Raw genomic sequence first — 223,798 nt, 5'->3', positions numbered from 1 at the left:
AACGACGCCGCGCTTGCCGCCGGCGCCACGATGAAGGCGCTGGTGGCGACGCAGGACTGATCCTACGCAAGGCTGAGCCTGCGCGAGACCGATCCTGCGCGAGACTGATCCGAAGACCGGCCGCCGCGATCAATGCGAGGATTTGTCCCTCATGAACTCCGCGCCGACGAAGTCGGACAGACCGGATAATTCCTCGGCCGTAATATCGTTGACGTTGAGCCGCAGCTGCATGATCGCGAGGTCGAGCAGATGCGCGGCGAAGCTTGCGCCGGCCGCCCTCACGATGCTGCGCTGCTCGATCAAGACAGCGATGACGTCGCGCAAACTGCGCACTTGCACTTGATCCATGGCCCTTTGCCCGGCGCCGGCCGTTGTTAGCTGAGTTGTCATTGGGATACCGATTGTAGTGTGCTGATGGACGCCGCACCCACGGTTGGGATGTACGGCAGATGCCCGGCTTCGTCGCCGAGATGCGGGATGCGCGGGCGCATCTCGCGGATTTCGATGTCGATGGTCATCGGCGGGGGAATCAGCGTCACCGAGGCTTTCGGCCATGGCGCCGGATTCGGGCTGACGCCGGTGAAGCGATAGGCCGCGGCGATCTCGAGCGCGAGCAGTTGCAGCTCGAGCATCGCAACCCCCATCCCGGCGCAGGCGCGCGGACCGGCGCCGAACGGGATGTAGGCGTCGGTGTTGTAGCGCCGCGTCAGCAGGAAGCGGTCCGGATCCTCGAAATGCCGGGGATCGCGCTGCAGCTGCCAGGGGCAGATCAACAGCGAGGTGCCGACCTTGAGATCGCGCCCGCCGATCGTCACCGGCTGCATCACCTCGCGCGAGAACCACCAGGCGCTGGGGTAGAGCCGGCAGACCTCCTTGACCAACGTCGCGCTCAGATTGGCGCGCTTCACCGCCTCGAGCCGCAGCTCGCCGTCGTCGCCGAGGCACTCCGCCGCCTCGTCGGCAATCTCGTCCATCAGGGCGGGATTGGTGGCCATCTGGTAGAACATCCACGCCGCAGTCGAACCTGTGGTGTGATGGCCGGCCAGCAGCAATGTCAGGATCTCGTCCTCGAGATCGCGATCGGTCAGGCCGAGCGCCTCGAGATCGCGCAGCGCACTGCTCGAGCCGGCCTTGCGGCGCAGACGTTGCACCACCGTCGACATCGCAAGCTTGGCACAGACCCGGTTCTTGCGCCGCCGATACCAGGCCACCGGACCGAACGGCAACGCGCGGAACATCTCTTCCGCAAGATCGTCCTCGATCGCGCCCACCGCCTGAACCAGGGCTTCCTCGTCGCCGGACGACATCACCTGGGAGCCGAAGATCGCGACGCAGATCGTCCGCAGCGCCAGCATCGCGGTGATATGGTGCGGATCGAACGATCCGAGCCGCGCCAGGCTGGCGCCGACCGCGCGGATCTCGGCGCACATATGCGGCAGGAATTTCTCGACGCTGCCCTTGGCCATGTGCTTCTGCAGCACCGCTCGCCGCCGCTTGTGCTCCTCGCCGCTCAGCATCAGCGAGCTGCGGCCGAGCACCGGCGTCAGCTTCTTGATCAGCTTGCCCTTTCCGATGTCGGTCTCCGGCGCCTTGAGGATCGGGCGCAGCAGATCCGGATCGTTCACCAGGAACACCGGCGCGGGACCGAGCTGCAACGGCACCAGCCCCAGCGCGGACTCGTTGCCGCGCGTCAGCAGCAGACGCAGCGGATCACGCTGGAATGCTCGAACGTCCGAGAACATGTGAAGCATCGTGGATCTCCAATTGCCGTCCAAGGTCGAGGAATTTGGTCAGGCCGGGATTGGCGGCGAGACCGAGCGGAATTTCTCCGGCGAGCGCCGTCAGCGGGCGGCCCGTGCGATCATTGCCGATCACCTGCGGCGGGCCGTAGCGGCGGGTGCGGATGTCCATCCGGGTGAGAAAACGCTCATAGGAGAGGTCGGCCAGCGCGACGAGCGCCTTCGCTCCGCGCAGCTCGGCGAAGCGGAACATCAGCGCATAGTTCACGCGTGCGGCCTGCGACCTCGCGACGTTCGGCAGCACGCCGAAACGGCTGATCTCCCAGGCGTCGCGGCTGCTCGGAAAGCGACGCAGCGCAAGCTGCGAGAAGACCGACTTGGTGAGATAGGGATAATCGGTGCGGATGGCCCGGAAGCCGCCGACGAGCTCGACGCCGGAGAACAACAGGCAGTGCTCGGTATACCAGCAGTCGAACTGATCGCGTTCGATATCCCCGACCGTGGTCAGAAGCCAGCCGCAATGGTCGACGAACAGGCGCTTGCGCAGCCGCAACATCGCCCCGACATGCGCCGGATCAAGCTCTTCCCTGGTAATGAGGGCGTGGTAGCCGTCCAATGAATGAAGCATTTGTCCCTTCCTCCAAATGCGGGAACATCTGGAACAAAAGGGGTTAACTGTGGTACCCCCTAAAACCGGGGGTTTTCGTCAATGGGCCTGGTAGACGCGATTTCGACCATCGAGGCGTCGGATACCATCGACGAGCTCAGCTCGTCATTGCATCGCGTTGTCCAGAATTACGGCTTCTCGGGCTTTGCCTTTGTCGATGCCGGCCGGCCCGACCTTGATCTGCCCTATCATATCGGCACATTTCCCGACGCCTGGAAGCGGGCGTATGTGCAGAACGAGTTCGTTCATGCCGATCCGGCGCTGGCGCGGTCACGACGCACCAACACGCCGTTCAGCTGGAGCAGCCTGAAGCTGCCGGAGCGAAGCGGACGCAAGCGACCGCCCGAGGTCAAGACGATGGATGCCGCCCGGGAGTTCGGATTCAAGGACGGCTTCGTCGTTCCCTTCCACTATCGCGACCGGCTCGGCGCGGTGCATTCGAGCTCGACGGTGTTCTTCTGGGAAGACGAGCCGCGCGACTTCGACAAGCTGTTCGTCTGCCATCGCCATGAACTGCATCTGTTGATGATCTATTGGGTGCAGCGGGCGATGGACATCGTCAACCGCGACCAGCGCAACGCGCCGACCATCCTCAAGCCCGCGGACGCCGCCGAAACCATCAAGCTCACCGGCCGGGAAAAGGAAGTGATCGCCTGGGCGGCGCGCGGCAAGACCGTGGCCGACACCGCGCAGATCCTCGGCATTTCGCCGGAGACGGTGGAAGGCTTCATCAAGCAGGCGCTGCGGAAGCTCGAGGCATCCAACAAGACCCATGGGGTGGCCAAGAGCATCGCGCTCGGGATCATCGATTTGTGAGCGGCGCCGCGCAGCCATGGCGGCGCTCCCGGGGCTGCCGCCATGCCGACCGCATCGCCCTGCCAGGACCAGACACCGTGATATGTGGCGCGGTCACACATTCGGTTGGGTTCATCTCCCCGGTCGCCCCCTGATTGCATTCGCGGACGGTCTTGATAATAAGGGCCGTGGCCGGATGACGCTGATGCGAGCATCCCAGACCAGGGTGCGCACTCCGGTGCCCGTCCGGCGCGACTGCCCGGCTGGCGTCGAGGCGCGGATCATCCTGCACGTTGCCCGGTACGGCAGGACCCGTCGTCCAGCCGCATGATCCGTAGAAGTCCCATCGCGACGAACCGCCGGTTCATTTGCTACCAACTTTTGTAGCGGAAATGCTGTCCACGGACCTAGCTGGAGATGGTCTGAACGCATCATGAGCACATCACAGGACGACCAGATCGACCAATTGGTGCAGGCGCGCTGGCGCGCCATCGGGCTGTCGCAGGCGGATCTCGCCGAGATCCTGTGCGCAGGGGCCTCCCTGCAAAAGAACGGCGTCGACGGCACGGTGAAGATCGATACCGGTCGCCTGGCGACCGTAGCCGAGATGCTCGGAATCGCCGCCGACATCCTCAATCGCCGGCCGGTCACGGCAGCGCCGACGCAAGCCGGCCAGACGGCGGAGTCGCTGCAGTCCCTGCTCGAACTGCGCATGCTGCGGGTGTTTCGCGACGTGCAGGACCCCGACACCAAGCGGATCCTGATCGAGCTCGCCGAGCAGATCGTCAAGCGCCAGACCACGCCGCCGGAGACCGGCTAGGACCAAACGTTCGATCCCCTGCGCGACCGGCGCGGGGCTGGCCCGGCCAGGCGCTGTTGCTGCCTTGGTGAAGGGGTCTTCGCGCATGGTCGCGATGCGTCTATCCCCATTGATGGAATGACGAAATCCGTGTCTGTGATCCGAGCCGGGGAGATCCATACCGGCCCGGCGGTGCCAGCCGGGCAGGCCGCGGCGTCGTGAACCCGGGCCCTCTTTATGTCTGCCTCCGATTCCACCACATCAACGCCTGCGGCCGGCTCCTGGATCGCCAACCAGCCCTATCTGCTGCTCTGCATCACCGCGACGTGCTGGGCCGGCAATGCGATCGTCGGCCGCCTCGCCGCCGGCCACATTCCGCCGGTGACGCTGTCGTTCCTGCGCTGGTCGGCGGCATTCCTGATCATCCTGCCGTTTGCCTGGAAGCACCTCGTCCGCGACTGGCCGGTGATCCGCAACAATCTCGGCATCATGGTGCTGATGTCGATCACCGGCATCAGCGCCTTCAACACGCTGCAATACTGGGCGCTCGAGCACACCCAGGCGCTCAACACGCTGCTGCTGCAATCCGCGGCACCGCTGGTGGTCGCGCTGTGGTCGCTGATCCTGCTCGGCGCACGGCTGACGCTGGCGCAATTGTTCGGCGTGCTGCTGTCGCTCGCCGGCGTGCTGGTGATCCTGCTGCACGGTGATCTCACGACGCTGTCGAAGATCGAGTTCAACAAGGGCGATCTGATCTTCATCGTCGCATTGGTGATCTTCGCGCTGTATTCGGTGCTGACCCTGAAGCGGCCCAAAATCCACGGCCTGTCGGTCGCCGCCTTCACCTTCGGCTGCGGCGCGCTGGTCCTGATCCCGCTCTACATCTGGGAACTCGGCACGCGTCCGGTGATGCAGCTCACGATCAACAACCTGCTGTCGCTATTCTATGTCGCGGTGTTCCCCTCGACACTGGCCTATCTGTGCTTCAACCGCGGTGTGCAGCTGATCGGCGCCAACCGCGCCGCGCCGTTCTTCCACATGGTTCCGGTGTTCGGCACCATCATGTCGATCGTGTTCATCGGCGAGCATCCGCAGGCCTTCCACTTCATCGGCTTTGCGCTGGTGCTGGCCGGTGTCTTCGCGGCGTCGCGGAAGCAGTCGGCGGCGTGACTGTCGGAAGAGCATATCTCCATCCTTCCCTCTCGCCGTTCTTACGGGGAGTGGGTCAGGGTGAGGGGCTCGCTCCGCAAAGACGGAGCGAGATGAATTCGCGGAGACTCCCCCTCACCCGGATCGCATCTTCGAAGCGATCCGACCTCACCCCGCGAGCGGGGCGAGGTGAGGAAAGCCCGCGGTGACTATCGGCGGCAAATCCGCTATCTCTTGAGACCTGCTTCGCGGACGGGTTTTACGCATGGCGCGCGCCAGCAATCTCTTGATCGGCACCCTGACGCTGGCCCTGGTCGCCGGCTCGCTCGGCGGCTGGCTGGGCTATCAGCGCTATGCCGGCATCAAGCGGATGGTGCCGTTCCGCGTCATCTTCGAGGGCTCGGCCTCCGGCCTGCGCCGCGGCGGCAGCGTCAACTTCGCCGGCGTGCGGATCGGCGAGGTGGTCTCGATCAGGCTCGACCGGCACCGCGTGGTGGCGATGACGCGGATCGAAGGCAACGCCCCGATCAAGAAGGATACCCAGGCCGGCCTCGAATTCCAGGGCCTGACCGGGATCGCCTCGATCTCCTTCACCGGCGGCACCGACGATGCGCCGCCGCCGACGCTCGGCGCCGACGGCATTCCCGAACTGACCGCCGACGCCGAAGGCACGATGGGGATCCAGGAGAAGCTGCGGGTCGCGCTGCGCAATGTCGACCGCGTCATCAGCGAGAACGAGGCCGACATCAAGGACTCGCTGCTCGGGCTCGAGAACTTCACCAATTCGCTGTCCGGCAATGGCGAGCTGATCGCCGGCTTCATCGACGCCGCCGACGACGGCATCAGCGCGGTCGACGCCAAGATGAACTCGGCCGACAAGTTCCTGAAAAGCTTCGGCAGCGACAAATATGGCGGCGAGCTGCTGCCGACCGTGATCTCGCTGCGCGAGCTGATCCAGAGCTTCGACAAGAAATCCAGCGCCATGATCGCCGAGACCCGCAAGACGCTCAGCGACGTCAGCCAGTCCGTCAACAAGTTCAACGAGAAATTTGTCGGGCCCGCCGGCAGGCGCTAGATCATGATGCGTTTGCATGGAATCGCATCATGATCTCATCTCTTTGTTTGAGCATGATCTCCGCGCAAACGCGTTCCGCGTTTGTCGCGAGGGAAAACCGGTATCCACTTTTCCGGATCATGCTCTAGTCTGGCCTTCCGACCAAGAACCAAGAACAACGGAAACGCTCAACGTGCACGACCGGACCGCAGCCCCCTCTCCGCCTCCCGTAACCGTCAACCGCGCAGCACCCGCCGTACCGCGGCATCTGCGGCGCTATCTCACGCTCCACGATTTCGAGCCGCAGGCGCGCCGGCTGCTGCCGAAATTCCTCTACGGCTACATCTCCGGCGGCGCCGAGACCGATATGGCCCGCACCGACAATCGCCGGGCGTTCGAGGAATACGGCTTCGTGCCGCGGGTGCTGCAGGACGTCTCCGGCCGCGACCAGACCGCGACGCTGTTCGGCAAGACCTACGCCTCGCCGTTCGGCATTCCGCCGATGGGCTCGTCCGCGCTGTGCGCCTATCGCGGCGACATCGTGCTGACGCGCGCCGCGGCCGCCGCCAACGTTCCGATGATCCTGTCGGCCTCCTCGCTGATCACGCTGGAGGACGTTCGCGCCGCCAATCCTTCGGCCTGGTATCAGGCCTATCTCGCCGGCCTTCCCGAGCGGATCGAGCCGCTGGTCGACCGCGTCGCCGCCGCCGGCTACGACACCTTCGTCGTCACCGCCGACGTGCCGGTGCCGCCCAACCGCGAGAACAATATCCGCAACGGCTTCCAGGTGCCGCTCGAGATCACGCCGCGGGTGTTCTGGGACACCATCACCCATCCCGACTGGCTGCTCAACACCTGGGCGCGCACCGTGTTCAACCACGGCATGCCGCATTTCGAGAACATGGACGCTAAGCAGGGCCCGCCGGTGCTGTCCAAGAATTTGATGCGCAACATCGGCAGCCGCGACCAGCTGGCCTGGAAGCATGTCGAGCTGATCCGCAAGCGCTGGCCCGGCAAGCTCGTGGTGAAGGGACTGATCGCGCCGGAAGACGCCCGGCTGGCGCGCGAGCATGGCTGCGACGGCGTCATGGTCTCCAACCATGGCGGTCGCCAGCTCGACTACACCGTCTCCGGCTTGCGCACGCTGCCGGAGATCGCGGCGCAGAAGGGCAACATGACCGTGATGGTCGATGGCGGCATCCGCCGCGGCACCGACGTGATCAAGGCGCTGGCGCTCGGCGCGGACTTCGTCTGGGTCGGCCGGCCGTTCCTCTATGCCGCCGTGGTCGCCGGCGAGGCCGGCGTGGCGCGCGCGATCTCGCTGCTGCATGCCGAGATCGACCGCGACCTCGCGCTGCTCGGCATCCGCAGCCTGAAAGAGATCACCCCGGACCTGGTGCGGAAGTTCTAGAGCGTTTTCGAGCGAAGTGGATACCGGTTCGCATGAAGAAAACGCGTCACAACAAGAGTCCAAAGCATGATCCGGAAAAGTGCGAAGCGGTTTTCCGAAAAGATCATGCTCAAACAAGGAGCTAAAGCGCGATGATGATTCAACCCAATCTCATCGCGCTTTAGAGCCCCGTTGCGATTCTATCGGAACGGGAAAGGCTCCAGGCTCACGCATAGCGCGCCGCGCCCATGCACAGCGCGGTGATCGCGAGCAGCCCGGCGGCGATGCGCTGGGCGACCGCCAGGCGCGAGCGCGCGGCTGAGGTATCGCCCGCGCTGCTGCGCAGTTGCCGGACCGCGCCGCCGCCGACGATGACCTGCACGGCGATCGCGGCCAGCGCCGCGATCGCGCCGCCCGCCAGAATCTGCTCCGACAGCCCGAACGAGCCTTCGTGGACCAGGCGCCAGAGCGTGCCGCCGGTCACGATCGCGACCGTCGCGGCGCCGATTTGCGGAAACAGCAGCTTTTCGCCGCCGAGGCCGCCGGTGCGCGCCAGGGTGAAGCTTGAGCCGGCCCAAAACACCGATGACAGGACGTGAAGGGACAGCGCTATAATGAGGGCGGTCTGCATGATGTCGCTCCGGATGGGCATTGAAATTAGATATACATAATGTATAGTCAATCTGACGAAAGCAAGGCAAACCGATGCCGCCGCGCAGCTATGTGAGCCCGGCGCGCAGCGCCGCCGCCGCCGAGACGCGCGAGCGCGTGATCGAGGCCGCCTCGCGCACATTGCGCGACGAGAGCATCGCGCGCTTCTCGCTGGATACGGTGGCGAAAGCGGCCGGCGTGACCCGGCTGACGGTCTACAACCAGTTCGGCTCGCGGCGCGGGCTGCTCGAGGCGGTGTTCGACGAGATCGCGCGCCATGGCGGGCTGCACCAGCTCGCCGACGCCATGACGATGGCCGATCCGCGCGCCGCGCTCGACCGGATGGTGGAGATCTTCTGCGGATTCTGGAGCCGGGATTCCGCGGTCGGCCGGCTGCATGACGCGATGGCGACCGATCCCGAATTCGCCGAGGCCGTGCGCGAGCGCAACGAGCGCCGCCGCCGCGGCGTCACCGCATTGATCGACCGCATCGCGGGCAAGAGCGCATCACAGCAGGCCCGCAGCGACGCCGTCGACCTGATCTTCGCACTGACGAGCTATCCGACCTTCGCGTCGCTGAGCGGGGGGCGGTCGAGCGATGATGTCTGCCGTGTCGTGCAGAGCGCCTGCCACGCGGCGCTGGCACCGCTAATCAACCCGTCATCCTGAGGAGCCGCGAAGCGGCGTCTCGAAGGATGAATCGGCCCCAGCCGGGCCGTCGACCCTTCGAGACGGCCGCGTTGCGGCCTCCTCAGGGTGACGGTGCTACGAAGGCTTGAACTTGCTGTAGGCCTCGCGCGTCGCAATGATGACGTGCTCCTCGCAGCCGTTGCGGCGATGCGGGTCGCAGCGGTCTTCGTAGTCGGCCGAGGTCATCATGTCGATGAAGGCGGCGACGCTCGGGTAGTAGACCAGCGCGAGATAATCCCAGCGCTGGCCGGCCGGCTCGCCCAGCGCGACAGTCTCGGCGCTGCCGGTCCACAGCAGCGTGCCGCCGCGCGCCTTGATCATCGGGACGGTGAGCGCGCTGTAGCGCAAATAGGCATCCCAGCCCGAGCCCTCGCCGTCGAGCGACCGCGCGCGAAACCGCATCAGATTGACCATCACGACCGGCGCCTCGCGGTCCAGCTCGTTCAAGCCTTTGACGTTCAAGAGATCGACACCCATCACCCGCCCCCGCCCAAAGCCCGTCACTCCCGCCACATCGGTCCGGCCGCAACGATTATGTCACATCGCGGGACTAGCCTGAAATACCGCCGAGCCGTAAGCTCAGGTCAGCTCTCGGAGGTCAAGGCCGTGATGACCCTTCCAGAACTAGCGGCCGACGCGCTCGGCAAGTTCCTCGGCGAGTACATGCAGCGCCGGTTCGGCTCTTCGCAGACCCAGCTGGTGGAAATGGTGCCCTCGATCGCCCGGATCGCGCTCGAATGCATCGGCAACAGCGACGCGCTCTATCACAATGTCGAGCACACCATGCTGGTGACGCTGGCCGGCCACGACATCCTGCGCGGCCGCGCGCTGCACTCGCATATGAGCGCCGAAGACTATGCCCATGTCATCATCGCCTGCCTCACCCATGACATCGGCTATGTGCGCGGGCTGTTCGAGGCCGACGGCCAGGACGGCTATCTGGTCGAGGCCGACGGCCGCAAGATCATCCTGCCGCGCGGCTCGTCGGATGCGGCACTAATGTCCTACCACGTCGACCGCTCCAAGATCTTCGTGATGGAGCGGCTCAAGGGCGTCACCCTGCTCGACAAGGAGCGCATTGTGCGTGCCATCGAAGGCACCCGCTTTCCGCTGAGCGCCCCTGATGACGATGAGGATTTCGGCGAAGAGGCCACCCTGCTGCGGGCCGCCGATTTGATCGGCCAGCTCGGCGACCCCCACTACATCCGCAAGGCCAACGCGCTGTACATCGAATTCGAGGAGGCCGGACTGAACCGCCAGCTCGGCTACGATTCGCCGGCCGATCTCGTCGAGCGCTATCCGCGGTTCTACTGGGACAGCGTCGCGCCGCATGTGCAGAAGGCGATCCGCTACCTCAACATCACCTCGAGCGGACGGCAATGGATCGCCAATCTCTACAGCAACGTGTTTCGCGCCGAGCGCGACATCTCGCTGTCGGGGCCGCAGAAATAGGCGGCGGGCCGACGAAGACCCATCCCCGTCATCCTGAGGTGCGAGCGGAGCGAGCCTCGAAGGATGAATCGGCCACAGCCGGGCCGCCCATCCTTCGAGACGCGCTCCGCGCTCCTCAGGATGACGGAATTGAGCTGCCGTAGCGCTGCGAACAACAACCGGTGTGACCACGCATGGCTCCAATCCGCACTTTCGTCTTGTCGCCGTGCCGGATTCGGGCACAACATCCATCAAATAATGACCGACCTTCGCGCTTTACCCGCACCTGCCACAACGCCACGCCGCTCGCCGCTCAACTGGCTCAATAATCAGCCCTATCTGCTGCTCAGCCTGACGTCGCTGTTCTGGGCCACCAACATCGTGCTGGCGCGGCATGTCGGCAGCCATGTGCCGCCGGTCACGCTGACCACGATCCGCTGGTTCGGCGTCTTCCTGATCCTGTTGCCGTTCGCCTGGCCGCATCTGAAGCAGGACTGGCCGAAGCTGCGCGGCGCCCTGCCGCTGATGCTGCTGCTGTCCGCGGTCGGCTTCGCCTTCAACAACGCGATCTCCTACTGGGCGATGCAGTATACCGAGGCGCTCAACGCGCTCTTGATCCAGTCGGCGGGGCCGCTGTTCGTGGCGCTGTGGTCACTGATCCTGTTCGGCGTGCGGCTGACGCCGGCGCAGCTGGCCGGCATCGCGATCTCGCTGGCCGGCGTGCTGACCATCATCCTGCGCGGCGACTTCTCCGCGCTCGCCGGCATCAGCTTCAACCGTGGCGACATCATGTTCGGCGCCTCGCTGGTGTCGTTCGGGCTCTATTCGGCGCTGATCCCGCGGCGACCGAAGATCCATCAGCTCTCGCTGATCTCGTTCACCACCTGCTGCGGTGCGCTGATGCTGCTGCCGGTGGCGGCCTGGGAGTTCGCCAACGGCGTGACGCTGAAGTTCGACTTGCTGACCGGCGCAACGCTCGCCTATGTGCTGATCTTCCCGTCCACGCTCGCCTATCTGTTCTTCAACCGCGGCGTCGCGCTGATCGGCCCGAACCGCGCCGCGCCGTTCTTCCATCTGGTGCCGGTGTTCGGCTCGGCGATGGCGATCCTGCTGCTCGGCGAGACGCTCGCGCCGTTCCATCTGATCGGCTACGCGCTGGTGCTCGCCGGCGTCATCATCGCCTCGCGGCAAGGATCCGCGAAACGCTAGCTGACGCCGAGCATACGGCTAGCTGACCTTGCGCAAGCCGGCGGATTTGCGTGGCGAATATGGCTTTGCCGCCAGCGTTTCCGTGATGAAGTCGATAAACCGCCTCACCTTGGCCGGCACGTGGTTACGCGAGGCGTAATAGACGTAGAGCGGAAAACGCTCGTCGGGCCAGTCCGGAAACAGCTCGATCAACGCGCCGCTCCTCAGGTGATCGTCGAGGCCGAGATCGATCACCTGCGCGATGCCGAAGCCGGCCAGGCAAGCGCCGAGCTTGGTTCCTGAATCGGTTACGGTGAGCCGCCCGTTGACCGCCACCGGCACGACCTCGCCGCCGCGCCGAAACTCCCAATCGAAGGGACGCCCGGTCGACGCGTCGATTGCATGGATGCACTGATGGTCGCGGCTTGCCAGCTCCCGCGGATCAAGCGGCCGGCCGTGTCGTTCGAGATAGATCGGCGAGGCCACGGTGAGCACGCGTGTATCGAGTACGCGGCGCGCAATCAGCGCCGACGGCGTCGGCTCGCCGAAACGCACCGCCAGATCAAAACCGTCGCTGACCAGATCCGCGATCCGGTCGCGGGTCTCGATACGCAGCTCCATGCCTGGATTCTGCAGCAGGAACTCGCTCAGCTTCGGCGACAGCACCATGCGGGAGAACAGCGGGTCGACATTGACCCGCAGCCTGCCGCGAACCGCATCGCGCGATTTCGAGGTCTCCGCCGCCGCCTCGCCGATCCCGGCCAGATGCGCGGCAACCCGCTCGTACAGCGCGCGTCCTTCCTCGGTGAGCTCGACGGCGCGGCTCGTGCGGTGAACCAGCCTGGCATCGAGGCGCGCCTCGAGCTTCGCGATCGCCTTGCTGACCCCGGATTGCGTCATGCCGAGCCGTTCGGCGGCCCGGCCAAAACTGCGCGCATTCGCCAGCGCCGCGAGGACCACCAGGCCGCCAACCAGCCGACCGTCAACTTCGTCCATGCCGATGCCTTTCAGTCATCCAAGAGATGACCGCCCAGTCGTAGCACTCCGCCATCATATCGGCCACTGTCGGCGCAGATCACCGGTTCGATCCGGTGCGGCCACCGCCACATCATCCATCAAGGAGATTTTGCTATGATCGACATCGAGGCCATCGCGTCCGCGATCGATGGATATTTCAACCTGATGTACGACGTCGACGATAGCCGGTTCCGCGAGGTCTTCTCCGATGCCTGCATCGTGCACGGCATCCGGGACGGCAAGCACACGGTGCGGTCGGCCGCGGAATTCCGCGACTTCATCCGCAGCCGTCCCTCGCCGGCGTCGATGAAATCGCCGCGCGAGGAGGCCATCATCAGCATCGACCAGACCGCGTCCGATCTGGCCATCGCCAAGGTACGCGTCAGGGCCGGCCAAACCGGCTTCATCGATCATCTGGTGTTTCATCGGATCGACGGCCGGTGGCTCATCACCACCAAGGCGTTTCACGTCGCGCAGGTCTTTCCGGCGGGATCGTAACGCACGGCCGACTTTCGGAATATTAGAAATATGACGCTGATTTGCCCGACGTGTCAAGCTGCCTGGTCGAGCGCCGGCCGCCACCGGCCCCTTTGCATGGGGTTGTTTTCGATATTTTTGGCAGCGCGCCCCTGCGAGGCCCGGGAGCAGCCATGCGGCGAAAGGCTGCTCCCGGCACGGCTTCCGCAGCCATGGCGGCCGGGCTAGCTTCGGCCGCAATGGGCCTGTTCAGGGTCCGCGCGGGGGACGACGACATGGTGATGGGATTGAGACGATACTGCTGCCTGGCGGCCGCAGCCGCCGCCGCGCTTGCGGCGATATCCGGAACGGCACTTGCACAGACCTATCCCACCCGCAACATCACACTGGTGCTGCCGTTTGCCGCCGGCAGCGGCACCGACACCACGACGCGGCTGATCTCCAAGGAGCTCGGCGTTGCGCTCGGCGTCGGCATGGTGATCGACAACCGGGCCGGCGCCAACGGCTCGATCGCGGCGAACTATGTCGCCCGCTCCGCCCCCGACGGCTACACGCTGTTCGTCACCACGAACACGACGCACTCGGCCAATCCGTATCTGCTCAAGACCATGAACTACGATCCGATCAAGGATTTCACGCCGATCGCGCGCACCGGCGACCTGCCCTTCATGCTGGTGATCCATCCGGACATCCCGGCGAACTCGGTCGCCGAGCTGATCGCGCTCGCCAAGAAGGAGCCGGGCAAGTACAGCTACGCCAGCGGCTCGTCGTCGGCGAGCGTCTCCGGCGCGACCTTCGCGCGCCTCGCCGGCATCGACCTGCTGCATGTACCCTACAAGAGCTCACCGCCGGCACTGACCGACGTCATCGCCGGCCGCATCTCGATGATGTTCATCGACGTGCCGACCGGGCTGCCGCACGTCAACGCCAAGGTGCTGAAGCCGCTCGCCGTCACCACCAAGCGGAAGTCGGCGCTGCTGCCGGACCTGCCGACGATGGACGACACCGTGAAGGGCTTCGATATCACCTCCTGGCAGGGCTATCTCGGCCCCGCCAACATGCCGAAGGACGTCGTCGTCAGGCTGAATGCGGAGATCCGCAAGATCATCGAGCGGCCGGATATCAAGAGCCAGCTCGCCGAGCGCGGCATGGAGGCATTCTCCGGCACGCCCGAGGAGTTCGAGGCGTTCCTCAAGGAGCAGCTCGTGCTGTGGGAAAAGCTGATCGCCGACGCCGGAATCGAGAAGCAGTAGGCGAGAACGACGCTGGGCGGACGTCTGCCAATTCCGTCATCCTGAGGAGGCCGCAGCGCGGCCGTCTCGAAGGATCGACGGCCCCGCTGGTAGCCGTGCATCCTTCGAGACGCGCGCGGGAGCGCGCTCCTCAGGATGACGGGGATACGGAAACGTTGGGTGGAATAGCGTAGCATACCCACCCTACGCGATCGCCTTACGCCGCGCGCACCTTCTGCAGGAACTCGTCGACCGCGTTGCGCAGCATGCCCGATTGCGTGTCGAGCTCGCGGGCATTCGACAGCACGTCGCCGGCCGCGGTGCCGGTGGCGGCGGCCGCCGATGTGACGCCGCCGATATGGGCGGAGATCTCGCTCGAGCCGGCCGCGACCTGCTGGATGTTGCGCGCGATCTCGCGCGTCGCATCGCCCTGCTGGTCGATCGCGGTCGAGATCGAGGCGGTGATCTCGCTCATCTGCGCGATGGTCGCGGTGATGCCGCCGATCGAGGTCACGGCCTCGCCGGTGGATGCCTGCATCGCGGCGACCTGCGCCGAGATCTCCTCGGTCGCCTTCGCGGTCTGGTTGGCCAGCGCCTTCACTTCAGAGGCAACCACTGCGAAACCGCGGCCGGATTCGCCGGCGCGCGCCGCCTCGATGGTGGCGTTGAGCGCGAGCAGGTTGGTTTGAGCCGCGATCGAGTGAATCAGCTTGACCACCTCGCCGATCTTCTCGGCGCCGGTGGAGAGCGCCTGCACGGTCGCGTTGGTGCGCTCGGCATCGGCCACCGCCTTGCTCGCGACCTCGCTGGAGCGCGCCACCTGGCGGGAGATCTCCGCAACCGAGCTGGAGAGCTCCTCGGCGGCAGCGGCGACGGTGCCGACATTGTTGGAGGCGCCGTCGGACGCAGCGCCGACGGTCGCGGCCCGCGCGCTGGCGTCGCTTGCGGTCGCGGTCATCGACTGCGCCGTGGTCTGCATGCCGGCGGCAGCGGAGGCCACCGTGCGGACGATGCCGTTCACGCTGCGCTCGAAATCGTTGGCGATATTCTCCATCGCACCACGGCGCTCGGCCTCCGCGCGTGCTTTGGTCTCAGCCTCGGCCTGTTCCAGGCCGCGGATGCGAACCGCGTTGTCCTTGAAGACCTGAACCGTGGCCGCCATTCCGCCGACCTCGTCACCGCGGCCGACGCCGGGGATGTCACCGTCGAGCTTGCCGTCGGCGATGTCGCGCATGCGGGCGCCGAGCAGGTTGAGCGGACGGGAGATGCTGCGGCCGATCAACCAGGCGACCGAGCCGGAAACGATGCCGATGCCGAGGATCGCGAGGCCGAGCAGCCAGGCAATCGGCCGCATCTTGGCATCGATATCGTCGAGATAGGCGCCGGTGCCGAGATACATATCGAAGCCGGGGACCGAGACGGCGTAGCCGAGCTTGCGGATCGGCGTCTCCTGGCCGGGCTTCACATAATCATAGAACAGCAGGATCTCGCCCTTGGTCTTCACGCCGTCCATCAGTTCCTGCGAGAGCTTGCGACCATTGGTCACGACGTCCATGCGATTGGTTCCGACCTGCTTCGGATCGGGCGCCAGCACCGTGATGCCGCTGTAGTCGGTGCCGAACAGATAGCCGGCGCCGTTGTCGTAGGTCAGGGTGTTGGCACGCTTGCCGAACTCGGCCAGTGCCGCTTCCCTGGTCAGCTTGCCGGCATCGACATCCTTCTTCAGGCCCGCCGCCATGCTCTTCGCCATCTCGACGATGGCCTTGGCCTGGTCGATGCGCGCATTCAGCATCTCCCGCTGCATCAGGTGACCGGCGAGGATGCCGGCCGTGCACAGGCCAAGGAGGGTCACCCCCACCAGAATGCCGAGCTTGGGGGTGATCTTCAGATTTGACAGCTTCACGGGGGTCTCCAGAAGAGGCGGGGAACGCGACGCGATTGGCGGATTGATTCCGCGCACCGTAATGTGAGACCCTTTACCTGATGGTTACGGAGGTTCCCCGTAGAAGCCCGGAGAATCAGGCCGCGGACCAACCGGCAATTGTGGAGAGAACAGCGCGGCTCGCGTACAAGCATGGGAAGGCGGCGACCCAGCCGCGCTCCAAGAAGCAAGAAGAATCAAGATCAAGAAGCAAACCAGCAAGAAGCAAGAACAGCAGACTCACATCGGGAGCAGACAATGTCGAAATTCAGGGTGGTCACGCCGAAGGGCGCGAGCTTCACGGTCGCCGGCGGCGGCTACGACTATGAGCGCGAGGCGCTCGATCCGATCGGCGCCGAGATCATCGAGGCGCCGGCCAATGAGGCCGAATTCATTGCGGCGGCACGCACCGCGGACGCGATCTACGCCAAGGGCATGCCGATCACCAAGGCGGTCATCGACGCGCTCGAGAACTGCAAGGTGATCACGCTCGGCAGCGTCGGCGTCGACTCGGTCGACGTCAAGGCCGCGACCGCCCGCGGCATCCCCGTCACCAACATCCCCGACACCTTCATCGAGGAGGTCGCCGACCACGCCATGATGCTGCTGCTCGCCGGCTTCCGCCGCCTGATCGAGCAGGACAAGATGGTGCGCACCGGCCGCTGGGCCGAGGGCCGCCCGGCGCTTCTGAAGATTCCGCGGCTGATGGGCCAGACGCTTGGCTTCATCTCGTTCGGCCGGGTCGCCCGTGCGGTGGCCAAGCGCGCCGCGCCGTTCGGCCTCAGGATGGTGGCCTACGATCCCTTCATCCAGGAAACCCTGATGTACGACCACGGCGTGGTCCCCTCGACGCTGTCGGAGGTGCTGTCGCAGTCGGATTTCGTCTCGATGCACGCCCCGGCGCGGCCCGAAGTGCACCACATGCTGACCGAGAAGCATTTTCGCCAGATGAAAAAGTCGGCGATCTTCATCAACACCGGCCGCGGCGCCACGGTCGACGAGGAATCGCTAATCAAGGCGCTGCAAGAGGGCTGGATCGCCCACGCCGCGCTCGACGTGCTGGAAAAGGAGCCTCCGTCGCACAACAATCCGATGCTCGGGATGGACAATGTTACCTTGACCGCCCATGTCGCCTCGGCGTCGGCACGTTTTGACGAGGCGCGCAAGCGCCGGGTGGGCTACGAATTGTCACTAGTGCTGCAAGGCATGTGGCCGGTAAGCTGTGTCAACCCGTCGGTGCTGCAAAACACCGCGTTGCGCCGCTGGCAGCCCGTCAGCATGGATCGCGGTCCGAACAGCTAGGGCGGGAATGCGTTTTTCGTGCGGGGCCCGTCTCTTGCGGGCCCTTTGTGCGGCTGGCGCCGAGACCAAAAGACCTTCACCGGCGGCCAAACGCCGGGAAGGAAAAACAACAACGAAACAATAAGAACGGGAGTGCGAACGACATGAAGTACGAGATCACGCGTCGCGACGCGCTGGTGCTGGGGGCTTCCGCGGCGGCGCTGGCGGTCACCGGCGCTTCGGCGCAGGAGGCGTCGAAGGTGAAGGCAGCCGACGTGGCGGCGCCGTCGCTGCCGATCGAAAAGGACGCCACCTTGCGTATGCTGCGGCCGGTGCGATTCGTTCAGGCCGACGAGGACGTGTTCCGCGCCAATGCCAAGAAATTCACCGACAAGACCGGCGTCGAGATCAAAGTCGACTTCGTCGGCTGGGAGGACATCAACCAGCAGACCGCCGTGACCTCGAACTCCGGCGCCGGGCCCGACATCATCATCGGCTTCGGCGACGCGCCGCACATCTATATCGACAAGCTGATCGAGCTGACCGATGTCGCCGACTATCTCGACAAGCGCTATGGCGGCTGGCTCACGCTGGCGCGCCGATACGGCATGCGCTCGAAGTCGAAGAGCTGGGTTGGCCTGCCGTTCGGCGCCTCGGGCGGCCCGCTGGTCTACCGCAAGTCGCTGGTCAACGCCGCCGGCTTCGACAAGGTGCCGGAGGACCACGCCGGCTTCCTCGAACTCTGCAAGAAGCTGAAGGCGGCCGGCAAGCCCGCGGGCTTCGCACTCGGCAACGCGGTCGGCGACGGCAACGGCTTCGCCAACTGGCTGTTGTGGTCGCACAACGCCGCGCTGCTCGATGAGGAAGGCAACATCATCATCAACAGCAAGGAGACGATCGCGGCGCTGAAATATCTGAAGGAACTCTATCCGACTTTCATCGCCGGCACCCCGTCCTGGAACGACGTTTCCAACAACCGCGCCTACTCGTCGCAGGAGATCGGCCTGACCGCAAACGGCGTCTCGCTGTATTTCTCGCTGAAGAACGATCCCGCGACCAAGGCGATCGCCGACGACACCGCGCATCAGTTCCTGATCAAGGGGCTGGCCCCCACCTCTCCGATGTCCGGCCTGACCTTGAACGCAATGGTGTTCAAGCACAGCAAGTATCCCAACGCAGCGAAGGCGTTCCTGCAGTTCATGCTCGAGCACGAACAGTACGAGCCGTGGCTCAACGCCAATTCCGGTTACTGGTCGCAGCCGCTGGCGGCCTATGCCGACGCCGCGGTGTGGTCGAGCGACCCCAAGGTCGCGATCTTCAAGGACACGATGAGGAGCCCGTACTACAACGGCTACAAGGGGCCGATCTCGACCGCGACCGGCGCCGTCAACGCCGACTATGTGCTGGTGCAGATGTGCGCCTCGGTCGCGACCGACGCCGCAACGCCCGAGGCAGCGGCCGCGGAGGCCGAGCAGCGCGCCAAGCGGTACTTCCGGCGGCAGGGCCGGTAACATCGACCTCAAGCCGCTGTCATTCCGGGGCGATGCGTAGCATCGAACCCGGAATCTCGAGATTCCGGGTCTGGTGCTAACGCACCAGCCCGGAATGACCCTGGAAGTCGGACCGAGACAAGAACCTGATGTCTGTCACCACTCTCCCCTCACGCGGCGCGGCGCTGCACCAGCCGGGCTGGCTCGCGCGCCTGTTCGACTACAAGCCGTTCCTGATCGTGATGTGCCTTGCGCCCGCGGTCGGCCTGCTGCTGGTGTTCCTCACCTATCCGCTGGGCCTCGGCATCTGGCTTGCCTTCACCGACACCACGATCGGCCAGCGCGGCATCTACATCGGACTTGAGAACTTCCAGTATCTGCTCAAGGATCCCTTGTGGTGGAACGCGGTGTTCTATTCGATCTTCTACACCGCGGTTGCAACCTTCGGAAAGTTCGCGCTCGGCTTCTGGCTGGCGCTGCTGCTCAACAACCATTTTCCGTTCAAGAGCCTGATCCGCGCCATCGTGCTGCTGCCGTGGATCGTGCCGACGGTGCTCTCCGCGCTGGCGTTCTGGTGGATCTACGATCCGCAGTTCTCGATCATCTCCTATCTCCTGGTCGACGTGCTGCACTGGCGCGACAGCAATGTCGACTTTCTCGGCTCGCCCTGGCCGGCGCGGTTCTCGCTGATCGCCGCCAATATCTGGCGCGGCATCCCGTTCGTCGCGATCTCGCTGCTGGCGGGGCTGCAGACCATCTCGCCCTCGCTCTACGAGGCGGCGATGCTCGATGGCGCCACCTCCTGGCAGCGCTTCCGCTACATTACCTTCCCGATGATGATGCCGATCCTGGCGATCGTGATGACGTTCTCGATCATCTTCACCTTCACCGACTTCCAGCTGGTCTACGCCATCACCCGCGGCGGCCCGGTCAACTCGACCCATCTGCTCGCGACACTGGCGTTCCAGCGCGGCATCGCCGGCGGCGAGCTCGGCGAGGGTGCCGCGATCGCCGTCTCGATGATCCCGTTCCTGGTGTTCGCAACATTGTTCAGCTACTTCGGCCTCGCGCGCCGCAAATGGCAGCAGGGAGAAGCCAATGACTGACGTTGCAGCCCAATCCTCCAACGTCGCCAGCGCCACGCCCGATACGATGGCGTGGGACTCCCGCGCCCGGCGCGTGGTGATGATCTATCTGCCGCTCGCCTGCTTCATCCTGATCCTGCTGTTTCCGTTCTACTGGATGGCGGTCACCTCGTTCAAACCGAACGCCGAGCTCCTGAACTACAAGGAGCACAATCCGTTCTGGATCACCTCGCCGACGCTCGCGCATATCAAGCATCTGTTGTTCGACACGGCCTATCCGCGCTGGCTGAAGACCACCATGCTGGTCGCGATCGGCTCGACCTTCCTGTCGCTGTTCGCCTCGACGCTCGCCGCCTACGCGATCGAGCGGCTGCGCTTCCGCGGCAGTCCCTATGTCGGCCTCGGCATCTACCTCGCCTATCTGGTGCCGCCGTCGATCCTGTTCATTCCGCTCGCCACCGTGATCGTGCAGTTCGGCCTGTTCGACTCGCCGCTGGCGCTGATCCTGGTCTATCCGACCTTCCTGGTGCCGTTCTGCACCTGGCTGTTGATCGGCTATTTCAAGTCGATCCCCTACGAGCTCGAGGAATGCGCGCTGGTCGACGGTGCGACGCGGTTGCAGATCCTGTGGCGGATCACGCTGCCGCTCGCGGTGCCCGGCCTGATCTCGGCCGGCATCTTCTCCTTCACGCTGTCCTGGAACGAGTTCATCTACGCGCTCGCCTTCATCCAGAGCGGCGCCAACAAGACGGTGCCGGTCGCGATCCTGACCGAGCTCGTCACCGGCGACGTCTACCAGTGGGGCGCGCTGATGGCCGGCTCGCTGCTCGGCTCGCTGCCGGTCGCGCTGTTCTACTCGCTGTTCGTCGACTACTACGTGTCGTCGCTGACGGGGGCGGTGAAGGAGTAACGGAGCTTCCGGCGTATTGAAGCGAACTCAATCTATCCCCGTCATCCTGAGGAGCGCGAAGCGCGTCTCGAAGGATCGACGGCCAGCAGCCGGGCCGTGCATCCTTCGAGGCTCGCCCAGCGGCGCAAGTGCGCCGCAAGGCTCGCACCTCAGGATGACGGGAATAGATGTGCGGCCTCTCTCAATGAGGTCGCGCACTACCGCGGCACAAACGCGACCGGCACGGAAAAACCCATCGAGCCCTGCGTGATCTCGGACGGAAACGCCGGAAACGGCTGGGCCTGGCGCACCATCGCCAGCGCGCGCGCGTCGAAGGTCGGATTGCCGGAGGAGCCGCCGAGATGGCTCGACAGCACCTGCCCGCCGCGGCCGAGCGTGAACACCAGGCGGACCACCCCGCGCTGGCCGTTGCCGCCTGCGGGATAGGAATGGAAGCGCAGCAGATGCGCGCGGACGCGGGCGTTATAGGCCGCGATCGCTGACACGGCCGCGCCGGCGCTGATCGCGGACGCAGCCGGCGCCTGCCGTTCGGCACGGCTCGGCGCGCTGGTGCGCGGTGCCGGCGTTGCCTCGGACGGCTGCTTTGCTTCCCGACGAACCACTTTCGGCTTGACCGGTTCGACCTTCCTCTCCGGAACGACTTTCGCGGGCTCGGGTTGCGGCGGCGTGATCTGCTGCTTCTGTTCCGGCGGCGCGACGACGTCGGGCTTCTCCTGCATCGGCGTCGGCGCGATCTCCTGCGGCACTGGCTGCGCGGCGGCAGGCTCCGGCGGCGACGCGTCGGCCTCCTGCATCGCCGGCCCCGGCGGCAGCTCGGTCTCCGAAATCTCCAGCGCCGAGGTGATCGGCGTCAGATCGACCAGCACCGCCGGCACCGCAACACCGGGCGGCGGCGCCGGGACCCAGCTCATGCCAACCGCGAGCACTGCCGCATGCGCCGCCAGGATCGCAGCCACCGACAGGCCCCAGCGCCGCAGCCAGATCTCGTCGCCCGCATCATGAAGCGCGTACGCATTCATGGATCAGCTACGCCCGTCGAGGCCAACCAGCGCAATCTTGAGATAGCCGGCGTTGCGCAGCAGGTTCATCACCTCCATCAGATCGCCATAGCTGACCGCCTTGTCGGCGCGCAGGAAGATGCGCTCGTCCTTCCTGCCTTGCGTGGCGCCATCGAGCGTCGACGTCAGCGTCTCGCGCGCGATCACGTCCTCGCCGACCGCGACGGAGAGATCGGACTTCACGGTGACGAACACCGGCTTGTCCGGCCGCGGCTGCGGCTCGGCGGTCGAGGCCGGCAGATCGACGCCGAGATCGACGGTCGCGAGCGGCGCCGCCACCATGAAGATGATGAGCAGCACCAACATCACGTCGATGAACGGGGTGACGTTGATCTCATGCGCCTCGACCAGATCGTCGTCGCCACGACGCCGGCCGCCGAATGCGCCGCCAGTGCCAAGCTTCGCGCCCATCGCCTACTCCGCAGCGCGTGCCAGCCGGAACAGGCTGCGATCGCCCTCGCGGCTGACCAGCAGCATCACCATGGCGGAGGCGTCGCCGAGCAACGCGCGGTAGGACGCGATCGAACGGGTCAGGTGATTGTAGATCACGACCGCCGGGATCGCGGCGACCAGGCCGAGCGCGGTCGCAAGCAGCGCCTCGGCGATGCCGGGCGCGACCACCGCGAGATTGGTGGTGTGGGCCTCGGAGATGCCGATGAAGGCGTTCATGATGCCCCATACCGTGCCGAACAGGCCGACGAACGGCGCGGTGGCGCCGATCGTCGCCAATACGCCGGTGCCGCGCGCGATCTGCCGCGACATCGCCGCCTCGACCCGCTCCAGCCGCAGCGCGATGCGCTCCTTGAAGCCGTCGTCGAACATCCCGCCGGACAGCGCAGCCTCGCGCGAGGCCGATTGCACGATCTGCGCTACCGCATCGCTGCCGTCGCGGCTCGCCTGCTCGACCTCGGCAAGCTGGGTGTCGCGCTCAAGGAGGCCGATCCGCTGCCGGGCGAGCGCGGTCTTGCGGCGGATCTCGACGGTCTTGGCGAGCCAGATCGTCCAGGTGACGAGCGAGGCGAAGGCGAGCCCAACCATCACCGCCTTCACGACGATGTCGGCGCTTTCGAACATGCCCCAGGGCGAGAGGTTGCGCGGCAGCAGTGCGGCGTCGGATGCGGCAAGGCTACTGCTTGGGAGAGATGCAGTCACGACCGCAATCAACTGGACGACGATTGATAGCTGGCTACTTCTGCCAAACGTGCGAATTAGCATACTCACCTCCAACCGCATCTCACCTCGCCCCGCCTGCGGGGAGAGGTCGGATCGCATCGCAAGATGCGAGCCGGGTGAGGGGGACTCTCCACGAGCACGGTGCCCGGAGGGTCCCCTCGCCCCGACCCTCTCCCCGCAAGCGGGAAGAGGGAGAAGAAATCTTCAGCCCGCGTTCGGTGCGAGGCGGTCCGCCAGCGCATGAAAGCGCACCAGCTGATCGCTACGCAGCGCGCGCGTCTCGTCGCGGCCGACGAACACCTTGAACATGATGCCGCCGTCGCGATTGATGAAGGCGATGAACGCCGACACCTTGCCCATGAAGGGCCGCTCGACGAAGGCGATCGCCGCGCAGCGATCGTGCCTCAGATGGCCGTGCAGGCCCTTCGGCTGCATCAGGTTGAAATAGCCGCGGCCGACCTCGCCGTTCGGAATGGCGCCGGTGAACTCGAAGATCGCGTCATCGGTATGCACGATCAGCGTCACCTCGCCCCACTCCGCGATGTCCTGCATCGCGGCGGCAAACTCGCCGGGACCGATCCGCACCATGCTCTCGGGGAGCGCCTCGAGCACCGCGCGCGGCGTCACCTTGCGCTCGCGCGCGACGTCCTCGATGACCGTGCCGGGATTGTCGGCCATATAGGCCTTCAATCCCGCAAGCTCCGCGTTCTGCACGGCCGTCTCCGTCATGCCGGGCTCTTCGCGCGCTCGGTGATCAGCACCTCAAAACCCTCGAATTTGGGATGGCCGAGATAGAGGCTGCCGCCGGTCTCGTTGCCGGCGCGCGAATGGGCGCGGCGGAACGCATCGGATTTCGTCCAGTCCTCGAACGCCGCCTTGCTGGCCCAGACGGTATGGGTCGCATAGAGCGTGTGGTCCTCGGCCTCGGGGCCCTTCACCAGATGAAATTCGATGAAGCCCGGCAGATCGCCGAGATAGGATTCGCGCGTCTTCCAGACCGTCTCGAACGCCTGCTCCTTGCCCTTGATCACCTGGAACCGGTTCATTGCGATGAACATGAAAACTCTCTCCTGTTTGACGGCGGATGCCCGGATCCTGCCGGTTGATCTCGTTAATAACATGAACGCGCCAAGGAATACGCCAAGGCCGCGCTGGGGGCACCAGCGCGGCCGGAGCAACCTGGATGGAATGATCGGCGTCTCGCGTTACGCTCCACCTAGGTGAATCCTGAGTCCGGCCTTGTAAACGGTGCCCGGACCGGGGCTCGAGAACAGCACGTCGTTCTGCGTCGTGCCGTCGGTCGAGGAGCCGGGGATCGCATAAGGCCGGTAGTACTGGTTCAAGAGGTTGTCGACCGATGCCGTGAAGGTGATGTCCTTGGTGGCGTTCCAGGTCAGATAGAGGTTGACGAGCTCGTAGCCGGTCGAGGGCAGATAGCCCGCCGGCAGGTCGTTGTTGGCGCCGAACGAGGACCATTGCGCGGCAACGATCAGCGAGCGGTCGAGCAGGCGGACGCCGCCCGTGGTCGTCACCTTGCGCGGCGTGATGGTGGCGAGCCCGACATTGGTCTGGGTGTTCCGGCCGCGCATCAGATGGCCGGCGACGCCGACGAACCAGTCGCCCGCGTCATACATCGTCTCGAGCTCGAAGCCCTCGATGCGGGCGTGGGCGATGTTCTGGTACTGGTAGAACTGGCTGAACCGTCCGAACGGCGTCAGGGTCGGCGCCGAGGCGACGAGGTCGATATAGCCGTCGACGTCGTTGCGGAACACGTTGACCTTGCCGCGGAACGAGTCGTTCGCGGTGAAGATGCCGTCATATTTCAGGTTGATGCCGGCTTCCTTGTTCTTGCCGACCTCCGGCCGCAGCGCTGCATTGGGCAGGAAGCAAAACAGGCCGCTGGTGCCATCAGGGCAGTTGAACAGCGCCGGCCCGCCGCCGGTGGCGTGACCACCCGCGATCAGCGTCTCCGTGATGGACGGCGCGCGATAGCCTTCGGCATAGCTGACATAGGGCGTGAAGCCGGCAACCGGCGTGACGCCGAGCGTGATCTTCGGCGACAGCCGGTCGCCGCTGGTCGTGGTGTTGATCGAATTGAGCTCGTAGTGGTCGTAGCGGACAGCGCTGATTAGCTCGAGCCAGGTCGAATAGTTCTGCTTCAGCTGCACGAAGCCGCCGGACACGGTGCGCTGGCCGCCCGGCGTCGTGATGTTGGAATTGCCGCGCGAATCGAACGTCTCGACATCGTCGCGGAAGGCGTCGAAACCGTAGGTCACGGCGTTGCGCCAGTCGCCGAAATTGAAGCGCGAGGTGTTGTTGACGTCGACACCAACCGTATCCAGCAAATAGCCTCGCTTGTCGCCGACGCAGCCGGAGATGTTGTTGCCGGGATTGGCGAGCGTGCAGACGCCGCCGCCGGTGGTGATGCGGTTGTTGTAGGTCTTGACCTGGTCGTTGTCGGTGCGGTTGCCGTAGACCGAGATGTTCCAGTCGAACAGCATGTCGTCGGGTCTGGAATATCGCCAGCTCAAGGTGCCCGTGTAGTTCTTGGCGTCGGAGGCATAGACCGAGGAGCCCGCGATCGCGGCGAGCGGCGCCGCCGCCGTGGTCGGGCCGCGGTTCGGCTGACCGATATTGTATTGGTAGTCCTGGAAGATGCCGCCGATCTTGAACTCGTGGCCTTCGGCCGGGCGGAACGTCACCTTCATCAGGCCGGCCGCGATATCGTTGCCGGTGTTACCGATCTCGGTGCCCGCGCCGTCCTTGTAATTGCCCTGGGTGCGATAGACCGCGCCGCCGAACACATCGACATTCGGATCGACGCGTACACCGCCGAACACGGAGCCCATGCCGCGGTCCTTGTTGGTGCCGTAGGAGCCCGACATGTCGACACCCCAGCGCTCACCGGGACGCACTACGTCGTCGATGTCCTTGGTGCGGAATGAGACTACGCCGCCGATCGCGCCGGAGCCGTAGATGTTCGCGGTCGGGCCGCGCACCACGTCGACGCTGCCGATCAATTCGGGATCGAGGAAGAACGAGCCGTTGGCGTTGTGGCCGGTGCGCTGATAGTTCTGCCGCGCGCCGTCAACGACAACAGCGACACGGCCGAAATCCTGCAAGCCGCGGATGTTGATGACGGTTGCCGGATCGTCGCCGCGCTCCTGAACCGAGATGCCGGGCACGTTATAGAAAATATCGGAGAGCCGGTTCGGCTGCAGGCCCTGGATCTTCTCCAGCGTGACGGAGCTGACCGGCGCCAGCGCATCGATCGCGCGCTCCTCGGTCTTGGACGCCACCGCCGTGATGGTGTCGAGCGACTGCACCGGCACCGCGCCGATTTGCGCCCGCGCGTTCATCGCCGCCGGCGCCGCCTGAGCTTCGGCCGCCGGCTTCGGCTTCCGCTTGGCCTGCTTCGGCCGCTCGGTCGAAGGACGCGCAGCCGACGGATCGGCGGTCTGCGCGAAGCCGCGTTCCGGCAGTGCTGCCGCAAATGAGAACACCGACGCGCTCAAAATCAAGGCGCGCGAAACCCTAGCCCCGTCAGCCATTCTAGCCCCAGCCTGATCATCGCTTTTCTGGTTTGGCTGGCGTGCGCTCTCCGACGAGCGGCTTGCTGGCTACATCGCGATCAAGCCACCGCTTGCATCGCGTGAGGATTGGTTACGAGCCGGCAACAAAACGGTCAAGAATGCGGCGGCGCTGTTTATATCGATTGTAAAGTGCGGCCGTTGGAATGCGCCTTCGCCCGCTTATACAAGCAAACACCATTTGAAAATTTTCGCAGGCGCAGCACCACAATATGTCCGCAGCTTCCGGAGACAATATCGGCGCAGCCGGAAAGCAGACCGAGCCTGCATCCGGCGCGGCCAAAACGCTGATCATGCGCGGTAATCGTCTCGACAGCCGCGACCTGTTCGCGGCGGAGCGCGAGATCATCATCATGCACGGCGAAGAGCATTACCGGTTGCGGCTGACCTCGCAGAACAAGCTGATCCTGACCAAGTGACGGCCCCGATGACAATTTGTCGCACGCTCGCTTTGCTCGCCTTCTCCTGTCTGCTGCCGATCGAAGCCGCGACGGCCGAGGGCATCACCGTGCATGACGCACGCGACCGCGACGTCGTGATCGACAATCCGTCGCGGATCGTCTCGATCGGCGGCGCGATCACCGAGATCCTCTATGCCCTCGGCTTCGAGGACCGCATCGCCGGCGTCGATGCGACCAGCCTCTACCCGCCGGCTGCGCTGCGCGAGAAGCCCGACGTCGGCTACATGCGCCAGCTGTCGCCGGAGGGCGTGCTTGGCCTGCACCCGTCGCTGGTGCTCGCGGTGCAGGGCTCAGGACCGAAGGAGACCATGGACGTGCTCGAGGCGGCCAAGGTGCCGCTGGTGCTGGTGCCGGAGACGTTCTCGGAGGCCGGGCTGGTCGAGAAGATCAGACTGGTAGGCCACGCCATGGGCGCCGATCCGCGCGCCGCCTGCCTGACCACGGCGGTGGAGAGCGATCTCGCGCAACTGCGCGCGCTGCGTGCTCGGGTGACCAAGCCGGTGCGCGTGATGTTCGTGATGTCGCTGTTGAACGGCCGGGCGATGGCGGCGGGCCACAAGACCGCGGCCGACGAGATCATCCGGCTTGCCGGCGGCGTCAACGCCATCGACGGTTACGACGGCTACAAGCCGGTCAATGACGAGGCCATCGTGGCGGCGAAACCGGATGTCGTGCTGTCGATCGATCGCGGCAAGGACTCGCTGACGTCGGAGGCCGTGTTCGCGCATCCGGCCTTCGCGCTGACGCCGGTCGCGGCCAACAAGGCCTTCATCTCGATGGAAGGCCTTTATCTGCTCGGCTTCGGGCCGCGGACCGCGGCCGCGGCACGCGACCTCTCGGTCAAGCTTTATCCGGCGCTGGCGCCGGAGGCCGATAACTTCAGGCCGGCAGCGCTGACCGCGAATTGCCGGCAATGAGCGTGCTGGCCGAACGCCGCCGGCGTGCGAAACGACGGCGCGCCGGCATGTCGCTGCGGCCGGCCGCGACACTCACCCTGCTCTGCCTGCTTGCGGCGCTCGCAGGCACCGCCCTGGTCGCCCTGACGGTCGGGGCCGCCGGCATTCCAATGGCGCGGCTTCCGGCAGCGCTCGGGCTATGGGCTGATCGTGTCGCCAACCCGCTGCTCGCACGCGACCAGCTCGTGGTGTGGTCGATCCGCATCCCGCGGATCGCAGCGGCGGCGATGGTCGGCGGACTCCTTGCCTTATCAGGCTCGATCATGCAGGGCCTGTTCCGCAATCCCCTCGCCGACCCCGCGCTTGTCGGCGTCTCCTCCGGCGGCGCGTTTGCCGCGGCGGCGGCGATCGTGTTCACTGACAGCCATCTCGGCGAAAGCCTGCGCTTCCTGCAACACCAGCTGCTGCCGATCGCGGCCTTTGCCGGCTCGCTGATCACGACCATCGTGCTTTACGGCATCGCCAGCCGCGGCGGCCGGACATCGATTGCGATCTTCCTGCTGGCCGGGCTTGCGATCGCCGCGATCGCCAATGCCGGCATCGGCCTTCTGGTGTTCGTCGCCGACGATCGCCAGCTTCGCGACATCACCTTCTGGCTGCTCGGCTCGCTCAGCGGTGCGACCTGGAGCAAGCTCACGGCGCTGGCGCCGGTGCTGGCGGTCGCGCTGGTCGCCTGCCTCTCGATCGCGCGCGGGCTCGACGTGCTGGTGCTCGGCGAGGCCGAGGCGTTCCACAGCGGCGTCGACGTCGAACGGCTGAAGCGGATCTCGATCGTGCTGGTGTCGGCGATGACCGGCGTCGCGGTCTCGGTCTGCGGCGTGGTCGGCTTCGTCGGCATCGTGGTGCCGCATCTGTTGCGGCTGGTGATCGGGCCCGCGCATCGGCTCCTGCTGCCGGCGTCCGCACTGCTCGGTGCCATCCTCCTGGTCGGCGCCGACACCGTGGCGCGCACCATCGTGGCACCTGCGGAAATGCCGATCGGCATCCTGACGGCAGCGATCGGCGCGCCGTTCTTCCTCGCCATGCTGCTGCGGCAGCGCGGGCTGGTGTCGCTATGACGGCCCTGCTCGAAGCACAGTCGGTATCGATGACGGTCGGCGGCACTGATCTGGTCGATGCGGTGTCGCTGCAGATCGGCGCCGGCGAGATGGTCGCGATCGTCGGTCCCAACGGCGCCGGCAAATCGACTCTGCTGCGGATGCTGTCGGGCGACCTGCGTCCGTCGCGCGGGGCGATCAGGCTGAGGCAGCGCGACCTGCAAACTTACGGACCACGCGCGCTGGCGCAGCACCGCGCGATGCTGTCGCAGCACGTCAGCGTCACCTTCCCGTTCACCGTCGAGGAAATCGTCAGCATGGGCGCCGGCGAAAGCCCGCGTGCCGTGGCGCGGGCGCTGGTTGAGGCGGCGCTCGACGAGGTCGGGCTCGCGCGTTTCCGTTTCAGGCAATTGCCGACACTGTCCGGCGGCGAGCAGCAGCGGGCGCATTTCGCCCGCGTGCTGGTGCAGCTCGCCTGCGGCGAAGCGCTGCATGGACCGGGACTGTTGCTGCTGGACGAGCCGACCTCGAGCCTCGATCTGCGGCACCAGATCGACCTGGTCGAAACGGCCCGGCGGCGCGCCGCCCGCGGCACCGCGGTGATCGCGATCCTGCACGACCTCAACCTCGCGATGCGGTTCGCCGACCGCATCCTGCTGCTGCACCGCGGCCGGCTTGCCGTCGACGGCGACCGTACGGCGGCGATGAAGGCCGAGACGCTGCGCGAGATCTTCGAGATCGACGCTGCGATCGCCTATACCGGAGGTGGCGTGCCGTTCCTGCTGCCGCAGACGATGCAGCCGGCGGGCAAGGCGACGTAACGCCGCAAGCCTTATCCCGCCGCAACATCCGCGGTTCACAAAACTGTCAGGTGGCTGTAACAGGCGGCTCGGAGAACACCGCATCGTTTATCCTTTGGGAGATCAACCATGCGCCTGTCCCTGCTCTGCTCCGTCGCCTCGATCCTGCTCGCCACATCGGCATTCGCGCAGGGTGAGGGCGAATTCCCGGCGACGCTGGCGGGACACGCCGTGATGCCGGCGGAGAGCTTCATCGACGCGCCCGCCGACGCCCCTGATGATCTGAAGACCTCGGGCAAATACACCACCGGCAAGCGCGTCGACGCCATCGGCACCGTGATGGGCAAATCGTACGAGCGGCCGACCGGCGTGTCGCTGCCGTTCAAGGGCCAGCCGCTGCAGGGCCATTCCGGCATCAAGGTGATGCCCGACGGCTCGTTCTGGGTGATCACCGACAACGGCATGGGCTCGCGCTACAACTCGGCGGACTCGATGCTGTACCTGAACCGGCACAAGATCGACTGGGCGAGCGGCAAGATCGAGCGTCAGGAGACCGTGTTCCTGCACGATCCCGACAGGAAGGTGCCGTTCCGCATCGTCCACGAGGACACCGCCAAGCGCTATTTGACCGGTGCCGATTTCGACACCGAGGGCTTCCAGATCATCAACGACATTTTCTGGATCGGCGATGAATTCGGGCCCTACATCCTCAAGGCCGACAAGACCGGCAAGATCCTCGCCGTGTTCGAGACCGTCGCCGACGGCAAGCCGGTGCGTTCGCCGGATCACTGGGCGGTGCAGTCGCCCGGCGCGCCCGGCGCCAGCTACACCAACGTCAACCTGCGCCGCTCCAAGGGCTATGAAGGTTTTGCTTCCTCCAAGGACGGCAAGTTCCTTTACGGCCTGCTCGAGGGGCCGCTGTGGGATGCCGACAAGAAGGATTGGGAGAAGGTCGACGGCAAGGAGGCCTCACGCATCCTGGAATTCGACGTCGCGGCGGAGAAGTTCACCGGACGCTACTGGCTGTATGTGTTCGAGCAGAACGGCAATGCGATCGGCGACTTCAACATGATCGATCCGGCCCAGGGCCTCGTCATCGAACGCGACAATGGCGAAGGCACCGCCGACAAGGCCTGCCCGCAAGGCCAGCGCGGCGAGAACTGTTTCCCTGACCTCGCCAAGTTCAAGCGCGTCTACAAGATCGAGCTGTCCGACGCCAATGTCGGCAAGCCCGTGCGCAAGATCGCCTATATCGACCTGATGAAGATCCGCGATCCCAACAAGAAGGCCCGCAAGCCGCTCAACGACGGCGTCTACACCTTCCCGTTCTTCACCATCGAGAATGTCGACCGGGTCGACGAGACCCACATCATCGTCGGCAACGACAACAACCTGCCGTTCTCCTCGAGCCGCGACCCGAACAAGGCCGATGACGACGAGTTCGTACTGCTCGAGGTCGGCGACTTCCTGAAGGCGAAGTGAGGCGGTGCTCGCCACCCACAACAGTGTCGTCGCCCGGCTCGACCGGGCGACCTAGTATTCCAGAGGCGCCCGAGCTCAACGGACAAGCCGCGGCGTACTGGATGCCCCGCTCAAGGCGGGACATGACAGCGAATATGCGGATAGCGTGATGCTCATCCCGGCACGACGGCCATTCCGTCATCCCCGCGCAAAGGCTTCGCCTTTGTCGCTGGAGGTGCGAGCCAGCGGCGCAATCGCGCCGCTGGGCGAGCCTCGAAGGATGCACGGCCCCGATGCAGCCGCATGGAGACAGCCGGGCCGCCGCCCTTCGAGACGGCCGCTTTGCGGCCTCCTCAGGCTGACGGCGATACAGCTCAGCGCGCGGCTTGCGTGATCGTCACTCCTTCTTCGTCCGGTAATCTCCGAACGTCGTGTCGCGCTGGTCGAGCTGGGCCTTCACGCTGCCGCCGTCGCGGCGGAAGCCCGCCATGTAGGCCTTGCTGGCCTCGGTCGTGAAGGCCAGCGCCTGGATCTCGGTGCCGGCCCGCATCGCGGCGCGGGCGCCCATGATTTCCATCGCGCGGTGGACGCTGCGCTTGTTGAGCTGCTGCAGCTCGATCGGCACCTTGGCCGCGCGCTCGGCGAAATCCAGCGTCTTCGCCTCCAACTCGGCGAGCGGAAACGACCGGGTCGCATAGCCCCATTCGGCGGCCTCGCGGCCCGACATCGCGTCGCCCGTCAACATCAATTCCATCGCGCGACGCATGCCGACCAGCCACGGGTGATACTGCATGTCGGGCGGGCTCATCAGCCGCACCGGCGGATAGCCGATCTGGGCGTCGTCGGCGACGTAGACCACGTCGCAGGCGGTCGCGAGCTCGGTGCCGCCGGCGAGGCAATAGCCGTGCACCTGCGCGATCACGGGCTTTGCGAGATCCCAGATCGAGAACCAGCCCTCGACGACATGGCGCGACCACTGGCCGGGCCCGGATGCCGAGTGATAGGGCTGGTCGACGCGGTTGTCGGCGGAGAGATCGTAGCCCGCCGAGAAGCAGGGTCCCGCGCCACGCAGGATCGAGATCGAAATTTCGGGATCGCGGTCGGCCTGCTCCAGCACCTCGAAGATCTCGCCGCGCAGGCGATTGTTCAGCGCGTTGCGCTTTTCGGGGCGGTTCAGCGTGATGCGGCGGACGCGCGGACGCGGATCATCGACGATGATGTGCTGGTAGCTCATGGATCCTCCCGATCTCAGGCTTTGTTGCCTTTGGCAAAGTGATGCCCGAGATCGGGAGGGTTGTCATCGGCAGATGACGCAGGTCCTCAAAGCGTTTTCAAGCGAAGTGGGTTCCGGTTCGTGTGAAGAAAACGCGTCAAGCAACAACGCTACAGCCCCGGCACGGGCTCTAGCCCGCCGGCACCATCACGACGCCCTTGTCCTTGGGCCAGCGCATCCGCCAGGCGAAATTGATGTCACGGACTTCGCCGGCCTTGGCCTCGAACGCCCATTCCAGCACGCCGCGCTTGTCGCGCAGATTGGTGGTCGTCGCCGGCGTCGACGACGGCAGCATCTCCACCACGATATCGTCGTTCTCGCTGACCGGGAGCTGATCCTGGACCGCGACCTTGATCGGGAAGTCGTGGCCGTTGCGCACCGTGGTCTTGAAGGCGCGCTCGTCGGTCTTCGACGTGGTCACGATCAGGCCGGCGGAGCCCTCGTTGCGCTTCACCACCGTGCGTTCGATCTTGACCTTGTCGTCGGCGCCGAAGCCGAGCCGCACGGTCTCGTCCTTGGCGGCCGTGGCCATCCGGCTGCGGCCGACAAAGATACCGTCGCGGTAGATCGAGATTTGCCCCGGCAGCAACGGCGCATCGTCGGCCTGCACGAAGCTCGCTTCCAGGAACGCGGTCGGGTCGATCACCGGAACGGCGCGAACCGCGAGATCAGGGGTGATCGTCGCCGTCGAGATGCGCAGGCTCTTGGCGCCCTCATTGGCGGCAACGCTGACGCGGCCGGGAATCTTGAAGGTGGCCTGGAAGGCGCCGACCTCGGCGGTGGCTTCCAGTTCGTCCATGCGCCCCCCACCAAAGCGGAATTGCTGAACCGCGTCGGCGGCCGGCGCGGGTGCCAGCGCCTCGCGCGCCCGCATGCTGGCCTCTCCCGAAAGCTTCGCCAGCGGTCGCGGCGGCTGCGGATATTGCACGATCAGCGAGCGGAGGTCGGGCGCATTGCCGCCGCGCGCGACCCGCACGGTGGAGACGACGAGCGCCACGTTCGACCAGTCCTCGCCGGTCGACTGGGTGATCTCGGCACGACGGACCAGTTCGATCGCGGGCTTGCGGTCTTTGGCGCCGGTGTCGAGCCGGGCGTCATAGAGCGCCGTCCAGCGGGCGTTGGGAACCGCATAGGTGACCCGCAAGGTCACCTTGGTCGCCGCTTGCGAGGCGACATCGATCCGCACCTCGACCTTGCTCGGCGGCTTGCTGGTGCGATCGGCTGCGATCTGCGCAAGATCGCGGTCGATCACGCGGATCTTGCGCTCGGCGTCACGGATCGCGCTGTCGGCGGTTGCGACCTCGTCGGCCACCGCCGAGAACGCCGCGCGCCACTCGCTCAGCGGACGCGCCTCGCCCTTTTCGCCGAGGCCCGCGGGTGACGCCTCGGCAAACCGCTCGGCAAATTTGCGCCGCGCCTCGGCCGCGCTGATCAGTCCCTGCAAATCGGCGCGCTGATCGTCAAGCGCCTCGATGCGCTTGTCGATCTCGGAGAGATTTTGCGGCAGCAGCGGCCCCGGCAGCTTGGTGTCGATCGCGCCTATCGTGAGCTTCGCTTCGCCCTCGCCTTCGACCCGCAGCGAGGACGGATCGAGCCCGATCGGGAAATCCCTGGCGATGAGGGTGTTGTCGCCGGCAGGCAGATCCAGCGTGATGACGCGGGTGACGCTCGCGCCATCGGGATAGACGGTCACGGCATCGACCTGCGAGGCCGCATCGAGATTGGCCGCTTGCAGCGGCCCGGCAACCAGCGCACCCGCCAGCACCAGGCTGGTGGTCACAAGATAATTCGCAATCCTACACATGACATCCCTCCGGAAAAAAACGCCGCATCGCGCGCGAGACGAACGGCGCGCCGGGCTCGACTGCGCGCCGTTTCTCGTGGTGAGACGCAGCGAGGAAGGGACTGGTTCGATTGAGGTTTCCCTGCGGCGCGACGATGGCGCCGCCGCGGCTGCCGCATGGCGCAGCGATGTCTTTCGGCGCTAGCGCTCCGCCTTGCGCCGGATGAACAGATAATTCGGCACGAAGCCGGCCAAGGTGATCGCGATCATGATCCACCAGCCGCGCTGAAACGCCGCGATCCGCTCGGTCATCGAGACCGGCGTTGCAAGGATCGCGACGAAGATCGCGACGCCGATCGCCAGCGCCGCCTGCCGGATCATGTTGATGACGCCGGAGCCGGTGGCAAACGACGACGGCGGCAGCGCGCCGGCGCCGACGCCCATCAGGGTCGGAAAGGTCAGCCCGACGCCGATACCGATCAGCATCACGCCCGCGACGACGGCAGGCGCATTGGGTTCGGCCCCGAGCAGCGTCGCCCAGATCGCGAGGCCGGCCGCGAACAGCAGGATTCCGGCGGAGACGACGGCCGCGGCGCCAAACCGCGCAATCAGCCGGCCGGCAAACAGCAGCGAGGTGATCGGCACCATCAGCGGACCGGGGGCGATTGCAAGGCCGGTCTTCAACGCCGACCAGCCCCATACCGTCTGCTCCCACAAGGTGCAGGACAGCAGCATGGCGCCGAAGGCCGCCGAATAAGGCGCCATCACCAACGACGCGCCGGTGAACGGCCTGACCGCGAACAGTGCAGGATCGACGAAGGGATTCCTCGATCTGAGGCAATGCCAAGCGAAGGCGGCGAGCGAGACGGTCGCGACGGCAAAGCCAAGCACGACGCCGCGCGAACTCCATCCCCAATCGTTCGCCTTCACGATCGCAAATGTCAGCGCACCGATACCGGAGGTCACCAACAGCGCCGCCCATGAACTCGGACGCGGCACGTTGTGACCGGGCACTTCGGGCAATTTCAACCAGCCGATGATCAGCGCGACGACGCCGATCGGGACATTGACGATGAAGATCCAGCGCCAGTCGAAGGTGACCAGCGCGCCTCCCGCGAGCGGGCCCAGTGCGGCGGCAAGGCCGCCGATCGCCGTCCAGGTGCGCACCGCGCCGGCGCGCTGCTCGGGCGGAAAAGACGCCAGCAGCAGGCCGATCGAGGTCGGCGTCATCAATGCCGCACCGGCCGCCTGCGCCACGCGGGAGACGACCAGGAACTCGACACTGGACGCCAGCGCACATGCGGCCGACGCGGCCGTGAACAGCGCGACGCCGAGCAGGAAGCTGAGATTGCGGCTGTGGCGTTCGGCGAGCCGGCCGAAGAACACCAGCAACGCCGCGTAGGCAATGGCATAGGCATTGAGGATCCAGGACAGATCCTCAAGCGAGGCGCCGCGAAATTCCTGCGCGATGTTCGGCAGCCCGACATTGACGATGAACAAATCGAGATTGGCGAGGCAAATTCCGACCGACACGATCGCAAGCACCTGGCGCGGGTTTGCGGTGGCGACGCCGGACCGCGGCCGCGCATCAGGTTCGACGACCAGATCGATGGTCTCCGCCTCTACCTCCGACATCACACCCTCCAAAATATGTGCATATGCATCTATTGCCATTAGGTGCATATGCATGTATTTGTCAAGTCTATCGGAGGCAGCGATGGCGAAAACGGAACCCAGCCGGTGTAATCTCACGGCGTTGCGTAAGGCGACGCGGCGAGTGTCGCAGCTCTACGATCAGGTCCTTGCGGCATCCGGCCTGCGCGGCACGCAACGGGCGATTCTGGTCTATGTCAGGCGGTCGGGAGCGCCGACGATGGGCGAGCTTGCCGCAGCCCTGGTGCTCGACCGCACCGCGCTCAACCACAACCTCAAGCCGCTCGAGCGCGACGGTCTGTTGACCATCACCGTCGACAAGAACGACCGGCGCAGCCGGCTGGTGCGGCTCACCAAGCGCGGCGAAGCCATGCTCGAGGACTCACAGGCCGCATGGCTCAAGGCGCAGGAGCGTTTCGAGTCCGCCTTCGGCGCAAGGCAGGCCGCCGATCTCCGGCAGACGCTCGAATTGATTGCCTCGCTCGAGTTTGACGAGCGCGCGCTCGGCTCAGCGGCGAGCTAGCCGGCTCCAACAGAAAAGCGGCCCGGCGTTGCCGCCGGGCCGCTCGTTCGCACACGATCAGTGTCGATCGCGCTTAGCTGTAGATCTCGAACAGGCCGGCGCCGCCCTGGCCACCGCCGATGCACATGGTCACGACGCCCCACTTGGCCTTGCGGCGACGTCCTTCCTGCAGCAGGTGGCCGGTGAGCCGGGCGCCGGTCATGCCGAAGGGATGGCCGATCGCGATCGAGCCGCCATTGACGTTATACTTCTCGGGATCGATACCGAGCTGGTCGCGCGAATAGAGGCACTGGCTGGCGAACGCCTCGTTGAGCTCCCAGAGATCGATGTCGTCGATCTTCAGGCCGTGGCGCTTCAGGAGCTTCGGCACCGCAAAGACCGGACCGATGCCCATCTCGTCGGGCTCGCAGCCGGCCGAGGCCCAGGCCACGAAGCGGCCGAGCGGATTGAGGCCGCGCTTCTCGGCGTCCTTGGCCTCCATCAGCACCACGGCGGCGGCGCCATCGGAGAGCTGGCTGGCATTGCCGGCGGTGATGAACTTGCCCGGGCCCTTGACCGGCTCGAGCTTGGCGAGGCCCTCCAGCGTGGTCTCGGGGCGGTTGCACTCGTCGCGATCGACCACGTAGTCGACGATCGACTCGGCCTTGGTCGCCTTGTCGACCACCTTCATCTTCGTCTTCATCGGGACGATTTCGTCCTTGAACTTGTTGGCCTGCTGCGCGGCGGCCATGCGGCGCTGCGACTCCAGCGAATACTCGTCCTGGTATTCGCGGCTGAGCTTGTAGCGCTCGGCGACGATGTCGGCGGTATCGATCATCGCCATGAAGATGTCGGGCGCGGTCTTGAGCAGCTCGGGATCGATCGATTCCTTCGGCGAGCCGCCGCCGGGAATCGAGATGCTCTCGACGCCGCCGGCGACGATGCAATCGGAGCCGTCGGAACGGATCGAGTTGGCGGCCATCGCGATGGTCTGCAGGCCCGACGAGCAGAAGCGGTTCACGGAGACGCCCGCGGTCGACTTCGGCAGGCCGGCGAGCAGCGCCGCCTGGCGGCCGATGTTCGGCGCGCCATGCGCGCAATTGCCGAGATAGCAATCCTCGACATATTCCTTGTCGACGCCGGCGCGGTCGACCGCGTGCTTGATGGCGTGCGCGGCGAGCGACATCGGCGGGGTGATGTTGAATCCGCCACGGCCGGACTTTGCCAGGCCGGTGCGCGCGTAGGAAACGATTACGGCTTCACGCATTGTTTTCTCCCTCTGAGATGACGGTCATTGTGGCGCGTCGTGGCCCGTTCGTACACATTTTTCGGCGGGCGCAACAGCAATACCGGACGCCCCGGAACGACAAACGCCGCCTCCGGGACCGGAGACGGCGTCATGTTCCGCAGATCGGAATATGGACTGCTTGAGCGGTATCTTCCTTCCGTCATGCCGGGCGTTCCGGGCGATGACGAGGACCGCTCAAACAGCGTTTGAAACGCCAGCGCCTTTGAAACGTCAGCGGCTCAGAACGTCAGCGCCTTGGCCTGCTTCACCTGCGGCAGTGTCTGTACCTTGGCGAGCAGCTCCGCCGGCACCGCGCCGTCGACCTCGACCAGCGCAATGGCATCGCCGCCTTGCTTGACGCGGCCGAGATGGAAGGTCGCGATATTGATTTTCGCATCACCCAAGAGGCTCGCGAACGCGCCGATGAAGCCCGGCTTGTCCTCGTTGGTCACGTAGATCATCGACTTGCCGAACTCGGCGTCGACGCGGATGCCCTTGATGTCGACGAGGCGCGGCTTGCCGTCGGCGTAAACGGTGCCGGATACCGAACGCTCCTGACGCTCGGTGGTGACGGTGACCGTGATCAGGCTTTCATAGTCGCTCTGTGCGGCGCGGACGACCTCGTCCACCACCATGCCGCGCTCCTTGGCGACGACCGGCGCCGAGACCACGTTGACCTCGCCCAGCATCGGCCGCAGCAGGCCCGACAGCACCGCCGAGGTGATCGCCTTGATCTTCATCTCGGCGACGTGGCCCTCATAGGTGATCTCAGTCTTGAGGATGCCGCTCTCGGTGAGCTGGCCGGCGAACGAGCCGAGCTTCTCGGCAAGCTCGATGAACGGCTTCAGCTTCGGCGCCTCTTCCGCGGTGATCGAGGGGAAGTTGACCGCGTTGGAAATCGCGCCCGACAACAGATAGTCCGACATCTGCTCGGCGACCTGCAGCGCGACATTTTCCTGCGCTTCGGTGGTGGAGGCGCCGAGATGCGGGGTGCAGATCACGTTGGGATGGCCGAACAGCACGTTCGAGGTCGCCGGCTCCTCGACGAACACGTCGAAGGCCGCGCCCGCGACATGCTTGGAATTCAGCGCGTCGACCAGCGCCTGCTCGTCGACCAGGCCGCCGCGCGCGCAGTTGATGATGCGCACGCCCTTCTTCATCTTGGCGATCGCGGCCGCATCGATCACGTTGCGGGTCTTCTCGGTCAGCGGCGTGTGCAGCGTGATGAAATCGGCGCGCTTCAAGAGATCGTCGAGCTCGACCTTCTCGACGCCGATGTCCTTGGCGCGCTCCGGCGACAGGAACGGATCGAACGCGATCACCTTCATGCGCAGGCCGAGCGCGCGGTCGGCGACGATCGTGCCGATATTGCCGCAGCCGATCACGCCGAGGGTCTTGGCGGTGATCTCGACGCCCATGAAGCGGTTCTTCTCCCACTTGCCGGCCTGGGTCGAGGCGTCGGCCTGCGGGATCTCGCGCGCCAGCGCCAGCATCAGGGTGATGGCATGCTCGGCGGTCGTGATCGAATTGCCGAACGGCGTATTCATCACGATGATGCCCTTGGCGGTCGCGGCCGGAATCTCGACATTGTCGACGCCGATGCCGGCGCGGCCGATCACCTTGAGCCTGGTCGCCTTCTCGATGAGCTTGGCGGTCGCCTTGGTGGCCGAGCGGATCGCGAGACCGTCGTAATTGCCGATGATCTCGGCGAGCTTTTCCTTGTCCTTGCCGAGGTTGGGCTGGAAGTCGACCTCGACGCCGCGATCCTTGAAGATCTGGACGGCGGCGGGAGACAGCGCGTCGGAAATCAGAACTTTGGGTTTTGTCATCTCGATTGTTCCTTTGCCCTGCCGCGGGCGGGTCTCCTGGACCGATCTGGTGAAGTCTCTGATCACTTCTCCCTCTCCCCGCTCTTGCGGGGAGAGGGTTGGGGTGAGGGCAGCCACGAGCGAGGAACAAGCCGAAAGGGCCCCTCACCCGGATCGCTCAGGCGCGCAATTGCGCTGCCGAGCGATCCGACCTCTCCCCGTAAGAACGGGAAGAGGTGACAAGAGAAAAACTTATGCCGCCTTGGGCAACGCTGCTTTGGTCTCGGCAAACGCCCAGTCGATCCACTGCGTCAGCAGCTCGACATCCTTGGCTTCGACGGTGGCGCCGCACCAGATCCGCAGACCCGCCGGCGCATCGCGGTAATACGCGAAGTCGAAGCCGGCGTTCTCCTTCTCCACCAGCGCGACCAGCTTCTTGCAGAAGTCGGCCTGTGCGTCTGATGGAAGCGAGGTGATCGCGGGATCGGTGAACTTCAGGCACACCGAGGTGTTGGAGCGGATCGCCGGATCCTTGGCCAGGAAGTCGATCCACGGCGTCTTCGCCTTCCAGTCGGCGAGCGCCTTGGTGTTGGCATCGGCGCGGGCGATCAGCGCCTTCAGGCCGCCGATCGACTTCGCCCAGTTCAACGCATCGAGATAGTCCTCGACGCAGAGCATCGACGGCGTGTTGATGGTCTCGCCTTCGAAGATTCCCTGGTTGAGCTTGCCGCCCTTGGTGAGGCGGAAGATCTTCGGCAGCGGCCAGGCCGGCTTGTAGGTCTCGAGCCGTTCCACCGCGCGCGGCGACAGGATCAGCATCCCGTGCGCAGCTTCACCGCCGAGCGCCTTCTGCCAGGAGAAGGTGACGACATCGAGCTTGGCGAAATCGAGCGGCTGCGCGAAGGCGGCCGAGGTCGCGTCGCAAATCGTCAGGCCTTCGCGATCCGCGCTGATCCAGTCAGCGTTCGGAACGCGCACACCCGAGGTGGTGCCGTTCCATGTGAAGACGATATCCGACTTCGGATCGACCTTGGAGAGATCGGGGATTTCACCATAAGCCGCGTTGAGCTTGGTGACGTCCTTCAGCTTCAATTCCTTGACGATATCGCTGACCCAGCCCTCGCCGAAGGATTCCCAGGCGAGCGTGGTGACGGGCCGCGCGCCGAGCAGCGACCACAGCGCCATCTCGACCGCGCCGGTGTCCGACGCCGGCACGATGCCGATCTTGTAATCGGCGGGCACCTCAAGCACCTCGCGCGTCAGTTCGATCGCGAGCTTGAGCTTGGCCTTGCCGACTTTCGCGCGATGCGAGCGGCCGAGGGCGGCGTCCTTGAGATTGTTGGGGTTCCAGCCGGGGCGCTTGGCACAGGGGCCGGAGGAAAAATGCGGCACTTCAGGCCGCGAAGCGGGCTTCGCTGCAGTCATAATCTACCCTTCCAGATAGCTGCCTCTCGGTGGGGAGAGGTTTCCCGCGGTCGGGGATAGTGGAAAGGTACCCAAACGTCAAGAAAGTTCGGACTCGTCTGGAACAATCCGGGCATCACGGCTGATTGATGGGGCGTCCTCGACCTGCTGGATCGTCTCCTGATCGAGCAAATCTGCCGCCAGAGTCATGATCTTAACTGCCCTGCGCCGGCTCGATACTTTCAGAATGCGCTTCTCGCCGGCCTGCACGATGTATTCGTTGCCGACCCGCACGATCGAATAATCCGACATTCCAATCCCCAGTTGCCCGCCGCCCCGTGGGAGACGTCCGACATACCGGACTCGTTCCGGTCCGTAAAATCACGGAGACCGGCTTAGTTTATTGGCTGTTAACCGGATCGCAGACTATCCGCTGCTGCAGGTATTGGCGGGTAGATGGCACAACTTATTGCACGCGATTCAAAAGCGAATCGTCATCCCGACATGGCTGCGCGCGAACCCGAGCCGTTCATAGAAGCGCTGCGCATCGACCCGCGTCTGATGCGTCAGCAGCTCGACGAGCATGCAACCTCTCGCGCGCGCCTCCGTGACCGCCCACTGCACGAGCTTCTCGCCGATGCCGCGGCTGCGGCAATGCTTTGCGACGCGAACGTCCTCGAGCAGGCCGCGCGAGCCGCCTGCGAGCTGATGCCCGGCAGAACCGCGAGTTGCAGACAGCCGACGACGACGCCGTCCCCGTCGACGGCGACGACGAGCTGCAAATTGGGATCGCGCTCGACCCGCGCGAAGGCCTCGTAATAGCTTTGCGGCAGCGGATCCTCGATCCGCTCGCGCGCACTGCCGAGCGGATCGTCCGCAAGCATGCCGACGATGGCGGCGACGTCTTCGCGGCGAGCGCGGCGGATCGTGATGGATGAAGCTTCAGTCATGGCGGCATTCACCTGAGGTCAGCGGACCGGCGGCAGCGCGAGCACGCGCTCGGCATCGGCGATCCAGCGACGGATCACGGGATAGCGCGCGAGTTCGAGGCCGCCATCCTCCGCGACACGGGTATAGGCGAGCAGCGAGACGTCGGCGAGCGAGAACGCGTCTCCGACCAAAAATTGCGTCCCCGCAAGATGCCGCTCCAGATGATCGAGCGCGACATAGCCGCGCTTGATGAGATTCGGATCGATCTCCGAGATGGCCTTGCCGAGATACACGGCCTGAAAGCGGCAGACGGCCACATAAGGCTCGTGGCTGTTCTGCTCCCAGAACATCCAGGCATCCATCTGCGCCGCGCGATAGGGATCGCTCGGGATCAGGTCGCTGCCGCGCGCGAGATAGCGGATGATGGCGTTGGATTGTGCCAGCGTGCGGCCGTCATCCAGCTCCATCGTCGGCACTTGGCCCCAGCCGTTTCGCTTGAGGAATTCCGCGGTCCGGCTGCCGCCCTTCATGGTGTCGATCTCGACCCATGTGTACGGCAGCGCCAGCCTGTCGCACACCCATTTCACCTTCAGGCAGTTGCCTGAATTGGCGTCGCCGTAGATTTTCATGTGATCGCGCTCCGCACCGTGTGGCGACAGAGCAGCAGTCGCTCCCCGGTCTGTCAACCGTCGCCGGCTACGGCAGCGGCGATCAGAACTTGTAGCCGGCGCCGACCCGGAAGCTGTTCATGTCGACGGCGATATTCTTGACCGCCGCGAAGCGCACATATTCCCACTCGCCGCGGAGAAACAACCCGCCGACCACGCAATATTCAAGCCCGAGGCCCGCGGTCCAGCCGACCGCATAGTTGTTCACCCGCTGCTCCGTCTGGGCGGCGCTGCCTGAGCCCAGGTAGTCGTTATGCTGAATTGTAACGGTGTTGTTGCCGACCGTCTGGGTCTCGGCCCAGGCATCGTACTTGTCAAACGACACCGTCGCCGAACGCGACACGGACATGCGTCCCACCGCAACACCGCCGAACATGTAAGGCAGGAAGTTGCCTGCCGCCCATCCGGCGCGTCCGCGGAAGGTCGTGACATCCTTGACCTGCAAGGCGGCGCTCCCCGACAACGTGGTGTTGTAGGTGTAGGTGTGCCCGCTCGGAGGAGTCTCGCCCTTGGGATTCACGATCTGCCGCGTCATCGAGTCGCCCGCCGAACTTTCGAGGCCGTTCAGGTAATTGTAGTTGGCCTCGACGCCGAGCACGACGTCGTCCCATTGCCAGTTGCGGCCGACGAACGCGCCGAACCCGTTGCTCTGCGCATGGTTCTTCGGCAGCAGGGCCCAACCCGAAACCGGGTCGGCCAGAACGCTCTCGCGCAGCATGAAGGAGGTCATCGCGCTTGGCGCGTGGCTGAAATCGATGTCGCCGGAGGAATAGCCGATCTGGCCGCCGACGTACCATCCTTCCCAGTTCCCGCTCCTGCTCGGTGCATCGACATAGGAGCCGCGCAGGATCGGAAAGTCCGGCAGGTCGGCAGCCTGCGCGCCGGTCACCGTTCCAATCATCATCGCCGCCAGCACCAACCTACGCATTGCAACGCTCCATCCACCGCACCGATTTCGCGTTGATCATCGCCTGTTAACCTTAACCAATCGTTGTCGCCGCCCGTTTTCGAGCACGCAAGTTGCAGAAGTGCGCGACATGACGCGGCAAGTTCGCGACATGACGCGGCAAAGAAAAACGGCGCGGGATGGTCCCGCGCCGTTGCAATCGTTAACCGTGAAGGCCCGAAATTAACCCTTGCGGATCAGCGGCGGCGGAGGCGGCGGCGGCACGTCGCAGCACGGCAAGTTGAAGCGCACGCCGAGCTTCACGTCCTGCGAGGTGATGTCGCGGTACTGGAAGCTCGAGGGACCGGCCGGCGTGCCGTCGAAGAAGTGACCTTGGCCGTGGGCGGCAGTGCCCATGTCGAGGTAGCGATAGGCCAGTTCAACCGTGAAGTTGTTGGTGACCTTGTAGGCGACACCGGCATGCAGCGCCCAGGCGAAGTTGGTCTTGGTGGCGCCATCGGCGATGAAGGAGCTGGTGAGGCCCGACCCGCTCGGGAACGTCGCGACGTCGGAGAAGGCCGAGGTCTTGATCGTCGCGGCACCGACACCGGCACCGATGAACGGGGTCAAACAGCCCCAGGTGCCGAGATCAGCGTAGACGTTGACGAGGCCAACCCAGCTCTGGATGCCGCCATGATAGGCGTCGCTCAGCGGGCTGGGCCCGGGGAACGTGAAGAAATCGGTGCCGTTGAAGCTCACCTTCGAGCGATACTCACCGGTGATGTCGGCGCGGAACCAGCTGTTGAACTGATAGCCGACGCCGATGCCGTAGAGCACGCCGCCGTCGAAGCCGTGGCCATACTGGTTGAAGGCGGTGCCGGCCGGCAGTGTGTCGTAGGCGTTGACGTGCAGCTTGGCCTGGGTGTTGGTCATGCCGATGTCGCCGCGCAGATACCAGCCGCCGAAATCCTGGACCGGCGGAGGAGCATACGCCATCGGAGGTGGCGGCATGATGGGCATGTCGGCGGCGAACGCCGCCGAGGACAACAGAGATGCCGCACCGGCGGCAATCAGGGTCTTTACGCTACGCATTGGCTTCGTCCTTTTGGGCCAAGTGAGGCGACACGAAAGCCCCACGTCTGAAACTCACGGCCCGGACGATGGCAGGAAATGTTTAAGCGGCACTTAACCCTAATTTTTAAGGTTGATTTTCTCTCACCTTTCTCTGCGGCTGTCGCTTATGGGTCCATAAATGACGCAGGTTGGCGACGAAACATCGCGATCCCGCCACAAGTGCTAATGAAGCGTTGACGCATCCGCGCCGTTCGCAAGGCACGCGAGCCGGGTGTGTTAGCGAATGCTTAACGCGGGCGTCGCGTCCGCGGCCGAGCGTTCAGCGCACGGCCTGCGGCATCCTCGGCAGGAACACCGCGAGCAGGCCGATCGCCGGCAGGAAGGCGCACAGCTGATAGACGAAGGCGATCGAGGTGTGGTCGGCGAGCTTGCCGAGCACGGCGGCGCCGAGACCGCCGATCCCGAAGGCGACGCCGAAGAACACGCCAGAGATCATGCCGAAGCGATGCGGCATCAATTCCTGCGCGAACACAATGATCGCCGACGTCGCCGACGAGATGATCAAACCGATCACCACCGTCAGCACGGCGCTGGCGAACAGGCCGGCATAGGGCAGCGCCAGCGTGAACGGCAGCGCGCCGAGGATCGAGAACCAGATCACGTATTTGCGGCCGAAGCGGTCGCCGAGCGGACCGCCGATGAACGCACCCGCGGCGTTGGCGGCAAGGAAGACGAACAGATAGAGCTGCGCCGCCTGCGTCGAGACGCCGAACCGGTCGATCAGATAGAAGATGTAATAGCTCGACAGGCTCGAGACATAGAGCTGCTTGGAGAACAGCAGCGCGACCAGCACGATGAGCGCGATCTTCACGCGCCGCTGATCCGGATGGTCGGGATGCCGCGCGCTGGCGGCCGTCTTCTTGCCCGATATCTGCGGTTTGTACCAGACGCCGATGCGCCAGAGGATCACGATGGCAAGGAACGCGATCGAGGAGAACCAGGCGATCGAGGGCTGACCGAACGGCACCACGATCAGTGCTGCGAGCACCGGCCCCATCGAGGTGCCGAAACTGCCGCCGAGCTGGAACACCGATTGCGCGAAACCGTAACGTCCGCCTGACGCCAGCCGCGCTATGCGCGACGATTCCGGGTGGAACACCGCGGAGCCAAGGCCGACCAGCGAAGCCGCAATCAGGATGACCCCATAGGTGTGCGCAACGCTGAGCAGCAGCAGACCGAAAAAGGTGAAGCCCATGCCGATCGCAAGCGAGAACGGCTGCGCCTTCTTGTCGGTGAAATGCCCGATCAGCGGCTGCAGCAGCGACGCCGTGAACTGGAACGCCAGCGTGATCATGCCGATCTGCGCGAAGTCGAGCGCGTAATTGTCCTTCAGGATCGGATAGACCGAAGCGATCAGCGACTGCATCGTGTCGTTGAGGAAGTGCGAGAAGCTGATGCCGGCAAGCACGACATAGGCCGGTCCCGCAGCGGCGGCGACCTTCGCGGCCGTCAACTCCGGCACCGGCACCGGCTCGCCCAGCGCCTGTTTGCTCACGACGGGTTTGTTCAATGCAGCATTCCCGGACAGATTCGCAAAAATACCTCCGTGTCGTACGACGCGGAGGTGAGGCAAACCAGTTGCGTTAGCCGATGGCAGCGATGCGCTGTGTGGCCAGCCGGCGGCCAAACTCTATCCCCGTCACCCTGAGGAGCGCCAACGGGTCCGCGCAAAGCGCGGCCCGATGACAGGCTCCGCGCGTCTCGAAGGGTCGACGGCCCGGCGCTCGCCAAATTGCGACAATGGGCCGTGCATCCTTCGAGACGCGGGCAAGGGCGCGCTCCTCAGGATGACGGATCACGAGCTGACGAGGCCGGACGGAGCTTATGCCGCAGCGGCGTGGCCGAGTGCGCTGACGATGTTGTCGACGACCTCTTCCACCAGGATACGATCGTCGCCCTCGCCCATGACGCGGATCACCGGCTCGGTGCCGGAGGGGCGGATCAACAGACGGCCATGGCCGTTGAGGCGCTTCTCGCCGTCGGTGATCGCGGACTTGACCTCGGCGTCGTCGAGCGGCTTGCCGCTGCGATAGCGCACGTTCTTCAGGATTTGCGGCAACGGGTCGAAACGCCGGCAGATCTCCGACACCGGGCGGCGCAGCTTCTGCACCACGGCCAGCACCTGCAGTGCCGCGACGAAACCGTCGCCGGTCGTCGAATAGTCCGACATGATGATATGGCCCGACGGCTCGCCGCCGAGATTGTAGCCGCCGCTCAGCATCTGCTCGAGCACATAGCGGTCGCCGACCGGCGTGCGGACCATCTGCAGCCCGAGCCCCTGCAGGAAGCGCTCCAGCCCGAGATTGGACATCACGGTCGTGACGATGCCGGGCTTGGCGAGGCGCCCTTCTTCCTTCCAGCTCTGCGCGATCACCGCGAGCAGCTGGTCACCGTCGACGATGTGGCCGCGCTCGTCGACCAGGATGACGCGATCGGCATCGCCGTCGAGCGCAATGCCGATGTCGGCGCGCATCTCGCGCACCTTCCGCGACAGCGCTTCCGGCGAGGTGGAGCCGCATTCCTTGTTGATGTTGAAGCCGTCGGGTTCGACCCCGATCGGCACCACGTCGGCGCCGAGCTCCCACAGCGCTTCCGGCACCACCTTGTAGGCGGCGCCGTTGGCGCAATCGACCACGACGCGCAGGCCGTCGAGCGAGAGATCGCGCGGCAGCGTGCGCTTGGCGAATTCGATGTAGCGGTCATGGACGCCGTCGATGCGGCGGGCGCGGCCGAGGCTCGCGCTCTGCGCCAGGCGGCGGTCGAGCGATTCGTCGAGCAGCTGCTCGATCTGCTTCTCGACATCGTCCGACAGCTTGAAGCCCTGCGGGCCGAACAGCTTGATGCCGTTGTCTTCGAAAAGATTATGCGACGCCGAGATCATGACGCCGAGATCGGCGCGCATCGACTTGGTGAGCATCGCGATCGCCGGGGTCGGCATCGGGCCGACCAGCAGCACGTCCATACCGACCGAGGTGAAGCCCGCGACCATGGCGTATTCGATCATGTAGCCGGACAGCCGCGTGTCCTTGCCGATCACGACGCGATGGCGATGGTCGCCACGCTGAAACACCAATCCCGCGGCCTGCCCTACCTTGAGCGCGAGCTCCGGCGTGATCAGTCCATTGGCGCGGCCCCGAATTCCATCGGTCCCGAAATATTTGCGGCTCATGTAACCCCCAACACGGACCTCTCGAACCACCCGGCGAGAGAGTCCTGAACGCCTACCAGTCTAGCGTGCATCGGCCTTATAGACTGCCAGGCGCTAAAAGGACTTCAAAAAATATGATGAATCATTACCGGGGCTAAACCCCGTGCCTCTACATTAAGGCACTGAAAGATATAACATTATTACTCTTTCGGCAACCTGGGGAACGAACGTCGTCCCTACCCTTTGCCGGTGCGCTTGACGTGCTGGTCACCCTTGGTAGGGGCCGGCTGGGTGACATTGACGGGGTCGGAACCGGGAAACGTCTCCTCCAGCCCCTCCTCCAGGGCCTCGTCGAGCCGGCGCTTCTCGGCGTTCTCGTCTGCTTTTGCTTTCGGTTTGGAGCCTGATTGGGTCATCGCGCTCTCCCATCCGTCTTCGATTTGGCAGCTCCCCCATCCATGCTAGATGACGGCAAGATCGAACACCCGCAAGACTTGCTGCCTAAACAAGGCTCGCGACATCGAACTTGCGACACAGAAGAAGGGCCGGGACCGTCCATGAAGCACATTACCTGCATCGAAGATCTGCGCCAGCTGCACAAGCGCCGGGTGCCGAAGGCGTTTTTCGATTATGCGGACCGCGGCTCCTACACCGAGGACACGCTGCGCGCGAATTCGGAAGATCTGCAGCAGATCAAGTTCCGCCAGCGCATCCTGGTCGATGTGTCCAAGCGCACCCTGGCGACCACGATCCTCGGCGAGCCGGCCGCGATGCCGCTGATCCTGGCGCCGGTCGGCCTGCTCGGCATGCAGCATGGCGACGGCGAGATCTATGCCTGCCGCGCCGCGCAGGCGGCCGGCATTCCCTTCACCCAGAGCACGATGTCGATCTGCTCGATCGAGGACATCGCCGCCGCCGTCGACAAGCCGTTCTGGTTCCAGCTCTACGTCATGAAGGACCGCGGCTTCATCAAGTCGCTGATCGAGCGCGCGATCGCGGCGAAATGCTCGGCGCTGGTGTTGACCGTCGACCTGCAGGTGATCGGCCAGCGCCACCAGGACATCAAGAACGGCATGACGGTGCCGCCGGAATGGTCACTGTCGAAGCTGATCGACTTCGCGACCAAGCCCGCCTGGGTATCAGGCGTGCTGCAAGGCAAGCGCCGCACCTTCGGCAACATTGCCGGCCACGTCAAAGGCACCGAGGATCTGACGAAACTGTCGGAATGGACCGCCTCGCAGTTCGACACCTCGCTGAACTGGAAGGACATCGACTGGATCCGCAGCATTTGGCCGGGCAAGCTGATCCTTAAAGGCATCCTCGACGTCGAGGACGCCGAGCTTGCCGCCAAGACCGGCGCCCAGGCGATCGTGGTCTCCAACCATGGCGGCCGCCAGCTCGACGGCGCACCGTCCTCGATCGAGGTGCTGCCGGAGATCGTCGATGAGGTCGGCTCGAAGCTCGAGATCATGTTCGACGGCGGCATCCGCACCGGCATGGACGTGATGCGGGCGCTGGCGCTCGGCGCGAAGTCCTGCATGATCGGCCGCGCCTATGCCTATGGCCTCGGCGCCGGCGGCCAGGAAGGCGTCGCCAAGGCGATCGATATCCTGGGCAAGGAGCTCACCACCACGATGGGGCTGTGCGGCGTCAACACCATCGCCGAGATCGACGATCACGTGCTGGCGGTTTAGCCGCCGGCGCTATTATCGTAGCCCGGATGAAGCGAAGCGTAATCCGGGTCTTTCCTCGTGGATAGATTGGCCCCGGATTGCGCTGCGCTCCATCCGGGCTACGCAATCTTCGTCGTCCCGGGCAAGCAAAGCGCGACCCGGGACCCATAACCACCGATGGCCGTCGTTTCGCAGCGCTGCGGCGACAGCGCGCTTCAACAACTCAACCCTGTGGTTACGGGTCCCTGCTTTCGCAGAGACGACAGCGGAGCCTGTTCAGCCTCACATCGGCGGTGCGATCCCGTCGCGGCCGACATTGACGCGGTTGGCTTCCAGCGTGCCGTCGTCCTTCTTCAGCGCACCGAAGATGATGATCTTGGCGCCCGGCTTCAGCTCCGACTTGTCGCCGGCGACGAAGGTGACGACCGGGGTGCCCGGCGGCACCACGACTTTCTTCTCGCCGTCCTTGTACTTCACCGTGATGTTCTGGCCGTCGGTGCCCTTCACCGTCTCGGCGACGGTGGCGTTGGTCATGGTCGAGTTGGCGCGCAGGTCCCAGGGGCGGAACCCCTCGGCGGCGCCGCGCTGGTTCTCCGGGAAGATGTGAACCGCGATCGCCTTCTGCGTTCCGTCGGGTTCGGGCATCGCGGTGACGCCGATGTAGGAACCGGGCTTGATCTCCGACAGATCGGTCTTGGCGACGCCGAACACCGCGACGTTGTCGGTGGTCCGCACCTTCATGTCGGCGCCGTCGCGCGACTTGATCGACAGCATGGCGCCGTCGACGGCCTCGATGGTGCCGCGGATGCGCACCGCCGGCGGCTGCTGCGCGGATGCAGCCGAGGCAAAGGCAACAAGAAGCAATGCGGCGAACAGCGTCGATTTCGGCATGGTGTCCCTCATGGGTTGGGCTGGCGGATGAAGGAACACCGGGGAATTGGTGGTATTCCGTGCGGCCACCTCCCGTTCGCGGGAAAGGTGACCGTTCAACAACTACGGACCGGATGAGGGGGCCGTTACTGCGATAACGGACAGGTGATGCATGTTCTGCCGTAGCCCGGATGGAGCGGAGCGCAATCCGGGGACCGCCTTCCTGGGAAGATTCCCGGATTTCGCTCCGCTCCATCCGGGCTACGCGCTGTGCGTCACATCGGCGGCGTAAGCCCGTCGCGGCCGACGCTGACGCGATCGGTTTCAAGCGAGCCGTCTGGCAGTTTCTTCATGAAGGCGATGACCTTGGCGCCGGCCTTCAGGTCCGCCTTGTCGCCGGGAACATAGGTCACGACCGGTGTATCGGGTGCGACTTCCACCTTCTTCTCGCCGTCCTTGTATTTGACCAGCAATGTGTGGCCGTCATTGCTGACGACGGATTGCGCGACGGTCGCATTGGTCATGCTGCTGTTCGGCTTCAGATCGTAGGGCCGCGAGCCTTCGCCGGTGCCGCGCATGTTCTCCGGGAAGACATGCACCTCGACCGCCTTCGGCGTGCCGTCGGAGCCGGGCACGGTGGTCGTGCCGATGAAGGAACCGACCTTGATGTCGGACAGCGCGACCTTGGTGAGACCGAGCACCACCATGTTGCCTGCCATGTGCAGCTTGACGTCCTCGCCGCTGCGCGACTTCACCGCGAGCGTGTCGCCGTCGACGCTCTCGACGGTTCCCCGCACCCGGGTCGGCGTCGGCGGCTGCTGCGCGAGCGCGTAGAGCGTGGACACCGTTACCATCGCAAGCGCGATGAACGGCCGAATGAAATGGGAACGGCTGGCAGGCATGACTGATCTCCGGGAGGGAACGCGGGGGGACTAACACCAGACCCCGTTCCGGAGATGCTATTCCAGGCCTCAAGTCTTTGTGAGATCGGCCTCAACCAGCGCACGCAGTTCCGGCGTGACTTGTGGACGCCGTCCGAACCACAATTCGAAACCGCGCACCGCCTGATGCAGCAGCATGCCGAGTCCATCAGCGGTCTTCAGACCACGCGCCTCTGCCGCCGCAAGCAGCGGCGTCACCAGCGGCACATAGACGAGATCGGAAACGACCGCGTGTTGCGGCAGCAGACCGACATCGACCTCGAGCGCGGGCTGACCATGCATGCCGAGCGAGGTGGTATTCACCAGCAGGCCGGCGCGCGGCAGCAGCTTATCAACCTCGTCCCATGTCGCGGGATGAACCCGCGCGCCGAATTGCTCGGCCAGCGCGCGGGCGCGATCGATGCTGCGGTTGACCAGATGCACGCGCGCGATGCCGCGCTCGATCAGGCCGAACACCACCGCGTGTGCCGCGCCACCGGCGCCGAGCACCAGCGCGTCCTCCGTCTTATCCCAGCCGGGCGTGCAGGCGTCGTGATTGTTGATGAAGCCTTCGACATCGGTGTTGGTCGAGCGCAACTCGCCATCGGCGAACCACAGCGTGTTGGCGGCGCCGACGGCACGGGCGCGCTCGTCCGGCGCCGACAGCGCCAGCGCGCGCTCCTTGTGCGGAATGGTGACGTTGGCGCCGACGAAGCCGCGCAGCGACAGGCGGAACAGGAAATCCTTGAAGTCCTCCGGCGGCACCGCCTCGATCACATAGCCGCCCTCGATGCCGAGCGTGCGCAGCCAGTAATGATGGATCAACGGCGAGCGAGAATGCGCGGCGGGCCAGCCGATCAGGCACGCGGCGCGGGTTTTGCTTGAGGACGTCATGATGGTGACATCGGCCAAGGCGGGCGCGCTGTCAATCCGTCCGCTTCGCGGTTGCGGCAACCAGCGCGCTGAGGGCGAACGCGGCGGCCGCGGCAAACCAGATCGCCGCGAGGTTGATCCAGCCATAGGCCAGCGCGCCAGCGAGCGCGCCCGCGACCAGCGCCGCCCACAGCAGCAGGTTCGGCAGCCAGGCCCAGCCCGCACCGCCGGTGAGCGCGGCGGCGATCAGCTGGCCGGCCTTCACCAGCGCCCCGGTGACGTAGGTGAGGCCGAGCCCGGCGCCGCCTTCGAGCTGGAATACGGCGTTCTCGAGCCCCATCGCCAGCACGATGGCGGCGACCGCGGCGTTCGACAGACCATAGGCATAGGCCACCGCCGCCGCCGTGAGCAGCCACGCCTCGACGAGCAGGAGCAGGGGCTGGCGATGGGCCAGCGCGCTGAGCACGATCAGGCTGCCGGCTGCGGCGCCGGCGACGAACAGCACGATCAGTTCCAGCGCTTCCAGGGCATGCTGCCAATGCCCCTCGGCCAGCGTCACGCCAAGCCGCGTCGAGTTGCCGCTCATGAAGGAGACGAACAGCCCGCCGAGATGCAGATAGCCGATGCCGTCGACATACCCGGCCATTGCGCTGAGCGCGCAGGCCAGCGCCAGGTTACGGCGGGATTCAAGCATGCTGGCGGAAACTGCGTCATAGGAAGGGAATCACGGGCGCTATCTTGGCCCGTCATTCCGGGGCGATGCGACAGCATCGAACCCGGAATCTCGAGATTCCGGGTCTGGTCCTTCGGACCATCCCGGAATGACAATTCGATCACGCCGCGTCGCGATGCGCGGCGATGATCTGGTCGGCGGCGCGGCCCGTCACTTCGGCCATGCGGTCGAACTGGCGGGTGAAGGTGCCGGCGCCGGCAGTGGCGGAGCGCAGCTCGACGATCAGGTCGCCGATCTCGGATTCCGGCATCGTGGCGCGGACGCAATCCCAGCCGATCCAGCCGTCGCGGGTGTCGAAGCCGAGGATCTGGCCGCGGCGCGCCGACAGGATCGCGTTGATCTTGGCGGTGGCGTCGGTCGGGCAGACGATCTCGACCATGTGGATCGGCTCCAGTAGCACTGGCTGGCACTGCGGCAACCCCTCGCTGACCCCGATCCGCGCCGCGGTACGGAACGCGAGATCGGACGAGTCGACGCTGTGATAGGAGCCGTCGGTCAACGTGACGTCGACGTCGATCACGGGGAAGCCGAGTGGGCCGCGCGCCAGCGCGTCGACGACGCCCTCTTCCACAGCGCCGATATAGTTGCGCGGCACCGCGCCCCCGACCACTTTCTCGTGGAATTCGAAGCCTGACCCGCGCGGCTTCGGCTTGATGTCGAGCACGACGTCGCCGAACTGGCCATGACCGCCGGACTGCTTCTTGTGCCGGCCGCGCTGGGTGATCGGCTTGCGGATGGTCTCCTGATAGCCGATCGCCGGCGGATGCGATTTGACGTTGACGCCGTAGCGGTCCTTCAGCCGCTCCTGCGCCACGCGCAGATGCATCTCGCCCTGCCCCCACAGCACGGTGTCGTGGGTGCGCGGGTTCTGGATCATCGTCAGCGAGGGATCTTCCTCGTTCAGCCGCAGCAGCGCCTGGCCGAGCTTGACATCGTCCTTGCGGTCGGTCGCGGCAATCGAGATCGACAGCACGGCCGCGGCCGGCTCGACCTTGACCAGCGAGGCCGGCGCCGTCTTGCCGCTCGAGACCGTATCGCCGGTCTTGATCGCATCGAGCTTGCCGAGCGCGACGGTGTCGCCGGCCTCGGCCTGCGGCCGCTTGCTGTCATGCCCGCCCGAGACCGCGAGGATGCCTGAGACGCGTCCGCTCTCGCCGCTTGAGGATTGCAGCGTCGCGCCGTCGTCGAGCCGGCCCGCAAGCACGCGCGCCAGCGACAGCTTGCCGCCGTGCTGCAAGTGCACGGTCTTGAACACGTAGGCCAGCGCATCCTTCTGATCCTTGATGCCGAGCCGATCGGCGGTCTCGGCAACGCCGGGCGCCTCATGGCGCAGCGCCTTCATCAGGCGCAGCACGCCGTTCTCGCGGCTCGCAGCGCCGAGCAGCACCGGACAGATCTGCCCATCGCGCAGTTCGCGGGCGAGATCGTCGAACACGGCATCGCGCGGCGGCTGGATATCCTCCAGCAACTGCTCCATCAGCGCGTCGTCATGGTCGGCAAGCTTCTCCAGCATCGAGAAGCGGGCTTCCTTCTCGCGATCGAGATTGCCGCCCTCGAGCGCCATCACCTCCGACGGCTTGTGCTCGCGATAGACGAAGGCGCGCTCCAGCGCGAGATCGACAAAGCCTTCGATCAGATCGCCGTTCCAGATCGGGATCTGGCGCAGCACCAGCGGCACGCGCGAGGCCGGCTGCAGCGTCGCAAGCGTCTCGCGGACGCGCTTGTTGGCGCGGTCGATCTTGTTCAGGAACAGGAAACGGGGAATTCCGAGCTCCTCGAGCTCGCGCAGGATGATCTGCAGCTGCGGCAGCTTCTTCTCATCGGCTTCGCAGACCACGACCGCGGCATCGACTGCCGGCAACGCTGCACGCATATCGTGCGCGAATTCGATCGAGCCGGGACAATCGATAAAGGTGTAGCTGTCCCCCATAAAGGTGGTGGTGGCGGCGGTCAGGCCTACGCCCATCTTGTGTTGACGCGCCTCGGGGCTGGCATCGCCGACGGAGGTTCCGGCATCGACGCTGCCGGCAGTTTTAATGGCGCCAGTGCGCGCCAGGATCGCTTCCAGAAGTGTGGTTTTACCGCTTTGGAAAGGGCCCACCAATGCGATGCACCGTGGACCTCGGGGACTTCTGACGTCTTGTCCCATTGCCGCCTCCTCGTTTTGGAGCTCGGCCCATGATTGGGTCGGCGACCGTTTATGCTCTGCCTGCGTTTGACATTTGGCAAGCGGGAAAACGTCGCTGCGGTGCGGCGTCGCGTAAGCTTGCAATTCCGAGCCATCGTCCGGACAATTGCATCCGCTGCGTCAGTTCCTTCGCGCAAGTCCCGGAGAAATCTCGCGCCAGCGTGTCGCAAGGTCGAGCAGACGCTGCACGGCGGGCGAGACATCTTCTTCACGCCACGCAATCGTGAGCGGCGCCGTCACCGCCGGCGCGGCCAAGCGGACATACGCCACGCCGCGACCGGTCTGCGCGCGTGCCGCGGCCTCCGGGACGAGCGATACACCGACGCCGGCGGCGATCAGGCCAATCGCAGTTTGCAGATGCAGTACCTCCTGCGCGAGTCGCGGCGTGAATCCGGCGGCCTGGCACGCGGCGACGATCAGGCCGGTGACCGATGGCGCCGGCCGCGCCGGATAGAGCACGAAGGCATCATCGGACAATTCGGCAAGCGCAATGTCGTCCCTCTCGGCAAGCGGATGCGCGCGCGGCAACGCCGCGACATAGGGCTCCTCCAGGATCAGGCGCTGGGCAAGACCCGCCTCCGGCAATAGCGCCGGGCGTGCGAAGCCGACATCGATCCGGCGTCGCCGCAGCGCTTCGGCAATCTCGGCCGCCAGCATCTCGTCAAGCACGAGCTCGACGTCGGGACAGGCGTCGCGATAGCTGCCTATGATATCGGGCAGACCGGCGAACATCGCGGAGCCGACGAATCCGATCGCGAGCTTGCCGGCCTGGCCGCGCCCGACGCGCCGCGTGTCCGCAACCGTGGCCTCAAAATTTGCGAGCAGGGAGCGGGCGCGCGCAAGCAGCAACTCGCCCGCCTCGGTGAGCCTGACAGGACGGCTATTCCGCTGCAGCAACGTCACGCCGAGTTCGTCCTCGAGCTGACGGATCTGCTGGCTCAGCGGCGGTTGAGCGATGTGCAGCCGCTCGGCCGCGCGGGTGAAATTCAATTCCTCGCCGAGCGCCACGAAATATCTGAGATGTCGCAATTCCATGCCGTCGGTATAGCACGGCGGCGGGTACCGTCAGTCATACGCAATAGCTCTGCAACCGTATCGAACGAGTATTGGACCGGACGCGCGAACGCGGACAGCCTGCGGCAAAGCACAGGGAGTCCCCATGACGGCGCTGGAAAAAGCCTTCGCGGAAGCAGCCGCGGCAGGCATCACGCAACAGAAGATCGATATCGGCGGCCTGCGCGTCAACATCGCGCGCTTCGGCAAAGGGCCGCCGCTGCTCCTGCTTCACGGCTGGCCGGAGTTCTGGCTGGTGTGGCGCCCGCTGATGCTGCGCCTCGGCGACAGTTTTGAACTGATCGCGCCGGACTTGCGCGGCTGCGGCGACACCGGCAAGCCGACACCGGGGCCCGATGCGTCCGCCACCGCGGAGCGCCACGCGCTGGACATGTTTGCCGTCATGGACGCGCTAGGTCATGACCGCTTCGGCGTGATCGGCGGCGATCTCGGCGCCTATGTCATGCAGGCGATGTCGCATCGACAGCCGCAACGGCTGATCGGCACGCTCTATCTCTGCACGCCCTATCCGGGCCTCGGCCACCGCTACGGCCAGCCCGGCCACCTGATCGAGGTCTGGTATCAATACTTCCAGCAGCTGCCATGGGCCGCGCAATTGGTCGGAAGCTCGCGCGAGTCATGCCGGCTCTACTTCCGACATTTCCTCGACCACTGGTCGGGCGACGATCCCGCGGTGTTCGGCGACCTGCTGGAAGCCTATGTCGACAACTTCATGAAGCCGGGCAACATCCAGGGCGGCTTCGACTGGTATCTCTCGTCCGCGCCCAATCGCCGGCTCTGGCTGGAAGGCAAGCTGCCGGCGCAGCCGCGCATCGACGTGCCCTCGCGCTTTCTCTGGGGCCGCCGCGATCCGTTGATCGCGCCCGAATGGTCGGACAGGTTGAAAGACTATTGGAGCGAACCTTCGATCAGGTTCGTCGAGACCGGGCACTATGTTCACGCCGAGGCGCCCGGGATCGTTGCCGAAGAAGCAAGCGGCTTCTTCGGCAAGCTGATCAACCGCACGGGCGCGCGTTAGCGGCCCGGACGCAGCTCGAGGCTTTCGAGGCCGGCGGCGATGTTGATGCCGACCTGACCCTGCACGCTGAGCGGCTGCAGGGCGATCGTGTTGTCGGAGCCGCCGACCAGCACGTTGCCGCCGACGCCGACACCGAGCGTCGCGCTGCCCTGCGCGCCGGCATAGTTGCCGGAGAGCGCACCCGGCCCGAGCCGCTCCACCGGCGCGTAAACGCCCCAGGCCAGCGCCGATTCCTGGGTGATGCCGAGATCGATGCCGACCTTCTGGATGGTCGCGATGTAGCGATCCTCAGGCAGACCATTGGCGCGCAGCACGCAACCGAGATGGGTCACGGAACCGACGATGAAGCCGACGCTCGCGCCGCCGCGGCATTCAAGGACGCCGACCTGCACGCGCTGGATCGGCTGTTGGGCGCTGGCGCCAACGATTGCGGTCAGCGTGGCTATGGCGGCACCGGCGAGGAGAGTGAAGCGACGCATGTTGGGGAGTCTCCGGCTGAGAGGCATGACGCGAGCAGAGAACCGAACGGCGCCGTGTCTGCGGCGCCGTTCGCATCCTATGCCACAACATCGAACGTCCAGCCAGAATTTGCGGTGCCCGGCCACCGATTGTCAGGAGATGTTGCGGCGCTGCTATGTTCCTCGGGGTCTGCCGATTGATCGAGCAACGGACAGCAAACAACAGACAACAAAAAAAGAGGCCCGCTTTCGCGGGCCTCTTTGATCGAACACCGACCAGCTTAGAGCGTTTTCGAGCGAAGTGGATACCGGTTCGCGTGAAGAAAACGCGTCAAAACAAATCTAGTGGTGATGATGATGACGGTGGTGACGATGATGACGGCGCGGACCGCCGTAGGCGACCGGCTCGAGATCGATCCCGGCGATGCCGGCCGCAACGTTGAGGCCGGTCTGGCCCTGCACGCTGACCGGCTGCAGTGCGTAGGCATTGTTCGGGCCGCCGAACAGGAAGTTACCGCCGGCACCGAGGCCGACCGAGGCGTTGACGCCGACGCCGCCGTAGCTGCCGGCCAGCGCACCGCGCGGGAGCTGGGTGGTCGGCGCGCTCACGGCCCAGGCGAGCTGGGTCGTCGCGGTGACGCCGAGGTCGACGCCGATCCGCTTCACGGTCGCAACATAGGGCTCCGGCCGACGGCCGCCGCTCTGAAACACGCATTCGAGGCGCGCGACAGAGCCGACAACGAAGCCGACATTCTCGCCGCCCTGGCATTGCAGGACCCCGGCTTGAACCTGAGGCGCCGCGTTGGCGGTGGCGAACGGCGCCAGCAACGCAAGCGCTGCAAGGGTGAGGGTCGAAAGTCGCATTGAACTGTCTCCGCAAGGTGAACTGAATTTGCGCGGCGGACAGGAAGGAAGGCTCGTGTCCAAAACAAGGCAGCGCGCAAAGACGCCGTAAAAACTTCCCGCGTGTGGCATCGATGTTCGCACACACGCGCGTGAGGTGAGCAGGATGTGATTTGACTCGTCGAATCTACCGGCGCGATTTCAGCACACAAACAAAAACGCTCCCGCACCAGGTGCGGGAGCGTTTCTTGATTTCGGATCGAACTACCGCAGATTACCGCAGAAGCGCTGGATGCGCTTGCAGGCATCCTCGAGATCGGAAGTCTTGGTGGCGTAGGAGATGCGGAACGCGGGGCCGAGCCCGAATGCCGATCCCTGCACCACGGCGACGCCTTCGCTCTCGAGCAATTCGGTGACGAACGCCTCGTCGTTGTCGATCAGCTTGCCCGACGGCGCCTTCTTGCCGATCGTGCCGGCGCAGGACGGATAGACGTAGAACGCACCTTCCGGCCGCGGGCACTCGATGCCGCTCGCCTGGTTGAGCATCGACACCACGAGGTCGCGACGTTCCTTGAACACCTTGTTGTTCGCGGCGATGAAGTCCTGCGGACCGTTGAGCGCCTCGACCGACGCCCATTGCGCGATCGACGACGGGTTCGAGGTCGACTGCGACTGGATCGTCGCCATCGCCTTGATCAGCTGCGCCGGGCCGCCGGCATAGCCGATGCGCCAGCCGGTCATGCAGTAGGCCTTCGACACGCCGTTCACGGTCAGCGTGCGGTCGTACAGGCTCGGCTCGACCTGCGCCGCCGTGGTGAAGACGAAGTCGTCATAGACGAGGTGCTCGTACATGTCGTCGGTCATCACCCAGACATGCGGATGCTTGACCAGCACATCGGTGATCGCCTTGAGCTCGCTCTTCGTATAGGCCGAGCCGGTCGGGTTCGACGGCGAGCAAAGGATCACCCACTTGGTCTTCGGCGTGATCGCCTTCTCGAGATCTTCCGGACGCAGCTTGAAGCCGGTCGAGGCCGGGCACACCACCGGCACCGACTCGCCGCCGGCGAGCGCCACCATCTCGGGATAGCTGACCCAGTACGGCGCCGGGATGATCACCTCATCGCCCGGATTGATGGTCGCCATCAGCGCGTTGTAGAGCACCTGCTTGCCGCCGGTGCCGACGATGACCTGGTTCGGCTTGTAGGTCAGGCCGTTCTCGCGCGCGAACTTGTTGATGATGGCTTCCTTGAGCTCCGGAATGCCGCCGACATCGGTGTACTTGGTCTTGCCGGCCTCGATCGCGTGGATCGCTGCGAGCTTGATGTTGGCGGGCGTATCGAAGTCAGGCTCGCCGGCGCCGAGGCCGATGACGTTGCGGCCCGCGGCTTTCAGCGCGCGTGCTTTGTCCGTGACCGCGATCGTCGCGGACGGCTTCACACGGTCGAGCGCAGCGGACAGGAAGGCCATTATTATCTCCTGGCAAACGTCGTGAGCCGTAGGGCCACGACTTGATTTGAATGGGATCGCGGCACCCTAGGCCTGTCGCCGCTGCACCGCAAGAAGCTTGGCGGTAAAGCACGAAAACTTTCGCGCATGGCTCGCGGCGCGCGCAATTTTCCGCAAGTTCCGGCGCCGGATGACTCATATCCGGCAAGCCCGCTCCGGTCTTGCCGGGGGGCCCTTCGGCGGCATGCGCCAGCGCGGATTGCTCCGAGGACAATGCCGCGCGGCAACCTGCCTGACAGCGCTAACGGCGGGTCGTCAACGCAGACCGGCGCGCGTCGTGCCGCCAAGGACGCGCGTTAAGGTTTGTGAATTGCAGCGCACCGGCCATGGTCGCGACCTTGGCGATCGACCGGCACCGTGCAGAGCGTCGCGCAGGCGTGATCCGAGTTGTTCTGCCGTGTGGATGGAATCGTTCTGCACGTGTGCAGTGCAGTAGACGTTTCGACTTTTTCCACACTGCAGGGCTTGCGACGCACCCCCGTCAGCATCATTGTTTAGCGGCGTTGCGGTGTGACAGGCCGCGCAATTTTTAAGCGTACCGTCTCCCTGACCGAGTGAACCACGACGCAATGTACAAGCTCTATTCGATGCAGCGCTCCGGCAACAGCTACAAGGTCCGGCTGGCGCTTGCCGTGCTGAACACGCCGTACGAGGCGATCGAGATCGACATCCTGCGCGGCGAGAGCCGCACCCCGGAATTCCTGGCCAAGAATCCGAGCGGCCAGGTGCCGCTGCTCGAGGTCGCCGAGGGCCGCCATCTCGCCGAGTCCAATGCCATCCTCTGGTACGTCGCGATCGGCACGCCGCTGGCGCCGGAGTCGCGGATCGAGCGCGCCGAGGCGCTGCAGTGGATGTTCTTCGAGCAGCACGCGCTGGAGCCGAACATCGGCGCCGCCTATTTCTGGCTGTCGCTGGTCAAGGGCGGACGCGACCTGCAGACGCACGCGCTGGAGGACTGGATGGAGCGCGGCTATGCGGCGCTGCAGGTGATGGAAAATCACCTCAAGGAGCACACCTATTTCGCCGCCGGACAGCTCACCGTCGCCGACATCGCCCTCTACGGCTACACCCACGTCGCCGACCGCTGCGACTTCGACCTGGCGACCTTTCCGTCGATCCGCGCCTGGCTCAAGCGGGTCGAGCAGACCCCCGGGTTTGTCTCGATGGACTGGCAGCCTGGTACCGAGGCCGAGCCTGAGCCTCGCCTCGCGGCCGGCGTCTGAACGGCTGGGTGTGAATCCAGGGAATAACGGGGAAACTGCCCAAATAACGGGCAAAACTCGCGCCACCGCCGTATTTTAGCCATTTTTGGACGGCGCCACCGCCGCAATGTTGCCGGTGACAACCGGCAGATTCGCGCGGATGTCGCGAGTGATTCGCTCGCGGCCTGAGGGATTTAGACCATGAAGCGGTGGTCCGGCACGGCAGGCTTCGATGGCCGCCCTGCCCCGGTGGCATCATCCCGGCTGACGAACGCGATCGCCGCGTCGCTCGCGCTCGGCGCGCTGACGTTGTGCCTGGTCGTCGCCGTGACGGTGCTGTCGAGCAACATCACCATGGCAACGGCGATCCCGGCGTAATCAAGCAATTTCCGGTTGGCACCTGATCCGCGGCAAGGCGCGGGAGAGACAGCGGCGCGACATGATGAAGACCCCCGTCGGACTGGTGACCGTGACGCTGTCGGCGGCGATCCTGCTGGCGGCATCGCTCCTGATCGTGACCGGCACGCAAGGCGAAGACCGCGCACGCCCCGCGCATGTCACGACGCCGACCGCCAAGCCGGCCCCGCACCACTAGCTCAGGTGCAGAGCGCATTAGAGCGTTTTCGAGCGAAGTGGAAACCGGTTCGCGTGAAGAAAACGCGTCAAAACAAGCATCTAGAGCTTCGGTTCTGATTCAATCAGAACCGAAGATGCTCTAGCCCCATTTGTGGAAGATCAGAAACGCGCCGGCGGCGATGAAGGCAAATCCGAGCGCGTGATTCCAGCCCAGCGGCTCCTTCAGGTACAACACCGAGAAGGCGGCGAACACGACCAGCGTGATCACCTCCTGCATGGTCTTGAGCTGCGCCGCCGAGTAGACCGCGCTGCCCCAGCGATTGGCCGGCACTGCCAGCCAGTACTCGAAGAAGGCGATGCCCCAGCTCACCATGATGACGATGGGGAGCGAGTGATCCTTGAACTTGAGATGGCCGTACCAGGCGAAGGTCATGAAGACGTTCGAGGCGAACAGCATCAGGATCGGCAGCAGCGACGGCGAAATGGCGGGCATCGAATGTCCTCTTGCAAGCAAAGCACGCGGTAACCCGCAGGCACGGAACCGGGTTCCGTGCCGATCTGCATATCATTTGATTTGAAAGCAGCGAAAGCTGGTTCGGCCCCCGCAACGCCCGCTTAACGGTCGGGACGGAAATGCCGGCGCGGTTGCGGCCCTGTCGTCAAACTGCGGCTTTATCGTTCGTTTGATAGATAGCGAGAACGCGCATGCGGTTCGACTGGCGTGCAATTTCAGGTCCGGCCCTGACGGCGATCACGGCATCCGCCGCCTTCCTGCTCGATCGCCTCGTTGTCGCCGTCCCCAATCCCGCGCCGCTGTTCGTCTGCATCGTGGCGCTTGCGAGCTCGATCAGCGGCATCACCTCCGGGCTGATCTCCGCCGCGATCGCGGTGGCCGCCTCGGCGCTGTTCTTCCTCAATCATCGCGCGCTGCCCGGTTACGACACCGCCGACGTCGCGCGGATGCTGATGCTGGCGGCGACCGCGGCCGGCACCGCCGTGATCACCGGAATGCTACGGCAGAAATGGATCGACGCCTTTGCCGCGGACCAGCAGCATCACGCCACCGCGGAGCGGCTCGCAGCCGCGCTCGACCAGGTCGACATCGGCATCGTGCTGCTCGACGCCGACACCCGCGCCGAATTCATCAACCGCGCCTTCCGCGACTATTTCGCGCTGTCGGATGCGCAGGCCGAGAGCAAGCCGCCCTTCGTCGCGCTGATGTATCACGGCCGCGACACCGGCGCCTATGAACTGCCGGAAGACGAGCTGAGCGCATTCATCGCCGAGCGCATCGCGATGATGCGCGCCGGCGACTCCACGCCGATCAATCTCAACCTCGCCGACGGCCAGGTGCTGCGCTTCAGCTGCACCGCACTGCCGGACGGCGGCCGCATGCTGAGCTACACGCCGGTCACCGACCTCGTGCGGCACACCGACGATCCCGCGAAGGCCGATGAATATCGGGCCCAGCGCGCCGGGCGCGAGCGCCGTCTGGCGCGGCTGCTGCGCGCCGCCGAGTGAGGCGCGACCTCGTCCGCAATTGATCCTGCGAGATAGCGACGGTAGAACCTTGCGAGCGGTGCGGAGACATCGCCCGCAACGCAGGATCATCCAGGAATCCTCCATGGCCGACGACGTCACCATCCGCTTCGTCACCCGCGACGACTACGCCCAGTGGCTTCCTCTGTGGGACGGCTACAATGCCTTCTATGAGCGATCCGGGCCGACCGCGCTCGCGCCCGAGATCACCGCGATGACGTGGGAACGCTTCTTCGATGCCTATGAGCCGGTGCACGCGCTGGTCGCCGACGCCGGCGGCAGATTGCTCGGGCTGACGCATTATCTGTTTCACCGCTCGACCACGGCGATCGCGCCAACCTGCTATTTGCAGGATCTGTTCACCAGCGAAGCCGCACGCGGCAAGGGCGTTGGCCGCGCGTTGATCAACGGGGTTTACGCGCAGGCCAAGCTCGCGGGATCGCCACGCGTCTACTGGCAGACGCATGAGACCAACCACACCGCGATGCAGCTTTATGACAAGGTCGCAGACAAGCCGGGCTTCGTCATCTATCGCAAGATTGTCTGAGCGGATCTTCGCGGCCTGTGGATTGAACAGAGGTGTCACCGGCACGTTACAAAGCCCGGCTAGGCTTCCGCTCGCGCAGATCAGGCCCCCCGTCTCAGATCTTCGCCAAGCGGTCCCCGTCAGTCGCCGCGTCTGACCGGGACCGCTTTTTTTGCGGCATCTCATTTTGCGACATCGTCATGCGTGATCGGCGGTAGGACGGCACCTTGCCGGGCCCTAGTGTGCTTGTCACAATACGCGGCACCCCTCGCCTATCCCACAGGATTGTCTCATGGAAATTCGTAATCTCGGCGGCTCCGGGCTGCGCGTGTCCGCGGTCGGCCTCGGCTGCAACAATTTCGGCCAGCGCACCGACCTCGAGACCTCGCGCAAGGTGATCCACAAGGCGATCGATCTCGGCATCACGCTGTTCGACACCGCCGACATCTATGCCGGCATGGGCGGCTCGGAGACCGTGCTCGGCACCGTGCTGGGCGACCGCCGCAAGGACATCGTGCTCGCCACCAAATTCTCCAAGCCGATGGCGACCGACGGCACCAAGCAGGGCGCCTCGCGGCGCTACATCATGTCCGCAGTCGAAGCGAGCCTCACTCGCCTGAAGACCGACTATATCGATCTCTACCAGCAGCACGACTACGATCCGCTCACCCCGATCGACGAGACGCTGCGCGCGCTCGACGATCTCGTCCGCCAGGGCAAGGTGCGCTACATCGGCAACTCCAACTTCCCGGCCTGGCGGATCGCCGAAGCCGAGTACGTCGCGCGCCAGATGAACGTGAACCGCTTCGTGTCCTGCCAGGACGAATACAGCCTCCTGGTGCGCGACATCGAGAAGGACCTGCTGCCGGCGACGCAGCAATACAATCTCGGCCTGCTGCCGTTCTTCCCGCTCGCCAGCGGCCTCTTGACCGGCAAGTACCAGCGCGGCGCCGCTGCACCCGCCGATACCCGCTTCGCCAAGGCGCCGGCGTTGAAGGATCGCTACGTCACGCCGCGCAACGAGGACATCGTCGAGAAGCTCCAGGCGTTTGCCAGGGAGTGCGGCCACTCCATGCTCGAGCTCGCCTTCTCCTGGCTCGCCGCCCGCCCGCAAGTCGCAAGCGTCATCGCCGGGGCGACGCGTCCCGAGCAGATCGAGCAGAACGTCAAGGCGATCAGCTGGAAGCTCTCCGCGGAGGAGATGGCGGAGATCGATGGGATAACGAAGGCGTGAAGCGAACGGCACTCTCTCCGCTCCCTCTCCCCGTCCTTCACGGGGAGAGGGTTGGGGTGAGGGGCATCTATCCGCGCAACTCAGTCTGAATTGTAATCAACACACCCTCGACGTTGCCGAGCACATCGTTGTTCCAGAAGCGAAGCACGCGATAGCCCTCCCCGGTGAGATACCGGTCCCGGACCACGTCTGCAGCTGAGTCCGCGTGCTGACCGCCATCCACTTCGATCACGAGCCGTCGCTCGCGGCAGACGAAGTCGCAAATGTAACTCCCGACCGGCACCTGCCGTGCGAACTTATGGCCATCAATCTGGCGATTGCGGATGCGATTCCAAAGCACGGTCTCCGCGTCCGTTTGATTGGCGCGCAGCCCTCTCGCGAGTCGGATAGGTGTTTCCTTGCGGCCACGCATTGCCCTGCCCCTCACCCGGAAGCAACGCGATGCGTCGCTTCCGACCTCTCCCCGCAAAGAGCGGGGAGAGGTTGAGGAAGTCAAGCCACCAGCCCCTTCATCGGCTTTACCGGGGCGCTGTCCGGAAACACGGCATCGGCCAGCACGCGCTCGCCGAGGCCGAACAGGTCGTGCAGCACGCCCTTGATCACAGCGCGCAGGTCGGTGGTCGGGGCGAGGTCGCGGGCCTGGTAGAGATTGGCGGGCTTGAGGCCGGGCCAGTCGGTGATCATGCGGCCGCCATTCACCGCGCCGCCGGCGAGCAGCGCGATGGTGCCGGTGCCGTGGTCGGTGCCCTCGGTGCCGTTGATGCGCGCGGTGCGGCCGAACTCGGTCGCGACCACGATCACGGTGTCGCGCCAGCGCGCGCCGAGGCCGCTCTGGAATTCCGCCAGCGCGCCGTCGAGGCCGCCGAGCAGCTGCGCGAGGCGGCCGACCGGCCCGCCTTCATTGGCGTGGGTGTCCCAGCCGTCGAAGGCGAGCGCGCCGATCCGCGGGCCGTCATCGGCCGCCATCAGTTTCGCGGCGCCGCGCGCCACGAGGCGCATCGCCGCCACGCCGCCCGCCCCGGGCTTCGGCTTCATCTCATCGCCCTGCGCCTGCTTCTCGAGCTGCACGCCTTGCGTCAGCGCGCTCGCCAGCGCCGGATCGCGGTGCTGATAGAGATCGAGCAGGCGCATCGCGGTGTCGTCGGCGGCTTGCGGCAGCGCGGTCGGGGCCCACCCCACGGTTGGCGCCGCGCCGCGCAGCACCAGCGGCGTGGTCGGGCCGACCGCGAGCGCGCTCGTCACCCGCTCGCCTTTCGGCAAGGCTTCGAGCGCGCGGTTGAGCCAGCCGGACTGCACGCGGCCCGGACCGGGGAAGCCGCTCTCCAGCACATCCTGGCCATCGAAATGCGAGCGATCGCGATACGAGGTCGCCACCGCATGAACCACCGCGGCCTGCTTGGCGCGATACATCCGCGAAAATTCCGGCATCGCCGGATGCAGGCCGAAGAACTGATCCAGCATCACCGCCGCGTTCGGGCCATCGGGGCGCAGCGCGATCGCGCCGTGCAGGCCGGCATAGTCGGGGTCGCCGACCGGGGCGACCGTGGCAAGGCCGTCGAGCGCGCCGCGCAGGATGATGGTGACGAAGCGCGGGTCGCGGCCATCGGCGGCGCGCGCGAATTTCGGCAAATAGGCCCAGGCCGCAAACGAGGCGCCGCCGAGCAGCAGCGCGCGCCGCGACGTCGCCTGCAGCATCAGGCTCTCGGAGCATCCCATCGTCATCTCCTCTGGAACTCGGGCGACATCAACAGCAGCGCCAGCGCCTGCTGCCGCGATTCCGCGCGCTCGATGGTGCGCCGCGTCTCGAGCGAGGCGGCATCGGCGGCAATGAGCTCGAGCAGGTCGCGCGGGTCGAACCGGTCGGCGAGCTGGGAGGCGACTTGCGCCGAGATGTCGAGCCTGAGCTTGACGCCTTCAGGTGCCGCCCAGGCCGCGGCGGTGTCCGGAAAACCGTTCGGCCCGGCCGGCGACCACAAGGGCTGGCCGAGTACGTTGAGGCCGTTGAGATAGCGGCCCGGATCCTCGGGATTGCGCGCCAGCAGGCGGCCGGAAGCGACCAGGAACTCGTAAGGCGAACGCATCTTTGTCAGTGGCGCCTGCCAGGCCTCGCTGGACTGAACGAGCGCGGTGGCCAGCGCCCGGAGATCGCCGTCCGTTTTCGTGAACATATCCTGCAGCCTCGCCACCAGCGCCGGCGGCGGATCGTCGGCGACGAAGTGGCGCGCGAGTTTGGTCGCAATGAATTTTGCGGTCGAGGGATGCCGCGCGATGTCCGACAGCACCGCCTCGCCCTGCGCGACGCCGGCCTGCGCGTAGGTCTTGCCGAGCACCCGCTGCGGTCCGGGCTGGTGCGCATTGGCATTGAACACGAAGCTGCCGGGGGTGCCGAGCTGGCCACGGCGGCCGGCAAAGGTCCAGCCGGTGATGACGCGCGCCAGCGACGTCACGTCGTCCTGGGTGTAGCCGCCGCCGACGCCGAGCGTATGCAGCTCCATGATCTCGCGCGCGAGGTTCTCGTTCAGGCCGCGATTGCGGTTGATGCCAGCGCGCGACTCCGGGCCGAGCGATTGCTGATTGTCGAGAAAGAACAGCATCGCCGGATGCTGCTCGACGGCCTTCAGCATGTCCGGGAAACGGCCGAGCACATGCGGACGGATCGCCTCGCGCTCGAACGAGCCGGCCCACATCCGCGCCAGCGCGCCCTTGTTGGCGGAGATGCAGAAGTGGTTGGACCAGAACACCACGAGCCGCTCGACGAAGCCGCAATCGGCGACCACGCCGCGCTGCAGGCGCGCCAGCGCCTCGGCGCGGAACGTCTTCTGGATGATGTTGAGCGGTTCCGCCGGCGGCTTGGGGGGACCGGGCACCGTCTGCATCGTCGGAGGCTGCATCGGAGCCGACGGCGTCATCGCCGCGTTGGCGCCATCGGCGCCCTGCGCCTGCATTGTCGGATCTTTTCCGGCGATCTCCTTGGCGGCAGTGGACAGCGACAGATTGCGCCGCTGCGGCGACTTCGTGTCCGGCCCCTGCGGCGATGTCTCGCTCGCGCCCTGCTGCGCGGCCTTCGCAGCATTGCGCGCCTGCTGGATCTCGAACTGATAATCGAACACCTGCTTGCCGAGTTCGGGTGTCGAGAGCAGGCCCGGCACTTCGAGCAGCGCGCCGTTCGGACGCGCCAGTTCCGCCAGCACGAAACCGCGCGGATCGGAGGCCGCGTTGATGAAGTCGCCGGACGCCCCGCCGCGGGCGCCGAATCCAAACCGGTTGAGGGCAACCAGCGCGGCTTGCGAATCACGGGCCATCAGAATTCCCTTGACGATTTCCTTGGCGGCCTATCCCGGCTATATCAGTTGCCTGGCATCATAGCGCGGTCCGGGATGAACCCGAGATTAATTCGCGCATTAAATCGCGGTTAGAATGGACCTCTCGTCAAACGATCGTTCCCAACCAGCATCTCCGCGCCGGCTTGCCTGCACGGCATGCGGCAGCGAATTTTCCTGCTCGCTCACGGGGTCGTGCTGGTGTTCCGACGAGAGCTTCCGCCTGCCGATGCCGACCGACGGCGGCGACTGCCTGTGCCCCGCATGCTTGCGGAAGCTCGCGGAACAGCAAGCAGCGGTGAGCGCCACGTGAAGGCACGCTGGACCGTCGACGCCGTCCTGCTCGACATGGACGGCACGCTGCTCGACACCGAGAAGGTCTACTTCGACAGCCTGGTCGCGGCGCTGAACGTGTGCGGCTACACCGACGACGTCGTCGCGCTGTGCCATTCCATGGTCGGCCTTCCCGGCCCGGTCTGCGAGGCGATGCTGCGCGATCATTACGGCGCGACGTTTCCGCTGGAGGCGGTCAACCTGGCCTTCCTCGAACATCGCGATCGGATGATGCGGTCGGGCCTGCCGCTCAAATCAGGCACGCTCGCTCTGCTCGATGCGCTCGCGCTTGCGGAGCGCCCGATGGCGATCGTCACCTCGTCATCGCGCCGTTCGGCCGAACGCAACCTCACCCTCGCCGGCATCCGCGCGCGCTTCGACACGCTGCTGACGCTTGACGATGTCGCGCAGGGCAAGCCGGATCCCGAGCTCTATCTCAAGGCCGCCGCGCGGCTCGGCGTGACGCCGGCAGCCTGCATTGCGGTGGAAGACTCCAACCACGGCGTGGCGGCCGCCCACGCCGCCGGCGCGATCACGCTGATGGTGCCGGACATGGCGCCGCCGACCGACGAGACCCGCGCGAAATGCGCAGCCGTGTTGCCGGACCTCAACGCCGTGCTGGCGCTGCTGCAGGAGCGCGGCGCGCTTTAGCCGTCATTGCGAGACGGTCTCGCCGCAGGCTGCTGCACCTCTCCCGCTTGCGGGGCAGGGAGCGCACCGCCTTCGCGACTACCATTCAACCTACTCTCGTCATGTCCTAACCCCGCTTACGCCCTGCTTCCCCAGCGCCGTCTCGATCAGTGTGCGCGCGGCCTCGCCGGCGGTCTCCATGTAGCTCGGGTCGCGATGCAGCAGCACCACGGCGAACGATCCGTCCAGCAGCAAGAGGATCTGCCGCGCCAGTTTGAGCGGATCGGCGATGCCCTGCTCCGCGAAGGTCGCGCGCAGCCAATCCTCGAACTTCTTCTTGTGCGCGGCACCGATCCGGATCGCGGGATGCCCGGGCATGTTGGCGAGCTCCGCGGAGGTGCGCAGGAAGCCGCAGCCCTTCCACTTCGGATGCCGCGCCGAGCGCGCGAGGTTCTTGAAGATCGCCTCGACCTTCACCGCCAGGCCGCCCTCGGCCTCCGCGAACCACTTTCGGAACAGCGCGAGATTGGGCTGGTCGCGCGCGGCGAGATAGGCGGCGACCAGATCGTCCTTGCTCTTGAAGTGATAGTACAGCGTGCGCTTGGTCAGGCCGGCCTTGGCCGCGACCTCGTCGACGCTGACGCGGCGGATCCCTTCATTGTAGAACAGCGCGCTTGCCGCCTGGACGATGCGCTCGCGGGTGGGCTCGGAAGGTCTGGGCATTCTGCGTATGTATACTAACCAGTGAATATACACAAATTGCGTCTGGCCCTACATTCGGCTCGACACACAATTGCTGGAGACTGCATCATGCCCGAACCCATCCTGCTCGATATCACCGACGGGATCGCCCTGATCACCCTGAATCGTCCGGAGCAACTCAACGCGCTGAATTATGCACTGATCGATCAGCTGATGGCCGCGCTCGACCGCATCGAGGGCGACGCTGAGGTGCGCGCCGTGATTTTGACCGGGGCCGGCGAGCGCGCCTTCTCGGCCGGCGCCGACATCAAGGAGTTTTCCGAGAGCGTCAAGCAGGGCTCCGCCGTCGCGGTGCGCGACTTCGTCCGCCGCGGCCAGGCCATGACCGCGCGGCTCGAGGCATTCAAGAAGCCCGTGATCGCCGCAATCAACGGGCTCGCCTTCGGCGGCGGCTGCGAGATCACCGAGGCGGTGCACCTCGCGATCGCCAGCGACCGTGCGCTATTTGCAAAGCCCGAGATCAAGCTCGGCATGCCCCCGACCTTCGGCGGCACGCAGCGGCTGCCGCGACTAGCGGGACGCAAGCGCGGACTTGAATTGCTGCTGGCGGGCGATCCGTTCCCGCCCGAGCACGCGCGCGAGATCGGGCTGGTCAATCAGGTCGTGCCGCATGATCAGCTGCAGACGGCCGCGCGCGAACTCGCCGGCCGGATCACCAGGCATTCGCCCGGATCCGTCGCCGGCACCATCACCGCGGTGACGCGCGGGCTCAACATGCCGATTGCCGAGGGCCTTTTGGTCGAGAGCGAGCAGTTCGCCGCGCTGGTGCCGGGCCGCGATCTCGCCGAGGGGCTCGCGGCGTGGAAGGAACGGCGGCCGGCGAGGTATGTCGGGGCTTAAAAACCCGCGAGTGCTACATCCGTCATTGCGAGCGAAGCGAAGCAATCCATCGACCCGCATACGCGGAAAGATGGATTGCTTCGTCGCTTCGCTCCTCGCAATGACGGAGGAGTTCGCCCTACCGCACCACGGCCGCGGTCTGCCCGAACAAGAGCTTGCGCTCTTCCTCGGTGCGGATCGCGGGCTGGCCGAAATTCGGATTGACCTCCTTCGCCTTGGCATAGGCGCGCACGGTCGCCGGGCGCTTGCCGATCGTCTCCAACCAGCGCTTCAGATGCGGGAAATCGTCGATCTCCTGGCCCTGGTTCTTGTAGGGCACGACCCACGGATAGCTCGCCATGTCGGCGATCGAGTAGTCGCCGGCGACGAATTCGCGGTCGGCGAGCCGCTTGTTGAGCACGCCGTAGAGCCGGTTGGTCTCGTTGACGTAGCGGTCGATCGCGTAAGGCAGCTTCTCGACGGCGTAGTTGCGGAAATGGTGGTTCTGCCCGGCCATCGGCCCGAGCCCGCCCATCTGCCAGAACGTCCACTGGATCGCGTCATAGCGGCCATGGATATCGGCCGGCAGGAATTGTCCGGTCTTCTCGGCGAGATAGAGCAGGATCGCGCCGGACTCGAACAGCTGTAGCGGCTTGCCGCCGCCCTTCGGCGCGTGATCGAGAATTGCGGGGATGCGGTTGTTCGGCGCGATCTGCAAAAACTCCGGCTTGAACTGATCGCCTTTGCCGATGTTCACCGGGAAAATCCTGTACTCCAATCCGGTCTCCTCAAGGAACATCGTTACCTTGTGACCGTTCGGCGTGGACCAGTAGTGAAGGTCGATCATGGGCGTGATCCTGCATTGCCAGGGACTGCCGATGCCGCGCATCGGCGAGAAAGATGCGAATGCATTGACTTGGGCGCATAACCGCACCCAAGTCAATGGCGCGCGCATTGCACCGCGCGCGAATGTGATCTGCGGCCAGCGCAAGTGCCCGATTGAGCCGCGTCCCGATTGCTCCTAGGCTCAACGTGTTTGGTATTGAAAAGTTTTCAGAACACGGGGGATTGCGATGACACGGGATTTGGCACGACGTGATTTCCTGAAAGGCTCGGCGGCGATCGCCGGCGCAGCAGCCGCGGGCGCCTTCTCCTGCGTCGAGATCGCGAGCGCCGCACCGATCGAGGTGCCGACCGTCGACAAGCTCTCGATCCGCGTGCTGGTCGATTCCAGCTTCGATTTGTTCTTCAAGCCGAAGCAGTCGGGTGGCGTCACCATCGCGCCGCCGCCGCGTTCCGCCGACTACCAGAAGTCGCTGCACAATGAATGGGGCCTGTCGCTGTGGCTGGAGTCGGAAGCCAAGGGCGCACAGCGCACGCTGATGCTCGACTACGGCTACACGCCGGAGGTGCTGCTCAACAACATGGCGCTGGTCGGCGTCGATCCGGCGAAGCTCGACGGCCTGATCGTGAGCCACGGGCATTACGATCATTTCGGCGGCCTCAACGGCTTCCTCGACAAGTTCCGCGACAAGCTACCGGCCGACGTGAAGCTCTATGCCGGCGGCGAGGACAATTTCTGCCACCGCGTCAGCGCAACGCCGACCAAGGGCCAGTTCAACGATTTCGGCACGCTCGACCGCCGCCAGCTCGCGGCGCAGCGCGTCACCACGGTGCTGTGCGAGACCCCGACCGTGATCGCGGGCCATGCCTTCACCACCGGCAAGATCACCCGCCGCAGCATCGAGCGTGTGCTGCCGCAGACCTGGGTCGAGTTCGGCATCAAGGACGGGCTCGGCTGCAATGCCAGTCAATATCTGCCGGCCGAGATGGACGGCAAGATCGTGCCCGACGAGCACATCCATGAGCACGCCACCTGCTTCAACGTGCGGGACTTCGGCCTCGTCGTGATCTCGTCCTGCGGCCATGTCGGCATCGTCAATTCGGTGAAGCAGGCACAGGAGGTCTCCGGCATCCAGAAGGTGCACGCCATCGTCGGCGGCTTCCATCTCGGACCGGCGCCGAAGGACTACCTCACCGAGGTCGTCGCCGAGATCAAGAAGCTCGACCCCGACGTGCTGATCCCGATGCATTGCTCCGGGCTCAACTTCGTGCAGGAGGCGACCGCGCAGATGGGCGACAAGGTGCTGGTCACGACGACGGGCAGCCGCCTCTCCTTCGGCATATGATCGCGCCGATCCAGCGCGTCATTGCATTCGCTGGCGCGGGCCTGGCATTCGCCGGCGCCGGCCTGTGGCTGACGCTGGCGCCGGTGCTGGCCGCCGATGCGCCGCCGCAATCGGCGCGCTCGGCCGCCGAGATCATGGACATCCTGATGTGGAACAGGGAGCCGGTCGGCGGCCCGTTCGCGCTGACCGATCAGGCCGGCCATGAACGCACCGACAAGGAGTTTCGCGGCAAGCTGATGCTGATCTATTTCGGCTTCACCACCTGCCCCGACATCTGCCCTACCGATCTGCAGGCGATCGCCCTGGCGCTCGACAAGCTCGGCCGCGACAGCGATCAGGTGCAACCGATCTTCATCACGGTCGATCCCGAGCGTGACACCGCGGCGCATCTCGCAGACTACGTGCCGATGTTCCACCCGCGCCTGATCGGACTGACCGGCAAGCTGGATGCGATCCGCAAGCTCGCTGATGCCTACAAGGTCTACTTCGCGCGGGTGCCGCTGAAGGATGCCGGCGACTACACCGTCGATCACACTGCCTACATCTATCTGATGGACCGCGAGGGCAATTATCTTGGCTTCTTTCCGCCGGGGACGTCGGCCGACCGGATGGTCGAGATCATCCGGCCACGGCTCGCCGAACCGGGACGCTAGTGCCGCAACGGCAGTGCCCTCCCTCTCCCGCTTGCGGGGGAGGTGAAGAAAGCAGTTCGACAGGCGGATCGGACCAATCACGGCCTCAAAGCATCCGCCCGTGCGCGCGCAAGAATGTCTCGCCGCTTTCCGTCACCATTACCCGCATGCCCTCGACCGAAGGTCGGCGCGCGACGTAGCCGCGATCGACGGCGTCCTCCCAGATCGTCAGCCGCGGGCATGAGGTGCGCCAGACCTCGAGCACCTCGGCATAAGGCCGCGGCTCGCGCGCCAGCCACTCGACAAGATCGAGCACCAGGGCGTCTGTGGTCTCTGTCATGTGGTCCTCGCCGGGGTCAGCAGGGATTCACTGTCTCCGGTATTTCTGCGCCGCTTGGCCTCTTCCGGCAAACTGAGTTATCTTGACCTTGCATCAGTTTTCCTGAGGGTTCATGCGGCGACTGCTCTTCCTCAACGGCATCAAGGCGTTCGAAGCGGCGGCGCGGACCGGCAGCTTCGCGGCGGCGGGCAGCGAGCTCAATGTCTCGGCCGCCGCGATCAGCCGGATGGTGCATCTGCTCGAGGAGCGGCTCGGCGTCGCGCTGTTCGAGCGCAAGGCCAACCGCCTCGTCACCACTCCGGCGGGCCGCGCCTATCAGGGCGGGCTGACGCCGATCTTCGACGCGCTGGCGAGCCTCACCGCGCAGGTCACGGCATCCGCGAGCGCGCGGGTGCTGACCGTCGGCGTCGGACCGACCTTTGCGCTGAAATGGATGATCCCGCACCTTGCCGAGTTCCGCAAAGCGGAGCCCGACATCGAGGTGCGGATCACGACCGGCGGCATGGCGGTGCCTTTCGCCGACGACTGGAGCTGCGGCATCCAGCTCGGCGACGGCCAGTGGCCGGGCCTCGTCGCCGAGCCGCTGTTTGCCGCCGACCTGATGCCGGTGTGCACGGCGCGGCTCGCCAACACCCTGAAGCGCCCCGCCGACCTCAAGGGCCCGAGCCTGATCCGCGTCGCGCATTCGCCCGACGACTGGCCGTCCTGGCTGAAGGCCGCGGGCGTGCCGCGCCTGACCGCGCGCGGGCCGGAATTCCAGTTTTACGGCCAGGCGCTGCAGGCAGCTAGCGACGGGCTCGGCATCGCGATGGGCATCCGGCCCTATATCGACGACGATCTCGCCGCCGGCCGGCTGGTGGCGCCGTTTGCGCTCAGCGTGCCGAAGGGCATGCGCTGGTATCTGGTCTATCGCGGCTTCCACGCCGAACAGCGCGATTTCGCCGCGTTCCGGCGCTGGATCATCCGCGCCGCGGCGGAGCCCGCGGCCCGCCGCAAGGGATCGCGCAGTGCCTGACGAGACCGTCGATACGCTGGTGATCGGCGGCGGCCAGGCCGGGCTCACCATGAGCCATCGGCTGAAGCAGCGCGGCATCGCCCATCTGGTGCTGGAGCGGGGTCGCATCGCCGAGCGCTGGCGCAGCGAACGCTGGGACGGCCTCATGTTCCAGTTTCCGAACTGGTCGGTGCGGCTACCGGAATTTGCGTTTCCGCACAGCGATCCCGACGGCTTCTCGGACACCGCTGCCATCATCGCCTTCATCGAGGACTACGCCGCGTTCATCGCGCCGCCGATCCGCTGCGGCGTCGCGGTCACGAAGTTGCGCCGCGACGCCGGCGGTTTCCTCGCCGAATTTGCCGGCGGCAGCATCGTCGCCCGCAGTGTTGTCATCGCCACGGGCCCCTATCAACGGCCGCTGCGGCCGGACCTCCTGCGCGATCACCCCGGCCTGTTCCAGGTCGATGCCGCCGGCTACAAGAATCCGGCGCAATTGCCTGACGGCGCAGTGCTGGTGGTCGGTGCCGGCGCCTCGGGCGCGCAGATCGCCGAAGAGCTGATGCGCGCCGGCCGTGATGTCTTCCTCTCGGTCGGACGTCACAACCGCCTGCCGCGCCGCTATCGCGGCCGCGACCTGATCTGGTGGCTGGCCGAGATGGGCATCGACCGGACGCCGGTCGAGCAGCGCGGCCCGTCGCGGCTGCTGCCGGTGATTTCCGGCGCCCATGGCGGCCACACCGTCGATTTCCGCCGCTTCGCCGCCGGCGGCGTGACCCTGCTCGGCCGCGTGACGGCGGCGCGCGACGGCGTGCTCGAGATCGCGCCCGATCTCGCCGCCAACATCGCCAATGGCGACGCCTATTACGCGACGTTCCTCGGGATCGTCGACGACTTCGTCGCGGCGCGCGGCCTCGATCATCCCGAAGATCCCTTGGCGCGCCTCCGTTTGCCCGATCCGCCGTGCCTCACCGCGCCGCTCAATGCGATCGACCTCCGCGCCGCGCGGATCAGGAGCGTGATCTGGGCCACCGGCTACGGCCTCGATCTGAACTGGATCAACATACCGGTGCTGGATGCCGACGGGGCGCCGCGACATCGCCACGGCGTCTCCGACGTGCCGGGCCTCTATTTCCTCGGCCTGCAATGGCTGTCGAAGATGAAATCCTCGTTCCTGTCAGGCGTCGGCGACGATGCCGCCGTGCTCGCCGACCACATCGCCGGCCGCGGCTAGCTGGAGGCGGAAGACCGGGCAATATCGAGCAGCCCGAGGCTGCCGCGGCCGGTAACCTTAGACGAAAGGTCGTTGCTCGCTTCAGTTGTCAACGAAACCGGACGACTGTAAGGGTTGCAAACCACCTCAACGGGTGGCCGCATATTGAAATTGATATCAGGTTGAGCATGGGTCCAATTGCTGGTCCGCGCCCGGAGGAGGATTCTGCCGGGCCACGCTCCGAATCGCTCGATGCGCTAAGGGGCCTCGCGATCTCGGCGGTCATTGCCCGCCACTACTTCGAATTCAAGTACGGCATGCTGGGCGTCGACCTGTTCTTCGTCGTCAGCGGCTTTTTGATCGGCGGCATCCTGCTCGATAGCCGCGAACAGCGCGGTTACTTCTCGTCGTTCTATGGCCGGCGCGCGTTCCGGATCCTGCCGCTGTACTGGCTGCTGCTGTTGATCGCGACGCCCGATCACTGGGGCTATTACCTGTTCTTCCTGCAGGCCGTGCCGTGGTTGCAGTTCGGTTATCCCATGACCGAGCCGACATTCGTCAGCTGGACACTCGCGATCGAGGAGCAGTTTTACCTGATCCTGCCGCTCCTGATCTGGTCGCTGCCGCGGGAATGGCTGGTCCGCGTCCTCTGGTGCGGCGTGCTGATCGCCCCGGCCTGTCGCTGGCTGTTCCACGCGCACCTGCCCGACCTCTCCTGGGAGTTTTTGCTGCCCTGCCGGCTCGACGAGCTGTTCGGCGGCGTTCTGCTGGCGTGCTTTGTGCGCGGCTACTGCCGCTCCCCTCTAGTGTGGGCAGCGCTCGCCTGCGTGCCGATGCTTTGCGATCTGACCTATGCGGCGGCGTTTGGACCGTTCTCCTTCCTCGGGATATCGGCGTTCGCCTGCGGCGTCATCGCGTGGGCCGGGATCAACGTACAGAAGACGGTGTTGCTCAAGCCGTTCATCTGGCCCGGGCGCCGCTGCTATGCGCTCTATCTCTTCCACCTGATCGTGCTGAACATCTTCCTGTCCCTCGATTTTGGTGCATGGTCGGGTCTCATCGCGCTTCCGATCGTCTGCGTCCTTGCCGAGATCAGCTGGCGCGCGATCGAATCCCCGCTCATCGACTACGCGAAACGCCGGTTTGCGCGGGTTCGGCCGGTCGCGCGGCCGGCCTGCTGTCGGTGCGACACAAGAAAGCCCGCGAACGCCGAAGCGTCGCGGGCTTAGCAGGATGGCCGCGCCGCCGGGCATGGCGACGCCGCAGGCACAAACGCTAAAGATTGCCGGCTGGCGGCATTCCCTCGATCATGTGGCGCAACATGGCAGTCGCCTGTTGGGCGTCGAACAGATTGGTCCCGCTCGGTTCATGCTTCGCCGGATGAGCGGTGTGCTCGTTGTACGTCGCTGCACCTCTCCCGCTTGGGAGGTCGTATCGTATCGAAGATGCGATACGGGTGGGGGCTCTCTCCACACTGTGACTCGTGGAGAGAGCCCCCACCCCAACCCTCCCCCGCAAGCGCAGGGGTGTCCGGGGAATGATTCACTGTGTCGCGGTGCATGCTCGGCAGGACCGAGGCAAATCGGTCTTTTCTGGTTGTCGAGACACAGAGGGCCGAGCATGCGATATCGCGGTAGCATTTTTGGAAGGCTGCTTGAACCGATCAATCGACGGCAGTTTCAGACGGTTGTGGATCGTCTGGACGGGGATGCCTACGACAAGTCGTTCAGGAGCTGGGATCATCTGGTGGCGCTGATCTATGCCCAGCTTAGCGGCAACAGCAGTCTGCGCGGGGTGGTGACTGGCTTCAACGCCAATTCGCAGCATCACTATCACTTGGGAACCGGCAAGCTGTCGCGCTCGACGTTGTCCGATGCCAATGCCCGCCGTCCGATCGGCATTTTCGCGCAAACCTTTGCGGCGCTGTCGGCGATGGCGCGTCGCCAGCTGCGGAGTGAAGGCATGGAGATGGTGCGTCTGATCGACGCCAGTCCGATCCCGCTCGGCAAGGTCTGCAGTTGGGCGACGTGGAACGGCCGCATCCGCGGCATGAAGCTGCATGTCGTCTACGACCCAAGGAGCGATGTCCCGACCTGCGTCGAGATGACGGCCGCGAACGTCAATGACATCGAGATCGGCCGACAGACCCCAATCCAGCCCGCCACCACCTATGTGTTTGACAAGGGCTATTGCCGTTTCGACTGGTGGCAGAAGATCAATGATAGCAAGGCTTTCTTCGTTACCCGGGCGAAGACGAGCATCCGTCTTCGCTCGCTCAGGCATCGCGCCATCCGCAAGCGTAACGGGGATGGCTTCGAAATCCTTGCCGATGACGAGGTGAAGCTCACCAGCAAGGGCGATTCGCGCCTTCCAATCCCGCTCCGCCGCATCAAGATCAGACGCGAGAAAGGCGGCAAGATCACACTCCTGACCAACGACCTTGTCCGTAGCGCCGTCGAGATCGCCGCCCTCTACAAGAGCCGATGGCAAATCGAGCTGCTGTTCCGCTGGATCAAGCAGCATCTCGATATTCGCAAGTTCCTCGGCGCCAACGACAACGCGATCCGCCTTCAGGTGCTCGCTGCGATGATTGCCTACCTGCTGCTGCGCATCGCCGCTCACACCAACTGCATCAAAATGCTCCCGCTCAGGTTCGCCGAACTCGTCGGCCAGCTCCTGCTCACGCGTCGATCCCTCGCTGCCATCGACAAACCTCCGCCCATCAACCCCAGCCGTCGGAAATCAACCATCTCACCTGACCAGATGGAGCTCCGCTATGCCTGAATTTCCCCGGACACCCCTGCCGCAAGCGGGAGAGGGAGCGCACCGCCGTCGCAGCCGCTATTCGACCATCTCCACGCGCTCAAGGCTCCGGGTTCCTTTGCTGCGCGGAAATAAACCCGGCGAGTTGTGAACTGCTTCACATTTGGCGCAGCGCGCTCGTGCTTCCTATGAGAAGGGCGTTTCGAGGTCGCACATGATTTACAGCGGTTTTGAGATCAAGTCGTTCGAAGTGGGGAAGGGGCAATGGCACGCCAGGGTTCAACGGGTCGATCAAAGGCCGGTCGTCATCGATGGCATGCTGTTTCCGACGCTCGACATCGGCTTTGCGTGGTCCGATCCGGATGCGGCGATCGCCGACGCGAAGCGGGCTATCGACCGGTTCCCGCAACGCTATGGCATGACAATGCCGGCGGCCGAAGCGTCGGCGTGACCGGCAACGTCGTGGTTGCCGTCCCGCAATGCGAGCCGAATCCGGCCTGGCCGGCGCAGGTCCGCACCAGCTGCCCGGAATGCGCCGCATCGCTTTCGCTGCTGCGCGTGATCCCCGGCCGCGCCGCCGAATACTGGACCATGCGCTGCGACGGCTGCGGCGGGATCCATCTCGACATCGTCGACCTGCCGCGGGCCTGAACTCCGCGACGGCGCCCCCTGCTGACACCCTGCTGTCAGCAGCCTCGCCCGTGCAGCTATCTAGCCGTCGTTTACCCTTTTCTCGCTGCCGGACTCGTCCCATATTCGGGGCATGGCGAAGACACCGAACACTCCGAAAAAGCCCGGCAAAACCCCCAAATCCAAAGCACACCGGCCCGAGGTCCTCCCGATCGGGCCCGCGCTTGCCGAATTGCTCAATCCCGCGATCAACCGCGGCGATGCCGGCATGGGTTCGGGCACCGGCCTGCAGCCGCCGCCGGACAATTCCTGGGACCGTCGCGCCGGCGGCGAGGCCGCCGCGCATCGCGCGCGGGCGTCGACGCGCGAGACCAGCGAGGACGTCGCCAGGCGCGATACCTCGGGCCTCGGCGAGGCCCCGCAGGCCAATTACGGCACCTCGGCCACCATCCCGACCCTCGATCCGGAACTGGCGCGGCAGCTCGGCCTGCCGACCGCCGAGGATGACGAGGAGGCCTTGGCACGGCCGCCGCGCAGCAAGATGGAGGCGCTCGGCGTCAAGGCGACTGCCGACGCGCTGGAGAACCTGATCCGCGACGGCCGCCCGGAATTCCGCAAGGACGACGGCTCGATGCGGGTGTGGACCCCGCACCGCCCGCCGCGCCCGGAGAAATCCGAAGGCGGCGTGCGCTTCGAGATCAAGTCCGACTACCAGCCGAAGGGCGACCAGCCGACCGCGATCGCCGAGCTGGTCGAGGGCATCGACCGCAACGACCGCACCCAGGTGCTGCTCGGCGTCACCGGCTCGGGCAAGACCTACACCATGGCCAAGGTGATCGAGGCGACGCAGCGCCCGGCGCTGATCCTGGCGCCGAACAAGACGCTGGCCGCCCAGCTCTATGGCGAGTTCAAGAACTTCTTCCCCGACAACGCCGTCGAGTATTTCGTCAGCTATTACGACTACTACCAGCCGGAAGCCTACGTCCCGCGCACCGACACCTATATCGAGAAGGATTCCTCGATCAACGAACAGATCGACCGCATGCGTCACTCGGCGACGCGCGCGCTGCTCGAGCGCGACGACGTCATCATCGTCGCCTCGGTGTCCTGCATCTACGGTATCGGCTCGGTCGAGACCTACACCGCGATGACCTTCGCCTTGAAGAAGGGCGAGCGCATCGACCAGCGGCAATTGATCGCCGACCTGGTCGCGCTGCAATACAAGCGCACCCAGGCCGAGTTCACCCGCGGCACCTTCCGCGTCCGCGGCGACGTCATCGACATCTTCCCGGCGCACTATGAGGACCGCGCCTGGCGGGTGAACCTGTTCGGCGACACCATCGAAACCATCGAGGAGTTCGATCCGCTCACCGGCCACAAGCAGGACGAGCTCGAATTCATCAAGATGTACGCCAACTCGCACTATGTGACGCCGCGCCCGACGCTGGTGCAGGCGATCAAGTCGATCAAATCGGAGCTGAAGCAGCGCCTCGACCAGCTCAACGACCAGGGCCGCCTCTTGGAGGCACAGCGACTCGAGCAGCGCACCACCTTCGATCTCGAGATGATGGAGGCGACCGGAAGCTGCGCCGGCATCGAGAACTATTCGCGCTATCTCACCGGGCGCCGCCCCGGCGAGCCGCCGCCGACGCTGTTCGAATACGTGCCGGACAACGCCCTGATCTTCGCCGACGAAAGCCACGTCACCGTGCCGCAGATCGGCGCCATGTTCCGCGGCGACTTCCGCCGCAAGGCGACGCTCGCCGAATACGGCTTCCGCCTGCCCTCCTGCATGGACAACCGCCCGCTCCGCTTCGAGGAGTGGGACATGATGCGACCGCAGACGGTGGCGGTGTCAGCGACGCCGAGCGGCTGGGAGCTCAACGAATCCGGTGGCGTGTTCGTCGAGCAGGTGATCCGTCCGACCGGGCTGATCGATCCGCCCGTCGACATCCGCCCTGCCCGCACCCAGGTCGACGATCTCGTCGGCGAGGTGCGCGCGACCGCGGCGGCCGGCTATCGCTCGCTGATCACGGTGCTCACCAAGCGCATGGCGGAGGACCTCACCGAATATCTGCATGAGCAAGGCATCCGCGTCCGTTACATGCACTCGGATATCGACACGATCGAGCGCATCGAGATCATCCGCGATCTCAGGCTCGGTGCGTTCGACGCGCTGGTCGGCATCAACCTCTTGCGCGAGGGCCTCGACATTCCCGAATGCGCGCTGGTCGCGATCCTCGATGCCGACAAGGAAGGCTTTCTGCGCAGCGAGACCTCGCTGATCCAGACCATCGGCCGCGCCGCGCGCAACGTCGACGGCAAGGTGATCCTCTATGCCGACAGCATGACCGGCTCGATGGAGCGCGCGATGGCCGAGACCACGCGGCGCCGCGAGAAGCAGGTCGAGTACAACGAGGCCAACGGCATCACGCCGGAGAGCGTGAAGAAGTCGATCGGCGACATCCTCAACTCCGTCTATGAGCGTGACCACGTGCTGGTCGAGATCGGCGACGGCGGCATGGCCGACGACGTCATCAGTATCGGGCATAATTTCGAGGCCGTGCTGAGCGATCTCGAAACGCGGATGCGCGAGGCCGCGGCCGATCTGAACTTCGAGGAGGCCGCGCGGCTGCGCGACGAGGTCAAGCGACTGCGCGCCACCGAGATGGCCGTGGTCGACGACCCCACCGCCAAGCAGCGCAACGTGCAGAAGCAGGCCGGCGCCTATGCCGGCACAAGAAAATACGGCGATGCCGCCAACCTGCCGGTCAGCGCATTGAAGAACAAGTCGGCGCAGACCTCGCTCAAGGCGAGCCGCGGCGGCAAGTCCGGCTCACGCATCCACAAGCCCGATCTCGACGAGATGCACGGCCCGGAATCGCTGCCCTTCCGCCCCAGCGGCGCGCTGCCCGCAAAGCCGTTCGGCACCACGAGCCGCATCATCCAGCCGACCGACTCGCGGCAGTCGGGGCCGGAGTTCGGCCCGTCGCCGCGGTCGAGCGGCGGCGCGCCGGGCAAGCGGGGCGGGTGGAAGAAAAGGTAGATCATGACGCGCGCCGAGCTGTTCGCCTTCCTGCGGATGCATCGGCTCGCGGTGGTCAGCACGGTTCACAATGGCGCGCCCCAGGCGGCGGTCGTCGGGATCGCGGTCAGCGACGATCTTGAGATCATCTTCGACACGCTGACCACCTCGCGCAAATACCAGAACCTCCGCGCCGATCCGCGCGCGGCGCTGGTGATCGGCTGGGACGCCGAGCAGACCGCGCAGGTCGAGGGCGTCGCGGACTTCCCGAGCGGCGCGGAGCTCATCGCCTGCAAGCAGGTGTATTTCGCGGCGTGGCCCGACGGGCCGGAGCGCGAGACATGGCCGAACATCGGCTATGTGCGGATACGGCCGAACTGGGCCCGGTTCAGCGATTTTGGCGCGGTGCCGGCGCGGATCGAGGAAATGACTCTGCCGTAAGCCACGTCGTCTTGAGGCGGTACCTGATCACGTCACATCGAACGCCGCATGGTACTTCACATCCCCCTTCGGCGGATCGCCCTTCAGCACCAGCCGCTGAAAGTACGGGCTGGGCTCGCCGCCATAGGTCAGCGCGGGATCGCTGACAAAGCCGAAGCGGCTGTAATAGGCGGGATCGCCGAGCAGGACGCAGCCGTCAGCATTCATCGCCGCGAGGCGAGCAAGTCCCGCGCGGATCAGCGCGCCGCCGGTGCCCTGCCGTTGCAGGTCGGGTGCGACCGAGACCGGGCCAAGCCCATACCAACGTCCTACTACACCTTCGATCCGGACCGGCGAGAACGCGACGTGGCCGAAGATGCTGCCGTCGTCGGATACAGCGACCAGAGAAATCGTCAGCGCGTCAGCCTGGCGCAGCGCCTCGACGATGCGGGCTTCGGTGCCGCTGCTGTGCGGCGCTGTTGCGAATGCGGCCGCCGTGATGCGGCTGATCGCGGCGGCGTCTTCGGGGCGTTCGTCCTTGATCTGCATGCTCGCAGATAAGGCCGATCGGCAACGGCGCGCAAGGGAAGCGCAAAGCTCGGGCAGATCATGTCGCGAGAATGCGGAGGTATGACTCACCGGCCGAACCACATATTCGGAAGTCGTCCTGGCGAAAGCCAGGACCCATTACCACCGGCTTTGGTTGTCGGCAGGGCCGCGGCCCCAGTGTCGCGCAACAATTCGCATTTGGGGTAATGGGTCCTGGCTTTCGCCAGGACGACGCCTGAGGATGTGGCGCCGCCTCGCGCCCGCGCGCCCTACCCCGATCGCTTGTTGCTGGTGTTCTGGGTCAGATTGCCGTGCGCGGCCTGCTCGCGGATGTTGTGCTTCTCGTCGTCGCGATGGCCCTTGGTGGTGTCGATGGGAACGCTGGGGGTGCTGCCGGGGCCCTTGTGGCTCTTGTTGTCGTCGGGAACGGGCTGGATGGTCTTTGTCTTTGGTTTCGTCATCATCGTCTCCGTTACGCATGGAGACAACGCGGCCGGTGCGGACGGCGTTCCCGGAATGTGCTTCAAGTTTCTGGAGCGTGGCTTCACGCTCCCGGAACGTGGCGTCACAACCGACCCTACAGTTTCTCCTGCTGCGCGGGCTGTGACTGCGGCTGCTGCTGGCGCTGCTGTTTGGCGTGATGGCGGCCGTAGAGGCAACCGGCGGCGGCGCCGAGCATGCCGTGATGGCCCGCATAATGACCGGCGACGCCGCCGACGATCGCACCCTTGATGCAACCCTTGGCGTCGGCAGGCGACGCCAAGGCAAACCCGCTGACGGCAATGACGGACGCGAGGACAATCGATTTCATGATACGGCTCCAATGCAATGCTGCCGCATCAACGGCGCAGCGGCACGGCCGGTTCCGGGAAGACGAAGCGGTTCACCATCGACCCCGCCGCCGGCAACGCGGCGCCGTCGGATTAGCTGTTGTCGAACGCACCGCGACAGCGAGCCGGCGCGATTTCACCGGCCGGCCCCGGAGGAGCTCAAGGCCTCGTGGCCGGTGTCGACGCCGGCTCACCATCGCGCGGTGCGCGCTCGCATGATTTATTTGGAGACAACCAGGGCGGCGACGGCAAGCGGCATGGTGTTTCTCATACGGAACTCCTGATCGCGGATGCGTCGCCCACGCCGAACCAACCGGGGGCGCGGGCGGAGGTTTCATTAACTCGCGGACAGCTGCCCGCCGCATGCCTCCACGTCTGCGAGGCGCGGCCGGTTCAGCCGATCACTCCAGTTTCTTGCCGCCGTCGGTCACGCCGTCGAGGAACACCCCGGTTTCGCGGTTGAGAAACTCGACATCCGCCGGGAAGAAGCCGCCGGCCGAAGCGTGGCCGGTAACGGTGCCCGGGCTGATCGTCTTGATGGTCACGCCTCCGATGTTCTGGCCCATCTGGTTCGGCTCGAATTCGGGGTTGAGCAGGTCCTTGGTGCCGGTGAGGATCAGCGTCTTCGCCTTGATCGAAGCCAGCGCCTTCGCGGTGTCGCCGCCGAACCCGGCCGTGGTGCCGACATCGTGCCGGTCATAGGCCCAGCTCTGGTAGATCCAGTCGTTGGCGTCGAACAGCTTCCACAGCGCGGTCTCCTGCTCGGCCATCCAGGGCAGCACGTCGGGGCCGGACTTGAACTGCGCCGCATACATGTCGGGCGTGCGCGCCGCGAGCAGCGCGACGATATCGCGGAACAGCTTGAGGCCCTTCTCCGGCGGCGCCTCGTAATTGCCGTCCTTCCACGCCGGATCGTTCATGATCGCCTTGCGCGAGGCCTCCATCACCGCGACCGACCAGGCCGGCGTCTTCGCAAGCGGCACCATCGCAACCAGCGCGTCCATGAAGTCCGGATGGCTGACGCCCCATTGCAGCGCCTGCATGCCGCCCATCGAGGGGCCGACCACGGCGACGACATGGTCGATACCGAGCTTCTCCTTCATCAGCCGATACTGCGATTCCACCATGTCGCGGATCGCGAATTTCGGGAACTGCATCCGCGGCTGCGCCTTCGAATTGCTCGGCGACGTGGTCAGCCCGTTGCCGATCGCATCGGTGCAGACGATGAAATACTTGTCGGGGTCGAGCGCCTTGCCGGGGCCGATCATGAAATCGAGCCGGTGATGATTGCCCGAGATCGCGGTCACCATCAGGATGGCGTTCGACTTCTTCGCGTTCAGCGTGCCGTGGGTGACGTAGGAGATCGAGAAATCCTTGATCGCCTCGCCGCTCTCGAGCTTCAGGTCGCCTTCGTTGTAGAGCTGGTGGGCAGGCTGCTGCGGCGTGTGTGCGAAGGCGGGCGGGATCGCCGGGCATGCCAGCAGCGACAGGATCGCGGCGAAGTGGGTGATGCGCTTCATTGGTCTCTCCCCATCGGGGCGGCTCTGTTCGGCCGCCTTCCGCCGCGAAGCATACGGGCCGGCGGCGCCGCGGCAAGGCCGCGGGCGCGAAGATTTAAGCGGCGCAGGCGCGGAATAAACCGCCGCCTGCACCGCGACAGCCGCCCGTCGTCGCATTGCGCGAACCGGCGCGCCGCATGCATTTTGCGCCACAATGCACGCGCTGGTTGCCGAACCTAATCGCGTCTCGCGCGTCAAACATATGTTGTTTGATTGTGGAATGCTCCGGTTCACAATGCCGGGCCAGAGCGAGTCGGACCGGCGGAGTCGATCATGGGCGAGGATTTGAACCGGCAGCGCGTCTTGAACTTCCTCGACGTCTACTATGCCGGCGGCATCGAGGGCGCGCTCGATCGCTGCAGCGACGACGTCGCCTTTCTCGCCAACGCCCCGATCGACATTCTTCCGCATATGGGCCAGCACCGCGGCAAGGCCGCGCTGCGCCAGATGTGGACCACGATCCACGAGCGCTATTCGGACATGCGCTACGAGGCGCCGATCGTGGTGACCCAGGGCGACAGGGTCGCCGCGCAGCTGCGCGTGTTCTTCCGCAAGCGCAACAACGCCCGCGTGGTGCAGTTCGATGTGGCGGTGTTCTACACGCTACGCGACGGCAAGATCACCGAGATCCGCGAGATCATCGACACCTTCGACCTCGTCCAGCAGGTGCTGGAGCGCGACGTCGCGGCGGCGCTGACCGGGCACGACGACATCGTGCAGGCAAATTCGCAACGCCGGCGTTGAACCTCGACGGCCCGGCGCTGACCTATTACCGGGCTTGTTGCGGTCGGGGCTGAAATCACCATGAAAGTCGCATTGCTCGCTGTGCTTGGCCTGGCGCTGGGCGCCCTTGGCGGCGCCGCCTTCGGCATCGGAGCCGGGCTTAGCTGGATCGGATTGGCCAGAACCTCTGGTATCGACAGCGGAACGCTGGTGTTTTTCACCTTCATGCCGCTCGGCGCCGCGATCGGCGGCATCGGCGGCGCGCTGCTGTTCGCGGTGGTGGCGATCCGCGACGCCGAGATCGTGATCGAGCGGCAACCGGTGCGGCAGCGCGACCGCTGAATTGCGGCGACCGGAGCGTTTTCGCGCGGGGCCTGCCCCGCACGTGGTGCGGGGTGGATGCCGGTTCGCCTCAAGAAAACGCGTCAGAACCGGAATCCAGAGGTCGGCGGTCACATTCCGGTAAAATTCCGCGCAATTGTGCATTGCAAAAAAGTCATTTGCGTTTTTGCCGTTCGGCACTATTTCAGGCCGCAATAGCGATGTGCAGCAACCTGGCAAGGCGTCGGCGCTGACCCCCTGCCATCCGTTTGCGTTTGAAAATCCAGTTTCAGGACACGGCCAAAATGACAGAGCATAGTCTCTGGCGTTTTTCGCGCGCATTGCATCGCGCGATCAACGAACGCCAGCTTGCAGATATCGAGCCGCTGCTCGACGACGAGGTCGAATGGTCCATCTATGGGCCGATCGACCTGTTTTCCTTTTTCGGCGCGCGCCGCGGCAAGGCCGCGGTACTCGAGGTGATCCGGCAGATCGGCGAGAACCTCAGGGTTCACCGCTTCGACCGGGAACAGATCATGCTCGGCGTGGATTCCGCAGCCTCGATGCTGCGCTATTCGCTGACGGCACTCGACTCCAACAAGCCGATCTCGCTCCGGATCGCGCATTTCGCGCAGTTCAGGGCCGGCAAGCTGACGAGCTTCCGCGTGCTGGTCGACAGTTTCGACCTCGTCGAGCAGACCGTCGGCTACCCGATCCATCTGCCGCGCATCGCGGTCTGACGGCTTTTCGATTTCACGCCTTCATCATGTCCGGGGCGCTAAAGCGCGAAGCGCGTCTTCGCGTTCAGGCGCCCCGGCAGCGGCGGCCTGTTTTGCCAGCCCCGAACGGCCGCGCTCGGGACGCGCCGCGCGAACGCGCGGCGCGTTTGTCCCGGACATGACGATCACGCGTTGATCACTTGCTTTCAGAGCGCCGATGCCACAATTTTGCGGCACGGCAATGCATGCTGCGGCTCTGGAATTTGCGGGCTGGGAATGACTTTCACATTACGATTTGGCTGGGCAAGGCTGCAGGTGCTGGCAGCCGGCTTCAGCCTGGCGATGGCGCTGCCGGCCGCCGCGCAAACCCCGCCATGGCAGATCGCTCCCGCCGCCCAGGATACCGCAGCTGATAACGCCGAGGCTGCGGCCGACGAGGAGCCGCCGGCGGCCAATGCCAATGACGCCGACATTCTGAAGGACATCGACGAGAGCAAGCTCGACTGGAGCCAGCTCGACACCGATTCCACCAGCCTGCCCACGCTGGCGCCGAAGCGTGCGGCGAGGCCCGCCAGCGTCGCTGGCAAGGATCCATCCTGGTCGACCAACAACAACGCCAACGGCTCGTCGGCGGTGTCGGTCAAGCAGTCGATCTCGCCATTCCTCGACACCCGCATCGGCGCCGACATGACGGTCGCGAGGCAAGGCACCATGACGACGTCGGAGCAATTGTCGGAGCGGCTCGCCAATGGCGGCAGCCTGCCGCAGTCCGGCGGCTCGGCCTGGGCCGCGATCTCTACCGGCGGGGTGGCCTCGATCTGGGACAAGACCTCGGTCGAGGCGCGGGTCGATCCCGCCGCCGACCAGAGCAAGGTCGGCACCTCCTTGAGCAAGTCGGTGCCGCTGTCGGAGCAATATTCGCTGACGCTGCAGAACGGCTACAACCTCATCCAGCAGGGCGTGGTCCCGGTGCCCGGCATCATCAGCCACCCCTCGCGCAGCTACGACACCGACCAGTCGGCGAGCCTGTCGGTTAACGACACCGGCACCAGCATCACGGCAGGCCAGACGCTGTCGACCTCCGACGACCGATGGCTGCGCCGGATCGGCGCCGAGCAGAAGCTGTTCGACGGCGTCACCGTCTCCGGCTCGGTCGGCGAGACCTCCCAAGGCACCACCAACAAGAGCATCAGCGCCGGCTACAAGCGCTCATGGTGAACGGTCTGTTAGCTCTATCGCGCTAAATGATCAGGCATTGCCGCAACTTGGCCCAGATGCGGTCAAATTCGGCGGCACTGATAGGTCCGTAACTTCATCAATTCGTCGTGCGGGGGACAAGCCGCGCTTCGCCATTGCGAACAAGGGGAAAGCCGATGAACGCCACCAACCGTACCGAGGAAGCCGAAGTCGAAACGACGTCCGAGGTCGACACCAACCTCGCCGCCGTCTCGGAAGTCGAAGCCGGGATCCGCGACTTCGTGCGCAACGATATCGCCTATCTGCGCCGGCCGGTGGCGAGCCCGGAGACCGCGCCGACCGACACCAACACCGATGCCACCGTCAGCAACGTCAACTCGCTGATCCAGCGCGTCGCCGGCACCTCGCTCGCCGAGATCGAGAAGCTGATCGGCGAGCTCGAGAGCCTGCGTGACCTGCTGCATGCCGAGGGCCAGCGCGTCCAGCGCGAGATTTCCGGCTATGCCCAGCTCAGCCAGGCCGCGATGAAGTCGACGCGCATGATCGCCGACAACGTTTCGCAGTGGAAGCGCGCCGCCGACGGCCTGCGCAACAGCTGATACAGCTCAGGTTCCCAAACTGACCGCCGCCGCCTCCTGAACGGGGGGCGGCGGCTTCGCTTTGCGGCCTGATTCAGCGCAGAACGATTCGTTATTCAGCGCGGTGTAAACTCCGGGACGTCAATTTTTGCAGAAGCCGATTTGAACTTGGGATGTCGAGCCCGCGTCCAATCCGGAATTCGCGTCCGGACCGCGCGCTGCCGGGCATCCATTTGGAGACGAAGTCATGCAGAGCGTCCGGCCGGACAACGCCGCCGATCCGATTCCGCTGCGCCAGCCGCAGCAGGGCATCGGCACGATCATGATCCGGTTCATCGGCATCCTGGCAGCCGCGACCGTCGTGATGGTGCTGATCTGGAATCGTTAGACTGAAGCTTGGAAGAAATGTGACGCAGCCTGCCGACAGATCACATTGAAAAGCGCAAATGCACGCCACCTGCGCTCCCTCGAGCGCCGGGAGTTACAGACGGTCAATCAGCGGTCGATGCTCGCGGTGGTCTCGAAGGAATAATTGCCGTCGGCAAAACCCTTCACGACCATTCCGGTGGCCAGCATCACCACAACCGTTACCGTCGCGAAGATAATGCCGACGAGTTTCAGCGCGCTGCGATCTGCCATGGTATCCCCAGTCATTCTTGCCAGATGTCCGTGCCCTCAAACCATAAGGCAGGGACAAAGGTTCAGAATGCGTTAGCAAAAACTGAGTTCCACGCAACGCACAACTGCGTCGGCAGCAGAAGTCATTCGCTAACCATGGCGTCCGGGCAACATCAGAGGCGCGCGAGCAACATCAGGAACCGGGATTCCGCCGCGGCACGAAAGCGGTGGCGAGGAACGAGAACACCACCTCGTTGCGCTGATTGACGCCGGTGTTGCGGGCCTGAAGGATGCCCCATTCGGGCCGCTTTTCGGACGTGCGCTTGGTCTCGACCTGGTTGGTGAAGCTGATGGTATCGCCTGCCAGCACCGGGCGGATCCAGCGCAGTTCGCGGAAGCCCGGCGACGGCCCCCAGACCGCGACCTGTTCGCCGCGCGCGGCGGCTTCCGCGGCGAGCCGCTTGCCGTCGGCGACGAGCAGCTTCATGCAGACGCTGGCGACATGCCAGCCCGATGCGGCGAGCCCGCCGAACAGCGAGTTGCGCCCCTCCTCCTCGTCGAGATGGAAGCGCTGCGGATCGAACTGCGCGGCGAACCGCTTGATGTCCTCGGGCGTGAAGGTGAAGGAGCCGAACTCGCGCCGCGCGCCGATCTCGATATCTTCAAAAAAGCGCATGACCTCTCCTATGCGCTCGCGCCGTCGCGGCGGCTGACGATGATCGGCGACTCCATCTCGCACAGCATCTCGCCGCGCGCGTTGCGGATGGTGCCCTTGAAAGTGACGATGCCGGTCTCGGGCCGGCTCTTCGAGACGCGCGCCTCGACGACGTCGACATCCAGCGTCAAATCGTCGCCCGGACGCAGCGGCGCCACCCACCGCATCTCGTTGACCCCGGGCGAACCGAGCGAGGCGGTGCGGCCGATGAAGCCGTCGAACAGCATCCGCATCATCAGCGAGCCGAGATGCCAGCCCGAGCCCGACAGGCCGCGGAGCATGGATTTCTTCGCCGCCTCCTCGTCGAGATGCATCGGCTGCGGGTCGAATTCGGCGGCAAAGGCGAGGATCTCCTCGCGTGAAACATGGCGCGGGCCGAACGTGCCGAAGCGGCCGGGCTTGAAGTCTTCGAAGGTCAGCGTGGTCATTGGGTGAGGATATGCCGGAGGGAAGCCCGATTGTGGCCGTTATTTGCGGCAATCACAACCGGCCCACTCGCATAGCTCGCCCCTGGACTGCCGGCGCCCGGTCCGGGGCTCGCCTTTGGCGAGACCGAATGGGCTTCTGCGGTATCGATCCCTCTGGTCGCGGAGGCGCCTGGCGCCGTCCCGAACCATTGGCCCGGCGAAAGCCTCGTCCCGACGGACGCCTGCGGCGCAGGCTCCCGGGATGAAGTGATCACGCCGGCGGTCACGCAGTAGGATGAACGAGACGCGAATCATATTTCGGCTGGCCGGGAGAACCATGATGTTCGATTTCCAGGATCTGTTTCAGTGGGACCGCTTCATCACGCCCACGATCATCAAGACGTTCTACTGGCTGGTGATCGCGGTCATCGTGCTGTTCGGGATCTCCGGCATCCTGTGGAGCCTCACGGCGATGGCGATCAGCCCGTTCGTCGGATTCATCCAGCTGCTCGCGTCGATCGCGAGCGTCTTCGTCGGCATCGTGTTCTCGCGCATCGCCGCCGAGTTCATCCTGATCGTATTCCGGATCAACGAGCATCTCGGAGCGATCCGCGATCGGGACGGAGCAATGCACTGAAGCGAACGGCACCCGGCCGAACGCGACCGACCGCGGGGCTGTGGTTAATCCGAAGTAGCACCCGCGCGCAAATGCCCGCGAAATTCCAACCGGGATTTTAAAACCACTCGCGTACAGCCTTCCGCATTGCCAAGACCAACGCGGGGGCGTCGTGAATTCCAGGAATTTTGTTGCCGTGAGGCCGGGTGCCGAGCCGGGCTTTACGACCGAGGATATTTTATGGGCTGTCGGCATCTGGTCGGTGATCCTGACCCTGGCGCCGGTGATCGTGTTTTATTTGCTGATGGTGGCGTGAGGGCATCCCCTCCGTCATTCCGGAGCGATGCGTGAGCATCGAATCCGGAATCTCGAGATTCCGGGCTCATGCTTCGCATGCCCCGGAATGACTCCAATATTCTCGACGACAAAAAACGCGCGGGAGCCGCGCGTTCTTTCCATTTCAAACCAAAACGGCGTTGTTACGCCGCCTGCTTGTGCATCGTACCGGACGCCGACGCCGTGCCGCGGATCGCCCTGATCGAGCGTTCGATTGCGGCCCACAGCCGATTGATCTCGGCGGCAGCGCGGCCTTCGGCATAATATTCGCGGGCGCCTTCGCCCTGGCCGAGCGCCATCAGAAGATCGGCGCGGTTGGTGATCTGGCCGCTCCACACCGGTGCGCGGAATTTCGCCAGCGCCTCGCGCGCGATCGCGACGATGCGGCTTTCGGCGCCGTCACGCTGCGCGGGCGCGCCGTTGATCACGACGGCATAGGGCTTGCGCATCGAGCGGCAGGTCTGGATGGTTTCCTGCACGGCGTTGACGTCGAACACGCCGGGCCGCGCCGGAATGATCACCATCGTGGCGTTCTTGATGGAGTCGTCGACCACGGCCGAGAGGTTCGGCGGCGTGTCGATGAACACCCACTCGATGCCGTCACGCTTGGCCTGGGCAATGATCCCGCTGACCGAGTTCACTGCCGTCTTGATCGCCGGCTCGTTGGTGCCGCGCAGCTTGTGCCAGAGAGTCAGCGAGCCCTGCGGATCGGCGTCGATCAGCAGACAGGGCTTCGTTGCCTTGTGCACTTGCGCGGCGAGGTGAGCAGCCAGGGTACTTTTTCCCGAGCCCCCCTTACGCGAAGCGAAAACAATCACGTTCATACGTTGGCCTCCAGATTGACCCCAGGAGGCGAAAATGAATCAGCACGCTGATTCGCGAAAGAAAAAATTTCTTGCAATCCGCAAAGTGGCCAAGATTACCGGTGCGTTTTGCTTTTTGAGTCACACCGAACTTATAACGCAACCGCAAATGGAAGCGCTAAGCGTTTGATTTGACTCGGTGCCTAGCGTTTTCCGGCAGCCTTCGCGCGCTCGCGCTCGATCCACTTGCGCTCGATCCAGCCGAGCAATTGCGCAGTGGGTTTCTGCAGGAACGGAACGTCTTGCGCGAACAAAAGGAGTCCGAGCGGCAGCATCCAGAGTCCGAGCACCGGCAGGAAGCTGAAGATGCCGCCGATGATCAGGAGGATCGCGAGCGGAATCCGCACGTAGCGCGACGACGGCTTGCGCAGCCACGCGACGAAGCGCGCCGGCTTATCCGGCAGCTTGGCTTCGAACCAGGCGAAGTGCCGATCGATCTCTTGCTTGTAGTATTCGCTCACTCGTCCTACTCCATCCGTTCCACAGGCGGAACAGATTTGGCAAACCACACAAGCCCCACAGATGATGCTGCGTGACAGCGTCACAAGGCGTCAGTCTGTCGCGCATGACCGACTTGAAATCGCGGCCAAACGATCTATCGCGCATTTTCGCGCGAAGCGATTGGATTGACCGCGACGGCGCTGTGCTCCCTCTCCCCGTTCTTACGGGGAGAGGGTTGGGGTGAGGGGCGGCCTCCGCGTATCCGGCGATAGCTGCGTTTGCGGAGACTCCCCCTCACCCGGAACGCATCTGGCGATGCGTCATAGCCGAAGCTCCGCTTCGGCGTTCTTGAGAACGGCCGCCAAGGGCGGCCTACGCCTCTCCCCGCACGCGGGGCGAGGTGAAGGCGGACACCGGTTCGCGTGACGATAACGCGCCCGATCAGAGACCCTCGCCTGCGCGCGATGAGAGCCAGGTCAGTGGGCCGGCTTCTTCGCCTTGTGCGATTTGGAGACCTTCCGCTTGGCAGGCCGCCGCTCCACGCGCTCGCTCGCCTCGGGACCTGCGCGGAAGAATACGCGGCAGGCCGGCGAGAGCTGCGCCTTGTTCCTGATCATGCAGGCCGTGATGCGATCGACGTCGGGAATCTCGGGGCTGCAAAGCCGGAACGCATCCGGCGTACAGGCCTGCTGCTGATCCGGCGTGTAGGCCTCACTTCGGCCCGGCAGCAGCAGCGCCGCAAGGGCGACGGATGATATCAACGCAAACGAAAAACTCCTTGAACCGGCGATCCCCATGCATCCCCCCAAAGGTGTCACTAGGCGTCGTTAAGGCGTCGTGTCAGCCAGTTTGGGTGACGGGACAGAGAAGTGCAAGCGGACGCGATGACACGCCGGGCGATAAGGGCGAGCGACCTTGCGATGGTCTGATCTTGCGATTTCGCGCTGAGTGATCTTGCGGATGGTACAGTTGGGTGGGCTCGAACCACCGACCTCCTGTTCCACAGACAGGCGCTCTAACCAACTGAGCTACAACTGCATCCTGACGCGCGGCCCGCTCAAGCGGGGCGGCGATTTCGGGCGGAAACTAGGTGCAACGCCGCGCTTTGGCAAGGCCGTAACGCGCCGATTTCCGCTGTTATGTCGGGCCGCTTGACGGGGCCCTGGCCAGCAAAAAGGCCCGGACCGCTTCGGCCCGGGCCTTTCGCTGGTCTCCCAAACGGCAGCGATCAGGCGGCCGGCTTGTAGAACTTCGAGGCGCTGGCCTTGATCGGCTCGGCGGTCTCGCTGGCGACCTTCTGGCCGAGCTCGGCCAGTTCCTTGGCCTGCGCAGTGTAGGTCTCGAACTGCTTGCGGGCGTGCGACGTCCACAGCTCGACCGCTTCGGTCGGCGACTTCACGCTGAACAGCTCCTGGGCGAAGTCGAGCGAGGAGGTGGTGTTGGCCTTGAAGAACTCGATCAGCTTGGCCGAATACTCGCTGGCGCCCTTGCTCACCGAGGTGAACACGGCCTCGACCGTCGAGTTGTGGGTCTCGGCAGCGTCCTTGAACTTGGCGTAGCTGTCGCGGGCCTGCAGAACGCCCTTCTCGGCGAACGCGCGCATCTGCTCGGGAACTTCAAACGGAATGATCGAGGCGGAAAACGGATCGGACGGGTTGGTCATACGTGTAATCCTTCGCAACGGGTGAGTAGATGTGACCATTGCGGACGTCCCGGAGCCCATCAGGCCGGGAGCGCTGAAATGGATCACGCTGCCTTGATTCACGGGAGTGCCCTTCGTCGGGCGCGCCTAATAAACACCCATATCATGTCAATTTTGTGCAACGCAACGTAAGATCGCGTGCGACGCCACATTTTTTATCTGACGGAACAAAAGATTACCGCGGCCGACCGAGGCTGAATGCGCCAGGGTCGGCCGCGGCCAATGCGCCTCGTCAGTTCTTCGGCTTGACCGCGTCCATCGCGGCCCGGCTGACGGCCTGGCCCATCTCGCTGGCCTGCTCGCCGAGCGAGCGCATCTGGCCCTGCACATATTCGCTGTGCAGCCGCATGACGTCGCTGAGGTCCTTGGCCTTGAGCAGCGCCTCGGCGTAGTCCAGCGACGACTGCACGTTCTTTTCGGCATAGGACAGCGCCTTGGTCGAAAGATCCTTGGCGCCGGCGCGCACCGTGGCGTTGCGCTCCTCGATCTTGCCGGCGGTGTCCTTGGCGTTGGTCACGAATTGCTCGAACGCCTTGCGCGCCTGCTCAAAACTCGCCTCCGCCATCGACCGCATATCCTTGGGAATCTCGAACTTGGGGATCTCGAAATGGTCACGCCCGTTGTCGCTCATGGTCGCTCTCCCTCGCTTGCTGATCGGCCCGCCGCTTGGCCCTGCGGGCCCAGGGCAAGATAGACGGCAGAATATATATCGTGGCACTGCAATCGCAGGTGTGACGCGGCGCCGCCTGGTTCCGCATCGCGCGGCTCGCAGCAACCTCTCTTTAACCCGACAACGCCAAACGGCTGTGGATCGTTCAGCCGAGTTAACGTTATCCCGGCTTTGGCGGGGGCAGTTTCGCTGCGGACATGGACCTGCCGCCCCCCAGTTGCGATACTAACCTTCTGTTAAGGCTGTCGTCCTGCGGCTGCCGGGCCTTCGGCTGAGCTTAAGGAAGAAAGCCAAACCCATGCGGTCAAATCTTGCGTGATGAGTGACGCGGAATTCCAGATCCAGGCGCTCGGCGATGTCAGGCTGGCGGATCATGCGACGGGCGCCCTGCCGGCATGGCTGTGGGCGGCCGACGGCGCGCGGATTCTCTGGGCCAATCCGGTCGGCGCGCAGGTATTCGGTGCCGCCAACGGCGCCGAGCTGGCGAAGCGCGGCTTCGGCCCGGCCGATCCGCACCGCCGCCAGGTCGCGCGGCTCGGCCACAGCCTGAACGCCAATGGCGCGGTCCGGCTGGAGCGGCTGCGCGGCTTCGGCGCTGCGCCCGGCATGCTCGCGACCTGCGGCTGCGCCCGGATCGACCTGCCGGACGGCAGCCACGGCATCCTGATGACGGCGCTCAATGCGACCGGCCGCGGCATGCCGCTCGCGGAACGCCTGCAGCGGCTGCTGCAGGGCTTGCCGCGTCCGGCCGCCGCCTTCACCAGCGACGGACTTTTGGTCGCAACCAATGAGGCGGCGCGTACGCTGCCCGGCCTGCACGACCTCACCGAAGCTGGTCTCGATGCCGCGCGCGGTGAGGCGCTGGCGCAGGGCCGCGCGGCGGCGAGCGTTGCGATCGGCCGCGTCGTGCTGCAGCGGATCGGCCGCGCCGCCGATCGCGCGCTGGTCGCGTTGATCAAGCCGGCGCCGCATCTCGCCGCAAAGCCGGCGGCGCCGATCGTGCCCGAGCCAGTTGAGCCGGAGACGCCGGCGCGCGAAGCACAGGCTCCCCCAGCGCCAGCGCAGCAAGAGGCCATGGCCGTAGAGCCGCCGCCAGCACCTGCAGTTATCGAACAAGCCGTTGCGCATGACGAAGCGCCCGCGACGGCCTGCGCAGCACCGATCGCCTTCACACTGTTCGACGCGCTGGATCCGCAGATGGAAGAGCGCGTCACGATCGAGCCGATCGTCAGCGCGGCCAAATCCGAACCTGAGAATGCTGCTCCATCTGCCGCGGCAGCAGAGGCGGCGCACGTAGAGACCGCAGCTCTCGACACCACGCAAGACGAAACAGCTGCCGCCGAGGAACCTCTGTCGGAAGCACTGATCGAAGTGCCGGACGGCGCGCAGATCGAGGAGCCTACGCCTCTTGCCTCGCCGCTTGCGTCGGCAGAACTCACGCATTCAGAGCCGACGCCCGCCGAGCCTGCGCCTCTCGGCACCACGCCTGACGAAAGCCCCGCCGTCGAGGAGCCGCTGTCGGAAGCGCTGATCGAAGTGCCCACGGAGACGCACGCCGAAGAGTCCGTGCCTGATCTCGCAGAGACGGCACGCACGCACGCGCCGGAAATATCGGCGCCCCCGGCCGATCCCGCCCCCTCGCCTTATGCGATCGCGGATGCGCCCGCGCCGCCGCCTGCCGCCGAGCCGGAGCCCGCGACATTGGCGCCGGTGCCACCACCATCCTGGCTCGACGAGCCGTTGCCGGTGCGGCGCCATCCGCTGCGCTTCATGTGGCAGATGGACCATGAGGCCCGCTTCTCGCTCGGCTCCGATGAATTCACCCGCCTGATCGGCCTGCACACCGCGGCGGGCTTCGGCCGGCTGTGGAGCGATATCGCCGAGAGTTTTGGCCTCGATCCCGAAGGCCGCGTGATGCAGGCGTTCGCCAGCCATGACACCTGGAGCGGCATCACGCTGCACTGGCCGGTCGACGGCGGCGGCCGGCTGCCGGTCGAACTGTCCGGCCTGCCGGTGTTCGATCGTGCCAGGAATTTCGCCGGCTATCGCGGCTTTGGTGTGTGTCGCGACCTCGACGGGCTTGCGCGACTCGCCGCATTGCGCCGCTATGAGTTCTTCAGCGGCACGGTCGCGCCACAATCGCTGTCGGCCGATGTCGCACCGGTGCCGCGCACCGTTGCGCCGCCCGGGCCCGCCGCGCCACAGGACAATCCTCCGCCGCACGCGGAGCCGCCGCCCGACACGACCGCAGCACCACCACCCGAGGAATTGACCGAGCCGACAGCCGCAGAGACTTCACACCGAGCCGATCCGGATCACGCCGTGGAAACGCACGAGGAAACGCACGAAGTGCGTCACGACCCGCCACCGAATGTGGTGCCGTTCCGTCCCGCCAGCGACACCCGGCCGCCGTCGCTGACGCCGGTCGAGAACAACGCCTTCAACGAGCTCGCCCGCCAATTGTCGGCGCGGCTCGAGAACGAGGCCGGCCTCGCCGCGACAACGGACGACAGCGTGCCGGCCGAGCCGGTCGCCGACGCGCCGCCCGCAAGCGAACCGCCGCAGCAAGCAGAGGCGGCGCCGCAGGAGACGGTCGCGCAGCTGGAGACGGCGGCGGAAACACCAAAGGCCAGCTGGCTGGCTGCGGCGGAGCCGGCGCCGCGCGCAGATTCCCGCCGCGACCGCGCGCTGCTCGATCTGTTGCCGGTCGGCATCCTGATCTACCGGCTCGACCGCCTGCTCTATGCCAACCACGCCTTCCTCTCGCGCATGGGCCATGACAGCCTGCACGCGCTGGAAGCCGCCGGCGGCCTCGACGCGCTCTTTGTCGAGCCCGGCGTCTCGCAGGCGAGCAGCACGTCGGGCACCGGCACGCCGGTGACGATCTCCGCGAACCAGAGCACCGAGGACGGCGCGCAGTCGGTGTCCGCCGAGGCGCGGCTGCACACCATCACCTGGGACGACGATTCCGCGCTGGCGCTGATCTTCTCGCGCACGCTGGACGAGGATGCCGCGATCGCCGCCGCGCTGTCCGAGCCGGAGCCTGCGGCGGCCGCCGAGCCGCTGCTTGCGCCGGCTGAGCCGCAAGCCGGCCAGGCCGACGCCGAAGAGCTCGGCGCGATCCTCGACACCGCGGCCGAAGGCATCATCATGTTCGATGCCGACGGCAACATCCATTCCTGCAACCGCAGCGCCGAGGCGCTGTTCGGCTATGACGGCGACGAGTTCGTCACCCGCAAGCTCGCCGATCTGTTCGCGCCGGAAAGCCAGCACGGCATCTTCGACTATCTCGCCAGCCTGAAATCGGCCGGCGTCGCCAGCCTGCTCGACCATGGCCGCGAGACGCTCGGCCGCGTCCGCCAGGGCGGCATCATCCCGCTGTCGGTGACGATGGGCCGCACCCGCGCCGACGGACCGAACTTCTTCGCGGTATTCCGTGATCTCTCGCAGACCAAGAAGAGCGAGGGCGAATTGCGCGAGGCGCGGCGGCTCGCCGAACGCGCCGCCAACGCCAAGTCCGACATGCTGGCGCGGATCAGCCACGAGCTGCGCACGCCGCTCAACGCCATCATCGGATTTGCCGAGGTGATGATCGGCGAGCGCTTCGGCGCGCTCGGCAATGAGCGCTATGTCGAATACATGAAGGACATCCGCGCTTCCGGCGAGCGGGTGATCGCGATCGTCAACGATTTGCTCGACCTGTCGCGGATCGAGACCGGCAAGCTCGACCTCGCCTTCGCCAGCCAGAATCTCAACGAGATGGTGGAGAGCTGCGTCGCAGTGATGCAGCCGCAAGCCAACCGCGAGCGCATCATCATCCGCACCTCGCTGGCCCACACGCTGCCGCCTGTAGTCGCTGACGCCCGCGCGCTGCGCCAGATCACGCTGAACCTGATCGGCAACTCGATCCATCTCGCCAATGCCGGCGGCCAGGTGATCGTCTCGACCGCGCTGTCGGATTTCGGTGAGGTGATGCTGCGCGTGCGCGACACCGGGCAGAGCCTCAACGACAACGAGGTCGCCGCCGCGCTGGAGCCGTTCCGCGCCCCGACGCCATCAGATCAGGCCGGCTCCGGCGGCGTCAGCCTGTCGCTGACCAAGGCGCTGGTCGAAGCCAATCGCGCCAAATTCCAGATCCGGACCGGCGGCCGCACCGGCACGCTGATCGAGGTGACCTTCGCTCACGCCACAGCAAGGGCGTGAGCAGCGATCCGCCCTTCCCGCTCTTGCCGGCCGATTCCAGGACACTGCGAACATCTGTCGCGTCGGATCCGCGCGGCGCGGCATAGATTTTGCTGCGATTTGGCTTGTTTGAATTCATTGCCGTGCGGCCCCGCCCATTTTCCGGGCATTCGGATTTCACTGATGCGCTGTCTTGTCGTCGCCGATCTGCATTACTCGTTGCCGCAGTTCGACTGGCTGCTGGCGGCGGCACCGCAATTCGATCTCGTGATCTTCGCCGGCGATGCGCTCAACCTCGGCTCGGCGGTCGATTTCCGCGCCCAGATCGTCGTCGTCACGAAATACCTGTCGCGGCTCGCCGATCTCACGCGGGTGATCTTCTGTTCAGGCAATCACGACCTCGACGAGCGCAACCCGGAGGGCGAGAAGATCGCGCGCTGGGTCGCGGGCATCAGGGAGTTCGGCGTCGCCTGCGACGGCGACAATCTGGCCATCGGCGACACGCTGTTCACGGTGTGCCCGTGGTGGGACGGCCCGCTGGTCAAGGCGCGGATCGACGATCAGCTTCGCGCGGCGGCCGCGATGCCGCACCGCCGCTGGGTCTGGGTCCATCACGCCCCGCCGGCGGATTCGCCGACCAGCTGGGGCGGCAAGCGCTTTTTCGGCGACGCCGAGCTGCTCGGCTGGATCGAGCGCCACCATCCGGCGCTGGTGATCTCGGGCCATGTGCATCAGTCGCCGTTCATCCAGATGGGCTCGTGGTTCGACCGGATCGGAGCGAGCTGGGTGTTCAACACCGGCCTGCAGCCCGGCCGGCCTCCGGTCTACATCGTGCTCGATCTCGCGCAGGACAAGGCGTTCTGGCTGGCCGCCGGCGATGCGCAGATGATCGATCTCAAGGCGCCGCTGTCGCGGCCGGCGGCTCCCGTGCGCGAGGCGCCGGACTGGCTCATATCCTTGGATCGGATTGCCGATCCGAGCCTGGCGCGACCTGCATCGGCGGCAGGTTGATCATGCTCTGCAGCACCTCGCCGACCATCGCCAGGTGGGTGCCGTGATCGGCATATTGGTGCATCAGGTCGGCAAGATAGGTCGTGGCGACATGAAGCCGTTGCGCCAGCAGCTGCGCGATCAGAAGCGCCACCGCCGGCTGCTCGCGCAGGAACGACGCCGCATCGTCGAACTCGTACAGGACGCAATCAGTGGCCGTGCGCACCTTGGCGCTGTGCGCCCGGTCGAGCAGCACACTCATCTCGCCGAACACCGCGCCGGGCTCGTCGATGACGGCGACCAGGCTGTCGCCCTTGACGACTTCCACCTTGCCCTCGAGCAGCACGAACAGATGACCGGTCTTGCCTCCCTCCTCGATGAAATCCGTGCCCGCCGGCAGGCTGCGCCTGCGACCGCCGGTGCAGTGATCAAGGATCGCTCGCATGTTTCATCTCCGTCTCCGGTCAGACTAGGCAGAGATGCTGTCGCGTCAAACGGCATTAGCTGGGCGTTCTGCCCAAATTGTCGGCACGCCGCCGCGTGACCCGCGGCGCGATCCAGCCGTTTGCGCGTGCCTCAGGCGGGCGCGTTATGCTTGATCGCCAGGAAATCGCCGATCGTATCGAGGAACAGTTTTGGCGATTGCAGTTGCGGGACATGCGCACATCCCGGAATGACCCTGAGCTTCGCTCTCGGCAGGCCGCCTGCCAATTCGTATGACATCGGCGGCGGCGTCGCCTCGTCATATTCGCCGACCACAACGAGTGTCGGTACCGTCACGCTGCGTAGTTCGGCACGAAGATCGAGGCTCGCCAGCGCGTCACAGGCCGCGCAGAACACGTTGAGATCGGTGCGCAGGAATGCGTCGCGGCGATCCTGCATCAGCGCGGGATGCTGTGCCTGGAAATCCGGTGCAAACAGCCGGCGCATTGCAATGTCGGTGATCGCGGCGAGCCCTTTCTCGCGTGAAACCCTGGCCATGTTGCGAAACGCCTCGCGGCCCGGCTCGGAGAATGCCGCACCGCTGTCGGCGAGGATCAGCCGGCTCGCGATCGCCGGGTGGCGGATCGCCATCTGCAGCGCGACGAACCCGCCATAACCATTGCCGAGCACGATGGCCGGCGTGCCATCAGCCGCATCATGCACCGCGTCCGCCATCCGGTCGGCAATCGCGGCAAGGCCACCCTCGACCGCGCTCGACCGACCGAATCCCGGTAGTTCCGGCACGATGGTCCGAAACGAGCGGGCAAGCTCCGGCACGATCGCATCGAAGCTCGCGCGATCCGACAGCAGCGAGTGAAACAGGACCAGCGGCGGCCCTTCGCCCGACTGGGCTGCGTTGACTGTGCGGTTGGCCAAAAGCCTGTCCATCGTCGCTCTCTTTCAAATCGCGCCCGAAATTCGCGCATTTGGGCTCCGAAGCGCCCCTGCGGACGATTGATAGATCAAATCATCCGGATTTCAAGGATTTCAGCTTGACGTGATATTTCACAAACTGCATTTTACGGGCAGGAGACTCAATAAAGATGATCCTTCTCCGCGAAAATATCTACGAAAATCTGCGATCTGATATTTTATCGTGTCAGCTTGCTCCCGGTGATGAAATACGAGAGCAGGATCTGGCGGAGCGTTACGCCGTCAGCCGCCAGCCGGTCCGGGACGCCCTGCTGCGGCTCGAGCGCGAGCACCTCGTGACGGTGCAGCCCCGCCAGGGCTACCGGGTCAATCCGATCTCGCTGTCCGACGCGCGCGATCTGCTGCGCTTCCGCCTTGCGCTCGAACCGGCCTGCGTCGCCGAAGCAATCGAGAGCGCGCCCGACAGCATCCTGAAATCACTCGATGAATTCCGCCGCTTCTCCGGCAGCCATGAGGACTTCATCACCTACAATCGCGGCTTCCACTCGGCGCTGGCGCACGCGTCGGGCAACCGCCGCATGGCGACCACGCTCTGCGACCTGATCGGCCAGGCCGATCGGCTGGTGCGCGTCAGCGTCTCCAATCTGAAGGGCCACGACCCGGCGAAGCTCGTGGCCGAGCATGTCGCATTGATCGACGCCATGCAGCAACGCGAGGCACGCACCGCGGCCCGCATCATCAAGGCTCACATCGCGGCGACCGAGAAGCGCGTGCTGCCGGCACTCAAGCGCAACGCCGTCATCGTCGAAGAGAGGTCATCATGAACATTCCGTCGAAGCCCGCGACGATCGACGTCGAGATCCACGGCAACTTCATCGACGGACGCGAGGTCGAGGCCGGAGACGGCGAGATGCTCGACGTCCGCAATCCCGCGACCGGCGACGTCATCGCCCGGATTCCGAATTCGACCGCCGCGGATATCGACCGCGCGATGAAGAGCGCGCGCGCTGCATTCGAAGGCAAGGCGTGGGGCGGGATGGACACGAGGGCGCGCGCCCGGCTCGTCAACAGGCTCGCCGACGCGTTCGAGGCCAATCTCGACACGCTGTACCGGCTGGAGACGTTGAACAACGGCCGTCCCGTCAACGAAACCCGCGCGCAACTGTCGCGCCTGCCGGATTTCTTCCGCTACTTCGCCGGACTGGCGCTGTCGCGCCGTGATTCCGTCATCCCGGTCGAAGGCGCGTATCTGAACTACACCCTGCGCACGCCGATCGGAATCGTCGCCAACTGCACGCCCTTCAATCACCCGCTCATGATCCTGTGCAAGTCGCTTGCCGTCGTGCTGGCGACCGGGTGCGTCACCGTGGTCAAGCCATCGGAATACACGCCGCTGACGACACTGAAGCTCGCCCAGATCTTCAGCGAGGCCGGACTGCCTCCCGGCGTCTTCAACATCGTGCTTGGCCTCGGCCAGAGCGCCGGCAAGATGCTCGCCGAGCATGGCGACATCAACAAGCTTGTGCTGACCGGCGGGACCGAAGCCGGCCGCATCGCGGGCAGCGCCGCGGCGAAGGTGTTCGCGCACCAGACCATGGAGCTCGGCGGCAAGACGCCGGTGATGATATTCGACGATTTCGACGTCGACCGCGCCGTCAACTACGCCGCGTTCGGCGCTTTCATCGGCGCCGGCCAAACCTGCGTTTGCGCGTCGCGCCATATCGTGCAGGCCTCGATCTACGATGAGTTCGTCGAAAAGCTGCAGGCCAAGACCCGCGCCATCCGCATTGGCGATCCGTTCGATCCGAACACACAGCTTGGGCCGGTGATCTCGGCACGCCAGCGCGACCGCGTTCTCAGCTATGCGCGCTACGGTCATGAAGACGGCGCGCGGCTGCTCACCGGCGGCGTGGCCGCAAAGGTCGCGGGCCACGACAACGGTTATTTCGTCGAACCGACCGTGTTCGCCGACGTCAAATCCGACATGCGGATCTTCCAGGAGGAGGTATTCGGTCCCTTCACCTCGGTGACCCCCTTCAAGGACGAGGCCGACGCGCTCCGGCTCGCCAACGACTCTCCCTTTGGCCTCGCCGCCGCCATTCGCACCCGCGACGTCGCGCGCGCGCATCGCGTGGCCGCGGCGGTCAAGGCCGGGATCGTCTGGATCAACGACCACCACCGGCTCGATCCGGCCTCGCCCTGGGGCGGCGTTGACGATTCCGGCATCGGCCGGGAATGCGGCACTGAGAGCTTCGACGACCATTTCAACACCAAGAGCGTGATGGTCGCGACCCACGAACAGCCGTTCGATTGGTACCGCGACACGGCCAACCAGCGCCGGTTGAACTAGCCGCAGTCGAGCAAAGCGGCAAACCGCCCACAGATGGCGGGCCGCATCACCGAGGAAACAGTCAAGGGGAGAGCGCATATGTCGACATCGGTCAATGCCGGGAGCCGCCTCGATCGGCTACCGATCGGACCATTCCACCGCCGGATCATGATCCTGATCGGGATCGGAATGTTCTTCGACGGTTTCGACATCTATATCGCCGGCACCGTGCTCGGCGTGACGCTGAAAACCGGGTTCTCGACGCTCGCCCAAAACGCCGCGTTCATCTCCGCAACCTTCGTCGGCATGATGCTCGGATCTTTCGGCACCGGCTTCCTCGGCGACCGTTACGGACGGCGTTTCACCTACCAGTTCAATCTGCTGCTGTTCGGCATCGCGTCCCTGGCGGCGGCGTTTGCGCCAAACATGGCCTTTCTGATTGCCTGCCGTTTCGTGATGGGCGTCGGTCTCGGCGCCGAAAATGTTGTCGGCTACTCCACGATGACCGAGTTCGTGCCGGCCCGGAGCCGCGGCAAGTGGCTCGGCTTCACCGCCGTCTGCGTCGTGACCGGCCTGCCCATCGCGCTGCTGGTCGCATCGGTCGTCGTCCCGCAATTCGGCTGGCGCGCGATGTTCGTGCTGGGCGGCGTCGGCGCCTTGATCGTCTGGTACCTGCGCAAGTCGCTGCCGGAGTCGCCGCGCTGGCTGGAGGCGGTGGGACGCACCACCGAGGCCGAGGCGCTGATGCAGGCGATCGAGAAGGAAGCTTCCCAGGGCCAACCCTTGCCGGCCCCCGCGGCTGCAACACCGGCACCGGTGTCGCCCGATCTCGCCACGCTGTTCACCGCGCCGCTGCTCTCCCGCATGATCGTCGGCGCGGTATGCCTGATTACCATCAATACGCTGCTCTACGGTTTCGTGACCTGGCTGCCGGTGTTCTTCATCAAGCAGGGCCTGTCCGTCGCGACCTCGTTCGGCTACTCGCTGCTGATGGCGCTTGGCGCGCCGATCGGCTCGGCGATCGGCGCCCTGACCGCCGACCGCTGGGGCCGCAAGCCCACGATCATCGGCGCATCGCTGATCTCGATCATCCTCGGCGTCATCTATCCGATGATCTCGGATCCGTTCCTGCTGCCGGCCGTCGGCTTCGCGCTGACCGTGCCGATCTATGTCTTGGTCGCGCTGTTGTTCGGCATCTATATTCCCGAACTGTTCCCGACCGAGGTGCGGCTGCGGGCATCCGGCATCGTCAACACACTCGGTCGAGGTGCCACCATCGTGACACCATTCCTGGTCGTGATGCTGTTCGAAGCGCGCGGCGTCGCCGGCGTGATGGCCCTGATGATCGGACTGCTCGTCGTGCAGATCATCACCGTATGGGCGCTCGGCATCGAGCCGCGGCACCGCAGCCTCGAGGAGCTCAAGGGCGAGGAATCACCATCCGCAATTCCGCAGGAAGCTTCGTGAGGCGGAGCGACCTTTCTCGCGACAAGCTTGACGGCGCGGGCTACCCGCGCCGTCGCGTCACTCCCACATCTCCGGCGTGACCCGCCCGGCGAAGCCGCAGTCGATGACCCGCTCCTGCGGATTGCGATCCACGATCAGCCGCAGCAGGTCGGGGCGCGAATAATGGCCGCCGATATCGCACAGTGCCTTGGCGGCGAGCACGGCCTCCCGCGAGCCGTCCGCGATCAGGATGGTCTCGCCCTGCGCCGGACCGGCGATGACCTCGCCGCGCGGATCGATGATGACGCTGTCACCGCTGTACTCGATCGTCGATAGTTCGCGGTAACGTTCCGGCGTGATTTCGTGCGAGCGCATGCCGCCGACCGCGATGACGTAGCAGCCGGCTTGCGAGGCGAACGCTCGCGACAGCAACAACTGCCGCGGCCAGAGCGGCGTCGGCGACGGTGGCGCCACCGCGGGCTCCCGCCCCGGCCACGCCGCGACGTGGATCTGCGTTCCCTGCGCGGCCAGCGCATAGCCGGGCAGCATCGTGTTGTGCTCCCAGCAATTGAGGCCGCTGATCCGGCCATAGGGCCGCTCATGCACGCGCAGGCCCGCCGCGTCGCCATCGGCCCACACCGAGCGCTCGTTGAAGGTGGGCTTCAGCTTGCGATGGCGGCCGAGCAGCCGTCCCTCGCGGCCGATGAACAGCAGCGTGCAGTAGACCGTGCCCTTGGTCACTGCATCACGTTCGGCGACGCCGATCACGACATCCAGTCCCGCGGCCTCGGCGGCGGCGCAGAGCCGATCGGTCGTGGGCGAGGGAATCTCGACCGCGTTGTCGAGATATTCGGCCATCGCGCGAAACGTGTTCGGCCCGGTCGGCGCGTGACAGAAGAAGGGATAGCCGGGCAGCCAGGTCTCGCCGAAGGCGGCGATCGTCGCGCCCATGGCGCCGGCCTCGCCGATCAGGCGGCAGGCCTTCTCCAGCGAGGCGTCGCGATCGAATGGCACCGCGGCGGCCTGGACCGCCGCGAGCCTGAAATGCGTGTCGGATGTCATGGTTGTGCCCGCGTCAGTCGACGCCCTTGCGGGCAGCGTCGAGCGCGCCCGCAAGCAACTCCAGCGCCTTGACGCGCCGCCGTCGCGCCAGACGCGCCTCGCCGACCTTGCGCTCGTGCTCGCCGGCGATGAAGGCCTGGATGTCCGGCAGCGGACGAATGACGCCACGGCTGCCCCACTGGCCGTCGGGGATCTCGGTCGGAAACACCCAGACCTGCGGCGCCACATCGTCGAACGAACCGCCGGCAGCGCGCACCACGGCATCGGTCACGTCCTTCACCAAGGCCGCGCGCGAGGCTTCGGTGTACTGGCCCTCGGGGACCGTCGGGACGATGCGAAATCGTGGCGATGGCGACGGCCGGCCCGCCACATAAACGGCGGCCGGCCGATGCAGGAAGACAACGGTGACGCCTTGCGCAACCTTGTTCGCCGGATCGAACCCCTCGTGGCCGATCAGGATATCGCCGAGCTCCTTGATGAGCCGCGCTTCCGCCTCCGGCTTCAGGGCTCCTTCGGGAATTGTCACGTCGATCATCGGCATTGAGGCGACCTCCTGTTGTTGACAGCAGGAGGTCTATGCGCGGCGCACTCCCGGCAGCAGTGGCAGTATCGCCATTTTCAGGGCAAATTCGGACACGGCCTTCTCAGGCGGCGGGAGCCTTGCGCACGAACCGGCGCTGGTATTCGCGGGGCGAGAGCCCGGTTTCACGCTTGAACAGCCGACGGAAGGTCGACAGATCGTTGTAGCCGACGCGCGCGCTGACCGCGTCGAGCTTCAGCCGCGTGGTTTCGATCAGGCGCTTGGCCACGTCCACCCGCAGCGCTTGCAGATATTGCAAGGGCGCCTCGCCGACCGCCAGCTTGAAGCGGCGGTTCAACGTCCGCTCGCTGACCGAAAGGTCGCGGGCCAGCCTGGCAAGGCTGAAGCCCTGCTGCAGCGACTTCTCCATCATACTCTGCGCCCGCGCCACCAGCGCATCGGAGTGCTGCGTGTCGGACGTGCGGCTGACATAGGGGGCCTGCGAGATGCGATTGCTGTCGATCAGCATCAGCTTGCCGGTCTCGGCGGCGACATCGGCACCGGCGAACTTCTCGACCAGCCGAAGCGCGAGATTGAGCGAGGTGGTCACCGCGCCGGAGCAGACAATGCGGTTCTGCTCGGTGAGGATCTCGGCGACGCGCAGATCCACCGCCGGGTAGCGCATCGCGAATGTCCGCCCCTTCGCCCAATGGGTGGTCGCAACCCTGCCGTCGAGCAGGCCGGCCTCGGCGAGGATGAAGCTGCCGGTGCAATAGGACGCGAGCAGGGTGCCGCGCTCATGCTGCCGCCGCAGCGCCGCGAGCAGCGGCTCGACGGTATCGAGCCGCGCGAAGAAACGTTCGATATCGCCGACGAACGGTCCCGGGATCACCACCGCGTCTGCCGAAGACCGCGCGCCGATCGGCCCATCGACGCCGATGACCTGGCCTGACGCCGTCTGGACCGGCCGGCCATTCAATGATTCGACGCGCCACCGCAGCTGTGACGGCATGCCGTTGCGACGTCGCGGCCGCCGTGCCGTCACCGAGTTGGCGGCGGTGAACACGTCGACAATCCCCGCCACGCCCGAAGCGAGGATGCCGTCATAGACCCAGATCCGGATGAGTGGCATGGCCGTGTCCGATTTTGCACAACATGGTGCAATTCTGCCATTGCATGGACGACCGGACAAGCGGGCGGCGGGCGCCGAATGTGACGCGCTGTGTGGCTGCCCGACGGGCAACTCGGCAAAAACCTGTCAACTCGGACAAACCATGTCGCGAGAATGCGGGCGTTGACTTACGGACCGTGCCGCACACTCACCGTCGTCCCGGCGAAGGCCGGGACCCATAACCACCGATGCGAATTGTCATGCGCGATTGCAACGACGAGTCCCGCCTGCAACATCCGCCGCGGCGTATGGGTCCCGGCCCCCGTGCGCAATTGCGCACTAGGCCGGGACGACAGATGTATATGCGGGCCGGTCGCCGTGCGCCCCACTCACATCGCCCGCGCAAATCTGCGAAAGCCAGGCGCGCCGGTCATCGCCTCGAAGGCGGCGTCGCGCTTCTCTTCGGCGAAGGCGAAGCCGGCCCTGGCGTAGCAGCGTTCGGCCGCGTCGTTGCCGATCAGGAACGAGATCGATGCCTGCGTGTAACCGGCCGCCTTGCCGTCGGCGAGTGCGCGGCGGATCAAGTCCTGCACCAGGCCGCCGCTGCGATGGGACGCTTGTCGGGCGACATGCTCGATCAGCCAGTCGCCCTCGCCGCCTTGCACCCAGCAGTTGCGGGCATAGGCGCCGCGCGCGACGATGGCATCGGCATCCATGCCGGTCTCTGCTGCGACTTCCTCGATCGCCGCACGTGCCGCGACGACGGTTCCGGATGCCGGCATCGCGCAGAGCGCGGCGGCCGGCACGCCATCGACTTCAGCAATCAGGAAATGGGCGACGTGATACCATGACCGCACCCGCGCCACGGCGAGCCGTGTCATGAACGCCAGGCATTCCGCCTCGCCCCGGTCGAGCGCGATGTCGAACCAGCCGCGCGGCAACTGGCCGCGCTGCGCGGCCAGAACAGTGCGGGCGATGAAGCCGGCGTCGTCGGATCGTGCGGGACGGATCGAGGATCGTCCCGCGCCGATCATCTCAGGTATTCTTCAGCGCGACGCGGAATTCGGCCTCGGTCTTGGCCTTGACCTCGTCGAGCGTGACGCCGTCGGCGAGCTCGATCAGCGCCATGCCGTCCTTGCCGTGCTTGTCGATGGTGAACACCGCCAAATCCGTGACGACCATGTCGACCACGCGCTCGCCGGTCAGCGGCAGGTTGCACTGCTTGAGCAGCTTCGGGCCGTCCTTGGCGGAATGCTCCATCACGACCACGACGCGCTTGACGCCGGCGACGAGGTCCATGGCGCCGCCCATGCCCTTCACCATCTTGCCGGGGATCATCCAGTTGGCGAGGTCGCCGTTCTGCGCCACCTGCATGGCGCCGAGGATCGACAGATCGATATGGCCGCCGCGCACCATGCCGAAGGAATCGGCCGACGAGAAATAGCTGGTCGAGGGCAGCTCGCTCACCGTCTGCTTCCCGGCATTGATGAGGTCGGCGTCCACCTCGTCCTCATAGGGGAACGGGCCCATGCCGAGCATGCCGTTCTCGCTCTGCAGGCTGACGTCGATACCGTCGGGAATGTAGTTCGAAACCAGCGTCGGAATGCCGATGCCGAGATTGACGTAATAGCCGTCGCGCAACTCCTTGGCGGCGCGGGCGGCCATCTGTTCACGGGTCCAGGCCATGAGGCTCTCCTGAAGAAATGGGTTTTAGGCAGCGGGGCGCGGTCGGGTGTTGCGGAACTCGATCCGCTTCGTGCCGGTCCCGACCTCGATGATGCGCTTGACGAAGATGCCGGGGGTGTGGATGTGGTCCGGATCGATCTCGCCGGCCGGCACCAGGTGCTCGACCTCGGCGACGGTGACCTTCGCCGCGGTGGCCATCATCGGGTTAAAGTTGCGCGCGGTCTTGCGGTAGACCAGGTTGCCGGCGGTATCGCCCTTCCAGGCATGGACGATGGCGACGTCGGCGAACAGGCCGCGCTCCATGATGTACTTCTCGCCGTCGAATTCCTTCACTTCCTTGCCCTCGGCGATCAGCGTGCCGACGCCGGTCTTGGTGTAAAAGGCCGGGATTCCGGCGCCGCCGGCGCGGATGCGCTCGGCCAGCGTGCCCTGCGGGTTGAACTCGAGCTCGAGCTCGCCGGCGAGATACTGCTGAGCGAACAGCTTGTTCTCGCCGACATAGGACGAGATCATCTTCTTGATCTGGCGGGTCTCCAGCAGCCGGCTGAGGCCGATGCCGTCGACGCCGGCATTGTTGGAGACGACGGTGAGGCCCTTGACGCCGGACTCGCGGATCGCGTCGGACAGGGTCTCGGCGATGCCGCAGAGGCCGAAGCCGCCCGACATGATCATCATGCCGTCCTTGAGGAGACCATCGAGTGCCGATTTGGCGTCGGGATAAACTTTGTTCATGCAGCGAATACCTGATGGAGGGCGCGGAACGGCTGTGGCAAACCGGATTATTAGGCGAAATCTTCGCAATGCGTCAATCACGGCCCGGTGCGGCGACGGGCGGCGGCCCGCGGCAGCAACATGGCCTTGAAAGCGACAAGAAAACCCTTCAAGTTGCGTGGGTTGGCAGGGGCCTCCGGCGAGAGCCCGCTGTGTTCGACGACGACCCGACAAAATTCAACCCGACCCGGATATGTCATTGACGATGGCCCAAGGAATTAAGCGCCTGGGGATGCCGATCGCGGCGCTTTTCGGCCTGGCGCTGGTCGGGCTGGTCGGAACGTCGTGGTTCCTCAACCGGGACGCGCTGCAGCGCGCGGTGGAGGCGCAGATCCGCGCCGTGACCGGGCTCGAACTCGTCGTCAACGGCCCGATCGACGTCTCGGTTTTTCCGGGCAGCTACGTCTCCTTTCATAATGTCGGGCTGAAGGGCGCCGATACCATCGGTCCCGCCCTGCAGGTCGACGTGCTGACCGCCAATCTGCGCCTGCTGCCGCTGTTGCTGCGGCGGTTCGAGATTGCCGACGTCATGATGCTCCGTCCCCATATCCATGTGGTCCGCGACGGCGCCGGCGAGAGCAACTGGACGCCGTTCGTCGAGACCATCGCCAAGGCGATGACGCCCGGCGCCGAGAACCAGGTGTCGTTCTCCGAAATCCGGATCCAGGACGGCGAGCTGAACTACCAGGACGGCACCAACAACATCTCCGAGCAGCTCGGCGATATCGACCTGTCGCTGGCCTGGCCCTCGATCTCGCGTTCCTTTGCCGCAACCGGCCAGTTCGACTGGCGCGGCGAACGCGTCGACGGCTCGATCAGCGCCAGCGACTTCGTCGCGCTGTTGTCGGGTGACCGCTCCGGCCTGAAGGCACGGCTCGCCAGCGCGCCGCTGAAGGTTGCTTTCGACGGAACCGTCGCCAACCGCACCAGCCTGATGATGGAAGGCGTCGCCACCATGGACTCACCGTCGCTGCGCAACGCGTTGCGCTGGATGGGCCAGGCCCCGCCCGGCGGCGGTGGCGGCTTCGGCCGCTTCGCGCTGAAGGCCCGCGCCAATGTGGTCGGCGGCTCGGTCGCGCTCACCAATGTCAATGTCGAGCTCGACGGCAACGTCGCCGAGGGCGTGATGACCTACGCCAATAACGGCCGGCAGACGCTGCAGGCGACGCTTGCCGCCGGCAATCTCGATTTCACACCTTACATCTCGACGTTCCGCCTGCTGGCCAGCGGCCAGCGCGACTGGAACAGGCAGCTGTTCGACCTGTCCTCGCTGTCGTCGACCGATCTCGACATGCGCCTGTCGGCGGCCAAGGTGACGGTCGGCCCGTCCAAGCTCGGCCGCACCGCGTTCGGCGCCAATCTGCGCGGCGGCGCGCTGGCGCTCAGCGTCGGCGAGGCGCAGATGTATGGCGGCATCGCCAAGGGCTCGTTCGCGATCGCGCGCTCGGATGCGGTCGCCGACGTCAGGGCGCAATTCCAGTTCACCGATGTCGATCTGCAGGCCTGCGCCAGCGAATTGTTCGGCATCAACAAGCTGTCCGGCCGCGGCAACCTCAACGTCTCGCTGACCGCCTCGGGCTCGAGCCCGTTCGGGCTCGCATCGTCGCTCGACGGCACCGCGACGCTGAACGGGCATGACGGCGCGATCGCGGGCTTCAATGTCGAGCAGCTGTTGAAGCGGCTGGAGAAGCGGCCGCTGTCCGGCGGCGGCAATTTCCGCTCCGGCTCGACGCCCTACGACAATCTCAGCATCTCGGTGAAATTCGCCGACGGCGTCGCGACCGCTGACGACATTCATGTCGAAAGCCCCACCGCGAAGATCACGCTGACCGGCACGGCCTCGGTGCCGTCGCGCGAATACGATCTCAAGGGCGTCGCCAGCCTGACCTCGGCATCGGCCGGCGGCAACGGTTTCGATCTGCCCTTCGTGATCCAGGGGCCGTGGGACGATCCGCTGATCTTCCCCGATCCGGAAAGCCTGATCCGCCGCTCGCCGGCCTCCGCTCCGCTGCTCGATGCGGTGAAGGATCGCAAGACCCGCGACGCGGTGCGCTCGGTGATCGAGCGCTTCACCGGCGGAGGAGCCGCACGGCCCGCGGCGGCGCCCGATGCTGCGGCAGGCGCGCCCGGCGGCGCACCGGCGGCGTCGGCCGAGAATGCGAAGTCGAACTGATCGAATCCATTCACTTTGCGCATCGATGCACCGGGACCGATCCACGCGCTCGCCGCAAACCCCTACACAAGTCGGCGGCGCGACATCTTTATCGGGTCACGGGCATGCGCTAGTGTTTTCTCCAACCGGTTAAAAAGCCGGCCTCATGAGGGAGAACAACGTGAGATCCAAGGTTATCGGTGCGCTATCAATTGCGGTCGCCGCGGTCGGCCTGTTCGCCGCAACTGCACCCGCTCTCGCCCAGGGCAAGACGATCACCGTCTGGTGGGGCAAGGGATTTTACAGATCCGAAGACGACGCGCTGCTCGAGACGATCAAGAAATTCGAAGCCAAGACCGGCATCAAGGTCGAACTGTCGCAATACGCGATCCAGGACATGATTCCGAAGACGGTCGCCGCGCTCGATTCCGGCACCGTGCCCGACGTCGCCTATTCCGACACCTACGACGTGCAGGCCCAGGGCAAGTGGGCCTACGAGGGCAAGCTCGAGGACCTCTCGGACGTCATGACACCGATCCAGGATCGGTTTGCGCCGAACACGCTGGAAGCGTCGAAGCTCTATGACGATGTCGCCAAGAAGCGGTCCTATTACGGCTTCCCGCTGAAGCAGCAGAGCATGCACGTCCAGATCTGGAAGGACATGCTGGAGAAGGCCGGCTTCAAGCAGAGCGACATCCCGAACGACTGGAACGGTTACTGGACGTTCTGGTGCGACAAGGTGCAGCCCGCGATCCGCAAGGCCACCGGCCAGCGCATCTATGCAGTCGGCCAGCCGATGGGCGTGGAATCCACCGACTCCTTCCAGTCGTTCTACACCTTCATGGACGCCTACCACATCAAGCTGGTCGACGACGACGGCAAGCTCCTGGTCGACGATCCCAAGGTGCGCGACGGCCTGATCCACGCGCTGAAGGATTACACCGACACCTACATCAAGGGCTGCACGCCGCCCTCCTCGACGACCTGGAAGGACCCGGACAACAACGTCGCCTTCCACAACAAGACGATCGTGATGACCCACAATTTCACGATCTCGATCGCGGCGAAGTGGTTCGAGGATTCCACCAACCCGGCGCTGACCGATGCGCAGCGCGCCGCCGGCAAGCAGGCCTATGAACAGGACATCATCACGGCGTCCTTCCCGAAGGCGCCGGACGGATCGACCATCCGCTACCGCTCCGACGTCAAGACCGGGCTGATCTTCGCCAATGCCAAGAACAAGGCCGAGGCCAAGCAGTTCATCAGTTTCCTGCTCGAAGAAGACAACGTGCGGCCCTATATCGAGGGTGCGCTCGGCCGCTGGTTCCCGGTGACCAAGGCCAGCCAGGCGAGCCCGTTCTGGCAGGCCGACCGGCATCGCAAAGCGGTCTGGACCCAGTTCACCGGCGGCACTGCGCCGTTCGACTTTACCAAGAACTGGAAGTTCACCATCCTCAACAACGAGAACGTCTGGGCCAAGGCCATGAACCGCGTCGTCAGCGAAAAGGTGCCGGTGGACAAGGCCGTCGACGAACTGATCGCCCGCATCAAGCAGGTCGCGGGGTAACATCAACGATGACCGGCACTGCCGACACTTGCTCCGCGTCGTCCCGGCGAAAGCCGGGACCCATACGCCGAGGCAGTAATTTGGGAGCAGGCTGGTCGACGGCTTTCTGGCAACGGCCGGGCCCTGTGGTTATGGGTCCCGGCCTTCGCCGGGACGACGACGTAGGCGACATCGACGACGTAAGCGACATCTTAGAGTAACCGAATGGCGATCACACTCTCCGCATCCGATGTCCCCTCGCCGCCGTTGTCGGCGCGGCTGTCGCCGCCGCAGGTCTGGGGCATCGTGCTGCTCGCGCCCTATCTGCTCGTCTTCCTCGCCTTCGTGGTCTATCCGGTCGGCTACGGCCTGTGGCTGGCGCGCCATCCTGCGAGCTATGTCGCGCTCTATCACGACCCGATCTTCGCGCGCGCGGCGATCAACACGCTGATCTTCCTGGTCATCGGCATCAACATCAAGATGCTGATCGCATTGTTCCTGTCCGGCTTCTTCGCCCAGCAGCGGCCCTGGATCAGGTGGCTGTCTGTCATCTTCATCCTGCCCTGGGCGGTACCCTCGATCCCGACCATCCTGTCGGTGCGCTTCATGCTCAATCCGGAATGGGGCGTGGTCAACCAGCTGATCTTCAAGTTCACCGGCGACGACGGCCCGAACTGGCTGAACGATCCGTCGGTCGCATTGGCGATGGCGATCGGCGTGCACATCTGGAAGTCGTTGCCGTTCTGGACGCTGATCCTGCTGACCGGACGGCTCGCCATCTCGCACGATCTGTACGAGGCCTCCGACGTCGACGGCGCCAATTGGTGGCAGAAATTCCGCTACATCACCTGGCCGTCGATGCAGACGCTCTACGTCACGTGCACGCTGCTCTCGATGATCTGGACGCTCGGCGACTTCAACAGCGTCTATTTGCTCACCGGCGGCGGGCCCGCCGACCTCACCCACGTGCTGTCGACCCTCGGCATCCGCTATCTGCGCCTCGACCAGCTCTCGCTGGCGATGGCCTCGATCGTCTGCGCGATGCCGTTCGTGCTGCCGCTGGTCTATTACATGATGAAACGGTTGTCGCGATGAAGCTGCCCACCCTCCGCGAAGTCGGTACCGAAGCCAAGCTGCTGCTGATCGGCATCCCGGTCTTCATCTGGACCATGATCCCGATCTACCACATGTTCGTGTTCGCGATCTCCCCGAAGGAGGACGCGTTCTCCGGCAAGCTGTGGCCGACGCATCCGACGCTGCACAATTTCGAGATCGTGTTCAACCAGCAGCACTACTTCCTGCGCGACTTCTGGATCCAGTTCTGGAATTCGACCGTGATCGCGCTCGCGGTCGGCGCGCTGACGCTGTTCGTCGCCACCGCCGCCGCGTTCTCGATCTCGCGGCTGCGCGTGCCGGGCGGCCGCGCCGTCATGAACATGGCGCTGTTCACCTACTTCATTCCGGCCGCGTTCCTCGCCGTGCCGATGTACCGCACCATGGGCAATTACGGCCTGCTCAACAATCACTGGTCGCTGATCCTCGCGATGGTGACGATCGCCGCGCCCTACGCGATCTGGGTCCTGAAGCAGGCCTCCGACAAGCTGCCGGTCGAGCTCGACGAGGCCGCGACGATGGACGGCGCCACCACGCTGCAGCTGTTCCGCCTGGTCTATGTGCCCTTGATGATGCCGTCGCTGGTCGCGGTCGGCACCTATGCGATCCTGCTCGCGTGGAACGAATATCTCTACGCGTTCCTGCTGTTGTCGAAGGACACCGACATCACGCTGCCGGTCGCGCTCGGCAACTTCCTCGCCGCGGACGACTCGCCATGGGAGCTCCTGATGACCACCGGCTTCATCTACGCGCTGCCGCCGGCCGCGGTCTATTACGCCTTCAAGCGCTACATGGTGGGCGGATTGACCGCCGGCGCCGTCAAGTCGTGACGCGCTGTCATTCCGGGATGGTGCGCTAGCACCAGACCCGGAATCTCGAGATTCCGGGTTCGATGTTTCACATCGCCCCGGAATGACGGAAATTACAGCGGCGCGGCGCTCTCGCCGCGCGCGCTCGACAGTTTCGAGGCGAACGAGGCGATCACGATGATCACGGCGATCAGCGCGATCACCAGCGTGCAGATCGCGTTGATCTCGGGTTTCACGCCGAGCCGGACCTCGGAATAGATCCGGATCGGCAGCGTCGCCGAGCCCGGGCCGGTGGTGAAGCTCGCGATCACGACATCGTCGAGCGACAGCGTGAAGGCCAGCATCCAGCCGGCGACGATCGCCGGCACGATCAGCGGCAGCGTCACCAGGAGGAACGCCTGCACCGGATTGCAGCCGAGGTCCATCGCAGCCTCCTCCAGGCTGCGATCGAGCGTGGCGAGGCGCGACTGCACCACGACGGTGACGAAGCACATCGTCAGCGTGGTGTGGGCGATCGTCACCGTCCAGAACCCGCGCTCAGCATTGAGCGCCACGAACAGGAGCAGCAGCGACAGGCCGGAGATTACCTCGGGCATCACCAGCGGCGAATACAGCATGCCGGAGAACAGCGCCCGCCCCCGGAACCGCTCGCCGCGCGCCAGCCCGACCGCCGCCAGCGTGCCCAGCAGTGTCGCCAGCGTTGCCGACACCGCGGCGACCGACAGGCTCATCCACGCCGCGTCCAGCATGGCGCGGTCGCCAAAGAACTCGCGGTACCAGCGCAGCGACCAGCCGCCCCACACCGTCACCAGCCGCGAGGCGTTGAACGAGTAGATCACGAGGATGACGATCGGCAGATAGAGGAACGCCAGCCCGAGCGCCAGCGACGTCATGTTGAAGCGGGTGAGCCTGGTGACGGGGCGCGCCATCAGCGGTTCGCCTCGAGCTGACGCCGCTGCAGGCGATCGTAGAGCACGAGCGGCGGCACCAGCAGCAGCAACAGCGCGATCGCGGCGGCCGATGCGACCGGCCAGTCCTTGTTGGTGAAGAACTCGAGCCACAGCGTCTGTCCGATCATCAGCGAGTTGGAGCCGGCGAGCAGATCGGGGATCACGAACTCGCCGACAACAGGAATGAAGCAGAGCAGCGCGCCGGCGCCGACACCAGGCAGCGACAGCGGGAACGTCACCAGCCAGAACGCCTGCAACGGCGAGGCGCCGAGATCGCCCGCGGCCTCCAGCAGCGACGCGTCCATCCTGGAGAGCGTCGCATAGAGCGGCAGGATCATGAACGGCAGGTAGGAATAGACGATACCGAGATACATCGCGCTGTCGGTCGACAGCCAGACCACCGGCGCGGACACGATGTGCAGCGCCAGCAGCACCTGGTTGAGCAGGCCGTCATGCTGCAGGATGTTGATCCAGGCATAGATGCGGATCAGGAACGAGGTCCAGAACGGCACGATGACCAGCATCATCGCCACGCCCTGCCAACGCTGCGGCAATCGCGCCATGCCGTAGGCAATAGGATAACCGATCAGGAGCAGGATCAGCGTCGCAGTCACCGCAACGACGAGGCTGCGCAGATAGGACAGGATGTAGAGATTGTCTGAGATCAGCAGGCGGAAATTGTCGAACGACAATTGCGCGAACGCCGCGGCCAGCGCCGCGCGGCCCTCAGTGAACTCGAACACCGGCGTATAGGGCGGCTGCGCGATCGCGGTCTGCGACAGGCTGATCTTCAGCACGAAGCCGAACGGCACCAGGAAGAACAGCACCATCCACAGATAGGGCGCGATCGCGGCGAACCGCGCCGGCCGGGCGAAGATGCGGCGCGCGCTCATTGTTCGAGCACCAGGCAATCGTCGGCGGTGAACCATGCCACCACACGCTGGCCGGCGAGATAGGCATCGACATCGAGCCGCGCGGTGTTGGCCATCGACGCGCGCACCACCGCGCCCGTCTCCAGCTTCACCCGGTAGCTGGTCACGCCGCCGAGATAGTTGACGTCGGTGACGACGCCCTCCAGCCGGTTGATCGCCTGCGACGCGCCGCCGTCCGTTGCCGGCGCGCGGCGCGACAGCTTCACCTTCTCGGGGCGGATCGCGACGGCAACGACCTGCATGGTCACCGGCGGCCACAGCTCGCTGACCGCCAGCCTGCCCGCATCAGCCGTCGCGACCGTCAGGCGCCCGTTCTCGCGGGACGTGACCTCGCCGTTGAACAGATTGATGTCGCCGACGAACTCGGCGATCCAGCGCGAGGCCGGCGCCTCGTAGAGATTGCGCGGGGTGGCGACCTGGACCAGACGGCCGGCATCCATCACCCCGATGCGGCCGGCCATCGTCATCGCCTCCTCCTGGTCGTGGGTGACGATGATGAAGGTCATGCCGAGCCGGCGCTGCAACTCCATCAATTCGGCCTGCGTGCTCTCGCGCAGCTTCTTGTCGAGCGCGGCGAGCGGCTCGTCGAGCAGCAGCACCTGCGGGCGCCGCGCCAGCGAGCGCGCCAGCGCGACGCGCTGCCGCTGTCCGCCGGAGAGCTGGTCGGGCTTGCGCTTCTCCATCCCCTCAAGCTTGACGAGCGCCACCATCTCGGCGACGCGGGCCGCGATATCGCCGCGCGCCATGCCGGCACGCTTCAGACCGAAGGCAATGTTGTCGCGCACCGACAGATGCGGGAACAGCGCGTAGTTCTGGAACATCATGTTGACGGGCCGCTCATGCGGCAGCACCTGGGCAATGTCGCTGCCGCCAAGCAGGATGCGGCCCTCGTCCGGCGTCTCGAAGCCGGCGAGCATGCGCAGCAGCGTGGTCTTGCCGCAGCCGCTCGGGCCGAGCAGCGCGAAGAACTCGCCGGCGCGGATATCGAGCGAGAGCTTGTCGACCGCGCGGAAATTGCCGAACGACTTGGCGACACCCTCGATCCGCAGCAGCGGCATGTCCGAGACGGCCGGTTCAGGCAACGGCCTTGCCGCCTCCGCACTCGCTTCGCCCGATGTCACGTCCGTCAGCCCCGATTCCCCGTAAGGTCCGATTCTGGCGGCAAGCTAGCGGCGGATCGCCACCGGCTCAACCGCCTCACGGACATCTCCCGCAATATTGTCGGCGTCCACGCCTCTGCTAGACTTCGCAGCCAATTCGAGGGGCAACCGATGATTCACGACCGCTACGGCCTGCCGCTGACGACGAGCTCGGACCGCGCCGCCGCCTACTATGTCGACGGCGTCGATCGCATGCTGGCGGCGCTGCACGGCGCCGATGCGGCGTTCGAGGCGGCGATCGCCGAGGACCCCGATTTCGCATTGGCCCATATCGGCCGTGCCCGCGTGCACCAGCTCAACATGGAAGGCGCCAAGGCCCGCGCCAAGGCGGCCGATGCACGGCAGCTGGCCGCGGCCGCAAGCCCGCGCGAGCGCCAGCACATCGAGATCTTGGCGTCCGTGATCGAGAGCCGGCCCAGGAAGGCGGTGACGGAAGCCGAACGGCATCTCACCGAATATCCGCGTGATGCGCAGGTGCTGTCGCTGTTGCTCGGCGCCTTCGGCCTCTATGCGTTCTCCGGCCGGCCCGATCATGACGCCGCACGGCTTGCCGTCTGCGAACGTTACGCCGGCGTCTATGGCGACGATTGGTGGTTCCTCACCTATCTCGGCTGGTCGAAGACCGAGGCCGGCGATGTCGTGTCCGGCCGCGCCATCACCGAGCGCGGCTATGCGCTGAAGCCGGAGAACGCCGGCGCCGCGCACGCCATCGCGCATGCGTTGTTCGAGCAGGGCGACGCGGCGGAAGGCCGCAGCTTCCTCTCCGCCTGGCTGCCGGCGAATGATCGCACCAGCTTCCTGCAGGGCCATCTCGCCTGGCACCTCGCCTTGATCGCGATCGAGGAAGGCGACGCCGACAGCGCGCTCGACATTTACGAGCAGCACATCAAGCCGGCGGGCCGCCCCTATCCGCCGCTCAATATCTTCACCGACACGGCCTCGCTGCTCTGGCGGCTGACGGTCGCCGGCAAGACCGGTCTCGAGCAGCACTGGAAGGATGTCGCCGCCTATGGCGACGGCTACTTCCCGAAGGCCGGCGCACATTTCGCCGACGTGCACCACGCGCTGGTCGCAGCGACGACGAACAACGCCGCGCTCGAGGCGCGGCTGGTCGAGATGGCCACGCGCGACGCCGACGGCAGATTGGCGCCCGGCCCCGCGGCGATCGGGCTCGGCCGCGGGATCGCGGCCTTCGCCGCCGGCGATCACCACGACGCCGTGCGGATCCTTGCGCCGCTGATGCCCGAACTGGTGCGGATCGGCGGCAGCCATGCGCAACGCGAATTGTGGGAGGATACCTTCATCGTCGCGTGCCTGCGCGCCGGCCAGGGCCGGCAGGCAACGAGCCTGATCTCGGAGCGGCTGCATCGCCGTCCGCCCCGGCGCGACCTCGCCTGGTCACAGGAGGCTTCCCGGCAATAGCCGCTATTGAACCTGTTCTCCTTCCCCCTGAAAGGGGGAAGGTCGGGATGGGGGTCGGCCGCATACGACGGTGCGTGCGGAGAGAGCAGATCCTCACCCGCTTTGCTCTGCGAGCAAAGCGACCTCCCCTTTTCAAGGGGAGGTTTGAATCGAGCTCAATCCACCTTCGCCATGAACGCCGCAAGCGCGTCGCGATCGGCTTGCGGCATGGTCAGCCCGAGCTTGGAGCGGCGCCACAGGATATCGTCGGCAAAGCGCGCCCATTCCTTGCGCATGAGGTAGCGCACCTCGGCGCCGGTCAGTTCGGGACCGAAGGCCGGGCCGAGATCGGCCTTCTCTTTGGCGTCTCCCAAAACGTCCTTCACATTCAGCCCATAGGCAGCCACCAGCCGCCGCGCCTCGTGCTCGCCGAGGAAGCGCCAGCGGTCGCGGGCGATGTCGACCTCGGTTTCAAAACGCTGCCAGGCGAACTCGCCGCCCGGCAGCGGCGCCGTTGCGGTCCAGCGCGGCGTCATCGGATAGAACCGCGTGAACTCCGACACCGCCCGCTCGGCGCGGCGCCGCGCGGTGGTGACGTCGCCGCCGAAGATCGTGAGCAGCGGCGCCTTGCGGCGCCTGACATCGAGCAGCGCTGCGCCATCGCTCATGTGCCGGCGCGCGGGCACGAGCACGGAATTGGCACCGGAGACGGTCCGCAGCACATCGACCGGAGCGATCTGCTCGCGAAAGTAGCGATTGGCGGCGTCGCAGAGATAGGCCTCCTCGCGCACACCAATTGCGACAACCGCCGGATCACCCTTGAAGGGATGACTGACGCTGCCGATCAGGGTGAAGTCGCGCTCGTAGGAACTGGCGAAGATCAACCGGCCGTCAGGGTTCTGAAACACATAGACGTTGTCGCAGTCGAACAGGCGGCGCACCACGATCTGGCTGATCTGCACGGTCGCAAGCTGCGGCGCGGGCACCCGCAGCACGATGTCGGCGACCGAGGCGGTCCACGCGCCGGTCGCGCTGACCAGCGCCCGCGCCGTGATCACCCGCCGGTAGCCGCGGTCGATCGCGACTAGCCGCCAGGTCTCGCCGCGCTCGGCCCGAGTCACGCGCGCGCCGGTGCGGATATCGGCGCCGCGCGCCGCGGCGTCGACGGCGGTGAGCACGACGAGCCGGGAATCGTCGACGACGCAGTCGGAATATTCGAACGCGGTTCCGAACGGCCGCTTCAGCGCATTGCCGACGGGATGGTGGGTGACATCGAGCGTCGCCGAGCGCGGCAGACCGCTGCGCGAAGTCAGCCGCTCATAGAGCAGCAGCAACGACCGCAGCTGCCACGGCGGCCGCTCCTCGGCATGAGCAGGGATCACAAAGCGCACCGGCCGCACCAGATGCGGCGCGATGCGCAGCAACACGTCGCGTTCCCTCAGCGCCCTGCGGACGCGGAAGAACTCCCGCCGTTCCAGCCCGGCCAGATCGCCATGGACCAGCCGCGGCGAAGCCTGCGATGCGCCGGAACCGAGATCGCCCTGCTCCAGCAGGATCACGCGCAGGCCGCGGCCGGCGGCATCACGGGCAATGCCCGTGCCGTTCAGGCCACCGCCGATGATCGCGACGTCATAGTCCGCCATGCGCAACGCCTATCGCATTTTCATGCGAACAAAAGACGGGTTCGCACGAAAAATGCGTCAAGGCGCGGCGCTGAACGACATGATGTCTGGGTGAATCACGGCATACTCACCTTCCCGCTTGCGGGGGCGAGCGCACGCTTGCATGATTTCGGAATATTGGAATAATGCCCCTGAGTTGCCCGACGTGTCAAGTAGCCTGCTCGAACGCCGGCCGCCGCCGGCTACTTTGCATGGGGTTGTTTTCGATATTTTGGCAGCGCTCCTCCTGCGACGGCCCCGCAAGCGGGAGAGGCACACCGTCTTCGCGACGGCTATCCAATCTGACTCCATCACGCGCTAGTCCGCACCGGCCGCGGCAAAGAACTGTTCCGGTCCATCGACCTCGATCAGCTTCCTGCCTTCGATCACCCAGAACCGGTTGGCCACCGTGCGCACGAACTGGCGGTCGTGCGACACCAGGAGGCAGCTGGCCTGCTGTTCCATCAACTCGTCTTCCAGCGCCTCCTGACCCTCGATGTCGAGATGGTTGGTCGGCTCGTCGAGCAGATAGAAGTTCGGCTGGGTGAGCCGCAGCACCAGCATGCCGAGGCGGGCCTTCTGCCCGCCCGACAGCCGCCCGATCGGACGGCCCTGCATCTCGATCGAGAGCCCGGCACCGGCGAGCAGGCCGCGCGCCCGCTGATCACCGACCTCGAAGCGCCGCGTCAGCATGCGCATCGGCGTGTCGCTATCGGCGAGATCGGCCAGCGCCTGGTCGCAATAGCCAAGCACCAATGACTCGGTGGCCCGGATCTCGGCCGGTGCCGCTGCGGCATTCTCGATCGCCAGCCGCAGCGCCGCGACGAAGCGGGTCTTGCCGGCGCCATTCGGCCCGAGCAGCGCAATCCGGTCGCCCTTGCAGATGAACTGCTGGCCGGTCCTGAACAACAGCCTGCCGTCGGGTGTGGCGATCCCGGCGTTGTTCAGCCTGATCAGGACCCTGGCATGGGTGTCGCGGTTGGCGAGCCGGATCGTTCCGGCCGAGCGTTCCAGATGCGCGGGCTCCGCCGTCTCCTCCAGTCTCTCGGCGCGCTGCTTCAGTTGCCTGGTCTTCGACAGCAGAAGGTCGCTGCCGGAATTGATGCCGAGGTTGTTGAGCTTCGCGGCCTGCTGCCGGAGCTGCCGCGCGGCCTTCATGTCGCGCTGATAGCGCCGCTCGTCCGAGGCATCGAATTCGTCGAGCGCGGTGCGCGCCGCGGTATAGGGCAGCGAGAACAGCTGCGACCGCTCCGGGCGCAGGAACAGCGTCCGGTTGGTCGTCGCATCGAGGAAGGCGCGATCATGGCTTGCGATCACCACCGGCATCTCGCGCGGCAGTGCGTTCAGCCAGGCCTCAAGCCGGCCGATCTTGGCGAGGTCGAGATGGTTGGTCGGCTCATCGAGCAGCAGCACATCGGGCTCGGTCACCAGCACGCGGGCGAGCACCGCAAGCCGCAGCCATCCGCCGCTCAGCTGCTTCAGCGGTCTCGTCCACAGCTCCTCCGGCACCTCGAGCGACTGCAAGGCGACGTCGACCCGCCAGCCCTCGCTGGCGCGCTGCTCGCCGGGAAGCGCCTCGAGCACGGCGGCATGGAACGGCGTATCCAGCAGTCTTGGCGGCGCATCCTGCTCGACATGGCCAACGGTCAGTCCCCGCGCGCGGGTGATATCGCCTTCGTTAGGCTCCATCGCATCTGCGATACAGCGCAGCAGCGTGGACTTGCCACGGCCGTTGGCGGCCACGAGGCCGATCCGGTCGCCGGCATTAACGACAAAATTCAGTTCGGAAAACAGCGGCGCGTTCAGCGTCACGCCGAGACTACGGACATTGATGAGGGTCACGATCAATTCTCTGGTCTTGCCGGCAATCGCAACATCCCGAGGCGTCCAGCCATCATCGGATGTGCATGTCGAAGCGCGGCGAGGGATTGATGTGCAGGCGCGAACGCTCAAACGTTCGACGCTGCACGGCCACGAAGGGCAGACCAGGAAGGATTTAGCGCGAGTTTCCGGTCAGCCCTGCAAACGCATCTGCAGGGCGTTGACGGGGCCACGCTTGAGGTGGGGATCGGTGTATCTCGCCACGACGCGGCCCTCCTTTCTCGGCTGAAATGAAGTGGTGGGTCGAGATGTAGCCGGGCATGCAGCGGATGGCAAGCACAGCCGGCCGTGCCAGCCCGACCATTCAGGCCAAATTACCCGGCTCTGCGCACGGTTTCGGCAAGCTGGTCGCCACCGACCAGCGCGGCGAATTGACCGATCGGAGCCGGCCTGCCGATCAGATAGCCCTGCACCGCGTCGCAGCCCTCTTCGGCGAGGAAGTCGAGCTGCGCCTCGGTCTCGACGCCTTCGGCGACGATCGACATTTCAAGGCCATGGCCGAGATCGATCACCGCGCGCACGATCGCGGCCGATTGCGGGTTGCGGCCGAGATTGATGACGAAGGCACGGTCGATCTTGATCTTGTCGAACGGAAACGCCTGCAGATAGCTCAGCGAGGAATAGCCGCTGCCGAAATCGTCCATCGAGATGCGGACACCGAGCGCCTTCAGCCGCCGCAGCAGCGACAGGCCGCGGTCGAAATCCTCGATCAGCACGCCCTCGGTGATTTCGAGCTCGAGCCGGTCGGGCGTGAGCCCGGTCTCGAGCAGGATCGAATGCACGAGGCCGACGAGGTCGCCATGGGTGAATTGCGCCGGCGACAGGTTCACCGCGACCTGCAGCGGGATCGCCCAGGAGGCCGCCTCCCGGCAGGCTTCGCGCAGAATCCATTCGCCCATCTCGACGATCAGGCCGCTTTCTTCCGCGAGCGGAATGAAGTCGCCGGGCGGCACGAAGCCGCGCACCGGATGGTGCCAGCGCGCCAGCGCCTCGAAGCCGATGATCTGGCTGGCCGCCACGCTGCCGCCCGCGGCGGCCTGCGGCTGGTAGTAGAGCGACAATTCGCCATTCTTGATCGCGACCGACAGCTCCTGGTGCAGCACGCGGCGATCGCGGATCTGCTGGTCCATCTCCGGTTCGAAGATCGAGATCGTGCCGCGCGACTTCGCCTTGGCGCGAAACAGCGCCGCGCCGGAATTGGCCAGCAGCGAGGCCGCGTCGGATCCGTTGTCCGGGAACACCGCGATCCCTGTGGTGAGGCCGGTTCGCACCGACTTGCCGTCGATCAGGAAATCCTGCCCGAGCGCCTCGGCGGCCTGCTCGGCCAGCGCGATGCCGGCGACCGGCTGCTTGCCGTCGATGATGAGGCCGAATTCGTCGCCGGAGAGCCGCGCGACCACGCCGCCGCGCGCCACGGCCTGCAGACGCTGCGCGACCTCGACCAGCACCTTGTCGCCCATCGCATGGCCGTAGACGTCGTTGATCTCCTTCAACCCGTCGAGGTCGACGCAGAGCACGGCGAACTCCTCGTCGGTGCCGTCGCAGGCCTCGATCATCTGGGTCAGCGCCTGCAGGAAGGCGGCGCGGTTCGGCAGATCGGTCAGGCCGTCATGATAGGCCATGTGCGCCATCCGCGACTCGGTCTGGCGCCGGTCGGTGACGTCCTCGTGGGTCTTGATCAGATATTGCGGCTCGCCGACATCGTCGAGCACGGTCATGCGGCGGGTCAGGAACAGCCGCAGGCCGTCCTTGGTCGAGATCGGATGCTCCTCGGCGATCATACTGCGCTTCCTGATCGCGGCCTCGTCGCGGGCGATGATCAGCTTGGCTTCACGCGCATTGAAGATGTCGGACGCGGTCAGGCCGGCGGCGTCCTCGCGGCGGCGATTGAGGATCGTCTCGGCGCTGCGGTTGGCCAGGAGGTAGCGGCCGTCGCTGACCCGCTGCACGATCAGCGAGACCGGGATGTTGTCGACCACGAGCTCGAGGAATTTCTTGTTGTTCTCGAGCTCGCGCGACAGCGAGCGGCGATCGGTGACGTCCTCGAACAGCGCGATCAGGAATTCCGGCTCGCCGGCCTCGTTGCGGGCGATCACGCGGTTGGAGGCGAGGATCCGCTTGTCCGAACCACGTTCGACGAAGAATTCGCTGCGGTGATAGCCTTCCGCCGCGTTCAGCGCCGCGCGGTCGGCGGTGTCGATGCTGGCGGCGGTCTCGGGGCGGAAGATCTCGTCGGCGCGCTTGCCCACGATGTGATCGCGCGAGAAGCGCGAGAAGCGCTCGAATGCGCGGTTGGCGAAGATGTAGCGGCCGTCCTCGATGTTCTTGGCCGCGACGCAGACGGGAACATTGTCGAGCACGGATTCCAGGAATTGCGTGGTCGAGGCGAGCTTGCGCGACAGCTTGCGCTGGTCGGTGCAATCGAGATGGGTCGCGACCGAGCCGCCGTTCGGCAATGGAAAATACTTCACCAGCACCGACCTGCCGCCGGGCAGCTCGGTAACCAGTCCGTCGGGCGCCGCGGCCCTGACGAAGAAATCCTCGGCGCTGAGGTCGAGCACGCCGCGGTCGCGGCGCAGTTCCAGCAGTTCGACGCCGGTCATGTTGCGCCTGATGTCGGCACGCGACAGGCCGTAGATGTCGAGATAGCGGTCGTTGCAGAACACGATGCGCTCCTGCGCATCGGTCATCACCACGCCCTGGTTCAAATGGTTGAGGGCCGACGAGACGAAGGCGTTGCGCCGCAATTGCGCGCGCTTGGCCTTGCGCAGCGCCGAAAGGATCCACAGCCCGACCGCGCCGAAAAAGGACGCGACCACCACGCTGCCGATCAGCAGCTCCCAGACCAGGCCGGGATCGAGGCTGCCCAGATAGCTCGACGGCGCGAACGCACCGGTGCCGGCCCAGGCTGCAGCGCACGGCGCGACGGCGGCAATCAGGCAGAGCACGGCCCTTGCCGGAATCGAATTCTTCCCGCCCGCCTGCACCTTCCTGCCAGCCATCGATCACCCGCGGATTTCCGGGGCGAGTGTCCGGCTCCGGCGGTTTGGATCGGGTAAACGCGTACTGATGCAACCGGAAAATGCTGACTTAATTTATGGCAATTGCCCTGACATGATTAATGCTCCACTAACAGGGCATGGCTTCCCAACTTTTTGAGATGGCCCAAGCACTTGCCTAATAAGCACTTGCCCAAAGCGACCGGATCGGCTGAACGATGTTGGCGGCAACGGTCATGGCGTGGCCGGGCGGAAATTTTCGGACCTGAAGGACGAGATGGACAGGGTTGATTGCGTGATCGTCGGTGCGGGGGTGATCGGCCTCGCCGTGGCGCGGCGGCTGGCACAGGCCGGCCGCGAAGTGATTGTGCTCGAGGAGGCCGAGGGAATCGGCACGGTGACCTCGTCGCGAAACAGCGAGGTGATCCACGCCGGCATCTACTACCGCGCCGGCAGCCTGATGGCGCGGATGTGCGTCAGCGGCAAGCGGGCGCTCTACCGCTACTGCGCCGAGCACGGCATCCCGCACAAGAATTGCGGCAAGCTGATCGTGGCCACCACCCCTGCGGAGACCGAGAAGCTGCAGTCGATCCGCGCGCATGCCGAGGCCAACGGCGTCGACGACATGCAGCTGTTGTCCGGCGAGGCGGCACGCGCCCTGGAGCCGGCGCTGAATTGCGACGCGGCGCTGCTGTCTCCCTCGACCGGGATCATCGACAGCCATGCTTACATGCTGGCGCTGCGCGGTGACGCCGAGGCGGCCGGGGCGGCGTTCGCCTTCCATACGCCGCTGCTCCACGCCAGGGCCACCGCCGACGGCTTCGAGATCGAGGCCGGCGGCGCGGCGCCGATGACACTGGCCTGCGATATCCTGGTCAATGCCGCCGGACTCGGCGCGACGGCAGTCGCGCGCAACGTCGAGGGCATGCCGATCGAATTGATTCCAACGGCCTATTTGGCCAAGGGCAATTATTTCAGTTGCAGCGCCAAGGCGCCGTTCTCGCGGCTGATCTATCCGGTGCCGGAACCCGGCGGGCTCGGCGTGCACCTGACGCTCGACATGGCCGGTCAGGCGAGGTTCGGGCCCGACGTCCAATGGATCGATCACATCGATTACGCCGTCGACCCCGATCGGGCCGAGCGGTTCTATCCGGCGATCCGGAAATACTGGCCGGCCCTGCCGGACGGCGCGCTGATGCCGAGCTATTCGGGAATCCGCCCCAAGATCGTGCCGCCGGCGGTGGCGACCCAGGACTTCCTGATCCAGGGGCCGGCCGATCACGGCGTCGCGGGCCTGATCAACCTGTTCGGCATCGAATCGCCCGGACTGACGTCATCGCTCGCGGTCGCCGACCATGTCGGCGAGCTGGCGGAACTCTGAGCAAATACAGTAAGGCCTCCCGGGGGATGCGCGCACGCTTGGGCGTTCATCCCTCGGTGAAAGGCCAGGCTATTTGCTAATTTGCAGGGGGGCGGTCTAGTGGACCGTGTCGTCGGCGGACAGTCTCAACCGCTCGATTTGATCCTTGACCATCAACTTGCGGCGCTTCAGCTCGCAAATATGCAGGTCGTCTACAGAGGGGTGAACGAGCGCTTCGTGCAGTTCGTTCTCGAGTATTTTGTGTTTACGCTCCAGCTCAATGAGATGGGCCTGTATTGCCATTGCGAACACTCCTCGGTGCGTTAAACCTCAGGTTCGATCCGGACCGCCGAGTGTACACGAGTGGACGGCGCTGTCGATGGGGGACGCGAAATGCCGCACGCACTCATTTCGGTTTATCTGTAACCAATCGTGACTATGGAACCGGTCCGGCTTGCGCGGCGCGCGTTCAAGGAGGATATTCCGGCGAGCGGCGACTTCCGCCGTAACAACCTCATCGTGCTTATCAGTTAATACACAACCATGAACGATCAGGATGAGCGCGAACTAATCGCCGAGCTCGCGCGGCTGCAACAAGAGCACCGCGACCTCGATGCCGCGATCGACGCGCTGCATCAGTCGCCGGCGCCGGATCTCTTGATGCTGCAACGCTTGAAGAAGCGGAAGCTGCAACTGCGCGATCGCATCGCCTTTATCGAAGACCAGATCACGCCCGACATCATTGCCTGACGCGTGCCGCGGCGCGGGCCTTCGCGCTTCGGCGCTTCCGGTTCAGACCGGGCGGCGGTTTTCCCCGTCATCCACAGCGCCTCGCCGGCTTCACGTTCGCGGCAACGGACGCAAGGCGGTTTCCCGGCGCTTGACTCCACATGAACAAAAAGAGAACATGCCGGCCCAGCCGCCAGCCATCAGAGGGAGTTTCGCCATGTCCGCACCGCCTTCCCTGCCCGACAACAGCCGCTACGAGAAGGCCTGCGATCAGGCGATCGCGATGTGCGACGGCAACCTGCGCAGCACCATCAAGGCGCTGATCATGGCCAACGAATATCTGGAAGCCGAGCTTGAGGAATTGCAGGCCGCGATCACCGCCGGCTGCGTGCCGGCGCAGACCCGGGCGGCGAGCGACGCGGCCTGATCCTTGGCCTGATCTTCAGGGAGCACAGCGATGGCCGATGTAACCTATTACGTGGCACTGCCCTTCATGCAGGACGACGACGGCACGCCGGTCGCCGGCAATGCCGAGGAATGCCAGAGCTCGGCGGTCGCGCTGCGCCGCGCGGAGACCATGTCGCGGATGCCCGGCAGCATCGGCGCCGTCGCGTTCAGCCGCACCGGCGATCCTGCGATCGGCGAATTCGGCGATGCCAAGCTGTTGCGTGCCTACGGCAATGTGCCGGAGGATTTGAGCGCGCTATAATTCTCGGGATTCGTGGCGCCGCTGGGCCTTGCGCACATACATCGCACGGTCGGCCTCATCGAGCACGCGATCGATATCCGAGTGCGCGGTGAGGATAGCAACGCCCGCGGAGGCGCCTGCGGTGACCTGGCTGTTACGAAACATGAAGGTCAACCGATCGATCGCCTCTTCCAGCGCAGCCGCCTTGGCGCGGGCATCGATCTCGCTGAGATTCCACAGCAGCACGGCGAACTCGTCACCGCCGAGACGGCCGATCACATCGGAAGCGCGCACCTGATCCGATATCGCGGCAACGATCGCCTTCAGCACCTCGTCGCCCGCCGCGTGGCCGAAGGCATCGTTGATCGGCTTGAGGCGATCGACGTCGAGCACGATCAGCGCACCGGAGGCCTGATAGCGCTTGATGAAGGAGAGCGAACGGGCGAGCTCGCGCTCGAATCCGCGCCGGTTGAAGATGTCGAGCAGGAAGTCGGTCTCGGCGGAGGCCTGCAGCTCCTCGATCCGGGCCTGCGCCCGCGCCAGCTGCGCCCGCAAGCTGCGGATGGTCGATTTGTCGCCGGATGCGACCGCGCCTCGCGTGGAAGCTCCGGTTCCAGCCCGTTTGGTGCCAGCCCGCTTGGCTGCAGTCTTGCCCGGCCTGGATTTGCGCGCGGCGGGCGCGCCTTTCCGTCGTTTCGCGGCCCCGGAGGCGGCCGACGTCGTCTTCTTCTTCATGCGCATCCTTGTTGAGGCCTGCTTATGAAGGCTTGCCGGGATTCACCAAGACAGGATAGTCCATTCTAACTCCCTTGCCACGCCTTGGATGACGCCCGGGCCGTCCCTATAATCGGCCTATGCTTTTGGATTCCTGCACAGAATTGAAGAGATGACCGCTCCGATCGCCATCATCATGGGAAGTCAGTCCGACTGGGAAACCATGCGCCATGCCGCCGAGACGCTGGCTGCGCTCGGTGTGGCCTGCGAAACGCGCATCGTTTCGGCCCACCGCACCCCGGATCGGCTCTATGCCTTTGCCAAGGGCGCCAAGGCAGCCGGCCACAAGGTGATCATTGCCGGCGCCGGCGGCGCCGCCCATTTGCCGGGCATGACGGCCGCGCTGACCGTGCTTCCGGTGTTCGGGGTTCCCGTCGAGTCGAAGGCGCTGTCAGGCGTCGATTCGCTCTATTCGATCGTGCAGATGCCGGCCGGCGTCCCGGTCGGGACGCTGGCGATCGGCAAGGCCGGCGCGATCAATGCCGCATTGCTCGCGGCGAGCGTGCTCGCACTCAACGATCCGGCTCTGTCGGCCCGCCTTGCGTCCTGGCGCAAGCAGCAGACCGACGCGGTCAACGAGCATCCGGAGGGCGCGGCGTGACGGCTTCGAACGCAGTGAAGCTGAAGCCGGGCGACACCATTGGAATCCTCGGCGGCGGACAATTGGGCCGGATGCTGGCGATGGCCGCGGCGCGCCTCGGGCTCCGCTGCCAGGTGTTTTCGCCGGATCCGGACTCCCCGGCGTTCGACGTGGTGCAGAACGCGACCTGCGCGGAATATGCCGACGTCGAGGCGCTCGAACTGTTCGCCAACGACGTCGACGTCGTCACCTATGAGTTCGAGAATGTCCCGGCCGCGACCGCAATGGTGCTCGCCGCGCGGCGCCCGGTGCTGCCGGCCTACAAGATCCTGGAGACCACGCAGGACCGGCTGATCGAGAAGGATTTCATCAGCAAGCTCGGCATCGGCACCGCCGACTATGCCGACGTGTCCTCGGTCGGCACGCTGCGCACGGCAATCGAACGCATCGGCCTGCCCGCGGTGATCAAGACCCGCCGCTTCGGCTATGACGGCAAGGGCCAGGCCATCATCCGCGAGGGCGATGACCTCGAACAGGTCTGGGAGGACCTTGGCACCAAGTCGGCGATCCTCGAGGCCTTCGTGCCGTTCGAGCGCGAGATCTCGGTGATCGCGGCCCGCTCCGCGTCCGGCGAAGTCGAATGCTTCGACGTCACCGAGAACGAGCATCGCGACCACATCCTGAAAATTTCCCGCGCGCCGGCCGCAATCCCCGATGAGCTTGCCATACAGGCGCGCGCGATCGCCGAAAAGATCGCCTCGGCGCTCGATTATGTCGGCGTGCTCGCGGTGGAGATGTTCGCGGTGCCCGGCAACGGCAGCAAGGCGACGGTGCTGGTCAATGAGATCGCGCCGCGCGTGCACAATTCCGGTCACTGGACGCTCGACGGCGCCTCGATCTCACAGTTCGAGCAGCACATCCGCGCGATCGCCGGCTGGCCGCTGGGCAAGCCGGTGCGCCACGGCGAGGTCGTCATGACCAACCTGATCGGCGACGACATCCTGAGCTACGAGCAGTGGCTCACCGTTCCCGGCGCCACGGTGCATCTGTACGGCAAGGGCACGCCGCGCCCCGGCCGCAAGATGGGGCACGTCACCGAAGTGACGCCGGCCCGCAAGGGATAATTCCACACGCGGCCCATAGCCGCCTTCGTCGCATCGATGGAAATGGGATCGTGGCAACCACGATCCATTAGAGCATCGGTTCTGATTCAATCAGAACCGATATTCTGGATTTTTGCTTACGCGTTTTCTTCACGCGAACCGGCGTCCACTTCGCTCGAAAACGCTCTCGCCGATCACGCCGTCTTCGCGCCGGCGACGATGCCGGTCGGTTCGTCGCTGAGCCAGCGATAGATCACGCCGCCGAGCGCGCCGCCGATCAGCGGTGCGACCCAGAACAGCCAGAGCTGTCCCAGCGCCCAGCCGCCGACGAACAGCGCCGGCCCGGTGCTGCGCGCCGGATTCACCGAAGTGTTGGTGACGGGAATGCTGACGAGATGGATCATCACCAGCGCGAGGCCGATGGCGAGCGGTGCGAAGCCGGCGGGCGCCTTGCCATGGGTCGATCCCATGATGATGAACAGGAACATCATGGTCATCACCACCTCGGTGATGAAGCACACCACCATGTTGTACTGGCCGGGTGAATGCGCGTCATAGCCGTTGGAGGCAAAGCCCTTGCTGACATCGAAGCCGGGCGCGCCGCTCGCGATCACATAGAGCAGCCAGGCCGCGATGATCGCGCCCACAACCTGCGCGATGATGTAGGGCAGCACCTGGCCGCCTGGGAAACGCCCACCCGCGGCGAGCCCGACGGTCACCGCCGGGTTGAGGTGGCAACCCGAGATATGGCCGATCGCATAGGCCATGGTCACCACGCTCAGCCCGAAGGCCAGTGACACGCCGACCAGGCCGATCCCGACCTGCGGAAAGCCGGCCGCGATCACCGCGCTGCCGCAACCAGCGAATGTGAGCCAGAACGTACCGATGGCCTCGGCAGCGTATTTCTTCATCTCCATCTCGCATCTCCCCTATTTCCAATGTCCGGGTTATCCAAAACGCCGGGAGCGGCCCTCATCTGGGCGCCAAACCACCCAAATCGGGGCCGCACAATGGCATTTTCGCCCTATTTCGTGGCTTTACTAGGCCCGAAAGTCACTCGACCGGTGGACATCTGCGCGTTTGTCTGATACATGCGCGCGCCTAGGGTTAAGAGGCAGGCCTTTTGCCGCCCCTTCACCTCGCCAGAATTCCGAACCGATCAATTCAAAAGAGGATGCCGCGTGCAGGTTCTCGTCCGCGATAACAATGTCGACCAAGCCCTGAAGGCGCTGAAGAAGAAGATGCAGCGCGAGGGCATTTTCCGCGAGATGAAGCTCCGCGGTCATTACGAAAAGCCGTCTGAGAAGAAGGCCCGCGAAAAGGCCGAAGCCGTGCGCCGCGCACGCAAGCTGGCGCGCAAGAAGCTGCAGCGCGAAGGCCTGCTGCCGATGAAGCCGAAGCCAGTGTTCGGCGCTGGCCCCGGTGGCGACCGCGGCGGCCGTCCGGGCGGTGCAGGCGCCGGTCGCGGCCCTCGCTGAACCGTTTTGCCTGTATGGAAGTCTAACAGCGCGGGCCACGGGCCCGCGTTGTCGTTTTGAAGCACGCCGCGTTCCGGGGTACCCATGCAAAGCGACCGGCAAGAGCATTTTGCATGACGGCTGATCCGGTATCCCGCCCGCTCTTTCCAGGACCCGCGCACCGCCGTTGCGCGCCGCATCTCGTCATCATTGCAGTGGTTCTCGGCCTGCCGCTCGGCGGCTGCTCCTTCGACCTCGGTTCATGGGGCTCCTCGGACGACAAGCCGAAGCCCGCTGCCACCGCCGACAAGCCCGCCGCCGACACCATCACCCCGCAAGACGTCAACAGCGCCAAGGATCACACCACGCGTGCTCAGGTGCTGGCGCGCTCCGGCAAGCTCGACGAGGCGATGGCGGAGTTCGAACAGGCGCTGGCGGCCGACCCTTACAACATCCAGGCGCTCTACGGCCGCGCCCTGATCTATCAGGTCCGCGGACAGCATCAGCAGGCGATCGACGATTTCACGGCAGCCAGCGGGCTGTCGCCGCAGAAGGCCGAGCCCCTGGTCGGCCGTGCCACCAGCTACCTCGCGCTCGACAAGGCCAAGCAGGCCGCCAGCGATCTCGACGAGGCGGTGCAGGCCGATCCCGGCAATGTTGCGGCGTGGAGCACGCGCGGCCAGGCCTATGAGCGGCTCGGCGACAAGGCCAAGGCGGCGGCGTCCTACAATCGCGCGCTCGCGCTGCGGCCAGGCGACGGCAATGCGCGCAGCGGACTGGCGCGCACCGGCGGCTAGCGCTTGGCGTGAAGACAACCCGTCAGGAACGATCGAGCGGCGCTGCGGCTACTTCGGCAGGACGGCGTGGAACATCGACTTCATGCCGGAGAACATGTCGTCGGTCACCGACGTGCGCTCGTTCTTCTGCGCCGGCATGATCGCCTCGGCGCGCAGGTCGAGCGGGGCCTGCACCACCGGGACCGGAATGTCGGCCGGCGGCGTCAGCCGGTTGGAATCCTGGCCGCCGCCGGCATAGGGCGGACGCGGCTGCGAGGATTGATCGACATTGTCAGTGGACGGGCTCGACACCATGATCGGCGGCGGCAACGGCCGGATCGCCGATGTGGCTGCCGGACGCTGCGCCTCAGGCAGGCGAGCGAGATCGGTGCGCGTGGCATCCTGGGACCGCGCTGCCTCCTGCGGACGCTCCTTGCGCAGCCGCTCGATGGCGGCGCGCGCGAGGTCGTTGGCGTCGCGGCTTTCCTCAGGCGTCACAGCAGCCTCGACCGGTGCGGCTGACGTCGCGGGCGCGGCCGGCTGCGGCGCGGCGGGCGCGACCTTCGCGACGGCCTTCGGCGCCGCCGGATGATGGCGGGTGTCGGCCGGGATGCTGGCGGTATCGGCCGGCACGTCAGGCTTTGCGTCGGCCGATTTGGGGTCGGCCGATTTCTCGGCAGGCTTCTCGGTGACGGTGGCCTTCTCGGTGACGGTGGCCTTCTCGGACGCCGACCGCTCGATCAGCGTGCGCTCGGACATGCCCTTGGCCTTCACGCCGGCTTCGGGGAGGCTGCTGACGACGGTGGCGGGCTTGGCGGCGGCTTTCTGATCTGCCTTGGGATTGACTGCGGCGGTCACGGCTGCGGGTGCTTCCGGCTTGGCCACGATGTAGTGATTAACGATGTACGCCCCGATGATGGTCGCTGCCACCGAGGGTAAGATGTCCATCACGAATTTCTTCAGGTAACTCAGCATGACCTGCCACTCCCCACCCCGCTACTACATGCTGGAACTTTGAGGCACATTCAGGGATCAACTGCGTCGGATCGGTGGCAAACCCCCGTTCCGACGTCACCTTTGGTGTCGCTTTGGTTTCAGCCGGAGGCGTCCCCTGCGCAGGCCGCATCCGCCTTCTAGATCATCGCGCAGCCGTTAACGGGTTATGAATTTCCACAGCCGCGCCGGCTCGGACCTGCCATTCGGCGGGTGCAGGGTTCCTTGCTTGGTTCTCGCGCCGCGTCAGGGCTTGAGTTCGACCTCGAGGAACACGATCTCGCTGGCCGTCTCGTTGAGCACGTCGTGCTGGACCCCGGCCTTGCGGAAATAGGATTTGCCGGCTCCGAGCTGCGCCTTCGAGCGCTCGCCGTTCGGCGCCACGATCGTCATCTCGCCCGCCGTGATCGGAACGATGACATAGTCCATCTCATGGGTGTGGTGGCCGGTGGCGCTGCCCGGCGCGAGGCGCCATTCGGTCACCCGGACTTCCGCCGTATCCACCTGCACATCCGATTTGGCACTGAGCATCGTCATTTTCTCCAATTTTTTTAAGCGGATCATGCTCTACGGCACGAAAACCATGAACACGAACACGGCGAACACCACCATGTGAACCAGCCCGAACAGGATGTTGGTGCGGCCGGTTCCGAAGGTGAGCATGCTGACCATGAAGGTGAGCAGCAGGATCAGCATATGCTGGTTGCTGAGCCCGAGCACCAATTGCTTGTCGAGCGCATAGGCGGCTACCGCCACCGCGGGAACCGTGAGCCCGATGGTGGCGATCGACGAGCCGAGCGCGAGGTTGATGCTCTTCTGCAGGTCGTTCTTGCGCGCCGCCGACACAGCGGCAACGCTCTCCGGCAACAGGATCAGGGCCGCCACCACCAGGCCGGCAAAGGCCGGCGGCGCGCCGATCTTGACGGTGACGACATCGACCACCAGCGAGAATTTCTTCGCCAGCAGCACCACCGCCAGCAGCGAGACCAGCAGCAGTGCAACGCTGATCGCCGTCATGCGGTCCGACATCACCTCGCCATGCGCCGCTGCCTCATTGGCGCCGCTGACGAAATAATCGCGGTGACGGATGGTCTGGGTGTAGAGGAACACCGCATAGAGCAGCACGGTCACGACGCTGACCACGGCGAGCTGGGCCGTGGAAAACACCGGGCCCGGAGAGGTCAGCGTGAAATTGGGCATATCGAGCGTGATGGTCGCGAGCACGAACAGCACGCTGAGGTAAAGGTTCGCCCCGGTGATCTGGAAATCCTGCTCCTTGTAGCGCAGGCCGCCGATGAAGATGCAGAGCCCGACCAGACCGTTGCAGACGATCATCACCACCGCAAACACCGTGTCGCGGGCCAGGGTCGGCGCCGGCGTTTCGCCCAGCATGATGGTCGAGATCAGCGCCACCTCGATGATCGTCACCGCGAGCGTCAGCAGCAATGTGCCGAACGGCTCGCCGATCCGCTCGGCTATCATCTCGGCATGGTGGACCGCCGCGAACACGGTGCCGAACAGAATGACCAGCAGCACCGCCGCAAACACCCAGCCCCCGGCCGATGGCGCGAAGCTGTAACCGGTGGCCGTGACCGCGGCAAACAACAGCACCGCCAGAACGGGATACAGCCAGGCCGACCGCGGCATCGGTCCGTGTGCACTCATCGTGGGGTCCCCTCACTTCGGTGGCGCGATTATGCGACAGACAATCGCCGCCGTCAGCCTCTTGCGGCGCCGATAAACCGCCGCGCCGTCGCCATCGCACCGAAATCGTCGAGATTGTCGTGCCCGCCACCGGGCAGTCGCACGAATTGCTTGGGCTCATGGGCGAGATCGAACAGGCGCTCGCCGAAGCGAATCGGGATCACCGGATCGTCGGTGCCATGCATGATCAGGAGCGGCGCCTTGACCTGCGCGATGAGCCGGTCGGAGTGGAATTGATCGCGCATCAGGAGGCTGACCGGCACATACCAGAAATGCGCGCCGGCGACGTCAGCCGTTGATGTGTAGGGCGCCTCCAGGATCAGCTTGCCGAGGGGATGTTCGGCGGCGAGCGCGACCGCAACGCCGCTGCCGAGCGAGAAACCCCAGGCCACGATCTGCTCGGCGCGGCAGCGCGCGGTGGTGAAGGCGTAGGCCGCCGCGGCGTCCTGCAGCAGTCCCTGCTCGCTCGGAGACCCGCTCGACCCTGCGTAACCCCGAAAGGACAGCGCCACCAGCCCGGTGCCGTCGGCCGTGATGGCCTTGAAGCGCGCCACGCGCCCGGCAAGGAAATCGCCATTGCCATGAAAGAACAGCACGACCGGCCGGCCCGGCTTCGCCGGCACGTGCCAGACGATGACCTTCTCGCCGTCGCCGGTGGTCAGGACATGCTCTTCCGCTTCGGGAAGGCCCGCGGCTGCCGGCGCAGTCCGTCCGACCGGCGGGATCGGAAACAGCAGCTCGCGCTGCTTGACGTACAGCACCGCGAGCCCGCCGAGATAGACGACGACCGCGGCGATCAGGAACCATTTCAGGATTGCGAGTGCCAGCGCCATCAGCGGTGGCCGCGGCTATGTCTTGCCGCGGAGCTTGAGCAGCTTCTCGACGTCCGCCTTGACGCTGTCGGGGACCGCTCGGCACGCGCACGCCGCCGCATGCGCGATGTGCCACTTGATGCGTTGCTCGCGCGTCGCCCGGGGCGGCATGCGATGCGCTCGATGCCACTCCCGGTTCAACGCCATCGCTACCGCCTTACATCGCCTTGACGATGTTCTCGGTGACCTTCTTGGCGTCGCCGAGCAACATCATGGTGTTGTCGCGGTAGAACAGCGGGTTGTCGATGCCGGCATAGCCCGAGGCGAGCGAGCGCTTGATGAACATCACGGTGCCGGCCTTCCAGACCTGCAGCACCGGCATGCCGTAGATCGGCGAGGTCTTGTCCTCTTCCGCCGCCGGGTTGGTGACGTCGTTGGCGCCGATCACGAAGGCGATGTCGGCCTGGGCGAACTCCGAGTTGATGTCCTCGAGCTCGAACACCTCGTCATAGGGCACGTTGGCCTCGGCCAGCAGCACGTTCATGTGGCCGGGCATGCGGCCCGCGACCGGGTGAATGGCGTATTTCACCTCGACGCCTTCCTTCTTCAAGATGTCGGCCATCTCGCGCAGCGCGTGCTGGGCCTGCGCCACCGCCATGCCGTAGCCGGGCACAATGATGACCTTGGAGGCGTTCTTCATGATGAAGGCGGCGTCATCCGCCGAGCCGAGCTTGGCGGGCTTCTGCTCGCCCGAGCCGCCGCCGGCCGCGGCGGTCTCGCCGCCGAAGCCGCCGAGGATCACCGAGATGAACGAGCGGTTCATCGCGTGGCACATGATGTAGGACAGGATCGCGCCGGAGGAGCCGACCAGCGCGCCGGTGATGATCAGCGCCGAATTGCCGAGCGTGAAGCCGATGCCGGCCGCGGCCCAGCCGGAGTACGAGTTCAGCATCGAGATCACGACCGGCATGTCGGCGCCGCCGATCGGAATGATCATCAGCACGCCGAGCGCCAGCGCGATGATGGTGATCAGCCAGAAGTCGAGCGCGCTGCCGCTCATCACGAGGCCGACGATGAAGAACACCAGCGCCAGCGCCAGCACGATGTTGATGACGTGGCGGAACGGCAGGATGATCGGCGCGCCGCTCATCCGTGCCGACAGCTTCAGGAACGCGATCACCGAGCCGGTGAAGGTCAGCGCGCCGATCGCGACGCCGAGTGACATCTCGACCAGGCTCTGCGGATGGATGTTGCCGGGCGTGCCGATGTCGAACGCCTCGGGCGCATAGAACGCACCGGCGGCGACCAGCACCGCGGCCATGCCGACCAGCGAGTGGAACGCGGCGACCAGCTCGGGCATCGAGGTCATCGGCACCCGGCGCGCTATCACGGCGCCGATGCCGCCGCCGATCGCGACCGCGAGGATGACCAGCACCCAGGCCACGCCGTCGGCCGGCGGATGGCTCGCCAGCGTGGTGCCGACGGCGATCGCCATGCCGATCATGCCGAACATGTTGCCCTGGCGCGACGACGCCGGGCTCGACAGGCCGCGCAGCGACAGGATGAACAGCACCCCCGCCACGAGGTACAACAGTGCAGAGAGATTGGCGCTCATCTCAGGTCCCCCAAAATCCTCATCACCCCGAGGTGATTGCCGCTCACTTGGCTTTCTTCTTGTACATCGCGAGCATGCGCTGGGTGACCAGGAAGCCGCCGAAGATGTTCACGCAGGCGAAGATCAGCGCGACGAAGCCGAAGCCGCGGGCCCAGCCCGAACCGCTCGACACCATGCCGACGCCGACCGCGAGCAGCGCGCCGACCACGATCACCGAGGAGATCGCGTTGGTCACGCTCATCAGCGGCGTATGCAGCGCCGGCGTCACCGACCACACCACGAAATAGCCGACAAACACGGCGAGGACGAAAATCGACAGCCGGAACACGAACGGATCGACGGCCTGCGCGAGATGCTCCATGGCTTCTCTCCTTACTTCGGCTGGAAGTTGGGATGGACGACGGCGCCGTCCTTGGTCAGCGCGGTGGCCTTCACCAGTTCGTCGTCCCAATTGACCGCGAGCGCCTTGTTGGCCTTGTCGACCATCGTCTCGATGAACGAGAACAAATTGCGCGCGTAGAGGCTCGAGGCCGACGCCGCGACGCGGCCGGCAACGTTGGTGTAGCCGACGATCTTGATGCCATCGGTCTCGACCACTTCGCCGGGCCTCGCGCCCTCGACATTGCCGCCGCGCTCGACCGCGAGATCGACCAGCACCGAGCCGGGCTTCATCGATTTCACCATCTCGCCGGTGACGAGCATTGGTGCCGGACGGCCCGGGATCAGCGCGGTCGTGATCACGATGTCCTGCTTCTTGATGTGCTCGGCGGTCAGCGCGGCCTGCTTGGCCTGGTACTCCTTGGACATTTCCTTGGCGTAGCCGCCGGCGGTCTGCGCGTTCTTGAATTCCTCATCCTCGACGGCGAGGAATTTCGCGCCGAGCGATTCGACCTGTTCCTTGGTGGCCGGGCGCACGTCGGTCGCGGTGACGACGGCGCCGAGCCGCCGCGCGGTCGCGATCGCCTGCAGGCCGGCGACGCCGACGCCCATCACGAACACCTTGGCGGCCGGAACGGTGCCGGCGGCGGTCATCATCATCGGGAAGGCGCGGCCAAAGGCCTCGGCGCCCTCGATCACGGCGCGGTAGCCGGCGAGGTTAGCCTGCGAGGACAAGACGTCCATCACCTGCGCGCGGGTGATGCGCGGCATCAATTCCATCGCGAAGGCGGACACGCCGGCATCGGCCATCGCCTTCAGGGCGGCCTCGTTGCCGTAGGGATCCATGATCGCGATGACCAGCGCGCCGCGCTTGTATTTGGACAGTTCGGAGGCTTCCGGCCGCTTCACCTTGATGATGATGTCGGCGTCCTTGAGCGCGTCCGCGCTGACGGTGGCGCCAACCGCGGTGAACTCCGAATCGGGAAGGCCCGACTTGATGCCCGCGCCCGGCTCGACCGCGACCTCGGCGCCGAGTGCCTTGAACTTCTTCACGGTATCGGGCGAGGCCGCAACCCGCGGCTCGGACGGATCAATTTCCTTGGCAACGGCAATCTTCATGGGCCCTCCGGCGGCGCGAGCGGCGCACGCGTCTTCAAACTAGCGTTATTTTCGCCAGATTTGGATACCCGGTTTTTACATCCGGGTTTCGACAGCAATTCCGGCACCGCCGCGGGACGGCGGCGCCGCTAGCCGATCTAAGGATCAGACCAGGAAATAGGCCATCAAGGCGAGAATGATGGCGACGCTGATGGTGCCCCATTTGACCAGCATGAGAAACCCTTCATAGGTCTGCTCATGCGCCACGTAATCGTTGCCGTCGGCGGTCGTGTAGGCCACTTCGCTATGGTCTGCCATCGCTGTCCCCAGTCAGAAATTCGCGTTCCTCCGCGAGCCATTACCGCAAACGGATAGGCAGGGCAACGGCGCGGTCCCGATCGGGCGATTTGAAGCGCAAATCGTCCCCGATCCACGTTCGAGCGACGACGCCGCGCCAGCCCTCGGCAGGATTGCCCTCCCAAACGCAGGCATCATGGAACGATCATGCCGCCAGGCGCACAAAACGCCGAACGAAACTGGCACGGGACCGGCTGCCGCCCGGCCCGGCCGGAACGCCGATGGGCCTCAGCCCATCGCCTCCAGCTCGTCGATCATGCCGGCGATGACGGACAGGCCGCCGTCCCAGAATTTGGGGTCCTTGGCGTCGAGCCCGAACGGCCGCAGCAGCTCGGAATAGTGCTTGGTGCCGCCGGCGGCGAGCATGTCGAGATAGCGCTCCGCAAAGCCTTCGGACGCGTGCTCGTAGACCGCATAGAGCGAGTTCACGAGGCAATCGCCGAACGCATAGGCATAGACGTAGAACGGCGAGTGGATGAAGTGCGGAATGTACATCCAGAACGTCTCGTAGCCCGGCTTGATCTCGATCGCCGGCCCCAGGCTCTCGCCCTGCACGCTGAGCCAGATCTGGCCGATCCGCTCGGCGGTGAGTTCGCCGTTCTTGCGCTCGGTATGAACCGCGCGCTCGAATGAATAGAACGCGATCTGCCGCACCACGGTATTGATCATGTCCTCGACCTTGCCCGCGAGCAGCGCCTGGCGCTGCTTGGCGTTCCTGGTCTGGGACAATAGCCGCTTGAAGGTCAGCATCTCGCCGAACACGCTTGCGGTTTCCGCCAGCGTCAGCGGCGTCGGCGCCATCAGCGCGCCGTTCTTCGCCGCCAGCACCTGATGGACGCCATGACCGAGCTCGTGCGCCAGCGTCATCACGTCGCGCGGCTTGCCCTGATAGTTCATCAGCACATAGGGATGCGCCGACGGCGTGGTCGGATGCGAGAACGCACCGGGCGCCTTGCCGGGACGGACCGGCGCATCGATCCAGCGATCGCTGAAGAAGCGCTCCGCGATCTCGGCCATCCTGGGCGAGAAGCCGCTATAGGCCGACAGCACCATGTTGCGCGCCTCGGGCCAGGCGATGGTGCCGGTCGCCGCGAACGGCAGCGGGGCGTTACGGTCCCAGTGCGGCAGCTTCTTCTTTTTGAACCAGCCGGCTTTCAGCGCGTAATAGCGGTGCGACAGCTTCGGATAGGCCGCGCGCACCGAGGCGACCAGCGCATCGACCACCTCGCGCTCGACGCGGTTGTTGAGATGGCGGGAATCCGCGACATCCTGGAAGCCGCGCCAGCGGTCGGAGATTTCCTTGTCCTTGGCGAGCGTATTGGTGATCAGCGCGAAGCTACGCTCATTGTCCTTGAAGGTCTTGGCGAGCGCCTGCGCGGCAGCCTTGCGCTTGTCCCCCGCCTTGTCCTGCAGCAGGTTCAGCGTCGGCTCGATCGCGAGCTCCTTGCCGCCGACCTTGAAACGCAGACCGGAGATGGTCTGGTCGAACAGCCGGTTCCAGGCCGCATAGCCGCTTTGCGCCTTTTCGTGGAACAGCTGCTCGACCCGATCCTCGAGCTGGTATGGCTTGTCCTTGCGCAGATCCTCGATCCACGGCCGGTAATGGCCGAGCTCGGGTTCGGCCATCGCGCGCTCGATCATATCGTCGTCGACGCGATTGAGCTCGAGCGAGAAGAACAACAGATGCACCGACGCGGCGGTCAGCCGCTCGGAGACATCACCGTAGAATTTCGAGATCGCGGGATCGACGCTGTCGCCGGCATGGACCAGGCCGGCGTAAGAGCCGAGACGGCCAGCCAAATCGTCGATCGCCTCATAGCGCCTGATCGCCTCGGCCAGCCACTTTCCGCCGCCCTCCTTGGCGGTATTTTCGGCAAGCTTGCCCTTGTAGTCGGTCTCAAACGCGACGCAATCTGCGTCCATTTTCTGCAAGTCGCGTGCGACCTCAGGCGCATCGATACCGGAGTAGAGATCTGCCAGATTCCATTCCGGAAGCTTGCCGGTCTTGCTGGCTGCCTTTCTCGCCGCCGGGCCGCCCGCGGACGATTTGCGTTGCGCGGCCGTCTTGCGCAACGCGGCTTCCTTGCGGAGAGCGGCCTTGCCGAGGGCAGACTTGCTGGATGCAGTTTTGGAGCGCGAGGTCATCTTGTTCGTAACCTTGGTTCAGTCGGAAAGATGTCGGCGGCGGCGGAATAAATGCGGGTTTGCAACATTTAAGAGTGCGTTAATCGGCATCGGCGACATTGCCCCGATTCGAGACAAATAAACGTAGCGTGCGGGGAAAACCATGGCTGCCACCATTTTGATCGCCGATGACGACGCAGTACAGCGCCGTTTGGTTGAAAACATGGTGCAGAAGTGCGGCTATGAGCCCCTCGTCGTGGACAGTGGCGACGCGGCGATCGCGGCCCTGACCGCATCCGAGACGCAGGCGATTGACGCCGTCGTGCTCGACCTCGTGATGCCGGGCCTCGACGGTCTTGGAGTCCTCGCAAAAATTCGTGAAGCTGGTTTGACCGTCCCGGTCATCGTGCAGACCGCGCATGGCGGCATCGACAATGTCGTGTCGGCGATGCGCGCCGGTGCCCAGGATTTCGTCGTCAAGCCGGTCGGGTTCGAGCGGCTGCAGGTTTCCCTGCGCAACGCCCTCAACGCCTCGGCGCTGAAGGGCGAATTGCAGCGGATTCGCCACAGCCGCGAGGGCCGGCTGACCTTCTCCGATATCATCACCCGCAGCGAGGCGATGGCCGGGGTGTTGCGCACCGCGCAAAAGGCCGCGTCCTCGACGATCCCGGTGCTGATCGAGGGCGAATCCGGCGTCGGCAAGGAACTGTTCGCGCGCGCCATTCACGGCAGCAGCGAGCGCAAGGCCAGGCCGTTCGTTGCGGTGAATTGCGGCGCGATCCCGGACAATCTCGTCGAATCGATCCTGTTCGGCCACGAGAAGGGCGCCTTCACCGGCGCCACCGAGCGCCATCAGGGCAAGTTCGTCGAAGCGCATGGCGGCACGCTGTTCCTCGACGAGGTTGGTGAGTTGCCGCTGGCCACGCAGGTGAAATTGCTGCGCGCCCTGCAGGAAGGCACCGTCGAGGCGGTCGGCGGCCGCAAGCCGGTCAAGGTCGATGTTCGCATCATCTCGGCGACCAACCGCAAGCTGCTTGATCTCGTGAAAGGCGGCCAGTTCCGCGAGGACCTGTTCTATCGCCTGCACGTGCTGCCACTGACCATTCCGGCGCTGCGACAGCGGCGCGAAGACATCCCGCATCTGCTGCGGCATTTCCTGGCGCGGTTCTGCGCCGAGGAAAACCGCAACATCACAGGCATCAGCGGCGAGGCGATGGCCCACCTCTCGCAGCTCGACTGGCCGGGCAACATCCGCCAGCTCGAGAACACGGTGTACCGCGCCGTGGTGATGAGCGATGGCGACCAGCTCGGGCTCGCCGATTTCCCGCAAGGAACGGCGCATCCGGCGCCGGAGGGCAAATCGCTGCAGGGCGAGCCGCTGGTGGTGTCGCCATCCACGGCCCCCGCCATGATCTCCGGTAATGAAATACCGGTTGTCGCCTCCCTGCCCACCGCCGGCGGCCTTTCCATGCTCAATGCCGCGGGCGAGGTGCGCCCCCTGGAAGATCTCGAGAACGAGATCATCCGCTTCGCGATTTCGCATTATCGCGGACAGATGTCGGAGGTCGCGCGCCGCCTCAAGATCGGCCGCTCGACGCTCTACCGCAAGCTCGACGAAGCTGCGGCTGGCGCGCGCGCAAGCGACGCCACTTAGCTCTCGAGGCCGATAGGCCGCACCAGGGAACCTTTTGAACCGTGTCGTGGCGGTGACAGACAAAGGCTGTGCCGCGTGGCAAAAACGCACAGCCCGGAGCGAAATCAGCTGCTTCGAGGTCAGTTTGTCGTGAGTTGCCCCGCATGGCGCTGGCTGCATGAGAGGGGCAAAGGTATCGTCTGCGTTCGTTGCGTGCAGGCGTGCGAGTCGATCGAGAGGCCGGCGCTTCGCGCAAGCTATGAAACCAAATTCTGATTTGAACTGTTCCAGCTTGATGAGGGGCAGTTTCACCCAGGGGGTGTGACGATGCGTGACTGTTCGAACAACCGTCGAGGATTTGACCGCGTATTGATGGCCGTCGCGGCAACCTTCCTCACGGTGTCCGCGACCTCGGCCCTCGCGCAGGACACGCCGCACTCCAGCGCTTCGGAACTCGCGATCGACGCGGCGATCCCGCGCCCCGAACCGGCCAACGTGCCGCCCCCCACCGCAAGCGATTTCAAGGCCGACACCACCGCCGCGCTGCCCGATGCAGCCAAGCCGGCCGACGTGAAGCCAGCGGATGTGCATGCCACCGAAGCCAAGCCTGCTGAGACAAAACCGGTCGACGCCAAGCCGGCAGAGCCGAGCGCGACTGCAAAGGCCGTCGAGCCGAAGCCTGCCGATGCCGTAACCGCGCCGGCGACGAAGCCCGCCGACGCGCCAAAGACCGATACCGCCGTCGCGCCGGCGGCGGCCACCCCCGCCCCTGCAACGGCCACCGCGCCTGCCGCAAGCCCCGCGCCTGCAACGGCAGCGGCGCCGGCCACAGCTCCTGCTCCCGCGACCGCCGCAGCGCCGGCGGGCGAACCGGCGAAGGCGGCAAGCAACGTTGCTGCCGAGGATCAGCCGGTTGCCGACAAGCTGCGCGAACTGCTCGCCAGCAAGTCGCTGCGTAGCTTTGACCGCAAGAACGAGCGCGCAGCGGCCGAGAAGTTCTATTCGGCTCGCGAATACGCGCCGGTGTTCACCAAGGCCGGCAAGCTGACCGACGCCGGCAAGGGCGTCATCGCCCGCCTGAAGGATGCGGCCGCCGACGGCCTCGATGCATCAGACTATCCGGTGCCGGATTTCGCCGCGGCGACCTCGCCGGACGCGCTGGCCGACGCCGAGCTGAAGCTCGCCGCCAGCATGCTGGACTACGCCCGCCAGGCCCAGAGCGGCCGCATGCACTGGTCGCAGGTGTCGGCGGACATTCTCTATCCGGAGCACCCGATCGATCCGGCGGAAGTGTTCGCCAATGTGACCTCCGCCAAGGACGCCTCCGCCGCGCTCGACGGCTACAACCCGCCGCAGAAGCTCTACAAGGAGCTGAAGAAGAAGCTCGCCGAGCTGCGCGGCCAGGGCGACGGTCCGGTCATCACGATCGCGGACGGTCCGACGCTGAAATATTTGCCGGCGCGCAAGAAGCAGGCTGCGGTCGAGATGGACGATCCGCGCGTGCCGGACCTGCGCAACAAGCTCGGCATCACCGAGGATGCCGACAGCACCAAGTATGACGCGACGGTCGCGCGGGCGGTGGAGAAATTCCAGAGCAGCGTCGACCTCAAGCCGACCGGCGTTCTCGACGAGCGCACGGTCAAGGCGCTGAACAATCCGAAGCGCGACCGGCAGATCGACACCGTGATCGTCAACATGGAGCGCTGGCGCTGGCTGCCGCGCCAGCTCGGCGCCGCCAGTGTCGGCAATGCCTATGTGATCCTCAACATCCCGGACTACACGCTGAAGGTGATGCAGAACGGCGCGCCGGTCTGGACCACCCGCGTCGTCACCGGGAAGCCCGGCCAGCATGCCACGCCGCTTCTGACCGAGACGATGAAGTACATCACGGTCAATCCGACCTGGAACGTGCCGCCGTCGATCATCTACAACGAATATCTGCCGGCCCTGCAGCAGGATCCGACGGTGCTGCAGCGCATGGGCCTCAGGCTCGAGCGCAACCGCGACGGCTCGATCCACATTTCGCAGCCGCCGGGTGAAGCCAACGCGCTCGGCCGCATTCGCTTCAACTTCCCGAACAAGTTCCTGGTCTATCAGCACGACACGCCGGACAAGTACCTGTTCGCGAAGGACGAGCGCGCTTTCAGCCACGGCTGCATGCGCGTGCAGAATCCCGATCAGTACGCCGCCGTCCTGCTCAACATTACCGAGCCGAACCAGCACTACACGCCGGAGCGGATCCGCAGCATGTACGGTTCGAGCGAGGTCGACCTGAAATTCCCGACGCCGATCCCGGTAAACATCACCTACCAGACCGCGTTCGTGGACGATGCCGGCAAGCTGCAATTGCGCAGGGACGTTTACGGCCGCGACGCCGCCATGCTGTCGCTGCTCAGGAACGGCCGCGGCAAGGATCTCGAGACGGTAGTGGCGCACGCCCAGCCGAGCTACTCGCGTCCGCCGAGCAGCAGCCTGCCCGCCGGCGTCAATGTCGCCGGCGACAACGGCTTTGGCTCCTCCGGACCAAACTTCTTCGAGCGCCTGTTCGGGGGATTCGGACAGCCGGAGCCGCAGCCGATCCGTCGTGGGCAGGCCCAGCAGCAGCGCCGGGTGATCACCCGCTGATCTGCATTTCGGCCCGATTGGGATAAATTTTGAAGCAAAATCAACGATCTCGCTCAAAAGGCGAGATCGTTTACGTTAACCATTTCGGGTCTCGGCCGGGGAGCAGGGCTATCTTTTGCCACAGTCGCCCAGTTAGTTAAGCCTAACTTGGGGGCGGGTCGGTAAACCTCGGTTAACCCTCCCGCTTTAAGAAAGCGTTCACCGTCTTCCGCAGGGGGTCTGCGAAAGATGCCGACCGAACGCTCGTCGACTGGGTGGGCTCATAGTGCTGGCTGTCTTCGCACGCCGCTGCAATCCGCTGTCGTTGCCTAAGGCCGGATACCAAGTCGGCCTGACTGCGCTATTGCTGTTGGCGGGCGCAGGATCGGTGCACGATGCCACCGCGCTGAACCAGACCCGCACCCTCTCCTTCCACCACACCCATTCCGGCGAAGACCTCACCGTCACCTTCAAGCGCGAGGGCCGCTACGACGAAGGCGCGCTGAAGCAGCTCAACCACTTCCTGCGCGACTGGCGTTCCCAGGATGAAACGGTGATGGACCGTCACCTCTTCGACATCCTGTGGGACGTCTATAACGACGTCGGCGGCAAGCAGCCGATCCAGATCATCTCCGCCTATCGCGCCCCTGCCACCAACGCCATGCTCCGCCGCCGCTCCTCGGGCGTTGCGCGCCACAGCCAGCACATGCTGGGGCATGCGATGGACTTCTTCATCCCGGGCGTGCCGCTGGAGCAGATCCGCTACGCCGGCCTCCGCCTGCAGCGCGGCGGCGTCGGCTTCTATCCGACCTCGGGCTCGCCGTTCGTCCATCTCGACACCGGCAGCATCCGCCACTGGCCGCGCATGACCCGCGATCAGCTGGTCAGGGTGTTCCCCGACGGCCGCACCGTCCATGTCCCGACCGACGGCACGCCGCTCAAGGGCTATGAGCTTGCCAAGGCCGATATCGAGCGCCGCGGCAATGGTGACGATGCCGCGACCATCGGCAAGCCGAGCCTGTTCGCGAAGCTGTTCGGTGGCGGCAAGTCGAGTGACGATGAAGACGAAGGCGCGGCCAGCGTGAACGACAAGCCCGCCGCCAACACCGTGGTGGCCGCCGCCGCGCCCGCCAAAGCCGCCGATCCGGTTCCGCTGCCGCGCGCCAAGCCGCAGTTCGCCGCCGCCATCCAGCTCGCCGCCGCCGACGCCCAACTCGTTCCGATGCCGAAGGCGAAGCCCGCGGTGCAAGTGGTGCAGGTGGCCGAGAACACCGCGCCGCAATCGCCTGCCGACATCATCAATGCCCGCGGCTTCTGGGGTGACGAGGGTGAGGCGCCGAAGCAGGCGTCGGCGGCGCAGATAGCCGCGCTGAAGGCCCGTGAGGCGGTCGGCGGTAGCGATCCGCAGACCACAGCCAGCACGACGACCGAAAACTTCAACAAGGCGCTGGCCTATGCGCCCGCGGCGTCACCGGTCGATCGCGCCAACATCGTCGCAGCGACCGCGCCGATCCCGCGCAACGTGCGCCCGACGCGCAATGCCGCGGGTCCTAGCACCGAAATCAACACCGTCGTTGCCAAGGGCGCACCGAGCCAGGGCGTGATCACCACCTCCGCGCGGATCTCGGCCGCCAAGGGCAACGATATCTGGATGCGCGTGGTGATGCTGGCGCCGAGCGCCAGCAATGCCATGCTGACCACGGTGCTTGGCGACACCGACATGACCATGATGCGGGCTCATTTCGTGAAGCCGCAGGCCGCCGTCGTCATGACCTTCTCGGAAGATCCGATGATGGGCATGACCTGCGACCGCTTCTCGGGCTCGGCGACCGCCCTCCTGACGACCCAGTCCTTCGTGCTCCGCACCGCCTCGCTGCGCTGAGCCGCGCTTCTGCCGACAAGATAGCTTTCCGCCCCTTCAGGCCGGCAGCCCTGCCTTGAGCAGGCCGGCCTCGTAACGCGACCGATCGGGCTCGCACTTGTAGCGCTGCGTTGTCAGGTGCGTGGCAACCGAGAAGCTCGGCTCGCGCTTCAGCACCTCGGCGGCGTGGGCAGAGGCCGCCACCGTGTTGCCCATCTGCGCGAAGGTCGCCGCGAGGAAGGCATGATGGGTGTGGTCGGGGCGCGTGATGCGCGAGAACGCCTCGACGGCGTCGGCGTATTTCTCGGCGCAATAGCAGGCCCGGCCGAGATGGCTCCAGAAGCGCTCCGGATGGAACGGATTGAGGCGCATCGCCCGCTTGATCCAGTCGATGCCCTCCTCGGGCCGCCCGAGCCAGGTCAGGAGCTCGCCCTGCTGCACGACCACGAGGTCGTAGTTCGGGTTCAGCGCGAGCGCGCGCTCCTGGTGGAAGGCCGCCTTGTCGTGGTCGTCGCGGTTAAGGTTCAGCGCGGCGAGGATCCGGTGCACGTCACTGTCATTGTCGTCGAGCTTGAGCGCGATCTCGAGCTCTGCGGCGACCTGCGCCATGGTCGCGTCGCGGTCGGTGCACCAGTTGTAGACCCAGGTCTGGCCGAGCACGCAGGCCCGCCAGGCGTGGGCATGGGCATAGTTTGGGTCAAGCACGATGGCCCGCTCGAGCAAGCGCTGCGCCTCCGCGTTGTCGTCCCGTGCCGAGCGATGATGCAGCACCTTGGCGGCAAGCACGCATTCATAGGCCGCCATGTTGTCGGTCGGCTTGCGCTTGACGCGGTCATGCGCGGCAGCCTCGACGCGCCCCGGCAAGGTCGCCACGATAGCGCGCGTCATCTCGTCCTGGATCGCGAAGATGTCGGCAAGCTCGCGGTCGTAGCGTTCGGCCCAGACGTGCCGGTCGGCCACGGCGTCGATCAGCTGCACGGTGACGCGGATCCGGCCGCCCGCCTTCCGCACGCTGCCTTCCAGCACATAGTCGACGGCGAATTCCTTCGCGACGTCCTGCACCTTCACGGCCTTGCCCTTGTACACGAAGCTCGAGTTGCGCGAGATCACCAGCAGATCGTGGAAGCGCGACAGCTCGGTGATGATGTCCTCGGTGAGCCCGTCGGCGAAGAATTCCTGCTCGGGATCGCCGCTCATGTTGACGAGCGGCAGCACGGCGATGGAGGGCTTCTTGGCGACGACAGGGGCGGCCACCGCGCTCGGGTGCTCCGGAACGGGCCTGGCACCGGATTCGAGATGAACGCGAAAAACCCGGATCGGGCGCGCGATGTTCTTGACGGTCTGGTCGCCGAGATCCTCGAAGCTCAGATCTTCCAGGCGATCGCCGACCTGATCGCGGACCGCGCCGGAAATGCAGATGCCGCCGGGCTCGGCCAGCGTCTCCAGGCGGGACGCGACGTTGACGCCGTCGCCGAAGATATCGGCACCGTCAACGATCACGTCGCCAAGATTGATGCCGATGCGAAACTGCATCCACCGCGCCGGTGCGACGTCGGCGTTGCGCTTCGCCATCCGGCTCTGGACCTCGGCCGCGCACAGCACCGCATCGACGACGCTATGAAATTCAACCAGCAGGCCGTCGCCAGTGGTCTTGATGATGCGGCCGCGATTCTTGGCGATGGCCGGATCGATCAGCTCGATGCGATGGGTTTTGAGGCGCGCAAGGGTGCCCGTCTCGTCAGCCTCCATCAGGCGGCTATAGCCGACCATGTCGGCGGCGAGGACCGCAGCGAGCCGGCGCTCTGGTCCTGGCACGTCCATCTGAACGATCTGCCCGGTTGCCTCGCCGGCAGTGTAGCAAATCCCGGCATTTCACCCAAGCCTCGACAGGAGGCCTTCCAGCAGCTTTGACCTGAGCCTTTGAGGGGCGCGCCTTGGAGGACGCCTTTGGGGGCGCCCTTGGCGAACGCCCGGCAGAGAGTGGGCCGCCGGCCGCCTCAGAGCATCCCCAAAGCCTGCATGTAGGTCTCCAGGATGGTCTCCTGCTCCTGGCGCTCGTTCGGATCCTGCTTGCGCAGACGGATGATGGCGCGCAGCGCCTTGACGTCGAAGCCGTTGCCCTTGCTCTCGGCATAGACGTCGCGGATGTCGTCCGAGATCGTCTTCTTCTCTTCTTCCAGCCGCTCGATGCGCTCGATGATGGACTTGAGCTGGTCCTTGGCAAATCGCGTTGCGGGCTCTTCCTTGACGGCGGCAGACGTGGTGGCCATCGCGCACTCCTGAACAGGTATCAAAATGTTACGCGAATACGCGCCTTGCGCACCGCTTGCTGCGGGCGACCCTCGATTTTGGCGCGCGTTCCGTCAAGGAAACATCGCGCTCATCCACAGCGCGCCCACAGGAGATGCTGGTCTTTCAGGTATAAACGTCATTCCGGGGCGATGCGGCAGCATCGAACCCGGAATCTCGAGATTCCGGGTCTGGTGCTAACGCACCATCCCGGAATGACGTTGCTCGGCTTAATGCCCGCTTTGGGCTTTCTTCATCGCCGCGAGCTGCTCCGGCGTCGCGCTGCCCTGATACTTCGCCTTCCATTCCTCATACGGCATGCCGTAGACCGCCTCACGGCTCTCGTCCTTGCTCACCGCAAGGCCCTTGGCGTCGGCCTCTTCCTTCATCCAGTTGGACAGGCAGTTGCGGCAGAAGCCGGCGAGGTTCATCAGGTCGATGTTTTGCACATCGGTGCGGTTGCGCAGGTGACTGACGAGACGCCGGAAGACCGCGGCCTCGAGTTCCGTTCTGGTTTTGTCGTCAATGCTCATGATCGTGATCCCGTGTGTCGCGCTCACCATATTGATATCAGGTGGGAATTGTCACAGATTTTGCCATATCGGCGCGCAAAACGGACCCGTCCGGCCACCCCGGCCATAGTCCGACAGCGTCGCAGACGGGCGCCTGCCCGTTGACAGTGCCGGCCGGGCACGCGAAATCGTCCATGATTTGATATAGCTTCGCTGCATGAGCCCAACAGATTCCCTCGCCTCAGCTCCCCGCAATATCCGTCTGACGTTGGCCGGCCTCCTGCCGGTGCTGGCGCTGGTCGCGGCCTGCCTGTGGACGAGCCCGGCGGCGGCCGATTTCCGGCTCTGCAACAACACCTCGAGCCGCGTCGGCATCGCGCTCGGCTACAAGGACGCCGAGGGCTGGACCACCGAGGGCTGGTGGAACGTGTCGTCGCGCACCTGCGAGACCTTGCTGCGCGGCAACCTTGTGGCGCGCTATTACTACATCTACGCTCTCGACTATGATCGCGGCGGCGAATGGTCCGGCCAGGCCTTCATGTGCTCGCGCGACAAGGAATTCACCATCAAGGGCACCGAAAATTGCCTGGCGCGCGGGTTCGACCGCACCGGCTTCTTCGAGGTCGACACCGGCGAGCAGCGTGCATGGACCGTCCAGCTGACCGAAGCCAACGAACAACAGCCGCAGAAAGTACCGGGAATGCCGGGCGGCGTGGGTCCAGGAAGTCCCGGGGCGATGCCGGGCCTGCCCAACCCGCCGCCGGGCGCAGCGCCTCCGGGCGCGTCTGGTCTGCCGCCAGCCGCACCACCCGGAAACAAACCATGAGACGACTGCGTCGAATCAAGATCCTCGCAACGCTCGGCCCGGCCTCCTCAGACAGCGCGATGATCCGCAAGCTGTTCGAGGCGGGCGCCGACGTCTTCCGCATCAACATGAGCCATACCCCGCACGACAAGATGCGGGAGCTGGTCAAGACCATCCGCAATGTCGAATCGAGCTACGGCCGGCCGATCGGCATCCTGGTCGACCTGCAAGGGCCGAAGCTGCGGCTTGGCTCGTTCGCGGAAGGCTCGACCCAGCTCAAGAACGGCCAGAGCTTCATTCTGGATTCCGACAAGACGCCGGGTGACAACAGCCGCGTCCAGCTTCCGCATCCGGAGATCCTCGCGGCGCTCCGCCCGGGCCATGCGCTGTTGCTCGACGACGGCAAGGTGCGGCTGATCGCCGAGGAAACCTCGCCCGAGCGCGCAGTCACGCGCGTCGTGATCGGCGGCAAGATGTCGGACCGCAAGGGCGTCAGCCTGCCCGATACCGATCTGCCGGTGTCGGCGATGACCGCAAAGGACCGCGCCGACCTGGAAGCCGCGCTGCCGGAGGGGATCGACTGGGTCGCGCTGTCCTTCGTGCAACGTGCCGAGGACGTGATCGAGGCCAAGAAGATGATCCGCGGCCGCGCCGCCGTGATGGCCAAGATCGAGAAGCCGCAGGCGATCGACCGCCTTGCCGACATCATCGAAGCGTCGGACGCGCTGATGGTGGCGCGCGGCGATCTCGGCGTCGAACTGCCGCTGGAGCGGGTGCCGAGCCTGCAGAAGCAGATGATCCGGATGGCGCGCCGCGCCGGCAGGCCGGTGGTAGTCGCGACCCAGATGCTGGAATCGATGATCCAGGCGCCGGTGCCGACGCGCGCCGAAGTCTCCGACGTCGCCACCGCCGTCTACGAAGGCGCCGACGCCATCATGCTGTCGGCGGAATCCGCCGCCGGCAAATTCCCGGTGGAGGCAGTCTCCACCATGAACCGCATCGGCGAGGAGGTCGAGCGCGACCCGACCTATCGCAACGTGATCAACGCGCAGCGCGTCGATCCCGAAGCGACGGTGGGTGACGCCATTGCCGACGCCGCGCGGCAGATCGCCGAGACGCTCGACCTGTCGGCGATCATCTGCTGGACGTCATCAGGTTCGACCGCGATCCGCGTGGCGCGCGAGCGCCCCAAGGTGCCGGTGGTCGCGATCACGCCGAACCTCGTCACCGGCCGCAAGCTGTCGGTGGTGTGGGGGGTGCATTGCGTGGTCGCCGAGGACGCTCACGATCTCGACGACATGGTCGACCGCGCCGGCTCGATTGCGTTCCGCGACGGTTTTGCCAAGGCCGGCCAGCGCGTCATCATCGTTGCCGGCGTTCCGCTGCGCGCGCCCGGCACCACCAACATGCTGCGCATCGCCTCGGTCGGCCCGAAGGGCGACGCGCAGCTCTAGATTCCAGTTTGACGCGTCTTCTTCACACGAACCGGTGCCTATTTCGCTCGAAAACGCTCTAACCCGCCGCGCCGCGATCAGCCCTGCAACGACGCGTCGAGCGTGATCTTGGTGTTGAGCAGCTTCGACACCGGACATCCGGCCTTCGCCTTGCCGGCCAGTTCCTGGAACGTCGCATTGTCGGCGCCCGGGATCTTCGCCGACAGCGTCAAGTGCACCGCGGTGATGGCGAAGCCGTCGGCGACCTTCTCCAGGGTCACATCGGCCTTGGTCTCCATATGCTCCGCCGTGAGCTTGGCTTCGCCCAGGATCAGCGACAGCGCCATCGTGAAGCAGGCGGCGTGCGCCGCGCCGATCAGCTCCTCCGGGTTCGAACCGGGCTTGCCCTCGAAACGGCTGGCGAAGCCGTAGGGGTAATCCGAGAGCGCGCCGCTCTTGGTCGAGATCGCGCCCTTGCCGTCCTTGATGCCGCCCTGCCATTTGGCCGAGCCATGGGTCGTCGTCATGCGTTGCTCCGTGAGGTGGTTGAGCCCAGCCCGCAAAACTACAACGCCATTGCGACAGAACTGTTCTTCGCGCGCGCTGGCCTCAGGCGCCGACCAGCGCCTTCGCCGGAGTCGTCGCCTGCACCACGAGGCCCCGCGCGCGTGCGTCCATCACGCCGACCGCGCGCAGCGCTAGCAGCGTCACGGTCTGCACCGCGTCACGCAGCTTGATCGGATCGTCGAGATTGGCCGGCGCCAGCGGGCCGACCAGCGCTTCATGCAGCGCGCCGAGCAAGGCAGTGGCGGCCAGCGCCGTGTCCTGCGCCGGCAGGTGGCCGGCGCGCACCGCGGCATCGATGCGCATGGCCAGCTCGCCGGAAATATCGCGGCGGCTGGCGAGGCGCGAGGCGGTGACGTCGACGTCGACCGGCTCGGCCAAAATGCCCCAGGCGAGCTTGCGCTGCGACAGCACGTGGACCGCGATCGTCGTCACCGCGGCAGCCAGCGCCGATGACGGCCCTGGCGCGGCATCGGCCGCACGCCGGATCGCCGTGAGCTCGTCGCGCGAGACTTCCGTGATCAATTCCGAGATCAGCTCGGCCTTCGACGGGAAATAGCGGTAGACCGTTCCGGCCGCGACATTGGCCCGCACCGCGACGGGTGCGATCTGGACCGCTGCCATACCGCCCGCCGCCGCCGCGTCCCGCGCAGCCGACAGGATGGCGCTGCGCCGCGCGGCCAGCCGTTTCACGACCTGATGAGTTCGCCGGTAGACCATGGCGTTCCGTCCCCCCGCCGTGCGCCCCGGCCGGCGCCCACCGGCAGAACACACGAGTCTTCAACGTTTTGAGCGATTGATCCCGCAATCGCCTGAAGAAGTGAACAACTATTCAGACTGAATGACAAGCTGGAATTGTAAGGATTTTTTGCAACCTCTGGTACCACCTCTGATTGAGCCGGCGACGCTCCGGCCGCTCCCGGCCGGATCAGGGCCGCGATGGTAAATCGCCGGCTAAGGCGATCGCTCGAAATCGAGGTATCTGATCTTGCGCACGCGCGCGATATCGCTGCGGCATTTACCCGAATTTATCGGAAGCCGTGGTCGAGTGCGCGCTGGCGTCACGCGGTGGCGTTGGCTCTGGATGCCCCGGCCGAAACAAGCAAGAAAGCGCATGTCACTCTCCATCACCAGCAGCGTGAGCAGCCGTAGCGCGGCGCGAGGACTGGTGCCGCTGTGCGCCGCCGTGGGCGCCTATCTGTTTTATCTCTCGGCCGGCGAAATCCTGCTGCGCGATTCCGACACGATGTGGCAGATCCGGGTCGGACAGTGGATCCTCGAACACGGCGCGATGCCGACATCGGACGTGTTCTCGTTCACCCGTTTCGGCGAGCCCTGGATCTCGAGCTCGTGGCTGTCGCAGGTGGTGTACGCGCTCGTATACGGCGGCGATTGGGCCGGGCCGGTGATCCTGTCGTCGATGGCGATCGGCGCGACGTTCGCAATCTTCCTGCATCTGTTGAGCCCGTATTTCGATCCGGCGCGCGCGCTTCTGATCGCGGCGCTGGCGCTGCTGTTGTCGACGATCCACTTCTTGGCGCGGCCGCATGTGCTGGCGCTGCCGGTGCTGCTGGCGTTCATCGGCGGCCTGCTCGCGGCCGCGGATCGCCGCACTTCACCGTCATGGTGGCTGCTGCCGCTGATGACGCTGTGGGCCAATCTGCATGGCGGCTTCGTTCTCGGGCTGGCGCTGATCGGACCGATCGGACTGGAGGCGGTGTGGAACGCGGAGCCCGGCCGCCGCCGCCAGCTTGTCGTGCGATGGGGCCTGTTCGGCCTCGCCGCGCTGGCCGCGAGCTGCCTGACGCCCTATGGCTGGAACAGCCTGCTGGGCGCGACCAAGATCCTCAGCCTCGGCAAATTGCTGACGCTGATCGGGGAATGGAAGCCGGCGGATTTCAGCAAGCCCAGCTTCTTCGAAGCCACGCTGCTCGGCCTGATCGGCCTGATCTGCTATCGCAGGCTGACGCTGTCGGTGCCGCGGATCCTGCTGCTGCTCGGGCTGATCTGGATGGCGCTGAGCCATGTCCGCAACATCGAGGTATTCGCGTTCATCGCTCCGCTGGTGCTCGCCAAGCCGATCGCCGAGCAATGGGGAACGGCAGGCGCCACCGCCGCCCGCTTCGAAGAAACGCGCGCATTTCCCGTCGTCACGATCCTGGCTGTGATCGCGATGGTGATCGGCGCATGGGTGACGACGGCGATGTTCGTCGCGCAGCATCAGTTCAAATTCCTCCCGATGTTCTCGCCCGTTGCCGCGGTCGACGTGCTGCAGCAGCACAAGGCGCAACGCGTGTTCAGCACCGCGCCGTTCGGCGGCTACATGGTCAGCCGCGACATGAAGGTGTTCATCGACGGCCGCGCCGAGCTCTATGGCGAGCAATTCGTGCTCGACTATTACGATGCGCTCGATGCCCGCGACGTCGGCCGGCTGCTGGGCCTGCTCGACAAATACCGGATCGATGCCACGCTGCTGAGCTCGGACTCTCCCGCCGGCAACGCGCTGGATCATCTGAAGGGCTGGAAGCGGGTGTACAAGGACGACATCGCCGTGATCCATGTGCGCTCGGACGAGACGAAGACCGGCGCGGCGGCGGCGGGTCAGAGCACGAACTAACCGACGCCGCACAAGTCCAAAATCGCATCGTCGTCCCGTCATCTTGAGGTGCGAGCCTTGCGGCGCAATTGCGCCGCTGGGCGAGCCTCGAAGGATGAATCGGCCACCAGTCGGGCCGTCGATCCTTCGAGACGCCGCTGCGCGGCTCCTCAGGATGACGGGTTTGATCCCCGGCGCTCACAGTTCAAGCGCGATCAGCCCCACCCTCAATTCCCTGTCTGAAGTTCGCCGAAGCGATCCCAGGTCTTGCCGTTGAAGCGCATCAGCTGCATCTGATCGACCGGCACGTGGTCGGCCGGCGAGGTGTTGACCTTGATGCCCGGCAGCAGCATCGGCAATTCCAGGCCCTTGATCGCGAATGCCTGACGCAGGATGTTCTCGGTCGAGAGATCGTCGCCGCAGGCCTTGAGCACCGCCTCCAGCGCCATCGCGCTGTTGTAGGCGTTGACGTAATTGGTGTCGTGCTGATCGCCTTCCGGCACGTATCTGGTCATGAACTCGCGCCAGCCCTTCATGCCGGGATCGTCGCTCCATGCCGGGTCGTCCGGATCCTTCACATAGGCCGTGGAGATGATGCCGGTGCCGGCTTCGACGCCGGCTGGCTGCATTACGGTCGAGATCCACACCGCTGTGTTGGACAGGAAAGTCATCGGCCGCCAGCCGATCTCAAAGGCCTTGCGGATCGACTGCGCCGCGAATTTCGGCGTCGCCGCGATCACGAAGACGTCGGCATTGGTGGCCTTCAGCTTGACGATCTGGGAGTCGATCGTCGGGTCCGTGATCTCATAGGTCGCAACCGTGACCAGAGACTCATACTTCTCGCCGAGCACGTCCTTGAGGCCGGCGAGATAGTCGCGGCCGTAGTCGTCGTTCTGCGAGATGACGGCGAACCTTGCATTCGGATTCTTCGCCAGCGCATAGCGCGCATAGAGCCGTGCCTCGTAGCGGAACGGCGCCTGCACGCCCATTGTTGCCTGCGGGAATTGCGTGATGTCGCCGAATTTCGAGGCGCCGGAGGCCAGGAACAGCTGCGGGGTGTTCTTGCCCTGCAGGTATTTTGCGATCGCGGTATTGTGCGCGGTGCCGATCGAGGAGAAGATCAGCGCGACCTCGTCGCTCTCGACGAGGCGGCGCGTCTGCTCCACCGTCTTCGGCGGCGCGTAGGAATCGTCCAGCGAGATGAAGTTGATCTTGCGGCCATTGATGCCGCCGCGCTCGTTCAGCATCCTGAAATAGCCGGCCTCGCCCTTGCCGAGCGCGCCGAACGCCGACACCGGCCCGCTATAGGGCATGGTCTGGCCGATCCTGATTTCGGTTGATGTGACGCCGCGCATCTCGGCGGCGATGGAAGACGTGGGCAGCAGCAGGAACGAAATGGCGCCAAGCGCGCCGAATGCCTTGCGCATCGGCCTCCCCTCCCCTTTTTCTTGCCGCGCCATCAGACAACGCGGCCGTGCCGTTTACGGCTTGGCGGGAGGATGCCACGGCGCCGCAGCGGAGGCCACGGATATTCGAAAGGTGCGATTTCAGCGCTTGCCGCGGTCCCTGACCGGGATCACGAATTTCAGTCCCGACCAGACGTCATCGACCGCACAGACCTTGACGTCGACCAGGCCGTTCGCGAGCCCGGTTGCGCGGACCTGTCTCTCCGTAAGATCGGTCGCGACACCCGAACTCTTCTTCGGCCACGATACCCAGATCATGCCGTCAGGGGCGATCGCATGACGGTAACGCCGCAGCCTGGCCGCAAGCCCCTCGGCCTTGGCGGCGAACAGGTGCACGGCATCGAGCGGTGCCCGTGCGGTCTTCGCTACCAGCACATCGGCGGGCAGCTCGCCGACAACGTCGCCATAGGGAACGGACAACCCGTCGACAAAAATACAAAAGCCCGGCTTGAGGCCGAGCTTTTGCACAACTGGTCTGCCGGAAGTGCCGGCCATCGCGGGCGAGGCTTACGCCTGCGGCTGCGGCTCCATGCCGGTGTCCGGATCGGGACGCGGGCGCGGCTTGCCGGCTGGCGGCACGGCGGATGCGCGCGGCGTCGACGGCTCCAGCACCGACTCCCGGTTGGGCTTCTTGCCCTTCAAGAGGTCGATGATCTCGTCGCCGGTCAGCGTCTCGAACTCGAGCAGGCCCTTGGCGAGCGCCTCGAGATCCTCGCGCTTCTCGGTGAGGATCTTGGTCGCCTCGTTGTAGCCTTCCTCGACCAGACGCCTGATCTCGGAGTCGATTTTCTGGACGGTAGCCTCGGACGCATTCTGCGTGCGCGAGACCGACATGCCGAGGAACACCTCGTCCTGGTTCTCGCCGTAGGAGACGGTGCCGAGCTCTTCCGAGAGGCCCCAGCGCGTCACCATCATGCGGGCAAGGCGGGTCGCCTGCTCGATGTCGGAGGCGGCGCCCGAGGTCACCTTCTCGCGGCCGAAGATCAACTCTTCGGCGACGCGGCCACCCATCATGATGGCAAGGCGCGAAGTCATCTGCTCGAGCGACATCGACAGCTTGTCGCGCTCCGGCAGCTGCATCACCATGCCCAGCGCACGGCCGCGCGGAATGATGGTCGCCTTGTGGATCGGATCGGTCGCGACGACGTTGAGGCCGACGATGGCGTGGCCGCCCTCGTGATAGGCCGTCAGCAGCTTCTCTTCCTCGGTCATCACGAGCGACTTGCGCTCGGCGCCCATCATCACCTTGTCCTTGGCCTCTTCGAACTCGGCCTGCGTCACCATCCGCTTGTTGCGGCGGGCGGCGGTCAGCGCAGCCTCGTTGACGAGGTTCATCAGATCGGCGCCCGAGAAGCCCGGGGTGCCGCGCGCGATGGTCTTGAGGTTGATATCCGGCGCCAGCGGCACCTTGCGAACGTGAACCTTGAGGATCTGCTCGCGGCCGACCACGTCCGGGTTCGGCACCACGACCTGGCGGTCGAAGCGGCCGGGACGCAGCAGCGCGGGATCGAGCACGTCGGGACGGTTGGTCGCCGCGATCAGGATCACGCCCTCATTGGCCTCGAAGCCGTCCATCTCGACCAGCAACTGGTTCAGCGTCTGCTCGCGCTCGTCATTGCCGCCGCCGAGGCCGGCGCCGCGATGACGGCCGACCGCGTCGATTTCGTCGATGAAGATGATGCAGGGCGCGTTCTTCTTGGCCTGCTCGAACATGTCGCGGACGCGGCTCGCGCCGACGCCGACGAACATCTCGACGAAGTCAGAACCGGAGATGGTGAAGAACGGCACGTTGGCTTCGCCCGCGACCGCGCGCGCGATCAGCGTCTTGCCGGTACCGGGAGGGCCGACCAGCAACACGCCGCGCGGAATCCGTCCGCCGAGCCGCTGGAATTTGCCGGGGTCGCGGAGGAATTCGACGATCTCCTGCAGGTCCTGCTTGGCCTCGTCGACACCAGCGACGTCCTCGAAGGTGACGCGGCCATGGGCCTCGGTCAGCATCTTGGCGCGCGACTTGCCAAAGCCCATCGCCTTGCCGGCGCCGCCCTGCATCTGCCGCGACAGGAAGATCCACACGCCGATCAGCGCGATGAACGGCAACCAGGAGACGAGCAGCGAAACGAACCACGGCACGTTGTCGCCGGGTGCCTTCGCGGTGATCTGCACCTTGGCGTCATAGAGACGCTTCACCAGCGAAGGATCGCTCGGCGCGTAGGTCTGGAAGCTCGTGCCGTTGTTGAAGGTGCCGTGAATCTCGGGCCCCTGGATCACGACGTCGCGGACATGGCCCTGATCGACCTCAGTGAGAAGCTGCGAGAACGAGATGTCCGAGGACGACGAGCGCTGGCCGGGATTCTGGAAAAGCGTGAACAACGCCAGCAACAGCAGGACAATGATGACCCAGAGGGCGAAATTCCGCAGATTGGCGTTCATGGTCTTCCTTCGTGGTCGCGCGGATCGCGGCCTCTCTCTATCCTTGGGCAGGCTCTGTGGGAATCCCCAGGGAATCCATCCCGTCGATGGCATACAATTTAGGTGCCGCTGGGGTAGATGCCAAGGGAACCACGCACGACTATTTACCGCATCCTAGCGCGATTCCCGGTCAAAAAATGGCGCTGAATCCGGTGTTTTTCCGGGGTGGTTAAGCCTCTTTGCCCGATTATGACAGCGATTGAAACAATCGAACCCGGCTCAGCGAGAGCGCCCCCGGCGGGGCGGTGCCGGGCCGATCCTGATCCGGCCGGCGGCGATGCTGATGACCGCTCCGGCAAGGGTCTGTTTCAGCCTGGATTCGCGTTTTCCCAAAGTCCCATCCAAGGCCTCGTCCATCGCGGCGAGCAGGGTTTCGACCTTGCCGAGCTCGGCCGGGCCCTCATGTCCGACGCGGTCGATGGCGCGCTTGAGCAGACGGACGCGGATTTCCTCGGGCATTACTGCGAACAGCGCAGCATCGAAGCCAGCGCCGGAGTTATCCTCGCTCTTCAACGCAAGATAGTGCTCGGCGCCGTCGACCAGCACCTCCAGGGCGGCGTTGGCGCGCGCGATCCGCGCGGCAAGCCGCGCCAGGTTCCGCGCGTCGCCGCCCTCCGCCGCGAGCATCGGCATCAGCGCGCGCAACCGTGGACGCGTGAAGGACCGATCGCGGTTGGTCGGATCGTCGGCAAAGCCGATGCGCGCCTTCTGCAGCGTCGCGATCAGCTGGGCCTTGGAGATGTCGAGCAGCGGCCGTGTCAGCAAGACGCCGTCGCGCTCGGTCTCGCGCGCCATTGCCGAGAGGCCCGCAACGCCGCTGCCGCGCAGCATCCGCATCAACAGCGTCTCGGCCTGATCGTCACGGGTGTGCGCGGTCAAAATATGCGTGGCGCCATGCTTGCGTGCGGCCTGCGCGAGCAGTCGATAGCGGGCCGCGCGCGCCGCTGCCGGCACGCCGGTTCCAGGCTTTGGTCCAGTCCAACGCAACGTGTGATGCGGCAGCTCGAGACTTCGCGCCAGCCGCTTGACGTCGCGCGCCTCGCGAGCCGCTTCAGGACGCAGGCCGTGATCGACCGTGACCGCCACCAGCCGCGGTCCCTGCGCGAGCGCGCGGCGCCAGCGCGCGGCGAGCCACATCAGCGCGACTGAATCGGGACCGCCGGACACCGCAAGCAGGAGCGCCGGCGCGCCCGCAAGGCCTGCGAACAGGCGCTTGGCGTCCCTTGCCGGGATGGCGGATTGATCGTCGGGCATCGCAAAACCAGCTGCTGGCGGAGAGGCCGGAAGCGGCCTTCCCGCATCTGGTTTAGCACTTCACGCGCTTCTGCTCGCGATCAACCGCAGCCTTGACCCCGCCGGACGCGCGCGGGTACTTCCGCGTGATCTCGCCGAACGCGGCGCAGGCCGCTTCCTTCTCCTTCAGCGCCGCCAGCGACTGGCCGAGCCGCAGCAGGGCGTCGGGCGCCTTCGCGGACTTGTCGAACTTGGTGGTCACGCCGAGGAAGGTCTCCGCAGCATCGCGATATTGCTGGCGCTGGAAATAGCTTTCGCCGAGCCAGTATTGCGAGTCCGCCACCAGGGGATCGTTCGGATACTTCTGGCCGAAGTTCTTCATCGTCTCTTCGGCGAGCGCATAGTCCTTGCGCTGCATATAGCCGATGCCGAGGTCGAACTCGTCCTTCGACGTCGCCGACGGCGGCAGCGTGGTCAGGGCTGCGCTCGCGCCGGGCGCACGCTGCGGGCTGGTGTTGCCGAGATTGAGCGGCTCGCCTGCCCCACGGCCGCCGGGCGCACCAACCGCCGCCTCACTGGGCATCGGCATCCCGCCGCCGCCAAGTGCGCGCGGCGCCCCTGGGGCATTCGGGTTCTGGTTCGGATCGAAGGCATCGCCGCGGCCGCGGCGGCCGGAAGCCGCCGGCGCCGGCTCCTGCGCGATCGGCGCAGGCGCCGCGATCTGCTGCTGCTGGTCATAGCCGCCCTGCGGCGGCCTGCCATATCCTTGCTGCGGCTGGCCGTAGCCTTGCTGGGGCTGGGCGTAGCCCGGCTGCGCTTGCGGGTAGGCCTGCGGTTGCTGCGCCGGTGGCGCCGCCGCAACGGGTTGGCCCGCCGGAGCCTGTCCAGCTGGGCCGGGCGGTTGCCCGCCAAGCTGCCGCAGCCGCTCCTCGAGCTGGCGGTTACGGTATTGCAGTTCCTCGTTCTGGCCGGTCAGCTGCCGCAGCTGGTTCTCGAGCCGCTCGATCCGCATTTCAGCATCGGAATCGTCGGATTGGGCAAACACTGGCGCGGAAACGGCGAGCAACGCCGCGATCGCCGCGGCGGAGGAAAGAAAATGAATCCTGGATGACATTTTGCCCTGACGACGAGATCGACGTGAAAAGCGAGCGACATTGAAAGACGGAGTACGCCGGAATTGTGACTGGCACTTCAAATCCGGGATAGCGTCGCGGGATACCGGTTTAGTACGGATGCTGGAACAAGCAAGCGGCCAATTGCGCGCAGCTTCGTTCATCTTGATGACGGCGGGCCGGGCCTTCACGCGGCAAAAACAAAACCGGCGCCCGAAGGCGCCGGCTTGAAAACACTCATTCAGGTTCGCGTCAGGAGCTGGCGTTCAGCACGGTGACGGCACGACGATTCTGCGACCAGCAGGAGATGTCGTTACAGACCGCGACCGGACGCTCCTTGCCGTAGGAAATGGTGCGCATGCGGCTCGGATCGATGCCGCGCGAGGCGAGGTAAGCGCGGACCGACTGGGCACGCCGGGCACCGAGCGCGATGTTGTATTCGCGGGTGCCGCGCTCGTCGGCATGACCTTCGATGGTGAAGGAGTAACGATTATAGGTCTGCAGCCACTGCGCCTGCTTGTCGAGGGTCGCCGTCGCCTGCGGGCTGAGATCGGTCTGATCGCTCTCAAAGAACACGCGGTCGCCGACATTGACCACGAAATCCTGCTGGCTGCCCGGGGTCGCGGCGCCCCCAATCGCGCCATTGGCGTCCAACGGGTTCTTGTTGGCACAGGCACCCATCGACAGCGCCACCGCCAGAACCGCAACCAGCTTCATACCCTGGAGATAATTCATTCCCGGAGCCTCCACGCTCGCGCTCTTCGTACTACCCAATCGGTCTACAGGGCGATGGTTAAGCGAACGTTCCGTCAACCTTGACGAGACCTTGCTGAACCCCATCAAATGCCAGGCAATGGCGAAAAGCGCCCCCGATGGTTAATGGGTGGCAAATGTGGCGCGATGGTGAAGGGAAGGCAAGGTTCGCGGGAACCGGCCGCTTTTGCAGGACAATTTGGCCTGCGCGCAACAGTCGATCGACACTGACTCGATGAGAATGGCCGATTCCCTCAGGGATTCGGCACGATCGAAGCGCGCTCGAACGGCTGCACGAAGCCGTCGGGCTGCAACTGGCCTTCGCGGTCGAACAGCATGCGCCGCTCGAAGGCGCTGGAGCGCAGGAAGGGATAGCGGGCCAGCACGCGTTCCCGCACCGTCGGCAAATGCGACGCCATCAAGCCGACCGGCTTCACCAGCCCGGGATAGAGCCGCGGCTCCGACCAGGTCTCGTGCAGGAACACACGCCGGTAGAACGCCATGTGCTCGGGCCGGACCGGCGCCAAGCCGTAATCAGCGTTGAAGTGCACGCCCGCGGTCGAGCCAAGGCGCACCGTGACATAGGGCAGTTCCGGAACGTTCCGGGCCTTTTCGGGATCCGCGACGAAGCGCGTCGAGTCGATGAAGACCAGGCCCTGATCAAGCTTCGGCAGCAGCACGTCGCCGAACACCTCGAGCGTCGGCGAGGTACGCCACTCCGGCGTCACCACGGTGATGCGGATCGAGCTGCAGAGTTCGCCCTGCAGATAGACACCGAACACCCAGGCATTCGGCGCATCATCGAACTGATCGACGACCCGCTCGTCCGCCGAGGGCCGGATCGCGCCTTCGCGCAGATAGGCGCGATAGCGAAGCCGGTAGATCTCGTCTTTCTGTTCCGGGGTCTGAGCGAGGCGGTAATCGACTTGATCCAGAGGGTCCGCAAGCCTTCCTGTCGCGGGCTTGATGGCTTCGGCCGCGGACCTCATTTGGTACTCCCTGAACAACGCAACAACTTCAACGCGCGGCCAAAAGATTAACAGCTTCTTAATTTCCGTCAAAGCAATCGAGGCAATACAGTTAACCTCCGACCCAAGGGCACACTACGAATGGTGCAGTCGAAGGTTCTCGCAACTATCGATTGAGTATATTGCGCCGGATCAAGCGATCGAGCGCGAGGGAACCACGTGCAGTTGCTCGTCGGTCCGCCGGCCGTGCGAGGCATTGAGCAGCTGGCGGATGCGGACGGAGGGAACCGGCCGGCTGAACAGGTATCCCTGTGCTTCGGTCACCGCGCCATCGGCGCTGATCAGTTCGAGCTGCTCATTGGTCTCGATGCCCTCGACAACGACCGACATACCGAGATCCGCCGACAGCCGCGCCACCCCGCGCAGCAGGGTCAGCGGACGGTCGCTGTCGATGCCTTCGAGGAAGGACCGGTCGATCTTGACCTTCTGCAGCGGGAAATTGTGCAGGTAGCTGAGCGACGAGTAGCCGGTGCCGAAATCGTCCAGCGAGATCCGCACGCCGAGCGAGCGCAACTGGGACAGCAAGTCGTGGGTCAGCTCGGTGTTGTGCAGCAGCGAGGATTCGGTGATCTCGATCTCGAGCCGGTGCGCCGGCAGGCCGGAGACCTCGAGCGCGTAGCGAACCTCGCTCAGCACGTCGCGCTGGTGGAACTGCTGCGGCGAGAAGTTGACCGCGACGCTGACCGCCTCGGGCCACTTCATGCATTCCATGCAGGCCTTGCGAAGGATCCAGCGGCCGAGATCGACGATCAGGCCCATGTCCTCGGCAACGGGAATGATGTCGACGGGAGAGACCGTACCGCGCGCCGGATGGTTCCAGCGTAGCAGCGCCTCGCAGGTGCTCACCTTGCCGGACTTCAGGTTGATCAGCGGCTGGTAGAACAGCTCGAATTCCTCGTTGGCGAGCGCCTTGCGCAGGTCGAGCTCGAGGATGCGGCGGGCCTCGACGGTTTGCGCCATCTCGTCGCGGAAGAAGCAGAAGGTGCCGCGGCCGTCGGCCTTGGCGCGGTAGAGCGCCATGTCGGCGTTCTTCAGCAGCGTGTCGGCGCCGACGCCGGGCGCGGTCATCGCGATGCCGACGCTGGCGCCGATCTCGACCAAATGGTTGTCGATCTTGTAGCGCTCGCTGAGGCGGTCGACGATGCGCCGAGCCAGCGCCGCAGCGTCCTCGTGCGAGTGGATGTTCTGCTGGAACACCACGAACTCGTCGCCGCCGAACCGCGCCACGAAATCCTCCGGCCGCAGCATCTCGCGCAGCCGCTCGGCGACCGCGCAGAGCAGCTGGTCGCCGCAGGGATGGCCGAGCGTATCGTTGACCTGCTTGAACTGGTCGAGGTCGACGAACAGCAATGCGGAGCGATGATCGCCGTGCTGCATGGCGAGCAGCCGGCCGATTTCGTCGCGGAAATTGACGCGGTTGGGCAGCGCGGTCAGCTCGTCGTAGCGCGCGAGGTGGCTGATCCGGGCCTCGGCGTCCTTGCGCTCGGTGATGTCCTCGACCAGCACCACGGTGCCGCCCCCGGCCATCGGCTGGAAAGTCCAGTCGAGCGAGCGGTTCTTGGTGGGATCCGGATCGCTGGTGACGATATCGCCGCGCTGCGAGCTCTCGATCTCGTAGAGGATCTGCTGTGCGGCCGCGGCCGAGATCGAGCCGGACAGGACACAGGCGTTGCAGATGTCGGTCGCGCTGGCGCCGCGCTGCACGAAATCGTCCGACAGCTGCATCATCTCGATGAAGCGGTGGTTCATCACCGCAACGCGGCCATCAGCGCTGAACATGCACAAGCCGTGCGGCATGTTGTTCAGCGCGGTATCGAACTGGCCCGCCAGCGCGGCCTCGCGCTCCTTGGCGATCCAGGCGTTGACGTAGATGCGCTGCAGGCTGGAGGTCAGGTGCCGGATGGCGCTGAAGAACACCAGGCTGAGCAGCGCAAGGGCGATGTGATAGGGGCCGCCGACATACATCAGCGCCAGGATCAAGGGACCGATCGACATCAACAGATGCAGGTGGAAGATCTGCGGCCGGCCGAAGGTCCGCCCTACCCCCGCCGAGGTGTAGGCGACCACCGTGGTCACGCACAGCATGTGCGCGGCGGCATCATTGGTCGTGAGGAGCACGGTGACGCCCCAGATGCCGAGCGAGATGCCGTAGGCGATGGTGCCGATCCGGTAGCGCTTCTCCCAGGTCACGGACTCTTCGACGGTGAGCCGGGAATTGCGCTGCTGGTAGCGGTACATCTGCAGCGCGCGCGCCAGCCCCACCACGATGAACAGCGGCACGCACAGCCAGCACAACAGATTGCTCGTCACAGCCGCAATCACGGCGCCCGCAATGGCGGGGCCGAAGGCGCCGAAGATCATGGGCGCTGGGTTCATGAACAGGGAATCGACCAGCGCCGCGGAAATCGTCGGCGACATCGACCGGTCCGGTTCACCCGTCTGACTTGCAAACTGCATTGTGAGAGCGCGCGTCCTTTTCAGCTCGCACTCTTACTGATCGCAGGTGAAGTCTTTCTGAGCGAACATCGTTAGCAAGTCCTTGCCGCGCTAGGACGACGGCCGGAATTCACCATGAAATTCAGTGCGCTAGGTGAGAAGCCGCGACTGCCGCCGAGGTTCCCGGAGCAGCTCTGCACCCAGCTCACGACAACAGCGGTGACCAGGCCGGGTCGGAGGCAAAGCCCGGGGTCGGTACCCGCAGCTCGTTGCGGCCGGAGACGTCGATGGTGAACAGCGACGGGCCGCTGTTGCCGCCCGGATCGCGGAAGAACATCACGACGCGCCCGTTCGGCGCAAACGTCGGGCCTTCATTGTGGAAGCCCGAGGTCAGGATGCGCTCGCCCGAGCCGTCGGGTTTCATGATGCCGATCGCGAACTGCCCGCCGCCCTGCTTGGTGAAGGCGATGTAGTCGCCGCGCGGCGACCAAACCGGCGTCGAATAGGTGCCGTCGCCGAACGAGATGCGCTGTGCACCGCCGCCGGTTGCCGGCATCACGTAGATCTGCGGCTTGCCGCCGCGATCGGATTCGAAGCACAGCCGCGTACCGTCGGGCGCGTAGGACGGCGAGGTGTCGATTGCCGGCGTGTCGGTCAGCCGCGTCATCGACTTCGAGCGCAGATCCATCACGAACAGGTTGGAGTTGCCGCCCTGCTGCAGGCTCATGATGACGCGCTGGCCGTCGGGCGAGAAGCGCGGCGAGAACGACATGCCCGGGAAGTTGCCGACGATCTCGCGCTGGCCGGTCTCGATGTTGAGCAGATAGACGCGCGGGTCGCCCTGCCCGAATTCCATGTAGGTGATTTCCTGGGTCGACGGCGAGAAGCGCGGCGTCAGCACGAGGTCCGAACCGCGGGTCAGGTAGCGCACATTGGCGCCGTCCTGGTCCATCAGCGCAAGGCGCTTGACGCGGCGATCCGCCGAGCCGCTCTCGTCGACGAACACGACGCGGGTATCGAAATAACCCTTCTCGCCGGTCATGCGCTCATAGATCTGGTCGGAGATGATGTGCGCGATGCGCCGCCAGTATTCGGCCGAGGTGTCGTACTGCTGACCGGCGAGCTGCTGGCCGGTGTTGACGTCCCAGAGCCGGAATTCCGCCTTCACCCGCCCGTTGCCCTGGCGCGTCATGCGGCCGGTCACCAGCGCCTGCGCGTTGATGCTCTTCCAGTTGTTGAAGTTCGGCGCCGCGTCGATATTGATCTGCTTCTCGAGATAGGCGGCCTGATCGATCGGCGCGAACAATCCGCTGCGCTTCAGGTTGTTGGTGATCACCTGCGTGACGCCGACACCGACTTCGGCATCGCCAGGCGTGCCGGCGGCGAAGTTCGGGATCGCGATCGGCACCGGCGCGAACTCGCCCTCGGTGATGGTGATCCGCTTCTGGGCGGACGCGGGGCCGGCGAGACCACCCAGCATCGCGCCGGCGGACGCCATTCCGGCCAGGATCTGCCGGCGGCTCGGACGGAATAGCGTGTGAGGCAAGCGGGTCTTGTCAATCATCGTTCGAACTCATGCTCGTAAACGGTAGCGTGCAATTTCAGCTCTGCCTCTCGGTGAAGGCCGGCTCGAAGAACTGCCACTCCTCAAAGAATGCTGGAGGCAATCGATAGGGCTGGCACTCGATGATCGCGCGCAAGCCGCTCTCCTGATACACCCGAAGATAAGGCGTCTTCGCGTTTCCTACCACGACCGGCATGCCTTCCAGCGTGCCGTCGCGCTTCAAATGGATGGAGAACACGGCTTCTGCCATCTGTGCCTCTATTCCACCGTAAGGCTTCTTCCAGCAGCGCTCGACCTGCTGCCGGAACATCGCGCCCCAGGTCGCGGAATTGTCGGCAGCCTTGCCCTTCGCGGTGCCGAGCGCCGCATTGGCATTGAGCGTATCGCCGGTCGCCGCGGCGCGCGTCGGGTCGCGCTTGTCGAGCAGGGCTGCGATCTTGCTCTGGTCGAACACGCGATCCTTCGGCTTCTGCTCCGGCGGCGGCTTGGCGGCCTGCGCAACCGGCTTCGGCGGCGGCTTCTTCTCTTCCTTCTTGATCGCTTCCGCGATCGGGTCGGGCTTCACCGGATCGGGCTTCTTCTCGACCGGCCTCGGCTCTTCCTTCGGCTTGTTCTCGACCTTCTTCGGCGGATCCGGCTTCTTGTCTTCCGGCTTCTCCACCTTCGGCGCCGGCTGCGGCGCGGTGTCGGTCACGACCGGGGGCTTTTTCTCCTCGACCTTGCCGACGGTGTCGTCGACCGGCTTGGCTTCGGCGACCTTGTCGACCAGTGGCTTGGGATTTTCCTTCTTGCCGTCCTTCTGACCGGCCATGACATGCGAGAGTTGGTCGGGCGAGATCACGTCGACGGCAACCGATTCCTCTTCGGGCATCACGTACGCCTTGGTCGACCACGACACGAGGCCCCACCCGATCACGAGGACGTGCAGGACAATCGATGCCGCCAGAGTCTTGTCGACCTTGACCTTCAAATCAGGCTTCCCCGTGCCTTGGCATGGTGGTTATCCGCCTTCCGGGATGATGACGATATTCGCCTTGAATCCCGCGGCCCGGACCTCCCCGAGCAGTTTCATCATATCCGTGTAACAGACGTCCTTGTCGCCACGCAGATAGACCACTTTTTCGGCATCCGACCGGGCGTCACCGATCGCCTTGATCTTGGCCGGAAAATCGGCGGCCGTGACCGGCGCGTCACCCAGATAGAGCTCGACATTCGAGTTGCAGCCGCCACCGGTGCGCTTGACCGACAGGGTCAGCGGCGGCTGGTTCGACGAGATCGACTTGCCGCCGCTCGCCACCGGCAGGTCGATGTCGATGTTCGACGTCATCAGCGGCGCCGCCACCATGAAGATGATCAGCAGCACCAGCATCACGTCGACCATCGGCGTGACGTTGATCTCGGCCATGACCGGCTTGCGCCCGCCGCGGCGGCGTCTGCCACCGCCGGACCCTGCCATGCTCATCGCCATGATCGCACACCCGCAAAAGTGACCATCATCTAACTCAACCCCGCTCGTCGATCTGACGGGACAGGATGGCGGAGAACTCGTCGGCGAACCCCTCCAGGCGCGCGGCCTGCCGGTTCACCTCCGAAGTGAACTTATTGTAGAAAATAGTCGCCGGAATTGCGGCAATCAGGCCGATTGCGGTGGCAAACAGCGCTTCCGCGATACCGGGCGCCACCACCGCCAAGGAGGTGTTTTTCGAGGCCGCGATCGACTGGAAGCTCGACATGATGCCCCAAACGGTGCCGAACAGGCCGACAAAGGGACCGGCCGAGCCCACGGTGGCGAGCACCAGCAGCCGGCGTTCCAGCCGCTCCACCTCCCGGGCGATCGAGACGTTCATGACCTTCTCGATCCGCGCCTGCAGGCCGGCAAAGGACCGCGACTGGCTCTCGAAGGAGCGCTTCCACTCCCGCATCGCCGCGACGAAACAGGCCGCCATCGACTGGGTCGGCTTGGCCGACAGCGCGCGGTAGAGTTCCTCGATCGACTGGCCGGACCAGAACGCCTGCTCGAACTTGTCCATGGCCCGCTTGGTGCGGGCGTAGAGCAGGATCTTGTCGATTGCGATCGCCCAGACCCACACCGAGCAGGACAGAAGTCCCAACATCACGCATTTGACGACCCAATGGGCCTGCCAGAACAGCGCGATCAGCGACACGTCGCTCGATGCCAGTGGCAGAGTTGACTGAGCCACGTCGGCGGGATTCATCGGCAATATCCTCTCAACGCAAGTGTCCCAATTCGGCGGGCCGCCAATCGGCACCCCTTCCACGGCCGCGCGCCCGGCGCGGCAAAACTGCGCGAGAGCCTCTTACATCTGTCGCATGGGGGGCCCGTCCAAAGCCGGGCCCTGCTTCCCCTGCCAACATGTCAAAACGAGGGCTTTTCACGCGTCATTCCGACCCTAACCAAACGCTAATCATGGTTAAGGCGAGGTTACCAAAGGGAAATTTGGAGGCGGGAAATGCCGCCGGCCGGGGAGGTTGGCGGGTTCCACAGATGAACAGTTTCCGCGGGATGGAAGGTGGCGAGACCCTCCCCACGTCGTCCCGGCGAAGGCCGGGACCCATGACCACCGCACTCAATCATGAACGGGATTGTGGCCAGCGCGCGCAACAATTGAGATTTGGGGTAATGGGTCCCGGCCTTCGCCGGGACGACATTGCGTGTGTGGCGCGGTCTATGAGTTACACATCCACATTCTCCCGACATGATTTGTCCGAGCTTTGCATCTCATTCCGCCCTCCCTTGATCAAAAGGCGCAGGGAAAGCCGGGTCCCGATCGCACCCATGGGGCCCCGTGCAAAAGGTAAAAAGCCTTGCCTGCGGCACGCGCGCGCGAGAGCGCCCGCGAGGCATGACGACCGAGCGCATCTCACGTCAAATGCCGCACGATCGCGAGCCCGACGAACAGGCCGGCGATCGAGAGAGCCACCGAGCCCGCGACATACAGCACCGCAAGGCCGAGCTCGCCGCGCTCATAGAGCAGTGCGGTGTCGAGCGAGAAGGCGGAGAAGGTGGTGTAGCCGCCGAGGATGCCGGTCATCAAAAATAGCCGCCAGGGCTGCGAGGCGTCGCCCTTGAAGGCGAGATAGCCGGCGATCAGGCCCATCACGGTCGAGCCCGTGATGTTGATGATGAAGGTGCCGTAAGGAAACGCGGTGCCGATGCAGCGCGCGCAGGTGACGTTGATCACCTGGCGCAACGTCGCGCCGAGACCGCCGCCGAAGAAGACGAGGAGATAGCTTGCCGCGTTACCCACCAATGCCCCCGCTGGTGTGTGTCGAGTGAGGGCGCATCTTGCCGCACACTCAAATCACCCACCCCTGAAAGGGGAGGGTCGACGCGAATGAAATGAGCGGCGGGGCGGGGTCACAGTCTCTCCATTGAGAGACTGCTCGTGCTGAGAGATGACCCTCCCCGTTTCGCATTTCGCTTCGCTGCATGCGAAACGACCCTCCCCTTTCAGGGGAGGGTGAAGAAATATGCGACGGTCGAAGCCGCGCTTAGCCGGCCTTGCCGAACAGCTCGTCGACATAGTCCCAGTTGACGAGGTTTTCGACGAACGCCTTCAGATAGTCCGGACGGCGGTTGCGGTAGTCGATGTAGTAGGAGTGCTCCCAGACGTCGACGCCGAGGATCGGCACCGCGCCGTGGACCAGCGGGTTCTCGCCGTTCGGAGTCTTGGCGACCTCGAGCTTGCCGCCCTTGACCTGCAGCCAGGCCCAGCCGGAGCCGAACTGACCGGCGCCGGCAGCGGCGAAGTCGGCCTTGAACTTGTCGAAGCCGCCGAGGTCCTCGTTGATTTTCTTCTCGAGCCGGCCGGGCAGCTTGCTTCCGCCGCCATTCGGCTTCATCCACTTCCAGAAATGGATGTGGTTGTAGTGCTGACCGGCATTGTTGAAGACGGCCGCGTTCTTGCCGAACGAACCCTTCACGATCTCCTCGAGGGACTTGCCTTCGAATTCGGTCCCCTTGATCGCGTTGTTGCCGTTGGTGACGTAGGCTTGGTGATGCTTGTCGTGGTGAAACTCCAGCGTTTCCTTGGACATGTAGGGAGCAAGGGCGTCGTGGGCGTAGGGCAGATCGGGTAGCGTGAAGGTCATGGGGTAATGTCCAACAGAGGGTGGGAGACTACACTTAACGGGCCCCCCTTATAGAAGGTTCCATGGCGGAGAAACACCGCATTTTCGGATCGCCCATGACAGATCGGCACAGCCCGAACCAAGACCAAGGACCCAGACGATGAGCATCGAAATCGACATTCTCAACGGAGATGCGTCGTGGCGGCGCGCCGAGCCGCTGCTCCAGGCGGTCTGGAGCCCGGATGCCGCCGAGAAGCCGGTCTGGGCGGACATCAAATGGGCCCACGCGGATTTGCGCGTACTGCTCGATGCGCCCGACGACAGCGGGCTGGCCTGCCATGTCGGTATCTATTTCCGGACCATCACCTGGAATGGCCACAAGGTGCATGTCGGCGGCATCGGCGGAGTCTCGACCCGTGCGGACTGCCGGCGGCGCGGCTATGCGTCACTGGCGTTAGATGCCGCCGTGCACACCATTCGTGCCAACGACGCGGTGAAATTTGCAATCTTATTCTGCGAGCCGCACAATTTCGCGTTCTACCAAGCGCGCGGCTGGCATCCCTTCAGCGGCGAAGTCTATTGCGAACAGCCTTCCGGGGAGATCCGCTTTGAGGCGATGGCGCCGTTCGTCAACGACATCGTCCGCGCGCCGCGCCAGGGCAAGATCGACCTATGCGGCCTGCCGTGGTGACCCCTGCATCGGCGGCGGTGGCGATGATCGGTGCAACATCGTAACATGTCGATCATCATTTATTGATTGCGAGCCCGGTTCACTGGCGTTGGATTGCAGTGCGCCCCTCTCCCGCTTGCGAAGTGAGCCGTGACGCATGACCATTGATGCCTCGATCGACGACGTGCAGCCGGCCACGCCCGCCACGCCGGTCAATGACCTGCTGACCGCGCCGATCCTGCCGACGCTGCTTCGCCTCGCGATCCCGAACACCATCGCCATGTTCGGCTCGACGCTGGTCGCGGTGGCCGAGACCTCTTACATCGGCCGGCTCGGCACCGAGCCGCTGGCCGGCATTGCGCTGGTGTTTCCGTTCGCGATGCTGACGCAGATGATGTCGGCCGGCGCGATGGGCGGCGGCGTCTCGTCGGCGATCAGCCGCGCGCTCGGCGCCGGCGACCGCGACCGCGCCGCCGATCTGGCGCTGCATGCGGCGATCATCGGCGGATGCGCCGGACTGTTCTTCACCGTGATGATGCTGGGCTTCGGCCGAAACTTCTATGCGCTGCTCGGCGGACATGGCGGCGTGCTCGAGCAGTCGATGCATTACTCGCAGGTGCTGTTCTCCGGCGCGATCTCGATCTGGCTGGTCAACACGCTCGCCTCCGTGGTGCGCGGCACCGGCGACATGCGGATTCCCTCGATGACTCTGATCACGGTCTCGATGATCCAGATCGCGGTCGGCGGCGTGCTGGGTCTCGGGTTGTTCGGCATGCCCGGTCTCGGCATGCGCGGCGTCGCCGCCGGACAGCTCACGGCCTTCACGTGTGGTGCGATCTTCCTCGCCTGGTATCTCGCCTCTGGCCGCAGCCGGTTGAAACTCGACTTCGCCGCCTTCAGCTTCCAGCGCGCGATGTTCCTCGACATTCTCAAGGTCGGCGCGATCTCCTGCCTGTCGCCGCTGCAGAGCGTGCTGACCATCCTGATCTTCACCAAGATCCTGGCCAGCTTCGGCACCGAGACGCTGGCCGGTTACGGCATGGGCTCGCGGTTGGAGTTTTTGCTGATCCCGATCGCGTTCGCGGTCGGCGTCGCCTCGGTGCCGATGGTCGGCATGGCGATCGGCGCGGGACTCGTGACGCGCGCCCGCAAGGTGGCGTGGACCGCCGGCACCGTCGCCGGACTTGTCGTTGGCTTCGTCGGACTTGTGGTCGCGCTCAAGCCGACGCTGTGGATTGCGCTGTTCACCACCGATCCCGGCGTGACCGCCGCGGCTTCGTCCTATTTCGCGCTGGCCGGCCCGGGCTTCGGCTTCTTCGGCGTCGGCGTCTGTCTCTATTTCTCCTCGCAGGGCGCGGCCAAGGTCGGCGGACCGGTGCTGGCCGGCACCATCCGCCTGCTGCTGGTCGGCATCGGTGGCTGGTGGCTCGCTACCGTGAGCGCCCCGGCGTGGACGCTGTTTGCGCTGGTCGGCGGTGCGATGGTGGCGTTCGGCCTGGCCACCATCATTTCGATCCGGCTGACCCGCTGGAAATAAATACGACGCAGCGCCCTCGCACCGGAGCGTTGCCTGAGCATGACTGCTCCTGAAACAGGCACCAGATTTTTTTTGGGAGCGCGCTCACCTGATCGCGCGAATATGACATTGCAGAAATTCTTCGACTTGTTATGCAGGCCGACCACTAAAGCGCGATGAGATTGGGTCGAATCGTCATCGCGCTTTAGCTCTTTGTTTGATCATGATCTTTTCGGAAAACCGCTTCGCACTTTTCCGGATCATGCTCTGGGGGAATGAGCCATGGCCTGCAGATTCGAATTCATGATCGCAATCATTGCGACGGCGCTTGCCGTGCCCGCCGCGCATACGCAAGGCGCGCCTGAGCCGGTCGGCGTTTGGCAGACCCAGGCCGGCGATGCCCGCGTCAAGATCAGCAAATGCGGCGGCGGCATCTGTGGCGTGGTGGTGAGCCTGCGCGACCCGATCGATCCGATGACCGGCAAGCCCCAGCTCGACAACAAGAATCCGAATCCGTCGCTGTCCAGCCGGCCGATCATCGGGCTGCCGCTGTTTTCCGGCATGCATCCGGTTGCCGCGGGCAAATGGTCGGGCCAGATCTACAACGCCGACGACGGCGGCACCTATGCGAGCAGCATCTCGGTGACCGGCGAGAGTACGCTGCGCGTCGAAGGCTGCGTCGGCGCGCTGTGCGGCGGCGAGACCTGGACGCGGGTGGGGCGGTAATTCTGAGCCGAGCGGCAACCGCGACGGGACCGTGCTCCCTCGCCCCGCTCTTGCGGGGAGAGGGTTGGGGTGAGGGGCTCTATCCGCGTAGCCATATCTGAATTGTAGTCAGCTCACCGTCGATCTCGCGAGTCGGATGAATATCTCCTTGCGGCCACTCATTGCCTGCCCTCACCCGGAAGCCACGCGAGGCGTGGCGTCCGACCTCTCCCCGCAAACGAGCGGGGAGAGGTGAGAAAAATTGCTACACCGCGCGCGCCTTCAGCACCGTCGCGGCCGAGGCGTAGCCGCCGCGGGCGCCGTCGATGAAGTGGACGTGGTCGGCGCGCATCACCGACGGGGTGAAGCAGGTCATCATCGCGGCATCCTGCTCGTGCAGGCCATAACGCACGATGCCCTGCGCCGCGGCGGCGGCGAGGCGCTGCTCGATGTCGGAAGCGAGCTCCGGCGTGCAATCCAGGATCATGCGCAGGCCGTCGTCGAACTTGCGGAAGTCTGAATTCTCGACGACCTGCTGCAGATAACGTTTCGGCGCGAACTTGCCGACTGGGATGTTGAACCGCATCAGCGTATAGGCCCACAGCGCGAATGTGAGCACCGCGGCGCGCCGCAGCGCGAGCGGGCCGCGGCGCCGTGCGCGCGCCTCGTACTCCATTCCCTGCGGCGGCCAGTGCAGCGGCGGTCCGCTGGCGGGCACCGGCCGTCCGGCATCGGGACTCTTCTCGACGCGGACGACGATATCCTCGATCACCTTGCGGAAGGACGCGGGATCGGCGTTCTTCGCCGGCAGCACCAGCACCGACATAATGACGCCGCGCGCGGACGGCATCACCTCGAAGCGGCAGGACAGGCCGGACAAATCGGGTTGCGTGCCCTGAGGCGCCGGATCGACCGCGAACTCGGCGCGCTTCATCGCGGCATCGGCGTAAGCAAGACCGCCGCCTGAGAACATCGCATAGGACAGATTGGCCGACGGCCCGAAGCGCGCTACGCGGACATCGGCGCCCGCGGCGCGGATCGCCGCCATCGGCACCAGCGCCACCCGCAGCACCAGATCGAGGTCGTCGTGCACCCAGCGCGCGGTCGCCGCCAGCGCCTCGCGTGCCTTGTCGAGATCGGCGGGCGCGACCGCAAAACTCGCACCGTCGCCGCCGAACACGAAGGGGAATTCGCGGCCCTCCAGCGCATTGGTGACGGCGGCGACCACCGCGGCGCCGGCCATGTTGACCGCCTTGTAGCGCTGCGCCGCGATCGCCTTGGTCGATTCCACGATATCGGCGACGCCGACCGTCCAGTCATCCGGCAACGGCGCATACAGCGCGGGGTCCATCAGCCGCGCGAAGCCGCGAAACACCGGAATGCCGCCGTAGAAGATATCGCTGCCGCCAGCCATCGCAACGCCGCGCCGTTTCCGCCCTGATGCGGGATTCTCTAGCAGATACGGCCCGGGTTGGGACCGGTTTTAGAAGCGTAGCCCGGATGGAGCGCAGCGAAATCCGGGAACCTCTAAAGCGGCGGGAGACCCCGGATTGCGCTCCGCTCCATCCGGGCTACGGTGACTGTCTCACGCCGCCTCGCCTGCCCTGCTCCACGGCGGAAACGGATCGCGCAGCCCGGCCCAGGCCTGCGGGTCCATGCCCGGTCTGCCGGTGACGAGGCAGGCATCGAGCCTGCGGCGGATGTCGTCCTCGTTCGTGCCGGAGCCGATGAAGACCAGCTCCTGCCGGCGATCGCCGTAGAGATCGTTCCAGCTCCGCTGCATCATCAGCCGCCAGTCCGGATGATCCGGCCAGCGCTCGCGCGGGATCGCGGCCCACCACGAACCGAGCCCTTCGGTGCGGACGATGGCGCCGGCCTGGCTCAGCTCGCCGCACCAATCCGGGCGCGTCGCGATCCAGAAGTGGCCCTTGGCGCGGATCACGCCTTGCCAGCTCTCGCGCAGGAAGGCGTGGAAGCGCAGCGGATCGAACGGGCGCCGCGCGCGGTAGACGAAGCTCGTGATGCCGTATTCCTCGGTCTCCGGCACGTGCCCGGCAAAGCCATAGAGCTCTTTGTGCCAGAGCGGATGCTGCTGCGCGCGCTCGTGGTCGAAGCGGCCGGTGTCGAGCACGCGGTCGAACGGGACCTTTGCGAAATTCGCCTCGACCAGGTCGGCGTCGGGATTGAGCGCACGCACGATGGTGCGGGCGGCCTCGCGCTCTGCCTGCGTCGCGGCATCGATCTTGTTCAGCACCACGACATCGGCGAACTCGATCTGCTCGACCAGTAGATCGACCAGCGTGCGCTTGTCGCCGTCGAGCGCTTCGCCGCGCTGGCTGAGGAAATCGGTCGAGGCGTAGTCTTTCAGGAGATTGGCGGCGTCGACCACCGTGACCATGGTGTCGAGCCGCGCGATGTCGGAGAGGCTCTGGCCATCTTCATCGCGAAACTCGAAAGTCGCGGCGACCGGCAGCGGCTCGGAAATGCCGGTCGATTCGATCAGGAGATAATCGAAACGGCCGCTCTCGGCGAGCGCGCGCACCTCCTTCAGCAGATCGTCGCGCAGGGTGCAGCAGATGCAGCCATTGCTCATCTCGACCAGTTTTTCGTCAGTCCGGGACAGGTTCGCACCGCCATCGCGAACGAGGTCGGCGTCGATGTTCACCTCGCTCATGTCGTTCACAATCACCGCAACCTTCAGACCGCGGCGGTTGTTCAGGACGTGGTTCAGCAAAGTGGTCTTTCCAGCCCCGAGGAAGCCGGACAAGATGGTGACGGGGAGTTTTTGCATCGAGATCAAACAGTTGCTGGAGGGATCGGCGGCGGCGGGACATGGGGCATTCGCTTGATGTTATGTTATAACATAACATCAATGAGGCGCGGCCTGTCAAGCGCCTGGGCGGCGCAGTCAGCCTGCCAGTTTTAGGAATGCGTAGCCCGGATGAAGCGAAGCGAAATCCGGGGCCGCGCTATCCACGGATGGACCTGTCCCGGATTGCGCTTCGCTCCATCCGGGCTACGGGCTCAGGATGACGGGTTCAGAGTTCGCGCTCTACTTCCCCAATCCGCGCAGCACGAGCTGGTTCATGCGCCCAGCGAACGCGGCGGGGTCGTCGGGCATCTCGCCGTCGAGGATCTGCGCCTGCTCGAACAGCAGCAGCGACAGGTCCTTCGCCTGCGCGGTATCGGTCGCGAGCGCCGCGACCAGCGGGTGGCGCAAATTGATCTCGAGCACCGGCTTTGTGATCGCGCCGCGGTTCTGCTGGGCGAGCAGCCGCTCCAGCGCGCGGTCGCGCGCATCGCCGCCGGCAACGAGGCACGACGCGCTCGCGGTCAGCCGCTGCGAAGCCCGGACGTCGGAGACGCGCTCGCCGAGCGCGTCCTTGATCACGGCGATCGTGGTCGCCGCGTCGGCCGCGGGTTCGTCCTTCTTGTCGTCCTTGTCGTCGGCAAGCGGGATCAGGCCGAAATCGACATCGCCCTGGCTCAGCGACTTCAGCGGCTTGCCGCCGAAATCGAGCGGCGCCGAGGTCCAGAACGCATCGACCGGATCGGTCAGGAGCAGCACCTCGATGCCGCGGGCGCGCGCCGATTCCAGCTTCGGGTTCGACTTCAGCCGCTCGACGCTGTCGCCGACCAGATAATAGATCTCGGTCTGGTTCGGCTTGAAGTCGTCGACAACCTGCTTCAGCGAGCGGTTCTCGCCCGACGTCGTGGTGAAGCACGCGAGTGCCAGCAGCTTGTCGCGGCGCTCGAAATCCTCCCACAGGCCTTCCTTGATCACCGGGCCGAACGCGTCCCAGATCTTTGCGAAGGTCTCCGGCTCCTTCTCGCCGAGCGTCTCCAACTCGCCGATCACGCGGCCGGTGACGGCCTTGCGGATCTGCGCGAGTTGCGGATTGTTCTGCAGCATCTCGCGCGAGATGTTGAGCGGCAGATCCTCACTGTCGATCACGCCGCGGATGAAGCGCAAGTAAGCCGGCAGCAGCTCGGCATCGTCGGCGATGAAGACGCGGCGGACGTAGAGCTTGACCTTACCCTTGCGCTCGACCTGGAACAGGTCGAACGGCTTTTGCGACGGCGCGAACAGCAGCACGGCGTAGGACTGCCGGCCCTCGGCACGGTAATGCAGCGTCATCGCCGGCTCGTCGAACGCGCCGGCGATCTGCTTGTAGGCCTGGGCGTAATCCTCCGGCTTGAGCTCGGATTTCGAGCGCTGCCACAGCGCGCTCGCCGAGTTGATCTGGCGCGGCTCGCCCTCTTCCGGCACCAGCAGGATCGGAAACTGGATGTTGTCGGAATATTCGCGGACGATGCGCTCGATCTCGTAGGCCTCGAGATACTTGGCGGCGTCCTTCTTCAGATGCAGCACGATCTCGGTGCCGCGCGCGACACGCTGGGCGGCCTCTTCGCCCGCCGGTGCGATCTCGAAGCCGCTGCCGCCTTCCGACGTCCACCCCCACACCTCGTCCGAGCCGGCGCGGCGGCTGGTGACGACGATCTTTTCGGCGACCATGAAGGCGGCATAGAAGCCGACGCCGAACTGGCCGATCAGGTTGGCGCCGTCCTTGGCCTCGGTGAGCTTCGACAGGAACGATCTGGTGCCGGAGCGCGCGATGGTGCCGAGATTGTCGATCAGCTCCTGGCGCTCCATGCCGATGCCGGTATCAACCACGGCAAGCGTGTTGGCCGCCTTGTTCGGGACGATCCTGATCTCCGGCGGCGTGCCGTCCGTGATCAGGGACGGATTGGCGATCGCCTCGTAGCGCAGCTTGTCGCAGGCATCCGACGCGTTCGAGATCAACTCGCGCAGGAAGATATCGGTCTCGGAATAGACCGAATGCACCATCAGGTGCAGCAATTCGGCAACCTCGGCCTGGAACGGCTGGGATTCGGCAGCGGCAGTTGTGGTCATGCGGAAACTCGGACAATCGGTAAGGGGCGGGAAAGCCCTGATATAGCGCGATCGCGCCGCGTGGCAAGGTTGCCAAAAGCGGCCGGAACCGTCAGTCCGCGATCGCCGCAATATAGCGCTGCACCGAGCGGTCGAACGCCGCCCTGGCGTCGGAGGCGATGTTCTTGCCCCACCAGGCGCCGTAGATCCGATCATAGGCCAGCGGCTCGACCACCCGCGCGACGCGGCGGACCGCCGATGCATTGAGCGGGATATAGTTCGGGTAGGAATACATGAAGCTGACCGAGCGGCGGTCCATCGCCACCATCGCGATATCCCCGGTCAGAAGCGCGCCGCGCCCGTCGGCGCCGTTGCGCCAATGCAGCATGGTGGCGCCGGCAAAATGCCCGCCGCCGCGCACCAGCAGGATGTCGTCGGAGATGCGATGGCTGTCCCCCTGCCACGGCACGATCGACGGATAAGGCCGCGTCACCCATTGTGCATCGTCGCCGTGCAGATAGACCGGGGCATTGTCGAACGCCGCGCTCCAGTCGGCGACCGCGCCATAATAATGCGGATGCGAGATCGCGATTGCCTTCAGCCCGCCGAGCGATCTGACATGCGCGATCGCCTCGGCGGTTGCCAGCGGCACGCAGTCCCACATCACGCAGCCGCCGCGGTCCGGCACCAGCAGCGCGCGCTGCCCGATCGCAAAAGACGGCTCGAGCGCGATCCCGACGAGGCCGAGATCGTCGCGCCAGACCAGTCTGTGCCGCTCTGCGAGCTCCTCGCGCGTCAGCCACGCCTGCCCTTTCCAGTTCACATATTGCCGCTCATCCTCGCAGATCAGGCAAGCCGACGGTGGCGCCGCGGTTTCAGGATATTGCGCGCCGCACTGTTCGCAGGTCCACAGAGGCATTGGCAGCGCCCTCATTGCGATGAAGCTGGTCTCCTGATCTACGTCAGCGACATGCGGCATTCAATGCCGCCGCCCCAGTTCCATCTGCATCTCCGCCGGTGCTACGCCGAACTTCCGGCGGAACGCGCGATGGAAATAAGAGAGGTCGTTGAAGCCGACCGTATAGGCGATGTCGCTGACCTTGCGGCCGGCGCCCTCTTCGTGCAGCAGCAGCCGGCGCGCCAGCAGCAGGCGCTGCTCGAGGACGAACTCCGAGAACGTCGTCCCTGCGGACGCGAACAGGCGCTGCGCCTGGCGGGTGCTCAGCGCATTCGCCCTTGCTATGGCTTCGATCGTGAGCTTACCGTTGTCGAGATTTTTGAGAACATCGGCCTTCATCAGATCGAGCCGCGCCTTCGCCACGCCGTCGCGTGCCGACAGCTGCTTTGTCTCGGCGCTGCTGCCGAGAACGAGACCCACCAGGTCGGCGAGATGGTGCGCCGCTGCCCGCTGGCCGGGCACGTCCAGATCGCCGGCAAGCTCGGTGCAGAGCACGGAATAGCGCTCGATCATCGCGCCCAGGGCCGGCTCGCGCCCGAGTGCCCGCGCCAGCTGCGTCTCCGCCGAGGGCGCGATCTGGAGCAGCAGGCGCCGCGGAAACCGCGTCGTCGTAAAGCTGCCCGACCGGGTGAGATCGGCGGTGCCGACGATATTCATTTCGGTGAGGCACATCTGGCCGCGCTGAAGCTCGATCGCCTTGCCTGCCTGCGTGACCTGCACCGTGCCGCGCGTCGCAAAGATCAGGACAAGATCGTCGCAGCCGTCATTCAAAAGCGCGCGGGTGCGGGCGAAGCGGGCCGAGCCGCCGCGCGGCGTCGCGATGGCGACCGTATGCAGCAACGTGAACTCGTTGTGGCAATCGATGCGGTTGTCGTCGGTCGGTCCGACGTCGAGCCGGCAGAAGCCGCGGCAAATCCCTTCGCGCCATGCCTCATAGGCCGGCCCTTTCGCCAGCCCATGATGGAAGATCGAGAACCGGTTGGGCACCTGTGTCTCGGACATGATCCGCGCTCCGACGCTCGATCGATCAGGGCTGACACGATCGATCGCTTGCTGCCCGCCGCGCGCATGTCGTGTGCGCACGTCGTTCCTGTCCCTACGCTTGGCGCGACGGTCCACGACTCCGGCGCGGAGCCTGATACCACTCCGCCGATTGCCGGTAAAGCTATTCACGAGATGCAACCCTATGATGCGAAGTGCGAAAGCCGGGAATAAAACGGCGCAGCAGTTTCGCGACGCGGCATTGCCGTGTCTCGACGATGCCTATGCGTTCGCCCAGGTGCTGATGCGAAGCGAGGCGGACGCCGAACTGGCCGTGCAGGAATGCTATCTGCGCGCACTGCGCCGGTTCGACGGCGTTCGCGGCCCGGCCATCAGGCCGTGGCTGCTCGCGATCCTCAAAGCCGTTTGCCAGGAGAAACTCGGCCAAGAACTAGGCGGCGAGAATGTAGCGCCAGAACGGCGCGACAGCGCAACAATCCGGCAACTGATCGACGATCTGCCCGCCCTGCTCCGCGAAGTCATCGCGCTGCGCGACTTGATCGATCTGTCCTACAAGGAGATCGCCGAAGTCGCCAGCATTCCCGTCACCACCGTGATGTCGCGCATCGCGGAGGCGCGCGCCCTGCTGCTCGCGGCGAACAAGGCCGCGCAGGTGAAGCCAGGCGCCTCAAAACCGGTGGTCTACCGCGCGAACGCCTGTTGAACCGCCGACGGCTCGGTGATGCCGTTCGCGATCAGCAGCTCGAGCAATACCCGCGCCTTCTGCGGGTTGAGATCGAGCGAGACCGCGAAGCCGAGCTTGTCGTCCTCGACCTCGACGTTGCGGTTCACGAAGCCTGAGCCGACCCGGGTCGAACGCACCACCACGACGCCCTGCTTCGCCGCGGCGGCCAGCGCATCGATCGCGCCCTTCGATGAATTGCCGTCGCCGACGCCGGCCAGCACGATGCCCTTGGCGCCGCGCTTGACCGCATCCTCGACCTCAGCGGCGTCCATGTTGGCGTGCGAATAGATGATGTCGACCCGCGGCAAGGGCGGCGCATCCGGCAATTTCAGCTTGGTACCCCTGGCTGGAGCGGCCGGCTGCAGGAAGCGCAGCGGGCCGGTGTCGACATAGCCGACCGGGCCGGCTTCGGGCGAGCGGAACGTCTCGACGCTGGTGGTGTTGGTCTTCTGCACCCAGCGCGCGGCATGGATGGTGTCGTTGAGCACCACGAGCACGCCGCGGCCGCGGGATTCCGGGGCCGAGGCGACCCGCATCGCCTCGTAGAGATTGGCCGGACCGTCGGCGCCGATCGCGGTCGAGGGCCGCATCGATCCGACCAGCACGATCGGGACGTCGGTGTCGAGCACGTTTTGCAGGAAGAACGCGGTCTCCTCCATCGTGTCGGTGCCATGGGTGATGACGACGCCGTCGACCTCCTTGTTGTCAATGGCCGCGTGGATGCGCTTGACGAGGTCGAACCACACGTTGTCGTTCATGTCCTGCGAGCCGATCGACGAGATCTGCTCGGCCGACATCTGGGCGAGCTTGTCGATGCCCGGGATCGCCGCGACCAGGTTGGCCGCACTGACCTTGCCTGAGTCATAGGCGTTGCCGGCGCGTGCGCTGGCCTGCCCCGCGATGGTGCCGCCGGTACCGAGCACGAGCACGCGGGCCAGCGCGGCGCCGGTGGCCTGTTGTGCTGATACCGGCGAGGCAAGCCCGATCATGAGGGCTGCGGCGAGGCCGAGGAAGAGCCGAACGGAATAATTGGATTGAAACGAACGTGGCATGATCTTCTCCCCAAAGCGACAGGTCGCCAGTCCACAACTCGTGGTTTTGTCCCGTAACAAGTGGACAAAGTTGCGGCGGAAGATGCGATGGTCGGAAGCCGGATCGAAGCGTTTAGTGAGCTCCAAACGCGTTGCGCAACTCGATCTCCGTCCCGACGGTTCGCCAGATCGAACGATCGACGAACAGCACCCGATCCTCGGCATGGGCGAGCAGTCTTGCGATGTCCGGCGCGTGCAGGCGCGCATTGATGGTGTGCAGCACCGCGCCCATGCAGGGCACGGCGACATAAAGCTCGAGGTGACGGCGCGAGTTCCAGGCCAGCGTGGCAACGCGCATGCCGCGCTCGACGCAGATCTCGGCGAGGAAGTTGGCGAGCTGGCCCGCGCGGCCGAGCAGCTCCGCATAGCTGATGACATGGATGCGGTCGCAATACCGCGTCATCACCGTCTTGTCCGGATAGAGATCCGCGACCCGTTCTCTCACCAGATTGAGGGTGAGCGGGACCTGCTGCATCAAGCCTGCGAGCATCCCGTGTTCTCCGGAACTTCCGCAAAACCTTGACATCTGCCGGGAGGCGGTGCAACATTTTTCGAAGATTATTCGACTTTTGGTGCGCCATGCATTTTGAGCTTCCCGACGACCTCCGCGTTCTGCAAGGCCGGGTGCGTGAATTCGTGCGCAGCGAGCTGCAGCCGCACGATGTCGCGATCGAGGCAACCGGCAAGGTGCCGGACAGCGCCATGGCCGGCCTGCGCAGGATGGGATTGTTCGGCACCAACACGCCGAAGCAATTCGGCGGCCTCGGGCTCTCGATGCTGGGCAGCTGCATCGCGATCGAGGAGCTCGCGAAGGCCCACACCGCCTTCTACTATCTGAGCGGGGTCAACGTTCACATCGGCTCAAAGGCAATCGAGCTCTACGCGCAGCCGGCGGTTCGCGACCGATGGCTGCCGGAACTCGCCAGCGGACGGGTGATCGGCGCGTTCGCGCTGACCGAACCGAATGCCGGATCCGATGCCGCCCGGATCCAGACCCGGGCGCGGCGGGACGGCGATCATTACGTGCTCGACGGCCGCAAGACCTATATCACCAATGCGCCCGCGGCCGGCGTCTTCACGGTGTTCGCCACGCTCGATCCCTCCGCCGGCGCCAGGGGCATCGCGGCCTTTGTCGTCGACGCAAAGACGCCGGGCCTTGCCATCGGCCGCCTGGTCGAGATGGCTGCCGGACGCGGCTCGGAGCACGCCGAAGTGATCTTCGAGGATTGCCGTGTGCCGCGCGAGAATCTGCTGGGACAGGAGGGCGAAGGATTCGCCATCGCGATGCGGTGCCTAGATGCCGGGCGCACCCATTGGGGCGCCTATTGCGTCGGCGCGGCGAGCCAGCTGCTGGACTACGCTCTCGACCATGTCTCGGAGCGCGAGACGTTCGGACGCAAGCTGCGCGACCATCAGGGCATCGAGTGGCAGATCGCCGACATGGCGAGTTCGCTGCATGCCGCGCGGCTTGTCGCCTATGAGGCAGCTTGGCGTTACGACCAGGGCGATGCCGCCGCCCGCACCGCCGCGGCAGCGCTCTCCAAATATACCGGCGCCGACATGGTGCAGCGCGTCGCCGACACGACCATGCAGCTGTTCGGCGGTGCCGGTTATTCAAGAGACCTGCCGATCGAGCGCATCTGGCGGGAAACGCGGGTGGTCCGCATTCTGGACGGCACCTCAGAGATCATGCGCCAGATCATTGCCCGCAACGCGTTCCGCAGCCACGAACGGCGCAATGCGCCGGTCTGATCGGCACTTACGCTGTATGTCGTCGCAATAGCGCTTGTGTTCCGATCTCGCTGCCTTACTGTTTTTATGGGACGAGATTCTTGCTTTGACGCGTCTTCCTTGCGCGAACCGGTATCCACTTCGCGCGAAAACGCTCTTGGAGACCACCGTGGCTTCGGGGACGACACTCAAGCTCAAGCAGCAACGCAGCCGCGACCGGCGCGAGCAGATCCTCACGGCGGCCACCAAGCTGTTCGGCCAAAAAGGCATCGACGGAACCTCGCTCACCGAGGTCGCCGCCGCGGCGAAAGTACCGCTCTCCAGCATCTATGATTATTTCGAGGACAAGCGCGCGCTGGTGCTCGATGTGCCCGAGGGCAATTTCGAGGCGCTGTATCAGAAGACCGAGCCGCTGCTGGTCAAGGGTGGCGATCCCGTCGAGCAGCTCCGCATCATCTTCCTCACCAACTTCCAGTACATCAAGGACAACCCGAGCTGGGGCCGGGTGTTCTTCCTCGAGATCTGGCCGAGCGTGCTTGCCGCCGAGCCGCGGATCAAGAAGGCGGTCGACAGATACGCGCTGCGCTATGTGCAGCTGATCAAGCAGGCGAGCCGCGCCGGCACCTATCGCCGCAATCTCGATCCCTACACCGCGATGTCGCTGATGATGGGCGGGATGTGCCACCTCACCGCGGTCTGGCTGCTTTACGGCCGCAAATACGATCTGGTGAAGAAGGGTAAGGCGCTGTTCACCACGCTGCATAACGGGTTTGTGCAGCGTTAGCCGCGCCGGTGCACGGCCGGCTCTCGTAGAATGGGTAGAGCGAAGCGAAACCCATCATTCGTCAGGTCGACACGGAGTGATGGGTTTCGCTTCGCTCTCCCCATCCTACGCACCGCGTGGTTCGCGGCGCGAACGATTTGATCCAAATTCATCGCTGTTTGGCCGGCTGTGGCGGCGATCCGTTTCCGGAAAACCAATACACAACCGTCGAAATCTTGTTCTAGTATGACGTCGTGGGCGACCCGCGACCGGACACGCGGGCGCTCGGGATGGGAGCGTACCGATGGACGTCAAGGCTGTTCTGCCGCCGCGTGGCCGCGACTATCGCCTCGATCTGCTGCGCGGCTTCGCCAACTGGGCGATCTATCTCGATCACATCCCGAACAACGCGGTGAACTGGATCACGCAGAAGAATTTCGGCTTCAGCGACGCGGCCGATCTGTTCGTGTTCATCTCCGGCTACACCGCATCCTTCGTCTATGCGCGCATGATGCTCGAGCGCGGCACCGTGATCGGCGCCACCCGCCTGATCAAGCGCGCTTGGCAGATCTATGTCGCCCACGTCCTGCTGTTCGTGATCTATATCGCCGAGATCGGCTATCTCTCCCAGCGCTACCACGACCCGAACCTGCAGGACGAATTCAACGTCGCGGGCTTCATGCACAATCCGGCCGAGACGCTCTATCAGGGCCTGATCCTGGCGTTCAAGCCGGTCAACATGGATGTGCTGCCGCTCTATATCGCGCTGATGCTGTGCTATCCGCTGGTGCTGTGGGCGATGCTGCGCAAGCTCAATCTGACGCTGCTGGCCTCGTTCCTGCTCTATCTCGCGGCGCGGCAATTCGGCTGGAACCTGCCGGCCTATCCGTCCGGCTCATGGTATTTCAATCCGTTCTGCTGGCAGTTCCTGTTCGTGTTCGGCGGCTGGTTCGCGCTCGGCGGCGCGAGCGAATCGATCACGTTCATCCGCTCGCGCGCCTTCCTTTGGCTCGGCGGCGCCTATCTGCTGTTCGCGCTGGTCATGACCTTGGCGGGCCGCTTCCCGGAGCTCGGACAGGCGATGCCGGCCTGGCTCTATGACGCCTTCAATCCGAACGACAAGACCAACCTTGCGCCTTATCGCGTGCTGCACTTCATCGTCCTCGCCTTCTTCGTCACCCGCTTCCTGCCGCGCGAATGGCCCGGATATGAATGGCCGATCTTCCAGCCGATCATCAAATGCGGCCAGCAGTCGCTCGAAGTGTTCTGCACCGGCGTTTTCCTCGCGGTCATCGCGCATGTGCTGCTGGTCGAGGTCTCCGGCAGCATCTGGATGCAGATCGCGGTCAGCATTGTTGGCATCGTGCTGATGACCGCACTCGCCTATTACCGCTCCTGGTCGAAGAAGGTCGACAAGGCGCCCGCGAAGGTACCCGTAGCTGCGCAGACGCCCGTGGCCGCGCAGACGCCAGCGACCGCGAAGCCAGCGGAGTAAGTGACGGCGCGCGGCCGAAGCCGCGCGCAACGTGCAAAGTAACCTGCTATCTCGCCAGCGGCTTGCCGGCCGTCTCGGGCGCCAGGGCGATCAGCGGCAGGCCGACTACATAGATCAGCGACAGCATCGAAATCGCCAGCGGGAAGCTGCCGGTGCGGGCGGCGAGCGCGCCGATCAGGGTCGGGCCGGCGGCGCCGAGCACGCGGCCCATGCTGAAGGCGAAACCGGAGCCCGAGCCGCGCAGCGCCGAAGGAAACATCTCCGGCAGCCAGATCGTGAACAGGCCGAACACACCATTGGTGAAGAAGCCGAGCACCGGCAGCAGCACCATGAACAGCGTCAGGCTGTCGAGCCATTCGATCGCGACCTCATAGGAGACCACGACGGAGATCAGCCCGCCGATGAAGAACAGCACCGCGGTGCGGCGCCGGCTGCCGAGCCAGGTGGTGAGCCACGGTACAAGGAGGCAGCCGATCAGCGTGCCGACATTGGTGATCAGGCCGGCCACCGCGCCCATCTCCTGCGCGTGCGCCGGCGTCGCGCCCGCGGCGACCAGCTTGGTCGAGATCACGGTCGGGGCCCAGAAGTTCGACGACCAAAGGCCGAAGATGATGCAGGCCATCATCAGCGCCGCGGCCCAGGTGGTGCGCGCCTGGTCGCCGGCAAACAAGGCCGCGACCGACGGCTGCTCGTGCGCAGCCCTGCGCTCGGGTTCGGGAATGTTGCTGCGCAGATACGCGATCAGCAGCGCGGGCAGAATGCCGAGCAGGAACATGCCGCGCCAGCCGAGCGTGCTGCCGATCGCAAGCGTGACGGCGGCAGCGAGGAACAGCCCGGTCGGCGTTGCCGTGTGCAGCCATCCGGCGAGCCGCACCCGCGTATTCTCCGGCACGGATTCCTGCAGCAGCGGCGTGCCCGCGGCCCATTCGCCGCCGATGCCGAAGCCGGCAACAAAGCGAAACAATGCGAACATCACGATACCGGTCGCAAGCCCGCATAGCGCCGTGAACAGCGAGTAGACCAGCACTGTCCAGCACATGATCCGGACCCGCCCGTAACGATCCGCAGCCCAGCCCCAGACCATCGAGCAGGCCCAGCCCAGCATGAAGATCGAGAACAACAGCCCGCCATAGATGCCGATATTGGCCTTGCTCGGCTCGATGCCGCTGGCCGGCAGCAATTCGCTCAACGCGCCGACCAGGATGTAGGCGTACATCGACGAATCGAAGCCATCGAGCATCCAGCCGAACCAGGTCGCCCAAAACACTTTTCGCGGCGACACTGCGCCAGGCGCCGCGACCGACGGCGCTACGGCATCAACGATGCTCTCAGTCATGTTTCCTCGCACGTTTCTTTTGTGCGGCGGACTATGCCGAGGTTTGCGCGCCGAGACACCACCGGCAAACGGGACGGAGGTATCCGGCACAAGAATAGCGACGCCGATCACATCGGCGTCACCGCGAACGCTCGCTCATTCTACGAAGGACGCGCGGAACGCCGGAATATGTAGAAAGCGATGACGACAAGCGGCACGGCAAGTGCGATCCAGGAGGGCCTGGTCCCAGATCCCGTCGCCAAGCAGCGCCGAGACCAGCCCGAACGCGATAACGGCGAAGTTCAGCACCGGCACCAGGAAGATTTGCGCGATCGACCATCTCGCTGCCGACATCAGGATCGCTCCGCCGCATGCACGCGTGAGCGGGGATAAGATCCGTGAAACCTTCGATTTTTGGCGGATGCCTTCGACAACGCGAGCCTTGCAAGCAGGGATCAATCCCGTTTGGATCAGGAAGAATGTAGGAAATGAATGCGTCGTAGTTGAACTCAGACATTGAGTTCGACGGGCTGAGAGTTCGACGGGCTGATTGAATAAGAGCGGGTCCGAACCGGGCCGGATCGCGCAGCTGAACAGGAACTGGTTCGAAAAAATCTACATCAGACACGCGAGCTAAACACGTTGTAGTGGCTTGATCAAACTTCATCTCGCGTGGCGAGCATCAGCATTGTCCGCCTCCCGGCCGTGCCTGGGGATGATGGTGCGGTTCGCTCGACGCGGCGCGATCAGCTTGTTAAGCCGCCTCTCCGCAAGGGCAATTTGAGTCGGGACATGACCGTAGCGATCGAGATGGGACAAACGACGGCCGGCACTTCGGCGGCCATCGACCTCGAGGAGCTATTGGCGACACGCCTCCTGGTGCAGGGCAACTCGGGTTCCGGCAAATCCCATCTGCTGCGCCGGCTGCTGGAACAGAGCGCACCCTGGGTGCAGCAGACCATCATCGATCCCGAAGGTGATTTCGTCACCCTGGCGGAACGATTCGGCCACCTCGTCATCGACGCCGAGGACCACACCGAGCGCAGCCTGCAGGTCGCCGGCGAGCGCGTGCGCATCCATCGCGTCTCCACGGTGCTCAATCTCGAAGGACTCGACGCCGAGAACCAGATGCGGCGCGCCGCGGCCTTCCTCGGCGGGCTGTTCGACGTCGCCCGCGACCACTGGTATCCGATGCTGGTGGTGGTGGACGAGGCGCAGCTGTTCGCGCCGGCGGTCGCGGGCGAGGTGTCCGACGAGGCGCGCAAGCTTTCGCTCGGCGCGATGACCAATTTGATGTGCCGCGGCCGCAAGCGCGGGCTTGCCGGGATCATCGCAACCCAGCGGCTGGCGAAGCTCGCCAAGAATGTCGCGGCCGAGGCGTCGAACTTCCTGATGGGCCGCACCTTCCTCGATATCGACATGGCGCGCGCCGCCGACCTGCTCGGCATGGAACGGCGGCAGGCGGAAGCCTTCCGCGACCTCGAGCGCGGACAATTCATGGCGCTGGGACCTGCACTGTCCCGGCGTCCGCTGGGCTTGCGCATCGGTCCGACCGACACCCAGCCGCGCACCGCGGCGCCGCGGTTGATGCCGCTGCCTGAAGCGGCACTGGAGGACGCACGCGCGATCATCCTCGCCGCTCCGCCGCCGGAAGCGGTGCGGCCGCAGCGCCGGACGCCGTCGCCGGACCTGCTCAGCCAGTTGATGGCCGCCAAGCAGCCGGCAGCGGAGCCAGATCCCGAAGCTGCGGAGCCGCCGCCGAGCGCCGAGCAAATGGCCGAGCGGCGGGAACGGCTGGACCGTATCCTGCGCGCCATCCTCGCCGAGCCCGACGCCGGCTTCCGCGCCATCGGCGTGCTCTATCAGGAGTTCGTGGTCCGCTGCCGGATCGAGGGCCTCGGTGCCGTGGTGCCGGAGCTGACGGACTTCCGCCGGATGCTGACGCGCGCCCGCGCCGGGCTCGGCGCCGATGTCGCGGACGACGACGCCTGGCAGGACGTCTCGCTGCGCGCCGCGTTGCTGCCCGAGGACATGCAGGGCGTCTTCATGATGATCGCCCGCGCCGCGAAAGAGGGCTGGCCGTGCCCGAGCGATGCTGCGATCGCCCGCGCCTACGGCACGCATTCGCTGCGCCGCGCCCGGCATCTTCTGACCTACATCGAGGAACAAGGCCTGATCGTCTGCCAGCTCGACGGTGCCGGCCGGCGGATCGTGACCCTCGTCGAGCTCGCCTGGGCCACGGCCGCGGCCGACCCGAATGTGGACGACCAGGCGGCGGAAGCAGCCTGTAACGGCTCGTCGCTGTGATCAGGTACTGAGCAGGCGTTAGGTGTTGAGCGGCATCGCGAAAGCGCTGCAAGACAAGAAAAAGGCCCGCCAGGAGGCGGGCCCTTTCATCTTTGCCGGTTGAGCGATCTTGGTTGCCGAGGGCCCCGCAACAGGCCCTCCACAGCCGCCCTATCTCAAGCCCTTACGCATGCTGCGGCTGCGCAAGCTGACTGACCTGCATCGCCGGCGGATCGACGACCGAGGTACCACCATGGCCGTCGCTCGAGGCCGTGAACGTGGAAGCCATGTAGTTGCCCAGCAGCGCAATGCTGGCGGTGACAGTGCCGTCCGTCACCGTGAGCGTTCCGTGCGTACTGTCACCGCTGAAGGTCGGCGTCTGAACGGTCGCGAAATTGATATTCGCGAAATCGATCGTGTCCGAACCGGACATCCCGGCGACAGTTCCGGTGAAGCTCGCGGAATTGTCGAGCTTCAGCGTCCCCGTGCTGCCGAGGAACGTTACGGCCGCGTTCGAAGCACCCGTCAATTCCAGCGTCGCGCCTGCTGCGATGGTGGCGCTGCTGGGGCTCTCTCCCGTTACGTTGAAAGGCTGCCAGGCACCCCACGCACTGCCATCATAGGCCCGGATCGAGAGCTGGTCGGTGCCAGAGCCGGCCTGATAGGTCGTCAGGGCAAGTTGTGCCGGAGTGACGTCGATCTCCGTATTCGCAGACTGGTTCACTCCGTTGACGTTCCAACGCCCGTTCGTGTTGGAATCCCACAACGCATATTTCGTTATGGTATCGCCATCCGCGTCCGTCGCGCTGACCAGGCTCGAAGCCGCGAAGACCTGCCCCGAGACCGTCGTTACGTTCGAGACCGCGACTGTTGGCGCCTGGTTCGTTGCGGTGGCCGTGAAGCTCTTCCACGCGCTCCACATGCTGCCGTCATTGGCCTTAACCCAGAGCGTATCCGATGGCGAGCCACCGGGGCCGAAGACGTAGCTCACCTGTGACAGGTTCGCCGCGCTCACATCGATCTCGGAGTTGGCGGCCTGGGCGACACCGTTCACAACCCAATGGCCGTTTCCTCCGGTGTCCCAGAAGGCGTACTGGGTGATCGTGTCGCTTTCGCTGTCCGAGACCCCGAACAGGCTCGTGGCCGCGATCGAATGGCCGTGAATTCCGGTCACGTTCGATGCGGTAACGACCGGAGCAATGTCGGGTCCCGGCGTTGCCGTGAAGCTCTTCCACGCACTCCACATGCTGCCGTCATTGGCCTTGACCCAGAGCGTATCGGGCGTCGAACCGCCGGGGCCGAACACGTAGCTCACCTGCGACAGGTTCGCCGCGTTTACATCGATCTCGGTGTTGGCGGCTTGGGCCACGCCATTCACCACCCAGTGGCCGTTTCCACCGGTATCCCAGAAGGCGTATTGGGTGATGGTATCACTGCCGACACCATCACAAACTATCAGGTGTGGGATTCGACGGCGGATGCGAGCAGTGGGCACTGGGTGGTCGGAGGAGTCGCCCAAGGCACCAATGCCGCCATCAATGTCACGGCAGCTCAACTTTCGAGCACAAGCTTTCAAAGCGGCTCGGGTTCGGACGATCTCTGGGTGAGGGCTTACGACGGCTTTGCCTGGGGGGCGTGGAAGGAATTTCACGTCACCGCGCCGGTTGACAGCGCTCCGTTAGTGACCGCGTCCGACTTCCACGCGACGGCCAACCAGAGCGTGGCCGCCTTAACCCTGTTTTCAGTCTCGGATGCCGACGGCGACAGTATCGCACAATATCAACTCTGGGATTCGACGCCGTCGGCAAGCAGCGGCCACTGGAGCATTAGCGGGAATACGCAGCCCACCGGCACCGCCATCAACGTCAGCGCGGCCCAAATTGCGAGCACGACATTCCAGGGCGGTACCGTGCCTGACGACCTCTGGGTTCGCTCCAGCGATGGCATCAGCTGGAGTGCGTGGCACGAATTCCATTTCATCGTCTAGGGAGCGGCCCGCGTTGCGGAAACGCCGTGATCTGCGCCCAATCGGTCGACGACACGAGGCCCGATTGTCCTCCCAAAGCAAAAATGGCCCGCGAAATGCGGGCCATTTTATCGGAACCGGTTGGTCCGGACTTTGGTTGCGGGGATAGGATTTGAACCTATGACCTTCAGGTTATGAGCCTGACGAGCTACCGGGCTGCTCCACCCCGCGTTAAACCGTTGCGTGCCTTGCAGAAAGGGTGCCTGAGCCGGCCGGCCAACGCTTTTCAACGGCGCCGATCGATCCGTCCGGGGGGCTTCCTGAGAAGGCGACCCGGGCCGAGGCCATCGGGTGCGGGGCGTATGTATCAACGTGAGCCCGGTTTGGAAAGCCCCGGATGCGGGTTTTTGAGGATTTTGTGACGTCGAAATCGCCGGCTGTCCCGGCAGGATTTACCGCCGGGAACCGGGCCTTGCCAGACCGCGCGCAAAAGCGGAGCTTGGCGCGCAACAAATACGTCAAGAGAACGTCATCCCAGGGGGAAATGCCATGGACCGGCCATTGAAGAGCCCGGGGCTGCATGGGCTTGAGGAGGCCTTTCATCGCCAGTTCGAGCTGTCGCGCAGCGAGCCGGCGCCGACATTGCAGGCACGGCTCGACCGGCTGCGTCGCCTGCGCGCTGCGCTGACCGAGAATGAGGCGCGATTCGAGGCGGCGATCTCGGCCGATTTCGGCCACCGCTCCACCGTCGAGACCGCGATCGCCGAGACCATGCTGGTGCTCGGCGAGATCAAGCACGCGGCCAAGCACCTCAAGGGCTGGATGGCGCCGCGGAAGGTCCCGACCACGGTCCAGTTCGCGCCCGCCAGAAACCGGCTGATGCCGCAGCCGCTCGGCGTGGTCGGCATCATCGCGCCGTGGAATTATCCGCTGCAGCTGACCCTGGCGCCCGCGGTCGCCGCGATCGCGGCCGGCAACCGTGCCATCATCAAGCCGAGCGAGCTGGTGCCGCGCTTTGCCGGGTTGCTGATGGAGACGATCGCAAAAAAATTCGATGTCACCGAGCTCGCGGTCACCGATATCGACGACGAAATCGCAAGGGCGTTTGCCGCGCTGCCGTTCGATCATCTGATTTTCACCGGCTCGACCCGCGTCGGCCAGCTGGTGGCCGAAGCCTGTGGCCGCAATTTGACGCCGGTGACGCTCGAGCTCGGCGGCAAGTCGCCCGCGATCGTCGACGGCTCCGCCGACATCGACGAAGCCGCGCAGCGCATCGCCTATGGCAAGCTGCTCAATGCCGGCCAGACCTGCATCGCGCCCGATTACGCGCTGGTGCCGCAGGCCTCGGTGCAACCCTTCGCGATGCGGCTACAGGGTCACATGCAGCACATGTTCGGTACCGATCCCGATAACGCCGATTACACGTCGATCGTCTCGGATCGGCACTATGCACGGCTCGAGGGGCTGGTCGCCGACGCCGCCGCGAAAGGCGCGACCATCATGCAGCCGGCAGCGCCGAACGACCGCGAGTGGAAGGCGAGGCGCAAATTTCCGCCGACCGTGATCGTTGACGCGACGCCGGACATGACGGTGATGCAGGAGGAGATCTTCGGGCCGCTGTTGCCGGTCATCGGCGTGCGCGATGCGGCGGAGGCGATCGCCTTCGTCAACAGCCGCGAACGCCCGCTGGCGCTATACTGGTTCGGCACCGACAGCGCCGCCCGCGATGCGGTGCTGGCGCGCACGGTGTCCGGCGGCGTCACCGTCAATGACTGCCTGTTCCACTTCGCGCAGGCCTATCAACCGATGGGCGGCGTCGGCGCCTCCGGCACGGGCGCCTATCACGGCGAGTGGGGATTCAAGACGCTGACCAAGTTCAAGCCGGTGCTCTACCGCTCGCGCTTCAACCGGCTTGCCGATCTCTATCCGCCTTATGGCGCGAAGGTCGCGCGGCTGGAGAAGCTGATGCGGATGTTGTCGTAGAAAGTGCTGTCGTTCCGGGGCGCGAAGCGAACCACAGATGCGCAATTGCGCATCGGGGAACCTCGAGATTCCGGGTTCGATGCTGACGCATCGCCCCGGAATGACAAATAGGAAATGGGGGAAACGTGACTGACACATTCGATTTCGTCGTGATAGGCGCAGGCTCCGGCGGCTGCGCGGTGGCGGGGCGGCTGTCGGAGGATCCGGCGACGTCGGTGGCGCTGCTCGATGCCGGCGGCACCAACGACAATTGGGTCGTCACCACGCCCGGCGCGCTGGTGCTGATGGTCGCGGGCACCGTCAACAACTGGGCCTTCAACACCGTGCCGCAGAAAGGCCTCAACGGCCGCATCGGCTATCAGCCGCGCGGCAAGGGGCTCGGCGGCTCCTCGGCGATCAACGCCATGGTCTACATTCGCGGCCATCGCGCCGATTACGACCACTGGGCCGCGCTCGGCAATGCCGGCTGGGCGTTCGCCGACGTGCTACCCTATTTCAAGCGCTCGGAAGACAATTCCGATTTCGACGGTGAGTTTCACGGCAAGGGTGGCCCGCTCGCCGTCAACAAGCTGCGCTCCGGCAATCCGATCCAGCAGACCTTCCTGCAGGCGGCGCAGGAGGCGCAATTCCGCATCCGCGAGGATTTCAATGCCGAGGACCATGAGGGCCTCGGCATCTACCAGGTGACGCAACGCAACGGCGAGCGCTGGAGCGCGGCACGCGCCTATGTACATCCGCATATCGGCAGGCGTCCCAACCTTCGCGTCGAGACCAATGCGCACGCGACGCGCATCCTGTTCGAGGGCAAGCGCGCGGTCGGCGTCGAATACCGGCAGGGCAAGGAGCTGAAGCAAATCCGCGCGCGGCGCGAAGTCCTGCTTGCCGCCGGCGCGTTCCAGTCGCCGCAGCTGTTGATGCTGTCGGGCGTCGGCGATGCCGCAGCGCTCGGCAAGCACGGCCTCGCCAGCGTGCATCATCTGCCCGGCGTCGGCCAAAACCTGCAGGACCATCCCGATTTCATCTTCGGCTACATGTCCGACAATCCGAACTTCGCCGGCATCTCGCTGAAGGGCATGCCGCGGCTCGTCCGCGCCATCATGCAATATCGGCGCGAGCGCCGCGGCCCCCTCACCTCGAACTTCGCCGAATGCGGCGGCTTCCTGAAGACGCGGCCCGATCTCGACATCCCCGACATCCAGCTGCATTTCGGCATGGCGATGGTCGACGACCACGGCCGCAAGCGCCACGGCGGCACCGGCTTCTCCTGCCATGTCTGCCTGCTCCGGCCGAAGAGCCGTGGCAGCGTCGCGCTGGCCGGCAGCGACCCGATGCAGGCGCCGCTGATCGACCCGAACTTCCTCGGCGAGGAGGCCGATCTGGAATCGATGGTCGCGGGCTACAAGACCACACGACGGCTGATGGAGGCGCCGGCGCTGCGCGCCCTGCAGCAGAAGGATGTATTCACATCCGACGTCCGCAGCGACGACGACATCCGCAGCATCCTACGCGAGCGCGTCGACACCGTCTATCACCCGGTCGGCACCTGCAAGATGGGTACCGCCGATCCGCTCGTGGTGGTCGATCCGAAGCTGCGCGTGCACGGGCTCGAAGGCCTGCGCGTAGTCGACGCCTCGATCATGCCGACCCTGATCGGCGGCAACACCAATGCACCGACCATCATGATCGGCGAGAAGGCCGCCGACATGATCAGGGCGGAGATGCGGGCGGGGTAACCAAATGCGTAGGGTGGCCACGGCGCAAGAGCGCCTTTGCCCACCCTATGAGGCTACCGTCGCAGGGCCGCACTGCCAAAATATCGAAAACAACCCCATGCAAAGGAGCCGGGGGGCTGCCGGCTTCGACACGGCGACACACTTCGACACGGCGACTGTCCGTAGCGGGTGAAGATGTCGTGTTTTTGTAGCTCGTGATCTGTCGCCTTCGTTTCTGATTTGCAGGGGAGCCGGAAGGCGGGGACGGCTTTCCCTGATTGATCATGCCACGGCTGTTGTGGCGGTTTTAGCCCTGTGGGTGAGTTTCTTTGTTCGACTTGAAGCCCGTTTCTCCGTCCCGACCCGCGCTTTCTCGACGGCGGCGCGCGCAGGAGCGGTCAAGGACGCGCGCTTGCGCGCCCGCCAGGGCTTGTCCTTGACGGCTCCGAGCACACCGCCAGGCTGAAGCGCGTCGGGGCTGATCTGCTGTCCGTCAGGCGCAAACCTCGCCAATCGATGCGGTCCAAGGAACACGCTGACGGTGCCATCGGGATACTCATGTAGCCGCACCAAGGCCTTGACGAAGTGAGGTCTTAGCCGGCTCTCCGGCAACTGCAGCCGCCGACCGTTCCATGCAACGGTATTGTCGTTGGCGACGGTTCGCTCCTCGATCACGCACAGCGCCTCGCGCCAGGCCTCATGCCGGTCGGCTACGAATGCCGAGCCTTCCTGTTCGGGCTTGATCGCAAACGCGGCGTTGTGCCCGGGGATGTAATGCGCCTTCAGCCACGCGTTGGCAGCCTCAACCGTCGTGATCCCGGCAAGCCGCAGCTCCTTCGGCAGCCGATCCTGCAAGGTGCCGAATACCCGCTCGGAGCGCCCGCGCGCCTGCGGCGAATAGGCTGCGATATGCTCGATCCCAAGATGCGACAAAGCCCGTCCCACCTGGGTTTGTTGCGTCTTCGAGATCTTCTCGCCAGCTTTTGGGGTCAGGAAATAATGGCTGCCGCGGTCGGTGTAGAGCGCGCAGAACAGGCCATGCTCGCCAATCACTTCGCGCAAGGCCTGGAAGGTCGAGGCCGTTCCTTCTTCCTCGACCAGCACCATCGAGTAGATCTCGCTCGTCGCATCGTCCATCGTGACGATCAGGTCCCTCGCGGGCAGGCCTTCGATCCAAACGTGGCGCGATCCGTCCTGGTGCAGCAGCATGCCCCGAAGCGGCCGCCGCGGCCGCTTCTTGCGGTGCGCCGAACGCTTCGGAGCCTTCCGCACCAGCCCTGCCGCGTGCAGCGCCAGCTTCGTCACCGTATAGCCCAGCACATAGTCGTGCCGCTTTTGCATCTGCTCGTGGAAGTGCTTCACCGTGAAGTCCGCGTACTTGTCCCGGTACAGCGCAAGCATCCGTTCCAGCTCCTCCTCCGGCGCCCGCCGTGGCGAACGACGCCCCAGCCGGCGGTCGACAAGCCCGTCGTCGCCCTCCGCCTCATAGCGCTCCGCCCAGCGTTGAAACGTCCGAACACTGATCCCAAGAACCTCCGAAGCTGCCTCCTGCGTCAGTTCCTTCGCCTCCGTCCGATCCAGCAAATCTGAAAACCGCATCCTTCGTACACCCTCGTGAATGGATGCCGTGCCCATCGTGCCCCCCTTGTTCCGGAGCACCGAAAACACGACACTTCACGAGCTACAAACAGGCGACAGATCACGAGCTACTGACACACTTCGACACGGCGACTTGACTCGTCGGGCAAACAGCGGCATTCTTCTATTATCCAGAAACCGCGCCGACTGCCTCGGGCCGTGCTCGTGACCTGATGCGTTGGAATCGTAGCCCGGATGAAGCGGAGCGTAATCCGGGACCTTCACGCATGCTTCCCGGATTTCGCTGCGCTTCATCCGGGCTACAAAGCTAGTTCAGCAAGAACCCGCCATCCACCGTCACCACCGTCCCGGTCATGTAGCGCGAGGCGTTGGAGGCGAGCAGCATGATCGCGCCGTCGAGATCGGACTCGGCACCGACCCGGCGCTGTGGAATCCGTCTTGCCAACCGCTCGCCTGCCGGCGTCGACCAGAAATCATGGTTCATCTCGGTGTCGATATAGCCCGGGGCCAGCGCGTTGACCCGGATGTTGTTGCCGGCGAGCTCCAGCGCCATCGCCTTGGTGCCCTGGATCATGCCGGCCTTGGAGATCGCATAGGGCGACACCGCCTTGAGCACGCCCTGTCCGAGCACGGACGCGACGTTGATGATATTGCCCGGCTGCTTGCGCGCCATCATGCGCCGCGCAAGTTCGGTCGCGAGGAAGTAGGCGCCCTTCAGATTAGCGCCAATCACGGCGTCCCAATCCGCCTCGGTCTGCTCCGTCGACAGCTTCTCGATCGCGATGCCGGCATTGTTGATCAGCACCGTGACCGGACCGAGCGCAGCTTCGGCGACGTCGAGTGCTTTCGCGATGCCGGAAATATCCGCGACGTCCATCTGCACCGCGGCAGCGCGGCCGCCCTTGGCCTTGATCTCCTCCTCGAGGCTTTTCAGCTTCGCGGTCTGGCGCGCGGCCAGCACCACCGCGGCGCCATGTGCCGCCAGCACGCGGGCGAACTGCCGCCCGAGCCCCTGCGAGGCGCCGGTGATGAGGATCATTTCTTTACTGACATCGAATAGGTCGGACATCGACAGGTTCCCGGATTGAAGCGGACGAGTGATAGCGACAATTGTCCCTGATGTAAGCAGGTTTGATCAACCAGGGGACAGTAGGAGATTGGGGCAGGAATTCCTCATCCATGAATCTCTTCGACCTTGCCGTCATCCTCGGATTGGTGTTCGCGGTGGTGACCGGCTTCACGACCGGCCTGCTGCGCAGCGCGGTCACCATCCTGGCCTATCTCGTCGCCATGCCGCTTGCGGTCGCCGCGCTGGCGATGATCGGGCCCCACATCGCGACGCTGCCGTCGTCGCCGTTTCCGCCCAATGGCGTGCTGCTGTTCGGCCTCTTTCTCCTGATTGGCGTCATCTTCGGAAAGATGGCGCGGACGATGCTCGACGACACCATCGGCTCGGAGATCGGGATCGGCGACCGCCTCGGCGGCGCGCTGCTCGGCGCCATCAGGGTCGGTCTCGTCGTGACCACGCTGGTGCTGGTGTTCGATCAGCTGGTGCCGCTCACCAGGCAGCCGCAATTCCTCAACGGATCGCAATTGCGACCGTTGTTCTCCGCGGCCGGACAGGCCGGATTCCGCTCGCTGCCGCCCGAAGCCACCATGGCGATCGAGCGGCTGCGGCGCGAGCAACGCATCTAGGGCGCCGGCCCACCGCACTGTTCCTGTCCGGCATGCACATATGCATTGCACGTCCCTTATCGGCGCCGCCGAGCTTCGCTAGACTGGTGCCATCAAACCTTTACAAACCGACCGACATCACAGGGAGTGAACCGTGGATCTTGGAATCAAAGGCCGCCGTGCCATCGTCTGCGCATCGAGCAAGGGACTGGGCCGCGCCTGCGCGATCGCGCTCGCCAATGAGGGCGTGCATGTTACCCTGACGGCGCGCGGCGCCGAGGCGCTGAAGCAGACCGCCGACGAAATCCGCAAGGCCCATCCCGGCGTCACCGTCACCGAGATCGTCGGCGACATCACGACGGCGGCGGGACGAGAAGCCGTGCTCAAGGCCTGCCCCGATCCGGACATCCTGATCAACAATGCCGGCGGCCCGCCGCCGGGCGATTTCCGCAACTGGACCCGCGACGACTGGATCAAGGCGATCGACGCCAACATGCTGACGCCGATCGAGCTGATCAAGGCGACCGTCGACGGCATGATGGCGCGCAAGTTCGGCCGCATCGTCAACATCACTTCGGCCGCGGTGAAGGCACCGATCGAGATCCTCGGCCTGTCCAACGGCGCCCGCGCCGGCCTCACCGGCTTCGTCGCCGGCCTGTCGCGCAAGACCGTGATCAACAACGTCACCATCAACGGCCTGCTGCCGGGCCCGTTCGAGACCGACCGCCTGCGCGGCACCGCGAAGCCCGAGGCCGAGAAGCGCGGCATCTCGGCCGAGCAGGTCCTGGCCGAGCGCGCCAAGCTGAACCCCGCCGGCCGCTTCGGCGATCCCGACGAATTCGGCTATGCCTGCGCATTCCTGTGCGGCGCCAAGGCCGGCTTCATCACCGGGCAGAACCTGCTGCTCGACGGCGGTGCTTTCCCAGGTACGTTGTGAGAGCTGTTTGGTACGAACGGACCGGCGCGGCGCCGACGGTGCTTACCGTCGGCGAGATGCCGACGCCCGAGGCTGGTCCCGGTGAAGTCCGGGTTCGCCTCGAGGCGTCCGGCGTCAACCCGGCCGATGTCGGCCGCCGAAGCGGCAACTATCGCGCGATGGAATTCCCGCGCGTGATCCCGAACAGCGACGGTGCCGGGATCGTCGACCAGGTCGGCGAAGGCGTCACCCGCTTTGCGGTCGGTGATCGCGTCTGGCTGTTCAACGGCCAGCGCAACGGCCGTGCCTTCGGCACCGCGGCCGAATACATCACGCTCGCCGACTATCTGGTGACGCCGCTGCCGCAGGACGTGTCGTTCGCGGCAGGTGCTACGCTCGGCATCCCCTGCATGACGGCGTGGTGCGCGCTGTTTGCCGACGGTCCGGTCTCCGGACAAACGGTGCTGGTCACCGGCGGCGCCGGCGCAGTCGGCCACTATGCCGTGCAATTGGCAAAGTGGGGCGGCGCGCGCGTAATCGCGACGGTGAGCTCGCAAGTCAAGGACGTCGAGGCGCGGCTCGCCGGCGCGGACATGGTCGTCAACTACCGGACCGAGGATGTCGTCTCGAAGGTGATGGCCTTCACCGAGAACCGCGGTGTCGACCGCGTGATCGACGTCGATTTCGGCGGCAATCTCGCGACCACGCTGAAGATCATGGCGATGAACTCGACGATCGCAGTCTACGCCACCAACGGCAACCGCACGCCGACGCTGCCGGTGCGCGAATTGATGGAAAAATGCATCACCGTGCGCTCGCTGGTGCTGTTCGCGCTGCCGCCGCCGCTGCTCGCGGCCGCGCAGGCCGACATCACCCAATGGCTGGCGTCGGGCACCCGCGTGCACAATATCGCCGGGCAATTCGCACTCGCCGAGACCGCCGACGCCCATCTCGCCGTCGAGAAGGGCGACAAGATCGGCACCGTGATCGTCGACTGCGCGCGATAGCACGGTTTCTCCTTCCTACTCCCTCTCCCCGTTCTTACGGGGAGAGGGTTGGGGTGAGGGGCTGTCACCGCAAAGACGGTGAAGGCAAAGATTGCGGAGGCCCCCCTCACCCGGAATTCAAGCTACGCTTGAATTCCGACCTCTCCCCGCAAGCGGGGCGAGGTAAGCAAGGAGCCGCATCCTTAGTGGATCGGCGTGATGCGTTCGTCGCTCGGCCCCAAGCCAAACTCGTCGAGTCCTTCAGCCAGGAGATCGCCGAGCATCGGCTCGCCCAACAGATAGTTGGCGACATGGCCGGTGCGTCCGCGCGCCGCCTCGCGGCGGAGATCGGCCCATTCCTCGATCGTGCCGTCGCCGCGGCCGAGCCGCATCAGGGCGACGAGGTCGACCTGCTCGTCCTCGCTGAGCGCGTTGATGAAGCCGGTGATCTCGCGTGCCACCGGGTCCCTGCCGTCATCTTCCAGCACATCGATCATGTCGTCGTCGGCGCCGTTCGAGCCGGAGTCGGGATCGACGAGCCCCTCCTTGACGTCGAATTCGCGCGCCTTCTCGATCAAGAAGCCGACCTTTTCAGGGGAGATTGCGAGTTCCGGCATTGCACACTCCTTCGTCCAACGAGGCGGTAACGCAGGAGGCGCCGACTTGATCCATTGCGTCGGCGTGCGGAAACCCGCATGGTCCGGCAAGAGCAACAAGAAACAGAGGGCACGCCGCATGCACTGGACCGTTGGCAAGGTCAGGATCACCAAGGTCGTCGAGCTCGAGACCGTCGGCAGCACCCGCTTCATCCTGCCGCTGGCCGGCCGGGAGGAGATCCAGAGCCTGCCCTGGCTGATCCCGCATTTCGCCAACGAGGACGGCCGGCTGAAAATGTCGATTCATTCGCTGCTGGTGGAGACGCCGGAGCACCGCATCATCGTCGACACCGGGCTCGGCAACGACAAGCAGGGCCGCAATGTGCCGACCTGGAACAACCGCAGCGATCCGTTCCTGGAAAAACTGACCGCAGCCGGATTTGCGCCAGACAGCATCGACACCGTGCTGTGCACGCATCTGCATGTCGACCATGTCGGCTGGAACACCAAACTCGTCGGCGGCAAATGGGTGCCGACCTTCGCTAATGCGCGCTACGTGTTCGGCAAGACCGAATACGAGCACTGGCGCGACCATAGCGACGATCCCACGCATGCGGCCGTGTTCGCCGACTCGGTGAAGCCGATCGCGGATGCCGGCAAGGCCGAGCTGGTGCCGAGCGACCACCGCCTGACCGAGGAGATCACGCTGATCCCGACGCCGGGCCACAGCCCCGGGCACATGAGCATCCACATCAGGTCCGGCGGCGCGGAAGGCCTCTTGACCGGCGATGTCGCGCATCATCCCTGCCAGATGTACCACCTCGACTGGTCGTCGACCGCGGACTCCGACCAGAAGCAATCGGCCGCGACGCGGCGCGAATTGTTCTCGCGCTTTGCCGACACGCCGACGCTGGTGATCGGCGGGCATTTCAACGCCGGCCACATCAAGCGCGACGGCGACGCGTTCAGGTTTATCGCGCTGGGCTGATTGGACCGAAATGGCCTTGAAATAAGGCTTGGCAGCAATGCAGCGCGCTCAGGGCGGTTGAATTTCCCGGCGCGCTGTTCCATGAAGCGTGTCGAGGTATACCAGTAACAATCCTCAGGACATCGTAGGGAGTGATCAACATGAAGCTTGTTCGTTATGGCGAAAAGGGTGCGGAAAAGCCCGGTCTGATCGACAAATCCGGCCAGCTCCGCGACCTCTCGGCCCATCTGAAGGACCTGACCGGCGATGCCTACACGCCGGAATCGCTGAGGAAGCTTGCTGCCCTCGATCCCGCCTCCCTGCCCGCCGTCGCCGGCAAGCCCCGCTTTGGCGCTCCCGTCACCGGCATCTCCAAATTCGTCGCGATCGGCCTGAATTATTCCGACCACGCCAAGGAAACCGGCAACCCGATCCCGTCCGAGCCGATCTTCTTCCTGAAGGCCAACACCGCACTGTCGGGCCCGAACGACGCGGTCGAGAAGCCGCGCGGTTCGACCAAGCTCGACTGGGAAGTCGAGATCGCCGCCATCATCGGCACCCGCGCCAAATATGTCTCGGAGGCCGACGCGCTGAACCACGTCGCCGGCTACTGCATCTGCAACGACGTCTCCGAGCGCAACTTCCAGATCGAGCGCCTCGGACAGTGGACCAAGGGCAAGTCGCACGACACGTTCGGCCCGGTCGGCCCGTGGCTCGCCACCAAGGATGAAATCGCCGACGTGCAGAAACTGTCGATGTGGCTCGACGTCAACGGCCAGCGCCGCCAGACCGGCACGACCTCGACCATGATCTTCACGATGGCGAAGTGCATCTCCTACGTCTCGCAGTTCATGACGCTGCTGCCCGGTGACATCGTCACGACCGGCACCCCGCCCGGCGTCGGCACCGGCATGAAGCCGCCGCAATATCTCAATGTCGGCGACGTCGTGACGCTCGGCATCGAAGGCCTCGGCGAGCAGCGCCAAGAAATCGTTGGGGCGTAGCTTACGGGATCGTCATCCTGAGGAGCCGCGAAGCGGCGTCTCGAAGGATGAGCCCAGCACACCGTCATTCCCGCGGATGGGTGACGAGATAGTATTGATCGTTGCCCATCCTTCGAGACGCGCGCCGATGGCGCGCTCCTCCAGCGACAACGGCAGAGCCGTTGCGCGGGGATGACGGTGGTGTACTCGGACAGAGGTCTTCTCCATGAAACTCACCTTCTCTCCCGCCTCCCCGTTCGCCCGCAAGGTGCGCATCGCGGCGATCGAGCTTGGCCTGATCGACAAGATCGAGCTGGTGCCGGCGACCGTCGCGCCCGGCACGGCCAACGACGAATATTCGAAGATCTCGCCGCTGAAGAAACTGCCGGTGCTGATCCTCGACCATGGCGACGTCATTCTGGATTCCTACGTCATCGTCGAATATCTCAACGAGCTCGGCGGCGGCCGGCTGATCCCGGGCTACGGCCCGCGGCGCTGGAAGCTGAAGACCGATCACTCCCTGCTCAACGGCATGCTCGATTCCATGCTGCTGTGCCGCTACGAGAAGATGGTGCGGCCGCAGGGCTTGCTGTGGCAGGCCTGGCATGACGATCACTGGAACAGGGCCTGGGCCGGCATGGCGCGGTTCGAGAACCGGCCGGATGTTCTCGATGGCGCGTCGTTCGACATCGCGCAGATCGGCCTCGTGTGCGTGCTCGGCTATGCCGATTTCCGCTTCGCCGATTGCGGCTGGCGCAAGGCCTATCCCAAGCTCGACGCCTTCTACCAGAAAATGCTGGAGCGGCCGTCGGTGAAGATCTCGGCGCCGCCGGCGGCGTGACCACGGCAACAGCGGGGAGCATGTGACGCGCGAATGCCTCCCCGCCTCTCACCTCCCGGCGCAGGTCTTGTGCATCGCCGGCCGGGCTCAACCACGACCGGACAATATCCCGCCGTCATTGTCGCGATCTCGACCTTGTGATGATGGCGGCGGCAGCCCGGTACGGCGAGCCCAAGGAAGGCCTTGCGGCGATGGATATCCTTGCCAACATCCCGCCGCGCGCGACGCGCACTGGAACTTTCTTGCGCGTTTTCCTCACGCGAACCGGACTCCACCTCGCTCGAAAGCGCTAACGCCAAGGAATCACCATGAGCCTGAAGTTTGCCGCCGGCGATCTCACCATTCATCGCATCGTCGAGCAGGAGACCACGTTCCTGCCCGCCCACGACATGCTGCCCGGACTGACGCCGGACGTGCTCGCCGAGAACCGCGGCTGGATGAAAGCGACGGGTGCGCTCGACGACAGCGACACCTTGATCCTGGCGTTCCAGTCCTATGTCGTGAAGACACCGCACCACACCATCCTGATCGACAGCTGCATCGGCAACGACAAGCCGCGGCCGGCGCGGCCGAAATGGAACATGAAGACCGACGAGACCTATCTGCGCGGCCTCGCATCGGCAGGCTTCTCCGTCGGTGACATCGACTATGTGATGTGCACGCATCTGCATGTCGATCATGTCGGCTGGAACACGCGGCTGGAGAACGGCCGCTGGGTGCCGACCTTCCCAAACGCGCGCTACGTGTTCGACAAGGCCGAGTTCGACTACTGGACCGAGAGCAACGCGAAGGCGGAGGTCCCGCCTTTCGTGGACAGCGTGCTGCCGGTGGTCGAGGCCAAGCGGGCCGAGATCGTCGGCCATGACTTTGCGATCGGCGACCATGCCCGCATCCTGCCGACGCCCGGCCACACGCCGGGCCACGTCGCCTTCGCCTTCGGCCGCGGCAAGGACGCTGCGGTATTTTCGGGCGATCTGATGCACTCGCCGATCCAGACGCATTATCCGGAGCTGTCGGCGAAGTTCGATGTCGACCAGGCGCAAGCCGCGAAGACGCGGCGCGGTTTCCTGGAGCGTTATTGCGACACCGACACGCTGTGCTGCCCCGCGCATTTCCCCTCGCCGTCGATTGGCAAGATCAGGCGGAAGGGCAGCGGGTTTGTGTGCGAGACGGTGTAGCGTGAGCCAAACTCGCGATAGTCGCTCTCTGCCACCCTCCCCTGGAGGGGTCGAGACGAGCGTAGCTCGCTCTCTGGGTCGGCTCACATGAAGCGCAGCGCAATGTGAGACGGGGTGGGGTGATCTCTCAACGCGGGCAGCGCCCGTTACGAGAGACCTTCACCCCACTTCGGTTCGCATTTCATGCGAACCGATCCTCCCCCTCCAGGGGAGGATAAGAAGAGCGTGCACCTCAATCAAACAAGCTCGGCGTGTGGTTCACGATCGCGCCTTCGATCTGCAGCATCTTCAGCTTGGTGACGACGCCGCCATTGGCCGAGAAGCCGCCCGGCTTGTTGCCCGCCGCCAGCACGCGGTGGCAAGGCACCACGATCGGGCACGGGTTGCGGCCGAGCGCCTGGCCGACATCGCGTGACAGCTCGACCCCGCCGAGCTGCTTGGCGATATCGCCATAGGTCACGGTCTTGCCCGGCGGGATCTTCCGCGCGATGTCGTAGACGCCGCGGTTGAATTCCGGCACGCCGTCGAGATCGAGCACGATGTCGGCAAGGTCGTTCGGCTTGCCGGCGAGCAGCTCGATCATACCGTCGATCGCGTGCTGCACCTCGGCCGGCGGAGCCGCCTCGGTGACCTCGCCGTTGCGCTGGGCAATCCGCTTGCGGGTCTTCTCCTCGGTGCCCATCGGCAGCTGCACGCCGGTGACGCCGTGCTCGCCCCAGACGACGCCGCAGGCGCCGATCATGGTCTCGAAGATTGCAAAATGCTGGCCTGTCATGGCTCGCTCCAGATGTTCCCTTCAGCTCTCGCGTGAGCTTGCTGTTGATCCGGAATCTAGGCTTGGAGAATGTTGCTATCCACCCGAATTCCGTGGGAACTTCGGCCAAATCAACAACATCTCCTGCCCCTCCGCGAGCCCAAAATGCACAGCCTCCACGTCAACGGTTTCGACATGCCCTATCTCGATGTCGGAGAGGGCCCGCCGCTGGTCTGCGTGCACGGCTCGCTGTGCGACTTCCGAATCTGGTCGGCGGTGCTCGGCCCGCTGACGCGGGCGCATCGCGTCATCGCGGTCAGCCTGCGGCATTTCTTCCCGGCGCATTGGGACGGCATCGGCGACACCTATTCGATCGCGCAGCACGTCGACGACGTGATCGCCTTTATCGAAAAATTCGACACCAGACCGGTCGACCTGATGGGGCATTCCCGCGGCGGCCATATCTGCTTCCGCGCCGCACAGCGCCGGCCGGACCTGTTACGCAAGCTGATCCTTGCCGAGCCTGGCGGCGAGCTCGACGAGACCCTCGACCCCGATTTCAAGCCGGGCCCCTCGCCGCTGGCGGCACGCTTCGCGGCATGCGCGGCGGAAATCGCCAAGGGCGATATCGACGGCGGCTTGCAGATCTTCATGGACGCGCTCGAAGGCCCCGGCGCGTGGAAACGGATTCCGGCAACCTCCAAGCAGCTGCTGCGCGACAATGCGACCACGCTGATCGGCCAGACCCGCGACCAGCGCCCGCCGTTCTCGAGGGCGGACGCGGAGGCGATCAAGACGCCGACGCTGTTCATCGGCGGCGCCAACACCAAGGGCGTGCTGCCGAAGGCGCTGCACGCGCTCGCCGCCAATGTGAAGGGTTCGCGCATCGAGATGATCCCGGGCACCACGCATCCGATGTTCGAGCAGGCGCCGCAGCGCTATTGCGAGATCGTGCTGGAGTTTCTCTCCGCGTAAGCGATGCACCCTCTCCCCTTGTGGGAGAGGGTGGCGCGATGGCGCGCAGCGGCATCGTGCCGGGTGAGGGGTTCTCTCCGCGGAGGCGGACCCCTCACCCGCCACCGATGCGACGCATCGGCGGCGGCCTCTCCCACAAGGGGAGAGGCGAAGTAAGAAAGCTACTCTCTCACACCTTCCAGGCGCCGACCGGCTGGCGCACCGCGACGTTCAGCCGGTTCCAGACGTTGATCGCTGCGATGCCCAGCACCAGCGACGCGAGCTGCTGCTCGTCAAAATGCTTGGCCGCCTCGTCCCACACCGCATCCGTCACCGGATCCTCGCGGTCGCTGAGCCGGGTCACCGCTTCGGTCAGCGCCAGCGCGGCGCGCTCGGCCTCGGTGAAATACGGCGCGTCGCGCCAGGCACCGACCGCGAACAGCCGCTCGTCAGTCTCGCCGGCACGCCGGGCGAGCTTCGGATGCATATCGACGCAGACGCTACAGCCATTGATCTGGCTGGCGCGCAGATGCACCAGTTCCAGCAGCTTTTCCGGCAATGCCGGCTTGGTGCTCTCGCTCAGCGCCTGCAACGCCTTCATGGCCTCGGGAACAACCATCACCGGGTGGTTCATGCGGGCTTTCATCATGTCATTCTCCTGATTTGTCCTTTGACGCCGCTGCGCCGATCTGTTGTCACATCGGCGCAGTTTCGTTCGTCATGGCCATGACGGAGCGGACAAAGGGAATGTGACCGATGGACGAGAAACAATTTCTGGCCGAGCAGTTCGAGGCCAACCGGCCGCGCTTGCGGGCGGTGGCCTATCGCATGCTGGGCTCGACCGCCGAAGTCGACGATGCCGTGCAGGAAACCTGGCTGCGGCTCGGCCGCACCGACGCTGCTGCGGTCGACAATCTCGGGGGCTGGCTGACCACGGTGATCGCGCGCATCTGTCTCGACATGCTGCGCTCGCGCAAATCGCGCCGCGAGGAGCCGATCGGCCCACATGTGCCGGAGCCGATCGCGGACAATCCGTCCGAGCGCGAGACCGAGATGGCCGATTCCGTCGGCGCCGCGCTGCTCGTGGTGCTGGAAACGCTGGCGCCGGCCGAGCGGCTGGCTTTCGTGCTGCACGACATGTTCGCGGTGCCGTTCGAGGAGATCGCGCCGATCGTCGGGCGCACGCCGGCCGCCGCGCGGCAGCTCGCCAGCCGTGCCAGGCGTCGCGTGCAGGGTACGCCGCCCGCACCGGATGCCGATCTCAGCCGGCAGCGCGGCATCGTCGAGGCCTTTCTTGCCGCATCCCGCAACGGCGACTTCGAAGGGCTGCTGGCCGTGCTGGCGCCCGACGTCGTGGTGCGCGCCGATCAGGCCGCACAGCGGCTCGGCTCGCTGCCGGTGATCCGCGGCGCCGCAGCGGTTGCCGAAAGCTTCAAGGGACGCGCGCAGGCGGCGAAAGCCGCTCTGGTCGACGGCGGGATCGGCGTTGCCGTCATCTTCGGCGGCGCGCTGCGCATTGTGCTGCGGGTCACGATCTCAGGCGACAGGATCGCAACGATCGACGCGACCGCCGACGCCTCGGAGATCGAGACCTTCGATGTCGAGGTGCTCGAGCGCAGCTGACACAGCTGGAGGCAGCAAAGTCGCAATGCTAGTGTCTCCCTGCATCTGCGCAGGGAGGACGATCATGAAACTATCCATCAAATTGCTCGCGTCGGCCGGCCTGCTCGCCCTTGCCTCCTCCTCCGCTTTAGCCGCCGCAGACGAAAAACTACGTGCGGCCGCCGAGCAGGCCCAGCCGGCGGTGATCGAGAGCCTGCACGACATGGTGCTGATCGAATCGGGCTCCAGCGATGTCGAAGGCCTGAAGAAGATGGCCGACTACACCGAGGCACGGCTGAAGGCGCTCGGCGCCAAGACCGAACGCCGCAAGACCACGAAGGGCGCCGGCGCCGACATGGTGATCGGCACCTTTGAGGGCACCGGCACGAAGAAGCTGATGCTGATCGCGCATATGGATACGGTGTATGAGCACGGCATCCTCGACACCCAGCCCTACAAGGTCGACGGCAACAGGATCTATGGACCCGGCATTGCCGACGACAAGGGCGGCATCGCCGTCATCCTGCATTCACTGAAGATCCTGAACGATGCAGGCTGGCGCGACTACGCCAAGCTCACGGTGTCGTTCAATCCGGATGAGGAGGTCGGCTCGATCGGCTCCGGCGAGATCATCGCCGAGCTCGCCGACCAGCACGACGTGGTGCTGTCCTTCGAGCCGACGGTGGCGCCGCCGGTCGCGAAAAATGAAAGCCTGCTGCTCGGCGCCAGCGGCACCGCCACCGGCACGATCGATGTGAAGGGCAAGGCCTCGCATGCCGGCGCCGCGCCGCAGCTCGGCCGCAACGCGCTGATCGAGCTCGCGCATCAATTGCTGCAGACCCAGGACGTTGCGAAATCGATTCCGGGCACGCAGCTGAACTGGACCACCGCGAAGGCCGGCACCGTGCGCAACCAGATCCCCGATCACGCCACCGCCGGCGCCGACATCCGCCTCACCATTCCCGACGGCGTGCAAAAGCTGCAGGCCGCGCTCGACGAGAAGGCGAAGAACAGACTGATCGCGGACACCGAGGTGACCGTGAAGGTCGTCGCGGGCCGTCCGCCCTTCGTCGCCGATGATCGCGGCCGCGCGCTCGCCAGACAGGGACAGGCGATCTACACCGAGCTCGGGCGCACGCTCGACATCGCGGAAATGACCGGCGGCGCGACCGACGCCGGCTACGCCGCGCGCAGCGGCAAGGCCGTTGTGGTCGAAAGCTTCGGCCTCGCCGGCTGGGGCTATCACGCCCGCGACGAATACATCGACACCAACTCGATCGTGCCGCGGCTCTATCTGATGATGCGGACGCTGATGGAGCTGGGCAAGGCGAAGTAGCGTTTCCGAAAAACTCGTCATGCCCGGGCTTGTCCCGGGCATCCGCGTCTCTGGTCCCACATCAAAAAAGACGCGGACGGCTGGCCATCACGACGTTGGGACGGCTGCCGCAGCGCGGCCCGGTCAAAACCGCCCCATTCTCAATCGCTTATCGTGGTCGCAAACCGGGGCCTTGACCGCTCCTGCAACCCGCAGTAGCCTCCTTTTCGAACACGGAATTCCGTATTCCAAACTGGACAGTCGGTATGATCCCGTTGGACCCGCTTCCAAACCTCATCGACCAGGTTTACGGGCGATTGCTCGAAGCGATCATCGACCGCACGCTGCTGCCTGGTCAGCGCATCACCCAGAACGAACTTGCCGATCGGCTCGGCGTCTCGCGCCAGCCGATTTCGCACGCGCTGCATCTGTTGCATCGCCAGGGCCTCGTCGCGGAGAGCGGCAGACGCGGCTTCGAGGTGACGCAGCTCGATCCGCAGCGCATCCGCGAACTCTATGAAGTCCGCGGCGCCATCGATGCGCTGGCGGCGCGGCTTGCCGCTGCGCGTGTAAAGGAAGATGCCGCGGCACGTACGCAGCTCGAAGCCGCGCTCGAAGCCGGACGCGCGATTGACGACGGCACGCCGCTGGCGCGCCTGATCGCACTCGACGTCGATTTCCACAGCGCGATCTATCGCCTCGCCGGCAATTCCGCGATCGAGGAGATGATCGCGCCGCAATGGCCGCATATGCGCCGCTCGATGGCGACCGTGCTCGCCGAGCTCGATTACCGCGGCAGCGCCTGGACCGAGCACGAGGCCATCGCCGCACATGTTTTTTCCGGCAATGCCGCAGCGGCAGAAGCCGCGGCGCTGGCGCATGCGCAGACGGCAGGACGGATGACCGAGGAGAAGCTGAGGGCAATCGACGTGGCGGCGTGACGTTCACGCATCGCCCCGGAATGACAATAACAACAGGAGGAAAGCACCATGAAACTGACCCAAGAGCAGGTCGAATTTTTCCATCGCGAAGGCTGGCTGTTCCTGCCCGAGCTGTTCAGCCAGGAAGAGGTCGATTTCCTCGCGCGCGAGGCAGTCTCGATCTATGACGCCAATCGCCCCGAGGTGTGGCGCGAGAAGAGCGGCGCGCCGCGCACGGCCTTCGCCGCGCATCTCTACAATGAGGCGTTCGGCACCCTCGGCGCGCATCCGCGCATGATCGACCCCATCGAGCAGCTGTTCGGTGAGAAGGTCTACATGCATCAGTTCAAGATCAACGCGAAGGCGGCCTTCACCGGCGACGTCTGGCAGTGGCACCAGGACTACGGCACCTGGAAGCGCGATGACGGCATGCCGGAGCCGCGCGCGATGAACATCGCGATCTTCCTCGACGAGGTGATGCCGATCAACGGCCCCTTGATGCTGGTGCCGCAGAGCCAGACCGCGGGCGATCTGAAAGCCTCGCACGATCTCGAAACCACATCCTATCCGCTGTGGACGCTGGACGAGGAAACCGTGACCCGCCTCGTGAAGCAGGGCGGCATCGTCGCGCCGACCGGCAAGCCCGGCGGCATGCTGATGTTCCACGGCAATCTGGTGCACGGATCGAGCGGCAACATCACGCCCTACCCGCGCAAGATCGTCTACCTGACGCTGAACGCGGTCTCGAATTACATCCGCACCCCGACGCGGCCCGACTACATTGCGCACCGCGACTTCACGCCGATCCAGACGGTTGCCGACGACGCGCTGCTGCGGCTCGCCCGTGCACCGCGGCAGGCGGCAGAGTAAAGTCTTCGACCGTCATTCCGGGGCACGCGAAGCGTGAACCGCAGATGCAATTGCGCATCGGGGAATCTCGAGATTCCGGGTTCGACGCTACGCGTCGCCCCGGAATGACTCTCTAATTGGAAAGCATCATGAACCTGCATCACCTCCTCAAAACCCGCGCCGCCGCCGGCAAGCCGGTGCGCGTTGTCCTGATCGGCGCCGGAAAATTCGGCTCGATGTTCCTGTCGCAGGTGCCGCACACGCCGGGGCTTGAAGTGCCCGTGATCGTCGATCTCGACCGTGACCGCGCGCGCGAGGCGTGCCGCACGGTCGGCTGGGACGACGCGCGGATCAGCGCCACCACCTTCACCGACGACGGTGCACGTGCGATCGCCGGCGGCGCATTCGATGTCGTGGTGGAAGCGACCGGCAATCCCGCCGTCGGCATCCGCCATGCCCGCGCGGCGATTGCCGCCGGCAAGCATGTCGTGATGGTCAATGTCGAGGCCGATGTGCTGGCGGGGCCGCTGCTCGCCGAGGAGGCACGCAAGGCCGGCGTGGTCTATTCGCTGGCCTATGGCGACCAGCCGGCGCTGACGGCCGAGATGGTCGACTGGGCCCGCGCGACAGGCTTCCGCGTCGTCGCTGCCGGCAAAGGCACGAAGTACCTGCCGGCCTATCACGACGTCACCCCGGACGGTGTGTGGCAGCATTACGGGCTCACCGCCGGCGAGGCGCAATCCGCCGGCATGAATCCGCAGATGTTCAACTCCTTCCTCGACGGCACCAAATCCGCGATCGAGATGGCGGCGATCGCCAATGCCTGCACCCTCGACGTGCCGTCGGAGGGATTGCTGTTTCCGCCCTGCGGCGTCGACGACCTGCCGCATGTGATGCGGCCGCGCGACAAGGGCGGCGTGCTTGAGAAATCCGGCATCGTCGAAGTGGTGTCGTCGCTGGAGCGCGACGGCCGTCCGGTGTTTCGCGATCTGCGCTGGGGCGTCTATGTGGTGCTGGAGGCGCCCAACGATTATGCCGCCGATTGCTTCAAGCAGTACGGCCTCAAGACCGACGCCTCCGGCCGCTATGCGGCGATGTACAAGCCGTATCATCTGATCGGACTCGAGCTGAACATTTCCGTGCTGTCGGCGGCGCTGCGCAACGAGCCGACCGGGCAGCCGCGCGGCTTCCGCGGCGACGTCGCAGCGGTGGCCAAGCGCAATCTGCGCGCCGGCGAGATGCTCGACGGCGAGGGCGGCTACACCGTGTGGGGCAAGCTGATGCCGGCCGCCGCCAGCCTCGCCGCCGGCGCATTGCCGATCGGGCTTGCGCATCGGGTGAAGCTGAAGAACGACGTCGCCCATGGCGCTGTCGTGCGCTGGAGCGATGTCGAGGTCGACGAGAGCAACGATACGATCAAGACGCGCAAGGCGATGGAAGTAGCATTCTCGCGGTAGCGCTTCTCGCTAACTCGTCGGCCAACTCACAGCGCGAGCTGTGCTCTTCACCTCTCCCCGCGCTTTGCGGGGAGAGGTCGGATCGCATCGAAGATGCGATCCGGGTGAGGGGCGAGGCACGGTGCTCAACAAGTTCTGTTCTGCCTGCCGGATAGAAGCCCCTCACCCCAACCCTCTCCCCGTAAGAACGGGGAGAGGGAGTAGAGAGAGCGCGGGCAGAACGACTTACGGCAGCAGCCGGCTCGCCTTCGCCAGCCTGAACCACTTCCGGAACATGGCTTCCGTATCCATCATCTCGGTGAAGCCGGCCTGGTTGATCTTCACCGTCGAGACGATCGACGGCGGACCAGCTTCAGTCTGTCCGTAGCGCATGCTGTAATCGGCATATTGGAACGACAGGCCGACGAACTCCTCCAGGCCGGGCGCGATCAGGTCGTGCATCCTGCGCAATTCGTCCCACTGCTCGATCCATTTCGGATATTCCTGCGCCAGCGACAGCGGCACGTGCCGGCCCGGCGTCATCTCGAGCGCGTCCGAGACCGCCGGCCAGATATTTTCCCAGGTGAAGACGTCGCCATTGGTGACGTTGAACGCTTCATTGCGCGCAGCCTCGGCGTCGCCCGACCAGGCGATCGCGCGTGCCAGCAGATCGACATCGACCGCTTGCGCGACGCGCGGCGCGCCGCCCGGATAATCCAGCGGCCTGCCCTGCGCGCGCAGCACCGCCGCATAGACGCCGAGCGGCGGGATCAGGTCCATCGCGCCGCCCATGGCTTCGCCGATGATCAGGACCGGGCGCAGGATGCTCCAGTGCCACTTCTTGCCCCGCTGCAGCTCGCGCAAGAAATTCTCCTGTGCCCAATAGAAATTCGGCTGCTCGTACATCTCGGAACGGCCCTCGCGCGCCGGCACCGTGAGCGGCCGGACATGCACGCCATAGGCCTTGGTGCCCTGCAGCAGCGCGACATGCTTAAGATCGGGCGCGACGGGTTCGAGCACGCCCATCAAATTCCGCAGCATCCGGTCGTTGGTTTCGATCTGCCCGGCATCGCGCCAGCCATCGACCAGGCTGGGCGCCTCATAGAGCGCGGCGTAGATCAGGTGCGTTGCGCCGGCGAGCTCGGCCGCGGCGCGACGGCAATCCTCCGCGCTGGTGAGATCGATTCGCACATGCCGTGCGCCGTAGAGATCGCGTGGCTTGCGGCGCGACAGCGCAATGCGCTCGCAATCGTCGGATGCGCCGAAGTGTCGCAAGGCGGCGTTGCCCACGAGGCCGGTTGCGCCGGCAACCACGATTTTCTTGTTGGCCATGTCCTTGAACTCCCATCAACCCACCCGCCCTGCGTAGCAGATCGCAGCAGGGCCGGCAGCCATCGCGGCGGGTATCGGATGAGACCGACAGCGCCGATTGTCCTTCGCACCTGCAACGAAGGCAGGCGCTTGATTTCCTCCGGCAAACGATCATCCTGACCGGCGGAACCGGAAACTCGGATTTCCACAACAAGAGCCCGTCGAGGGCCACCGGACACATTCATCACAGAACGTCGATCGATCGGCGAAGAAAGACGACACCAAGATCGTTCCCCTTGTCGAGGTATCGGCACACAGGAGGGATACGCATGAAACGTCGTGAATTCTTGAAGGCAGGCGGCGTCGGCCTGGCTGCGACGGCGGTCGCCGCGCCCGCGGTCGCGCAATCGATGCCGGAGGTCAGGTGGCGGCTCGCGGCGAGCTGGCCGAAGGCACTCGATACGCTCTATGGCGGGTGTGAATTCTTCTGCAAGCGCGTCGCCGAGATCACCGACAACCGCTTCCAGATCCAGCCGTTCGCCGCCGGCGAGATCGTGCCCGGCTTGCAGGTGCTGGACGCCGTCTCCAACGGCACGGTCGAGATGGGCAATACCGCGCTGTATTACTACTGGGGCAAGAATCCCGCCTTCACCTTCGGCACGTCGCTGCCGTTCGGCCTCAACACGCGCCAGCACATTTCCTGGCTGCAATGGGGCGGCGGCACCGACCTGCTCAACAATTTGCTCGCAGAATTCAACTGCATCGGCATTCCGACCGGCTCGACCGGCGCCCAGATGGGCGGCTGGTTCCGGAAGGAGATCAAGTCGATGGCGGATTTCCAGGGCTTGAAATTCCGGGTCGGCGGCTTCGCCGGCACCATCATCGCCAAGGTCGGCGGGGTGCCGCAGCAGATCGCGGGCGGCGACATCTATCCGGCGCTGGAAAAAGGCACCATCGACGCCGCCGACTCGGCTTCGTCAAGGTCGCGAAGTTCTACTACTACCCCGGCTGGTGGGAAGGCACCGGCCAGGGCCACAATGTGATGAACAAGGACAAGTGGAACGCGCTGCCGAAGCACTATCAGGCAGCGATCCAGGCGGCTTCCGAGGACACCTTCACCTGGGTGACCGGCAAATATGACGCGGTCAACCCGCCGGCGCTGAAGCGCCTGATCGTGGCCGGCGCGCAGTTGCGACCATTCCCGCAGGAGGTGCTGGAAGCCTGCTACAACGCGGCCAACGAGATCTACGCGGATCTTTCCAAGAGCAATCCGCATTTCGGCAAGATGCATGCGAGCCTGGCCGCCTATCGCAACGAATCGCTGGCCTGGATGCAGGTCGCCGAGCTCTCGTTCGACAGCTTCATGATGCGGATGCGCACGCGCACCTGAACCGGACGATGGCTTTACACTGCCGTCATTGCGAGGAGCGATAGCGACGAAGCAATCCATTTCTCCGCTTGCGGTGAGATGGATTGCTTCGCGGAGCCTGTCATCGGGCGCGCGTTCGCGCGACCCGTTGGCTCGCAATGACGGGGCTGGAGCAGCGCTTATTATTTCGTTCATCTTGAGCCGGGCGCGTTCCGAGACAATAAAAAAGCCCCGGAGAATGTCTCCGGGGCTCTCTTCCTGATTCGATTCCTGATTCGATGCGACGCATTAATTGTCGTCGCTGCCGCCGAACTCTTCCATCAGCTTGTCGTAGCTCTTGGTCACGAGATCGATGTTGCCCTTGTTCTCGACCGCGGGCGGCGGCGACTTCAGGGCGTCGTTGAGGTCGGCGAGCGCGTCCTTCTTGTCCTTGGCCGACATCTTCTTGTCGGCCTGGACCTGGGCGATCTGCGCCTTCAGCACGGCCTCGGGACCGATATACTTCTTGGTCTGCGGATCGAAGCCGCCGAGCACCAGCGAGATGTTGTCGACGACGTTGTTGTACTCGTCATAGCTGGCGAAGCCGTTCTTCTTGGCGATGCCCTCGAGCTGGCCGACGATCTTCGGATCCGGCTTGGCGTCCTGGGAAAGCTTCGCGGTGATCGGGTCCATTTCCTTGGCCGCGGCGAGCGCGCCATCGACCTGCTTGTCGGTCAGCGCGATCTGCTTGATCGGCGGGGCCTGGTCCTGTGCCGGAGCCGCAGCCTGCGCGGGTGGCGCGGCTTGCGCGGGCTGCTTGGCCGGCGGCGCCATCTGCTGCTGCTTGGCCTGCGCGAATGCGCCGCTGTTCGACGCCGCGGTCATTGCGATCGCGAGACACGCGACGCTCAGCGCAGCAGTTACGGGACGGACGATCTCACGCATGGAAGTCTCCTTGTTGGGGCAGGTTTTGCCGAGCTTCTTGGGTGGAACAGGTACGGAAATCGAAATGAACGGCCCATGAACTTTGGTCGTAGACGATGAAGGTCAATCGTGGCCGAATCATCACAAAGCGTTCAAGGAGTGTTGATCGCAATGCCCAGCCAGCAGTCGAGCAGCACAATGGGATCGCGATCAGCGGCGTGGCCGAAGTCTATGCGCACCCGTGCACGGCGAGCGCTGACGGTCCGCCGCTCAGGAGTTCTTCTTCAGTTTGAATGACTCGAAGAACCTGTCTTTGTTTGCAGCGATCAGGTCCCGGTAGGCATTGGGAAACTCGATCGTCAATGTGTAGCGCGCGCCTTTCGCATCGATGCAGCGCATGTACATGGTCTTGGCGCCATCGCTCACCGTCAGGGTCAGAATCTCGGCATCGCCGCTTGTCCTGCGGCCGACGTCGGAAACCTTGTTCGCCGGATTTGCGGCCAGCGTTTTCGGGATTGAAGCGAGATCCGGCGGCGGCTTGTTGCCGGGCGGCAGTTCGACCGCGACAAACTTGATTCCTTCGGAGCTCTTGCCGCCGACCACATGCGTGGTCTCACCGGTCTGCGCGTCGCGCGTGGTGAAATCATTGAACGGAAGTAAGCGGCAAGCTGAGGCCGTCAGGCTGCGTGGTTCCATGGCATAAGCGCGTCGATTTGGCTGCTCGGCCAGCCGTTGGCGATACGCTGAAGTGTTAAGGCGAGCCAGGCGAACGGATCGACGTTGTTCATTTTCGCCGTCTGCAGCAGCGTTGCGATGGTCGCCCAGGTTCGTCCGCCGCCGTCGCTGCCAGCGAAGAGGCTATTCTTTCTCGTGATTGTTAGTGGCCTGATGGCGCGTTCGACGACGTTGGAGTCGAGCTCGATGCGACCATCGGTCAGGAAACGTTCGAAGATGGCACGCCGCGAGACGGCATAGCGGATCGCCTCAGCCAGTTTTGATTTGCCGGAGATCCGCCGCAAGGTCTGCTGCCAGAGATCGAAGAGATCTGCGACGATCGCCGCGGAGGCTTGCCGGCGCGCGGCAACGCGAGCGTCGGGGCTTTGACCGCGCACGGTCTTCTCGACCTGCCAGAGCCTTGCCATCCGCTCGACCGTCGCCGTTGCCACTTCCGAGCTCCCTGCAACATGCAGCTCGTAGAACTTGCGTCTGCAGTGTGACCAGCAGCCAGCCAATGTGATGCCATCATTGCCGCGATCGGATCGCGCGAGCTTGTTATAGGCGGCATAGCCATCCACTTGCAGGATGCCGCGATAACCATTGAGATGGCGGACCGCGCATTCGCCGGAGCGGCTGTCTTCGAAGCGATAAGCCACCATCGGGGGACCGCTGCGGCCAAAGGTTCGGTCATCCCGGGCATAGGCCCATAAGTAGGCCGTCTTTGTCGATCCGGAGCCCGGAGCGAGCGTCGGCAAAGTGGTTTCGTCGGCAAAGACCCGTTCGGCCTTCTTGACCTCGCTGAAGATGTAGTCGGCCACGATCTCGAGCTCGAAGCCGAGCTTGCCCATCCATTGCGCCATCAGCTGGCGGTCGAGCTCGACATGATCGCGGGCGTAGATAGCCTCCTGCCGGTAGAGCGGCAGGCCATCGGCATATTTGGCGACGGCTATCTGGGCCAGAAGCGCTTCCGTCGGAATGCCTCCTTCAATGATATGGGCCGGGGCCGGCGCCTGGATGACGCCGTCCGCGTTCTTGAAGGCATACCTGGGACGGCGCGTGACGATCACCCGGAACTTCGCCGGCACCACATCCAGGCGCTCCGACACGTCCTCGCCGATCAGCACCTTCTGCTTGCCGGCATGCTCAGCCAGCTCTTCCGGCTCAATGACGGTTTCGATCCGTTCCAGATGGGGCGCAAAGCCCTTGCGCCGACGCGGTGCACGCTTGCCATCCGCCTGCGCACGGCCCTTGCTGACCTGGGCCTTGATCGCGGCGATGCCGGTCTCGATCTCCTCGAAGACGAGGGCCTGCTGTTCATCGTCGCCGTTCGCCGAGCCGAGCTTCTCCGATCGTCGGCCGAACCGGGCGCGGTCGAAGGCCTTCAGGATTTGCGTCAGCCGCTCGATGCGCGCATCGGCATCGGCGTTGCGGGCCTTGAGATCGGCGACTTCGCTCTCCAGAGCATCGGCGCGGGCCGCTTTCTCGGCCATGGCAAGCACCATGGCTTTCAGCGTCTCTACGTCATTCGGGAGGCTGAGATCGGGCGGCGTCATTGACCCGACCAGAGCACATTTTGCCCCGGTTCTCTTGCCCTTTCAGGCCGCTGATTCACTTCGCCGCAGTGCTTTTACCCAACAATCTCCGGCGGCTTGACCGCCGCGGTCCGGACCCGCTTCCAGTCCATCCCATCCACCAGTGCCATCAACTGCGCAGCATTCAGCTGCACCCGATGATGCCCGATCCGCGGCCAGCAGAACCTCGCCTTCTCAAGCCGTTTTAAATAGAGGCACACGCCGGAGCCATCCCACCATACGATCTTTATTCGGTCGGCTCTTTTGGCGCGGAACACATAAAGCGCACCGTCGAACGGATCTGAGCCGGCATCGCGCACCAGCGCAACAAGGCCATCGATACCCTTGCGGAAGTCGACTGGATG

The 223,798-nt window shown here is 65.2% G+C and carries 219 protein-coding genes, 2 tRNA genes and 2 pseudogenes (2 of these 223 cut by a window edge); 100 read left to right on the top strand and 123 right to left on the bottom strand.

The window, feature by feature from the left end; genetic code table 11:
- Window positions 1-60, top strand: partial view of a Cys-tRNA(Pro) deacylase gene (ybaK, locus tag J2R78_RS22685; protein ID WP_028333475.1) — the end only. It extends 423 nt beyond the left edge of the window; only the last 60 of its 483 coding nucleotides appear in the window; the start codon falls outside the window, past its left edge; its stop codon occupies window positions 58-60.
- Between the two features lie 69 nt (window positions 61-129).
- Here the strand turns inward: ybaK and J2R78_RS22680 are convergent, their stop codons facing one another.
- The 3 genes from J2R78_RS22680 to J2R78_RS22670 are packed head-to-tail and all read right to left on the bottom strand — an operon-like array spanning window position 130 to window position 2,367.
- On the bottom strand, window positions 130-348 hold the full coding sequence (locus J2R78_RS22680; protein ID WP_016842680.1) for a hypothetical protein: 219 nt from the start codon (window positions 346-348) through the stop codon (window positions 130-132).
- 38 nt (window positions 349-386) lie between these two features.
- Window positions 387-1,751, bottom strand: a complete 1,365-nt coding sequence (locus J2R78_RS22675; RefSeq protein WP_253606907.1) for a cytochrome P450 — start codon at window positions 1,749-1,751, stop codon at window positions 387-389.
- Window positions 1,711-2,367 (bottom strand): acyl-homoserine-lactone synthase, encoded by a 657-nt coding sequence (locus J2R78_RS22670; RefSeq protein ID WP_253606906.1) that lies wholly within the window; start codon window positions 2,365-2,367, stop codon window positions 1,711-1,713. The genes J2R78_RS22675 and J2R78_RS22670 overlap by 41 nt, the downstream gene beginning before the upstream one ends.
- Window positions 2,368-2,448: 81 nt before the next feature.
- Here J2R78_RS22670 and J2R78_RS22665 point away from each other — a divergent pair, with 81 nt between their 5' ends.
- The 5 genes from J2R78_RS22665 (at window position 2,449) to J2R78_RS22645 (ending at window position 7,614) form a co-directional block, all read left to right on the top strand.
- Entirely contained in the window at window positions 2,449-3,222 is a 774-nt protein-coding gene (locus J2R78_RS22665; RefSeq protein WP_016842683.1) for a LuxR family transcriptional regulator, read from the top strand.
- Between the two features lie 412 nt (window positions 3,223-3,634).
- A complete protein-coding gene (locus J2R78_RS22660) occupies window positions 3,635-4,021 on the top strand; it encodes a hypothetical protein (RefSeq protein WP_028343499.1) in 387 nt (128 codons plus the stop codon).
- Between the two features lie 216 nt (window positions 4,022-4,237).
- Window positions 4,238-5,170 (top strand): DMT family transporter, encoded by a 933-nt coding sequence (locus J2R78_RS22655; protein WP_253606905.1) that lies wholly within the window; start codon window positions 4,238-4,240, stop codon window positions 5,168-5,170.
- Between the two features lie 244 nt (window positions 5,171-5,414).
- A complete protein-coding gene (locus tag J2R78_RS22650) occupies window positions 5,415-6,224 on the top strand; it encodes an MlaD family protein (RefSeq protein ID WP_225161409.1) in 810 nt (269 codons plus the stop codon).
- Window positions 6,225-6,396: 172 nt separating this feature from the next.
- On the top strand, window positions 6,397-7,614 hold the full coding sequence (locus J2R78_RS22645) for an alpha-hydroxy-acid oxidizing protein (protein WP_253606904.1): 1,218 nt from the start codon (window positions 6,397-6,399) through the stop codon (window positions 7,612-7,614).
- Between the two features lie 205 nt (window positions 7,615-7,819).
- Here the strand turns inward: J2R78_RS22645 and J2R78_RS22640 are convergent, their stop codons facing one another.
- Window positions 7,820-8,224 carry a hypothetical protein gene (locus tag J2R78_RS22640; RefSeq protein WP_076830096.1) on the bottom strand — a complete coding sequence of 135 codons (405 nt, stop codon included), beginning with the start codon at window positions 8,222-8,224 and terminating at the stop codon, window positions 7,820-7,822.
- Between the two features lie 74 nt (window positions 8,225-8,298).
- Between J2R78_RS22640 and J2R78_RS22635 the strand changes: the two genes are divergently transcribed.
- Window positions 8,299-8,913 (top strand): TetR/AcrR family transcriptional regulator, encoded by a 615-nt coding sequence (locus J2R78_RS22635; protein WP_253606903.1) that lies wholly within the window; start codon window positions 8,299-8,301, stop codon window positions 8,911-8,913.
- 96 nt (window positions 8,914-9,009) lie between these two features.
- Here the strand turns inward: J2R78_RS22635 and J2R78_RS22630 are convergent, their stop codons facing one another.
- Window positions 9,010-9,411 carry a DUF1330 domain-containing protein gene (locus tag J2R78_RS22630; protein ID WP_253606902.1) on the bottom strand — a complete coding sequence of 134 codons (402 nt, stop codon included), beginning with the start codon at window positions 9,409-9,411 and terminating at the stop codon, window positions 9,010-9,012.
- 129 nt (window positions 9,412-9,540) lie between these two features.
- Here J2R78_RS22630 and J2R78_RS22625 point away from each other — a divergent pair, with 129 nt between their 5' ends.
- Window positions 9,541-10,386: a metal-dependent phosphohydrolase gene (locus J2R78_RS22625; RefSeq protein WP_253606901.1), complete on the top strand. Its 846-nt coding sequence runs from the start codon at window positions 9,541-9,543 to the stop codon at window positions 10,384-10,386.
- A 237-nt stretch (window positions 10,387-10,623) separates the two neighbouring features.
- Window positions 10,624-11,574, top strand: a complete 951-nt coding sequence (locus tag J2R78_RS22620) for a DMT family transporter (RefSeq protein ID WP_253606900.1) — start codon at window positions 10,624-10,626, stop codon at window positions 11,572-11,574.
- A gap of 18 nt (window positions 11,575-11,592) precedes the next feature.
- Here J2R78_RS22620 and J2R78_RS22615 read toward each other — a convergent pair whose 3' ends face one another.
- Entirely contained in the window at window positions 11,593-12,549 is a 957-nt protein-coding gene (locus tag J2R78_RS22615) for a LysR family transcriptional regulator (protein WP_253606899.1), read from the bottom strand.
- A gap of 135 nt (window positions 12,550-12,684) precedes the next feature.
- Here J2R78_RS22615 and J2R78_RS22610 point away from each other — a divergent pair, with 135 nt between their 5' ends.
- Together J2R78_RS22610 and J2R78_RS22605 are read left to right on the top strand one after the other, a co-directional pair.
- A complete protein-coding gene (locus J2R78_RS22610) occupies window positions 12,685-13,068 on the top strand; it encodes a nuclear transport factor 2 family protein (protein WP_253606898.1) in 384 nt (127 codons plus the stop codon).
- Window positions 13,069-13,322: 254 nt separating this feature from the next.
- A complete protein-coding gene (locus J2R78_RS22605) occupies window positions 13,323-14,300 on the top strand; it encodes a tripartite tricarboxylate transporter substrate binding protein (RefSeq protein ID WP_253609884.1) in 978 nt (325 codons plus the stop codon).
- Window positions 14,301-14,496: 196 nt separating this feature from the next.
- On the opposite strand, the gene J2R78_RS22600 is transcribed toward J2R78_RS22605, so the two are convergent.
- Window positions 14,497-16,182, bottom strand: coding sequence for a methyl-accepting chemotaxis protein (locus tag J2R78_RS22600; RefSeq protein ID WP_253606897.1), 1,686 nt, complete (start codon window positions 16,180-16,182; stop codon window positions 14,497-14,499).
- 276 nt (window positions 16,183-16,458) lie between these two features.
- Here J2R78_RS22600 and J2R78_RS22595 point away from each other — a divergent pair, with 276 nt between their 5' ends.
- From J2R78_RS22595 to J2R78_RS22580, 4 genes are all read left to right on the top strand, one after another.
- Window positions 16,459-17,502 carry a C-terminal binding protein gene (locus J2R78_RS22595; protein WP_253606896.1) on the top strand — a complete coding sequence of 348 codons (1,044 nt, stop codon included), beginning with the start codon at window positions 16,459-16,461 and terminating at the stop codon, window positions 17,500-17,502.
- Between the two features lie 143 nt (window positions 17,503-17,645).
- The gene (locus J2R78_RS22590) at window positions 17,646-18,992 is read left to right on the top strand and encodes an ABC transporter substrate-binding protein (protein WP_069276553.1); all 1,347 of its coding nucleotides are present in this window, start codon (window positions 17,646-17,648) and stop codon (window positions 18,990-18,992) included.
- 128 nt (window positions 18,993-19,120) lie between these two features.
- On the top strand, window positions 19,121-20,077 hold the full coding sequence (locus J2R78_RS22585; protein WP_253606895.1) for a carbohydrate ABC transporter permease: 957 nt from the start codon (window positions 19,121-19,123) through the stop codon (window positions 20,075-20,077).
- A gap of 46 nt (window positions 20,078-20,123) precedes the next feature.
- A complete protein-coding gene (locus tag J2R78_RS22580; RefSeq protein WP_016840579.1) occupies window positions 20,124-20,966 on the top strand; it encodes a carbohydrate ABC transporter permease in 843 nt (280 codons plus the stop codon).
- A 197-nt stretch (window positions 20,967-21,163) separates the two neighbouring features.
- On the opposite strand, the gene J2R78_RS22575 is transcribed toward J2R78_RS22580, so the two are convergent.
- The 6 genes from J2R78_RS22575 to J2R78_RS22550 form a co-directional block, all read right to left on the bottom strand.
- Window positions 21,164-21,985, bottom strand: coding sequence for an energy transducer TonB (locus tag J2R78_RS22575; RefSeq protein ID WP_253606894.1), 822 nt, complete (start codon window positions 21,983-21,985; stop codon window positions 21,164-21,166).
- Window positions 21,986-21,988: 3 nt separating this feature from the next.
- Window positions 21,989-22,435 carry a TonB system transport protein ExbD gene (gene exbD, locus J2R78_RS22570; protein ID WP_076829938.1) on the bottom strand — a complete coding sequence of 149 codons (447 nt, stop codon included), beginning with the start codon at window positions 22,433-22,435 and terminating at the stop codon, window positions 21,989-21,991.
- 3 nt (window positions 22,436-22,438) lie between these two features.
- Window positions 22,439-23,176: a tonB-system energizer ExbB gene (gene exbB, locus J2R78_RS22565; RefSeq protein ID WP_375167051.1), complete on the bottom strand. Its 738-nt coding sequence runs from the start codon at window positions 23,174-23,176 to the stop codon at window positions 22,439-22,441.
- A 225-nt stretch (window positions 23,177-23,401) separates the two neighbouring features.
- On the bottom strand, window positions 23,402-23,926 hold the full coding sequence (gene hutX, locus J2R78_RS22560; RefSeq protein ID WP_253606893.1) for a heme utilization cystosolic carrier protein HutX: 525 nt from the start codon (window positions 23,924-23,926) through the stop codon (window positions 23,402-23,404).
- Window positions 23,923-24,255: an antibiotic biosynthesis monooxygenase gene (locus J2R78_RS22555; RefSeq protein WP_021080657.1), complete on the bottom strand. Its 333-nt coding sequence runs from the start codon at window positions 24,253-24,255 to the stop codon at window positions 23,923-23,925. Before J2R78_RS22555 ends, hutX begins: the two co-directional genes overlap by 4 nt.
- Window positions 24,256-24,402: 147 nt before the next feature.
- The gene (locus tag J2R78_RS22550; protein WP_253606892.1) at window positions 24,403-26,748 is read right to left on the bottom strand and encodes a TonB-dependent hemoglobin/transferrin/lactoferrin family receptor; all 2,346 of its coding nucleotides are present in this window, start codon (window positions 26,746-26,748) and stop codon (window positions 24,403-24,405) included.
- A 251-nt stretch (window positions 26,749-26,999) separates the two neighbouring features.
- Between J2R78_RS22550 and hemP the strand changes: the two genes are divergently transcribed.
- From hemP to J2R78_RS22525, 5 genes are all read left to right on the top strand, one after another.
- Complete coding sequence (gene hemP / locus J2R78_RS22545; RefSeq protein WP_016840569.1) at window positions 27,000-27,206, top strand: hemin uptake protein HemP; 207 nt, start codon at window positions 27,000-27,002, stop codon at window positions 27,204-27,206.
- Window positions 27,207-27,214: 8 nt separating this feature from the next.
- Complete coding sequence (locus tag J2R78_RS22540) at window positions 27,215-28,165, top strand: hemin ABC transporter substrate-binding protein (protein WP_253606891.1); 951 nt, start codon at window positions 27,215-27,217, stop codon at window positions 28,163-28,165.
- A complete protein-coding gene (locus J2R78_RS22535; protein WP_253606890.1) occupies window positions 28,162-29,262 on the top strand; it encodes an iron ABC transporter permease in 1,101 nt (366 codons plus the stop codon). Before J2R78_RS22540 ends, J2R78_RS22535 begins: the two co-directional genes overlap by 4 nt.
- Window positions 29,259-30,062, top strand: a complete 804-nt coding sequence (locus J2R78_RS22530) for a heme ABC transporter ATP-binding protein (RefSeq protein ID WP_253606889.1) — start codon at window positions 29,259-29,261, stop codon at window positions 30,060-30,062. Before J2R78_RS22535 ends, J2R78_RS22530 begins: the two co-directional genes overlap by 4 nt.
- A 108-nt stretch (window positions 30,063-30,170) precedes the next feature.
- Window positions 30,171-31,523 (top strand): esterase-like activity of phytase family protein, encoded by a 1,353-nt coding sequence (locus J2R78_RS22525; protein ID WP_253606888.1) that lies wholly within the window; start codon window positions 30,171-30,173, stop codon window positions 31,521-31,523.
- A 376-nt stretch (window positions 31,524-31,899) separates the two neighbouring features.
- Here the strand turns inward: J2R78_RS22525 and J2R78_RS22520 are convergent, their stop codons facing one another.
- The 3 genes from J2R78_RS22520 to J2R78_RS22510 form a co-directional block, all read right to left on the bottom strand.
- Window positions 31,900-32,736 (bottom strand): enoyl-CoA hydratase-related protein, encoded by an 837-nt coding sequence (locus J2R78_RS22520; protein WP_253606887.1) that lies wholly within the window; start codon window positions 32,734-32,736, stop codon window positions 31,900-31,902.
- 169 nt (window positions 32,737-32,905) lie between these two features.
- Entirely contained in the window at window positions 32,906-34,579 is a 1,674-nt protein-coding gene (locus J2R78_RS22515) for a mucoidy inhibitor MuiA family protein (protein WP_253606886.1), read from the bottom strand.
- Window positions 34,580-34,759: 180 nt separating this feature from the next.
- Window positions 34,760-36,193, bottom strand: coding sequence for an MFS transporter (locus J2R78_RS22510; protein ID WP_253606885.1), 1,434 nt, complete (start codon window positions 36,191-36,193; stop codon window positions 34,760-34,762).
- A gap of 82 nt (window positions 36,194-36,275) precedes the next feature.
- On the opposite strand from J2R78_RS22510, the gene J2R78_RS22505 reads away from it, so the two are divergent.
- Window positions 36,276-36,734 (top strand): MarR family winged helix-turn-helix transcriptional regulator, encoded by a 459-nt coding sequence (locus J2R78_RS22505; RefSeq protein WP_253606884.1) that lies wholly within the window; start codon window positions 36,276-36,278, stop codon window positions 36,732-36,734.
- Window positions 36,735-36,807: 73 nt separating this feature from the next.
- Here J2R78_RS22505 and J2R78_RS22500 read toward each other — a convergent pair whose 3' ends face one another.
- The 11 genes and pseudogenes from J2R78_RS22500 to J2R78_RS22450 all read right to left on the bottom strand — a co-directional run bounded on the left by J2R78_RS22500 (window position 36,808) and on the right by J2R78_RS22450 (window position 48,395).
- The gene (locus J2R78_RS22500) at window positions 36,808-37,980 is read right to left on the bottom strand and encodes an acetyl-CoA C-acyltransferase (protein WP_050382770.1); all 1,173 of its coding nucleotides are present in this window, start codon (window positions 37,978-37,980) and stop codon (window positions 36,808-36,810) included.
- Window positions 37,981-38,240: 260 nt separating this feature from the next.
- The gene (gene serA / locus J2R78_RS22495; RefSeq protein ID WP_028333510.1) at window positions 38,241-39,830 is read right to left on the bottom strand and encodes a phosphoglycerate dehydrogenase; all 1,590 of its coding nucleotides are present in this window, start codon (window positions 39,828-39,830) and stop codon (window positions 38,241-38,243) included.
- Window positions 39,831-40,061: 231 nt separating this feature from the next.
- Window positions 40,062-41,234: a phosphoserine transaminase gene (locus J2R78_RS22490; RefSeq protein WP_057017938.1), complete on the bottom strand. Its 1,173-nt coding sequence runs from the start codon at window positions 41,232-41,234 to the stop codon at window positions 40,062-40,064.
- A 78-nt stretch (window positions 41,235-41,312) separates the two neighbouring features.
- Entirely contained in the window at window positions 41,313-41,525 is a 213-nt protein-coding gene (locus J2R78_RS22485) for a hypothetical protein (RefSeq protein WP_050382779.1), read from the bottom strand.
- Window positions 41,526-41,693: 168 nt separating this feature from the next.
- Window positions 41,694-42,163: pseudogene (locus J2R78_RS22480) on the bottom strand (GNAT family N-acetyltransferase).
- 18 nt (window positions 42,164-42,181) lie between these two features.
- Window positions 42,182-42,772, bottom strand: a complete 591-nt coding sequence (locus tag J2R78_RS22475; RefSeq protein WP_057017935.1) for a glutathione S-transferase family protein — start codon at window positions 42,770-42,772, stop codon at window positions 42,182-42,184.
- An 82-nt stretch (window positions 42,773-42,854) separates the two neighbouring features.
- The gene (locus J2R78_RS22470) at window positions 42,855-43,739 is read right to left on the bottom strand and encodes an outer membrane protein (RefSeq protein ID WP_229190707.1); all 885 of its coding nucleotides are present in this window, start codon (window positions 43,737-43,739) and stop codon (window positions 42,855-42,857) included.
- A 201-nt stretch (window positions 43,740-43,940) separates the two neighbouring features.
- Window positions 43,941-44,789: an outer membrane protein gene (locus J2R78_RS22465; protein WP_176937006.1), complete on the bottom strand. Its 849-nt coding sequence runs from the start codon at window positions 44,787-44,789 to the stop codon at window positions 43,941-43,943.
- A 301-nt stretch (window positions 44,790-45,090) separates the two neighbouring features.
- Complete coding sequence (locus J2R78_RS22460) at window positions 45,091-46,341, bottom strand: MFS transporter (RefSeq protein WP_253606883.1); 1,251 nt, start codon at window positions 46,339-46,341, stop codon at window positions 45,091-45,093.
- 312 nt (window positions 46,342-46,653) lie between these two features.
- A complete protein-coding gene (gene glmM, locus J2R78_RS22455; RefSeq protein WP_016846677.1) occupies window positions 46,654-48,000 on the bottom strand; it encodes a phosphoglucosamine mutase in 1,347 nt (448 codons plus the stop codon).
- 215 nt (window positions 48,001-48,215) lie between these two features.
- Window positions 48,216-48,395 carry a hypothetical protein gene (locus tag J2R78_RS22450; RefSeq protein WP_253606882.1) on the bottom strand — a complete coding sequence of 60 codons (180 nt, stop codon included), beginning with the start codon at window positions 48,393-48,395 and terminating at the stop codon, window positions 48,216-48,218.
- Between the two features lie 141 nt (window positions 48,396-48,536).
- Here J2R78_RS22450 and J2R78_RS22445 point away from each other — a divergent pair, with 141 nt between their 5' ends.
- Window positions 48,537-49,673, top strand: a complete 1,137-nt coding sequence (locus tag J2R78_RS22445; protein ID WP_016846679.1) for an alpha-hydroxy acid oxidase — start codon at window positions 48,537-48,539, stop codon at window positions 49,671-49,673.
- A gap of 261 nt (window positions 49,674-49,934) precedes the next feature.
- On the opposite strand, the gene J2R78_RS22440 is transcribed toward J2R78_RS22445, so the two are convergent.
- From J2R78_RS22440 to J2R78_RS22415, 6 genes are all read right to left on the bottom strand, one after another.
- Window positions 49,935-50,543, bottom strand: coding sequence for a hypothetical protein (locus J2R78_RS22440; RefSeq protein ID WP_057015947.1), 609 nt, complete (start codon window positions 50,541-50,543; stop codon window positions 49,935-49,937).
- A 254-nt stretch (window positions 50,544-50,797) separates the two neighbouring features.
- Window positions 50,798-51,376, bottom strand: coding sequence for a hypothetical protein (locus J2R78_RS22435; RefSeq protein WP_375167132.1), 579 nt, complete (start codon window positions 51,374-51,376; stop codon window positions 50,798-50,800).
- Between the two features lie 117 nt (window positions 51,377-51,493).
- Complete coding sequence (locus J2R78_RS22430) at window positions 51,494-52,336, bottom strand: shikimate dehydrogenase (protein ID WP_253606880.1); 843 nt, start codon at window positions 52,334-52,336, stop codon at window positions 51,494-51,496.
- 31 nt (window positions 52,337-52,367) lie between these two features.
- A complete protein-coding gene (locus tag J2R78_RS22425; RefSeq protein ID WP_253606879.1) occupies window positions 52,368-53,009 on the bottom strand; it encodes a YoaK family protein in 642 nt (213 codons plus the stop codon).
- Between the two features lie 139 nt (window positions 53,010-53,148).
- The gene (locus J2R78_RS22420; RefSeq protein ID WP_253606878.1) at window positions 53,149-55,197 is read right to left on the bottom strand and encodes an elongation factor G; all 2,049 of its coding nucleotides are present in this window, start codon (window positions 55,195-55,197) and stop codon (window positions 53,149-53,151) included.
- Between the two features lie 159 nt (window positions 55,198-55,356).
- Complete coding sequence (locus tag J2R78_RS22415; RefSeq protein ID WP_253606877.1) at window positions 55,357-56,271, bottom strand: LysR substrate-binding domain-containing protein; 915 nt, start codon at window positions 56,269-56,271, stop codon at window positions 55,357-55,359.
- A gap of 124 nt (window positions 56,272-56,395) precedes the next feature.
- Between J2R78_RS22415 and J2R78_RS22410 the strand changes: the two genes are divergently transcribed.
- Window positions 56,396-57,328 (top strand): alpha/beta fold hydrolase, encoded by a 933-nt coding sequence (locus J2R78_RS22410; protein ID WP_253606876.1) that lies wholly within the window; start codon window positions 56,396-56,398, stop codon window positions 57,326-57,328.
- Here the strand turns inward: J2R78_RS22410 and J2R78_RS22405 are convergent.
- From J2R78_RS22405 to J2R78_RS22395, 3 genes are all read right to left on the bottom strand, one after another.
- Window positions 57,325-57,807, bottom strand: coding sequence for a DUF992 domain-containing protein (locus J2R78_RS22405; protein WP_028336066.1), 483 nt, complete (start codon window positions 57,805-57,807; stop codon window positions 57,325-57,327). The two genes, J2R78_RS22410 and J2R78_RS22405, sit on opposite strands and share 4 nt — an antisense overlap.
- A 321-nt stretch (window positions 57,808-58,128) precedes the next feature.
- Window positions 58,129-58,650, bottom strand: coding sequence for a DUF992 domain-containing protein (locus J2R78_RS22400; protein WP_057015953.1), 522 nt, complete (start codon window positions 58,648-58,650; stop codon window positions 58,129-58,131).
- Window positions 58,651-58,893: 243 nt separating this feature from the next.
- Window positions 58,894-60,096, bottom strand: coding sequence for a pyridoxal phosphate-dependent aminotransferase (locus J2R78_RS22395; protein WP_028340563.1), 1,203 nt, complete (start codon window positions 60,094-60,096; stop codon window positions 58,894-58,896).
- Between the two features lie 608 nt (window positions 60,097-60,704).
- Here J2R78_RS22395 and J2R78_RS22390 point away from each other — a divergent pair.
- The 3 genes from J2R78_RS22390 (at window position 60,705) to J2R78_RS22380 (ending at window position 61,932) form a co-directional block, all read left to right on the top strand.
- The gene (locus J2R78_RS22390) at window positions 60,705-61,358 is read left to right on the top strand and encodes a glutathione S-transferase family protein (protein WP_028336064.1); all 654 of its coding nucleotides are present in this window, start codon (window positions 60,705-60,707) and stop codon (window positions 61,356-61,358) included.
- Window positions 61,359-61,538: 180 nt separating this feature from the next.
- Window positions 61,539-61,715: a hypothetical protein gene (locus J2R78_RS22385; RefSeq protein WP_168859259.1), complete on the top strand. Its 177-nt coding sequence runs from the start codon at window positions 61,539-61,541 to the stop codon at window positions 61,713-61,715.
- A 61-nt stretch (window positions 61,716-61,776) separates the two neighbouring features.
- The gene (locus J2R78_RS22380; protein WP_168859260.1) at window positions 61,777-61,932 is read left to right on the top strand and encodes a hypothetical protein; all 156 of its coding nucleotides are present in this window, start codon (window positions 61,777-61,779) and stop codon (window positions 61,930-61,932) included.
- Window positions 61,933-62,052: 120 nt separating this feature from the next.
- Here J2R78_RS22380 and J2R78_RS22375 read toward each other — a convergent pair whose 3' ends face one another.
- Window positions 62,053-62,406 (bottom strand): DMT family protein, encoded by a 354-nt coding sequence (locus J2R78_RS22375; RefSeq protein WP_076829887.1) that lies wholly within the window; start codon window positions 62,404-62,406, stop codon window positions 62,053-62,055.
- Between the two features lie 212 nt (window positions 62,407-62,618).
- On the opposite strand from J2R78_RS22375, the gene J2R78_RS22370 reads away from it, so the two are divergent.
- The 3 genes from J2R78_RS22370 to J2R78_RS22360 all read left to right on the top strand — a co-directional run bounded on the left by J2R78_RS22370 (window position 62,619) and on the right by J2R78_RS22360 (window position 65,212).
- Window positions 62,619-63,434 carry a PAS-domain containing protein gene (locus J2R78_RS22370; RefSeq protein WP_076829885.1) on the top strand — a complete coding sequence of 272 codons (816 nt, stop codon included), beginning with the start codon at window positions 62,619-62,621 and terminating at the stop codon, window positions 63,432-63,434.
- A 103-nt stretch (window positions 63,435-63,537) separates the two neighbouring features.
- The gene (locus tag J2R78_RS22365) at window positions 63,538-63,999 is read left to right on the top strand and encodes a GNAT family N-acetyltransferase (RefSeq protein ID WP_076829882.1); all 462 of its coding nucleotides are present in this window, start codon (window positions 63,538-63,540) and stop codon (window positions 63,997-63,999) included.
- A 271-nt stretch (window positions 64,000-64,270) separates the two neighbouring features.
- Window positions 64,271-65,212 carry an aldo/keto reductase gene (locus J2R78_RS22360; RefSeq protein ID WP_253606875.1) on the top strand — a complete coding sequence of 314 codons (942 nt, stop codon included), beginning with the start codon at window positions 64,271-64,273 and terminating at the stop codon, window positions 65,210-65,212.
- 67 nt (window positions 65,213-65,279) lie between these two features.
- On the opposite strand, the gene J2R78_RS22355 is transcribed toward J2R78_RS22360, so the two are convergent.
- The 3 genes from J2R78_RS22355 to J2R78_RS22345 all read right to left on the bottom strand — a co-directional run bounded on the left by J2R78_RS22355 (window position 65,280) and on the right by J2R78_RS22345 (window position 68,514).
- The gene (locus J2R78_RS22355; RefSeq protein WP_253606874.1) at window positions 65,280-65,624 is read right to left on the bottom strand and encodes an endonuclease domain-containing protein; all 345 of its coding nucleotides are present in this window, start codon (window positions 65,622-65,624) and stop codon (window positions 65,280-65,282) included.
- Window positions 65,625-65,704: 80 nt separating this feature from the next.
- Complete coding sequence (locus J2R78_RS22350) at window positions 65,705-66,934, bottom strand: DUF1501 domain-containing protein (protein ID WP_253606873.1); 1,230 nt, start codon at window positions 66,932-66,934, stop codon at window positions 65,705-65,707.
- Window positions 66,931-68,514 carry a DUF1800 family protein gene (locus tag J2R78_RS22345; RefSeq protein WP_253606872.1) on the bottom strand — a complete coding sequence of 528 codons (1,584 nt, stop codon included), beginning with the start codon at window positions 68,512-68,514 and terminating at the stop codon, window positions 66,931-66,933. Before J2R78_RS22345 ends, J2R78_RS22350 begins: the two co-directional genes overlap by 4 nt.
- Before the next feature lie 327 nt (window positions 68,515-68,841).
- Here J2R78_RS22345 and J2R78_RS22335 point away from each other — a divergent pair, with 327 nt between their 5' ends.
- Complete coding sequence (locus tag J2R78_RS22335; RefSeq protein WP_253606870.1) at window positions 68,842-69,516, top strand: HAD family phosphatase; 675 nt, start codon at window positions 68,842-68,844, stop codon at window positions 69,514-69,516.
- Window positions 69,517-69,615: 99 nt separating this feature from the next.
- On the opposite strand, the gene J2R78_RS22330 is transcribed toward J2R78_RS22335, so the two are convergent.
- Window positions 69,616-70,218: a TetR/AcrR family transcriptional regulator gene (locus tag J2R78_RS22330; protein ID WP_253606869.1), complete on the bottom strand. Its 603-nt coding sequence runs from the start codon at window positions 70,216-70,218 to the stop codon at window positions 69,616-69,618.
- Between the two features lie 87 nt (window positions 70,219-70,305).
- On the opposite strand from J2R78_RS22330, the gene J2R78_RS22325 reads away from it, so the two are divergent.
- Window positions 70,306-71,097, top strand: coding sequence for a crotonase/enoyl-CoA hydratase family protein (locus J2R78_RS22325; protein WP_253606868.1), 792 nt, complete (start codon window positions 70,306-70,308; stop codon window positions 71,095-71,097).
- 118 nt (window positions 71,098-71,215) lie between these two features.
- Here J2R78_RS22325 and J2R78_RS22320 read toward each other — a convergent pair whose 3' ends face one another.
- Complete coding sequence (locus J2R78_RS22320; RefSeq protein WP_253606867.1) at window positions 71,216-71,923, bottom strand: glutathione binding-like protein; 708 nt, start codon at window positions 71,921-71,923, stop codon at window positions 71,216-71,218.
- On the opposite strand from J2R78_RS22320, the gene J2R78_RS22315 reads away from it, so the two are divergent.
- From J2R78_RS22315 to J2R78_RS22305, 3 genes are read left to right on the top strand one after another with little or no spacing between them, the layout of a single operon-like run.
- Window positions 71,922-72,101 carry a hypothetical protein gene (locus J2R78_RS22315; protein WP_253606866.1) on the top strand — a complete coding sequence of 60 codons (180 nt, stop codon included), beginning with the start codon at window positions 71,922-71,924 and terminating at the stop codon, window positions 72,099-72,101. The two genes, J2R78_RS22320 and J2R78_RS22315, sit on opposite strands and share 2 nt — an antisense overlap.
- A 48-nt stretch (window positions 72,102-72,149) precedes the next feature.
- Entirely contained in the window at window positions 72,150-73,265 is a 1,116-nt protein-coding gene (locus tag J2R78_RS22310) for an MBL fold metallo-hydrolase (protein WP_253606865.1), read from the top strand.
- Window positions 73,262-73,918 carry an SCO family protein gene (locus J2R78_RS22305; RefSeq protein WP_253606864.1) on the top strand — a complete coding sequence of 219 codons (657 nt, stop codon included), beginning with the start codon at window positions 73,262-73,264 and terminating at the stop codon, window positions 73,916-73,918. Before J2R78_RS22310 ends, J2R78_RS22305 begins: the two co-directional genes overlap by 4 nt.
- Before the next feature lie 85 nt (window positions 73,919-74,003).
- On the opposite strand, the gene J2R78_RS22300 is transcribed toward J2R78_RS22305, so the two are convergent.
- A complete protein-coding gene (locus J2R78_RS22300; protein ID WP_253606863.1) occupies window positions 74,004-74,237 on the bottom strand; it encodes a hypothetical protein in 234 nt (77 codons plus the stop codon).
- 112 nt (window positions 74,238-74,349) lie between these two features.
- Between J2R78_RS22300 and J2R78_RS22295 the strand changes: the two genes are divergently transcribed.
- From J2R78_RS22295 to J2R78_RS22260, 8 genes are all read left to right on the top strand, one after another.
- Window positions 74,350-75,252: a LysR substrate-binding domain-containing protein gene (locus J2R78_RS22295; RefSeq protein ID WP_069276582.1), complete on the top strand. Its 903-nt coding sequence runs from the start codon at window positions 74,350-74,352 to the stop codon at window positions 75,250-75,252.
- Window positions 75,245-76,465 carry an NAD(P)-binding domain-containing protein gene (locus tag J2R78_RS22290; RefSeq protein WP_253606862.1) on the top strand — a complete coding sequence of 407 codons (1,221 nt, stop codon included), beginning with the start codon at window positions 75,245-75,247 and terminating at the stop codon, window positions 76,463-76,465. Before J2R78_RS22295 ends, J2R78_RS22290 begins: the two co-directional genes overlap by 8 nt.
- Window positions 76,378-77,673: an acyltransferase gene (locus J2R78_RS22285; protein ID WP_253606861.1), complete on the top strand. Its 1,296-nt coding sequence runs from the start codon at window positions 76,378-76,380 to the stop codon at window positions 77,671-77,673. The genes J2R78_RS22290 and J2R78_RS22285 overlap by 88 nt, the downstream gene beginning before the upstream one ends.
- 391 nt (window positions 77,674-78,064) lie before the next feature.
- The gene (locus J2R78_RS22280) at window positions 78,065-79,228 is read left to right on the top strand and encodes an IS4 family transposase (RefSeq protein WP_253605569.1); all 1,164 of its coding nucleotides are present in this window, start codon (window positions 78,065-78,067) and stop codon (window positions 79,226-79,228) included.
- 142 nt (window positions 79,229-79,370) lie between these two features.
- On the top strand, window positions 79,371-79,658 hold the full coding sequence (locus tag J2R78_RS22275) for a hypothetical protein (protein ID WP_253606860.1): 288 nt from the start codon (window positions 79,371-79,373) through the stop codon (window positions 79,656-79,658).
- Window positions 79,655-79,858, top strand: a complete 204-nt coding sequence (locus J2R78_RS22270) for a hypothetical protein (protein WP_375167050.1) — start codon at window positions 79,655-79,657, stop codon at window positions 79,856-79,858. Before J2R78_RS22275 ends, J2R78_RS22270 begins: the two co-directional genes overlap by 4 nt.
- A 112-nt stretch (window positions 79,859-79,970) precedes the next feature.
- Entirely contained in the window at window positions 79,971-82,883 is a 2,913-nt protein-coding gene (gene uvrB, locus J2R78_RS22265) for an excinuclease ABC subunit UvrB (RefSeq protein WP_253606859.1), read from the top strand.
- 3 nt (window positions 82,884-82,886) lie between these two features.
- Window positions 82,887-83,303, top strand: a complete 417-nt coding sequence (locus tag J2R78_RS22260) for a pyridoxamine 5'-phosphate oxidase family protein (protein WP_253606858.1) — start codon at window positions 82,887-82,889, stop codon at window positions 83,301-83,303.
- A gap of 27 nt (window positions 83,304-83,330) precedes the next feature.
- Here J2R78_RS22260 and J2R78_RS22255 read toward each other — a convergent pair whose 3' ends face one another.
- The 4 genes from J2R78_RS22255 to J2R78_RS22240 form a co-directional block, all read right to left on the bottom strand.
- A complete protein-coding gene (locus tag J2R78_RS22255) occupies window positions 83,331-83,831 on the bottom strand; it encodes a GNAT family N-acetyltransferase (protein WP_141343020.1) in 501 nt (166 codons plus the stop codon).
- 269 nt (window positions 83,832-84,100) lie between these two features.
- On the bottom strand, window positions 84,101-84,292 hold the full coding sequence (locus J2R78_RS22250; protein ID WP_172646835.1) for a hypothetical protein: 192 nt from the start codon (window positions 84,290-84,292) through the stop codon (window positions 84,101-84,103).
- Window positions 84,293-84,408: 116 nt separating this feature from the next.
- Window positions 84,409-84,642 carry a hypothetical protein gene (locus J2R78_RS22245; protein WP_057019037.1) on the bottom strand — a complete coding sequence of 78 codons (234 nt, stop codon included), beginning with the start codon at window positions 84,640-84,642 and terminating at the stop codon, window positions 84,409-84,411.
- A gap of 420 nt (window positions 84,643-85,062) precedes the next feature.
- Window positions 85,063-86,181 carry an alpha/beta fold hydrolase gene (locus J2R78_RS22240; RefSeq protein ID WP_253606857.1) on the bottom strand — a complete coding sequence of 373 codons (1,119 nt, stop codon included), beginning with the start codon at window positions 86,179-86,181 and terminating at the stop codon, window positions 85,063-85,065.
- 312 nt (window positions 86,182-86,493) lie between these two features.
- Between J2R78_RS22240 and J2R78_RS22235 the strand changes: the two genes are divergently transcribed.
- The 6 genes from J2R78_RS22235 (at window position 86,494) to J2R78_RS22210 (ending at window position 90,146) form a co-directional block, all read left to right on the top strand.
- Window positions 86,494-86,964 carry a nuclear transport factor 2 family protein gene (locus J2R78_RS22235; protein ID WP_057019035.1) on the top strand — a complete coding sequence of 157 codons (471 nt, stop codon included), beginning with the start codon at window positions 86,494-86,496 and terminating at the stop codon, window positions 86,962-86,964.
- Window positions 86,965-87,024: 60 nt separating this feature from the next.
- Entirely contained in the window at window positions 87,025-87,285 is a 261-nt protein-coding gene (locus J2R78_RS22230; protein ID WP_137479000.1) for a hypothetical protein, read from the top strand.
- 284 nt (window positions 87,286-87,569) lie between these two features.
- Complete coding sequence (locus J2R78_RS22225) at window positions 87,570-88,004, top strand: nuclear transport factor 2 family protein (RefSeq protein WP_026193357.1); 435 nt, start codon at window positions 87,570-87,572, stop codon at window positions 88,002-88,004.
- Window positions 88,005-88,259: 255 nt separating this feature from the next.
- Entirely contained in the window at window positions 88,260-89,201 is a 942-nt protein-coding gene (locus tag J2R78_RS22220; protein ID WP_253606856.1) for a hypothetical protein, read from the top strand.
- Between the two features lie 155 nt (window positions 89,202-89,356).
- Window positions 89,357-89,779 carry a hypothetical protein gene (locus J2R78_RS22215; protein ID WP_016841371.1) on the top strand — a complete coding sequence of 141 codons (423 nt, stop codon included), beginning with the start codon at window positions 89,357-89,359 and terminating at the stop codon, window positions 89,777-89,779.
- Between the two features lie 226 nt (window positions 89,780-90,005).
- On the top strand, window positions 90,006-90,146 hold the full coding sequence (locus tag J2R78_RS22210; RefSeq protein WP_167350365.1) for a hypothetical protein: 141 nt from the start codon (window positions 90,006-90,008) through the stop codon (window positions 90,144-90,146).
- Between the two features lie 107 nt (window positions 90,147-90,253).
- Here the strand turns inward: J2R78_RS22210 and J2R78_RS22205 are convergent, their stop codons facing one another.
- The 3 genes from J2R78_RS22205 to J2R78_RS22195 all read right to left on the bottom strand — a co-directional run bounded on the left by J2R78_RS22205 (window position 90,254) and on the right by J2R78_RS22195 (window position 91,519).
- On the bottom strand, window positions 90,254-90,397 hold the full coding sequence (locus tag J2R78_RS22205; protein WP_016841369.1) for a hypothetical protein: 144 nt from the start codon (window positions 90,395-90,397) through the stop codon (window positions 90,254-90,256).
- A gap of 172 nt (window positions 90,398-90,569) precedes the next feature.
- Window positions 90,570-91,052, bottom strand: coding sequence for a MaoC family dehydratase (locus tag J2R78_RS22200; protein ID WP_253606855.1), 483 nt, complete (start codon window positions 91,050-91,052; stop codon window positions 90,570-90,572).
- A gap of 8 nt (window positions 91,053-91,060) precedes the next feature.
- The gene (locus J2R78_RS22195; protein WP_057019033.1) at window positions 91,061-91,519 is read right to left on the bottom strand and encodes a MaoC family dehydratase; all 459 of its coding nucleotides are present in this window, start codon (window positions 91,517-91,519) and stop codon (window positions 91,061-91,063) included.
- A gap of 319 nt (window positions 91,520-91,838) precedes the next feature.
- Between J2R78_RS22195 and J2R78_RS22190 the strand changes: the two genes are divergently transcribed.
- Both J2R78_RS22190 and J2R78_RS22185 read left to right on the top strand, forming a co-directional pair.
- Entirely contained in the window at window positions 91,839-92,135 is a 297-nt protein-coding gene (locus J2R78_RS22190; RefSeq protein ID WP_028340592.1) for a DUF4282 domain-containing protein, read from the top strand.
- Window positions 92,136-92,286: 151 nt separating this feature from the next.
- Complete coding sequence (locus J2R78_RS22185; RefSeq protein WP_225648038.1) at window positions 92,287-92,430, top strand: hypothetical protein; 144 nt, start codon at window positions 92,287-92,289, stop codon at window positions 92,428-92,430.
- Between the two features lie 163 nt (window positions 92,431-92,593).
- Here J2R78_RS22185 and J2R78_RS22180 read toward each other — a convergent pair whose 3' ends face one another.
- Window positions 92,594-93,274 carry a ParA family protein gene (locus J2R78_RS22180; RefSeq protein WP_253606854.1) on the bottom strand — a complete coding sequence of 227 codons (681 nt, stop codon included), beginning with the start codon at window positions 93,272-93,274 and terminating at the stop codon, window positions 92,594-92,596.
- Between the two features lie 34 nt (window positions 93,275-93,308).
- Between J2R78_RS22180 and J2R78_RS44785 the strand changes: the two genes are divergently transcribed.
- Window positions 93,309-93,443 (top strand): hypothetical protein, encoded by a 135-nt coding sequence (locus J2R78_RS44785; RefSeq protein ID WP_256558639.1) that lies wholly within the window; start codon window positions 93,309-93,311, stop codon window positions 93,441-93,443.
- Between the two features lie 13 nt (window positions 93,444-93,456).
- On the opposite strand, the gene J2R78_RS22175 is transcribed toward J2R78_RS44785, so the two are convergent.
- The 5 genes from J2R78_RS22175 to J2R78_RS22155 form a co-directional block, all read right to left on the bottom strand.
- The gene (locus tag J2R78_RS22175; protein ID WP_253606853.1) at window positions 93,457-93,774 is read right to left on the bottom strand and encodes a hypothetical protein; all 318 of its coding nucleotides are present in this window, start codon (window positions 93,772-93,774) and stop codon (window positions 93,457-93,459) included.
- Window positions 93,775-94,230: 456 nt separating this feature from the next.
- Window positions 94,231-94,515, bottom strand: a complete 285-nt coding sequence (locus J2R78_RS22170; protein ID WP_309145011.1) for a hypothetical protein — start codon at window positions 94,513-94,515, stop codon at window positions 94,231-94,233.
- A gap of 200 nt (window positions 94,516-94,715) precedes the next feature.
- A tRNA-His gene (locus tag J2R78_RS22165) sits at window positions 94,716-94,792 on the bottom strand.
- A 190-nt stretch (window positions 94,793-94,982) separates the two neighbouring features.
- Entirely contained in the window at window positions 94,983-95,417 is a 435-nt protein-coding gene (locus J2R78_RS22160; protein ID WP_028336028.1) for a phasin, read from the bottom strand.
- A gap of 271 nt (window positions 95,418-95,688) precedes the next feature.
- Complete coding sequence (locus J2R78_RS22155) at window positions 95,689-96,087, bottom strand: phasin family protein (RefSeq protein WP_253606851.1); 399 nt, start codon at window positions 96,085-96,087, stop codon at window positions 95,689-95,691.
- 357 nt (window positions 96,088-96,444) lie between these two features.
- On the opposite strand from J2R78_RS22155, the gene J2R78_RS22150 reads away from it, so the two are divergent.
- Together J2R78_RS22150 and J2R78_RS22145 are read left to right on the top strand one after the other, a co-directional pair.
- Window positions 96,445-100,329, top strand: a complete 3,885-nt coding sequence (locus J2R78_RS22150) for a PAS domain-containing protein (RefSeq protein ID WP_253606850.1) — start codon at window positions 96,445-96,447, stop codon at window positions 100,327-100,329.
- 162 nt (window positions 100,330-100,491) lie between these two features.
- Complete coding sequence (locus tag J2R78_RS22145) at window positions 100,492-101,319, top strand: metallophosphoesterase (protein WP_076829651.1); 828 nt, start codon at window positions 100,492-100,494, stop codon at window positions 101,317-101,319.
- Here J2R78_RS22145 and J2R78_RS22140 read toward each other — a convergent pair.
- Both J2R78_RS22140 and J2R78_RS22135 read right to left on the bottom strand, forming a co-directional pair.
- Window positions 101,258-101,743: a Crp/Fnr family transcriptional regulator gene (locus tag J2R78_RS22140; RefSeq protein ID WP_092085086.1), complete on the bottom strand. Its 486-nt coding sequence runs from the start codon at window positions 101,741-101,743 to the stop codon at window positions 101,258-101,260. The genes J2R78_RS22145 and J2R78_RS22140 overlap by 62 nt on opposite strands.
- Before the next feature lie 131 nt (window positions 101,744-101,874).
- Window positions 101,875-102,669: an alpha/beta fold hydrolase gene (locus tag J2R78_RS22135; protein WP_253606849.1), complete on the bottom strand. Its 795-nt coding sequence runs from the start codon at window positions 102,667-102,669 to the stop codon at window positions 101,875-101,877.
- A 155-nt stretch (window positions 102,670-102,824) separates the two neighbouring features.
- On the opposite strand from J2R78_RS22135, the gene J2R78_RS22130 reads away from it, so the two are divergent.
- The 3 genes from J2R78_RS22130 (at window position 102,825) to J2R78_RS22120 (ending at window position 106,450) form a co-directional block, all read left to right on the top strand.
- The gene (locus tag J2R78_RS22130; protein WP_075969134.1) at window positions 102,825-103,478 is read left to right on the top strand and encodes a GntR family transcriptional regulator; all 654 of its coding nucleotides are present in this window, start codon (window positions 102,825-102,827) and stop codon (window positions 103,476-103,478) included.
- Window positions 103,475-105,004, top strand: a complete 1,530-nt coding sequence (locus tag J2R78_RS22125) for an aldehyde dehydrogenase (RefSeq protein ID WP_253606848.1) — start codon at window positions 103,475-103,477, stop codon at window positions 105,002-105,004. Before J2R78_RS22130 ends, J2R78_RS22125 begins: the two co-directional genes overlap by 4 nt.
- 78 nt (window positions 105,005-105,082) lie before the next feature.
- On the top strand, window positions 105,083-106,450 hold the full coding sequence (locus tag J2R78_RS22120) for an MFS transporter (protein ID WP_253606847.1): 1,368 nt from the start codon (window positions 105,083-105,085) through the stop codon (window positions 106,448-106,450).
- Window positions 106,451-106,507: 57 nt separating this feature from the next.
- Here J2R78_RS22120 and J2R78_RS22115 read toward each other — a convergent pair whose 3' ends face one another.
- The 6 genes from J2R78_RS22115 to J2R78_RS22090 all read right to left on the bottom strand — a co-directional run bounded on the left by J2R78_RS22115 (window position 106,508) and on the right by J2R78_RS22090 (window position 111,540).
- Window positions 106,508-107,491 carry a carbon-nitrogen hydrolase family protein gene (locus J2R78_RS22115; protein ID WP_253606846.1) on the bottom strand — a complete coding sequence of 328 codons (984 nt, stop codon included), beginning with the start codon at window positions 107,489-107,491 and terminating at the stop codon, window positions 106,508-106,510.
- 13 nt (window positions 107,492-107,504) lie between these two features.
- Complete coding sequence (locus tag J2R78_RS22110; protein WP_253606845.1) at window positions 107,505-108,032, bottom strand: tautomerase family protein; 528 nt, start codon at window positions 108,030-108,032, stop codon at window positions 107,505-107,507.
- Between the two features lie 103 nt (window positions 108,033-108,135).
- Window positions 108,136-109,143, bottom strand: coding sequence for a GlxA family transcriptional regulator (locus tag J2R78_RS22105; RefSeq protein WP_253606843.1), 1,008 nt, complete (start codon window positions 109,141-109,143; stop codon window positions 108,136-108,138).
- A 368-nt stretch (window positions 109,144-109,511) separates the two neighbouring features.
- Window positions 109,512-110,156, bottom strand: coding sequence for a GNAT family N-acetyltransferase (locus J2R78_RS22100; RefSeq protein WP_253606841.1), 645 nt, complete (start codon window positions 110,154-110,156; stop codon window positions 109,512-109,514).
- A gap of 1 nt (window position 110,157) precedes the next feature.
- On the bottom strand, window positions 110,158-110,808 hold the full coding sequence (locus J2R78_RS22095; RefSeq protein ID WP_018268725.1) for a 3-oxoacid CoA-transferase subunit B: 651 nt from the start codon (window positions 110,806-110,808) through the stop codon (window positions 110,158-110,160).
- 24 nt (window positions 110,809-110,832) lie between these two features.
- Entirely contained in the window at window positions 110,833-111,540 is a 708-nt protein-coding gene (locus tag J2R78_RS22090; RefSeq protein ID WP_253606839.1) for a CoA transferase subunit A, read from the bottom strand.
- Window positions 111,541-111,784: 244 nt separating this feature from the next.
- Between J2R78_RS22090 and J2R78_RS22085 the strand changes: the two genes are divergently transcribed.
- The 4 genes from J2R78_RS22085 to J2R78_RS22070 all read left to right on the top strand — a co-directional run bounded on the left by J2R78_RS22085 (window position 111,785) and on the right by J2R78_RS22070 (window position 117,220).
- A complete protein-coding gene (locus tag J2R78_RS22085) occupies window positions 111,785-113,752 on the top strand; it encodes an AsmA family protein (protein WP_076829623.1) in 1,968 nt (655 codons plus the stop codon).
- Window positions 113,753-113,912: 160 nt separating this feature from the next.
- Window positions 113,913-115,298, top strand: coding sequence for an ABC transporter substrate-binding protein (locus J2R78_RS22080; protein ID WP_253606837.1), 1,386 nt, complete (start codon window positions 113,913-113,915; stop codon window positions 115,296-115,298).
- Window positions 115,299-115,502: 204 nt separating this feature from the next.
- Window positions 115,503-116,372, top strand: a complete 870-nt coding sequence (locus tag J2R78_RS22075; protein ID WP_038387345.1) for a carbohydrate ABC transporter permease — start codon at window positions 115,503-115,505, stop codon at window positions 116,370-116,372.
- Window positions 116,369-117,220: a carbohydrate ABC transporter permease gene (locus J2R78_RS22070; RefSeq protein ID WP_016843362.1), complete on the top strand. Its 852-nt coding sequence runs from the start codon at window positions 116,369-116,371 to the stop codon at window positions 117,218-117,220. Before J2R78_RS22075 ends, J2R78_RS22070 begins: the two co-directional genes overlap by 4 nt.
- Before the next feature lie 92 nt (window positions 117,221-117,312).
- On the opposite strand, the gene J2R78_RS22065 is transcribed toward J2R78_RS22070, so the two are convergent.
- Genes J2R78_RS22065 through J2R78_RS22055 form a run of 3 tightly spaced genes read right to left on the bottom strand, consistent with a single transcriptional unit; the run spans window position 117,313 to window position 120,139 of the window.
- On the bottom strand, window positions 117,313-118,128 hold the full coding sequence (locus J2R78_RS22065; RefSeq protein WP_253606836.1) for an ABC transporter permease: 816 nt from the start codon (window positions 118,126-118,128) through the stop codon (window positions 117,313-117,315).
- The gene (locus J2R78_RS22060; RefSeq protein WP_253606835.1) at window positions 118,128-119,042 is read right to left on the bottom strand and encodes an ABC transporter permease; all 915 of its coding nucleotides are present in this window, start codon (window positions 119,040-119,042) and stop codon (window positions 118,128-118,130) included. Before J2R78_RS22060 ends, J2R78_RS22065 begins: the two co-directional genes overlap by 1 nt.
- Window positions 119,039-120,139: an ABC transporter ATP-binding protein gene (locus J2R78_RS22055; protein WP_253609882.1), complete on the bottom strand. Its 1,101-nt coding sequence runs from the start codon at window positions 120,137-120,139 to the stop codon at window positions 119,039-119,041. Before J2R78_RS22055 ends, J2R78_RS22060 begins: the two co-directional genes overlap by 4 nt.
- Before the next feature lie 294 nt (window positions 120,140-120,433).
- Between J2R78_RS22055 and J2R78_RS22050 the strand changes: the two genes are divergently transcribed.
- Window positions 120,434-121,663 carry a tetratricopeptide repeat protein gene (locus J2R78_RS22050; RefSeq protein ID WP_253609881.1) on the top strand — a complete coding sequence of 410 codons (1,230 nt, stop codon included), beginning with the start codon at window positions 120,434-120,436 and terminating at the stop codon, window positions 121,661-121,663.
- A 155-nt stretch (window positions 121,664-121,818) separates the two neighbouring features.
- On the opposite strand, the gene J2R78_RS22045 is transcribed toward J2R78_RS22050, so the two are convergent.
- From J2R78_RS22045 to J2R78_RS22035, 3 genes are all read right to left on the bottom strand, one after another.
- Entirely contained in the window at window positions 121,819-123,285 is a 1,467-nt protein-coding gene (locus tag J2R78_RS22045; RefSeq protein ID WP_253606833.1) for a glycerol-3-phosphate dehydrogenase, read from the bottom strand.
- Between the two features lie 336 nt (window positions 123,286-123,621).
- On the bottom strand, window positions 123,622-125,145 hold the full coding sequence (locus tag J2R78_RS22040; protein ID WP_253606831.1) for an ABC-F family ATP-binding cassette domain-containing protein: 1,524 nt from the start codon (window positions 125,143-125,145) through the stop codon (window positions 123,622-123,624).
- 353 nt (window positions 125,146-125,498) lie between these two features.
- On the bottom strand, window positions 125,499-128,186 hold the full coding sequence (locus tag J2R78_RS22035) for an EAL domain-containing protein (protein ID WP_253606830.1): 2,688 nt from the start codon (window positions 128,184-128,186) through the stop codon (window positions 125,499-125,501).
- Between the two features lie 274 nt (window positions 128,187-128,460).
- Between J2R78_RS22035 and J2R78_RS22030 the strand changes: the two genes are divergently transcribed.
- Window positions 128,461-129,564 (top strand): NAD(P)/FAD-dependent oxidoreductase, encoded by a 1,104-nt coding sequence (locus J2R78_RS22030; RefSeq protein ID WP_253606828.1) that lies wholly within the window; start codon window positions 128,461-128,463, stop codon window positions 129,562-129,564.
- Window positions 129,565-129,660: 96 nt separating this feature from the next.
- Here the strand turns inward: J2R78_RS22030 and J2R78_RS22025 are convergent, their stop codons facing one another.
- The gene (locus J2R78_RS22025; protein ID WP_016847370.1) at window positions 129,661-129,846 is read right to left on the bottom strand and encodes a YdcH family protein; all 186 of its coding nucleotides are present in this window, start codon (window positions 129,844-129,846) and stop codon (window positions 129,661-129,663) included.
- 240 nt (window positions 129,847-130,086) lie between these two features.
- On the opposite strand from J2R78_RS22025, the gene J2R78_RS22020 reads away from it, so the two are divergent.
- From J2R78_RS22020 to J2R78_RS22010, 3 genes are all read left to right on the top strand, one after another.
- A complete protein-coding gene (locus J2R78_RS22020; protein WP_016847372.1) occupies window positions 130,087-130,293 on the top strand; it encodes a YdcH family protein in 207 nt (68 codons plus the stop codon).
- 196 nt (window positions 130,294-130,489) lie between these two features.
- Window positions 130,490-130,699: a hypothetical protein gene (locus tag J2R78_RS22015; protein WP_028336001.1), complete on the top strand. Its 210-nt coding sequence runs from the start codon at window positions 130,490-130,492 to the stop codon at window positions 130,697-130,699.
- A gap of 30 nt (window positions 130,700-130,729) precedes the next feature.
- Window positions 130,730-130,981, top strand: coding sequence for a hypothetical protein (locus J2R78_RS22010; RefSeq protein ID WP_018268738.1), 252 nt, complete (start codon window positions 130,730-130,732; stop codon window positions 130,979-130,981).
- Here the strand turns inward: J2R78_RS22010 and J2R78_RS22005 are convergent.
- A complete protein-coding gene (locus J2R78_RS22005) occupies window positions 130,976-131,701 on the bottom strand; it encodes a GGDEF domain-containing protein (protein WP_057019015.1) in 726 nt (241 codons plus the stop codon). The two genes, J2R78_RS22010 and J2R78_RS22005, sit on opposite strands and share 6 nt — an antisense overlap.
- 145 nt (window positions 131,702-131,846) lie before the next feature.
- On the opposite strand from J2R78_RS22005, the gene purE reads away from it, so the two are divergent.
- Both purE and J2R78_RS21995 read left to right on the top strand, forming a co-directional pair.
- Window positions 131,847-132,335, top strand: a complete 489-nt coding sequence (purE, locus tag J2R78_RS22000) for a 5-(carboxyamino)imidazole ribonucleotide mutase (RefSeq protein ID WP_253606826.1) — start codon at window positions 131,847-131,849, stop codon at window positions 132,333-132,335.
- On the top strand, window positions 132,332-133,438 hold the full coding sequence (locus tag J2R78_RS21995; protein WP_253606824.1) for a 5-(carboxyamino)imidazole ribonucleotide synthase: 1,107 nt from the start codon (window positions 132,332-132,334) through the stop codon (window positions 133,436-133,438). Before purE ends, J2R78_RS21995 begins: the two co-directional genes overlap by 4 nt.
- Before the next feature lie 173 nt (window positions 133,439-133,611).
- Here J2R78_RS21995 and aqpZ read toward each other — a convergent pair whose 3' ends face one another.
- Complete coding sequence (gene aqpZ / locus J2R78_RS21990; protein ID WP_057019013.1) at window positions 133,612-134,334, bottom strand: aquaporin Z; 723 nt, start codon at window positions 134,332-134,334, stop codon at window positions 133,612-133,614.
- A gap of 264 nt (window positions 134,335-134,598) precedes the next feature.
- Between aqpZ and rpsU the strand changes: the two genes are divergently transcribed.
- Both rpsU and J2R78_RS21980 read left to right on the top strand, forming a co-directional pair.
- Window positions 134,599-134,895 (top strand): 30S ribosomal protein S21, encoded by a 297-nt coding sequence (rpsU, locus tag J2R78_RS21985; RefSeq protein WP_021078544.1) that lies wholly within the window; start codon window positions 134,599-134,601, stop codon window positions 134,893-134,895.
- Window positions 134,896-135,008: 113 nt separating this feature from the next.
- Window positions 135,009-135,671 carry a tetratricopeptide repeat protein gene (locus J2R78_RS21980; RefSeq protein ID WP_253606822.1) on the top strand — a complete coding sequence of 221 codons (663 nt, stop codon included), beginning with the start codon at window positions 135,009-135,011 and terminating at the stop codon, window positions 135,669-135,671.
- 48 nt (window positions 135,672-135,719) lie between these two features.
- On the opposite strand, the gene J2R78_RS21975 is transcribed toward J2R78_RS21980, so the two are convergent.
- The 10 genes from J2R78_RS21975 to J2R78_RS21930 all read right to left on the bottom strand — a co-directional run bounded on the left by J2R78_RS21975 (window position 135,720) and on the right by J2R78_RS21930 (window position 144,752).
- Window positions 135,720-136,625 (bottom strand): hypothetical protein, encoded by a 906-nt coding sequence (locus tag J2R78_RS21975; RefSeq protein WP_253606820.1) that lies wholly within the window; start codon window positions 136,623-136,625, stop codon window positions 135,720-135,722.
- A gap of 264 nt (window positions 136,626-136,889) precedes the next feature.
- A complete protein-coding gene (locus J2R78_RS21970) occupies window positions 136,890-137,174 on the bottom strand; it encodes a cupin domain-containing protein (RefSeq protein WP_028340624.1) in 285 nt (94 codons plus the stop codon).
- 36 nt (window positions 137,175-137,210) lie between these two features.
- Window positions 137,211-138,308 carry a calcium:proton antiporter gene (locus J2R78_RS21965; protein ID WP_092080788.1) on the bottom strand — a complete coding sequence of 366 codons (1,098 nt, stop codon included), beginning with the start codon at window positions 138,306-138,308 and terminating at the stop codon, window positions 137,211-137,213.
- A gap of 53 nt (window positions 138,309-138,361) precedes the next feature.
- Complete coding sequence (locus J2R78_RS21960) at window positions 138,362-139,180, bottom strand: alpha/beta hydrolase (RefSeq protein ID WP_253606819.1); 819 nt, start codon at window positions 139,178-139,180, stop codon at window positions 138,362-138,364.
- Between the two features lie 15 nt (window positions 139,181-139,195).
- On the bottom strand, window positions 139,196-139,366 hold the full coding sequence (locus tag J2R78_RS21955) for a hypothetical protein (protein WP_253606817.1): 171 nt from the start codon (window positions 139,364-139,366) through the stop codon (window positions 139,196-139,198).
- Between the two features lie 10 nt (window positions 139,367-139,376).
- Entirely contained in the window at window positions 139,377-140,774 is a 1,398-nt protein-coding gene (locus tag J2R78_RS21950) for an NAD(P)(+) transhydrogenase (Re/Si-specific) subunit beta (RefSeq protein WP_018268744.1), read from the bottom strand.
- 43 nt (window positions 140,775-140,817) lie between these two features.
- Entirely contained in the window at window positions 140,818-141,135 is a 318-nt protein-coding gene (locus J2R78_RS21945; RefSeq protein WP_016841609.1) for a proton-translocating transhydrogenase family protein, read from the bottom strand.
- An 11-nt stretch (window positions 141,136-141,146) separates the two neighbouring features.
- Entirely contained in the window at window positions 141,147-142,271 is a 1,125-nt protein-coding gene (locus tag J2R78_RS21940) for a Re/Si-specific NAD(P)(+) transhydrogenase subunit alpha (protein WP_253606815.1), read from the bottom strand.
- 144 nt (window positions 142,272-142,415) lie between these two features.
- A complete protein-coding gene (locus J2R78_RS21935) occupies window positions 142,416-142,568 on the bottom strand; it encodes an aa3-type cytochrome c oxidase subunit IV (protein WP_092080774.1) in 153 nt (50 codons plus the stop codon).
- Window positions 142,569-142,835: 267 nt separating this feature from the next.
- Window positions 142,836-144,752 carry a M3 family oligoendopeptidase gene (locus J2R78_RS21930; protein ID WP_253606806.1) on the bottom strand — a complete coding sequence of 639 codons (1,917 nt, stop codon included), beginning with the start codon at window positions 144,750-144,752 and terminating at the stop codon, window positions 142,836-142,838.
- A 142-nt stretch (window positions 144,753-144,894) separates the two neighbouring features.
- Between J2R78_RS21930 and J2R78_RS21925 the strand changes: the two genes are divergently transcribed.
- The 3 genes from J2R78_RS21925 to J2R78_RS21915 all read left to right on the top strand — a co-directional run bounded on the left by J2R78_RS21925 (window position 144,895) and on the right by J2R78_RS21915 (window position 150,850).
- Window positions 144,895-146,385, top strand: a complete 1,491-nt coding sequence (locus J2R78_RS21925) for a sigma-54 dependent transcriptional regulator (protein ID WP_225645377.1) — start codon at window positions 144,895-144,897, stop codon at window positions 146,383-146,385.
- A gap of 306 nt (window positions 146,386-146,691) precedes the next feature.
- On the top strand, window positions 146,692-148,989 hold the full coding sequence (locus J2R78_RS21920) for a murein L,D-transpeptidase (protein ID WP_253606804.1): 2,298 nt from the start codon (window positions 146,692-146,694) through the stop codon (window positions 148,987-148,989).
- 265 nt (window positions 148,990-149,254) lie between these two features.
- Window positions 149,255-150,850: a DUF882 domain-containing protein gene (locus tag J2R78_RS21915; protein WP_253606802.1), complete on the top strand. Its 1,596-nt coding sequence runs from the start codon at window positions 149,255-149,257 to the stop codon at window positions 150,848-150,850.
- Between the two features lie 36 nt (window positions 150,851-150,886).
- On the opposite strand, the gene J2R78_RS21910 is transcribed toward J2R78_RS21915, so the two are convergent.
- The 3 genes from J2R78_RS21910 to J2R78_RS21900 all read right to left on the bottom strand — a co-directional run bounded on the left by J2R78_RS21910 (window position 150,887) and on the right by J2R78_RS21900 (window position 153,651).
- On the bottom strand, window positions 150,887-152,650 hold the full coding sequence (locus tag J2R78_RS21910) for an adenylate/guanylate cyclase domain-containing protein (protein ID WP_092080760.1): 1,764 nt from the start codon (window positions 152,648-152,650) through the stop codon (window positions 150,887-150,889).
- Between the two features lie 176 nt (window positions 152,651-152,826).
- Complete coding sequence (locus J2R78_RS21905) at window positions 152,827-153,099, bottom strand: DUF2312 domain-containing protein (protein ID WP_016841616.1); 273 nt, start codon at window positions 153,097-153,099, stop codon at window positions 152,827-152,829.
- A gap of 249 nt (window positions 153,100-153,348) precedes the next feature.
- Window positions 153,349-153,651: a DUF1244 domain-containing protein gene (locus J2R78_RS21900; protein WP_050422684.1), complete on the bottom strand. Its 303-nt coding sequence runs from the start codon at window positions 153,649-153,651 to the stop codon at window positions 153,349-153,351.
- A gap of 196 nt (window positions 153,652-153,847) precedes the next feature.
- Between J2R78_RS21900 and J2R78_RS21895 the strand changes: the two genes are divergently transcribed.
- Entirely contained in the window at window positions 153,848-154,456 is a 609-nt protein-coding gene (locus tag J2R78_RS21895) for a DUF1036 domain-containing protein (protein ID WP_038377731.1), read from the top strand.
- A complete protein-coding gene (gene pyk / locus J2R78_RS21890; protein WP_225162447.1) occupies window positions 154,453-155,889 on the top strand; it encodes a pyruvate kinase in 1,437 nt (478 codons plus the stop codon). The genes J2R78_RS21895 and pyk overlap by 4 nt, the downstream gene beginning before the upstream one ends.
- A 77-nt stretch (window positions 155,890-155,966) precedes the next feature.
- On the opposite strand, the gene J2R78_RS21885 is transcribed toward pyk, so the two are convergent.
- Window positions 155,967-156,395, bottom strand: a complete 429-nt coding sequence (locus tag J2R78_RS21885) for an OsmC family protein (protein ID WP_016841620.1) — start codon at window positions 156,393-156,395, stop codon at window positions 155,967-155,969.
- Window positions 156,396-156,477: 82 nt separating this feature from the next.
- The gene (locus J2R78_RS21880) at window positions 156,478-157,152 is read right to left on the bottom strand and encodes a TetR/AcrR family transcriptional regulator (protein ID WP_026191806.1); all 675 of its coding nucleotides are present in this window, start codon (window positions 157,150-157,152) and stop codon (window positions 156,478-156,480) included.
- A gap of 394 nt (window positions 157,153-157,546) precedes the next feature.
- On the opposite strand from J2R78_RS21880, the gene J2R78_RS21875 reads away from it, so the two are divergent.
- Window positions 157,547-159,049: a hypothetical protein gene (locus J2R78_RS21875; protein ID WP_253606793.1), complete on the top strand. Its 1,503-nt coding sequence runs from the start codon at window positions 157,547-157,549 to the stop codon at window positions 159,047-159,049.
- Window positions 159,050-159,255: 206 nt separating this feature from the next.
- Here the strand turns inward: J2R78_RS21875 and J2R78_RS21870 are convergent, their stop codons facing one another.
- The 14 genes from J2R78_RS21870 to J2R78_RS21805 form a co-directional block, all read right to left on the bottom strand.
- Window positions 159,256-160,455: an ABC transporter substrate-binding protein gene (locus J2R78_RS21870; protein ID WP_253606791.1), complete on the bottom strand. Its 1,200-nt coding sequence runs from the start codon at window positions 160,453-160,455 to the stop codon at window positions 159,256-159,258.
- A gap of 120 nt (window positions 160,456-160,575) precedes the next feature.
- Complete coding sequence (locus J2R78_RS21865) at window positions 160,576-160,962, bottom strand: DUF3052 domain-containing protein (RefSeq protein WP_253606789.1); 387 nt, start codon at window positions 160,960-160,962, stop codon at window positions 160,576-160,578.
- A 39-nt stretch (window positions 160,963-161,001) separates the two neighbouring features.
- The gene (ftsH, locus tag J2R78_RS21860; protein WP_018268750.1) at window positions 161,002-162,924 is read right to left on the bottom strand and encodes an ATP-dependent zinc metalloprotease FtsH; all 1,923 of its coding nucleotides are present in this window, start codon (window positions 162,922-162,924) and stop codon (window positions 161,002-161,004) included.
- A 258-nt stretch (window positions 162,925-163,182) separates the two neighbouring features.
- Window positions 163,183-164,217, bottom strand: a complete 1,035-nt coding sequence (gene tilS, locus J2R78_RS21855; protein WP_253606787.1) for a tRNA lysidine(34) synthetase TilS — start codon at window positions 164,215-164,217, stop codon at window positions 163,183-163,185.
- Between the two features lie 52 nt (window positions 164,218-164,269).
- Window positions 164,270-165,310 carry a tol-pal system protein YbgF gene (ybgF, locus tag J2R78_RS21850; protein ID WP_253606786.1) on the bottom strand — a complete coding sequence of 347 codons (1,041 nt, stop codon included), beginning with the start codon at window positions 165,308-165,310 and terminating at the stop codon, window positions 164,270-164,272.
- Between the two features lie 250 nt (window positions 165,311-165,560).
- A complete protein-coding gene (gene pal, locus J2R78_RS21845) occupies window positions 165,561-166,043 on the bottom strand; it encodes a peptidoglycan-associated lipoprotein Pal (protein WP_016846948.1) in 483 nt (160 codons plus the stop codon).
- 272 nt (window positions 166,044-166,315) lie between these two features.
- Window positions 166,316-167,050, bottom strand: a complete 735-nt coding sequence (locus tag J2R78_RS21840) for a hypothetical protein (RefSeq protein ID WP_057018120.1) — start codon at window positions 167,048-167,050, stop codon at window positions 166,316-166,318.
- 171 nt (window positions 167,051-167,221) lie between these two features.
- Complete coding sequence (locus J2R78_RS21835) at window positions 167,222-169,546, bottom strand: bifunctional diguanylate cyclase/phosphodiesterase (RefSeq protein WP_076828017.1); 2,325 nt, start codon at window positions 169,544-169,546, stop codon at window positions 167,222-167,224.
- A gap of 184 nt (window positions 169,547-169,730) precedes the next feature.
- Window positions 169,731-171,023, bottom strand: a complete 1,293-nt coding sequence (gene tolB / locus J2R78_RS21830; RefSeq protein ID WP_375167131.1) for a Tol-Pal system beta propeller repeat protein TolB — start codon at window positions 171,021-171,023, stop codon at window positions 169,731-169,733.
- Between the two features lie 103 nt (window positions 171,024-171,126).
- A complete protein-coding gene (locus J2R78_RS21825) occupies window positions 171,127-172,059 on the bottom strand; it encodes a cell envelope integrity protein TolA (protein WP_253606781.1) in 933 nt (310 codons plus the stop codon).
- 30 nt (window positions 172,060-172,089) lie between these two features.
- Window positions 172,090-172,557: a biopolymer transporter ExbD gene (locus tag J2R78_RS21820; protein WP_016846953.1), complete on the bottom strand. Its 468-nt coding sequence runs from the start codon at window positions 172,555-172,557 to the stop codon at window positions 172,090-172,092.
- A gap of 34 nt (window positions 172,558-172,591) precedes the next feature.
- The gene (gene tolQ, locus J2R78_RS21815) at window positions 172,592-173,305 is read right to left on the bottom strand and encodes a protein TolQ (protein WP_016846954.1); all 714 of its coding nucleotides are present in this window, start codon (window positions 173,303-173,305) and stop codon (window positions 172,592-172,594) included.
- A gap of 666 nt (window positions 173,306-173,971) precedes the next feature.
- Window positions 173,972-174,358 (bottom strand): fluoride efflux transporter CrcB, encoded by a 387-nt coding sequence (gene crcB, locus J2R78_RS21810; protein WP_253606780.1) that lies wholly within the window; start codon window positions 174,356-174,358, stop codon window positions 173,972-173,974.
- 244 nt (window positions 174,359-174,602) lie between these two features.
- A complete protein-coding gene (locus tag J2R78_RS21805; RefSeq protein WP_016846956.1) occupies window positions 174,603-175,202 on the bottom strand; it encodes a superoxide dismutase in 600 nt (199 codons plus the stop codon).
- 139 nt (window positions 175,203-175,341) lie between these two features.
- On the opposite strand from J2R78_RS21805, the gene J2R78_RS21800 reads away from it, so the two are divergent.
- From J2R78_RS21800 to J2R78_RS21790, 3 genes are all read left to right on the top strand, one after another.
- Entirely contained in the window at window positions 175,342-175,872 is a 531-nt protein-coding gene (locus J2R78_RS21800; RefSeq protein ID WP_253606777.1) for a GNAT family N-acetyltransferase, read from the top strand.
- 136 nt (window positions 175,873-176,008) lie between these two features.
- Entirely contained in the window at window positions 176,009-177,388 is a 1,380-nt protein-coding gene (locus J2R78_RS21795) for an MATE family efflux transporter (protein ID WP_253606775.1), read from the top strand.
- A 261-nt stretch (window positions 177,389-177,649) separates the two neighbouring features.
- Entirely contained in the window at window positions 177,650-178,093 is a 444-nt protein-coding gene (locus tag J2R78_RS21790; RefSeq protein ID WP_253606774.1) for a DUF2147 domain-containing protein, read from the top strand.
- A gap of 244 nt (window positions 178,094-178,337) precedes the next feature.
- Here J2R78_RS21790 and J2R78_RS21785 read toward each other — a convergent pair whose 3' ends face one another.
- The 5 genes from J2R78_RS21785 to J2R78_RS21765 all read right to left on the bottom strand — a co-directional run bounded on the left by J2R78_RS21785 (window position 178,338) and on the right by J2R78_RS21765 (window position 184,926).
- Complete coding sequence (locus tag J2R78_RS21785; protein ID WP_253606772.1) at window positions 178,338-179,486, bottom strand: DUF3095 domain-containing protein; 1,149 nt, start codon at window positions 179,484-179,486, stop codon at window positions 178,338-178,340.
- Window positions 179,487-179,657: 171 nt separating this feature from the next.
- Window positions 179,658-180,863, bottom strand: a complete 1,206-nt coding sequence (gene zigA / locus J2R78_RS21780) for a zinc metallochaperone GTPase ZigA (protein ID WP_253606770.1) — start codon at window positions 180,861-180,863, stop codon at window positions 179,658-179,660.
- 261 nt (window positions 180,864-181,124) lie between these two features.
- The gene (gene htpG / locus J2R78_RS21775) at window positions 181,125-182,987 is read right to left on the bottom strand and encodes a molecular chaperone HtpG (RefSeq protein WP_253606767.1); all 1,863 of its coding nucleotides are present in this window, start codon (window positions 182,985-182,987) and stop codon (window positions 181,125-181,127) included.
- A 91-nt stretch (window positions 182,988-183,078) separates the two neighbouring features.
- Window positions 183,079-183,885 carry an MBL fold metallo-hydrolase gene (locus J2R78_RS21770; protein ID WP_253606765.1) on the bottom strand — a complete coding sequence of 269 codons (807 nt, stop codon included), beginning with the start codon at window positions 183,883-183,885 and terminating at the stop codon, window positions 183,079-183,081.
- A gap of 60 nt (window positions 183,886-183,945) precedes the next feature.
- Entirely contained in the window at window positions 183,946-184,926 is a 981-nt protein-coding gene (locus J2R78_RS21765; RefSeq protein ID WP_253606763.1) for an AraC family transcriptional regulator, read from the bottom strand.
- Window positions 184,927-185,110: 184 nt separating this feature from the next.
- Between J2R78_RS21765 and J2R78_RS21760 the strand changes: the two genes are divergently transcribed.
- A complete protein-coding gene (locus J2R78_RS21760; protein WP_253609880.1) occupies window positions 185,111-185,629 on the top strand; it encodes a sigma factor-like helix-turn-helix DNA-binding protein in 519 nt (172 codons plus the stop codon).
- Here the strand turns inward: J2R78_RS21760 and J2R78_RS21755 are convergent.
- Together J2R78_RS21755 and J2R78_RS21750 are read right to left on the bottom strand one after the other, a co-directional pair.
- On the bottom strand, window positions 185,608-186,702 hold the full coding sequence (locus J2R78_RS21755) for an asparaginase (RefSeq protein WP_253606761.1): 1,095 nt from the start codon (window positions 186,700-186,702) through the stop codon (window positions 185,608-185,610). The genes J2R78_RS21760 and J2R78_RS21755 overlap by 22 nt on opposite strands.
- A 112-nt stretch (window positions 186,703-186,814) precedes the next feature.
- Window positions 186,815-187,231, bottom strand: coding sequence for an AMP-binding protein (locus tag J2R78_RS21750; RefSeq protein WP_305884494.1), 417 nt, complete (start codon window positions 187,229-187,231; stop codon window positions 186,815-186,817).
- 89 nt (window positions 187,232-187,320) lie between these two features.
- On the opposite strand from J2R78_RS21750, the gene J2R78_RS21745 reads away from it, so the two are divergent.
- From J2R78_RS21745 to J2R78_RS21735, 3 genes are all read left to right on the top strand, one after another.
- Window positions 187,321-188,493: an acyl-CoA dehydrogenase family protein gene (locus J2R78_RS21745; protein WP_253606759.1), complete on the top strand. Its 1,173-nt coding sequence runs from the start codon at window positions 187,321-187,323 to the stop codon at window positions 188,491-188,493.
- 148 nt (window positions 188,494-188,641) lie between these two features.
- Window positions 188,642-189,256 carry a TetR/AcrR family transcriptional regulator gene (locus J2R78_RS21740; protein ID WP_168858399.1) on the top strand — a complete coding sequence of 205 codons (615 nt, stop codon included), beginning with the start codon at window positions 188,642-188,644 and terminating at the stop codon, window positions 189,254-189,256.
- Between the two features lie 283 nt (window positions 189,257-189,539).
- Window positions 189,540-190,730 carry an OpgC domain-containing protein gene (locus tag J2R78_RS21735; RefSeq protein ID WP_057018168.1) on the top strand — a complete coding sequence of 397 codons (1,191 nt, stop codon included), beginning with the start codon at window positions 189,540-189,542 and terminating at the stop codon, window positions 190,728-190,730.
- 46 nt (window positions 190,731-190,776) lie between these two features.
- Here the strand turns inward: J2R78_RS21735 and J2R78_RS21730 are convergent, their stop codons facing one another.
- Window positions 190,777-192,066, bottom strand: coding sequence for an MFS transporter (locus tag J2R78_RS21730; protein ID WP_253606745.1), 1,290 nt, complete (start codon window positions 192,064-192,066; stop codon window positions 190,777-190,779).
- A 135-nt stretch (window positions 192,067-192,201) separates the two neighbouring features.
- A complete protein-coding gene (locus tag J2R78_RS21725; protein ID WP_253606744.1) occupies window positions 192,202-192,399 on the bottom strand; it encodes a hypothetical protein in 198 nt (65 codons plus the stop codon).
- A gap of 438 nt (window positions 192,400-192,837) precedes the next feature.
- On the opposite strand from J2R78_RS21725, the gene J2R78_RS21720 reads away from it, so the two are divergent.
- Window positions 192,838-194,352: an ATP-binding protein gene (locus J2R78_RS21720; protein ID WP_253606742.1), complete on the top strand. Its 1,515-nt coding sequence runs from the start codon at window positions 192,838-192,840 to the stop codon at window positions 194,350-194,352.
- Window positions 194,353-194,515: 163 nt separating this feature from the next.
- Here the strand turns inward: J2R78_RS21720 and J2R78_RS21715 are convergent, their stop codons facing one another.
- Window positions 194,516-195,700 (bottom strand): Ig-like domain-containing protein, encoded by a 1,185-nt coding sequence (locus J2R78_RS21715; RefSeq protein WP_253606740.1) that lies wholly within the window; start codon window positions 195,698-195,700, stop codon window positions 194,516-194,518.
- Between J2R78_RS21715 and J2R78_RS21710 the strand changes: the two genes are divergently transcribed.
- A complete protein-coding gene (locus J2R78_RS21710) occupies window positions 195,692-196,318 on the top strand; it encodes a hypothetical protein (RefSeq protein ID WP_253606738.1) in 627 nt (208 codons plus the stop codon). The two genes, J2R78_RS21715 and J2R78_RS21710, sit on opposite strands and share 9 nt — an antisense overlap.
- 133 nt (window positions 196,319-196,451) lie before the next feature.
- On the opposite strand, the gene J2R78_RS21705 is transcribed toward J2R78_RS21710, so the two are convergent.
- A tRNA-Met gene (locus tag J2R78_RS21705) sits at window positions 196,452-196,528 on the bottom strand.
- A gap of 318 nt (window positions 196,529-196,846) precedes the next feature.
- On the opposite strand from J2R78_RS21705, the gene J2R78_RS21700 reads away from it, so the two are divergent.
- The gene (locus tag J2R78_RS21700; RefSeq protein WP_253606736.1) at window positions 196,847-198,280 is read left to right on the top strand and encodes a coniferyl aldehyde dehydrogenase; all 1,434 of its coding nucleotides are present in this window, start codon (window positions 196,847-196,849) and stop codon (window positions 198,278-198,280) included.
- A gap of 125 nt (window positions 198,281-198,405) precedes the next feature.
- On the top strand, window positions 198,406-200,013 hold the full coding sequence (locus J2R78_RS21695; RefSeq protein ID WP_253606734.1) for a GMC family oxidoreductase: 1,608 nt from the start codon (window positions 198,406-198,408) through the stop codon (window positions 200,011-200,013).
- 261 nt (window positions 200,014-200,274) lie between these two features.
- Here the strand turns inward: J2R78_RS21695 and J2R78_RS21690 are convergent, their stop codons facing one another.
- Both J2R78_RS21690 and J2R78_RS21685 read right to left on the bottom strand, forming a co-directional pair.
- Complete coding sequence (locus tag J2R78_RS21690) at window positions 200,275-201,591, bottom strand: ISNCY family transposase (RefSeq protein WP_253606732.1); 1,317 nt, start codon at window positions 201,589-201,591, stop codon at window positions 200,275-200,277.
- A 307-nt stretch (window positions 201,592-201,898) separates the two neighbouring features.
- Entirely contained in the window at window positions 201,899-202,660 is a 762-nt protein-coding gene (locus J2R78_RS21685) for an SDR family NAD(P)-dependent oxidoreductase (RefSeq protein ID WP_253606729.1), read from the bottom strand.
- 110 nt (window positions 202,661-202,770) lie between these two features.
- Here J2R78_RS21685 and J2R78_RS21680 point away from each other — a divergent pair, with 110 nt between their 5' ends.
- From J2R78_RS21680 to J2R78_RS21670, 3 genes are all read left to right on the top strand, one after another.
- Window positions 202,771-203,286 carry a CvpA family protein gene (locus tag J2R78_RS21680; RefSeq protein ID WP_253606728.1) on the top strand — a complete coding sequence of 172 codons (516 nt, stop codon included), beginning with the start codon at window positions 202,771-202,773 and terminating at the stop codon, window positions 203,284-203,286.
- Between the two features lie 133 nt (window positions 203,287-203,419).
- Window positions 203,420-204,202: an SDR family oxidoreductase gene (locus J2R78_RS21675; protein ID WP_050385630.1), complete on the top strand. Its 783-nt coding sequence runs from the start codon at window positions 203,420-203,422 to the stop codon at window positions 204,200-204,202.
- Window positions 204,199-205,188, top strand: coding sequence for a zinc-binding dehydrogenase (locus J2R78_RS21670; RefSeq protein WP_253606726.1), 990 nt, complete (start codon window positions 204,199-204,201; stop codon window positions 205,186-205,188). The genes J2R78_RS21675 and J2R78_RS21670 overlap by 4 nt, the downstream gene beginning before the upstream one ends.
- A 182-nt stretch (window positions 205,189-205,370) precedes the next feature.
- Here J2R78_RS21670 and J2R78_RS21665 read toward each other — a convergent pair whose 3' ends face one another.
- Complete coding sequence (locus J2R78_RS21665; RefSeq protein ID WP_225645345.1) at window positions 205,371-205,784, bottom strand: DUF3775 domain-containing protein; 414 nt, start codon at window positions 205,782-205,784, stop codon at window positions 205,371-205,373.
- Window positions 205,785-205,902: 118 nt separating this feature from the next.
- On the opposite strand from J2R78_RS21665, the gene J2R78_RS21660 reads away from it, so the two are divergent.
- The 4 genes from J2R78_RS21660 (at window position 205,903) to J2R78_RS21645 (ending at window position 209,732) form a co-directional block, all read left to right on the top strand.
- Complete coding sequence (locus tag J2R78_RS21660; protein WP_253606724.1) at window positions 205,903-206,751, top strand: MBL fold metallo-hydrolase; 849 nt, start codon at window positions 205,903-205,905, stop codon at window positions 206,749-206,751.
- A 140-nt stretch (window positions 206,752-206,891) separates the two neighbouring features.
- A complete protein-coding gene (locus J2R78_RS21655; protein WP_253606722.1) occupies window positions 206,892-207,734 on the top strand; it encodes a fumarylacetoacetate hydrolase family protein in 843 nt (280 codons plus the stop codon).
- Between the two features lie 205 nt (window positions 207,735-207,939).
- A complete protein-coding gene (locus tag J2R78_RS21650; RefSeq protein ID WP_253606719.1) occupies window positions 207,940-208,554 on the top strand; it encodes a glutathione S-transferase family protein in 615 nt (204 codons plus the stop codon).
- Between the two features lie 308 nt (window positions 208,555-208,862).
- Window positions 208,863-209,732, top strand: a complete 870-nt coding sequence (locus J2R78_RS21645) for an MBL fold metallo-hydrolase (RefSeq protein ID WP_253606718.1) — start codon at window positions 208,863-208,865, stop codon at window positions 209,730-209,732.
- A gap of 232 nt (window positions 209,733-209,964) precedes the next feature.
- Here J2R78_RS21645 and J2R78_RS21640 read toward each other — a convergent pair whose 3' ends face one another.
- On the bottom strand, window positions 209,965-210,507 hold the full coding sequence (locus J2R78_RS21640) for a methylated-DNA--[protein]-cysteine S-methyltransferase (RefSeq protein WP_253606717.1): 543 nt from the start codon (window positions 210,505-210,507) through the stop codon (window positions 209,965-209,967).
- Window positions 210,508-210,651: 144 nt separating this feature from the next.
- On the opposite strand from J2R78_RS21640, the gene J2R78_RS21635 reads away from it, so the two are divergent.
- Window positions 210,652-211,461, top strand: coding sequence for an alpha/beta fold hydrolase (locus J2R78_RS21635; protein WP_253606715.1), 810 nt, complete (start codon window positions 210,652-210,654; stop codon window positions 211,459-211,461).
- A 169-nt stretch (window positions 211,462-211,630) separates the two neighbouring features.
- On the opposite strand, the gene J2R78_RS21630 is transcribed toward J2R78_RS21635, so the two are convergent.
- Window positions 211,631-212,086: a carboxymuconolactone decarboxylase family protein gene (locus J2R78_RS21630; RefSeq protein ID WP_028341912.1), complete on the bottom strand. Its 456-nt coding sequence runs from the start codon at window positions 212,084-212,086 to the stop codon at window positions 211,631-211,633.
- 110 nt (window positions 212,087-212,196) lie between these two features.
- Here J2R78_RS21630 and J2R78_RS21625 point away from each other — a divergent pair, with 110 nt between their 5' ends.
- From J2R78_RS21625 to J2R78_RS21605, 5 genes are all read left to right on the top strand, one after another.
- Entirely contained in the window at window positions 212,197-213,063 is an 867-nt protein-coding gene (locus J2R78_RS21625) for a sigma-70 family RNA polymerase sigma factor (RefSeq protein ID WP_253606713.1), read from the top strand.
- Window positions 213,064-213,127: 64 nt separating this feature from the next.
- Complete coding sequence (locus J2R78_RS21620) at window positions 213,128-214,378, top strand: M20/M25/M40 family metallo-hydrolase (protein WP_253606712.1); 1,251 nt, start codon at window positions 213,128-213,130, stop codon at window positions 214,376-214,378.
- A 245-nt stretch (window positions 214,379-214,623) separates the two neighbouring features.
- The gene (locus J2R78_RS21615) at window positions 214,624-215,298 is read left to right on the top strand and encodes a GntR family transcriptional regulator (protein WP_253606710.1); all 675 of its coding nucleotides are present in this window, start codon (window positions 214,624-214,626) and stop codon (window positions 215,296-215,298) included.
- A 48-nt stretch (window positions 215,299-215,346) separates the two neighbouring features.
- Window positions 215,347-216,147 carry a phytanoyl-CoA dioxygenase family protein gene (locus J2R78_RS21610; protein ID WP_050425629.1) on the top strand — a complete coding sequence of 267 codons (801 nt, stop codon included), beginning with the start codon at window positions 215,347-215,349 and terminating at the stop codon, window positions 216,145-216,147.
- Between the two features lie 128 nt (window positions 216,148-216,275).
- Entirely contained in the window at window positions 216,276-217,583 is a 1,308-nt protein-coding gene (locus tag J2R78_RS21605) for an NAD(P)H-dependent oxidoreductase (RefSeq protein ID WP_253606708.1), read from the top strand.
- Between the two features lie 225 nt (window positions 217,584-217,808).
- Here the strand turns inward: J2R78_RS21605 and J2R78_RS21600 are convergent, their stop codons facing one another.
- Window positions 217,809-218,894 carry an NAD-dependent epimerase/dehydratase family protein gene (locus tag J2R78_RS21600; RefSeq protein ID WP_253606706.1) on the bottom strand — a complete coding sequence of 362 codons (1,086 nt, stop codon included), beginning with the start codon at window positions 218,892-218,894 and terminating at the stop codon, window positions 217,809-217,811.
- 308 nt (window positions 218,895-219,202) lie between these two features.
- On the opposite strand from J2R78_RS21600, the pseudogene J2R78_RS21595 reads away from it, so the two are divergent.
- Window positions 219,203-220,263, top strand: a pseudogene (locus J2R78_RS21595) (TRAP transporter substrate-binding protein).
- 267 nt (window positions 220,264-220,530) lie between these two features.
- On the opposite strand, the gene J2R78_RS21590 reads toward J2R78_RS21595, so the two are convergent.
- From J2R78_RS21590 to tnpB, 4 genes are all read right to left on the bottom strand, one after another.
- On the bottom strand, window positions 220,531-221,166 hold the full coding sequence (locus tag J2R78_RS21590) for a hypothetical protein (protein ID WP_057017853.1): 636 nt from the start codon (window positions 221,164-221,166) through the stop codon (window positions 220,531-220,533).
- Between the two features lie 249 nt (window positions 221,167-221,415).
- Window positions 221,416-221,748, bottom strand: coding sequence for a hypothetical protein (locus J2R78_RS21585; RefSeq protein ID WP_253606704.1), 333 nt, complete (start codon window positions 221,746-221,748; stop codon window positions 221,416-221,418).
- Between the two features lie 74 nt (window positions 221,749-221,822).
- Entirely contained in the window at window positions 221,823-223,415 is a 1,593-nt protein-coding gene (locus J2R78_RS21580; protein WP_253604517.1) for an IS66 family transposase, read from the bottom strand.
- 74 nt (window positions 223,416-223,489) lie between these two features.
- Window positions 223,490-223,798, bottom strand: partial view of an IS66 family insertion sequence element accessory protein TnpB gene (tnpB, locus tag J2R78_RS21575; RefSeq protein ID WP_027583889.1) — the 3' portion only. It continues 36 nt past the right edge of the window; only the last 309 of its 345 coding nucleotides appear in the window; the start codon falls outside the window, past its right edge; it ends in the stop codon at window positions 223,490-223,492.

Source organism: Bradyrhizobium sp. USDA 4538 (assembly GCF_024171045.1).
Lineage (GTDB): Bacteria > Pseudomonadota > Alphaproteobacteria > Rhizobiales > Xanthobacteraceae > Bradyrhizobium > Bradyrhizobium australafricanum.
The sequence above is the reverse complement of the archived record's forward strand: the minus strand, read 5'-3'. Positions and strand labels throughout refer to the sequence as shown.

What these genes read in the sequence shown, in the direction of transcription:
- J2R78_RS22680 (WP_016842680.1), bottom strand. Translation starts at nt 348, where the DNA reads ATGGATCAAGTGCAAGTGCGCAGTTTGCGCGACGTCATCGCTGTCTTG.
- J2R78_RS22675 (WP_253606907.1), bottom strand. Translation starts at nt 1,751, where the DNA reads ATGCTTCACATGTTCTCGGACGTTCGAGCATTCCAGCGTGATCCGCTG.
- J2R78_RS22670 (WP_253606906.1), bottom strand. Translation starts at nt 2,367, where the DNA reads ATGCTTCATTCATTGGACGGCTACCACGCCCTCATTACCAGGGAAGAG.
- J2R78_RS22665 (WP_016842683.1), top strand. Translation starts at nt 2,449, where the DNA reads ATGGGCCTGGTAGACGCGATTTCGACCATCGAGGCGTCGGATACCATC.
- J2R78_RS22660 (WP_028343499.1), top strand. Translation starts at nt 3,635, where the DNA reads ATGAGCACATCACAGGACGACCAGATCGACCAATTGGTGCAGGCGCGC.
- J2R78_RS22655 (WP_253606905.1), top strand. Translation starts at nt 4,238, where the DNA reads ATGTCTGCCTCCGATTCCACCACATCAACGCCTGCGGCCGGCTCCTGG.
- J2R78_RS22650 (WP_225161409.1), top strand. Translation starts at nt 5,415, where the DNA reads ATGGCGCGCGCCAGCAATCTCTTGATCGGCACCCTGACGCTGGCCCTG.
- J2R78_RS22640 (WP_076830096.1), bottom strand. Translation starts at nt 8,224, where the DNA reads ATGCAGACCGCCCTCATTATAGCGCTGTCCCTTCACGTCCTGTCATCG.
- J2R78_RS22635 (WP_253606903.1), top strand. Translation starts at nt 8,299, where the DNA reads ATGCCGCCGCGCAGCTATGTGAGCCCGGCGCGCAGCGCCGCCGCCGCC.
- J2R78_RS22630 (WP_253606902.1), bottom strand. Translation starts at nt 9,411, where the DNA reads ATGGGTGTCGATCTCTTGAACGTCAAAGGCTTGAACGAGCTGGACCGC.
- J2R78_RS22620 (WP_253606900.1), top strand. Translation starts at nt 10,624, where the DNA reads ATGACCGACCTTCGCGCTTTACCCGCACCTGCCACAACGCCACGCCGC.
- J2R78_RS22615 (WP_253606899.1), bottom strand. Translation starts at nt 12,549, where the DNA reads ATGGACGAAGTTGACGGTCGGCTGGTTGGCGGCCTGGTGGTCCTCGCG.
- J2R78_RS22610 (WP_253606898.1), top strand. Translation starts at nt 12,685, where the DNA reads ATGATCGACATCGAGGCCATCGCGTCCGCGATCGATGGATATTTCAAC.
- J2R78_RS22605 (WP_253609884.1), top strand. Translation starts at nt 13,323, where the DNA reads ATGGTGATGGGATTGAGACGATACTGCTGCCTGGCGGCCGCAGCCGCC.
- J2R78_RS22595 (WP_253606896.1), top strand. Translation starts at nt 16,459, where the DNA reads ATGTCGAAATTCAGGGTGGTCACGCCGAAGGGCGCGAGCTTCACGGTC.
- J2R78_RS22590 (WP_069276553.1), top strand. Translation starts at nt 17,646, where the DNA reads ATGAAGTACGAGATCACGCGTCGCGACGCGCTGGTGCTGGGGGCTTCC.
- J2R78_RS22585 (WP_253606895.1), top strand. Translation starts at nt 19,121, where the DNA reads ATGTCTGTCACCACTCTCCCCTCACGCGGCGCGGCGCTGCACCAGCCG.
- J2R78_RS22580 (WP_016840579.1), top strand. Translation starts at nt 20,124, where the DNA reads ATGGCGTGGGACTCCCGCGCCCGGCGCGTGGTGATGATCTATCTGCCG.
- J2R78_RS22575 (WP_253606894.1), bottom strand. Translation starts at nt 21,985, where the DNA reads ATGAATGCGTACGCGCTTCATGATGCGGGCGACGAGATCTGGCTGCGG.
- exbD (WP_076829938.1), bottom strand. Translation starts at nt 22,435, where the DNA reads ATGGGCGCGAAGCTTGGCACTGGCGGCGCATTCGGCGGCCGGCGTCGT.
- hutX (WP_253606893.1), bottom strand. Translation starts at nt 23,926, where the DNA reads ATGACGGAGACGGCCGTGCAGAACGCGGAGCTTGCGGGATTGAAGGCC.
- J2R78_RS22555 (WP_021080657.1), bottom strand. Translation starts at nt 24,255, where the DNA reads ATGTTCATCGCAATGAACCGGTTCCAGGTGATCAAGGGCAAGGAGCAG.
- J2R78_RS22550 (WP_253606892.1), bottom strand. Translation starts at nt 26,748, where the DNA reads ATGGCTGACGGGGCTAGGGTTTCGCGCGCCTTGATTTTGAGCGCGTCG.
- hemP (WP_016840569.1), top strand. Translation starts at nt 27,000, where the DNA reads ATGTCCGCAGCTTCCGGAGACAATATCGGCGCAGCCGGAAAGCAGACC.
- J2R78_RS22540 (WP_253606891.1), top strand. Translation starts at nt 27,215, where the DNA reads ATGACAATTTGTCGCACGCTCGCTTTGCTCGCCTTCTCCTGTCTGCTG.
- J2R78_RS22535 (WP_253606890.1), top strand. Translation starts at nt 28,162, where the DNA reads ATGAGCGTGCTGGCCGAACGCCGCCGGCGTGCGAAACGACGGCGCGCC.
- J2R78_RS22530 (WP_253606889.1), top strand. Translation starts at nt 29,259, where the DNA reads ATGACGGCCCTGCTCGAAGCACAGTCGGTATCGATGACGGTCGGCGGC.
- J2R78_RS22525 (WP_253606888.1), top strand. Translation starts at nt 30,171, where the DNA reads ATGCGCCTGTCCCTGCTCTGCTCCGTCGCCTCGATCCTGCTCGCCACA.
- J2R78_RS22520 (WP_253606887.1), bottom strand. Translation starts at nt 32,736, where the DNA reads ATGAGCTACCAGCACATCATCGTCGATGATCCGCGTCCGCGCGTCCGC.
- J2R78_RS22515 (WP_253606886.1), bottom strand. Translation starts at nt 34,579, where the DNA reads ATGTGTAGGATTGCGAATTATCTTGTGACCACCAGCCTGGTGCTGGCG.
- J2R78_RS22510 (WP_253606885.1), bottom strand. Translation starts at nt 36,193, where the DNA reads ATGTCGGAGGTAGAGGCGGAGACCATCGATCTGGTCGTCGAACCTGAT.
- J2R78_RS22505 (WP_253606884.1), top strand. Translation starts at nt 36,276, where the DNA reads ATGGCGAAAACGGAACCCAGCCGGTGTAATCTCACGGCGTTGCGTAAG.
- J2R78_RS22500 (WP_050382770.1), bottom strand. Translation starts at nt 37,980, where the DNA reads ATGCGTGAAGCCGTAATCGTTTCCTACGCGCGCACCGGCCTGGCAAAG.
- serA (WP_028333510.1), bottom strand. Translation starts at nt 39,830, where the DNA reads ATGACAAAACCCAAAGTTCTGATTTCCGACGCGCTGTCTCCCGCCGCC.
- J2R78_RS22490 (WP_057017938.1), bottom strand. Translation starts at nt 41,234, where the DNA reads ATGACTGCAGCGAAGCCCGCTTCGCGGCCTGAAGTGCCGCATTTTTCC.
- J2R78_RS22485 (WP_050382779.1), bottom strand. Translation starts at nt 41,525, where the DNA reads ATGTCGGATTATTCGATCGTGCGGGTCGGCAACGAATACATCGTGCAG.
- J2R78_RS22475 (WP_057017935.1), bottom strand. Translation starts at nt 42,772, where the DNA reads ATGAAAATCTACGGCGACGCCAATTCAGGCAACTGCCTGAAGGTGAAA.
- J2R78_RS22470 (WP_229190707.1), bottom strand. Translation starts at nt 43,739, where the DNA reads ATGCGTAGGTTGGTGCTGGCGGCGATGATGATTGGAACGGTGACCGGC.
- J2R78_RS22465 (WP_176937006.1), bottom strand. Translation starts at nt 44,789, where the DNA reads ATGCGTAGCGTAAAGACCCTGATTGCCGCCGGTGCGGCATCTCTGTTG.
- glmM (WP_016846677.1), bottom strand. Translation starts at nt 48,000, where the DNA reads ATGAGCCGCAAATATTTCGGGACCGATGGAATTCGGGGCCGCGCCAAT.
- J2R78_RS22450 (WP_253606882.1), bottom strand. Translation starts at nt 48,395, where the DNA reads ATGACCCAATCAGGCTCCAAACCGAAAGCAAAAGCAGACGAGAACGCC.
- J2R78_RS22445 (WP_016846679.1), top strand. Translation starts at nt 48,537, where the DNA reads ATGAAGCACATTACCTGCATCGAAGATCTGCGCCAGCTGCACAAGCGC.
- J2R78_RS22440 (WP_057015947.1), bottom strand. Translation starts at nt 50,543, where the DNA reads ATGCCGAAATCGACGCTGTTCGCCGCATTGCTTCTTGTTGCCTTTGCC.
- J2R78_RS22435 (WP_375167132.1), bottom strand. Translation starts at nt 51,376, where the DNA reads ATGGTAACGGTGTCCACGCTCTACGCGCTCGCGCAGCAGCCGCCGACG.
- J2R78_RS22430 (WP_253606880.1), bottom strand. Translation starts at nt 52,336, where the DNA reads ATGACGTCCTCAAGCAAAACCCGCGCCGCGTGCCTGATCGGCTGGCCC.
- J2R78_RS22425 (WP_253606879.1), bottom strand. Translation starts at nt 53,009, where the DNA reads ATGCTTGAATCCCGCCGTAACCTGGCGCTGGCCTGCGCGCTCAGCGCA.
- J2R78_RS22420 (WP_253606878.1), bottom strand. Translation starts at nt 55,197, where the DNA reads ATGGGACAAGACGTCAGAAGTCCCCGAGGTCCACGGTGCATCGCATTG.
- J2R78_RS22415 (WP_253606877.1), bottom strand. Translation starts at nt 56,271, where the DNA reads ATGGAATTGCGACATCTCAGATATTTCGTGGCGCTCGGCGAGGAATTG.
- J2R78_RS22410 (WP_253606876.1), top strand. Translation starts at nt 56,396, where the DNA reads ATGACGGCGCTGGAAAAAGCCTTCGCGGAAGCAGCCGCGGCAGGCATC.
- J2R78_RS22405 (WP_028336066.1), bottom strand. Translation starts at nt 57,807, where the DNA reads ATGCGTCGCTTCACTCTCCTCGCCGGTGCCGCCATAGCCACGCTGACC.
- J2R78_RS22400 (WP_057015953.1), bottom strand. Translation starts at nt 58,650, where the DNA reads ATGCGACTTTCGACCCTCACCCTTGCAGCGCTTGCGTTGCTGGCGCCG.
- J2R78_RS22395 (WP_028340563.1), bottom strand. Translation starts at nt 60,096, where the DNA reads ATGGCCTTCCTGTCCGCTGCGCTCGACCGTGTGAAGCCGTCCGCGACG.
- J2R78_RS22390 (WP_028336064.1), top strand. Translation starts at nt 60,705, where the DNA reads ATGTACAAGCTCTATTCGATGCAGCGCTCCGGCAACAGCTACAAGGTC.
- J2R78_RS22385 (WP_168859259.1), top strand. Translation starts at nt 61,539, where the DNA reads ATGAAGCGGTGGTCCGGCACGGCAGGCTTCGATGGCCGCCCTGCCCCG.
- J2R78_RS22380 (WP_168859260.1), top strand. Translation starts at nt 61,777, where the DNA reads ATGATGAAGACCCCCGTCGGACTGGTGACCGTGACGCTGTCGGCGGCG.
- J2R78_RS22375 (WP_076829887.1), bottom strand. Translation starts at nt 62,406, where the DNA reads ATGCCCGCCATTTCGCCGTCGCTGCTGCCGATCCTGATGCTGTTCGCC.
- J2R78_RS22370 (WP_076829885.1), top strand. Translation starts at nt 62,619, where the DNA reads ATGCGGTTCGACTGGCGTGCAATTTCAGGTCCGGCCCTGACGGCGATC.
- J2R78_RS22365 (WP_076829882.1), top strand. Translation starts at nt 63,538, where the DNA reads ATGGCCGACGACGTCACCATCCGCTTCGTCACCCGCGACGACTACGCC.
- J2R78_RS22360 (WP_253606875.1), top strand. Translation starts at nt 64,271, where the DNA reads ATGGAAATTCGTAATCTCGGCGGCTCCGGGCTGCGCGTGTCCGCGGTC.
- J2R78_RS22355 (WP_253606874.1), bottom strand. Translation starts at nt 65,624, where the DNA reads ATGCGTGGCCGCAAGGAAACACCTATCCGACTCGCGAGAGGGCTGCGC.
- J2R78_RS22350 (WP_253606873.1), bottom strand. Translation starts at nt 66,934, where the DNA reads ATGACGATGGGATGCTCCGAGAGCCTGATGCTGCAGGCGACGTCGCGG.
- J2R78_RS22345 (WP_253606872.1), bottom strand. Translation starts at nt 68,514, where the DNA reads ATGGCCCGTGATTCGCAAGCCGCGCTGGTTGCCCTCAACCGGTTTGGA.
- J2R78_RS22330 (WP_253606869.1), bottom strand. Translation starts at nt 70,218, where the DNA reads ATGCCCAGACCTTCCGAGCCCACCCGCGAGCGCATCGTCCAGGCGGCA.
- J2R78_RS22325 (WP_253606868.1), top strand. Translation starts at nt 70,306, where the DNA reads ATGCCCGAACCCATCCTGCTCGATATCACCGACGGGATCGCCCTGATC.
- J2R78_RS22315 (WP_253606866.1), top strand. Translation starts at nt 71,922, where the DNA reads ATGGGCGTGATCCTGCATTGCCAGGGACTGCCGATGCCGCGCATCGGC.
- J2R78_RS22320 (WP_253606867.1), bottom strand. Translation starts at nt 71,923, where the DNA reads ATGATCGACCTTCACTACTGGTCCACGCCGAACGGTCACAAGGTAACG.
- J2R78_RS22310 (WP_253606865.1), top strand. Translation starts at nt 72,150, where the DNA reads ATGACACGGGATTTGGCACGACGTGATTTCCTGAAAGGCTCGGCGGCG.
- J2R78_RS22305 (WP_253606864.1), top strand. Translation starts at nt 73,262, where the DNA reads ATGATCGCGCCGATCCAGCGCGTCATTGCATTCGCTGGCGCGGGCCTG.
- J2R78_RS22300 (WP_253606863.1), bottom strand. Translation starts at nt 74,237, where the DNA reads ATGACAGAGACCACAGACGCCCTGGTGCTCGATCTTGTCGAGTGGCTG.
- J2R78_RS22295 (WP_069276582.1), top strand. Translation starts at nt 74,350, where the DNA reads ATGCGGCGACTGCTCTTCCTCAACGGCATCAAGGCGTTCGAAGCGGCG.
- J2R78_RS22285 (WP_253606861.1), top strand. Translation starts at nt 76,378, where the DNA reads ATGGCTGTCGAAGATGAAATCCTCGTTCCTGTCAGGCGTCGGCGACGA.
- J2R78_RS22280 (WP_253605569.1), top strand. Translation starts at nt 78,065, where the DNA reads ATGCGATATCGCGGTAGCATTTTTGGAAGGCTGCTTGAACCGATCAAT.
- uvrB (WP_253606859.1), top strand. Translation starts at nt 79,971, where the DNA reads ATGGCGAAGACACCGAACACTCCGAAAAAGCCCGGCAAAACCCCCAAA.
- J2R78_RS22260 (WP_253606858.1), top strand. Translation starts at nt 82,887, where the DNA reads ATGACGCGCGCCGAGCTGTTCGCCTTCCTGCGGATGCATCGGCTCGCG.
- J2R78_RS22255 (WP_141343020.1), bottom strand. Translation starts at nt 83,831, where the DNA reads ATGCAGATCAAGGACGAACGCCCCGAAGACGCCGCCGCGATCAGCCGC.
- J2R78_RS22250 (WP_172646835.1), bottom strand. Translation starts at nt 84,292, where the DNA reads ATGACGAAACCAAAGACAAAGACCATCCAGCCCGTTCCCGACGACAAC.
- J2R78_RS22245 (WP_057019037.1), bottom strand. Translation starts at nt 84,642, where the DNA reads ATGAAATCGATTGTCCTCGCGTCCGTCATTGCCGTCAGCGGGTTTGCC.
- J2R78_RS22240 (WP_253606857.1), bottom strand. Translation starts at nt 86,181, where the DNA reads ATGAAGCGCATCACCCACTTCGCCGCGATCCTGTCGCTGCTGGCATGC.
- J2R78_RS22235 (WP_057019035.1), top strand. Translation starts at nt 86,494, where the DNA reads ATGGGCGAGGATTTGAACCGGCAGCGCGTCTTGAACTTCCTCGACGTC.
- J2R78_RS22230 (WP_137479000.1), top strand. Translation starts at nt 87,025, where the DNA reads ATGAAAGTCGCATTGCTCGCTGTGCTTGGCCTGGCGCTGGGCGCCCTT.
- J2R78_RS22225 (WP_026193357.1), top strand. Translation starts at nt 87,570, where the DNA reads ATGACAGAGCATAGTCTCTGGCGTTTTTCGCGCGCATTGCATCGCGCG.
- J2R78_RS22220 (WP_253606856.1), top strand. Translation starts at nt 88,260, where the DNA reads ATGACTTTCACATTACGATTTGGCTGGGCAAGGCTGCAGGTGCTGGCA.
- J2R78_RS22215 (WP_016841371.1), top strand. Translation starts at nt 89,357, where the DNA reads ATGAACGCCACCAACCGTACCGAGGAAGCCGAAGTCGAAACGACGTCC.
- J2R78_RS22210 (WP_167350365.1), top strand. Translation starts at nt 90,006, where the DNA reads ATGCAGAGCGTCCGGCCGGACAACGCCGCCGATCCGATTCCGCTGCGC.
- J2R78_RS22205 (WP_016841369.1), bottom strand. Translation starts at nt 90,397, where the DNA reads ATGGCAGATCGCAGCGCGCTGAAACTCGTCGGCATTATCTTCGCGACG.
- J2R78_RS22200 (WP_253606855.1), bottom strand. Translation starts at nt 91,052, where the DNA reads ATGCGCTTTTTTGAAGATATCGAGATCGGCGCGCGGCGCGAGTTCGGC.
- J2R78_RS22195 (WP_057019033.1), bottom strand. Translation starts at nt 91,519, where the DNA reads ATGACCACGCTGACCTTCGAAGACTTCAAGCCCGGCCGCTTCGGCACG.
- J2R78_RS22190 (WP_028340592.1), top strand. Translation starts at nt 91,839, where the DNA reads ATGTTCGATTTCCAGGATCTGTTTCAGTGGGACCGCTTCATCACGCCC.
- J2R78_RS22180 (WP_253606854.1), bottom strand. Translation starts at nt 93,274, where the DNA reads ATGAACGTGATTGTTTTCGCTTCGCGTAAGGGGGGCTCGGGAAAAAGT.
- J2R78_RS44785 (WP_256558639.1), top strand. Translation starts at nt 93,309, where the DNA reads ATGAATCAGCACGCTGATTCGCGAAAGAAAAAATTTCTTGCAATCCGC.
- J2R78_RS22160 (WP_028336028.1), bottom strand. Translation starts at nt 95,417, where the DNA reads ATGACCAACCCGTCCGATCCGTTTTCCGCCTCGATCATTCCGTTTGAA.
- J2R78_RS22155 (WP_253606851.1), bottom strand. Translation starts at nt 96,087, where the DNA reads ATGAGCGACAACGGGCGTGACCATTTCGAGATCCCCAAGTTCGAGATT.
- J2R78_RS22150 (WP_253606850.1), top strand. Translation starts at nt 96,445, where the DNA reads ATGAGTGACGCGGAATTCCAGATCCAGGCGCTCGGCGATGTCAGGCTG.
- J2R78_RS22145 (WP_076829651.1), top strand. Translation starts at nt 100,492, where the DNA reads ATGCGCTGTCTTGTCGTCGCCGATCTGCATTACTCGTTGCCGCAGTTC.
- J2R78_RS22140 (WP_092085086.1), bottom strand. Translation starts at nt 101,743, where the DNA reads ATGCGAGCGATCCTTGATCACTGCACCGGCGGTCGCAGGCGCAGCCTG.
- J2R78_RS22135 (WP_253606849.1), bottom strand. Translation starts at nt 102,669, where the DNA reads ATGGACAGGCTTTTGGCCAACCGCACAGTCAACGCAGCCCAGTCGGGC.
- J2R78_RS22130 (WP_075969134.1), top strand. Translation starts at nt 102,825, where the DNA reads ATGATCCTTCTCCGCGAAAATATCTACGAAAATCTGCGATCTGATATT.
- J2R78_RS22125 (WP_253606848.1), top strand. Translation starts at nt 103,475, where the DNA reads ATGAACATTCCGTCGAAGCCCGCGACGATCGACGTCGAGATCCACGGC.
- J2R78_RS22120 (WP_253606847.1), top strand. Translation starts at nt 105,083, where the DNA reads ATGTCGACATCGGTCAATGCCGGGAGCCGCCTCGATCGGCTACCGATC.
- J2R78_RS22115 (WP_253606846.1), bottom strand. Translation starts at nt 107,491, where the DNA reads ATGACATCCGACACGCATTTCAGGCTCGCGGCGGTCCAGGCCGCCGCG.
- J2R78_RS22110 (WP_253606845.1), bottom strand. Translation starts at nt 108,032, where the DNA reads ATGCCGATGATCGACGTGACAATTCCCGAAGGAGCCCTGAAGCCGGAG.
- J2R78_RS22105 (WP_253606843.1), bottom strand. Translation starts at nt 109,143, where the DNA reads ATGCCACTCATCCGGATCTGGGTCTATGACGGCATCCTCGCTTCGGGC.
- J2R78_RS22100 (WP_253606841.1), bottom strand. Translation starts at nt 110,156, where the DNA reads ATGATCGGCGCGGGACGATCCTCGATCCGTCCCGCACGATCCGACGAC.
- J2R78_RS22095 (WP_018268725.1), bottom strand. Translation starts at nt 110,808, where the DNA reads ATGGCCTGGACCCGTGAACAGATGGCCGCCCGCGCCGCCAAGGAGTTG.
- J2R78_RS22090 (WP_253606839.1), bottom strand. Translation starts at nt 111,540, where the DNA reads ATGAACAAAGTTTATCCCGACGCCAAATCGGCACTCGATGGTCTCCTC.
- J2R78_RS22085 (WP_076829623.1), top strand. Translation starts at nt 111,785, where the DNA reads ATGGCCCAAGGAATTAAGCGCCTGGGGATGCCGATCGCGGCGCTTTTC.
- J2R78_RS22075 (WP_038387345.1), top strand. Translation starts at nt 115,503, where the DNA reads ATGGCGATCACACTCTCCGCATCCGATGTCCCCTCGCCGCCGTTGTCG.
- J2R78_RS22070 (WP_016843362.1), top strand. Translation starts at nt 116,369, where the DNA reads ATGAAGCTGCCCACCCTCCGCGAAGTCGGTACCGAAGCCAAGCTGCTG.
- J2R78_RS22065 (WP_253606836.1), bottom strand. Translation starts at nt 118,128, where the DNA reads ATGGCGCGCCCCGTCACCAGGCTCACCCGCTTCAACATGACGTCGCTG.
- J2R78_RS22060 (WP_253606835.1), bottom strand. Translation starts at nt 119,042, where the DNA reads ATGAGCGCGCGCCGCATCTTCGCCCGGCCGGCGCGGTTCGCCGCGATC.
- J2R78_RS22055 (WP_253609882.1), bottom strand. Translation starts at nt 120,139, where the DNA reads ATGCCGCTGCTGCGGATCGAGGGTGTCGCCAAGTCGTTCGGCAATTTC.
- J2R78_RS22050 (WP_253609881.1), top strand. Translation starts at nt 120,434, where the DNA reads ATGCTGGCGGCGCTGCACGGCGCCGATGCGGCGTTCGAGGCGGCGATC.
- J2R78_RS22045 (WP_253606833.1), bottom strand. Translation starts at nt 123,285, where the DNA reads ATGGCGGACTATGACGTCGCGATCATCGGCGGTGGCCTGAACGGCACG.
- J2R78_RS22035 (WP_253606830.1), bottom strand. Translation starts at nt 128,186, where the DNA reads ATGGCTGGCAGGAAGGTGCAGGCGGGCGGGAAGAATTCGATTCCGGCA.
- J2R78_RS22030 (WP_253606828.1), top strand. Translation starts at nt 128,461, where the DNA reads ATGGACAGGGTTGATTGCGTGATCGTCGGTGCGGGGGTGATCGGCCTC.
- J2R78_RS22025 (WP_016847370.1), bottom strand. Translation starts at nt 129,846, where the DNA reads ATGGCAATACAGGCCCATCTCATTGAGCTGGAGCGTAAACACAAAATA.
- J2R78_RS22020 (WP_016847372.1), top strand. Translation starts at nt 130,087, where the DNA reads ATGAACGATCAGGATGAGCGCGAACTAATCGCCGAGCTCGCGCGGCTG.
- J2R78_RS22015 (WP_028336001.1), top strand. Translation starts at nt 130,490, where the DNA reads ATGTCCGCACCGCCTTCCCTGCCCGACAACAGCCGCTACGAGAAGGCC.
- J2R78_RS22010 (WP_018268738.1), top strand. Translation starts at nt 130,730, where the DNA reads ATGGCCGATGTAACCTATTACGTGGCACTGCCCTTCATGCAGGACGAC.
- J2R78_RS22005 (WP_057019015.1), bottom strand. Translation starts at nt 131,701, where the DNA reads ATGCGCATGAAGAAGAAGACGACGTCGGCCGCCTCCGGGGCCGCGAAA.
- purE (WP_253606826.1), top strand. Translation starts at nt 131,847, where the DNA reads ATGACCGCTCCGATCGCCATCATCATGGGAAGTCAGTCCGACTGGGAA.
- aqpZ (WP_057019013.1), bottom strand. Translation starts at nt 134,334, where the DNA reads ATGGAGATGAAGAAATACGCTGCCGAGGCCATCGGTACGTTCTGGCTC.
- J2R78_RS21980 (WP_253606822.1), top strand. Translation starts at nt 135,009, where the DNA reads ATGACGGCTGATCCGGTATCCCGCCCGCTCTTTCCAGGACCCGCGCAC.
- J2R78_RS21975 (WP_253606820.1), bottom strand. Translation starts at nt 136,625, where the DNA reads ATGCTGAGTTACCTGAAGAAATTCGTGATGGACATCTTACCCTCGGTG.
- J2R78_RS21970 (WP_028340624.1), bottom strand. Translation starts at nt 137,174, where the DNA reads ATGCTCAGTGCCAAATCGGATGTGCAGGTGGATACGGCGGAAGTCCGG.
- J2R78_RS21965 (WP_092080788.1), bottom strand. Translation starts at nt 138,308, where the DNA reads ATGAGTGCACACGGACCGATGCCGCGGTCGGCCTGGCTGTATCCCGTT.
- J2R78_RS21960 (WP_253606819.1), bottom strand. Translation starts at nt 139,180, where the DNA reads ATGGCGCTGGCACTCGCAATCCTGAAATGGTTCCTGATCGCCGCGGTC.
- J2R78_RS21955 (WP_253606817.1), bottom strand. Translation starts at nt 139,366, where the DNA reads ATGGCGTTGAACCGGGAGTGGCATCGAGCGCATCGCATGCCGCCCCGG.
- J2R78_RS21950 (WP_018268744.1), bottom strand. Translation starts at nt 140,774, where the DNA reads ATGAGCGCCAATCTCTCTGCACTGTTGTACCTCGTGGCGGGGGTGCTG.
- J2R78_RS21945 (WP_016841609.1), bottom strand. Translation starts at nt 141,135, where the DNA reads ATGGAGCATCTCGCGCAGGCCGTCGATCCGTTCGTGTTCCGGCTGTCG.
- J2R78_RS21940 (WP_253606815.1), bottom strand. Translation starts at nt 142,271, where the DNA reads ATGAAGATTGCCGTTGCCAAGGAAATTGATCCGTCCGAGCCGCGGGTT.
- J2R78_RS21935 (WP_092080774.1), bottom strand. Translation starts at nt 142,568, where the DNA reads ATGGCAGACCATAGCGAAGTGGCCTACACGACCGCCGACGGCAACGAT.
- J2R78_RS21930 (WP_253606806.1), bottom strand. Translation starts at nt 144,752, where the DNA reads ATGACCTCGCGCTCCAAAACTGCATCCAGCAAGTCTGCCCTCGGCAAG.
- J2R78_RS21925 (WP_225645377.1), top strand. Translation starts at nt 144,895, where the DNA reads ATGGCTGCCACCATTTTGATCGCCGATGACGACGCAGTACAGCGCCGT.
- J2R78_RS21920 (WP_253606804.1), top strand. Translation starts at nt 146,692, where the DNA reads ATGCGTGACTGTTCGAACAACCGTCGAGGATTTGACCGCGTATTGATG.
- J2R78_RS21910 (WP_092080760.1), bottom strand. Translation starts at nt 152,650, where the DNA reads ATGGACGTGCCAGGACCAGAGCGCCGGCTCGCTGCGGTCCTCGCCGCC.
- J2R78_RS21905 (WP_016841616.1), bottom strand. Translation starts at nt 153,099, where the DNA reads ATGGCCACCACGTCTGCCGCCGTCAAGGAAGAGCCCGCAACGCGATTT.
- J2R78_RS21900 (WP_050422684.1), bottom strand. Translation starts at nt 153,651, where the DNA reads ATGAGCATTGACGACAAAACCAGAACGGAACTCGAGGCCGCGGTCTTC.
- J2R78_RS21895 (WP_038377731.1), top strand. Translation starts at nt 153,848, where the DNA reads ATGAGCCCAACAGATTCCCTCGCCTCAGCTCCCCGCAATATCCGTCTG.
- pyk (WP_225162447.1), top strand. Translation starts at nt 154,453, where the DNA reads ATGAGACGACTGCGTCGAATCAAGATCCTCGCAACGCTCGGCCCGGCC.
- J2R78_RS21885 (WP_016841620.1), bottom strand. Translation starts at nt 156,395, where the DNA reads ATGACGACGACCCATGGCTCGGCCAAATGGCAGGGCGGCATCAAGGAC.
- J2R78_RS21880 (WP_026191806.1), bottom strand. Translation starts at nt 157,152, where the DNA reads ATGGTCTACCGGCGAACTCATCAGGTCGTGAAACGGCTGGCCGCGCGG.
- J2R78_RS21875 (WP_253606793.1), top strand. Translation starts at nt 157,547, where the DNA reads ATGTCACTCTCCATCACCAGCAGCGTGAGCAGCCGTAGCGCGGCGCGA.
- J2R78_RS21870 (WP_253606791.1), bottom strand. Translation starts at nt 160,455, where the DNA reads ATGCGCAAGGCATTCGGCGCGCTTGGCGCCATTTCGTTCCTGCTGCTG.
- ftsH (WP_018268750.1), bottom strand. Translation starts at nt 162,924, where the DNA reads ATGAACGCCAATCTGCGGAATTTCGCCCTCTGGGTCATCATTGTCCTG.
- tilS (WP_253606787.1), bottom strand. Translation starts at nt 164,217, where the DNA reads ATGCCCGACGATCAATCCGCCATCCCGGCAAGGGACGCCAAGCGCCTG.
- ybgF (WP_253606786.1), bottom strand. Translation starts at nt 165,310, where the DNA reads ATGTCATCCAGGATTCATTTTCTTTCCTCCGCCGCGGCGATCGCGGCG.
- pal (WP_016846948.1), bottom strand. Translation starts at nt 166,043, where the DNA reads ATGAATTATCTCCAGGGTATGAAGCTGGTTGCGGTTCTGGCGGTGGCG.
- J2R78_RS21840 (WP_057018120.1), bottom strand. Translation starts at nt 167,050, where the DNA reads ATGAGGTCCGCGGCCGAAGCCATCAAGCCCGCGACAGGAAGGCTTGCG.
- J2R78_RS21835 (WP_076828017.1), bottom strand. Translation starts at nt 169,546, where the DNA reads ATGCAGTTTGCAAGTCAGACGGGTGAACCGGACCGGTCGATGTCGCCG.
- tolB (WP_375167131.1), bottom strand. Translation starts at nt 171,023, where the DNA reads ATGGCGTCCGCCGGCGCGATGCTGGGTGGTCTCGCCGGCCCCGCGTCC.
- J2R78_RS21820 (WP_016846953.1), bottom strand. Translation starts at nt 172,557, where the DNA reads ATGGCGATGAGCATGGCAGGGTCCGGCGGTGGCAGACGCCGCCGCGGC.
- tolQ (WP_016846954.1), bottom strand. Translation starts at nt 173,305, where the DNA reads ATGAATCCCGCCGACGTGGCTCAGTCAACTCTGCCACTGGCATCGAGC.
- J2R78_RS21805 (WP_016846956.1), bottom strand. Translation starts at nt 175,202, where the DNA reads ATGACCTTCACGCTACCCGATCTGCCCTACGCCCACGACGCCCTTGCT.
- J2R78_RS21800 (WP_253606777.1), top strand. Translation starts at nt 175,342, where the DNA reads ATGAGCATCGAAATCGACATTCTCAACGGAGATGCGTCGTGGCGGCGC.
- J2R78_RS21795 (WP_253606775.1), top strand. Translation starts at nt 176,009, where the DNA reads ATGACCATTGATGCCTCGATCGACGACGTGCAGCCGGCCACGCCCGCC.
- J2R78_RS21790 (WP_253606774.1), top strand. Translation starts at nt 177,650, where the DNA reads ATGGCCTGCAGATTCGAATTCATGATCGCAATCATTGCGACGGCGCTT.
- J2R78_RS21785 (WP_253606772.1), bottom strand. Translation starts at nt 179,486, where the DNA reads ATGGCTGGCGGCAGCGATATCTTCTACGGCGGCATTCCGGTGTTTCGC.
- zigA (WP_253606770.1), bottom strand. Translation starts at nt 180,863, where the DNA reads ATGCAAAAACTCCCCGTCACCATCTTGTCCGGCTTCCTCGGGGCTGGA.
- htpG (WP_253606767.1), bottom strand. Translation starts at nt 182,987, where the DNA reads ATGACCACAACTGCCGCTGCCGAATCCCAGCCGTTCCAGGCCGAGGTT.
- J2R78_RS21770 (WP_253606765.1), bottom strand. Translation starts at nt 183,885, where the DNA reads ATGCCTCTGTGGACCTGCGAACAGTGCGGCGCGCAATATCCTGAAACC.
- J2R78_RS21765 (WP_253606763.1), bottom strand. Translation starts at nt 184,926, where the DNA reads ATGTCCGAGACACAGGTGCCCAACCGGTTCTCGATCTTCCATCATGGG.
- J2R78_RS21760 (WP_253609880.1), top strand. Translation starts at nt 185,111, where the DNA reads ATGATGCGAAGTGCGAAAGCCGGGAATAAAACGGCGCAGCAGTTTCGC.
- J2R78_RS21755 (WP_253606761.1), bottom strand. Translation starts at nt 186,702, where the DNA reads ATGCCACGTTCGTTTCAATCCAATTATTCCGTTCGGCTCTTCCTCGGC.
- J2R78_RS21750 (WP_305884494.1), bottom strand. Translation starts at nt 187,231, where the DNA reads ATGCTCGCAGGCTTGATGCAGCAGGTCCCGCTCACCCTCAATCTGGTG.
- J2R78_RS21745 (WP_253606759.1), top strand. Translation starts at nt 187,321, where the DNA reads ATGCATTTTGAGCTTCCCGACGACCTCCGCGTTCTGCAAGGCCGGGTG.
- J2R78_RS21735 (WP_057018168.1), top strand. Translation starts at nt 189,540, where the DNA reads ATGGACGTCAAGGCTGTTCTGCCGCCGCGTGGCCGCGACTATCGCCTC.
- J2R78_RS21730 (WP_253606745.1), bottom strand. Translation starts at nt 192,066, where the DNA reads ATGACTGAGAGCATCGTTGATGCCGTAGCGCCGTCGGTCGCGGCGCCT.
- J2R78_RS21725 (WP_253606744.1), bottom strand. Translation starts at nt 192,399, where the DNA reads ATGTCGGCAGCGAGATGGTCGATCGCGCAAATCTTCCTGGTGCCGGTG.
- J2R78_RS21720 (WP_253606742.1), top strand. Translation starts at nt 192,838, where the DNA reads ATGACCGTAGCGATCGAGATGGGACAAACGACGGCCGGCACTTCGGCG.
- J2R78_RS21700 (WP_253606736.1), top strand. Translation starts at nt 196,847, where the DNA reads ATGGACCGGCCATTGAAGAGCCCGGGGCTGCATGGGCTTGAGGAGGCC.
- J2R78_RS21690 (WP_253606732.1), bottom strand. Translation starts at nt 201,591, where the DNA reads ATGCGGTTTTCAGATTTGCTGGATCGGACGGAGGCGAAGGAACTGACG.
- J2R78_RS21685 (WP_253606729.1), bottom strand. Translation starts at nt 202,660, where the DNA reads ATGTCCGACCTATTCGATGTCAGTAAAGAAATGATCCTCATCACCGGC.
- J2R78_RS21680 (WP_253606728.1), top strand. Translation starts at nt 202,771, where the DNA reads ATGAATCTCTTCGACCTTGCCGTCATCCTCGGATTGGTGTTCGCGGTG.
- J2R78_RS21665 (WP_225645345.1), bottom strand. Translation starts at nt 205,784, where the DNA reads ATGCCGGAACTCGCAATCTCCCCTGAAAAGGTCGGCTTCTTGATCGAG.
- J2R78_RS21660 (WP_253606724.1), top strand. Translation starts at nt 205,903, where the DNA reads ATGCACTGGACCGTTGGCAAGGTCAGGATCACCAAGGTCGTCGAGCTC.
- J2R78_RS21655 (WP_253606722.1), top strand. Translation starts at nt 206,892, where the DNA reads ATGAAGCTTGTTCGTTATGGCGAAAAGGGTGCGGAAAAGCCCGGTCTG.
- J2R78_RS21650 (WP_253606719.1), top strand. Translation starts at nt 207,940, where the DNA reads ATGAAACTCACCTTCTCTCCCGCCTCCCCGTTCGCCCGCAAGGTGCGC.
- J2R78_RS21645 (WP_253606718.1), top strand. Translation starts at nt 208,863, where the DNA reads ATGAGCCTGAAGTTTGCCGCCGGCGATCTCACCATTCATCGCATCGTC.
- J2R78_RS21640 (WP_253606717.1), bottom strand. Translation starts at nt 210,507, where the DNA reads ATGACAGGCCAGCATTTTGCAATCTTCGAGACCATGATCGGCGCCTGC.
- J2R78_RS21635 (WP_253606715.1), top strand. Translation starts at nt 210,652, where the DNA reads ATGCACAGCCTCCACGTCAACGGTTTCGACATGCCCTATCTCGATGTC.
- J2R78_RS21630 (WP_028341912.1), bottom strand. Translation starts at nt 212,086, where the DNA reads ATGAAAGCCCGCATGAACCACCCGGTGATGGTTGTTCCCGAGGCCATG.
- J2R78_RS21625 (WP_253606713.1), top strand. Translation starts at nt 212,197, where the DNA reads ATGGACGAGAAACAATTTCTGGCCGAGCAGTTCGAGGCCAACCGGCCG.
- J2R78_RS21620 (WP_253606712.1), top strand. Translation starts at nt 213,128, where the DNA reads ATGAAACTATCCATCAAATTGCTCGCGTCGGCCGGCCTGCTCGCCCTT.
- J2R78_RS21615 (WP_253606710.1), top strand. Translation starts at nt 214,624, where the DNA reads ATGATCCCGTTGGACCCGCTTCCAAACCTCATCGACCAGGTTTACGGG.
- J2R78_RS21610 (WP_050425629.1), top strand. Translation starts at nt 215,347, where the DNA reads ATGAAACTGACCCAAGAGCAGGTCGAATTTTTCCATCGCGAAGGCTGG.
- J2R78_RS21605 (WP_253606708.1), top strand. Translation starts at nt 216,276, where the DNA reads ATGAACCTGCATCACCTCCTCAAAACCCGCGCCGCCGCCGGCAAGCCG.
- J2R78_RS21600 (WP_253606706.1), bottom strand. Translation starts at nt 218,894, where the DNA reads ATGGCCAACAAGAAAATCGTGGTTGCCGGCGCAACCGGCCTCGTGGGC.
- J2R78_RS21590 (WP_057017853.1), bottom strand. Translation starts at nt 221,166, where the DNA reads ATGCGTGAGATCGTCCGTCCCGTAACTGCTGCGCTGAGCGTCGCGTGT.
- J2R78_RS21580 (WP_253604517.1), bottom strand. Translation starts at nt 223,415, where the DNA reads ATGACGCCGCCCGATCTCAGCCTCCCGAATGACGTAGAGACGCTGAAA.